The organism is Pseudomonas abietaniphila, assembly GCF_900100795.1.
Lineage (GTDB): Bacteria > Pseudomonadota > Gammaproteobacteria > Pseudomonadales > Pseudomonadaceae > Aquipseudomonas > Aquipseudomonas abietaniphila.
This window is the reverse complement of sequence record NZ_FNCO01000003.1, coordinates 344,961-532,875: the sequence shown is the minus strand read 5'-3', so window position 1 is coordinate 532,875 and position 187,915 is coordinate 344,961. Positions and strand designations below refer to the sequence as shown.

The following is a 187,915-nucleotide window of genomic DNA, read 5'->3' as shown; positions in this document are numbered from 1 at the left end:
TGCAATGGCATGTATATGCCGGCGCCGAAGCCGCATCTCGTCAAGTAACCCCTTCCCCATCTATCCACATGCCTGCCGGTGTACGGCGGGCGAGGTATCGCTATGTCCGCAATACTGCAGCGCTTCAACCAGATCGCCAACGATGCGTTGGTAGAAATAAGCGAACACCTTTGGCCGAACGCGAAAATCGCCCTGGTGATTTACACACCCGGCAAGCCGGAAGAAGAAATCGTACTCAAGGACCAAGATTTGGAAGATGACGAGGTGGTCAGCACCTTGCGCAGACGAGGCCTGAGCATCGACGGCGACAACGCCTACAAGCGCGACCTGTGCGACTTGATTGCCGGTGCGATCGCACTCGGATATCAGGGCAACAATCAGCCTCCGGGTGATCACTGGGCAAAACGCTTCTGGAATATCGGCCGTGCAGAAGGCGTCATGCGCGAAGAACTGACCGCGGCTCTGAAGCTGAACCGGGAAAACCTACGTGCCTGCCAAGCCACTATTTATCTGTGCGGCGGTTTCGATCCAGCCTACGTCAATGATGCCCAAGCCGCGATGAAGGTCGCGGATGCCGTGTTGGCTAAGTATCCATCACTCAACCCTGCATAAGCCCGGAGAATCCGATGACTGATATTCAACGCAAAACGATGTGCATCTATCACGGTAACTGCGCCGACGGTTTCGGTGCGGCCTGGGTTGTCCGCAAGGCCTTGGGCTCTGGAGTCGAGTTTGTTGCTGGTGTTTACGGGCAAGAGCCACCCGACGTGACCGGCAAGGATGTTGTTCTGGTTGACTTCAGCTACAAGTACGACGTGTTGTCGAGCCTTGCGCGCCAGGCGCACAGCATCATCGTCTTGGACCACCATAAAAGTGCTGCGGAAGATTTGGCACGATTTGAACCGTTCCACGCCGGCATTGAAACCGATATCCGCCATGACAACGGATCGCCCTTGCTGGGCTGGAAAACCGCTCACGACATGGCAATGTGTCAAGGCGGTCCTGCGATCGCCTGCTGCTTCGACATGAACCGCAGCGGTGCGATGCTGGCGTGGGATCACTATTTCCCTGATCAAGAGCCGCCGCAGTTGCTCCGCCACATCGAGGACCGCGACCTGTGGTTGTTCAAGCTGGACGGCACCCGCGAAATACAAGCCAACCTGTTCAGCTACCCATACGACTTTGAAGTCTGGGATCAACTGATGGCCGCCGACGTGCAAACGCTTCGATCTGATGGTGCAGCAATCGAGCGCAAGCACCACAAGGACGTCGCCGAACTGGTGTCGGTGACCAAGCGCCGCATGGTAATTGGTGGCCATGATGTTCCAGCCGCCAGCCTGCCGTACACGCTCACCAGCGATGCCGGGCACCTGATGGCCCAAGGCGAACCATTCGCCGCCTGCTACTGGGATACACCTGATGGTCGAGTGTTCAGCCTTCGCAGCACTGACGAAGGGCTGGATGTATCGGAAGTCGCCAAGCAGTACGGCGGCGGCGGGCACCGCAACGCATCGGGCTTCCGCGTGCCGTACGGCCACGAACTGACCCAACCACTCAATCCCGCATAGACCCCGGACGGAGGTAGCAATGGTCAGATATAAAACCATCAGCCAGTTTGCGGTTGAGAGCGGCTACACTGAGGCCGCAATCAGATCGAAGATTCAGGATGGCACATGGCCGAAAGGCCAGGTGTGGAGACATGCGCCTGACAATAAGCCGCTGATCGATGTAGAAGGATATGAGGAATGGGTGGAAAGCGCAGCGGCGTCAGGGCAGCGTCAAAAAGTAGTATTGAGCTCAGTTTCATGTATGAGGGCGCCCAGTGCCGCGAGCGAATCCCGCTTGAGCCCAGCCCCGCTAACCTGAAACGCGTCGAGCAGCATAAGGCCGCAATCGAACTGGCGATCTACAACGGAACGTTCGATTACGCGGCCACCTTCCCAAACTCCAAGCGTACCGCCCGCGTCGGCTATAAGACCGGGCAAATCCCCCTGAGCAACTATCTTCTGGCCTGGAAGGATCGCAAGGCGAAAGAACTGAAAGCCAGTACCATCGACGGTTACAGCAAAATCATCAACGGTGTGCTGATCCCTGCAATGGGTGATCAGCCACTGGTGCTGATCAGCAGGAAGATGGTCAAAGAGTCGATGATCAAGATCGACGCTTCGAACAAGCGGCTCTCGAACATTCAGAGCTGCCTGCGCTCAGCTCTGGGTGACGCTGTCGACGAAGAGTTGCTCGAAGTAAATCCGCTCGAGGGCTGGACGTATCTGAGGAAGGAAAAGCCGAAAACTGAAGATGAGATTGATCCGTTCTCACCTGAAGAACAGCGTGAGCTGTTATCGGCTGCCCAAGGCCAGTACCGGAACATGATCCAGTTCGCGATGTGGACGGGGCTCAGGACCAGTGAGCTTGTAGCGCTTGAGTGGGGGGATATCGATTGGCTGCGAAAGGAAGTGAGGATTACTCGCGGCTTGACCAAAGCAGCCAAGGAAGCGGAGGTTCCGAAGACGGCGGCGGGGATTCGTGATGTAAAGCTGCTGCCAATGGCGCTGGAAGCTTTGCAGGCTCAGAAGACCTTCACGTACTTGGAAGGCGGGGTGATATTTCAGGACCAGCGTTACAACAAACCTTTCGATGGCGACCAAGCCATCAGGAAGAGTTTTTGGATACCGCTCACCAGAAAGGCGAAGGTCCGCTATCGCAACCCATACCAGACGCGCCATACATACGCATCAATGATGCTGTCGGCCGGTGAACACCCGATGTGGGTGGCAAAGCAGATGGGGCACAAAGACTGGACAATGATCGCCCGCGTCTATGGTCGGTGGATCCCGAGCGACTCCGACATGTCTGGCAGCAAGGCCGCAGCGATGTTCGGTACCCAGGCTGAAACCTCGCCGCCGGGCTCTGAAAAATCGGGTCATAGCGACATTTCAGCAGCAACAACCATACAGGCCGCGATAATAAAGGGCGGGACGGGGGTTCAAATCCCCCCGGCTCCACCAAATGAAACAACGAAGACCCCCGAAATCACTCAGATTCCGGGGGTTTTGCGTTTTCATGGTCGCTTAAGTCCCACATTACGTCCTACGCCTCAACTGACACATTATCGAATGCAATCGTTATAGCCGACTGCTCGATGCCAACCTGTGACAGTCCGTCGAAGATTCGTCGTTTCACCCGCCAGGCCCGCAGGGTAGCGAGTGGCTAGCCCACCCCCCGGTCAACAACCAGAGTTCATTGATGACTGCCTTGGTGCCGAGCGGTTAAGTAGATCGCTCCCCTCTACCGACTCCTGATCAAGCTGTTTCTTAGCTAGCGAACAACCTAGTATTCAAGGCTTCGGGCGAATGGCCATTAAGGCACGCAGCCACTACGGGTCACTGAATAACTGCATGGCCAAATACGGTTGCAGCATCAAGTGCAGACTCACGCGCCCGTCACAAGCTCGCAGGCTTTCACCGTCCATGGAGCGCGCGCGGTCAATCGGGCTTCCGTCCCAGAGTGACGACAAGGTCGTGACCACTTTCAAACGGTTGTCTTGGCTCATGGTGCTGCTGCCGAGGAACTGCCGTCCTTCATCACAGAAAAGCCCCATGCTGGGCAGGTCATGGCAGAGCCCCTTAATCAGGGCCTCGATAGTCGGATCCGTGGATCAGCCGAGGGGTTGAGGGCTCCGGCTTGAGCGTTACGCCGTTCGCGGAGTGAGGTTCGGCAGGGGTGATACGCGGCGCCTGTCGCTGTGCGACACGGTACCAAGCAAGTTGTTCGCGGTAGCGCTGCGACTGTTCACACTCCCATTGCCATGCTGGCAGCAATGCACATCAGTCTGCGGCGGTCTTGCGACCACCTGACGCGGCCACCGTGATCAGGTACAGCGACAGGGGATAATTTCTCCCGTCGAGGTGTAAGCCCGCATGACCTTGGGTGGCCAGGGCCGAGGCCGCCAACACCGATTGCGCGGCCAGTGCCTGGGGCACGCTGATGACCTCGGCCATGCGTTCGACTGCAGGCCCAAGAATCCCACCCAGTGCCTGCACCGGATAAGGTTGGGGCACGGGGTTCGACTCAATCACCGGTTGAGGTGGTCGTGGTAGTTCAAGCTTCGGATCTAACTGCTGCATGGGCCCTCTCCTCGATCATTACTGGTTGTCCTCACGTAGTCCCGCCACGGCTGTTGAGTGTTATCAGGGATCAAGGCCCCTGCGGCCTGTGAGGTTTTCACTGACGCGGAACGAACGGCTCCTTACGACCGGGAGCAAGGGCATAAACCCATGAATCTGGCCTCCTTAGACGCATCCGAAGATGCGGGCGGGTGGAGGCTGTGCCGGCTGACGAGTTCGGCACCTGGAGATCATGGGTGGGAGAAGGCAAAGATCTTGACACCTGGGGGCATGCCTGACTGTCAGTCAGGTGCAGCCTTTCCATTGGCTGCGGCACCGGTGCCTGTGTCGTTGCGGATGGCGACGAATCGGATTTGTCAGGCCGATTGTCACGAGGAGAGTTGCGGCAATGCCCTGTACGACGTGGCTTGCAGCAGTGGTACGAGCGCCCGTCTCTTTCCAGGAGAAAGAGACGGGCGCGGATTGGCGCAGCGAAGTGTGCCGAGAGGTAAGGTGGCTGCAGCGCAGCGAGGTAGGTCTATCGTCTGCCGCTGTGGACAGATAAGTCGAGTAGGCATCCATCACTCTCGGGGAGTGACCGTGCGAGCCGCCGGACGCTAATCGCACTTCGGGAGAACCACCACGCAAGTGACGTAGCCTTGAAGGTTCTGGCTACCTGGGCAGGTGCTGTCAACGACAGCGATCCGTGCGCCAATTTTTATACCCACTCGAAAAGGCGGTCAAGCGTCACGGCCGAACCGCTCAGACAGTGGCGACTGTCGCCACTTTTGTCGCCACGTTCCAGGCCACGTTCTGCATGGGTTGTCGCCGGTGTCGCCGGTGTCGCCACATCTCTAGCCATAGCCCTACGATAAGCTCGGCTCTGACACAGAAACCGCGTTGCGCTCGATAGAGATCGTGGGCAATTACTCGGGTAAAAGAAGACGTGGCGCTAATCAAATTTGAAATGGGATGGTGAAACGAGATGGCTTCGAGAAAAAGCGAGTGAACCCTCCGATCGGCGCGATCAAAGATCGCTGGATCGGAGGGTTTAGCGGGTGGTCAAGTCCATGCCATTACGCACTCAGCGTCAAGCCAACGGATTTGAAGCTAGCTCCGATTATGGCTCCTCCCATTGATCCTCAGGCCTAGCGTCAGGAAGCATCGAAGCAATTCTTCCTTTGGGGGGGCGCAGGGATGCGGTTAGGCGGCTTAAGATCTCCACTGGGTCGATAAAACCACCGCCCCTTGGAAATGATGTGGAAAAATAAGCAGATATTATTTACCATAACCACAAATGCACTGTTTTTGCTGGGGTTGTAATGGTAAGTATATCCGAAAATGATCTTGTTTCTCTTTACCAGCAGGGGGTCAAGGGTAGTGCCGCTGGATTTTCGCTCATAGGAAGACAGGTGGTGAGCCGCTTGAAAAAAACGGCTCCAGATCTCGCGGGCAAGCTTGCCGATCTTCTGCTTTCCGATGGTGGAATGCGAGCTGCTTCCAGTGTCGTTTCCCCAGTTGATGCCGATAGCCGTCGAAGTCTTTTACGAGAAGAGTCGAACCTGGTTTTTGAAGCTGAGCCAATTTGGGAAAAATCTATAGAAAACCAACTTTTTGAGGTTTTACTGGAGCGGGAAAAGGCAAAAGATCTTATCGAGGCGGGTTTGGAGCCGATTAGATCCCTTATATTCACTGGGCCGCCAGGAGTGGGGAAGACACTTGCAGCCAATTGGCTAGCTAGCAAATTAAATCTTCCAATCCTTACTCTTGATCTCGCGTCCGTCATGTCTAGTTTACTGGGTAAGACTGGGTCTAATATAAAGTCTGTTATAGATTATGCAAAAAGCATACCGTGCGTCCTACTATTAGATGAGTTTGATGCCATCGCCAAAAGACGCGATGACGACAAAGATGTAGGTGAACTGAAGCGCTTAGTAAACGTGCTGCTTCAAGCAATTGATGAATGGCCTTCAACCTCCATCATGATCGCTGCTACCAATCATCCTGACATGCTTGACCCTGCTGTATGGCGAAGATTTGAAGTTGCCATTAACTTTTCTATGGCCTCCCCAGTCATAATAGAGAGACTATTTGCCGATGCGAGCATCAGCGAAGCAGTAGCACAAAAGCTCGCTGAATACATAGGCGGAAGCTCTTATTCAGATATCAATAGAATGGTTTTATCTGCGAAGAAAAAAGCCGTTCTGAATGATAAAAAACTAGATGAGTGCATCATTGAAGTTGTAATAAGTGGATCGGATAGCGATCTAGCATCTCAAAATAATGCCAGAGACCTACAAATACTACAATTATCACTACAAGGGCTGTCTCAGAGGAAAATTGCTTCCGAATTAAATGTCTCGCATCCAACAGTCGGAAAAATATTAAAAGGATTTATGGAGAGCAAAAATGGCAAATAAAAATCTTTTGCTGGGGAAAGGTGAAGCTTTAACCAGTGCCAAGAAAATAAAGAGACAATCTGGCCCTAAGAAGTTTCCGTATACCTTGGAGGAAGTTAGAGCGGCATTAGCGCCATCCCTAGCCCTCGTTCAAAAGTCTCTATCAGAGCTCCCGCGCGCGGCGAAGCCAAGGGGTGAAGGAGTCTTTGAACTCACATTGCATCCAGCTTTTCTAGCAAGGTCATATTTCCCAAAGAATATTTTTAATAAAAGTGGCCTCCGAGACATAGGAAGTAAAGAAACTACTATCATTCCTCGAAAAGTAACCGATGAAAATGACTTTGGAAAATTGCAGGCGACTGCTACTATTTATGTAGCGGGAAATGAGGACGCGGTCAGTAAATTAATAGATATTTTGAACTCACACACTCTCGCGGCCAATCTGGAGAAAGAGCTAAAGGAAATAGAATCTATCAGATGGATTGAAAACTCAGAAAAGATTCGTGGTGATTTGAAGTCTGACGCGGCAGTGCATTCTTTCGAAGTTGCTTTGCATGCAGGTGCAGATGAAGAGGATCTCGTTGCTTCATTTTCAGATTTTGTTAAACAACACGCAGGCAAAGCTGATCTGAGGCGAAGGATAAAAGTTGGCGGGCTGACATTCATCCCAGTTTATGCAACCGCTGAGGCTATGCTGAAAATAGCGAGCCACTCTTTTTTACGTGTCGCGCGTCCAATGCCTGAGTTGAGGATTGCACACCCAGACATGGCGAGAACTACATTGGGAAATTTCGCAGCTGGATTACCCTATGAAGCTGCTTATTCTCCAGATAATTTCGCCGCTATTTTCGATGGCGGACTAGGTACGTCTGACCTAGGCACATGGGCCACCGAATACTTTTACGAGGATACAGGCGAGACGCATGGCAACCTGTTAATGCATGGTAACGAGGTCACCTCTACTTTCTTGTTTGGGAGATTGTCTTCTGAAGAGGAAAAGCTTAAAAGACCTTTCATGAACGTGCATCATTATCGGGTTCTTTCTCCCGTGTCTGGTCGGGACCCTGACCTCTTCGATGTACTTTTGAAAATCCGTGACGCACTAGACTCTGGCGACTACAGATTTGCTAATTTGAGTTTAGGTCCCAGGATGCCGATTAATGACGAGGAGGTTCATGCATGGACAGCAACTCTAGATCAGATCTGCTCGAGGCACGGCATTTTGGCAACGGTCGCCGTTGGGAACGACGGTGAGGTTGATGGTGCCGATAGAATCCAACCGCCTGGTGATATGGTTAACGCGTTAGCAGTTGGTGCCGCTGACACTAGTGATAAGAAATGGAAAAGAGCTAGCTACAGCTGCATAGGTCCTGGCAGAAGCCCCGGCTACGTAAAGCCTGACGGCGTGGCTTTTGGAGGAAGCGATAACGAACTATTCAAAGTTTTTAACCCTCTGCTAGGGAGTACCGTTGGAGTTAAAGGAACAAGTTACGCAGCGCCGCTTACATTGAGAACAGCTGCAGGCATAGCCTGTTCAACATCTTATGAAATGACTGCAATTGCATTAAAAGCCTTGCTTGTGCACCATGCAGAAAGCAAGAAAAAAATCAGCCGCGAAGAAGTTGGCTGGGGGCGCTTCAAAGAAGATTCTTTTGCTTTGCTAGAGTGCGAAGATGGTGTAGCCACTATTATTTTTCAAGGTGCGCTTGAAAAAGGCCAGTATCTGAGATGTCCCATACCATTCCCCGATGTAGCTATAAAGGGTAACGCGCAAATCAAAGCTACACTTTGCATTCAGGCACATACTGATCCTGAACATGCAATTAACTATACTCGCTCAGGAATGGGTATTGTATTCCGCCCACGAGCGGGTGCTGGTATTGAAAGCAGCAGTGGCTTTTTTGGTAGAGCAACCCAATACAAAATGACTGAGCGCGAATTTAGGGATGATGCACACAAGTGGGAAACATGCTTGCATCGTGACCGAAGCTTTACTAAAGAAGATTCGCTAGTAGGGCCGGTGTTCGATATCGAATATCACGCGAGGGAAAGCAGTCGAGGTATATCGCCTAGCTCGGCTCCAGATGTAAATTACGCTTTGATTGTGAGCGTTAGGGCGGATGACGTCCCTGACATCTACAACTTAATAAGACAGAAATACCAAGTATTACAGCCAGTTGAAATCAATCTTGAAACTGAGATCCGCACATAAATTTTACTTTTTATAGTGATGCTTGCTCAGCGAGCCTAAGTGCTTGCTGAACAGGTATAACTAAACCACTGCCGCGATAGCGCAAAAATACACACAATTTCAAAAATATAAGCCCCCCCGTATCCTTCACTATTACAATGACTGTAGTTCTCACAAGCGAAAACGTCCCGATCGAAATTGATTGGTGATTTACTATTATTCGAAAGCATCCCTTTAGGGTCGATGAGCAGAGTGCTGCTCATCAAACTCAGCAAAGGGTTATCAGAATGAAATCCCTCTATCCTAGTTTGACTACAGGAAGAGCTCGCGGTGAACCACCACCATCGTAGCTTGCAAAAAGAACATCATCACCAATTTTTGGCAATTCACCGTAAACGCACTCTTTATGATAGAAAACCCTACCACCCGGTGAGGAAATGTGGCCGTACGCATTAAATACAAAATCACCAATTTTCCCGCGCTGTCGAGGTGTCGAGGTATAACACAACTCACTACACATCAACACCAACTCGTCTGCAGTTGGGCGATTTTTTGCAACTTTCGTCATACATTTAAATGCTAAATTTATTAACTCCGTTGCAAGTGGGGCAAACTGCGGATTGGACGTCAAAAATGGTGGGGCGATCGGCAACTGCGCGTTTACAATTTTAGGAACGGCGCGAAGACCCTGTCCGAATGGATACTGACCAGCAAGCAAATGGTACATCATAGCTCCGACAGACCAGATATCAGCTGGTGCGCCCACCTCTCGTGGCGTCTCAATTGCCTCAGGCGCCATATATGGCAACGCGCCTACCGCAGTCTGAGAGGTCGTCAAACTTGCATCTCCACCTTCTGCAGCCTCCAGCAACTCATCTTCTGCCATTTTAGCAATCCCGAAATCGGTTACTTTCAGCTCAATAAGCGAATAATCTCCTATAACCATTATGTTGGTGGGCTTTAAGTCTCGATGCACGACACCGGCATGGTGCGCAGCAGCAACTCCCTTAGCAATATGATGGAACACTTTCGCGGCAAGGTAGGGATCAAGAAACGAAGAGTCCTCGAGGAGCGCAGCCCTCATATCTTTACCCTCGATGAGCTCCTCCACTAAGAACTGCTTTCCTTCAAAACTTAGGTAATCTAGCGTCTTAGCAACGTTGGGATGGTTTACTTTAGCAGCCACAATAGCACTTCGGTGAAAGCGTTTCTCAGCAGAGTTATTCTTGGGAGTTTTTAATGCGACCAATCTATCTGTAATCAGATCTCTAGCAATGTAAACAAATTGCATGCCGCCTTCGGCTAGATATCGTTCCACCTGGTACCGGCCACCGATCAGCTCTCCGGACGCGAGATTACCGCTCATAAAACAATCTCCGGGTGAGACAAGTCAAAAGTTATATATCTACGCCGAGATCCATGCTCAGTAGCACCGAGTGCTACAACGCAAGCACCGGGTAGCTTGGTGCCGATGACTACACGTTTGTTATTAACAAAAACGTCACCCGCCACCCCCCTCACAACAAAGTCAAACCCATCATAATAAATTTCAACTTCACCAAGTGTAGGAAGCGTTAATGTAACCGATCGATTGGCCGCGCTGAGATATGACGGCTTGCTATTAAAAACAACCAACGCCTTATGCCGCCCCTCAAGCAAATGAAGAGCGAGTACATCCCGAACTTTCTTCATACTTGGTCGATTACTGGGATCTAGCTCAAGGCAAGCCTTTAATATTTCTACAACATCTGAGCCTAATGTAAAAGAGAACGCTGAGAAATGACTACCCGCTAAAGCTCTAGGGGGCTGAAATTTAAGCTCATCCGGCAGATCACGAAGCCCTATAAACAAAGCGGTAGCTCCAAAAGCATACGTGTCTACGGCCGTCGTGAATTTAGCATCATGCGCATACAATTCGGGAGCGGCAAACCCTCTTGTTCCTACAAAACCTACGGTGCATGCATTACCACCCTCTTCTCTGGCTAAGCCGAAATCAAAAATCTTTACCACTCCCTCTGAATCGATTTTCATATTGTTTGGCTTGATATCCCGATGAATGATACCCGCCTCATGTATATCGGCTAACCCCGCTGCAATTTGCCAAATTAGTCTCAAGTAATCATTGGTATTTTCGGGCTTAGTAGCATCATCGAAAAAATCTAACCCACTGATATACTCTTGCACGATAGCAAGATCATCATGCGACAGACTTAAAATATCGTATACTTGAACAACGTGCTTTGAGCGCATCTTCAAAAGTGCGGCGATCTCGTCACGGATCCTGCGGCGATTTGCGCTCCCTGGCATGACTTTTATTGCTACTCGACGCTCCAGAACCACATCATTGCAAACAAGTACCTGAGCCATACCACCTACAAGTGCTTCCCCCGCAAAATCATAACGATCCGAAATCAGCATTCGCAACTTCCTGTCAATCTGTCTTATGTGGGAATTCCATTAATAGCTGAGGAACCTCTTGCTTGTTTCTTGACCTAGATATTCTCTTTACAGAACCACCTTTATCTTTTGATATTTGCTTAACGCTCGCTGTCTTTCCTCGATCCACGACAGAAACGCTGCGACTCACGCTCGAACTTGCTAGCTTTTTACTTTGAACGCTTAAAGAGTTTTTTTTGTTATCCGACTTATCGTTTCGATTTGACCCGGATAACTCTTTCTGTACGCCTCCAACTATCAGCTGCAAATCACCGTATGAGTCCCAAACATCTAAGCAACTATAGGGAGGCTCATAAGCACTTTCAAAATCAACAGAAAGGGGCATAACCAGAACTGTCGCGTTATCTGGCCCGCCACACCAATTTGCCAGTTCCACAAGCCGTTTAACACACGCCCCAGGGTCCGGGGAATTCAAAATCACCTTATCCATCAAGATAGAATTTCTGGCTAAGTAATGTACGCCATCCGTTGTTAGAACCAACGACCCCATCGGACTGTGCTGGGTTTCACCCACGTGCGGCTCAAGATCGCTCCCCATGCCTATGTACTGAAGCAACTTAGAATGCTCGATGTTTTCATCATCCCGCTTCCCTAACTGCCCCGCTATCGTATCGTCAACTGATAACTGTCGAACGGCCCCATCCACAGCTTTATAGATACGACTATCACCCACACTAGCCCAGAAAGTAGGAGAGTTTTGGCGAAGTATCACGGCAACTAAAGTTGCACCGCCGTCACCTTTGAACTGATTGTGCACAGCTTCGTTTGCTGCAAAAAATGCGTGAGAAAGTAAATCATCGGACTCAACTGAAGTTGTCCGAGCGTAATGGTGAATCGCAGCGACAAAAGCGCCTAATGTTAACGCAGCACATGCTCCCCCATCACGCATCCCGCCGATCCCATCGGCAACAGCTCCGACTGCAAACCTTCGCCCCTCTCCATCCCATCCCTGCACGATAATCGCCCGATCTTGGTTTTCGCTACGGACCATACCAAGCTCGCTAGCAATCGCTGCAGACAAGGGGACAACGCGTCGAACACCATTTCGAGTCGTTCTCCTCGAAAGCCAAGCTGTGAGCTGATGTTGAATGGGCGTATTCCAGTCGTTCATATTTACCTTAAATATCTGATCGCGCTCCTGCGCTTGCCGGAGACGCCTTCACGGTTCATGCGCTAAGGATAGTACACCCCTCACCTAAAAAGTGATCACTGGATCATTTCGTTAAAAAATTGAGCAGCCACCATTATGCGCATACCATAAGCTGAGCCGCCGGCTGCTTTCTGGACTCAGTTTTTGGCGTGTTGCTACGGTAACTACCCGCATTTCACTGTTTATCATGAAAATATCAAGCACGCTCGACAGCATTGACACAAACGATTGCAAGACCAAACGCAAGCAATCGGTCAAGTGGCGTGCATTTTCGCAAAGGTATTCCAATTAGTATTCCAACCAAGAATCAAGTTCAGAATTAAGCTTATGAATCAAGTGGATAGCTATCCAATTCAGATTACCCCGGCCCACCAAACAAATAAAAGACGTCCTCGGACGTCTTTTTTTGTACCTAGAGTTTATAAAGGCGGACTCAGGTGCATAGCCTTAGCGGCAAAACCACTCAGCCCGCCCCGACTGCCATCCCAAGACCGCTCAAGTCACGACGCGCCACATTTGAGACGCCCAAAACCCCGCATGATCGATCTTCGCCAACTCCACTATTTCATCTTGGTTGATCCTCACGCAGGCAAATACCGCCCCCCCCTGACGGCTCAACACCCGACAACGCCAACCCGCACAGCACAGTCACCAACTGACTCGCACCCCAAAGGTCCCGCTTCCACCTTCAAGCGTTTCGCTGTCGAGATTCGTGTCGTAATCCACCGCCAGATAGACGCTGACGCTCGACGATACCTTTGCCACAACCCCGACTCCAACGTCGGCGGAAGATGACTTGTGCTCGCTCTTGATCCGGTCGACGCCGTTGTACGTCACGGTGTCTTTACCGCCGAAGGTGTGCCAGGTATTGGCACGCAGGTAGGGTTCGACCGGGAGGTTGTTGATCAGATACCGTCCCTTGAGGCGCGCGCCGACTCGGCCGGTCCAGTAGGCTTGGGAGTCGAATGACACATCGGAGATGCCGTCATTTTGCTTGTCCAGATCGATGCTCTGATGAATGACCTGCACTTGCGGCTCCACGACCCAGTGTTCAGAGACCGGCAACGGATAACCGCTCTCCAGCGACAGTGTGACCGCGCGACCTTCGGTGTCGAGTTTGACGCCTCGATCAGACCGGTTGTTGCCGCGAAGACGAGTGCCCATTGCCACGGCATCGAGGTACCCACCCTTTGGATCGACGAGGGTCCAGTAGGCACCGAAATGGTCGCCCTCCATCTTCAGATGCCCCGCCTTGCGATGCTGGAAGCCTTCGGCGAATCCGTCGACATCGCCTCGCAGTCGGCTCTGCCCGACAAAGAATCCGCCGCGTTGCCGTTGGCCTGAATCGGTGACGGCAGCGTAGAGGTCATGGCCGATCTGGTAACCCTGCGTCGAACCGTCAAGGCGGGGCGATACGGTGCCCGACCAGGTCTTTTTGAGATCACTGCCATAGATCCGTGCCCATCCGGCCGGAACACCTCCCGTTTCAATGAGCAGGCTTTGCTCGCCCTGTCGGTCGTGGAAGGTCCCGAGCGCGGACAACGTCATCATGTGTGCCGCCGGAACGACAACCGAATAGACCGGAACCTCCAGTCGATAAAGAGGAATGGCCTGAGCTCCCGGCACGGCCTGCGGTATTGAAGGAGTAGTCGCTGCGGGCACCGGCGAGGTGCTTGCCACTGCGGTGGCGTCGGAGGTCGCAGGCGCTGTCGGCGCAACGGGCGTTGCGGTCGGTGGCTCGACAGCCGGCTCATCCGCACTCACCGTCGGCGGCGCCACGGCCACTGGCACAGTGGGCTGGGGGATCACAGGCGCTGCCGGAGGGGTCGGAACAGCCAACGGGGCGATTGCCACAATCGAGGATCGTAAGTACCAGTTATTCTCGGTTCCCGCTGTCACGCCGCCTTTGAACAGGTAGTACTGATAGGCGCCCGCCGACACGGATCCTTTCAGCGCAAAGGCATCGCTGCTGCTGGTCGCTCCATTGGCGGCCTGAACCACTTCGATACCGCTGGCCTGAGTCAGCCCACCCAGCCCTCCCAGATTGGTAATGCCCAACTGGGTATTGCCGCTGATCGTGCCTTGCGACACCACAAGCCGGTCGGTTGCAGAGCTGTCGTCGCCCAGCGTCGTCTGCAGCAATAACTGGCCGTTGCTGCCCACGTAGTTGCCGAACACGCTGAGCGTATCCCCAGCAACCGCGCTACGGGAGGTCATGTCGATCACGCCAGCGTTATTAAGCGTAGCGAGATCGCCCGCTACGTAAGGCCGCACCGCTCCCTGCACTGGAAACAGCGTACTGCTGCTGTCGATGTTGAAGTTACCAGTGCCGGTCGCACTGTCCCCCAGAAAGAAATCGCCGCTCAGATCGAAGCGCGATTGGTGGGTGAGGCTGACTGTCTCCCAACCGATATAACGTGACGGCGTGGCCGACGAGGTGCCGATGAAGGTCAGCGTGTCTGTACCCAAACCGCCGTCGATCAAAGGTGTCGTGCTGAGGGTGCTCTCCGTGAGGTTCGCAATACGTGCCGTGTCGTCACCATCGCCCATCAGTACGGCGGACTGGATCTGCCCGCCAGCGTCCCAGTCGAACGTGTCGTTGCCGAAACTGGCGCGGATCTGCCCGGAGATGATCCCGCCGGTCACGCTGATGCTGTCGTCCCCGCCACTCACGCTGATGTTGCCGCCGATACTGCCGCCAGAAACGCTGATGGTGTCGCGACCGAACCCGGTGACCAGATTCCCGATGATCCGCCCGCCCGACATGTCAAAGATATTGTCATCCAGCTTCATGTCGACACGGCCGATAGTGCCACCGCTCAGTGTCGCTACATCGCCATCTTCGAACGCGCCAATGATGGTACCGCCGCTCATGGAGAACACGTCGCGTCCATCGCCCTGAGCCAGTGATTGAATCGACCCTGCGGTCATGACGAAGCTGTCCCGGGCGCTCCCTTGCAAAACAGCCCCACTGATAGTCCCCCCGCCAATGCGGATAAAGTTACCGCCATCCCCCATATCGACACTGCCGAGTATGTTTCCGGAATCCATTGCCAGTCGATTTATCCCGCCGCCCAGCAGGATATTGCCGACAATGGTGCCTGTCCCACTGACAGGAAACGTTAATGTGTTGTTGCCCAGTAAATCTGTAAAACCAGGGCTGGTACCGCTGTCGCAGATATAGCTGTCGTTGCCCGGCCCTGGTGTTAGGGTACAGGCGGCTTTAGTCTCCGTGGCTGGCAATAACAACATGGATACCGAAGACAGATAAAGAATATTGCGGACGCTAGCCCGAGCAGGCTTTTTCATCAGGAGTGCTCCTGCGGGTATAACCCGAGGCGGTTTTACTTCCTTTTAGATAACGGTGCGGTTCCTGTATACGCGCACCGTCATTGCTCCTCTTCATTCATTAGCTAAGAGCAGGTTTTGGCTTACGTCAATTTATCAACAGACCGTTCGGGAGATGCTGTCCCGTCAAAAGCGAACGATGGCGGTGGATAAGTGTCGAATTCCGCATGCAGTGTTGCTGCCTGCATCCATGAATAAGAAGGAGACACCAATGGTTACTCACTTCAAAGTGTCAGGGCATCTGGCTTGCGGTCATCACGGCGCAAACCTGAGTTCGAGCACCGACCTTAAAACGGTTAAATGCCGCTCCTGCCGTAACACCGATGCTTATAAAGAAGCCCAGCGCAACAAGCGCAATGCCGCGCGCAGAGCCGCACGTAAATCAAAATCGCCTCACACCGCCACCGACTGGCGCGCTGCCTGGACCGAGCGCCTGACGGCGCTGCCTGGCACACACCGTCTGCCACGCGGGTTTGGTGGTCAACCCAGCGTTTGAGGCGACTGCCTTGGACCTTTCATCTGCGCCTCATGAGCCACTTTGACGCACGGGGCGCAGGTTGTGACAACGTTAACAACGGCGTAGACTCCGCCGCATCTGGTCGTACCCTCCCATACTCATAATATTCTGCTGACTGCACGCACCGCACAGGCTTCGAGCCTCGCGCGGCGTTTTTGCTTGTTGGCGTTTTGTATGTGTGAGCTCGGCGGCCCTGGCAGTTAGAACATTTACCTTGAGGCTGACGCGTCCTTTGATGAACACCACCGATGCTCGCACTGGAAGTTGGCTCAGCGTTATCGCGCTGGCCCTTGCGGCTTTTATCTTCAACACCACCGAATTCGTGCCGGTCGGGCTGCTCAGCGCCATCGGCCACAGCTTCGACATGACCACCGCGCAAGTCGGCCTGATGTTGACGGTGTATGCGTGGATCGTGTCCCTGACTTCGTTGCCGATGATGCTGATGACCCGCAACATCGAGCGGCGCAAGTTGTTGACCTTTGTGTTCATCCTGTTCATTGCCAGCCATGTGATGTCGAGCATGGCGTCCAGCTTCGGCATGTTGCTGGTCAGCCGCGTCGGCATCGCCCTGGCGCACGCGGTGTTCTGGTCGATCACCGCATCGCTGGCGGTGCGCGTCGCGCCCGCGGGCAAACAGGTTCAGGCGTTGGGGCTGTTGGCGACCGGCACGTCGCTGGCGATGGTGTTGGGGATTCCGCTGGGCCGCGTGCTGGGCGAAGCGCTGGGCTGGCGCACAACGTTCCTGTCCATCGCCATTGCCTCTGGCCTGACGGTGCTGGTGCTGATCAAATCGCTGCCGCTGCTGCCAAGCCAGAATTCAGGTTCTCTGCGCAGCCTGCCGATCCTGTTCAAGCGTCCGGCGCTGGTGTCGCTTTATGTGCTGACGGCGCTGGTCATCACCGCGCAATTCACCGCCTACAGCTACATCGAGCCCTTCGCCGACGTCGTCGCCAAGATGAGCGGCGAGATGACCACCATTATCCTGTTGCTGTTCGGCGGCGCCGGCATTCTCGGCTCCATCGTGTTCAGCCGCTACAACAACCGCTACCCGCGCGGGCTGTTGATCACCGCCATTGGCGCGATCGCATTGTGTCTGATTCTGTTGCTGCCGTTATCCGGCAAGGCCTCATGGGTCGCCACCCTGAGCGTGGTATGGGGCATGGCGATCATGTGCTTTGGCCTGGTGATGCAATCCAAGGTACTGGCGATGGCGCCGGATGCAACCGATGTCGCGATGTCGCTGCACTCGGGCATCTACAACATCGGCATCGGTGGCGGCGCACTGCTGGGCAGCGTCGTGATCAGCCAGTTGGGCATCGCCAACATCGGCCTGGTGGGCGGCCTCGTGGCGTTCAGCGGGTTGGTGCTGGCAGGGCTGGCGACCTATCGCTACGGCGAGACCCTTCGCGCGTGAGGGCTGGGTAGCAGCTGTAGCAACGCATCTGCCCGCGGTTGCGCCGTGTCGGACGCCTTGGCCAACCTGACACGGAGTGCCGCAGGATTAACGCAACGTTTCCAGGTTCCGCCCGTACCATCATTCCTGTCGATAACCAACATTCCTGCGTTTGCCTTCCGCTCAAGTTTCAGGGGCGTACTATCACCTCACACCCAAACACGAACTGAGGGCAGGAAAAATGGTTATTCATCTTCTGACTTGCTTGACGCTGACCGCTTTCACCAGTTACGTCGTCGCCCTCAAACTCTTCGCTCTGGAACCCGTGCACGTCACGGCGGACGAAGACAGTCATCGTGTTATGGCACGGGCCAACTAAGGCTCAAGTAGCTGACACTTATCAGCACTTTTCACCTTTCAACTTTCTGTTTGATGCGGAGCACTCGACATGACCCGAGACGTCACCCTGCACGTTAGTTTTCCCAAATTTGGTAATAACTATTACTCACAACATGTCGTCGTTCGTAAAAACCGTCACAGCCTGATTGAAGACAAACGCTTCGATGCCTTCATGATGCCGTCGGCGGAAAATCACTTCAGCAATGAAGTGGTGGGCTTTAACGATCAGTTCCGTTTCTTGACTGATGTGTTGGCCATGCATCTGCTGGATGTTGAAAGCGCGCGACCTGCCAAGAGAACCCGCCCGTCGGCGCAGCCGCGCAGTCTGTAAGATCACAGGCCATTGACGCCGGTTGTTGCGAGTCCCCCTGCTCGCCAACAACTTCGCCAATGGCCTGTTGCTTTTCGCCCTTCTGTTTCTGATGCCCGGTAACGCCCCTCCCTCCCCAGACACGCTTTGCCTGACCTAACCGTGTCGTCAGCATTTGCCATCTCGCACCCTTCATTCGCCTCACCCAGCCACGCATTAAGCTCACCAGCAGTGAGGTTAAAAACTGAAATACGGCTTATCAGCGGATTAATTCAAGATTATTGAATCATGAGTGCATTATTTCGAATTTGCCTCCCGCCCGTTTCCTGACCACAATCGGCGTGCTTCATATCCGAACGGAAAGCTGCCGCAACGGCTCTCCAATCGTTGTTCTGCCTCTTGAAATATCTGGCACGTGCCCCTTTGTGCGGGAGCTTTGTCTCTGCCGACGAGCTCCTTTTTTCAGACTCGGAAACTCACCCGTTGAAAACGCTTTTGCGCAGCTTCATCCCCCATTCCCTCAACACCCATCCCGCTGAATGGTCGCGCGCGGCCGTGGGCGCCTGCCTGGGCATTTTCATCAGCGCATTGCTGAGCCGACAGTTGTTCGGCATTGACGTCACGCTGCATCTGCTCGGTCCGATTGGCGCATCGGCGGTGTTGCTGTTTGCCGTGTCGACGGGCGCACTGGCGCAGCCGTGGTCGATCATTGGCAGTTACCTGATCTCGGCCCTGGTCGCGTTGTTGTGCATTCGCCTGTTCGGCAACTCCATCACCGCCGCGAGTGTCGCGGTGTGTTCGGCCATCGTGATCATGTGCGTATGCCGTTGCCTGCACCCACCGGGCGCTGCTGTCGCGATCAGCATCATCACCTCGAAACAGGAGCTGTCGGCGCTCGGCTTGCAGGTGCTTTTCCCTGTCATGCTCAACGCCATTTGCCTGCTGGTTGCCGCGTTGGTCTACAACAACCTGACACTCGTGCGCTATCCCAGAGCGCAGACGAAAGCAGCGCCGCAGGCGCAAGTCGCGACTTCGGAATCGGCAGGTTTCAACAGTCAGGACCTGGACAAGGCACTCGACGACGTGGGCGCGTTTGTCGACGTGTCTCGCGAGGACCTGGAGACGATCCTGCACAAGACCGAGGCACACGCCCAGCATCGCAACCGGACGGACATCGACACCGAGCACATCATCTCGCGCAGCACCCAAAGCTTGTCGCTGGAACACTCGGTGGCAGATGCCATGAAGATGCTGGCCGGACAGGGCAGCAAATACCTGCCGGTGCTCGACGCAGACCGCAAGGTGATTGGCATCATCAGCCTGGTGGATTGACTGAGCCTCGCCCTTTAAGGGCGCTTTGCACTACACCGACGGATCCCAACGCTGGGACCAGTCGCCCTTCTCTCTGGCAATCTCACGCAGCAGTTCAAAGGCCCGTTGCAAGGTCGCCGAGGGATTGTCCCGCGCATACACCAGATACGTCGGGTAGCTGAACTCCGGCGCCAGCGGCACGCGCTCCAGGACGCCACGGTCCAGCCATGACTGAACCACCCGCGTGCGGAAATAGCCCGAGCCACCGTTATCGAGGATGTACTGCAACGCGAAGGGGCCCAGATTGAAGGCCACGGCGGCCCTGGATTTTTCCGGCATCGCGGCGTCGTGCTGCTCGCGAAACGAAGGGCCCCAATCGATATACACATACGGATCGGGCTTGCCCACCACGCGCACCAGTATCAGTTTCTCTTCCAGCAATTCCTCGACCTGAAGCCCGGGCCAATAGGCCGGCTGGTAGACCAACGCGGCATCCAGCACGCCGCGCTCGACTTCCTTCATCAACACGTCACCGTCCTTGACCTCGGCATGCAACGCGTAGTCCGGGATCGCATTGCGGATCTCACGCACCCAACTGAGCATCAACGGGTTACACAGGCTCATTTCCGCGCCCACGCGCAGCACATGGCGATAGCCGTCCGGCAACGGCAGCTCCCGCCGCGCGGCGTCCCAGGTCTGGACGAGTTGATTGGCGAACACCACAAACGCCTCGCCATCGGACGTCAGCTTCGCGCCCGTGCGATTGCGGATGAACAGCCGGCAGTTGAGGTGGCTTTCGAGCTTCTGCACGCGCGCGGTGATCGCGGTCTGAGTGACGTGCAGCTTCTCAGCAGCAGCCATCAGGCTGCCCAGTCGAACGATTTCAAGAAAGGTACGGGCGAGGTCGATGTCCATCGGTACGGCTCGGCGGCTGGCGTCAGGGTGGCCGCGCCATGGTAGCGCAGCAGCCCGTCGCCCGACCTGAAAAACCTGAGCGATATCCGACGTTAGACAGGCCCGGTATCTGGCGCAAATCCAAAATCCGCTGTCTCATGCAGCAGGTTCGTCCACATCACGAACCCCTTACCTACCTTTCTGCGGAAAACAACATGAAACACGCCCTGCTCACCGGCCTGCTCCTGACTGCCTTTGCCTTGCCCTTCACCGCAACGGCCAACGACGACAACAGCTTGTGCCAGATAAACCTGAGCAAGATTCGCGACACCAAAGCGTCTAAACCGGACCTCAGCGACGCGGTGAGAAGCGACGTCGACACCACCGTCCACCGCGCCGAATCAGCCTTGGCGCGGCATAACGATGATGGCGCGAGAGAGTGTGTTTCCTTGACGCAGCAGGCGCTGCAGAAGCTTCAGAGCAATTGAGGCAAGTCGCCACGCAATGGATCGATTGTGGGAGCGGACTTGCTCTGGTGTGCGACTCCACTGCCCGGGGTGACGCTGATGGTTTGTCCTAACGGCCAAACTGTTCCGCCTTCGGCGGGTTACTTGAAAAGACCCCAAGTAACCAAGGGTCCTATGCTCCTGGTTGGGCCCGACTTCGTCGGGTTCCTTCACTTCGGCGACGCTCCGTGGGCCCGCGCCGAACGGACATCCATGTCCTGACGGCGCTCTCGCGGCATCCATGCCGCTCGTCCCACTCCGCGCCGCCTGCGTTCAGCCTGCACCCAAGTCGCGTTTTGTGGTGTCTGGGCCGCCGCGGCACGAAGATCAAAAGCCAAAGCACGCGCTGCGTTGCTGATTGTTCCCACGCTCTGCGTGGTAACACATCCAATGACGCTCTGCGTCATCCGGTATGTGGCGCATGCTCTCAGGCTTTGGGCCACTCAAGAAACGGACTGACACCAATGGTTTGAGAACCATAGAATCCCCCACACAACCGTGTCCTGTCAGAGCGTTTGAAGTGAGTCGAAGCGGTCCGGCTGATCACTTCAACACCAGCATCCGATAAACCCCCGCCTCGCTCTCGATCCCGTGGGTGTCATGGGTGAACCCGGGGAAGGATCGGTCGAAGCTTTCCAGTGCTTTCAGATACGCCAGTAAGGCGCCGTCGGAAGGCCCTGCGTTTTCCCCCGGCATCAGCAGGGGAATCCCCGGTGGATAAGGCACGATACCGGTGGCCGCGATACGCCCGGCCGCTTCCTCCAGCGTGACCTGTTCGACTTCATTCCTGACCAGTTTTTCGTAGGCTTCCACCGGGCTGAACTCGGCCTTGGGCAGCGTGCCAAACGCCTGCGACATGGCGGCTGTGGTTTTGGTCTTTTTCATCGCGGCAAAGATGTCTTGCGCCAGGTCCTTGAGCCCCATGCCGGCATAACGTTGCTGGTTGGCGGTCAGCAGATCGGGCAGGCACAGCTCCAGTTCCAGGTTGGTGTCGTAGTCACGCTTGAAGTCCAGCAACGCATTGACCAGCGTGCCCCATTTGCCTTTGGTGATGCCGATCGAGAACAGAAAGAGAATGGTGAAATCGGTGGTCTTCTCGACCACGATGCCCTGCCGCCCGAGGTAGGCGGTCAACACACAGGCCGGAATGCCGAAGTCCAGCAAGTTGCCGTCGTCGCCCATGCCGGGACTGAGGATCGACACCTTGATCGGGTCAAGCATGCAATAGCCGTCTTCGATGTCGCCGAAACCGTGCCAGACCTCATTGGGGTGCAGCACCCAGCAGTTCGGGTCGGTCTTGAGCCGGACCGGATCGACCTCGTGAAAGGGAATGGAGGTCGCGCCGATCGGCACTGACGGTGGCTGCCAGCACGAGAAGAACCAGTCGTCGCTAGAGAGCATCTCACTCTGCATGCGCGAGATGACCTGCCGGAACGCGATGGCTTCTTCGATGGATTCATTGGTCAGAATCTGCCCGCTCGGCGCCTCCATCATGGCCGAGCTCACGTCGCACGAGGCCATGATCGCGTAGTTCGGCGAGGTCGAGGCGTGCATCATGTACGACTCGTTGAAGCGGCCATGGGGAATCGGGTTGCGCCCGTTACGCACATGGATCATCGACGCCTGAGACAGCGCCGCCAGCAGCTTGTGGGTCGACTGGGTGGCGAACACCGTTGGCTTGGAGGCGTCGTGATCGTCGGGGCTGCCGTGCATCGCGAAGCGGTCCTTGTACAGCGGATTGAAGCGCGCATAGCCATACCAGGCTTCGTCGAAATGCAGCCGGTCAACACTTTGCCCCAGCAGTTCTTCCACGCGCGTCACGTTGTAGGTCAAACCGTCGTAGGTGGAGTTGGTGACGATGGCGTGCACGGGCGTCGGATCGATATGGCTTTTCACCAGCGGGTTGTTGGCAATCGCCGCTTTCACGCCCTCGGCGCTCAGCGTTTGCGGCAGAATCGGGCCGATGATGCCGAAGCGGTTGCGGGTGGGCACCAGATACGTCGGAATCGCGCCGGACAGCGTCATCGCATGCTCGGCAGACTTGTGGCAGTTGCGGTCACACAAGGCGATCTGATCACGCGTCACGCTGGCCATCAGAATGACGCGGTTCGACATCGACGAGCCGTTGGTCACGTAATACGTGCGGTGGGCGCCGAACACTTTCGCCGCATAGCGCTCGCCCTGCCCGATCGGCCCGCTGTGATCGAGCAACGAGCCCAGCTCACCGACGGAAATCGACAGGTCGGAACGCAGCAGGTTTTCACCGAAGAATTCATAGAACGCCCGGCCCGCAGTGCTTTTCAGGAAGGCCGTACCGCCTGCATGACCCGGCGTGTGCCACGAGTATTCATAGCTGCGGGCAAACTTCAGCAACGCGCCGAACATCGGCGGCAGCACCGCCTGACGGTAGCGTTCGATTGCGGCCATGATCCGCCCGCTCAGGAAGCGGCTGGTGTCTTCGGGCAGCCAGATGAAGTCATCGGCGTGCTGCATGACAATCAGCGGCACACTGGACGCGGTGCTGCGATCACTGATCAGAAACACTGGCACGCGGGTGTTGCGCTCACGCAAGGTGGTGAGCAGATCGATGCACTCCTGGTGGTCTTCGCTGGTGTCCATTTCCCAGCTGAGCAGCACGCATTGAATCGCCGGGTCGGTGCTCAGAATCGACTTCGCGTCGCTCAGGCTTTCCGAGGTCAGTACGCTGATGGAGCGCTCTTCCACGTCGCTGATCAGCTGAATCAGTGCCCGACCGAATACGCTGCGTTTGTCGGGCTGCTTGGTGACGAGTAAGGCGAGCATGCCGAGCAGGTGTCTGTATTCCGTCATGGTTGAGTCTCCAGAGTGGCGCGATTCAGGTCATTAAGCGGCAGGTCATTGACCGGGACAGGTTCACCGACGAGGTGCTGCGCAGCGACGGTCTGGGTCGGCACGCTGTTGTTGAGGGCTTCCAGTTTGATCAGGCGTGTGTTGACGAAGCCGAACAGCGTGTAGCCGACGATGGTGGCGACCCCGCCGAGCATCAGCGCCTGGGCGCCTGAGCTATAAAGCGCCAGATAGCTGTAAGCGGCTGCGATGTAAGCAACGATGTTGGTAATGAGTGCCTTGTTCGGCGGGACGTTGGAAATCTTCTGCAGGGTCATCAATGTCGCCATCGACAGGATGTACGGCACCAGATTGGTGACCACCGCCAGGTTCACCAGCGTGTCGAACTGTTTGGCGAGGTCCGGGCTGATCGTGAGCAGCGCCATGGCGGTCTGAATCGCCAGCAGGATCAGCATGCTGATGATCGGCACACCATGCTTGTTGGCCTTGGCAAAGATCGGCAGAAAGTAACCGGTGTCCGCCGAACTCTTGAACACCTGCGCGACAGTGAATTGCCAGCCCAGCAGCGAGCCGATACACGCCAGCACCATCAGCCCCATGACGACGTTGCCGATCATCGGGTTGAACATCTTGGCGAACACCAACCCGAACGGCGCGGTGGAAGAAACGAGTTCGGCGTTGTCGACGATGCCTGCGATCACGTTGGTGGAGACGATGTAGATCACCGCCGCGCCCAGAGTGCCGCCGAGCACGGCGATAGGGACATTCTTCTCAGGGTTCTCCACCGCATCGCCGTTGGCGCACGCGGACTCCAATCCGAGAAACGCCCACAGTGTGATGGCGACCGATGCGCCTGCCGCCTGATACCAAGGCATTTCGTGGGGGTTCCAACCCGCCGAATACACACTGCTGTCGAACCAGAACCAGCCGATGGTCGACACCAACACAACCGGAGCAATCACGCCCCACACCGTGACGGCGCCGATCTTGCCGGTGATGCTCGCTCCGCCAAAGTTGGCAAACGTGGTAACCCACAACAAGGCGATGGTGGCGAGGCCAACTTGCAGTGAGCCGAGCTTGATATCGAACAACGTCTGGATATAACCCACGGCCGTAATACTGATCGCGACGTTCGCGATCAACAACGACAGGCCGTAGGTGTAATTGGTGATGTAGTTCCCGGACTTGCCGAAGGTGTATTCGGCATAACCGCCCATGCCGCCGGTCTTGCGACTGAGCATGCCGCAGCGCGCAAAGGCGTAGGCCAGAGCCAGTGAACCGGTGGCCGTGATCAGCCAGGAGAGGATCGAGATACCGCCGACTTCGGCGAGTTTGGTAGGCAACAACACGATGCCGGATCCCAACATGTTGACGGCCGTCAACATTGTCAGTTGTCCCACGCTCATTTTCTTTGCGACTGACATTCCGTTGCCTCATAGGATGAAGTGAGAGGCTTTTAGCTATAGCAAAAGATTCTCACTAAGCAAGAAATGGAAAATGCCTTTATCTGCTAGCGAAAAGCCACTTTTAGCAACTTCGAGATAAATAGCGACCGCATTGAATATCGAAAAGATTCATGCGGTTCAAACCGATATCAGGGCAGGAAAGTTGAGGGGAAAGATTAATCTCAGGCGGTCGAACGCACTTGATATAGGTCAATGCGCGTTCGATAAGCAGCGAGGTGCTTGACGCTGCGTCTTCAAACCAACAACGTGAACAACGCAAATCCTGCGTACCAGACAATCGCCGAACGAATCAGCAATTCCCACAGCACGTCCAGGCTGTTCACGCCTTCGGCGCCCACGACCGGCGCAGGCACTTCACCCGCTACGCAGCCAGCCTTGGTGATCAACCCGGCCGCGCTGATGTTCCAGTTGAGCAATTCAGTGAGCATCACGCGGCTGACCGCGACGAAGTTGCCGACCAATGCAAAGCTCGCGGCCAGCAAACGCACAGGCACCCAATCGAATGCATGACGCAGCTGCGTCGCGCGCTCCACCAGCGCCGGTGTCTTGCCGTGCTCAGACGCCAGTGCCAGCAACCGGTACGCCAGCGCGGCCACAGGCCCTAGCACGAAATACCAGAAGATCACCGCGAAAAAACCCTGATAGACCTGCCACAACAAATACGTCTGCACGCCGCCCAGCAGTTGCTCTTCATTTTCCGCTTGAACGCCCAGATCACGATCGGCCACCAACACCGCCGCTTCTTGATCGCCACGTCGGCAGGCATCGCGAAACGAACCCAGGTTGGCTTTGATATCGCCCCGGCCCAGGCTGTAGATCAGCACCAGCAGATGAATCGGCAGCGCCAGCCAGCCATACGCCACCGAGCCGACGATCCAGAGCACCAGCGCCAGCAGCAACAACGGAAACAGGATCGTCAGGGTGAGAATCCACCACGGGCGCTTGGCCGTGCGAGGGTTCGACTCAAGCCGACCCAGTTGATTCAACCAGGGCGCATCGCGCTGAACACGCTGACGCAGGGCGGAGAATTTCTCGATCCACACGGCCAACAGCAACACCAGAAAACTCATGACCCGCTCCTTGATTCAATCCTGCAAAGCCGACCGAAACCGGGCCCAGTCAAAGCATGGCCCCGGATCGGTCTTGCGTCCCGGAGCAATGTCGCTGTGCCCGGTTATTCGTAATGGGGTGATCGCCGGCCATGCCGACTGCAACTGTCGGGTCAGGGCGATCAGCGTGTCGTATTGCGCATCGGTAAACGGCTGATCGTCAGTGCCTTCCAGCTCGATACCCACGGAAAAGTCGTTGCACGTCTCACGCCCGTCGAAAACCGATACACCGGCGTGCCACGCCCGATCCAGACACGAGACGAACTGCGTGAGCTCACCGTCGCGCTCAATTAGAAAGTGCGCCGACACCCGAAGCTCAGCGATGCCTTCAAAGTAGGGATGCTCTGTGACGTCCAGCCGGTTCTGAAAAAACTCCTGCACCTTGCCCGTCTTGAATTGAGCCGGCGGCAGGCTGATGTTGTGAATCACCAGCAACGAGATCTCGGCTTCGGGGCGAGCATTGAAATTGGGCGAAGGGCAATGGTGCGCGCCGTGGCACCAGCCTGTGGCAAGGTCCAATTGCATGGAGGGTCCTTGGGACGTGAATCGACAGCGGCCAGTATGCCCGTGATGAGAAAGGATGTGGGCAGCGAATCGTGATTCGATTCGCCGATGGGTTATGCGCGTCGCACGCAAACATGCGTGCGATGAATAGCCTGTGGGAACGAGCCTCAGCCCTTGAGCTTGCGCAGATTCCCCAGCACCGACTCCAGCGCCCGGTCGAACAGCAGCGAATCGTCCAGCACGCGAATCGTGCCGCGACGGAATTCGACCGCCAGGCCCATGCGGGTCTTTTCCAGCACCTTCATGCCCGTGCGGTTGACGAACACATAGCGCCCGCTTGGCTCGACGATCGCCGCCAGCTTGCAACGCAGCTTGTGGTCCTCGTCTTCCTGGATTTCAACCCAGCTTCCCAAGCGCAGTTTGTCGACCTGCATCAGCCCTTCATCGTTCTCGGGCAAATGCAGGGACGGCTCGCTGATGACCTGCTCGCCCGGCGCGACCAGCACGATTTCTTCTACCACGGCCATCATCGTCGGACCGTCACCGGGCTCATCGGCCGCGACTTCATCCGCTTCACCGGCCGGACGGGCCACGTGATTGAACGCCTGCACATGCAACGCTTCAAGCTGGCTGAAAAACTCGCTGGTGGCGAACGGGTCGAACGCGGCACTGCTCAGCCCGTCACGCAACGACTTCAACAGCCCCGGCACCAACTCAAGCAGACGCTGACGGGCGTCTGGTTCTTCATGAGGCTCCACGCTCCAGATCAGATCGTCCATCGCCTGAAGACCGGCCTTCCACTCACCCGATTGCTCGCCGTGCTTGAGGCAGGTCAGCAACAGCACCTTGCTCCAGGCTTCCTGCAACAGGCGCACGACAACTTCCGGCAGCGTGCGCCCCAGCAGGCGATCATTGAGCGCTTGCTGAACCCGCTGACGCGCCAGTTCGGCCAACGCGCGGCCTTCTTCGGCGTCACGGGTGCGTTGTTCCAGCAGCTCACTGCGGCGACGTTCGTCACTGGTGAACGCCAGAAAGTCGACCAGCAGTTCGGTGAAGATCGCAGGGTCATCGACGAAGTCGTGCAACAGGCGCTGCACGATCTGATCGATGCGCGTGTACAGCGAATCCCGCTGGCTGTCGTCGCGCCCGCCCCAACCCAGCGCCGCCGAGGCAATTTCATTCAACAGACGACGGGCAGGATGGCTGCCGCGACTGAAGAAACTCTTGTCGATGACAGCCACTTTGAGCATCGGAATCTGCAAACGGCCAATCAACGCGCGCAGCGAGCCGGGCAGGTTGCGGTCATCGAGGATGAATTCGAAGAGCATCGAGATCAGGTTGATCACGTCCTCATCGATGGTGCCCACCGTGCGGAATTTACCGCTGCGCGCACTCACACGGCCGATCAGTTGCTCCAGCTGCGCTCGCAGATCGAAGTCGTCCGGATTTTCCGCGCGGGGCACGTATTGCTGCAGATGCGACAGCAGACGCAGCAGGTCCTGGCTTGAAATCGGCCGAGCCTCGGCGTTGTTATCCGGACGCGGCGTCAGGTTGCCGCGCACATAAACCAGCAGCTCCTGCAAGGCCGAGAAGACTTCCTGAACGCTCTTGTCGAGTTTCTCGGCAGCCTGCACAAGCGCCGCGCTGTCAGCGCGTTGGGCTTCAGTGGCCGGCGCAGTGCTCGAGGAACGATCGGTGGAACGGCGCGACGGCAGCACTTTTAGGTCGGGCAACACACCGGCGGAGATCAGCAGCAGGTTGGCCTCTTCATACAGCTGATCGGCGTTGGTCAACGCGTACTTTTCGAACAGCTTGAGAATGATCAGCTTGACCTTGATTTCGACACCGAGATTGCGACCGGCCTGCAAAAAGAAGTCGCACAGCAGGGTCGGACCGAGCGGGTTGGTTTCATCGGTCAACGGCTGCGGGATGAGTTCGTTCAAGCGCGTGGTGAGCTGGCTCAGCGCCACGCCGTCGCGGTTCACGACCTTGGTGACCATGGCATCAATGGCCACCGTGCGCTCAAGGTCATCGTTGTGAACCAGTGCGAGCTTGTCGAAAGAAACGGGTTCAGAAAGGATCGGCTCGGCGATCTCGTACTGACCGAGACGCAGAAACGCCTCGAAGAATTTGTCCAGGAAGTTTCGTTCGATGCTCTTTCGCTTCAGGCGCAGGTCGCGCATGGCTTCGAAGAACACATTCTGTTCGGCATTGTTGTGCGCCCGGTCCGCCATCTCGAATAAGGTGTCGTCGGCGTTATCGAACAGGGTCTGCAGGCTTTCCTTGAGCTGCTGGGCGGCTTTGTCGCGCACCTGCAACAGAACGACAGGCAGCCGAGCGACAGGCGAGGAACCCGGAAGGTCCGGACCCGTCTTGCTCAAAGGCACCACTTTATTGTCGTTCTGCATCAAGGACTCCTTTAATCCAACATCACTCAACCACGAATGCACAGCCACAACCTGATCGCAAACGGAAGAAGACCTCCGAATGGACGGCGCTCAAAGGTATTGTCCCTGGGGTACACAGGCGGAACGTCAAAGCTATGACGTCAAATACAAGGCGAATTATGTTTTAAATGCGGCCCGCTCGCCAGCGGACTCTTCGCCTTGATTGAAATAATAGGAGGGGACGAAGAAGCATGTGCAGCGATAGACCACGAAAATCGCATTCTGTCGCACGAGAAGCGAAAAAACCGACAGAGTGCAGCCGATACACTCAAACGGGTGATGCGGTGCAGGTGGGTTGGTACAGTCGACTGCCTTATACTCCGGGCACTTAGTAAGTGGAGCCCGATATGCCGAATCTACGTCTTGCCACGCTGACCGCTGAAATCGAAGCCAACGTACGCCGTGCGTTGCTTGAAGACGTCGGCAGTGGCGACATCACCGCGCAACTGATTCCCGCCGAGCGCCTGGCCAAGGCCACCGTGATCTCCCGCGATGCTGCAGTCATCGCGGGCACAGCCTGGGTCGACAGCGTTTTTCGTCAGCTGGATCAGCGCGTCGCGGTGCATTGGCAAGTCGCCGACGGTGAGCGGGTCAAACCCAATCAACCGCTGTTCCACCTCGAAGGCCCCGCCCGCTCGCTGCTGACGGGCGAGCGCAGCGCGCTCAACTTCCTGCAAATGCTTTCAGGCGTCGCCACTCGCGCCCAGCATTACGCCGACATGGTCGCCGACACCCAGGTCAAACTGCTCGACACCCGCAAAACCCTGCCGGGCCTGCGACTGGCGCAGAAATACGCCGTGACCTGCGGCGGTTGCCATAACCACCGAATCGGCCTGTTTGACGCCTTCCTGATCAAGGAAAACCACATCGCCGCCTGCGGCGGTATCGCCGAAGCCATCACCGCTGCACACAAGATTGCGCCCGGCAAACCAGTGGAAGTCGAAGTCGAAAGCCTCGACGAACTGAAACAAGCCCTCGACGGCGGCGCCGACATCATCATGCTCGACGAACTGAGCCTGGACGACATGCGCGAAGCCGTCCGCCTCACGGCGGGCAAAGCCAAACTCGAAGCCAGCGGCGGCGTCACCGATGCCACACTGCGCACCATCGCCGAGACCGGCGTGGATTACATCTCGATTGGCACGCTGACCAAGGATGTGAAGGCCGTGGATCTGTCGATGCGGCTGAGCGTTTGACGGACGCCGTCGCGCCGACTCACGAACACCGCAAACCTGTAGGAGCGCGCTTGCCCGCGATTGCGGTGGGTCATTCACCCTCAGTGTTGTCAGACACACCGCAATCGCGGGCAAGCGCGCTCCTACAGGATGTCGAACCCTCCAGAAACGAAAAAGCCCGGTCTTGAAGACCGGGCTTTTTGTGCTTCTGGTGCCGAAAATAGGAATCGACCAACACGACTTTCGACCAGCATCTATTGATGCATCAGCACCAGATAACCCACATCCGTATACCTAAACATATACCTAAACCACAATCTGCCGTAAGCAAATGCGCTGTTGAGAGGACATTTGCGCGCGGCAGGTTTCACGATAATGTGAGGCGCCTAAAAGTGCCGCATCTTATGGAAGTGATCATGGCCTCAGAAAACCCAGCATCACGTCTCAACGCTGTGCTTCAAGTCATCATCAGCGCCAAAGGCTCCTCATCAGCACGACATGTGTGGGCCGACGCCCTGCAAATTGACAGCGCGGACCAAGCCAAGCTGATGATCGGGATAGGGGAAACGATCAAAGCCGCTACCGAAGTGGCTGCGTTGATGAACGAGAAAATCCCCGCGATAAAGTCGCAGACAGATGAATGGCTCGGGTGGATTAACACTGCCTTCTTCAGCCAAGCCATTAACGCTCACATCGATACCTTCAAACAGCATTATCCTGTCCAAGCAAGCTACTACCTACAAATGGCAGCGGACCTGCTTGAGCCAATGTCCGCAAAACCCATGCCCCTTGAGCAACTCCAAAAGTTCAAAGACGCCCTTTATCAAGTGAAGGAGGATGTCCTCGCAAGCGGGCTGGAGCCGAAGGTGGTCGAGTATCTGGTGAAGTCCATTCAAAAGATCCTAACTGCGCTCGATCAGTACGTCATCAGCGGCTCTGTACCTGTCATCGACTCTATCGAGCTTTTGGTCGGGCATGCATTTGTAGACAGAGACTACGGGGACGCATTGCGAACCTCTGTCGGCCAAAAAGTAATGAACGTCGTCGGTTTGATCGCAAACGCTATGGCTATTACCGCTGGAGTATCTCCAGATGCTCTGCCTAAGCTTGGCCAACAGGTCGTGGCGATGATTACTCAACAAGGTTAATTGGCTATTTCAGCCTACCGGCCAGCGGCACTCGCCCCATCAGTCGCTCATGCTCCGCCTTCGCGGATTCGTGTCGTGCGTCCAGATAATCGGCAAAATCGTTTACGTGTACGCCTCGGGCTGACTTCTGGCTCTGCTCCAAGGCGACGATCGGCAGATCGACCGCGCCGGCGGCGACTTTGCTTTTCAGCTTTTCTGGCGTCAGGTGAGTGAAGTAGTCGGAGCAGATCCGCTCCAAGGGAATGATGACCTGGCCATCATACTGGGCCATAAGTAGGAATAGCGTTTTCATCGAATCACTATTACTGCCCCATGATCATCCGGTACCGCCGCTGATACTCCTCGTACGAGACGTTCTCCTGCATCAGCTTCTGTACTTGCTCACGCTGGAAATCTTCCTTGCTCATCGGTTGCGCAGCAGCGGCGGGGTTTGGTGCATAGGATGGGGCACGTACCGGGGCAGGAGCCACCGGCGTGCTATACCCCAAATAGTTCACTGGCTGCGACACCTGCCCAAGATTGCCAAGGCACTGGTACTTGATCGAAACCTGCCAGGCCGAACATTCGCCAAAGCCTCGCCGCGCCTGGCAGGTTTGCGTCTTCCCACCGAACGGCTCGGCGTCGGCATAGCCCCACAACGCGCATTTGGATTTGGCGATGGTATACGCCTGATTGTTGTCGACCACCGGCGTTTCCAGGCTATTGAAGTCGTATGCCACATCGATAACGCCGTCCGCGCGGCTTCCGCCTGTTGCGTAGAAATCCTTGTGAGTGGAGCAGGCAGCAAGCGAAACGAACAAGCCAGCGATCAAGACTGCGCGCATCTGGACATCCTTGTGGTGGGAGGGGGCAAAAAATGTCGGCGGAATATATCAAAGCGTATCGCTGTGACGGCAACTATCAGCAGACAAATAATTCCGCCCCTGATGGGAGCATAGGTTGCCAGAGCGTGGAAACCTCCTTGGCAACCTTCGTCTTGGAAACCTGAGTCGCAGGCCGTCGGCTAAATCTGGACCAAGCCCGCCAGTTGTTCTCCACCCCTAGGAATCACTTCCAGAGAGCATTCAGCTTTTTAACGCCTGGTGGATGGTGTACCCGGAACAGAACCGTCCGAGGCATTTGAAGTCATGCCAGTCAGGCCGCCATTGAGCAGAGGAAGAGTGTTCAGACCGCAGATTCATTCTAAACAGTATCCAATTCAAGAGTACTTCAAAGGCCGTAACGCGCATTTAGCTCATCGATCGATACCTGATATTTTGTAAACAACGAGCTGGCTGATGACTTCGCCGTCCTAGGATTAGTCGTCAGCTGGATCGAACGATATTTCCCCCCATTAGTTTGGACGGTCAATGGTACGATCTCATCAAAGGGAACATCAAAAAAGACATATGGGCTGGCCTTGTCCTGATATTGATCCAAAAATCTTGGGTCTTTGTCGCCGACCAAAATCAGACGGTCATAAGTCTTTTTACTCGACTCTCCCATTGGCTTCGACCATGCCCATCGCAGCGTCGGCGAACCACCCGATCCGAGGCGTCGCACCGCGACATTGAGGGCTGAGTACTTGATCTCGAGCTTTAGTAGGCCTCCAGCCGTCAAAATGTCGTGCCCTGCGTTGTGTGTCGTAATCGTGCCGTTGATCGACTCGGAAACTAACCACTCACCCCGCATACCTTGAGCCAAGGAGTTATGAGCCGTAAGCAGGGCGAGCTTACCTTGAAGTATCTTCACCTCTGCAATCAGAGCTTCATTCTCAGCTACAAGGCGTGCATTTTCGCCCGCTAGGTCCTTCTCTCTCATGCTCCCTACCACCATATAATTTCCAGTCTTTTGGCTAGCTATCTTAGCCGTGAATGATCAGCAGAGCTTCATGTCCTATGGACTGACGCCACCATGAAGCCTGAATCGCTCTAACGCGTCGGGGTGTTAATGGTGTTAACTCCCGGCGCGCAATTCAGCCGCAGATCTTGCCTACCGATCTGCGTACATTCACTGCGCACCGCGCGGCCTCACGCGCAGGGGTGTTGTCTTTGAATACAGCAGTGTTGTATTTCCCCCCTCCACATCCTGGAACGAACACGCCTAGGCTTCGTACCTTTCGTACCGGAAAGGCTGAACGGCGCGGATATCAGATGGATACCCGACATGGATACCAATGACGGAAACTCATGCGTTTGGCATACTTCTGCGCTCCTCAACTGTACCGAGGGACAATCATGGATCGTGTTGTTTGGACGGGGTGCGTGGGCTTTTCGTCGCTCGCGCGCTTTTCTCGTACGCTGCTTTCGGTGCGGCGCTGGCCGACGAATTTCGACTGATCGATTATTTCTCGGTTATTTCCACCGTCGCGACGGCAGTAGCGGCGTATGCGGCCTGGCGCGCCGCGAGTGCTGTTCAGAAGCAATCTTTCGATTCGGCCTTGAGTGGCCGCCAGCAGCTATATCGCATGCACGTCGAATCTTTCAATGAGTGGTTGGATGGCATCGAGGCAGATCAACAGGTCGTCTTTTTACCGCAGGCATGAGCTCTACGAATCGATGTTTCCTACCAACCGAAACCCCGCTCTGACGTTCATCGAGACCGGGGATAGGGAAATCGCAGCGTGGGAGCAGTCGTTCAAGCAGCTCGATGACTTAGCCTGCATACCCAAGAGGCCTGATAGAAGAACGGTAGAGCACTGGGTTTCTGACTACACATTTCTCAAAAGCTACTTGAGGTTTACCGCACTTGATCCCGAACGAGACCAAGTACGGCTTGACGGGCATACTCCATCCGGAGTGTCGCGGGAAAACATTGAGAAAGTATTACCGGTTGTGGCCGTGGTGCTTTCCTCACTGGCCGGGTTTGCCTTTGTCGGCGGACGGAGCAGCTCACAGGGCATGAGTACCGAGTTCAAAGTTGCATTTATCGAGTTCGTCGACGCAATCCAGATTAACGGATGGCATCAGCACCAATATGGTTAACCGAAGCTGTTAGTTTCCGCCTTATAGCTACGGGTCTGCGAGTAGCCGCGCCAGCCTATCCTCATACGGTTCTTCATGATTCGAATCGTCGATACCGTAAGCCTACCGCTCGGCCTTGATTAGCTTGAGCTCTGCGTCGACGCCGACATTCAACGACAGAGCAAAATCGGCCTGATCGTCGGGCGTTACCTCGGCTTTCCGTAGGGACTGTCTGAGCCGGCCAGCGATCTGCTCCCACTCCTCCAGTCGAACGATCTGGGCAAGCACTACATCGGCGCGCTTGTCGGAGAAATCCGCAACCGCCTGGAATCTTCACGCAGATCCGGCTCGGTGCGATCAGTGCGTGAGTTCTGCGTGAAACCAAGATCGAACGGCCGACTTACCTACGAATACGACTACGACTAACCCGAGTGATGACGAAAAGGAACCGAACGCAACAAAAGACAACCCCGCCTTTGCGGGGCTGGCTGTCTACTGAGGTTTCGGTCGAACAGGAGAGAACTGCGGTAAATCTGATGAAGCGTGTTTGGTGCCGAAAATAGGAATCGAACCTACGACCTTCGCGTTACGAGTGCGCTGCTCTACCGACTGAGCTATTTCGGCGTAGACTTAAATTATCAGCAGCCATCTACAAGAGCAATCAGCGGCACCACCATGCTGATCTCTGCGCATGACGCTTGGGATTTTTCAGATTTTCGAGGGAAGAAGTGACGTTAATCAGCCTTGAAGCCTTGATTGCAATCGGCGACAGCAGCCGGCGTACCTGGTGGCGGAGAATTTCTGACAATCCGTCCTTTCAGAAAGGAACAGACCCAAAAGGCCGCACCGTCATCTCGATCAACGCAGCCAGAGAGTTTGTCGCTTTGCCGCATGACGACAGCACCTTGGCGATGTTGATGGCTGCAGACGCAGGGGATCCTGATTCGCAGAACGATGCGGGGCTTATGTACAGCGAACTGGAAAACCACCGAGCGGCCGTCTATTGGTGGCGAGCCGCTGCGGAGCAAGAGAATGCCGACGCCATGCAGTTGTTGGGCAAATGCTATATCGAGGGTATAGGGGTCGATGTAGATGAAGACGCCGGAATCATGTGGATCGCCCGTGCGGCTACCCATGGGCACATCATCGCCCGCACACAACTGAAAGGACTCCGGCCGTTCATTGATTGGCGCTCATTAGAGCTGCCACCCGTTGAATGACCCATTCACCTGCGTGCCATCCGTTAGCTGGCATTAATTTAGCTGTGCCAACTGCTGACTCAGGACTCAATCGCCCTGCCGCCATCAATGTGCTGCCCACTTATCTGCCCGAAACAAGCAGCTGACAACAATGGCACATGAATTGCTCGCACTTCACCGGACGCCAAAATCCCAACCAGAGGAATGATTTATGAAGTCGGTTCAAAAGGGTTTTACGCTCATCGAATTGATGATCGTTGTAGCCATCGTCGGCATATTGGCTGCGATCGCTATTCCTGCATATCAGGATTACATTGCTCGCTCCCAGATGACGGAAGCGCTGACACTGGCAAGCGGCCTCAAGACCAACGTCACTGAAGTGTTCGCCCAGGACGGTTCTTGCCCAACTAACGGCACAAACGGCATCGCGACTGCAACGGACATCAAGGGCAACTACGTTACCTCCGTAACGACTGCTGGCACCGCAGCTGCTTCGGGTGGTTGCACTATCGAAGCGCTGATGAGTTCGACTACAGCATCGAAAGGCATTCAGGGCGCGAAGCTGAAATTGACTCTGGGCAATGCTGACACAGGGTCGAACACGTGGACTTGCACGTCTGACGCGGCTCAGAAATACCTGCCGAAGGCTTGCAGCGGCGGCAGCGGGTCGTAACAGAAATTTGAGAGTTGAGATAACTCTCGAAGCTAGCGTCATGAACAAAAACGCCCCACCTGGTGGGGCGTTTTTGTTGCTGACAAGACCGCCTGCCCGCTCTGGACAATTACCGTTGCAATCAGGGAGTCGCTTTAAAATGCCCACGATTGGAATCGGCGCCAGACTGCGCTATAAACCAACCACTGTAAGCGTCTGGTGGTGTTATGACTGATGTTGTTCTAACCGGTTTGGCCAAGCAATTGGTCGTGGCCGAACTGCTCACTGAAAAAGCCGCTCAGCAGGCTTACCAACAGGCGCGCAGGGACAAGCTTTCTCTCGTCAGCTATCTGGTTCAAAACAAACTCGTTAACAGCCTCGTTCTGGCTGAAATGGCTTCGGACCAGTTCGGCATTCCGTTTCTAGACCTTAATACGCTGGACAAAGAGGCCCAGCCCAAAGGCCTCGTAAGCGAAAAGCTGGTTCGCCAACATTGTGCGCTTCCTCTGTGGCGGCGGGGCAACAAGCTTTTTGTCGGAATTTCTGACCCTACCAATCACCAGGCTATTACCGATATCCAGTTCAGCACCGGCCTGAACACCGAAGCGATCCTGGTGGAGGACGAGAAGCTCACGAGCGCGATCGATAAATTCTTCGACACCCACAGCGGGTTAGGGGAAATGGCTGATGTCGATCTCGGTCTTGAGATCGAGACCGTTGACGACAGCAAAGAGACGCTGATTGGCGCTCAAGACGTCGACGATGCGCCGGTCGTACGGTTCGTCAACAAGATGCTGATGGACGCCATCCGTCTCGGCTCCTCCGACTTGCACTTCGAGCCTTACGAAAAGATTTTTCGCGTACGACTGCGCACAGACGGCATCCTTCATGAGGTTGCCAAGCCGCCAACGCAGTTGGCTGGCCGTATCGCAGCGCGCCTGAAAGTGATGGCAGGGCTGGATATCTCTGAGCGTCGCAAACCGCAAGACGGTCGTATCAAGCTGCGAATTTCAAAAAATCGTGCGATCGATTTTCGCGTCAACACTCTTCCCACCTTGTGGGGAGAGAAAATTGTGATGCGTATCCTCGACCCCACCAGTGCTCAGATGGGCATTGACGCGCTAGGGTACGAGGCCGACCAGAAAGAGTTGTATCTGGAAGCGCTTCGCAAGCCGCAGGGGATGATTCTCGTCACGGGGCCGACGGGTTCTGGCAAGACGGTGTCGTTGTATACCGGTCTCAACATTTTAAATACGCCAGACATCAATATCTCAACGGCCGAAGACCCCGTGGAAATTAACCTGGAGGGCATCAACCAGGTCAACGTCAATCCTCGCCAAGGGCTGGACTTCTCTCAAGCGCTGCGTGCATTTCTTCGACAGGACCCGGATGTCATCATGGTCGGTGAAATTCGAGATCTGGAAACGGCAGAAATTGCGATCAAGGCTTCTCAGACCGGCCATATGGTGCTTTCCACCCTGCACACCAACAGCGCTGCGGAGACATTGACGCGCTTGCATCATATGGGCGTTGCAGCGTTCAACATTGCGACGGCTATCAATCTGATCATCGCTCAGCGCCTGGCCCGTAAGCTATGTACGTTTTGCAAAAAGGAAATCGACATCCCTCGTGAAACCTTGATCGCCGAAGGCTTCCCTGAGGAAAAAATCGGATCTTTCAAGCTGTACTCCCCGGTCGGATGCGAGCAGTGCAACGCTGGCTATAAGGGCCGTGTAGGCATTTATGAGGTCGTGAAAAGCACGCCCGCGCTGGAACGTATCATCATGGAAGAAGGCAATTCGCTGGACATCTCTGCACAGATGCGAAAGGACGGTTTCAACGATCTACGTACTTCAGGCCTCATGAAAGCCATGCAAGGCTTGACCAGCCTTGAGGAAATCAATCGAGTGACCAAGGACTGAACATGGCGACTAAAGCAGTAAAAGTCAGCGTTTATGCTTGGGAAGGGCTCGATAAAAAAGGCACCAAGATTACCGGAGAACTCAACGGCCATAACCCCGCGTTGGTGAAAGCACAACTGCGCAAGCAAGGCATCAACCCAACCAAGGTCAAGAAAAAGACCGCGTCCATCTTTGGTAAAGGCAAAAAGATAAAGCCGCTGGACATTGCGTTCTTCAGCCGTCAAATGGCAACCATGATGAAGGCTGGCGTCCCCCTGTTGCAGTCGTTCGATATCATCAGCGAGGGTGCAGATAATCCGAACATGAAGAAACTCGTGGACGATATCAAACAAGAAGTCGCCGCAGGGCACAGCTTCGCAACCGCACTAAGAAAAAAACCCGAATATTTTGACGACCTCTTCTGCAACCTGGTGGACGCGGGTGAGCAGGCAGGTGCTCTGGAATCGTTGCTTGATCGTGTCGCCACCTACAAGGAAAAGACAGAATCCTTGAAAGCAAAGATCAAGAAAGCGATGACTTATCCCATCGCGGTCGTCGTTGTCGCCTTTATCGTTACGGGTATTCTGCTGATTAAAGTGGTGCCGCAATTTCAGGCCATTTTTGCTGGATTTGGTGCCGAGCTGCCGGCGTTCACGCTGATGGTCGTTGGACTTTCCGAGGCCGTTCAGGGTTACTGGTACATCATTCTGGCTGCGTTGATATTAGCTTTCATACTGTTCAAGCGAGCGTACAAAAGCTCGGAGAAATTCCGAAACTGGCTTGATCGAGCACTGCTCAAAGTTCCTGTGGTAGGTCCACTTCTCTTTAAATCAGCTGTTGCCCGGTACGCTCGGACACTTGCAACCACATTTGCGGCAGGCGTACCACTGGTTGAAGCGCTTGACTCGGTAGCAGGAGCAACTGGGAACGTCGTATTCAGAAACGCGGTGCAAAAGGTCAAGCAGGACGTATCAACAGGCATGCAGCTCAACTTTTCCATGCGCAGTACTGGCGTGTTCCCAATGCTCGCGGTACAGATGACCGCCATTGGCGAGGAGTCAGGCGCACTGGATTCGATGCTGGATAAAGTGGCGACGTATTATGAAGACGAAGTCGATAACATGGTCGATAGCCTCACCAGCCTGATGGAACCGATCATCATGGCGGTTCTTGGCGTCATCGTCGGCGGACTCGTCATCGCCATGTACCTCCCCATCTTCCAGCTCGGAAACGCGGTTTAACATGTCCCTCCTCGACCTCTTGGCCAGCTCCCCGCTGGCCTTCATTTTATGCACCCTCGTTTTAGGCCTGCTCGTCGGCAGCTTCCTCAACGTCGTCGTTTACCGCCTGCCGAAGATGATGCTGCGCGACTGGAAAGTTCAGGCGCGGGAAGTGCTTGAGCTGCCTGCCGAGCCGCAAACCGAAACCTTCAACCTGATCCTCCCGCATTCGCGCTGCCCGCACTGCGCTCACAAGATCCGTGCGTGGGAGAATCTGCCGGTGGTGAGCTATCTGTTCCTCGGCGGCAAGTGTTCGAGCTGCAAGGCGCCGATCAGTAAGCGTTATCCGTTGGTGGAGTTTGCCTGTGGATTGATGTCAGCGTTTGTGGCGTGGCATTTCGGGTTTGGGTGGCAAGCGGGGGCGGTGTTGCTGTTGAGTTGGGGCTTGCTGTCGATGAGCCTGATCGATGCCGATCACCAGCTGTTGCCCGATGCGATTGTGCTGCCGCTGTTGTGGCTGGGGCTGATCGTCAATGCCTTCGGGCTGTTTGCTTCGCTGACCGATGCGTTGTGGGGCGCGGTCTTCGGGTATCTGGCGTTGTGGTGTGTGTTTTGGCTGTTCAAGCTGATCACCGGCAAGGAAGGCATGGGCTACGGCGATTTCAAGTTGCTGGCGATGCTTGGCGCCTGGGGCGGCTGGCAGATTTTGCCGCTGACGATTCTTTTGTCTTCGATTGTCGGTGCAGTGTTGGGCCTGATTTTGCTGCGCATGCGCAACGTCGAAACCAGCACGCCGATCCCCTTCGGTCCTTATCTGGCCATCGCGGGGTGGATCGCACTGCTCTGGGGTGATCAAATAACGACTTCGTATTTGCAGATCGCCGGTTTCAGATGATTGCTTCCGAACCACAACCCGCTACAAAACCCTGGATTCTTGGCCTCACTGGCGGCATTGGCAGTGGCAAGAGTGCGGCTGCGCAGTGCTTTGTCGACCTGGGCATTCATCTGGTGGACGCCGATAACGCGGCCCGCTGGGTGGTGGAGCCGGGGCGCCCTGCCCTCGCGCAAATTGCCGAGCACTTCGGCGCGGGCGTGTTGCAGACCGACGGCACGCTGAACCGTGCAGCGTTGCGCGAACTGATCTTCAAGGATCCGCAGCAGCGGGCTTGGCTGGAAGGTTTGCTGCACCCGTTGATTCGCGAGGAGATCAAGCAGTACCTGGCCCGCGCGCAATCGCCTTATGCGATTCTGGTGTCGCCGCTGCTGCTGGAGACTTCGCAGCATCAGATGGTCCAGCGCGTGCTCGTGATTGATGTGCCCGAGGCGGTGCAGATCGAACGCACAGTGCTGCGTGACAAGACCAACGAAGCGCAGGTTCGGGCGATTCTCAAGGCACAGGCCAGCCGCGAGGAACGTCTAAGCCGCGCCGATGATGTGATCGTCAATGACAGCGACCCGGCCTGGCTGAAAAGCGAGGTCGAGCGACTGCATCACGTTTATCTAACTTTGCGTGGAGGCCAATGATGAGCCAACCAATGACCGTCGATTGTCCAACCTGCGGAGCCCCGGTGGAATGGACGCCGGAGAGCAAATTCCGGCCGTTCTGTTCGGACCGCTGCAAGCTGATCGACCTGGGCGCCTGGGCGTCGGAAGAACATGCGATTCCCGTGGCGCCAGACGCTGAGGACGAGTTGTTTTCGGGTGATTTCGATCCGCGGCAGCATTGATCGAGCCCAGAACAGACTGACGACCTAGGACCTGTAGGAGACGTCCGAGGTTACGAGGGCAGCGAATGCGGTGGGTCAGTTAACAATGATGTGTAAGACGTACCGCATTCGCCAGCAAGCCGGCTCCTACACGTAATGCGAGTTGCTTCCCGGTGATTTCGATCCACGGCAGCATTGATCGAATCCCCGACTGACTGACGACCCGCTCACTGACAACTCGGACCCTGTAGGAGACGTCCGAGGTTACGAGGGCAGCGAATGCGGTGGGTCAGTTACCAATGATGTGTAAGACATACCGCATTCGCGAGCAAGCTCGCTCCCACAGGTAATGCGTGGCGTCAGTATCTGACATATCGCATTCGCCCGATTGCAGCTCGCAGCAAGCCGGCTTGCGTCCAAAGAACTTTAAGTATCCCCATCATCGCTCCACGGCTCGGACAGGTAACGCGTGCGGTTGAACGTTTCCAGCCACTCGGGGCAGAACACCACCAGGGCGGTGACGATCATCCCGTTGATAAAGGCCTCGGGGAAGATGATCAGCCAGAGATAGCCGATGAAATCTCCCAGCCATTCCGGCATCGCAAACAGCCCGTCGAACCACAGCACCCCCATGGCGACCAATACGCACGCCAGCGCGACCAGTGCCGCGGCAAAGAATCCTGAGCAGAAGATGTAGGTAAACGGATTTTTTGGTTGGGCTCGCTCGACAATCAGCGAGCAGCCTTCGGTGATCAACACCGGCATCACGACCAACAACAGACCGTTGACCCCAAGCGACGCCAAGTCCTGACGCCCCATCGCCAACAGCCCAAGCTGAGCAATCAACCCGCCGACGATCGCCAACGGCCAGCCCAGCAACAAGGTGACGGCGGTCATGCCCAGGAGGTGGTACGAAACGCCGGTGTCGAAGTCCCGGCGCATCAACCACAGCAGAAACAACGCGAACACCGTGCCGAACAGCAGGTGCTGGCGTCGCGTATCGCTGAATAGTTCAACCCAAGGACAGCGCCACACCGCCCACAGCAGCAGGGGCACATAAAAGAACCAGGCGAGGATCATGGTTTGCGAGGTGAGCACTTGGGTTCCGATCATGATGAAGGGCTCTTCTGGGTTCGGATAAGAAGCAGTCTACTCCTGCTAAAACAGTCTGCGTGTCCAAACCAAAAACACCCGATGGAGCGTATTTATTCGCCCGATCGGGTGCTTCAGTGATCAACTTTTTTGCAGATCAGTCGAGCTTACGCTGCGGTGCGCCGTGAACCATGGTGTAGGCGTAGTCGACACCCATGCCGTAAGCGCCGCTGTGCTCCAGGACCAGTTGCATGACCGCTTCGTAGGTTTCCTTGTGTGCCCAGTCGCGCTGGAACTCGAGCAGGACTTGTTGCCAGGTCACGGGGACCGCGCCCGCCTGAATCATGCGCTGCACCGACATGTCGTGTGCTTCTTTGGTCGTGCCACCCGAGGCGTCGGTGACGATGTACACCTCGTAGCCTTCAGCCAGGGCGTCCAGCGTCGGGAAGTTCAGGCAGACCTCGGTCCACAGTGCTGCGATGATCAGTTTCTTGCGGCCGGTCGCCTTGACCGCCTCTACCAACTTCTTGTCTTCCCAGGAGTTCATCGAGGTGCGTTCGATGGGCTGTTGCTCCGGGTGTACCGCCAGCAGTTCAGGCCAGATGTAGCCGCTGAAGCTCTTGGTTTCAACCGAGGTGAAGATCGTCGGTACGTTGAAGATCTTGGCGGCTTTGGCCAGGCCGACCGTGTTGTTCTTCAGTGTTTGACGATCGATCGACTGCACGCCGAAGGCCATTTGCGGCTGATGGTCGATCAGGATCAGAGCAGAGTTGGTTGGGTTCAGCAGTTCGCGGATAGACATGGCATGTTCCTTTAGATGTCGAAAAGTCAGTAGGGGTTAGCCGCTCTGGCTCGTGGGTCTGCCCGTTGAGCTGTTTGCTTGCTGGCTTGGGAGTAAATGTACGGACTGGTCGACCTTGGAACAATCCCATAGAATTGAGACTCATTGTTTCCATATTAGGGACGTTAATGGACCGTATCGAATGCATGCGTGCTTTTGTCGCCACCGTCGGCGCCAATGGCTTTGCCGCGGCCGCCCGTGCGCTGGACGTACCACGCTCGAAAGTCAGCAAACAGATTCAGGCACTGGAGGAAGCCATTGGCGTACAGCTTCTCCAACGGACGACGCGCAGCCTGCACCTGACAGAAGCAGGCGCCGAGTACTACGACGCCTGTCGTGATGTCATCGCCTCTCTGGACGAGGCCGAACAGCGAGCGCGTACCGGGATGGGTGAGATTCGGGGCGTGTTACGTGTCAACGCGCCAATGTCTTTCGGGCTTAGCCGCCTGGGCCCGCTGATCCCGCTGTTCAACGAGCGTCACCCCAACGTCGAACTGCAAGTGGTGTTGAGTGACCAGCAGGTGGACCCGGTGAAGGGCGGGTTTGACGTGACGATCCGGATCGCCAGCCTGCCGGACTCATCAATGGTCGCGCGCGCGTTGGCGCCAGCGCCACGGGTCATGGTCGCCTCCCCGGCGTATCTCGCCAAAGAGGGCGTACCGCAGTCGCCAAAGGACCTGAGCAACCACAAATTCCTGAGTTACGGCTATCTGCAGAGCGGCATCAGCCTGCAATTGTGCAACGGCAAGGAAACCCAGCGTGTGACCGTGAGCGGGCCGTTGCACGCGAACAACGGGGACATCCTGGCGCAAGCGGCTGTCTCGGGAATGGGCATCGCGTTGCTGCCGAACTTCATCGTCGAACGGGCCGTGGCCGACGGGCGATTGAAACCAGTGCTGTGCGAATGGGAGGCGCCCGCGATTTCGGTGAATGCGGTGTATCCATCGGCACGCCGGGTGCCGATGAAAACGCGGGCGTTCATTGATTTTCTGGTGGCGGAACTGGCGCTGGGCACCGCTGGCTTTTGAGGCGACTCAGGGCTGTGTGAGAGCGCCACGCAGGGATTCTGAACTGTCGAACTGCGCCTGGCTGACGACCTTGCCGTTGTGCAGCTTGAGCATGAGCACCTTATCCACATCGCCGGAATAGCGCGGCACGACGCGTGACTCGCGATCCAGCATCACGCGATAGGAATAGGCGCGCATCGCAGGGACGGCAAACATTTTCGCGATAATGGCCGGCATCTTCTGGATGTCGGCGACGAACACCGCATGGCGCGACTCAAGAAACGTCTTGGGCGTGTCCTGCAATGCACCGTTGACGATTTTCGCCGCGTCCATGCTGCGCGCGACCAACAGAATCTGCGCATCGTTGCCGAACGTGTAGGGCTGGTCGTACTGGTCGAGCAAGGTCCAGGGGGCAAGTGTGTCGCCGACTTCCACCGCATTGGCGGCGAAAGGAAGCAAAGCGATGAACAGCAGGGTCCAGAGTTTCAAGCGAGCGCTCCCGCGACAAAGATAGGGAAAAACCGTGTCGCGGATTCTAGCTGATTATCCGGCTACGCAAACCGTTGAAGCCCTGCGCAGCCGACACGATCAACCCCCTCTCAACCGACCCTTCAAGCGACGGCGCCCACCGGCTCTTGGCCCGCAAGCACCGCCGCGAGGCTCGCCAGCACCATTTCGCCCATGCGCGTGCGCGTCTGCACGGTCGCGCTGGCACGGTGAGGCTGCAGCACCACGGTTTCAAGGCCGAACAACACGTCCGGCACGTTCGGCTCTTCGACGAACACATCCAGCCCGGCACCGGCAATCGATCCGGATTCCAGCGCTGCGATCAGGTCCGGTTCGTTCACCAGACTGCCCCGCGCCACGTTGATCAGGTAGCCCTCCGCGCCCAAGGCTTGCAGCACCTTGGCGTTGATGATGCCCTTGGCGTTGTCGGCGGCGGCCGCCACGATCAAGGCGTCGCTTTGACGCGCCAACTCCACCAGGTCACTGACGAAGGTGTACGGCACATCGCTCATGGTGTTGAGGTCGGTGTAGCTGATGGGGCAGCCAAACGCCGCCGCACGCGTGGCAACCGCACGCCCTACCCGCCCGAGCCCGACAATGCCGATGCGCATGCCGCTGAACTGGCGCGCCAGCGGCAGTGGCACCAACGGCGTTGCAGTCCTGGCCCATTCGCCGGAACGCACATAACGATCTCCCGTTCCGAGCCCTCGGCACGCGGAGATGAGCAGGCCGATCGCAAGGTCGGCCACGTCTTCGGTGAGTGCGCCGATGGTGGCGGTGACACGAATGCCGCGATCACGGGCATAGCCCAGGTCCACCGCGTCAGTGCCGACGCCATTGACCGCGATCACTTCCACCTTCGGCAACTGCTCCAGCACCTCGCGCTTGATGCCGGTATGGCCGCCGGTGACCACGCCACGGATGTTGGGGCCATGTTCACGCAAATACGCCGCCTTGTCGGTCTGCTGAAAATAAGGGCGTACGGTGTACAGCGCGTTCAGCTTCGCGTTGACGTCCGGAATCAGAATCGGGCTTAGCTGGAGGATTTCAGGTTTCATCGAAGTCTCGCTCATATCGGATTCAGACGGGTTCAACCACGGCCCACGAACGGCATGTTGGTGGCCATGACGGTCATGTTCAGCACGTTGGCCGACAGCGGCAGCGCGGAGATGTAACGCACCGCGTCGGCGATGTGTTTGACGTCGATCATCGGCTCGACCGCAATCGAGCCATTGGCCTGACGCACGCCTTTGGTCATGCGTACCGACAACTCGGTCAACGCGTTGCCGATATCGATCTGGCTGCAGGCGATGTTGAACTCGCGACCGTCCAGCGCCAGGCTTTTGGTCAGCCCCAGGACGGCGTGTTTACTGGCGGTGTAAGGGCCGGTGAACGGACGCGGAACGTGCGCGGAGATCGAACCGTTGTTGATGATCCGGCCACCCTGCGGCGACTGTTTGCGCATCAGGCCGAAGGCGCCACGGCTGCACAGGAAAACGCCGGTGACGTTGGTGTCGATCACGCTCAGCCACTTCCCCACCGGCAGCTCATCCATCGGCACGGCAGGGGCGTTGACGCCCGCGTTGTTGAACACCACGTCGAGTCGGCCGTAGACCTCTTCGATGGTCGCGAACAGCGCGTCGACGCTGGCCGGATCGCGCACGTCGGTGGACACCGCCAGCGCTTCGCCGCCTTGTTCCCGCGCCAAGGCAACCAGCTCTTCCAGTGGCTCGATGCGACGTCCAGTCACCACCACTTTGTAACCGTCTTCCAGCAGACCCAGCGCCACGGCGCGGCCGATCCCGCTGCCTGCGCCCGTCACCAAGGCAATTTTCGGAAGGGATTGTTCAGTCATTGTTGTTCTCCTGATGCTCGTCTGAGTGCTGCTCGTCTGAGTGCTGTGTGTTCAAAAGGGGTCAGTCAGCAGGACGGCTGCCGATTCGTACTTCAAATTCGCCGATCCCGCTGATGCCGCCGTTGATCACGTCACCCGCTTCCAGCGATGCGACGCCTGGCGGTGTGCCGGTCATGATCAGGTCACCCGCGCGCAGGCTGACCGAATGAGAAAGCTGGCTGACGATTTCGCTGACCGACCAGATCTGGCTTTCGAGGTCAGAGCGCTGGCGCTCGACACCGTTGACGCTGAGCCAGATCGCGCCCTGCCTCGGATGGCCGTCGCGGCTCGCAGGCAAGATCGGGGTGATGGGCGCAGAACCGTCGAATGCCTTGGCCGGCTCCCATGGATTGCCGACGGCCTTCGCGGCCATTTGCAGATCGCGGCGCGTCAGGTCCAGGCCCGCGGCGTAACCCCAGACGTGGTCAAGTGCCTGCTCTTCGCTGATCTCAAAACCGTCTTTGCCAATGGCCACGACCAGTTCGATTTCGTGGCAGAACTGTTGGGTCTGCGTTGGAAATGCCAGTTCGCCCATGGCGTCGATCACCGAGGTGGCGGGCTTCATGAAATAGGCGGGCACTTCACGCACGGCATTCTGCGCATCGCCCCAGTGGTAGTTTCGCCCCAGGCAAAACACGCGAGCGACGGGGAAACGCGCATCACTGCCGCTGACCGGTAGACTGGCAATACGCGTGGGTTCGAATACAAAGTTGCTCATGGCATTTCCTCATGGCCCGAGGCCTTTCATCCAGAGACTACGGGATCAAAACACCCCAAAGTTGGACAAAAACGTGTTCGCGCTGGACTAAAAAACTCAATCATTCAGGCATAAAAAAGGCGTACTCACGTACGCCCTTGCCCAGTACGGCAGAAAGTCACACACACATGCTTGAGGTTTACTTCGCCTTGAGTTCGATCCGATAAATACGGCCCAGCAACAGCGAGTAGGACAGCGTTCCGATGCAAGCCATGCCGCCGATAAACCAGAAGGCCCAGGCGAAATTGCCCGTGAGGTGAAGAATCTGGCCGATGACGATGGGCGTCACGATGCCGCCGATGTTTGCGGCCAGACTGGTGATGCCGCCTGTCAGACCGATCAGCTCTTTCGGTGCGACTTCAGACACTGCCGCCCAGGAAGACGACGCGATGCCTTGTGCGAAGAAGGCGATGGTCAGCAACGCGATGCAGACTTCGTTGGAGTCGGTGAAATTGACCAGCATGATCGACATGCCCAGCGCTGAACCCACCACCAACGGCAGTTTGCGAGCGAAGGACAGCGACACCCCGCGACGAATCATCCAGTCGGCAATGAACCCTGCCAGCAGTACACCGACAGTGGCGCCAATGAACGGCAGCACAGCGAAGATACCGACCTTGACCATCGTCAGGTGACGCTCTTCAATCAGGTAAGTCGGGAACCAGGTGAGGAAGAAATACAGGGCCGACGTGCTCGCAAACTTGCCGATGCAGATTGCCCAGACTTGGCGATATTTGAGCAGCTCGGCAATTTGCGCCCACTTGAATGTGTTTTTGTCCTGACTGCTTTTGACCAGACCGCCGCCCGCTTCGATGTAATCGAGCTCTTGCTTGCTGACCTTCTTGCAGTTCAGCGGATCGCGGTAGAGATAGAGCCAGGCGATACCGAACAGGATGCCGACGATGCCCGTGCTGTAGAACACGTGGCGCCAGTCATAGGTGGTCGCCAGCCACAGGAGCAAACCCGTGAACAGCGCCGTGCCCAGGTACTGACCGCAGACGTAGATGCTGCTGGCCATGCCACGCTCACGCGCCGGGAACCAGACGGTGACCGCGCGGCTGTTGGCCGGGAATGCAGGCGCCTCCATGGCGCCGATGGCCAGACGCAGCCCGAACAGCGAGGCGAAGCCACCTGCCATCCCTTGGCATACCGTGACAGCAGACCAGGAGATCAACGACGCGCCGTAGGTCAGTCGGGAACCGAAACGGTCGGCGATGAAACCGGCCGGCACCAGTGCGAAGGCGTAGGTCCAGGCGAAGGCGGAGAAGATCAGGCCCATCTGGACTTTATCCAGGCCAAGGTCCTTAGCCATGAAAGGCGCTGCGATGGAGATGTTGACCCGGTCCACGTAGTTGATGATCGTGGCGATCAGCAACAGCGAGAGCATGAACCAGCGACGATGGGATGACAGGCGGGCCGGCGCTGCTGCCGCGGGAGCGGCCACAGTGGCGTCGATCGCCTGAATATCAGGATTGCTCGACATGAGAATTCCTCGTTGTTTTTATTGGAATCGAGTGATGAAGCGCATCCCTAAGTTATCGTACGACCGGTTTTAAACAAGGCGCTGCTTAGAACGTTTTTGGATTTCAACGCAGTGGGCTAATGATTTGTCCAAGAAATTTCGGGATAGCTGATGCCGTCAAAACGAGATCGAAAATTCACGCAAGGCCTGATCTAGAGCGGCTTATTTTTTTGATCCACCGCTGGTTTTTTTGGACAAAAAAAATAGCAGCGCGCAGCAGAAAGGTTTTGAATGAAGTCGTAGGACAACTGACAATAAAAAGCAGAACAGCGAGGACCCCATGATGGACTCTGCCAACCGCGTCCCCACGTACGGCATGCAGCAACGCAGCGAGCGGCCGGATTTTTATATCCGTGGCAAGACCGAAGGCAAACCGGAAACCGCGCCCCATCGCCACGAGTATTTCCAGATCCAGATCAACCTGGGCGGCGATACCGTGCAGCACATCGGCGGCGTCGTTCGTCCCTTCCCGCGCAACACGCTGGCGTTCATCCTGCCGCACAAGTTGCACTTGATTCCGCACCCTCCGGAAGGCAACTTCCTGCTGATCAACTTCGCCCAGACCTTCCTGCTCCCACAGCTGCAGTGCGATCCGCTGGACCTGGAAGACGTCGCGATCGCCCTTGCGCCTGAACTGTCACCTTTCCGCTTTCAGGAGCACCTGGACTTCACCCTCGATGTCGAAAACTTCGCGGAAATTCAGCGCCTGCTCGACCGCATGCGCGCTCTGGACCAGAACCGTCAGTTCGGCACCCGGGAAATTCTGAAGGGCTGCTTGCTGCAACTGATCGGTACGGTGTGCGCGCTCTATGCCGACCCCATCAAACTGCTGGCCGACGACAATGCGGCCGAACGCAGCCGCCGCGACGCACTGGCGCGCATGTCGGAATACGTGCGCAAGAACCTCAGCGACCCGGATTTGAGCCTGAAAAAAGCGGCATCGGCGGCGTTTCTTTCGCCCAATTACCTGACGCACTGGTTGCGCAAAGAGGTCGGAAAAACCTTCAGTGAACTGGTACTGGAACGACGCATGCACCTGGCGCGCACGCTGCTGCTCAATGGCTCCAAACCCGTGGGTGAAGTCGCGAGGCTGTGCGGGTTCGCCGATGAGGCTTACTTCTCCCGCCGCTTCCGCCACGCCCATGGCATGCCACCTGGGCAGTTTCGCAAGCAGCGGGATCTGTAGGCGAAGTCAATACGGCGCCTTGGCCACGTACGAATGGCCCATGAGAGATCTGTGGAAGCGAATTCATTCGCGAGAGGCCAATACCATCGATAGCAAATGGTCGTCTCTACTGCTGCATCGCGAATGAATTCGCTCCCACAGCTCAAGCGTCCTGAGCGGTCCCCGTACCCACACCTATCAAAGAACCCTGTTTTTTTTCTCCATTCGAGAGCTAAGCTTGCCCTCATGGATGACTCCGACTACTTACGTCTGCTGACGATCCAGGCCGAGCAAGCCAATGCATTCCTGTCCAACGCGCGCAAATGGGAGCGCGAACGGTGGGTGTGCCAGCGTTTGCTGCAAGGCCTGAACATCCCTCATCGCACCGACGAGTTTCTGCCCGCCGGGCAAGAGCCGCCGGACGTGCTGTTTCGCGATGCGTGTTTTGAGGTGTTCTTCGTGCTCGACGAAGGCCGGCGCCTCAACGATGAATGGCGTGAAGAACTGCAGCGCAGGCGCAGTGCGTTTTCCTTGAGCCAGTTGGTCCGGCGCGAAGCCAAGCCCAAGCGCATTCCGGCCGCAGAGCTGCTGCGTCGCCTGGCGCCGACGCTGCGCAAGAAAGCCCACAACTACAAGGAACGCGGGCTGGACCTGGGCGAGCTGGACATCATCGCCTTCGCCAGCCTCAAACGCGAAGTGCTGGACCTCAACAGCCACTTCCCCCCGCCGACCGAATACTTGCGTCAAGGCTGGCGGTCGCTGTCTCTGGTGGGCCCTACGTTCGCCCGTGTGCTGTTCGCGCACCCTGATGCGCCGGATTTTCTGCGCACAAACCTGGGGCGCAGCGTGGTGTTCGATGTGGGGATCAGCCTGTGATGGCGCAATCGATGGCCGGATGTTACAAAGCGACATCGCACGCAGGCATTGGCTGTACCGAATCGCCGGAGCCTGTCGTCAACGACGTTAACGCATCAACCTCCGTCGTCGCCTGACGCCGGTCATTGTTCATGACGAGGCTTATATGACCAGCCGCCTGAACCCCGAAGACCAAAAGCGTGTCGAAGAGTACCTTCGCGCACCGCAGCATCAAGTCGAGCGCCGGCCCTTCAGGCCCTGGCTGCTCCTTGTGGTGGTTCTGGTCGTGGTGATCGGACTCGGTCTGCTGAGCCGTTTATTGAGCTATCTGACGCTATGAGCTGCCTGGCGCTCGCTCGGATAGAGCCAAAAGAGAATTCCTTAAGCCTTATGAGATATCCCCATGACTCATCGTATCGTGATCGTCGGCGGAGGCGCTGGTGGTCTGGAGCTGGCTACCCGCCTGGGTAAAACCCTGGGCAAGAAAGGCACGGCCAGCGTCACGCTGGTGGACGCCAATCTGACTCACATCTGGAAACCCTTGCTGCACGAAGTGGCCGCCGGTTCGCTCAACTCCTACGAGGACGAGCTGAACTACGTGGCTCAGGCCAAGTGGAATCATTTCCAGTTTCAGTTGGGTCGCATGACCGGGCTGGATCGCGAGAACAAGCAGATCCATCTCGGCGCCACGCAGGATGAAAACGGCGACGAACTGGTCCCGGCACGCAGCCTGGATTACGACACGCTGGTGATTTCCGTCGGCAGCACCACCAATGATTTCGGCACCAAAGGTGCGGCTGAACACTGCCTGTTTCTCGATACGCGCAAGCAGGCAGAACGTTTCCATCAACAGTTGCTCAATCGCTACCTGCGCGCCCATGCCAGTGAGTTGGCAGCGACGGAAGAAATCAACGTGGCCATCGTCGGCGCAGGCGCTACAGGCGTCGAGCTGGCGGCTGAACTGCATAACGCCGCGCATGAGCTGGCGGCGTATGGCTTGGGCCAGATCAAACCCGAAAACCTGCGCATCACGGTGATCGAAGCCGGTCCGCGCGTACTGCCTGCCCTGCCGGAGCGCATTGGCGGACCTGTTCACAAGACGCTGGAAAAACTGGGCGTTACCGTGCTGACCCACTCGGCAGTGAGTGAAGTGACGGCTGAAGGCCTGGTCACGGCGACAGGCCAGATGATCCCGGCGACGCTGAAAGTCTGGGCGGCGGGCATTCGCGCGCCGGCGTTTCTGGAAGGCATCGCCGGACTGGAAACCAACCGCATCAATCAGCTTCAGGTACGTCCAACGCTGCAGACCACCCGTGACGACAACATCTTCGCGTTCGGCGATTGCGCGGCCTGCCCGCAGAAAGGCACCGACCGCAACGTTCCGCCACGGGCTCAAGCGGCGCATCAACAGGCGTCGTTGCTGGTGAAGTCCCTGAAACTGCGTATCGAAGGCGGTGATCTGCCGGAATACAGCTACAAGGACTACGGCTCGCTGATTTCGCTGTCGAAGTTCTCGGCGGTGGGCAACCTGATGGGTAACCTGACCGGCAGCGTCATGCTCGAAGGCTGGCTGGCGCGGATGTTCTACGTGTCGCTGTACCGCATGCACCAGATGGCGCTGTACGGCACGTTCCGCACGCTGATGCTGATGCTCGGCAGCCGGATTGGGCGAGGGACAGAGCCAAGGATGAAGCTGCACTAAGGTTCACGGCCTGCCGCGCCTTAATTGATTGTTCCCCCGCTCCGCGTGGGAATGCATCCCCTGACGCTCTGCGTCAATCGAAGCAGGACGCGGAGCGTTCAGGGCGGCATTACCACGCTCCGCGTGGGAACGATCAAACAGGTTATATGCCAGCTAAGGCATCACGCGCCCTTTGCCCATGTGCTTGGCCTTGTACATCCAGCGGTCGGCTTCGCGCATCAGTTCATCCGGTGCCTTGCCGGAGCCTGGCTCATACAGGGAGAAACCTACGCTTGCGTTGGTTCGGATCACCTCGCCCTTGATGATGATCGGCTCGGCAACCGCCGCCAGCAGCTTTTTCGCCACCTCGCGCGCTTCGTCGACGCCCGGCACAATGCCTTCCAGCACCACGATGAACTCGTCGCCCGCCAGCCGAACGAGGCTGTCGGTTCGCCGGATACTGCTTTGCAGGCGTGCAGAAATCGTCCGTAGCAGGTCGTCACCTGCGTCATGCCCATAGGTGTCGTTAATGCCCTTGAAGCCATCCAGATCGATGAACATCAGCGCCATTTGCAACATTGAACGATCAGCGCGCGCCTGAGCGATGGGCAACATGGCGTCCAGTGCCCGACGGTTATAAAGCCCCGTCAGCGCATCATGCCGCGCCTCCTGCTCCAGCTCTTTGCGTGCCTGAATGTTCTGGATGATCGAGATGAAATATTCAAGATCACCCTCTTCGGACAGTTTCTTGGTGACACTGAGGTTCACCCACACCGCACTGCCGTCCTTGCGCACGTAGCGCTTTTCCATCTGATAACGATCGATCTCGTTAGCGATCAGTTGGCGCAGTAGCTCCATGTCGGTGTTCAGATCCTCAGGATGGGTGATGTCCTGAAAGGTCAGAATCTTCAGCTCGTCAGGTGTGTAGCCAAGGATGTCGCAAAGGGCCGTGTTGACGCTGAGCCAACCGCCATCCGGGGCCACCAGTGCGATGCCCACCGAGGCCAGCTCGAACATCGACCGATACCCCGCTTCGCTCGCCCTGAACAAGGCGTCGGAGCGGTTTCTCTGCATCCGCGCCAGCATCAGGTTCTCGCGCAGCTGGACCTCTCGGCTGACCACATCGGCCAGATCGCGCAGGATGTCCATTTCCTCCTGAGTCAGCTCGCGAGGGCGTTCGTCGATGGCGCACAACGTCCCGACAGCGAAACCCTTGCTGGTGCGGATCGGCACACCGGCATAGAAACGAAAATGAGGCGCGCCGGTGACGAGCGGGTTGTCGCTAAAGCGCTCATCTTGCTCAGCGTCCGGTACGACCAGGGGCGTGGTTTGCAAAATGGCATGGGCGCAGAAGGCCATTTCTCTTGGCGTTTCACTGGTCTCAAGGCCTGTGCGGGACTTGAACCACTGCCGGTCTTCATCCACCAGCGACACCAATGCGATGGGCACATTGAGCACGCGTGCCACCAGCCGGGTGATCCGGTCGAGCGAGGCTTCGGCCGGTGTGTCGAGGATATCGAGCTCGTGCAGCGCCTGAAGGCGCTCTTTTTCATAGGGCGGAATGGGCGCTTTCATAATACCGGCCGATCCTGAAAAGACTGTCTGGAGTCTATACCGGGTGTCGCCAATGCGCACCCGCGCACTGGCATTGACGGTCAGTTCGCTGCGAACGCTTGCTCGGCCGCCCTGCGCCGCAGTAACTCGATGAACTGCACAAGCTCACGACTCGCCGCTTCGCCCTTACGCGTCAGCAACCCGAACGGTGCCATCCGCTCCTCGATCCTGACCGGCAACGCCTTGACCAACCCCATCTTCAAATAATCACGCAGTGCGGAGGCTGACAGCACCATGATCGCATCGGTCAGTTGCACCAATTGCTGCATGGAGTACACCGAGCTGCACTCGATGATGTCTGCGGGCGCTGGCAGGGCCAGTCGCTCCAGCGCCTGATCGAACGCGATACGCGCTGGGCTGCTCTCGGGTTGCAGGATCCATGGCCAGTCACTGACCAGCTCGGCCCAGTCCAGCTTGCGCCGCCGGGCCAATGGATGGCCTTGATGCACGACGACCATCAGTTGCTCGTTGCCCAGCGGCTCGAAGGCATAATGCTCGCGGTCGGTAGCCGCGTTGCGCCGCGCGATCGCCAGATCAATGCGTCCCTGCTCCAGCAACTGAATCACCTGGTCGCTGGTGTCGCCCATGATGCGGATGCGCAGCTGCGGGTTGAGCGTCTTGATCTCGGCCACCGCGTTCATGACCAGGTCCGGCGCTGCGCCCATGATCGTGCCGATGGCCAGATACCCGTATCCACCGTGCAACCGCGCCTGCATGTCCGCCGCACAGCGGTCCAGCCCGCTCAACGCCGACTCGGCAAATCGCAACAACTCTTTGCCCAGCGCGGTCGGACGCATGCCACGCGGCAGTCGCTCGAACAACTCGCAGCCAAACATGTCTTCGATCTCATGCAGCATTCGGGTCGCGGCCGGCTGCGACATGTGCATGTTCATTGAGGCGCGATGAAGGTTCAGGCTGGAACCCAGCACCACCAACATCTGCAGATGCTTGTAGCGCAAACGACTGAACAGATGCTGGGGTGCGCTGTTGTCGGGCATGGATGAGTGTCCTGTTATCGATACCGTGAGGGTATCGATCCTAAGCTAAAAACGATTGGTCGCGCATCGTTTCGCAGCAGTAGAGTCACGGTCGTACGCAGTCAAATAATTCCAAAAAGGAAACTGTCGTGAACACACTCCCCGCGTCCTTGCTGGCCAAGGTTTCATGGCGCCTGCTGCCCTTCCTCCTGTTGATGTACATCATGGCCTTTCTCGACCGCGCCAACGTCGGCTTCGCCAAACAGGCGTTCCAGGCGGACACCGGCATCAGCGACACCGCGTTTGCCTTCGGCGCGGGTGTGTTCTTCGCCGGTTATGCGCTGTTGGAAGTGCCGAGCAACCTGATGCTGCACAAGGTCGGCGCCAAACTCTGGATGTGCCGAATCATGGTGACCTGGGGGCTGGTGTCGGCGGCGATGGTTTTCGCCCACAACGAAACCACCTTCTACGTGTTGCGATTCTTGTTGGGCGTGGCCGAAGCCGGCTTCTTCCCCGGCGTCATTCTCTATCTCACCTACTGGTTTCCTCAGGCATCGCGCGGACGGGCCATGGGCTTCTTTTACTTCGGCGCGCCACTGGCGTTCATCTTCGGCAGCCCGCTCTCGGGTTTGTTGCTGGAACTGGACGGCGTGCTCGGTAGCCATGGCTGGCAGTGGCTGTTCGCGGTAGAGGGGCTGATGGCGACGGCCGTGGGCGTCTGGGCGTATTTCTATCTGGACAACCGCCCTGCGGACGCCAAGTGGCTGAGAACTGAAGAGCGCCAGCAGCTACAAGCGGTGCTCGACGCCGAAGACAGTCAGAAACAGGGCCACGGCAGCGTGCTCAAGGCCATGTGCCAACCGGCTGTGCTGTACCTGTGTGCGATCTACCTGCTGATTCAGGCCAGTGTCTACGGCGTGGTGTTTTATCTGCCCTCGCAGGTCGCCGGGTTGATGGGCAGCAAGGTTGGCTTCATGGTCGGACTCGTGAGCGCCATTCCGTGGGTCTGCGCGCTGATTGCCGCCTGGCGCGTCCCGGCGATCGCCGACCGCACCGGCCAGCGCCGTCTGGTCGCCGCGCTGACGCTGGTGGTCTCCGGGCTGGGCATTGCCGCGTCGGTCACGTTCGCCAATCCTCTGCTGGCCATTCTCGCCCTGTGTTTCGCAGCGTCCGGCTTCATCGCCGTGCAACCGGTGTTCTGGACCTTCCCAGGGAGTTTCCTGGCCGGCAGCGCGGCGGCAGGCGCCATTGCGCTGATCAACTCATTCGGTGCGCTGGGCGGCTTTATCGCACCGATCCTCAAGAACTGGGCCGAAGGCGCGTTTCAGACACCGGCTGCGGGCCTCTATCTGCTGTCAGTGACCACGCTGATCGCCGCGGCACTGATCATGGGTATCCGGCCTCCCAAATCGGGCACGGCGCACAAGCTGCCCACTTATCAACACTGATCGTCATTCACCGCAATCACAGGAGTCCTCCATGAGCACGCCAACCATCAAGCACGTCCGCGCTTTCGTTCTGCGGGGCGGCGGTGCCGACTATCACGATCAGGGCGATGGCCACTGGATCGACGACCACATCGCGACACCGATGAGCAAATACCCGGAATACCGCCAGAGCCGTCGCAGCTTCGGCATTAACGTGCTCGGCACGCTGGTGGTGGAAATCGAAGACTCGGCAGGCAACGTCGGCTTTGCAGTGACGACAGGTGGCGAGCCTGCGGCGTACATCGTCGAGAAGCACCTGGCGCGTTTTCTCGAAGGGGCGAAGGTCACCGAAATCGAGAAAATCTGGGACCAGATGTACTTGTCTTCCCAGTACTACGGTCGCAAAGGGCTGGTGATCAACACCATCTCGGGCATCGACCTGGCGCTCTGGGACCTGCTCGGCAAAGTGCGTCAGGAGCCGGTGCACCAACTGCTCGGCGGCGCCGTTCGTGACGAGTTGCAGTTTTACGCCACGGGCGCACGTCCGGATCTGGCACAGAAAATGGGCTTCATCGGTGGCAAACTCCCGCTCCATCACAGCCCGTCCGAAGGCGAAGAAGGCCTGCGCAAGAACCTCGAAGAGCTCGCGGTGATGCGCGAGCGCGTCGGCAAGGACTTCTGGCTGATGCTCGACTGCTGGATGAGCCTGGATTTGAACTACGCCACCAAGCTCGCCCACGGGGCTCAGGAATTTGGCTTGAAGTGGATCGAAGAAGCGTTGTCCCCCGACGATTACTGGGGCTATGCCGACCTGCGCAGAAACGTCCCCAAAGGCATGCTGGTCACCACGGGCGAGCACGAAGCCACCCGTTGGGGGTTCCGCATGCTGCTGGAAATGGGCTGCTGCGACATCATCCAGCCGGACGTTGGCTGGTGCGGCGGTATCACTGAACTGATCAAGATCTCCGCACTGGCCGACGCCCACAACACACTGGTCGTGCCCCACGGGTCGTCCGTTTACAGCTACCACTTCGTGGCCACGCGCACCAACAGCCCGTTCGCAGAGTTTCTGATGATGGCGCCAAAGGCCGACGAGGTCGTGCCGATGTTCCATCCACAGCTGCTGGGCGAGCCTGTGCCGGAAAATGGTCGCATGCGATTGTCTAGACTGGACAAGCCGGGCTTTGGCGTGACGCTCAACCCCGAGTGCTCATTGCACCGCCCTTACACGCACTGACACGCACCTGACATGCACCTGAAAGGAGCCCCCGAATGAAAATGCCTCACAACGCGTTCAAGGCCGCCTTGGCCAAACGCGAGCCGCAATACGGCATCTGGGCCGGTTTTGCCACCGGGTATGCCTCGGAAATCGTCGCGGGCCTGGGTTACGACTGGATGCTGATCGACGGCGAACACGCGCCCAACACCGTGCCGAGTATTCTGTCGCAGTTGCAGGCCGTGATGCCTTACAGCACCGCGCCGGTGGTCCGTGCGGTGACCGGCGATACGGTGCTGATCAAGCAGTTGCTGGACATCGGCGTGCAAACCTTGATGGTGCCAATGGTGGAAACCGCCGAACAGGCCCGCGTGCTGGTGCAGGCCATGCGCTACCCGCCCCATGGTGTTCGCGGGGTGGGTGGCGGCCTGACCCGCGCCACACGCTGGGACGCCGTGCCCGATTACCTGAATACCGCCCATGAAGCGCTTTGCCTGATCGTGCAGGTGGAGTCGCGCCTGGGCGTGGAGAACGTTGAAGCGATTGCGGCTGTTGAAGGGGTCGACGCAGTGTTCATCGGCCCTGCGGACCTGTCCACCGGGCTCGGACACATAGGCAACCCGTCGCACCCCGAGGTGCAGAAACAGATTCGCCACGCCGTGGACGCCACGCTGGCAGCCGGAAAAGTCTGCGGCATTCTCGCTCCAGCGGAAGAGGACGCGAGGCGCTACATGAGTTGGGGTTGCCAGTTCGTGGCAGTGGGCATTGATATCAGCCTGCTGCGCCAGGCCGCCAAGGAAAACCTGGCGCGTTATCGCGAACCGCAAGAAACCGTGACGGCCTCACGGACGTATTGATCACTCGTCTCCAACGACGCAGCCATCAAACCCGTGGGAGCGAATTCATTCGCGATTGGCCAGCAGTTCCGACACATCTTTTTGTCGGCCGGAAAATTTTTCGCGAATGAATTCGCTCCCACAGTTTTTGACGACAGCGAACACATTCGCGGTGGATGAATCGCTCTGACGCTTCCTGTCATAAAAACATGCTGATTACTGTGATCCCATTAAGACATCACACCCCGATGTCGCTCGATTACAGGAAGTCATCCATGTTTCAGCTTTCCCGAATGATGCTGGCCGCAGGCCTGGGCATTGCACTCAACCTGTCGCTGCTGAACGGCGCCAGCGCTGCGCAAGAAGTCACCGGCGCCGGCTCTACCTTCATTTACCCGGTGCTTTTCAAGTGGGCGACCGATTACGACCACAAGACCGGTGTGAAAGTGAATTACCAGAGCATCGGCTCGGGGGCCGGTATCGCGCAAATCAAGGAAGGCGCCGTGGACTTCGGGGCGACCGACATGCCAATGAGCTCTAGCGATCTTCAGGCGTCCGGCTTGCAGCAGTTCCCGTCGGTGATCGGCGGCGTGGTGCCGGTCATCAACATTGCCTCGATCAAGCCCGGCAGCCTCAAATTCAGCGGCCCGGTGCTGGCGGATATCTACCTGGGCAAAATCACCCAATGGAACGACCCGACGCTGGTGGCGCTTAACCCGGACATAAAACTGCCCGCGCAGAAAATCAACGTGGTGTATCGCTCCGACGATTCAGGCACCACGTTCAACTGGGCGAGTTACCTGTCGAAAGTCAGCGCTGAGTGGAAAGGCAAAGTGGGTGCCGGCACGTCGGTCAAATGGCCGGTGGGCATTGGCAGCAAAGGCAGCGAAGGTGTGGCCTCGTACGTGAAGAAGATGCCGAATTCCATCGGCTACGTCGAATACGCGTACATCAAGCAGCAGGGCTTGAACTTCGGCCTCTTGCAGAACGCTGCTGGCAACTTTGTGGTGCCGAGTACGGAATCGTTCCAGGCAGCGGCCGCGACCGCAGACTGGAAAAATGCCAAGGACTTCGACCTGTCGATGCTCAACGCACCGGGTGAAAACGCTTACCCGATCACGGCGGCCACGTTCATCGTGCTGTACAGGCAACCGAAGAGCGCCGACCGCCAGAAGGCGGTGCAAGACTTCTTCCGCTGGACACTTGAAAGCGGCCAGGAACAAGCCCGCTCACTGGACTTCGCCCCGATTCCGACCGATCTGAAGACCCAGATCGAAGCCTACTGGGACGACGCACCCAAGGCGCAGTAGACGCCAGCCTGAACATCCAATTGCATCATTAGGTGCCGCTAGGGCGGCGCCTGAATCAGCGGCGGGATGGGAAGAACGCTGAGACGCAGGAACCCGAAAACGAAAAAAGGCGTCCCGAAGGACGCCTTTTTTGTAGGCTTCAACGCGCTTGGCGCTGTTGCCGGATTTTCTGCCCGGATGCTGCTGGGGCGAAAATGGTCGGGGTAAGGGGATTCGAACTCCTGACATCCTGCTCCCAAAGCAGGCGCGCTACCGGACTGCGCTATACCCCGGTGTTACTAAAATACGCCCCTTGGGGCGTATTTCAAGCGGGTGACGCGACTGGCGTCACTCCCTAAGATTTAACCCGAAACAACCAGGTCAAAAATGGTGGGTCGTGTGGGATTCGAACCTACGACCAATTGGTTAAAAGCCAACTGCTCTACCAACTGAGCTAACGACCCAAAAATGGTCGGGGTAAGGGGATTCGAACTCCTGACATCCTGCTCCCAAAGCAGGCGCGCTACCGGACTGCGCTATACCCCGACGGTACTACCTCTTGAAATTGGCTCCGTGACCAGGACTCGAACCTGGGACCCAATGATTAACAGTCATTTGCTCTACCGACTGAGCTATCACGGAATTTCAATTTCCAGATGCAGCGTTTGACGCACTTCAACACAACAAATTCAGTACTTCTTTGCGAAACGAATCCCGCACTTACAACCCTGAATCTACTGCATTTTCAGCCTCTTCGACCTGCCTGCATCGCTGCGTTCACGTCTCTGAGGCGCGCTATTCTACATTCCCAGAAACACCTGTCAACCCTCCAAATTGCTTTTAAGACAATGATTTGCAACTTTTTTTCGAGAACGCCTCCCGAGCCCGAAAATCAGGCAGTCGAAGGGCAAAACCACCCGCGCATTAAAAAGGGCGCTCACCCGGAGCGCCCCCATGCACCTTCTATATAGAAAGCAGCAGATCAGACGAAAGCGATTTCGTCGTCCACCACCGTGCCTCTGATGCTGGTGCCGGGCATGAAGCTGCCAGACAGGATCAACTGAGCCAACGGGTTTTCGATCCAGCGTTGAATCGCGCGCTTCAACGGCCGTGCGCCGTACACCGGGTCGTAACCCACGGCGATCAGCTTGTCCATGGCTTCAGGTGCCAGCTCCAGACGCAGGTCCCGCTCCGCCAGGCGCTGACGCAGGCGACCCAACTGAATTTCCGTGATGCCAGCGATCTGCTCACGTGCCAGAGGCTCGAAGATCACGACCTCGTCGACCCGGTTGATGAACTCCGGACGGAAATGCGACGTCAGGGCATCCATCACCGCCGCACGCTGAGCTTCGCGGTCACCCACCAGTTCCTGAATGCGTGCCGACCCCAGGTTCGAGGTCATGACGATCACTGTGTTACGGAAGTCGACCGTACGCCCGTGGCTGTCGGTCAGGCGACCGTCCTCCAGCACCTGCAGCAGGATATTGAAGACATCCGGGTGCGCCTTCTCGACTTCATCCAGGAGGATCACCGAGTACGGCTTGCGACGTACCGCCTCGGTCAGGTAACCGCCCTCTTCATAACCGACGTATCCCGGAGGCGCACCGATCAGACGGGCCACGGAATGTTTCTCCATGAACTCGGACATGTCGATGCGGACCATGGCCTCTTCGGTGTCGAACAGGAATTCGGCCAGTGCCTTGCACAACTCGGTCTTACCCACACCGGTCGGGCCGAGGAACATGAACGAACCGCTCGGGCGATTCGGGTCGGACAGCCCGGCGCGCGAACGGCGCACGGCGTTGGCCACGGCCACCACCGCTTCGTCCTGGCCGATCACACGTTCGTGCAGAAGGCTTTCCATTTTCAGCAGTTTGTCGCGCTCGCCCTCGAGCATTTTCGACACGGGAATGCCGGTCCACTTCGAAACGACTTCGGCGATTTCTTCCTCGGTCACCTTGCTGCGCAGCAACTGGTTCTCAGGTTTGCCGTGCTGGTCGACCATTTGCAGGCTGCGTTCCAGATCCGGGATGACCCCGTACTGCAATTCGGCCATGCGATTCAGATCGCCACGACGACGTGCGGCTTCCAGTTCCTGACGCGACTGCTCGATTTTTTGCTGGATCTGCGCGGACCCTGTCACTTCGGCTTTTTCCGAGGTCCAGATTTCTTCCAGATCGGCGTACTCACGCTCCAGGCGTTCGATTTCTTCCTGAAGTTTCTCCAGGCGCTTGATCGCCGCCTCGTCGTCTTCTTTCTTCAACGCCTGAGATTCAACCTTCAGCTGAATCAAGCGACGCTCAAGACGATCCAGCACTTCGGGCTTGGAGTCGATTTCCATGCGAATGCGGCTGGCCGCTTCGTCGATCAGGTCGATGGCCTTGTCCGGCAACTGGCGATCCGTGATGTAACGATGGCTGAGCTTGGCGGCCGCGATGATCGCGCCGTCCGTGATCGCCACCTTGTGGTGAACTTCGTAGCGTTCTTTCAGGCCACGCAGGATCGCGATGGTGTCCTCTTCGCTCGGCTCGTCCACCAGCACTTTTTGAAAGCGACGCTCAAGGGCGGCATCCTTCTCTATATATTGGCGGTACTCGTTGAGGGTCGTGGCGCCCACGCAGTGCAGCTCTCCACGCGCCAGGGCGGGCTTGAGCATGTTGCCGGCGTCCATCGAGCCTTCGGCCTTGCCTGCGCCGACCATGGTGTGCAATTCGTCGATGAACAGAATGATCTGCCCTTCCTGCTTCGACAGCTCGTTCAGCAACCCTTTCAGCCGCTCCTCGAACTCGCCGCGGAACTTGGCACCCGCAATCAGCGCGCCCATGTCCAGCGACAGCAGGCGCTTGCCTTTCAGGCCGTCCGGCACTTCGCCATTGATAATGCGCTGGGCCAGGCCTTCAGCGATAGCAGTCTTACCGACACCGGGTTCACCGATCAGAACCGGGTTGTTCTTGGTCCGGCGTTGCAGCACCTGGATGGTCCGACGGATTTCGTCGTCACGGCCGATCACTGGATCGAGCTTGCCTTCTTCGGCGCGCTTGGTCAGGTCGACGGTGTATTTGTCCAGCGCCTGCCGGGATTCTTCGGCATTCGGATCGTTGACAGCATCGCCGCCGCGCAGGTTGCTGATGGCGTTTTCCAATGCCTTTTTGCTGACGCCCTGCCCGAGCAGCAATTTGCCGAGCTTGCTGTTTTCATCCATCGCCGCGAGCAGCACCAGTTCGCTGGAGATGAACTGATCGCCTTTTTGTTGCGCCAGCCGGTCGGCCTGGTTGAGCAGGCGCGCCAGGTCCTGGGACATGTTCACGTCGCCGGTCGGGTTCTGAATTTTTGGCAGTTGATCAAGCTCCTTGCTCAACGCCTTGCGCAGGCTGTTGATATCGAAGCCGACTTGCAGCAACAGGGGTTTGATCGACCCACCCTGCTGCTCAAGCAATGCCTGCATGAGGTGCGCAGGCTCGATGGCGGGATGGTCCATACCCACCGCCAGGGACTGAGAATCGGATAAAGCGAGCTGTAATTTGCTGGTTAAACGGTCAATACGCATTGGTCACCTTCCTAAATGGGCAGGCCGGAGCAATGAACACACCTTAATAAAGAAAACCTGCCAGATAGCCCACTAGATGCGGCCGATTGAACAGGATTCAAGCGGTGGATGCTTGACACAGATCAACATTAGCTGGCGAACGAGGATTAGGTGTGTTCGCAAAGCGGAATCTGTAGAAGCGCGCTTGCCCGCGATCGCGATCTGTCTGCACATGGATCGGCCGCCTGAAACAGCGCGATCGCGGGCAAGCGCGCTCCTACAAAGAACATTTCAGACTGCGTCGATCCACACCAAAGAAGCAAACCGGCCGGTGCGCGCACCGCGGCGGTAGGAGAAGAAGCGCTCGTCGTTATAGGTCGACAAACCACCGCCGTACACCGCTGTCACGCCATGGGCCGCCAGACGCAAACGCGCCAGCTGGTAGATATCGGCCATGAATTTGCCCGCGTTGACGCTGGGCACGAAGGCTTCGATGGTTTCAGGGTGCGTGGCGATAAAAGCGTCGCGGACTTCCGGTCCCACTTCGAAGGCCTGCGGGCCGATGGCTGGGCCTAGCCAGACCAGAATCTCGGAAGGCGCATCGGCAAAGCTGTCGACCGCCGCTTCCAGCACGCCTGCGGCCAACCCGCGCCAACCCGCGTGCGCCGCCGCCACCTGGGTGCCTTGGCGGTTGCAGAACAGAGCGGGCAGGCAATCCGCGGTCATGATGGTGCAGGCAACGCCCGGCGTCTGGCTCCAGCTGGCATCGGCCTGCTGCACCTCGGCGGGTGACGCTTCGACGACATCGATGCCATGAACCTGCTTGAGCCAGGCAGGCTGGGTGTGCAGACGCGAGGTCAGCAGCGCACGGTTATGCGCAACGGCTGCCGGATCGTCGTCGACGTGATCACCCAGATTGAAACGGTCGAACGGGGCAATGCTTATGCCGCCCGCGCGAGTCGTGACGCACGCCTTGATGCCCGCCGGCGCAGGCCAGTCGGGAATCAGCCAGTCCGCCACGAATTCGCTCATCCGATGAATGCCTCACGGTCTTGCTTGAGCAGCGACAGCAGCCAGACAAAATCATCCGGCAACGCCGATTCCCAGCTCATTCGCTGACCGGTCGTCGGATGATCCAGTTCCAGGAAACGCGCATGCAGCGCCTGACGCGGAAAATGCTTCAACGACTCGACCATCGTGACGCTGGCCGCTGGCGGAATGCGGAAGCGACCGCCGTAGGCCGGATCACCGACCAACGGAAAGTTGATGTGCGCCATGTGCACACGAATCTGGTGCGTACGGCCGGTTTCCAGCTTGACCCGGACATGCGTATGGGAACGAAAACGCTCCAGAACGCGGTAATGGCTGACCGCAGGCTTGCCGCCTTCCATCACGGCCATGCGTTGACGCTGCTGGCCATGACGGCCGATCGGTGCGTTGATCTTGCCACCGGCCGTCACGACACCGATCACGATGCACTCATAAATGCGGCTGACGCTGCGGTTTTGCAGCTGAGTGACCAGCTGGGTCTGCGCCTGAAGGGTCTTGGCGACCACCATCAATCCGGTGGTGTCCTTGTCCAGACGGTGCACGATGCCGGCACGCGGGACATTGATGATGTCCGGCACGTGGTGCAGCAAGGCATTGAGCAGCGTGCCGTCGGCATGACCGGCGGCCGGGTGGACAACCAGCCCGGCCGGTTTGTTGATCACCAGAATCTGGTCGTCTTCGTAGACGATATCCAGCTCGATGTCCTGCGCGACCCACTCGCCCTGAGCCTCTTGCTCGGCTTTGAGGACCAGCACGGCACCGCCATGCACGATGTCACGCGGGCGCAGAACGCCTCCGTCCACAGTCAGGCGGCCGTCTTTGATCCAGGCGGAAAGGCGCGAGCGCGAGTGCTCGTCGAAGAGTTGGGCGGCGACTTGGTCGAGGCGTTGACCGCCCAATTCGGACGGCACCTCTGCGCGGAGTTCTATGATCTCAGACATGCTCAAACTAGGAGGTGGCACTGGCCTTTGGTTTCGGCTGTGCGCTTGTGGTTAAATACGGCGTCTTTTGTCCCGGGGGTTCCACGGGGCGCCCATCATAACAGGACGGTCCTGCGCAAGACAGCAGGCCGTTATAGGGACGCAAGCCGCCATGCAAGTGAAACACCTGCTGCTGATAGCCATCCTCGGACTTACCGCTGCCTGTTCTTCGAAGAAAGAAGTCATCGACGAAAACCTCAGTGAAGTCGAGCTGTACCAGCAGGCGCAGGCCGATCTGGACAACAACAGTTACAACAGCGCGACCGAAAAACTCAAAGCGCTGGAATCCCGCTACCCGTTCGGTCGCTATGCCGACCAGGCGCAGCTGGAGCTGATCTACGCCAACTACAAGAATGGCGAGCCCGAGGCTGCGAAGACCGCCGCCGAGCGCTTCATTCGTCTGCATCCGCAGCACCCGAACGTCGACTATGCCTACTACCTCAAGGGCCTGACGTCGTTCGACCAGGACGTGGGCATCATCGCGCGCTTCCTGCCGCTGGATCAGACCAAGCGTGATCCGGGTGCTGCGCGTGACTCGTATAACGAGTTCGCCCAGTTGACCAGCCGCTACCCGAACAGCCGCTACGCGCCTGACGCCAAGCAGCGCATGATCTATCTGCGCAACCTGCTGGCGGCGTACGAAATTCATGTGGCCGACTACTACCTGACCCGCCAGGCCTACGTCGCAGCGGCGAACCGTGGCCGTTACGTGGTTGAAAACTTCCAGGAGACCCCTTCGGTTCCGGACGGTCTTGCGGTCATGGTCGAAGCGTATCAGCGCCTGCAACTGAACGACCTGGCGGACACCAGCCTGCAAGTTCTGAAAACCAACTACCCGGACTTCCCGCAACTGGCTGATGGCAAGTTCGAGCCTCGCACACCCGATCCAGACAACCGCTCGTGGCTGTCGAAAGCGACGCTGGGCCTGATCGAAAGCCGTCCGCCTCTGCCGCCGGGAGAAACCCGCGCCAACCAGGACGTGATCAAGCAATATCAGGACGCCAAGGAAGCCATCCCGGCCGACTTGCTGCCTGAGAACCAGCCGGACGAAGCCGACAAGAAGAACGAAGATGATGACGGCACGCCAAAAAGCCGTTCGATCTTCAGCTACATGACCTTCGGCGTCTTCGACTGATCACGGTCGCGGTTCGAACGTCAAAAAGAGGCCCTTTGAGGCCTCTTTTTTATTTCAGTCAGTTTTCCGACAGCCTGAATCGGCGCAGGTCACTGTGCGGCTGACAACGCCTTGGCTACACTGCGGCATCTTCACTTCATAAGCTGGTAGACATGATTCGCTTGATTATGTGGATCGCCTTGATCATGGCGATTGTCTGGTTGTTCAAACGCGCGACCAAAGGCCCCGCCACACGCTCGAAACCCGCAGCACCGGAGCTCGACGCCGCGCCAATGGTGCGTTGCGCGCAGTGTGGCGTGCATGTTCCACGCGACCGCGCACTGAGCCAGGGTCTCCAATGGTATTGCACCGAAGCGCACCGCCTACAGGGCCCTGCTGCACGTGACCGCTGAAACCCTGTCGCTGGCGACCCCACAGGCCCAGCGCATTCTGCGTCTCTATCACCTCTACCGTCTGAGCATCGGCATTCTGCTGGTGCTGTTGATTTCCAGCAGCATGGACGCCGAACTGCTTCAGTTGGCCGACATCGAACTGTTCCGCACGGGCTGCTGGCTGTACCTGGTCTTCAATATCCTTGTGGTCGTACTGCTTGAGCGACCCAGCCGTCAGGGGCAGCTGTTCACGCTGGCCATGGCTGACGCGCTGACACTGTGCGCTTTGTTCTATGCCGGAGGTGGCGCCCCGAGCGGCATCGGCAACCTGATTGTGGCCTCGGTGGCCATCAGCAACGTGCTGTTGCGCCAGCGCAGCGGGCTGTTGATTGCCGCCGTGTCAGCCATCGGCATCATCTACCTGACCTTCTTCATCAGTTACCACCAGCCTGCGGCAGCCAATCACTTCGTCCAGGCGGGTTCGCTCGGCGCCTTGTGTTTTGCGGCCGCGCTGCTGGTTCAAACGCTGGCCCGTCGACTGCAGGTCAGCGAAGACATCGCAGAGAAGCGTGCAGCCGATGTCGATAACCTGGAACAGCTCAACGCCCTGATCCTGCAGCGCATGCGCACAGGCATTCTGGTGCTCGATTCGAACCGCCAGGTGCTGCTCGCCAACCAGAGCGCGTTGACCTTGCTGGGCCATCAGCACCTGCTGGGTGAAGTCATCGATCCGTATTCACCTCAGTTGGTCGAGCGCTTGCGCCAATGGTTGATCAACCCTTCCATGGCGTCGCGCAGCATGACCACGTCGGCAATCGGCCCGGTGCTGCGTCCGGGCTTCATTGCCCTGACCCGCGGCAGCCACCGCCACACCCTGGTGTTTCTCGACGACCTTTCGCAGATTTCCCAACAAGCCCAACAACTCAAGCTCGCTGCGCTGGGCAGGCTGACGGCCGGCATCGCCCACGAGATCCGCAACCCGCTGGGGGCCATCAGCCATGCGGCGCAGCTGCTTCACGAGTCAGAGGAACTGAGCGGGCCAGACCGGCGTCTCAGTGAAATCATTCAAGATCAATCGCGACGGATGAATCTGGTGATCGAGAACGTCTTGCAGCTGTCTCGCCGACGTCAGACCGAACCTCACCTGCTCGACCTCAAGCAGTGGCTCGAACGCTTCGTCAGTGACCTGCGCAGTCGGCTGTCCGCCGAACAGTCTGTGCACCTGGAAACCGGTGACGGCACCCTGACCACGCGCATGGACGCCGAGCAGTTGCAGCAAGTCTTGACCAATCTGGTGCAGAACGGCCTGCGCTACAGCGGCCAATTGCATGAAAAAGCCCAGGTCTGGCTGAAACTGTTCCATGATCCACACAGCGAGTTGCCCAGCCTGGAAGTGCTGGACGACGGTCCCGGCGTTGCGACCGAACACCTGACGAAGATTTTCGAGCCTTTTTTCACCACCGAAAGCAAAGGAACCGGCCTGGGCTTGTACCTTTCGCGTGAGTTGTGCGAAAGCAATCAGGCGAACCTGGATTACACACCACGGGAAGGTGGCGGCAGCTGCATGCGGATCACCTTCGCCCATCCGTTCAAATTGAGTTGAACATGAGCCAACGGCAAAAGATCCTGATCGTCGACGATGAGCCGGACATTCGCGAATTGCTGGAGATCACTCTGGGGCGAATGAAACTGGACACGCGCAGCGCGCGCAACGTCAAGGAAGCCCAGGACTGGCTGGCGCGCGAGCCTTTCGACCTGTGCCTGACCGACATGCGCCTGCCCGACGGGAACGGCCTCGAACTCGTGCAGCATATCCAGAAGCGCCACACGCAGGTGCCCGTGGCGATGATCACGGCCCACGGCAGCGTTGACACGGCGATCCATGCCCTGAAAGCCGGGGCGTTCGACTTTCTCACCAAACCGGTGGATTTAGGCCGTCTGCGCGAATTGGTGGGCAGCGCATTGCGCCTGCACGCCTCGCCCTCCAATGAAAACAGCATCGACAATCGTCTGCTCGGCAACTCACCGCCCATGCAGGCGCTGCGCAAGCAGATCGGCAAACTGGCGCGCAGCCAGGCGCCGATCTATATCAGCGGCGAGTCCGGAAGCGGCAAGGAACTGGTCGCGCGCCTGATTCACGAACAAGGCCCGCGCATCGACAAACCGTTCGTGCCAGTCAACTGCGGGGCGATTCCTACCGAGCTGATGGAAAGCGAGTTTTTCGGCCACCGTAAAGGCAGCTTCACGGGCGCTCACGAAGACAAACCCGGTCTGTTTCAGGCCGCGCACGGCGGCACGCTTTTCCTCGATGAAGTGGCCGACCTGCCGCTGGCGATGCAGGTCAAGCTGCTGCGGGCCATCCAGGAAAAATCCGTGCGTGCCGTCGGCGGCCAGCAGGAACAGGTCGTGGACGTCCGCGTCTTGTGCGCCACCCACAAAGACCTCGGCGTCGAAGTGGCTGCCCAACGCTTCCGCCAGGATTTGTATTACCGCCTCAATGTGATTGAACTGCGCGTGCCACCGTTGCGCGAGCGCCGCGAAGACATCGAGGAAATCGCCAACAACGTGCTTCAACGCCTTGCCGAAGGTGCTGACCAACCGCCTGCGCGGTTGACGTCCCAGGCCCTGACCGCGCTGAAGGGCTACCGCTTTCCCGGCAATGTTCGCGAGCTGGAGAACATGCTCGAACGCGCCTACACGCTGTGCGAAAACGACCAGATCAACGCCGACGACCTGCGCCTCGCAGAGCCCGTCAGCGCCAGCGAGCAAGACGGTCCGAGCCTGGCCGATATCGACAACCTGGAGGACTACCTCGAAAGCATCGAGCGCAAGCTGATCCTCCAGGCGCTTGAAGAAACCCGCTGGAACCGAACCGCCGCCGCGCAGCGCTTGAACCTGACGTTCAGGTCGATGCGTTATCGGTTGAAGAAGCTGGGGTTGGAATAGTCAGAAAGCTTCTTCACTTGATAAGTCCCAAAAAGGGACCTATCGTTCCCTTTTTGGGACTTATCGCATCGGGCGCTTATGTCTATCGGCGACGCACTCTTCACTACCACCCAACAGCGGCTGCTTGGACTGCTATACGGCCATCCAGAGCGAAGCTTTTACACCAATGAAATTGGGCGATGGGCTCAGGTTGGCAGGGGAAGCATGGTCCGCGAACTGGAGAAACTGCACTCCGCCGGCCTGCTCACGGCGACCCGCCAAGGAAATCAGATTCACTACCAGGCCAATCCCGATAATCCTGTTTTCCAGGAATTGGTGGCTATCGTGCGCAAAACCTTCGGCATCGCCGATCACTTGCGGGTGGAATTGATGCCGTTTGCGGACCGTCTTCAGCAAGCCTTCATCTATGGATCAATCGCGAAAGGAACCGCGAACACATCCAGTGACATTGACTTGATGCTGATAGGCGAGGGAATCAGTTACAGCGAAGTGATGGAGCGTATGCTCCCGCTCGAGGAATTGCTGGGCAGAACAATCAACCCGACGCTTTATTCGCCAGCTGATTGGGCGGCGAAGCTCAAAGCCGGAAACAGCTTCGTGTTGCGCGTGACCGAGCAGGACAAGATCACGATCATTGGAAGCGAATAAGGGACACAAGGTAATGACACCTTAGCTCTGGATTCTTCCTTCTGGCCCATACGGCACCGGATCGATAATCGGCGCATCGCCCACCAGCAAGTCGGTCAGTAACTGACAGGACGCGGGGGCCAGCACCAGTCCGTTTCGGAAATGGCCGCAGTTCAGCCATAGCCCATCGTGATTCGGTACCGGGCCGATGTATGGAATTCCCTCGGGAGAGCCCGGCCGCAATCCTGCCCAGTGCCCCACCACCTCAGCGTCCGCCAATGCGGGGATCAGCTCGACCGCCGATGCCTTCAGGCTTTCAAGCGCCGTGTCCGTCGGTGTCTTGTCGTAGCCTTCATATTCCAGCGTGCTGCCAATCAGAATGTGCCCGTCACGACGTGGGATCGCATAGCGGCCTTTGGCGAGGATCATGCTGGGCAGGAAATCCGACGCGCACTTGAACAGAATCATCTGTCCCTTGACCGGTTCGACCGGCAGTTCAAGGCCAAGCTTGCCGAGCAAATCGCCGCTCCACGCCCCGGCCGCCAGCACGACGCTATCACCGAGTACGTCACCTGCAGCGGTGCTCACCCCGATGATCCTGTCGCCATCGCGCACAAAATCACTGACTTCACTCTGCTCATGAATCGTCACGTTCGGCATTGCCAGCAACGCCGCCTTGAGCGATTTGACGAGCCGGGGGTTACGCACATTGGCGATGTCGGGCATGTACACCGCACGGGAATAGCCGCCGCCCATCACCGGCACGGCGTCATGCACCTGGGAGATGTCCACGGAGGACAGGGGGCGATTCAACCGTTGAGCCCACTCCAGCGCTTCCTTCTCGTCATCAAGGTCCAGCCAGTAGAGACCGGTCTTGTGCACTTCAGGATCGATACCCGTGACCTCCAGTAACCGCTCGGCCAGCTGTGGGTAAAAATCCTGCGACCAATGCGCCAACGCCGTCACGGCCGGGCTGTAGCGCCACGGATAAAGCGGCGAAACGATCCCGCCGCCGGCCCAGGAAGACTCTTGCCCCACACCTGAACGGTCGAGCAGCACCACACTCTGGACCTTTGACGCGAGGTTAAAAGCGGTCAACAGACCGATGACGCCACCGCCGACGATTACCACGTGTTGCCTGGACATGCAGAACCTGATCATCAATAGAAAATAAACGCCGGTTGCGCCCCACTGGTGGCTGAAAAACCGACTCGACAATGGCCAACAATCAACGCCATGCCACTGGTCCGGCGAATATCCCCGGACATCCACTACATAGCGACTTCGAACCTGAGTAGTATCACCATATTTCAAACGAAAAATGGAATTTCCTTGATGGATTTCAGCGCAGGGCGTCCGTGTCCACACACACGCCCGAATCTGCATCGCCGTTGGCAGGGTCCTCATAGGGGCAACAGCGCCGGGTTCACCTTGATCGAATTGATCGTGGTGGTGGTGATCGTCGGGATTTTTGCGGCGATGGCAATTCCCAGTTTCAGCTACATGATTCACAAGAGCGCCGTGACCGCGAGCAGCAACGAGCTTTACGACCTCTTGCAGTATTCCCGCGCAGAGGCCGTCACACGCGGCACGCGCGTCACCATTCAAGCGCCCGGCGGAGCCAGTGGGGCCTGGAACGGCAACGTCACTGTCACTTACGCGTCTGGCGCGGCTGCGACCAGCGTCACCCTGAGACAAATCGGCACCTCTGGTTTTCAGACCGGTATCAGCATTGCAACGGCCGTCGGCAGCCTGGTTTTTACGTCGACCGGGACCGTCTCCAGCGCAGCCTGTTTCGCGCTCAGCCACAGCACCGATAACAAAGTTGCGACGCAGTACATCGGTGTCCAGGCGAGCGGGCGGATAACCGCGCCTTCTACCGTCAAACCGGGAGAATGCTGATGATCGTTGGCATGCGTCGTCGCTGTGCCGGCTTCAGCATGATCGAAGTGCTGGTCAGCCTGCTGATTACCGTGGTCGGCGTGCTGGGCATGGTCGCCCTTCAGAGCAAGGCAATTCCTTACACCCAGGATTCGGTGCAACGCAATACCGCGATGATGCTGGTGGACGATCTGGTGGAAATTCTTCGCGCCTCGACGACGTGCACCGGGACGAACGACTGCATGAAAGCGCCTGGGGCCCAGTTCCAGGCCGCCGCCGCCAACTGCATCCCCACGCCGGCGGTCGCGACTCAACAGATAGGCTGCTGGGCGAACCGGGCCAAAGCGTCGTTACCCGGTGCTGATGATTTGGCGGTGAGCTCGTTCTATATCTGCCGCAGTGTTTTGGCTGGCGATATAACAGCGGCTGCCTGCGGGACCGACGTCATTGCCGACACCGAAGTTGAAATACAAGTGGCCTGGAAAGTAAAAAACCCCAGCGACTGCCTGGATGGCGGCGCTAATGGAATGTGTACGTACAAGCTAAGGACTCGCCTGTGATGAAGTGCTCGTCGATCCCAAGGCAGTTGCATGGCCGTCAGCGTGGCCTTTCACTCATCGAACTGATGGTCGCGATGGTCATCGGCTGTTTTCTGATTCTGGGCGTGACGCAGATCTTCATCAGCAACCAGAAAAGCTATCTGTTTCAGCAGGGTCAGGTCGGCAACCAGGAAAACGGCCGCTTTGCGCTGGCCCTTCTTGCGCAGGAGCTGTCCAAGGCCGGGTATCGAAGCAACATCCTTCAGCCTCTGGCGATCAACAACACGTTGAACGGCTGCAATTTTGCCAACGAAAACGTACCGGTCCTGGCCGTTTCCGCGACGACGCTGTGCATTCAGTATCAAGCCAGTAACCGGGCCGATGTCACGTGTCAGGGGACGGCGCTCTCGGACGCTTCCAAAGCTGCGATCGCAAAACCCTATGGGCCGCAAAACCCGGTGATCACTGAAAAGATCGCCTTCGACAGTGGCGCGAAAGCAATCACCTGCACCACCGGCAGCACTACGGTCCCACTGGTCACCGGCGTGCAGGACCTGCGCTTTGAATACGGCGCGGGCGACACGGGTGAAAAAAACATCAAGGTCTACGGCGTCTCTCCAACGGGTACCGTCCGAATGGTCCGCTACTCAGTCCTGATGCAAAGCCCAGGCAACAACAGCCTTCTCGACACGGCCGATATCTCGCCGGCGCTGAAAGAGTGGAACACCCGTTACAGCACCACCTATAGCGACACAAAAGGTATTTACCAGATCGTGCAGGGCACGTTCATGGTCAGGAACCAGATGCCATGAACCCGCGACTGAAACGAATCGGACACCTGACCGGCAGACGTCAGTCCGGTGCGACCCTCTTGGTGGCACTCATGATGCTGTTGATCATCACGCTGCTGGCGCTTTCCAGCATGCGCGGCGTTTCGCTGGAATCGCGCATCACCGGTAACCTCAAACAGCAGAAAAACCTGACCAGCGCAGCCGAAGCGGGATTGCGTATAGGTGAACAGAAGATTCAATGCCCCGATTGCAAGGCGATACTTCAACCCATCAGTGTTCCGGCCAACACCAACGGCGATACCCCAACGCGGTTCGGCGTGAACGACGGGGGCGTGGTGAACGCCGTCTCCGCTACGGCCTATAACGGCGTGCGAATCCAGTGGTACGTTGTCGACATCACGTCTCTTGTTTCACCCAATAGCCAGAACAGCTGCGCATTGCTGAACGTGGCCAAGAGCAACTGTCATCGTTATTACGAAATCAATGCCTGCGCGTCTACGGTCCTGTGCACGAGCGATGCGGTCACCCAGCGGGTCATCCTGCGATCGGTAGTCGGGGTATCCAACTGATGAGCATGCGTATCTGGCAGAAAATCATGAGTAGAAAAGCAGTCGCCAGTTTCATCGTTGCCGCTTTGGGCAGCCTGTTGTTGCCTGCTACCGCGCAGGCCGTTGTCAGTCAGGTTCCGGCACAACTTCCCCTGTTCCTCAATAACTCGGTACCGCCGCTGAACATGCTGGTCGTCGGGCGCGACCACAAGCTCTTTTTCCCGGCGTACAACGACGCCTCGGACCTCGACGGCAACGGCTCGATCGACATCCGCTACAAACCCTCGATCGATTACCTGGGCTATTTTGATTCCCTGACGTGTTACACCTACGGCAGCGGCTACTTCACGGCCGCCTCGAAAACCACCGCCGCCAATCTGAAAAAATGCCCCGGAAGCTGGAGCGGTGACTACCTCAACTACCTCACCACCTCCCGCGCCGACGCATTGCGCAAAGTGCTCTATGGCGGCTACCGCGAAGTCGACACCGCCACACAAACCATTCTGACCCGCGCCTATATTCCGACCGACGCGCACACGTGGGGCAAGGAATACACCAGCCTGAAAGTCGACGGCTATAACCTGTCCGACTACACCCCGCTGTCCAACCCGGATGCCGGCAACTACACGCTGTTCGCCAACAACACGCAGGTCAGCGCGCCTCTTCTGCGGGTGCTGTCCAACGTTTCCAACATTCGTATTTTCGGCTGGGTGTCCCGAGAGGTCACCCAAGGTGGTACGACCGCCACCAACACCAGCTTCAAGGACGTGACCGTCTCACCTTCCGATTATCAGGTGAGGGTCGAGGTCTGCAAGACCGGCTTCCTGGAAAGCAACTGCAAGCTCTACCCGAACGGTAAATACAAACCCACGGGCATCCTTCATGACTACGGTGAAGGCAACCAGATGTATTTCGGTCTGATGACCGGGACCTACCAGAACAACATTCAGGGCGGTGCCATCCGCAAGGCGATCAGCAGTTTTTCCAACGAGATCGAGGCGTCTACCGGTATCTTTGGCACCAGGATTCCGCTCACGGGCCTCTACGTCAAGGGCGGCATCATCGGCACGCTGGACGGCCTGAAACTGACCTCCACCGGTTGCAGTACGTCCGGCAACTCGATCACCAACTCGAACTGTCAGAACTGGGGTAACCCACTGGCAGAAATGATGTTCGAGACGCTGCGTTATTTCAGCACCGTGACCGTGAACAGCGTCACCACCGCGCCGACCACAGGCTATCTGTCCGGCGCAGGTGACTTGGCGCTCGGCCTAAGCGGGTTGACGGCGTGGACCAGCCCTTACGCCACATCGCCGAACGCCAATGCGACCAACCCGACGTACCCGAGTTGCTCCAAGCCCTTTGAAACGTTGTTCAGCGACGTCAACCCGACCTACGATTCGGACCTGCCGGGCAGTGCGTTCTCGACGACAGCAGCCCCCTCCACTACATCGGCACTCAGCGGTTTCAGTGCGCAAGCACTGGGCAAGACCATCTGGGACGCCGATGTTGGCGCCGGCAACAGGAACATCAACATCGGTGAAACGACGACCAGCAGTGACACCGCGCCCACCTCGAAAATAGCGGCCAGCCTCGGCAATATCCGCGGACTTCCGGAAGAACCGACGAAACAGGGGACCTTCAACGCTGCCGCCGTGGCGTACTTCGCCAATACGCATCCGATCACACCGCTGGGCAATCTCAATGTCCAGACGTTCTCCATTGCCCTGTCATCGACGCTGCCACGGATTCAGATGCCCGTCGGCAACGGCACGATCACGTTGCTGCCATTCGGCAAGGTCACCTCGGGGGTCACCGAGCAGATCACCGGTTTCTATATCGACTCGCTCTACAACATGACCGGCCAACCGACCGACACTACCGTCAACGAAGGACGTGCCCGAGCGGTCTTCCGGGTGGTATTCGACGACTGCGGCCAGGGCTGCGACTACGACATGGACGCGATCGTCCTGTACACGGTAGCCGTCACCGCCGCAGGTACGCTGGACGTCACCCTGCAAACGGTCTATTCGGTTTCCGGCGCGGAATCGCACATGGGTTACACCATTTCCGGCACCACGGCCGACGGGATCTATCTGGAAGTGACCGGTGGCGGCAGCACGGGCGCCACGCATTACGCACTCGACACCCCTGGCGCGCAGTTGCCGGGGTCCTGTCCTTGCACGGGCAACAGCACGCTGCTGCCAGGGCGCAAGTCGGGCAGCGTCATCGTCAACGGCAGCGACACCCACGTACGCAACTTCAAACCGTCTTCTGCCAACTCGGTCACCAACCTTCAAGACCCGCTCTGGTACGCCGCGAAATGGGGTGGCTTCGGCGATTCCAACAATACCGCCAGCAGCGTTCCGGTGGCCGGACAGTGGGACTCCAACGTCAGCGGCACCCCGAACAACTACTTCCTGGTCAGCAACGCTTCGACCCTGAAAACCCAATTGGCAAAGGCGTTCAACCAAATCCTGCAGGCCAACAGCTCCGTCGCCACACCCGCAGCCATTCCGGCGTTGGGCACCAGTAACTCCTCCTCCACTTACTTGAACAGCCTGAACGTTGCGTACTGGAGCGGTGATCTGACCAAAACCACGACCACCTACACCAGCACGGGGTCAAGCTCGGTGCAGAACTGGTCGGCCGCACAAAATGTCCCTACCTGGAGCCTTCGCAACATCCAGATGGCGACACAGGCGGGCACCGCACTGCAGCCGTTTACCTTTGCCAACCTCGGCAACAGGACCTACGCGACCGTCAATCTGCAGACAACACTGACGTCCGACCAGGTCGACTTCATCAAGGGCGACTCCAGCAAAGAGATCTCGGCGTTCAGACGTCGTGCCTCGCTGATTGGCGATCTGGTCAACTCATCGCCTGTCGTCGTAGACACCGCGTTGTACGAGCCTACCGTTGCCGACACGCTCGACGGATCCGCCGGTGACTACGCGACGTTTGCCGCAAACCAAAAGAACCGGCGCGGGCAGGTTTATGTCGGGGCTAACGACGGCATGCTGCATGCCTTCGATACACTGACGGGCGTGGAGAAATTTGCCTTCGTTCCCTCCGCCGTCATCTCCGGCCTCAGCGCATTGACCAACAAAAGCTACAACTCTGACTCCTCGTTGCACCGCTACTTCGTCGACGGCAATTCCACCACCGCGGACGTCTACTTCAACAGCGGCTGGCACACGATTGTTGTCGGGACACTCGGTGCTGGCGGTAATGAAATCTTTGCCCTGGACGTCACAAACCCTGACAGCATCACCTTGCTGTGGGAGTTCACCTCTCAAACCGACCCCGAATTGGGGGCGACATTTGCCACGCCAGTCATTGCCAAGCTTCATTCGGGAGATTGGGGCGTGATCGTCGGCAACGGTTACAACGGCAACAATGGCAAGGCGGCACTGTTCGTCCTCAACGCCTCGACGGGCGCGGTCATCAAAAAGCTGACGACGTCGGTGGAAGGCAACAACGGGCTGTCGTCCCCGGTCGTCCTGGACGCCAACTCGGATGGGATTGCCGACTACGTGTACGCTGGCGATCTGCTGGGCAATCTCTGGCGTTTTGACCTGATTGGCACGTCCTTGACCGCGACGGCCGCAGCGAGCAGCTATAAGGTAGCGTTCGGCAACACACCGCTGTATACCGCCACCACCAGCACGAGCTCGGGCGTCGCGCAGTCGATCACCGCCCCGCCGATCATCAAAGGCCACCCAACGGGCACCGGCACGCTGGTGATCTTCGGTACGGGACGCTATTTCGCAAGCGCGGACAAAACCAGCACCGACCTGCAGACGCTGTACGGGATCTGGGATAAACAGACCGCAGGCGCGACGGCCAGCTCGACACCCGTTTTGACCCGACTCAAGCTTCAGTCACAAAACATCACCCAACAGGCGACCGGAACGTTTAACGGCAACACCAAGACCATTCGACTGGTCAGTGCCAATGCGGTGGACTGGAACACCAGTTTCGGCTGGTACCTTGATCTCGCCGTCGGCAATTCATTGCTGGGTGAACGTCTGGTGGATCCGTTGACGTTGACTGGCAGTGTTCTGTTCGCTTCGACCCGCACGCCCAGTTCCGACGTCTGCACGCCGGGTATTACCGGATGGATCTACGGCCTGAATCCTGACACCGGGGGACGGACCAGCGTCTCGGTCTTCAATTTCAGCCGTAACGGGACGATCAGCAACACCGATCAGTACAACAACAATGTCGTCAGCGCCTACAGCTCTGCCGGTGGTGGTATGGCCTTTGTAAGCGGGAAAGGCGTTGGCGCAACCGACACCAACGGCAACGGCACCATAGTTTCCGCAGACGGCACCTCTGAAACCGGAAACACGGGGTCATCGACCAACGGCCGCCAAGCCTGGCGCACCATGCCGTCCTTCCCTTAACAAGCAGTCCCAGAAGAGGCAGTTTTGAACATGCTGGCAAAACCGAAACATCAACAGGGCTTTACCCTGATCGAACTGATGATCACGGTCGCGATCGTGGCCATTCTGGCGGCCATTGCGTACCCCAGTTACACCGATTATGTAAGGCGAGGTTATCGCTCCGAAGGAATTGCGTTGTTGAATGACGCAGCTGCCAAGGTGGAGCGCTTTTATGCGCAGAACAACACCTACGCGGGAATCACTTTAGCGAAGCTCGGTTACGCCGATCCGATGATGTCGGCCACCGGCAAGTACAGGCTGACTATCCCAAACCCGACCGCGACGAACTACACGGTTCAAGTCGCACCGCAGGGCAGTCAAAGCACTGACACTTGTGGAACATTGACCATTGATCAAGCTGGCAATAAAACACCCGTTACCGCTGAATGTTGGAGATAACACCTACCGCCCCCAACACGTCTGCACACTGGCACCACCCGACATCCCCACATTGTCGTGCTTGCCAGTGTTCTCCAGCACGAACCCGCCACACCTGTCGCCGCTCATCAGCGTCCCGGCGACAGGCATCGCCGTCAGGACGAATGCCTGCTCCGAACGCTCGGCACTGATAGCGTAGTACGCGTTTCCGACAGAAACCTCATGCTCCCGAACGGGCGGTCCGGCGGCATTTGAGTACTGCCCCGCGCGGGAGAAAAAGCGCTCCAGCCTTTGCGCTTCCTCGACCAGCACACCGGCGATTTCCGAGCGGCGGGTTTTCTTCGTGTGTTCGGTGTACGTCGGGTACGCAATCGCCGCCAGGATCGCGACGACGGCGATGGCGATCAGCAACTCGATCAGGGTAAATCCCTTGCCTCGCCTCACCAGCGACCGCTTGTTCATAACCGTTGTCGCCACATGATTCGCCCGTTATCGGTGTGAATGCTCTCCAGCACGGTTCTCGTGGAGCCCTGAAGGCCGACGGCCGTGACACGGTACAGCCGGCGAAACTCGCCTCGTTCTCCTGCGCCGGCTGGATCCTCGGTCTGCCCCAGGTACTGAATGCCATAGAACCCACCGAGGCTCGCCACCCAGCGCACGCCAGACGCTCCGCCTGAGCCCGGAGCGGAACGGGTCAGCGCCTCCATCGGCGGGAGGCACGTCGCCGGGGTCGAGCATTCGGGAAGGGAGAATCCGGGCGCAAGAACCGTGGCTTCTGCGGATCTGAGCACCGTTTCAGCCCTCTGAAACGATTCATGACGCAGCGCCAGGCTGCCCGCGACTTTCTCCTGAAGGGTGGCGTTTTGCATGGATGAGGTGGCGAGCAGGGTCAGCATCAGCAGGAACACCAGGCTGACAATCAGCACCACGCCGCGTTGAGCGTTCATGGGTGTCTCCTCAACCAAGCCGGTTACGAACGGCAGCCACGACATTGAAGGTCTGCTCTTGAGTACGGTCTGCCGGGTCAAACAGGGTCAATGTCAGCCGCACACTGCGGATCAACGCGGGATCGGGTTGATCGGTGTAACGCGTAATGCCGGGCTCTGCGACCCCCGACGCCACGCCGAAGAGCACGCTGAAGGCCCGGACGTTACTGATCAGGGGCTGTCCGTTGAGCGCCAACTCGCCCCGGCTCGGATTGAAGCGATACACCTGTTTGTGGATCGGCAGCATCAGTTCGCCCTCGGTAAGACGTGGCGCGCGGCCTCGGGTCCATGCGGTGGCGGATGACAGGCAGTCCGTATGAATCTCCCAGTTATGCCAAGACCCGCCCTGCCCTACGCCGGCCGTGATCAGTGTCAGTGACTGTTGCTGCGCCTGCCACTCCACAGGTGCGCGAGCGGCCGCTGAAAACTGTCCACCCGCGCTGGCGTCACGAACCGTCGCCAGACAGCCGAACATGCCGGCCAGGCGTATTTCCTGAACCACCTTGCTCAGGACAAAACGCGCATCTTCTTGCAGGCCCGCCGACGATGCCTGACTCAGGTAGGTGCTTTTGCTGCTGATAAAAATCTGCATGAGCGCGTGGGACATCACCAGCCCAAGCGCCAAAGCAAGCATGATTTCCACGAGCCCGAAGCCCTTCGTCTGACGCCTCATGGCCGAAGGGCTTGCGTGAGGCTGCTCAGCGTGAGCGTTTGCCTGTGTCCAGTTTCCCCCTCAGCGCGTGAGTCGTCCCAGTCCAGCGCCAAGGTGACATGAGCACCGTTGACCGAGACGCTGGCCTGCGCATCGTCCCCGACCATGCGTCGGAGCTGGTCAGCAAAATCGAACAGGTCCTGATCTCTGGGATTATCGGGATTACCGGAGACGGGCGCCTGGCTCAGGGAGGACAACGTATAGTTCGCGTCGGGATTGGCGCGGATGCGCTCCAGCAAGTCCTGCGCGATAAAGCTCGCCTGGGTACTGCGCATGGCGCTGTCGGTGTGCTTCAGCGCGTTGAGCTGCAACATCGCTACGCCCAGCGCGCCGATGGAAAACACCACCAGAGCGACCAACACTTCAATCAGCGTGATCCCTGCCTGTCTCGATCTCGTATGCATACCCGCCTCTGTACAAGTCCGTGTGCAGGGACCATTGAAGCCGATAACCAGAAGCCTGCCTGACCGGTGTGTAACCGCACCTTGCGGACATATCGGCTGACAATCGGCCCTCTTGTCATCTCACCTCCTGGCGGGTCTGCTAGAGGGCATTGGGGGTCAGGGAGAGCCAGCGTGAGGCAGCAAGGATTGACACTCATCGAGTTGCTGGCGGGATTGGTATTGATTGGGATCATCGCCGCGTTGGCAGTACCGGCGTTTGGCGCCTTGATTGATTCACAGCGCCGTCAGGACACCGCCCAGCAATTGATCAGCGGCCTGAGGCTGGCGCGCGTAGAAGCCATTTTGGGAGGTCAGCCGGTGATCATGCAGGCCCTTGAGGGCGGATGGAGTCGAGGCTGGAATGTTTTCGTCGATGCCAACCGAAATCAGTTGCGAGACGTCGATGAACTGATCCTCGCCGAACGCAGCGGTCATCGAAACATCAAGGTGGTGGGCAATACCCGAGTCGCGGCCCGCGTCGGGTTTGACAGCACGGGACGGCTGATCAATAACGGCAACGGGACGCTGGCGGTGTGCCTCAAGGACTCACCCGCCAGCCACGCTCAAATCGCCATCGCGGTCACGGGACGCGTCAGCCTTCGAAACGAAGGCTTCGCCACCGAACCGTGCGCGTGAGACGGTTTACTCAACCTGCTTGACGCGCAACTCCTTGGGCATCGAAAAGGTGATGTTTTCTTCCCGACCCGCCAGTTCGTCGGCGCCGATAGCGCCCCAGGCCTGCAGCTGCTGAATCACGCCCCGAACCAGGACTTCCGGGGCCGAAGCCCCTGCGGTGATGCCAATCCGTTCAGCACCGTCGAACCAGCTGCGCTGCATGTCTTCGGCGCCGTCGATCAGATAGGCTGGCGTCGCCATGCGTTCAGCCAACTCACGCAGACGATTGGAGTTCGAGCTGTTCGGGCTGCCTACCACCAGCACCACATCGCACTCGTCGGCCAGCTGTTTGACAGCGTCCTGACGGTTTTGCGTGGCATAGCAGATATCGTCCTTGCGAGGGCCTCCGATGGCAGGAAAGCGCGAACGCAAGGCATCGATGACCCGGCTGGTGTCGTCCATGGACAAAGTTGTCTGCGTCACGAACGCCAATTTTTCAGGGTTCTGGACCTGCAGATTAGCGACGTCTTCCTCGTCTTCGACCAGATAGATGGCACCGCCGTTGCTGCCGTCGTATTGGCCCATCGTGCCTTCGACTTCAGGGTGGCCTTCATGGCCGATCAGGATGCATTCACGCCCGTCGCGGCTGTAACGCGCGACCTCGATATGAACTTTGGTCACCAGCGGGCAGGTGGCGTCGAAGACCTTCAAACCGCGACCGGCGGCTTCGGTACGTACTGCCTGGGAAACGCCGTGAGCACTGAAGATGACGATGACGTCGTCGGGCACCTGATCCAGCTCTTCGACGAAGATCGCACCGCGACTGCGCAGGTCTTCGACGACAAATTTGTTATGAACCACTTCATGGCGCACGTAGATCGGCGGGCCAAACACTTCCAGCGCGCGATTGACGATTTCGATCGCACGGTCCACCCCGGCGCAGAAGCCACGTGGGTTGGCGAGTTTGATTTGCATGATGTGCCTCGTATCTACGCGCAATGAAACATAAAAACGAAAAGGCCCCGAGCCAGGTCGGGGCCGCAGGCGATCTGACCGATCAGAGCGCCTTCACCTCGAAGATTTCGACTTCGAAAGTCAACGTCTTGCCGGACAACGGGTGGTTGAAATCGACGGTCACCTGATCGTCGTCAAACGCTTTCACCACACCGGGCAGCTCAGTATTGGCCGCATCGTTGAAGATCACCAGCAAGCCTTCAGCCAGCTCCATGTCCTTGAACTGCGAGCGCGGCATGACCTGCAGGTTTTGCGGGTTGGGCTGACCAAACGCATTTTCCGGTGGAACCTGGAGAGTGCGCTTGTCGCCTGCCTTGAAGCCGAAAATCAGCGCTTCAAAGCCTGGCAACAGACTGCCGTCGCCGACCTTGAAGGTCGCCGGGGCTTTATCGAACGTGCTGTCGACGGTGTCGCCGTTTTCCAGATGCAACGCGAAATGCAGGGTGACTTCCGTGTTCTGACCGATGCGTGTTTCCTGTGTAGCGTGTTCGGTCATCAACTGTTCAGTCATGAACGGGTTCTCCGGTTTTCTTGCTCTTGAACATATCCAGCGCAAGCATGATCGCGCCTACAGTGATCGCACTGTCGGCAAAATTGAACGCCGGGAAATACCAGCGAGTGTCCCAGTGCACCAGTATGAAGTCGATGACGTGGCCAATCGCGATGCGGTCGTAGAGATTACCCAGCGCGCCGCCCAGCACAAGTGCCAAGGCGATCGCCAGCCAGGTTTCATTTCGCCCCAGGCGCTTGAGCCAGATCACCAGCACCGCACTGACCACCACAGCAATCAGTGCAAACAACCAGCGCTGCCAGCCGGAGCTGTCAGCCAGGAAGCTGAACGCTGCGCCGGTGTTGTAGGCCAGTGTCCAGCTGAAGTAGCTGGGAATGACCACGATCTGCTGATACAGGCTCAGCGAGTTCTCGAAGTGGAACTTGCTGGCCTGGTCAATGACCACGACCAGCACGCTCAACCACAGCCAGCCTAGACGGCCCATACGGCCAGCCGACGCATTAGGCATAGTGACGAACCTCGCCCGCGCCGCTGATGTTGTCGACACAACGACCGCAGATTTCCGGATGCTCAGCGTGCACGCCAACGTCTTCACGGAAGTGCCAGCAACGTGCGCACTTGGTGTAGCCGGACTTGACCACTTTCAGCTTCAGGCCCGCGACTTCGGTGACCACGGCATCGGCAGGCGCGCTGGCGAACGGCGCCAGACCTGCTTTGGACGTGATCAGCACGAAACGCAGCTCATCGCCGAGCTTGTTCAGGTCGCCGGTCAGATCGTCTTCGGCGTACAACGTCACTTCGGCCTGCAGGTTGCCACCGATGGCTTTCGCCGCACGCTGGTTTTCCAGTTCCTTGTTGACGGCCGTCTTGACCGCCATGATCCGATCCCAGTAGGCACGGTCGAGTTCGAAGCCTTCCGGCAACTCGCTCAGCCCTTCGTACCAGGTATTGAGCATGACCGACTCGTTACGCTCGCCCGGCATGTACTGCCACAGCTCGTCGGCGGTGAACGCCAGGATCGGCGCGATCCAGCGAACCAGCGCTTCGGAGATGTGGAACAGCGCGGTCTGGCAAGAACGGCGGGCCTTGCTGTTGGCGCCGGTGGTGTACTGACGGTCCTTGATGATGTCCAGGTAGAAGCCGCCCAGCTCCTGCACGCAGAAGTTATGCACCTTGGAGTAGACGTTCCAGAAGCGGTACTCGCCGTAATGCTCTTCCAGCTCGCGCTGCAGCAGCAGTGCGCGATCCACGGCCCAACGGTCCAGTGCCAGCATTTCATCCGCAGGCAGGATGTCGGTGGCCGGGTTGAAGCCGCTCAGGTTGGAAAGCAGGAAGCGCGCGGTGTTACGGATACGGCGGTACGCATCGGCGCTGCGCTGCAGGATGGTTTCCGAAACGGCCATTTCGCCCGAGTAATCGGTGGCCGAAACCCACAGACGCATGATGTCGGCGCCCAGCGTGTCGTTGACCTTTTGCGGCGCGATGACGTTGCCCAGCGACTTGGACATCTTGCGGCCGTTCTCGTCCACGGTGAAGCCGTGTGTCAGCAGCTCGCGGTACGGCGCGTGATTATCGATCGCGCAGCCAGTGAGCAGCGAGGAGTGGAACCAGCCACGGTGCTGGTCGGAGCCTTCCAGATACAGGTCGGCGCGCGGACCGGTTTCATGACCCATAGGGTGCGAGCCGCGCAAAACGTGCCAGTGCGTGGTACCCGAGTCGAACCAGACGTCCAGCGTGTCGGAGATCTTGTCGTACTGCGGCGCTTCGTCGCCCAGCAGCTCGGCCGCGTCCATCTTGAACCAGGCTTCGATGCCTTCTTTCTCGACGCGCAGTGCAACCTCTTCCATCAGCTCGACGGTGCGTGGGTGCAGCTCGCCGCTTTCCTTGTTCAGGAAGAACGGAATCGGCACGCCCCAGTTACGCTGACGGGAGATGCACCAGTCAGGACGGTTGGCAATCATCGAGTGCAGACGCGCCTGGCCCCAGGTCGGTACGAATTGGGTGTCTTCGATGGCTTTGACCGCGCGGTTGCGCAGGGTGTCGCCAGCCGTTGGCTGCTTGTCCATGCCCACGAACCACTGCGCCGTGGCACGGTAGATCAGCGGCGTCTTGTGACGCCAGCAGTGCATGTAGCTGTGGGTGATGGTTTCGGTGTGCATCAAAGCGCCGACTTCGGTCAGCTTGTCGATGATGTTCTGGTTGGCCTTGAAGATGAACTGACCACCAAAGAACTCGAGCGATGGCGAGTAAACGCCATTGCTCTGTACCGGACTGATGATGTCATCGTTAGTCAGGCCGTAGCTCTTGAAGATCATGAAGTCATCGACGCCATAGGCTGGCGAGCAGTGAACAACACCGGTGCCCGCGCCCAGCTCGACGTAGTCAGCCAGATAAATCGGCGACAGACGATCATAGAAAGGATGGCGGAAGTTGATCAGCTCCAGCGCAGAACCCGGTGCAGTGGCCAGTACCGAGCCTTCCAGGTTCCAGCGTTTGAGACAGGCTTCCACCAGCTCTTCTGCGAGAACAAGCAAGCGGTCGCCAGTGTCCACCAGCGCGTAGTTGAATTCCGGGTGAACGTTGAGGGCCTGGTTCGCCGGGATGGTCCACGGGGTGGTGGTCCAGATCACGACAGCGGCAGGTTTGCTCAGGCTCGGCAGACCAAAGGCTGCGGCCAGTTTGTCGGTGTCAGCAGCCGGGAAGGCGACGTCGATGGTCGACGACTTCTTGTCCTGGTACTCGACTTCCGCTTCAGCCAGCGCAGAGCCGCAATCGAAACACCAGTTGACGGGCTTCAGGCCTTTGAACACGAAACCGTTCTTGACCATTTCCGCCAGCGCACGGATTTCCCCGGCTTCGTTGGCGAAGTCCATGGTCCGGTAAGGATTGGCCCAGTCGCCGAGCACGCCCAGACGAATGAATTCGGCTTTCTGGCCTTCGATCTGCTCGGCCGCATAGGCACGGCACAGCTCGCGAGTCTTGTCCGCCGGCAGGTTCTTGCCGTGGGTGACCTCGACCTTGTGCTCGATCGGCAGACCGTGGCAGTCCCAGCCCGGAACATAAGGCGCGTCGAAACCCGACAGGGTCTTCGAACGGACGATCATGTCCTTGAGAATCTTGTTGACCGCATGACCGATGTGAATATTGCCGTTGGCGTACGGAGGACCGTCGTGCAGGACGAACTTTGGACGATCCTTGCCAATTTCGCGCAGCTTCTGGTACAGGCCAATGCTGTCCCAGCGCTGCAGAGTTTGCGGCTCGCGCTGGGGCAGGCCGGCCTTCATCGGGAAGGCGGTGTCCGGAAGATTAAGCGTGGCTTTGTAGTCGGTCATTTCAGGCTCTAAGTTAGCGGTTGACCATGCCCCAATGGGCACGGGCGGCAGCGACATCCGCATCGATCGCCGTCTTAAGCGCCTCCAGAGAGGCGAAACGCTGCTCATCACGCAGCTTTTGGTGGAATACCACCGTCAAACGCCGGCCATAGATATCGCCGGCAAAATCCAGGATATGAATTTCAAGGTGCGGACGCCCATCGCCCGCCACGGTCGGTCGTACGCCAATGTTGGCGACGCCCGGCCAGACCTTTCCATCGATTTCGGCACTGACCAGATAGACACCGGTCAACGGCACGCGACGACGTTTGAGTTGCACGTTGGCGGTGGGCGTCCCCAGCTGACGGGCCAGCTTCTGGCCATGCAGAACACGCCCGGAAATCGCGAACGGCCGTCCCAACAAGTGCTCGGCCAGCGCAAAGTCACCGTTGGCCAGGGCATCGCGCACTTTGGTGCTGCTGACGCGTACACCGTCGATTTCGACGGTCTGTGCGGCTTCTACCGAGAACCCTTTTTCTGCACCGACCTTTTGAAGAAAGTCGAAGTCGCCAATCCGGTCACATCCGAACCGGAAGTCGTCACCGACCTCAAGGTGTTTAACACCCAGCCCGTCGATCAATACGGTGTCGACGAACTCGGTGGCGCTCAACTTGCTCAGACGCTGGTTAAACGCCAGGCAGAGCACCAGGTCAACCCCTTCGGCGGCCAGCAGATCAAGCTTGTCGCGAAGACGTGCCAGCCGGGCCGGTGCGGTCTCCGGGGCAAAGAACTCGCGCGGTTGCGGTTCGAAAATCACCACGCAACTGGGCAGGCCCAGCTCGACAGCGCGCTCACGCAGTCGCGCCAGGATAGCCTGGTGACCACGGTGAACACCGTCGAAATTGCCAATGGTGGCGACGCAGCCCCGATGCTGGGGGCGCAGATTTTGAAGGCCTCGAACCAGCTGCATAACGCGCTTCTTGCTCATAAAGTGGCCGATTATAACCACACACCGCCGTCAACGACAGGCGACACAGTGAGGCAAAGCGCAACAATCGGCGTTAACCGGCAAAAACCGACGACTGATCCTACATGATCGCCTTGCGAGCGAAATCCTTCAGGCGGAAACCCAGCAACAGCAACATGCCGAAATACGCCACGACCCCGGCGGCTACCAGACCGCCAAGCCTGATGAAGCGTTCGAGCATCTGCCCGTCGGACCAGGCGGGCATGACGTACATCAAGCCCAGCAGCACGCCCGACATGACCGCCACAGACACCAGCAACTTGATCAAAAACACCGGCCAGCCGGGTTGCGGCTGATAAAGGTCTTGTTTGCGCAGTTGCCAGAACAGGAGCAGTGCATTCAGACAAGCGCCCATGCTGATCGCCAGCGCCAGGCCCACATGCGCCAGGTGCACAACGTAAACGAACAGCACGTTGAACAGCTGAGTGACAACGAGCGTGAACACGGCGATTTTCACCGGGGTGCGGATATTCTGTTGCGCATAAAAGCCAGGCGCCAGCACCTTGATGACAATGATGCCCAACAAACCCACCGCATAGCCGACCAAAGCGCCTTGTGTCTTCGCGGCATCGGTCGCATCAAATTTACCGTACTGAAACAGAGATACCGTCAGCGGTTCCGCCAGCAGCCCGAGCGCCAATGTGCAGGGCAGGACCAGCACAAAGCAGAGACGCAGACCCCAGTCGAGAATGCGCGAATACTCGTGGCGATCCTTGCTCGCGTAGGTTTTCGACAGGATCGGCAGCAGGATCGTCCCCAGCGCGACACCGAGCACACCCGACGGCAGTTCCATCAAACGGTCGGCGTAGTACATCCACGACACCGAGCCCGCCGCCAGAAAAGACGCAAATATGGTGTTGATGATCAGGGAAATCTGGCTGACCGACACACCCAGCATGGCGGGGAGCATCTGCTTCATGACACGCCAGACGCCGGTGTCCCGCAGATTCAGACGAGGCAGCACCAGCATGCCGATCTTCTTCAGATGCGGCAGCTGATAGAGCAATTGCAGCAGCCCGCCTGCCAGCACGGCCCAGCCCAGCGCCATGACGGGCGGGTGGAAGTAAGGCGTGAGAAACAGCGCGAAAAAGATCATCGCGAGGTTGAGCAGCGTCGGCACGAAGGCCGGCACGGAGAAACGGTTCCAGGTATTGAGAATGGCGCCAGCCAGCGAGGACAGCGAAATCAGCAATATATAAGGAAAGGTCACCCGCAGCAGGTCAGAGGTCAGCTGGAATTTTTCCGGCGTATCGGCGAAGCCTGGGGCCGTGGCCCAGATCACCCATGGCGCGAAAAGGATGCCGAGGACAGTGACCACTGCCAATGCCAGGGTCAGCAGACCGGTGACATAAGCGACAAAGGTGCGGGTCGCCTCCTCGCCTTGCTGGCTTTTATACTCGGCAAGGATTGGCACGAACGCTTGAGAAAACGCGCCTTCCGCGAAGATTCGTCGCAACAGGTTGGGCAGTTTGAATGCAATGAAGAAGGCGTCTGTTGCCATTCCGGCGCCGAATGCACGGGCGATGATGGTGTCGCGGATAAAACCCAGGACCCGCGAAAGCATTGTGATAGAGCTGACGGCGGCAAGCGATTTGAGTAGGTTCATCTAAAGTTTGTGCGCCCGACCAAAGGAAGCGCCAAAGCGCGATCCATTTATGCGATACTCCGCGCCGCAAAACAGCTCAGAGCCAAAACCCGCGAGTTTACAGGTCGCACGCCGGAATGAAATAACCACGGCATCACACGGCGACCACTCAGCGGAACGCATCAACTGCCCTTGACAAGCGTCAAACACATCGGCATGATTCGCGGCCTATTTTGTTAGCTATTTCCCAAGTCTTTCGAGGAGCTCGACGGTGGCCAACTCACCTTCCGCCAAAAAACGTGCAAAACAGGCTGAGAAGCGTCGCAGCCACAACGCCAGCCTGCGTTCCATGGTTCGTACCTACATCAAGAATGTAGTGAAAGCCATCGACGCAAAAGACGCTGAAAAAGCGCAAGCTGCTTATGTTCTGGCTGTGCCAGTTATCGACCGCATGGCCGATAAAGGCATCATCCACAAGAACAAAGCTGCTCGCCATAAAGGCCGCCTGAATGGCCACATCAAGGCTCTGAACCTTGCTGCTGCAGCCTAAGCGACCCGCTTGTTAAAAAACCGACCCTAGGGTCGGTTTTTTATTGCCTGCAATTCCTGCTGTTGCGATCCATCAGGCCATGGCATGTTGCAGCAACAGCAGGGGCGCGACCCTCACACAGAAGCCCTCAAGGACTTCAGCGTGACAACGCCCAGTCACACCCCGCCACGCGAACACCCCATCAAGGGCCAGGAGAAGGTGCTGGCGCCCACGGCAAAATCGGGATAGCCGTTACCGCGTTCTGCGGGCTGCCCTCGATGACGCGATCGCTGTAGACCAGATACACCAGCGTGTTGCGCTTCTTGTCCAGGAAGCGAACCACCTGCATGGTCTTGAACACCAGCGAGGTTCGCTCTTTGAACACCTCATCACCATCTTTGAGCTGCTCCTTGAAGCGGATTGGCCCCACCTGACGGCACGCAATGGACGCCTCGGCACGATCCTCAGCAAGACCCAACCCACCCTTCACGCCACCGGTCTTGGCTCGTGACAGGTAGCAGGTAACGCCATCAACCTTAGGATCATCGAACGCCTCGACGACAATCCGATCATTAGGGCCGACGAACTTGAACACCGTCGACACCTGACCAATCTCTTCAGCCGAAACCAGCAGGGGCAGCATCAACGCCGCACCCAGAATGCCTTTCAGAACGCGCATGTGTGCTTCCCTTATCAAAAAACCGACTCGCCTGAAATCAGACCAGGATCAGGTTGTCACGATGAACCAACTCCGGCTCAGCCATGTAACCCAACGCCTTCACGATGGCTTCGGATGGCTGACCAATGATCTTCTGCGCCTCAAGTGCACTGTAGTTACTGAGGCCCCGGGCAACTTCGCGACCGTTCGCAGCAACACACACCACCATCTCACCACGACGGAAGCTGCCCTGAACCAGCTTCACACCCACCGGCAACAAGCTTTTGTTGCTCTCGGTCAGCGCCTTCACTGCACCATCATCCAGCACGAGTGTGCCGCGCGTCTGCAGATGCCCCGCCAGCCATTGCTTGCGAGCCGCCAGCATGCCCCGCTCAGGCGACAGCAACGTCCCCAGCCGCTCACCCGCTTTCAGACGCGCCAGCACACGCTCGATCCGGCCACCGACAATGACGGTGTGCGCGCCAGAGCGCGCTGCCAGGCGTGCGGCACGCAACTTGGTCTGCATGCCGCCACGACCCAACGCGCCGCCGGTGCCGCCCGCCACAGCATCCAGTGCCGGATCGTCAGCACGCGCTTCGTAGATCAATTGAGCTTGCGGATTATTGCGCGGGTCAGCGTCGAACATGCCGTCGCGATCAGTGAGGATGACCAGCAGATCAGCCTCCACAAGGTTCGCGACCAGCGCTGCCAAGGTGTCGTTATCGCCGAAACGGATTTCATCGGTGACGACCGTGTCGTTCTCGTTGATGACCGGCACCACACCCAGGTCAACAAGGGTACGCAACGTACTGCGAGCGTTCAGGTAGCGCTTGCGATCCGACAGGTCATCATGGGTCAGCAGAATCTGCGCTGTGTGGCGATCATGCTCTGCAAAGCTGGATTCCCAGGCCTGCACCAACCCCATCTGGCCAATCGCCGCCGCCGCTTGAAGCTCATGCATGGCACTCGGTCGCACAGCCCAGCCCAGGCGACTCATACCGGCAGCCACTGCGCCGGACGAAACCAGAACCAGTTCGACGCCTGCCTCATGCAGCGCCACCATCTGCTCGACCCAAACACCCATTGCGTTGCGATCAAGACCCTTGCCATCCGCCGTCAGCAGCGCACTTCCGATCTTCACAACCCAACGCTGGGCACCTGTCACCTTGCTCCGCATGATCTTTCAACCTTAAGCCAGAGGTACACATTCAAGATACTAAAACGCCGCTAATTTAGCGGCGTTGTAGTTTACTTCAGTCGATCACTCACGGACGTAAATGATTTCCGGACCATCTTCATCGTCCACATCATCTTCATCCCAGTCATCGTCGTCGCCGATGTCATGCACGCTCTTCACACCACTGCGACGCAGGGCACGCTGATCGTCCAGCGCCTGCAACTGGGCACGCGCTTCGTCTTCGATGCGCTGATCCAGTTCGGCCAGCTCTTCGGCGTACGCCGGGTCACTTGCCAGACGATCGGCACGGTCTTCCAGATAGCGCATGATGTCGCGGCTCAGCTGCTCAGTGCCCTCTTTGGCAATGGCCGAGATCACGTAGACAGGGCCGGTCCAGCCCAAGCGATCAATGATCTCCTGCTTGCGCTCTTCATGCTCTTCTTCGAGGATCTGGTCGCACTTGTTCAGCACCAGCCAGCGATCACGATCCGCCAGCGCCGGGCTGAACTTCATCAGCTCATTGACGATGACTTCAGCCGCATCCGGCGCACTGCTTTCATCCAGCGGCGCCATGTCGACGAGGTGCAGCAACAGACGCGTGCGCGCCAGGTGCTTGAGGAAACGGATACCAAGACCTGCACCGTCCGACGCACCTTCGATCAAGCCCGGAATGTCGGCGATGACGAAGCTTTTCCAGCGATCAACACTGACCACACCCAGGTTTGGTACCAGCGTGGTGAACGGGTAATCGGCAACTTTCGGCTTGGCGGCCGAAACCGAACGAATGAAGGTGCTCTTGCCAGCATTTGGCAAACCCAGCAGACCGACGTCAGCCAGCACTTTCAGCTCCAGCTTCAAATCACGCTGCTCACCCGGCTTGCCCGGCGTGGTTTGGCGCGGCGCGCGGTTGGTACTGGATTTGAAACGAGTGTTTCCCAGACCGTGCCAACCGCCATGAGCCACCAGCAGGCGCTGACCCGCTTTGGTCAGGTCGCCGATGATTTCCTGAGTGCTGGCGTCGATCACCGTGGTACCGACCGGCACGCGCAACACCAGCTCTTCACCCTTGCGACCGGTGCAATCGGTGCTGCCACCGTTGGAACCGCGCTCGGCGTCGAAGTGACGGGTATAGCGGTAATCGACCAGCGTGTTGAGGTTTTCGTCAGCGATCATGTAGATCGAGCCGCCGTCACCACCATCACCGCCGTTGGGGCCACCGTTTTCAATGAATTTTTCGCGACGGAAGCTCATGCAACCGTTGCCGCCGTCACCGGCCTTCACCCGAATGGATACTTCATCTACAAATTTCATAACGCACGCCTCCCGTCACAAAGACGAGCAAACAACATAAATTCATAAGGCTCTTGCAAAGATGAGCGTTGCGATACCGATCAAAAACCAGCGACTACACACCACAACGGCCCACACAAACAGCTTTGCAAGAGACTCACCGAAACCAGACCTTTTACAAACGAAAAAGCCCTGTCAACGACAGGGCTTTTCAGCTCAGGCAATGTGCAGGCCGTTGCTTTCGCTACGCCCTCACACCGCCTGAACGCAAGATCACGCCGCGACTTCTGCTTTCGGCACGATGCTTACATAACGACGACCGAAGGCGCCTTTAACCTGGAACTTGATCACGCCTTCGACTTTAGCGAACAGAGTGTGATCTTTGCCCATGCCAACGCCGTAGCCAGCGTGGAATTGGGTGCCGCGCTGACGCACGATGATGTTGCCCGGAACGATGACCTGGCCGCCATACATCTTCACGCCAAGGCGTTTGGCTTCTGAGTCGCGACCGTTACGAGTACTACCACCAGCTTTTTTGTGTGCCATGAGTTCAATTCTCCTAGTGAGGAATTAGGCTGAAATTAAGCCTGAATACCGGTGATTTTGATCTCGGTGTACCACTGGCGGTGGCCCATACGCTTCATGTGGTGCTTACGGCGACGGAACTTGATGATGCGGACTTTATCGTGACGACCTTGGGAGATCACTTCAGCCACAACGGTAGCGCCGGCAACAACTGGAGCGCCGATGTTCACGTCGTCGCCATTGGCGACCAACAGAACGCGATCAAAAGTAACGGATTCGCCAGTAGCGACTTCCAGCTTTTCGATCTTCAGGTATTCACCTGGGGCGACTTTGTATTGCTTGCCGCCAGTAACGATTACTGCATAAGACATGGTATTTCTCCGAAAATCCTGCTCACCCAGCTCTTTATAGGAAGAGGTATTGGCTGGCATGGCTGCACGGGGCTGGAAAGGCCCATGTGCAATTGCGTAAGGCAGGTGCTGCCCAGGAAAGTTAGGGTGCGCGATTGTACGCAAGCCGCGAACGCCTTGCAAGCGGCCTTACGTCACGCCTTGACAGGGTGGGGCCTGCAACCTAGCATGCCGCGCAACCCTTCTGGAGCACGTCTCGCTGATGCAACCCCAAGCCTTCTACCGCGCTGTGGCGGACGACTTTACAGCCGTCGACCACATTATCAAGAAGCAGCTGACATCGCGCGTGCCGCTGGTCTCGAAAATCGGCGACTACATTACCTCCGCCGGTGGCAAACGCCTGCGTCCATTGCTGGTGCTCCTGTGCGGCAAGGCACTGGGCAGCGGCGGTGATGACCTGCGTCTGCTGGCCGCCACCATTGAATTCCTGCACACCGCCACCCTGCTGCACGACGACGTGGTCGACATGTCCGGCATGCGCCGTGGCCGCTCGACCGCGAACGCCATGTGGGGCAACGCCCCGAGCGTGCTGGTCGGGGACTTCCTCTATTCGCGCTCGTTCGAAATGATGGTCGAGCTCGGTTCGATGCCGGTCATGCAGATCCTGTCCAAGGCCACCCGCGTCATCGCCGAAGGCGAAGTCCTGCAGTTGTCGAAGATTCGTGACGCCAGCACCACCGAAGAAACCTACATGGAAGTGATTCGCGGCAAGACAGCCATGCTGTTCGAAGCCTCGACCCACAGCGCCGCAGCCCTGGCCAAGGCGGGCCCGGAACAGAGCGAAGCACTGCGCACCTTCGGCGACCACCTCGGCATCGCATTCCAGCTGGTCGACGATCTGCTCGATTACCGTGGCGACGCAGAAACCATGGGCAAGAACATCGGTGACGACCTTGCAGAAGGCAAACCTACCCTTCCGCTGATCTACACGATGCGCGAAGGCACGCCGGAACAAGCAGCGCTGGTGCGTCAGGCCATTCAGAAAGGCGGCCTGGAAGATTTGGCAAGCATCCGCGATGCCGTCGAGAAGTCGGGATCGCTGGACTACACCGCTCAACTGGCTCGCGACTACGTGGCACGTGCCATCACCTGCCTGGACGCCCTGCCCCCCAGCGAATACCGCGACGCCCTGATCGAGCTGAGCGAGTTCGCGGTCGCACGCACGCACTGATCCGCCGCTCGTTACACCGAAAGCCCGTCCACATGACGGGCTTTTTGTTGCCTGCACCTTCTACCTGCAAGAGTGGCTCGCCCTGCAAGTACTGGCTTTGCTGTCGCTGCGCAACCGATCGCGGCGCAAGCCACGCCCCTGCAGGTATAGCGCTGCGGGCTACCCCTGCGGCACATAATGCGAATTAATCTCAAATAGAACCTTGCTATTCCTCAGATAAGAATTATTCTCATTGGAAACCTTCAAGGAGAATGAACATGACTTATCTGATCGACGCCTGGCTGGATCGGCCCCACCCTTACCTTCGTATCCTCCATCGCGAGACAGGCCAGGTCTGTGCAGTGCTGGAAGAAGACGCTCTGGACGAATTGCGGGATCAGGGAGATCTGGACGTCAACAGCCTGAGCTCGTGCGAACCCGGTGTTCAAAAGGAGATGGTGAGAAACCTGTTTCTGTTCTGCTACGCCCGAGCCTTGCGCCCGGCCTGTGAACTGCACTGATGCCACTGCCTGAATACGACGTGGCCGGGTGAACACGTATGTCCACCCGGCAACGATCTGCTTGCAGCTTTACGCTGCTGCTACAGCCTTACAGAACGTCGAGCAGTTCTACGTCGAACACCAGAACGCTGTGCGGCGGGATGCTGCCCACGCCTTGTGCGCCGTAAGCCAGCTCGCTAGGAACGTGCAGACGCCATTTGCTGCCGGCCTTCATCAGTTGCAGTGCTTCGGTCCAGCCTGCAATCACACCACCGACCGGAAACTCGGCAGGCTCACCACGATCGTAGGAACTGTCGAACACGGTGCCGTCGATCAGCATGCCGTGGTAATGCGTGCGCACGTTGCTTTCGCGGGTAGGCTGAGCGCCTTCACCGGCGGTGATGACTTCGAACTGCAAACCCGAGTCCAGCGTGGTCACGCCTTCGCGCTTGGCGTTCTCGGCCAGGTAATGCTTACCAGCGCCAGCGGCGGCTTCTGCTTTGGCAGCGGCTTCAGCCTGCATGATTTCGCGAATGACTTTGAAGCTCGCGGCCATTTCTTCCTGGCTGACGCGGCTTGACTGGCCACCGAAAGCGTCGGTCAGACCGGCCAGAATGGCGTCCAGATTGACGCCCGGCGGCGGGTTGTCACGCAGTTGGTCACCCAACTGACGGCCGATGCCGTAGCTGACGCGGGTTTCGTCGGTGGACAGATTGACTTCGGACATAACGCTGCTCCGCTGAAGAGCGCCCGCGGGCGCCCTGATCTAAATGGCCGAGCAGCCTAGCACAACAGGATATATCCAGTAACAAACTACCAGGCCGAACGGATAGAAAGCGGTACGCGCACCGTTTGCTCTTCTGTGTCATGCAGGCCGCACATCTCATCGTGAACCACCGCATGCACCAGGTTGAACGGCATCGGCGTTATCGCGTGCAGCACATCCCGTGCGTGCTCGACCGAACGCAGGTGCAGGGTCTTGCCCCGCGCATCGTTCAACGGATGAGCAGCGCCATGCATGCGCGCCTCCAGCAAGTAGATGCCGCCTTCCATGGAGATGAGGTTGAGTTCGTCAATGCGACCAGCACTGGCGTGGGCAGTCAGTTCCTGCAGATTCATGAGAGGACCCTCGTTGATCTCGGACTTCAGTGAGCGAATCACAAGTCTCGCCCACTCTGGCCGGAGTACAAGGTGCAGGGCGTGCCGCTGGTCATTTTTTGTTCACGCCACAAAAACCAGTGTGGGAGCGGACTCATGCGCGAGACGCCAGTACATCCGATACCTCGTTATCGTCAGTACTCGCTCATCGCGAATGAATTCGCTCCCACAGGGTATTGCTTAATGCTTCGTCAGCTTGTCCAGATAGCCCATCGCAAACGCCGACACGACAAAGGTCATGTGGATGATCACGTACCACATCAGGTACTGCGGTTCGATGTTCTTGGCGTCCATGAACACCCGCAGCAGGTGGATCGAGGAAATCGCGACAATGGACGCGGCGACTTTCATCTTCAACGATGAGGAGTCCATTTTGCCGAGCCAGTTGAGCTTTTCCTTGTCTTCGTCGATGTCCAGTTGAGAGACGAAGTTTTCGTAGCCGGAGATCATGACCATCACCAGCAGACCGCCAACCAGCGCCATGTCGATCAGCGACAGCAAGACCAGAATCAGGTCCGACTCGGCCAGCGAAAAGACGTTGGGAATGACGTGGAAGATTTCCTGGAAAAACTTGAGCGCCAGCGCCAGCAATCCCAGAGACAAGCCAAAGTAGATCGGCGCCAGTAACCAGCGCGACGCGTACATGGCATTTTCGATAAAACGTTCCATTGAAGCTCACAGATAATTGAAAGCTCGCGAGTATAGGGCGAAGCCGTTCTGGCACAACCCTTTACGACAAGACTTGAAACAATTAACCCGGAGGGAAAAACCTCGACGAACCCGCGCTACGACCCTGGACGCCAGGAAAAACAGACGCGGCTTTCGTCGAGACATTAGTGCCTGTCAGTTAACAGGGGAAGTGCGCTGGCTGTGGGATGAATCGCCATTGATCCGTCGTAGCTCACCTTGCAAATGAAGGCTCCAGATCGGTATTTCTTCTGCGGTCTGATAGCCATGCAGCGCCAGACTCTCGGCAATCGCATCCAGCACCGACTCAGCGGCGACCGGACCATGAAAAGGCCCTTGAGCCTTGAGCGCAGAAGGTTGTTCCCCGGACATCCCGGCAGCGAACAGCAAGGTCCACATACCGTTATCGCCGGACAGCGGGCGAATCACACATTCGATACGGGTCACCAGACCCAAACATTGGCGAGTAAGACAGAGGCTGCGCGGCATGGCGAGCTCCTCATTGAGTGCAGTATTCATTCCCTGGAACCGCTTCGGAAATGCGTCAGTCCATTTGACAACTGCTGCAACACGACAATATCGAACAAATACCCTGTAGGAAAAGAGTGAAAACAAAAAGGGCGCCGAATGGTCATTTGGCCATCAGACGCCCCGTTTAGTTGACGTCAAACTGTCAACTTTTCAGTTCCGGTTGTAATTGTGGCGCCTCTTTTTCGAGCTCTTTGAGGTCCTCTTCGCTGAGCATTTCGGCGATGTCGCGAAGGCGATCCACCACTCGACCGTTGACCGAATCCTCAGGGAATTGACCCTCTTCGTCAGCCTCACCCACCGGCTCGCCCACCAACAGACTCAGCGCCTCGTCGACCTGACGCACGGCGTAGACATGGAACTGTCCGGCACGCACGGCCTGCAAGACCTTTTCATCGAGCATCAGCGTGGCGACGTTGGCTTGCGGGATGATCGCGCCCTGATCGCCTGTCAGACCTCGCGCCTCACAGAGTCGGAAGAAGCCTTCGATCTTCTCGTTGACCCCGCCGACCGCCTGGACTTCACCGAACTGGTTGATCGAACCCGTGATCGCGAAGCACTGCTTGAGCGGTGTCTTCGACAACGCGGAAATCAACGTGCAGACCTCACCGAGCGAAGCGCTGTCGCCATCCACATAACCGTAGGACTGCTCCAGCGCGATGCTTGCGGAAATCGCCAGCGGGAATTCCTGCGCATAGCGACTGCCCAGGTAACCGGTGAGGATCATCACGCCCTTGGAGTGGATCGGCTGACCGAGGTTGACCTCACGCTCGATGTCGACAATGCCGCTGCCACCCGGGTACACCGTGGCGGAAATCCGCGCAGGCACACCGAACGCCGAGTCGCCGACTTCCAGCACCGTCAGGCCGTTGCACTTGCCGACCGCCGCGCCCGCGGTGTCGATCAGAATGATCCCGGCGAGCATGTCGTCCAGAATGCGGGCCGAGACGCGACCGGTGCGCGTCGCCTTGGCTTTCAGCGCGCGTTCGATGTGACCGGCGTCGGTCCGCTCGTCGTTCGCCAGGCTGCGAATGAAGTCCGCCTCACTCACCAGTTGGAACAGATCGCCGATGCGTGCCGACAGACGCCCCTGGTGTTCGGCCAGACGCGCGCTGTAAGTCGCCAAACGCGCCACCGCATCGGCGGTCAGCGGCGCCATGCCTTCTTCCGAGGTACGGGTTTTGAGCAACTGGGCGAACTGCTCCAGGCTTTCGTCGACCATCGGGATGTCTTCATCGAAATCCACCAGCACCCGGAACATCTCCTGGAAGTCCGGATCGAGGTCCTGCAGCGTGTAGTACAGCGAACGGGCGCCGATGATGATGACTTTGACCTGCAGCGGGATGGTCTGCGGCGTCAGGGTCACCGTGGCAATGCGGCCCAGCTCGCCCAGCGGCGACTCCATCTTCAGCTTGCGCGATTGCAGGGAACGCTTGAGCGCGTCCCATACGAACGGCTCGCTGAGCATTTTTTCAGCTTCCAGAATCAGGAAGCCGCCGTTGGCCCGGTGGAACGCACCCGGGCGCAGCTGGCGATAGGTGGTGTACAGCGCGCCTTGATCGGTGCTGTATTCGATACGGCCAAACAGATTGTCGTACGTCGGGTGGGGCTCGAAGACCACAGGCGCTCCGCCGCTGGCCGAGTGACCGACCACCAGGCTCGGGCAGTATTGTTCTTCCAGCAGCTTGCGCGCCTGCGCATCGGCCTTGCTGTCATCGACCAGTTGCTCGACCACGGTTTTCAGCAGGTTGACCTGCATCGCCTGCAAATACGCGCAGACCGCGGCGTTTTCCGCGTACTGCTCGGACAGCGGCGCCAGCAGTGGCTGCAAGGCCAGAATGATGGTCTCTTCATTCAGCTGACGCATCTGGTTGTTGGACTCGCGCTTCCACTGCGGCAGGCTGGCGAGTTCCTCGTTAAGACGCTCCTCCAAGGCCGAAATATCGTCGTGAAAACGGTCGCGATCGGCTTCCGGCAACTGCGAGAACTCCGCCTCGTCCAGCGCCTTGCCGTCCAGCATCGGGGTGAAGGCAATGTTGCTGCTGTCTCGGTACAGCGCAATGTCTTTTTCCAGGGCAAGGCGTTCGATCACGTCCAGCGCCCGGTCATAACGTTGGTTGAAGGCGCGGTCAATGGCGCTCTTCTTCTGCTGGTAGGACGGATGCTCGAAAACGGCCGGAAACGTCGACAGAAGGTTGTCGATCAGGCCGTTGATGTCGGCGATGAACGCACTGGCACTCCCCGGCGGCAGCTCCACTGCACGGGGCTCGCGCGACTCTTCGAAGTTATTGACGTAGACCCAGTCGGAGGGGGTCTGCATGCGCTTGCCCTCAGCCTTGAGGTAGCGCTTGACGAAGGAGAAGCGACCGGTGCCGGGCTCTCCCATAACGAACACGTTGTAACCGGGCCGCGGCATGGCGACCCCAAACTGTAGAGCCTCGACCGCTCGTTCCTGGCCGAGCACGCCGCGAAAGGGTTCCAGATCGTTGGTTGTCGTGAAGCTGAACTGTTCAGCGGAAAAGGGACGGGTCAGCGCTTCAGGCGCAAGTCGCAAGCTGGCAGCAACAGGATCGGGCATCGGACATCCTTACATCAGGCGGGGCAGATGGGGGCATTCTGGCGCTCGCCGCACCCGACTGGCAAGGCAAGAACCATCGGAATGTTTTTTATGGATGAGGACCGTTCCTACAGGCTTTAAGGACACGAACTGCATACAACAAAGTGTAATAACCAACGGAACGTTCAGATCGTGCCTAAACTCCAAGCGGAGCGGCCGGTAACAAATTAAATAACCGACCCTCCCTGGCGCCGGTACTGGCCAGGACCCGACCCTTGGTTGAAACAACAGAGACTAAAGCTATGAAACGGATTCTTCTTGGTACTCTCTTCGCCGCTGTGTCCATCAACGCCATGGCTCAAGCCCCTGGCGGCCCAGACTGCGGCTGGGGCAACATGCTGTTCGAAGGTCAACGCGGTACCCCCGCCCACTTCCTCGCTTCCACCACCAACGGCACCTCCGGTAACGCCACGTTCGGCATGACCTCGGGCACCAACGGCTGTTCCACCAACAGCGCCCTGACCTACGGCGGTAAATCCTGGATTGCCATGAACGGCATGATGGACGAGCTTTCCAAAGACATGGCGATGGGCCAGGGCGAGGCACTGACGACCTATGCGGTCGTACTGGGCGTTGCACCGGAAGACCGTGCGCATTTCGCCGCAGTCACCCACAACCACTACCAGCAGATCTTCAACAAGGCAGACGCCACCGCTGAAGACGTGCACACCAACACCCTCGATGTGCTGAAGAACGATCCGACGTTGGCCAAATACGCAACTCAGGCTTAAATACGATCTGCCTGCCTTCTTCGGGGGGCAGGCTTGCACCGCTTTCGTTTAGCTTCCGTCTACCTGATTAGTTGCCAATCTATGCTCAAACGCCTTGCCTGGCTGGCGCTCTGTGTCTGCGCCCCGCTGTATGCCGCGCCACACGTCAAAGATGATCGTTTGCAGCAATTGGCCGATTCCAGATTCTGGGTCGCTATAGGCCATTATGAAGCCGGTAAGCTCGGTGGATGGCGCAGCTATGTCGACGACCCCAAATTTTTCCTTGCCGTTAACGGCGCCCACGACCCCAAAGCCGAGCTCGCTGCCACGCTTGAGGCGATCTATCGTCCCGTCGTTGAGGGCAAAGAAAACGCGCATCCACAGTGCGTATACCCCTCGCGCACCCGTTTTTTGCGTGACGAGCTGAAGCTGACTGACCTGCCCGCCGTCGACTGCAAAGAATTCAACAAGTGGTTCTCTGATGTCGCGCCCGACAGCACAGTGATGATCTTCCCGGCCGCGTACCTCAATAGCCCGTCGTCGATGTTCGGCCACACCTTGCTGCGTATCGATCAGGCCGGCGTGGAGGCGAACAAGACCGCCCTGCTCAGCTACGCGATCAACTTCGGCGCCTACATCGAAGGCTCCGACAACAGCATCCTGTACGCCTGGAAAGGCCTGATGGGTGGCTATCCGGGGCTGTTCGCGCTGGTGCCGTATCAGGAAAAACTCTCTGAGTACCGCAGCCTGGAAAACCGCGATCTGTGGGAATACCGGTTGAACCTGACGCCGGAAGAAACCCGGCGCATGGTCGAGCACGTGTGGGAACTCAAACAGATCCGCTTCGGTTATTTCTTCTTCGACGAAAACTGCTCCTATCGCCTGCTCGAACTGTTACAGGTCGCGCGCCCCAGCCTGAACCTGACGCCGCAGTTTCGCCTGACCGCAATCCCCACCGACACCGTGCGCGCCGTCAAGGAAGCCGGGCTGGTGGAGAAGATCGATTATCGGCCTTCGAAGGAACGTGAACTGCTCAGCCGCGCCGAGCCGCTGAACCATGATGAAAAACAATGGGTACTGAAAGTCAGCGCTGATCAGCAGCAGATGCAGAGCCCTGAATACCTCGCCGTGCCAAAAGAGCGGCGCGCGTTGATTCAGGACGCGGCTTATCGGCTGGAGCGCTACCGCGCCAACGGTCTGGAGCGCGACCCGGTGCGTTCGCAGCGCAGCTATGACTTGCTGCGTGCAATCAGCACCAATCCGCCGCCCGAGCTGGAAATCGAGCGTCCGGGCTTGCCGGAAGACGGTCATGAATCGCGCACCTGGCAATTGGGCGCCGGCACGCGCGATGACAAGGCGTTCGCCGAATACGGCTTGCGCATGGCGTATCACGACCTCAACGACAACGCCTACGGCTTCCCGCTCGGCGCACAGATCGAGATTCTTCAGCTCAAGCTGCGTCAGTACGAAGACAGTCGCTGGCAGGTTCAGCAACTGGACCTGGCGACCATTCGCTCGCTGACCCCTCGCAACGAACTGTTGCAGCCATGGTCGTGGCAAGTGGCAGGCGGGCTGGAGCGTGTGCTGGGCAAGCATGGCGACGAGAATCTGGTCAGCCACGTCAACGGCGGCGCGGGCGGGACCTGGAAGCTGGGTGACGACGTGCTGGGCTTTGCACTGGGCACGGTCCGGATCGAGCACAACAATGACTTCGACGCGCTCGTCTCACCCGCCGCCGGTTTCAATACTGGCGTTCTGTGGCGCAATCCGCTGGGCAATTTCAGCCTGGAAACCAAAGGCGATTACTTCACCAACGGCGAAGTGCGCCGCAACATCAGCTTGAATCAGCAGTGGGAGCTCTCGCGTAATCTGGGCCTGCGGCTCAGCGCACAACGGGAATTCAGCCAGCTGACGTCGCCGGTGAACGAAGTGATGCTTGAGTTGAAGTGGTATCACTATTAGAAATGCAAACCTGTAGGAGCGCGCTTGGTCTGGGCGGCCTTCCGACGAATGCGGTACGTCAGCCGACGATGATGTACCAGGCAAATCGCAATCGCGAGCAAGCTCACTCCTACAGCAACGCGGCGTTTTCCGTTGATCCGCACTCAAACTGTCTTCGCGGTATACCCCTCCTCCTCGATCAGCCCGATCACCTGCTCGCTCGCCAGCTCGCTTTGCACCCTGACCTCGCCTTTGGCCAGATCGATCTGCACGTCAGCAGCCGGGTCTTCACCCTTGATTGCGTTGGTAACGGCGCGGACGCAGTGCCCGCAGGTCATGCCTTGAACGTTGAATACTTGCATGTGATGACTCCTCGGTTGAGTGGCTGCTCACAGGGTGAAACAGCGGGATGTCGCCATGTTCGACCTTCCCACCGTGGCAAGGTCAAGTTTCCCGTGAATCTGCCGGGCTGGTATTCCGCGATTTACTGAGCCAAAGTGTTTCATCAACGAACATCAGGAGAATCGGCAATGCGCTGGTCAGCCTTTCGCATCGCAGGTTTTATCGGCCTGTTGGCTTCCGCATCCTGGGCTCAGGCCGATCAGGACTACGGCGTACTCATCATTTCCCGCGAGCGGCTGGAAGTGGCCACGTCCTGCGAGATCGGTATCTACATGCAGGATCAGCTGGTCGGTCGACTGTTTCAGGAAGAGTCACGCTCCTTCAACCTGCCGGCCGGTGATCTGTCCGTGCGCCTGCGGGTCCTGCCCGGCCAGACGCCCGGTTGCTCGCCCGGCATCGAAGCGCAGAACAATACCCGCCTGCACATCAATGCCGGCGATGTCCTGAAATACCGGATCGCCTCCGGCCCGAAGGGCATGTATCTCAAAAAAGCCAACCTGAATTATTGATGCAACTCAGGACTTGACCTTGCCAACGTGGCAAGGTTGATCCTTGCTGGCAATCGCCTTCAAGGAGTACCCCACCATGTCCAGCCCCACTACGTTCGACCTGCCGATCAGCGGCATGACCTGCGCCAGTTGCGTGGGTCGCGTCGAGCGCGCCTTGCGTAAAGTCCCCGGCGTCACCAGCGCCACCGTTAACCTCGCCAATGAACGCGCTCACGTGGAAGTCGCCGAGCCGATCGACCCGGCGAGTCTGATCGCCGCTGTCGACAAAGCCGGCTATGGCGCGAGTCTGGACCAAGACCCTTCCGTTCAGGAGGCCGACCAGCAAAAACGCCATGACAGCGAACGCTGGCACTTGATGCTGGCGATCGTCCTGGCGGTGCCGCTGGTGCTGCCCATGCTGCTGCAGCCGTTGGGTATCCACTGGATGCTGCCCGCCTGGGCGCAGTTTCTGCTGGCGACACCCGTTCAATTCTTCATCGGTGCGCGCTTCTACGTCGCCGCGTGGAAAGCCGTACGGGCCGGTGCGGGCAACATGGACCTGCTCGTCGCCCTGGGCACCAGCGCCGGCTATGGCCTGAGCGTGTATCAGTGGCTGATGGCGGCGCCGGGCAGCATGCCGCATTTGTATTTCGAAGCATCGGCCGTGGTCATTGCGCTCGTATTGCTCGGCAAATACCTGGAAAGCAGTGCCAAACGCCAGACCGCCAGCGCCATCCGGGCACTTGAGGCGTTGCGCCCGGAACGCGCGATTCAGGTCATTGATGGGCAGGAACACGACGTCGCCATCAGCGCACTGAAAGTCGGCGACCTCGTGCTGGTCAAACCCGGCGAACGCTTTCCGGTCGACGGTGAAGTCATCGAAGGCCAGAGCCACGCCGACGAAGCCCTGATCAGCGGCGAGAGCCTGCCGATCCCCAAGCACCCGGGTGACAAGGTCACTGGCGGCGCGATCAATGGCGAGGGCCGCTTGTTGGTCAGCACTCAGGCCTTGGGTGCGGAAACCGTGCTGGCGCGCATCATCCGCCTCGTTGAGGACGCACAGTCCGCCAAGGCGCCCATCCATAAGCTGGTGGATAAGGTCAGCCAGGTGTTCGTTCCGGTTGTCTTGCTCCTGGCGATCGCGACGGTGATCGGCTGGCTGTTGGCAGGCGCCTCCCTGGAAGCCGCCTTGATCAATGCCGTGGCGGTGCTGGTGATCGCGTGCCCTTGCGCACTGGGCCTGGCGACGCCCACCGCGATCATGGCCGGCACCGGCGTCGCGGCGCGCTACGGCATCCTGATCAAGGACGTCGAGGCGCTTGAGCGCGCGCATGAAGTCACCGCCGTGGTGTTCGACAAGACCGGCACCTTGACCTCCGGCGCACCCCGCATAGCGCACATGGCGACCTTGAACGGCGACGAAGACGCCTTGCTGGAGATGGCAGGCGCATTGCAGCGTGGCAGCGAACACCCACTGGCCAAAGCCGTGCTGGACGTGTGCAGCGAGCGTGGCCAGATACCGGCTGACGTCAGCAATAGCCGGTCGCTCGCCGGGCGTGGGATCGCCGGCACCTGGAACGGTCGCGATCTGGCGCTGGGCAACCGGCGCCTGCTGGACGAAAGCGACCTGAACATGGGATCGCTTGCTGATAACGCCAAGGCGTGGGAAGCCGAAGGCCGCACCTTGTCGTGGTTGATCGAGCTGAGCCCGCAGCGGCAGGTGCTCGGGTTATTCGCGTTCGGCGACACGCTCAAGCCTGGCGCCGCTCAAGCGATCGAACAGCTCACCCGACGCAACATCAGCAGCCATTTGTTGACCGGCGACAACTGGGGCAGCGCCAAAGCCGTGGCCAACGCGCTGGGCATCAGCGATGTCCACGCCGAAGTCTTGCCCGCCGACAAAGCCGCAACGGTGATGGAACTGAAGAAAACAGGCGTGGTGGCGATGGTCGGCGACGGCATCAACGACGCGCCTGCGTTGGCGGCAGCGGACATCGGCATCGCGATGGGTGGCGGCACCGATGTGGCGATGCACGCCTCGGGCATCACGCTGATGCGCGGCGACCCGCGCCTGATTCCCGCCGCACTGGATATCAGCCGCAGGACCTACGCGAAGATTCGTCAGAACCTGTTCTGGGCCTTCGTCTACAACCTGATTGGTATTCCGCTGGCCGCGTTCGGCCTGTTGAACCCGGTGCTGGCAGGCGCTGCTATGGCGCTGTCCAGCGTAAGCGTCGTCAGCAACGCCCTGCTGTTGAAAACCTGGAAAATGGCTGATCAACAGCCGGACGAAGGAGAGGCGCCATGAATATCGGCCAAGCCGCGAAGAGCAGTGGTCTGAGCGCAAAGATGATTCGGTACTACGAGTCCATCGGCTTGCTGCAGGCAGCCACCCGCACTGACAGCGGCTACCGCGTCTACAGTACTAACGACCTGCACACCCTGGCGTTCATCAAGCGCTCGCGGGATCTGGGCTTTTCACTGGAAGAGGTCGGCAAACTGCTGACCTTGTGGCAAGACCGAGGTCGAGCCAGCGCCGATGTGAAAGCGCTGGCCCACAAACACATTGTGGAGCTGAATCAGAAGATCGAAGAACTCGCGGGCTTGAGGGACACGCTGCAGGATCTGGTCGAGCACTGTCAGGGCAACGATCGACCGGACTGCCCCATCTTGAAGAATCTGGAGTCGGGGGGGTGTTGCCATTAAGCCCTGCGCAGACAACAAAAAACCCGGCCGGAGCCGGGTTTTATGTTTAACCGATCACTGCATCCAGGGCGGAGGCGGTTCTTCGGCTTTGCTTGGTGGCGCATCATCCGCTGCCCGAGCAGCCTGGCGGCGGTCCTCGTCCAGACGCGCTGCTTCGATCTCGCGCAGCACGCTGCCAACGTCGGCAATGTCGTCCGGATCGGCAAATACGCCGGTCAGCACGGTGGCAGGCGAAAGCGTGCCAGCCTCGTAGTACGACCACATCTCCCTGGCGAAGCGAGTCTGCTTCAGTTCCGGCGCAAAGCGACCGAAGTAGGACGCCATGTTATTAACGTCGCGCTCCAGCATGCTGAACGCGTGGTTGTTGCCCGCTGCGTCGACCGCCTGAGGCAGATCGATAATGACCGGGCCATCCGGCGACAGCAGCACGTTGAACTCGGAAAGGTCACCGTGCACCAGACCGGTACACAACATCAGCACGATTTGCTGAATCAGGAACGCGTGATACTCGCGGGCCTGATCAGGTTCCATCGTGACGTCATTTAGACGGGGCGCCGCATCGCCGTATTCGTCAGAGACCATTTCCATCAACAATACGCCTTCAAGGAAGTCGTACGGCTTGGGCACTCTGACACCCGCATTGGCCAGCCGGAACAAGGCTGCCACTTCGGCGTTCTGCCAAGCGTCCTCAGTTTCCTTGCGACCGAACTTCGAGCCTTTCGCCATGGCGCGGGCCTGGCGACTGTTACGGACCTTACGGCCTTCCTGGTACTCCGCGGCCTGACGGAAACTGCGTTTGTTCGCCTCCTTGTAAACCTTCGCGCACCGTAGCTCTTTGCCACAGCGCACCACATAAACAGCTGCCTCTTTGCCGCTCATCAGCGGACGCAGCACCTCGTCTACCAGACCGTCTTCGATCAGGGGTTCAATGCGTTTTGGAGTCTTCATCAGCTTTTATTGTGGGTCCTTCGTTGCCAAACACGCGATTGTTGCTCGTTATACGGCAATCCTCTGCCAGCGAGTAGGGGGTTATGGAATGCAGTCATGGATTCAGTTGCAAACCATACGTTCCCTGAGTTCATCCAAGCACCTTTCATGCCGGGCTGCAGCTGGGACTCAGCCCCCTGAATCAAGGCCTTGACCCGCCAGGCGGACAGATCGACGAACGGCCCAACAGGTGAACGACAAAACTTTCAGTTTCTGAACAGTTCGCCAGGCGTGAAGCCAAACAACCCCTTGAATGCAGCAATGAATGCCGACGTGGAATCGTAACCACAATTGAGCGCGGTGCGCGTCACGCTTTCGCCCTCTTCCAAGGCATTGAGCGACGCCAACAGCCTCGCTCGCTGACGCCAGCCCCGGAAGCTCAGCCCCGTTTCGCGCTGGAACAGGCGCATCAGCGTTTTTTCCGACATGTTCAGGCGCGACGCCCACTCGGTCAGCGTGATGGCCTGCCCAGGGTCGTCCACCAGTTCATTGCACAGCGCAAGCAAACGGGCATGACGGGGCAACGGAAGGGAGAAGCCCACCTCTGGCAAACTCGCCAACTGATCGAGCAACACATTAACGAGGCGTGATTGGTGGCTGTCGTGCTCGGGGTAATCGGCAGGAAGCAGGCAGAACGTCTTGATCAGCTCACGGGCCAGCGGCGTGACCTCCAGCACCCTGCATCGATTCGGCGCCCACTGGGAATCTTGCGCACGCACGTACAGGCTGCGCATTTCCGCGCGCGTCGAGGTGACCACCTCATGATCCAGCCCGGCCGGAATCCAGACGCCCCACTGCGGCGGTGCGAAGAAGCTGCCTTGCTCGGTGTGTACGCCCAGCACGCCGCTGATCGCGTAGGAGAACTGCACCCAGTCGTGACGATGAGTCGGCGTCCAGGATCCGGCACTCAGGCTTTCGGCGCGGGCATAAAGCGGCCTGGGCAGATCCGCCAGCGCCGGGATGAGCCGCTGGGTGTCTGCGTTGCGTGCGGGGCGGTGTCCGTTGGTCGGCATGAGCAGGCCTTGTGTCGTGAAGCGGCAGTTTACGGTGCAGCGCAGAAGTACTGCCAGTCGCGCCTGCCTCAATCCCTGCAGCCGCGAAAACCGCCCGACATCATCACCGCTCGATAATGGCCGTGACGCCCTGCCCGCCTGCCGCACAAATCGAGATCAGGCCGCGTCCCTGCCCGGCCACACTCAGCAGCTTCGCAAGGTTGGCGACGATGCGTCCGCCGGTGGCTGCAAATGGATGCCCTGCCGCAAGCGAACTGCCTTTGACGTTGAGTTTGCTGCGATCGATCGAACCCAGTGGCGTGTCGAGGCCCAGCCGGGTCTTGCAGTAATCCGCATCCTCCCACGCCTTCAAGGTGCACAGCACCTGTGCCGCGAAGGCTTCATGGATTTCGTAATAATCGAAGTCCTGCAAGGTCAGCCCATTACGAGCCAGAAGCCTCGGCACCGCATACACCGGCGCCATCAGCAAACCTTCTTCACCGCGCACGAAGTCCACTGCCGCTGCCTCGCCGTCGCGCCAGTAGGCCAGGACCGGCAGGCCACGCTCGCGCGCCCAGTCTTCACTCGCCAACAGGACCAGTGAGGCGCCATCGGTCAGCGGCGTGGAGTTGCCAGCCGTCAACGTGCCCTTGGCGCTGCGCTCGTACGCAGGCTTGAGCGATGCGAGCTTTTCCAGGCTCGCGTCGACCCGCAGGTTGTTGTCGCGGGTCAGCCCCAGAAACGGAGTGATCAGATCGCTCTGCCAGCCTTCGGCATACGCGGCGGCCATCTTCTGATGACTCTCAAGCGCCAGTTGATCCTGCGCCTCACGGGGAATCTGCCAGGTCTGCGCCATCAGCTCGCAATGCTGCCCCATCGACAACCCCGTGCGCGGCTCGCCATTGCGCGGCAATTCCGGCTTGAGGTTATGCGGGCGCAACTGTGTCAGCGCCTTGAGCTTGTCGGCTGTGGTTTTGCTGCGATTGACCTGCAGCAGGATCTGCCGCAGGTCTTCGTTGACCCCGATTGGCGCATCAGAGGTGGTATCCACGCCTCCGGCGATGCCGCATTCGATTTGCCCCAGCGCAATTTTGTTGGCGACCAGCAAGGCCGCTTCAAGTCCGGTGCCGCAGGCTTGCTGGATGTCATACGCGGGCGTTTGAGGGGACAACCGCGAGCCCAGCACGCATTCGCGGGTCAGGTTGAAGTCCCGGGAATGCTTGAGTACCGCCCCGGCCGCGACTTCCCCCATGCGCAGGCCATGCAAGTTGAAGCGCTCGATCAGGCCCTCGAGCGCTGCGGTCAGCATGTCCTGATTGCTGGCGGTGGCGTACGCCCCGTTGGAGCGGGCAAACGGGATCCGATTCCCTCCGATGATGGCCACGCGGCGTATCTGACTCATTGAAATCTCCCTTTCTCGTGTGGGTTGCTCAACTGAAGAGCGTAGGACTTTCTGCAGGCGAGTGTGGTCCACTGCTTTGAACCCCGACTCAAGGAGAGTGTTCCATGGCATCTGATCGCTACATTGACTTCGCCAACTCGGACATCGGCCGCCGACTGGTCGGGGCGGTAGGTCTGCCTGCGCCCGCTCGCCTGGAGCGCTGGCAAGCGGGTCGTTTGCGCCCGGTTGAAGGCGCGCTGTTGTTGAGTAGCGGCCCCCTTGCCGAGCGCGTCAGCAGGTTTGCACCGCGCATGACGGATTTGTTGTTCAGTTTCGGCAGCGATGTCAGTGGCGCCCACCCCTGGACCGGTGAACAAGGCTCGAAGATCAAGGCCGTGGTGTTCGATGCCAGTCCGCTGTTGCACGCCCACCAACTGGGTCAGCTGCGGGAGTTCTTTCAGCCCGTGCTGCGCCATCTGGCCCCTAGCGCGCACGTCGTCATACTGGGGCGCGTCCCGGATTCACTGAGCGATCCGCTGGCCGCCAGCACGCAGCAAGCCATCGAGGGCTTCAGCCGCTCGCTGGCCAAGGAAATGCGCAACGGCGGCACGGTTCAGCTGTTGCAGGTCGAGGAATGTGCCGAGGAGCAACTCGAAGGCGCGCTACGATTCTTCCTTTCGCCGAAAAGTGCGTTCATTTCCGGGCAAGTGATTCGTCTGAGCGCGTGCGAAGCCCAGGTGCAGGACTGGAGTCGTCCGCTGGCCGGACGCAAGGCGCTGGTGACCGGTGCTGCCCGAGGGATCGGCGCCGCCATCGCCGAAACCCTTGCACGGGACGGCGCCGATATTGTGTTGCTGGATGTGCCGCAGGCCAAGGCCGACCTCGAGGCACTGGCCGCACGCTTGGGTGGTCAGGCTGTGGTGCTGGATATCTGCGCGCCCGATGCCGCGACACAGTTGATCGAACGTATTCCAGGCGGGCTCGACATCGTGGTCCACAACGCGGGCATCACGCGGGATAAAACCCTGGCCAACATGACGGCGGATTTTTGGGACTCGGTGCTGAACGTCAACCTCAATGCTCCGCAAGTCCTGACTCAAGCGTTGATCGATGCGGGCGCGCTGCATGACAACGGCAGCGTGATCCTGATGGCATCGATCAGCGGCCTGGCAGGCAATCGCGGGCAAACCAACTACACCACCAGCAAAGCTGGCCTGATCGGCCTGGCACGCGCATTGGCGCCGTCGCTGAAAGAACGTGGCATCAGCATTAACGCCGTCGCGCCGGGGTTCATCGAAACGAGCATGACCGCGCATATGCCGTTTGCCCTGCGTGAAGCGGGCCGTCGCATGAGCTCGCTGGGCCAGGGCGGCCTGCCTCAGGATGTCGCCGAGGCAGTGGCATGGTTGAGCCAGCCGGGCACAGGCTCGGTCAGCGGCCAGGTGCTGCGGGTCTGTGGACAAAGCGTCATGGGTGCCTGAGCCCTGTTTACTGGGCGGGGCTCAAGAGAATGAACACGGGAGAATTTCAATGAGTGCACATTGGCGTTATCTGGATGCTCCACCCGCGCTGCCCGGTTTGTTCATGCAGGCCGCTCTGCGGCGCAAGGTCAGTGGTACGCAACTGCCCGATCAGGGCTTGCGCTGCTGGGTGTCGGTCGATCCCGAGAAGGTCAATGCGTTCTCCAAAGTCTGCGGTTTTGTCCCCAGCAGCCTGTTACCGCCGACTTATCCCCATGTGCTCGCGTTTCCACTGCAAATGAAGCTGCTGACGGACAAGGATTTCCCCTTCCCGTTGTTGGGACTGGTGCACCTGCAAAACCGCATCAGCATTCGTCGCCCGCTGGGCAGCGTGATCAAGGCCCAGGTGAGCGTGCGCGTCGCCGACCTGAAGCCTCACGCCAAAGGTGCGACGTTCAGCCTGATTACCCAGATCGAGGACGCCTTGGGGCTGCTGTGGGAAGAACACAGCACCATGCTCTGTCGCGGTGTGCAGATTGAAGGCGAAGTGGAAGGCGCCTATGAGCCGGCGCCGTTGCCGATGACCGAACTGGCGACCTGGTACGCGCCGTCCGACATCGGTCGGCAGTACGCCAAGGTCAGCGGCGATTACAACCCCATTCACTTGAGCGATGCCAGCGCCAAACTGTTTGGTTTCCCCACGGCTATCGCCCACGGCCTGTGGATAAAAAGCCGAACGCTGGCTGCACTGGAAGACCACCTACCCGCGTCGAACGTGGACATTCGCGTGGAGTTTCAAAAGCCGGTGCGCTTACCGAGCGAATTGACGTTATCCGCCAGCGCGGCAGGTTCGCACGGGCAGTTGAAGGTCGAGGGCAAGGAAGGGATCGTGCACATGGTCGGGAGCTGGCAGCCCGCGTCGGAGTGAGAGGGTTATCTATGTAGGAGCGTGGCTTGTCCCGCGATCGGCGGGGAACCCGTCGCAAGTCCATACGCCTTGGCAGCGTCAGACAAGCCGCGTTTGCAGATTTCGCGACGGGTTCCCCGTCGATCGCGGGACAAGCCACGCTCCTACAGTTTCACATCAGCTCCACTTGCTTCAATCGCCCATCCCCCTGAAGCTACGCACCTTCAGGAGACCCGCACATGAACCTCGACGAACTCACCCAACGCCTGCATCGCATCCGCGACACCAACGACTGGCGCCAATTTCACAGCCCCAAGAACCTGGCGATGGCAGCCAGTGTGGAAATGGCCGAGTTGGTGGAAATCTTCCAGTGGAAAACCGAAGACCAGTCGCGTCAGTTGCCGGCTGAAGAGCTGGCGCATGCGGGCCAGGAAGTGGGCGATATCGTGCTGTACTTACTGCTGATGTGCAGCGAACTGGGCCTGGACATGAACGAAGTGGTGCGCGCCAAGCTGGCGGACAGCGAACGGCGGTTCAGCAAATGAGCGACCGGCATTTCGACCAGCTAGCGACGCGCTTCGCCGAGAAGATCTACGGCGGCGCAAAAGGCGCGATTCGTCTGGCGGTGTTGCAGGCGGACCTGAAAGAAAGCCTGCCGGATCGCCCCTTACGCGTGCTGGACATCGGCGCGGGCCTGGGTCACATGGCGCTGTGGCTGGCAGAGCGTGGCCATGACGTCACGCTGGCCGAACCTGCCGAGCCAATGCTTGAGGGCGCTCGCCAGCGCTTCGCCGAAGCGGGCCAGTCAGGCACGTTCATTCAGGCGCCGTGGCAGGACCTGCCCGGCCAGCTGACCGAGCCCTACGATCTGGTGCTCTGCCATGCCGTGCTGGAGTGGCTGGCCGAGCCGCACACGATCCTGCCTGCGCTGCATCAATTGACCAAAGCCGATGGCTGGTTGTCGCTGGCGTTTTACAACCGCGACGCACTCATCTACCGCAATCTGCTCAAAGGCCATTTCAAGAAAATGCGCCGAAATACCCTGGCCGGTGAAAAACAGAGCCTGACCCCGCAACAACCTCTTGATCCCCGCGAATTAGCGGCGCAACTTGAAGGTCAGTGGCGGGTCGAAACCCAGAGTGGCGTTCGTGTTTTCCACGATTACATGCCGGTGGAGTTTCAGGCGAAAGCCGAGCTCGCAGATTTACTGGAAATGGAGCTCGCGCATCGACGTCACCCAAGTTTTGCCGGACTGGGACGTTATCTGCACTGGATGTGCCGACCTGTTTGAGGCTATCTGCGGAGACCATCATGAAACGCCGCCTTGCTTTGCTTTCACTCTGCCTGGGACTCGCCGCGTGTCAGAGCCCCAACCCCTACAACGCCGTGTCCGCCGCGATCCCGCCTGCGCCGCCACAGGCGGCCAATGCGATCGACATGAGTGCCTATCCTGCCGCGCCGCGTGACTTCGGTCGCTACCGCAACTGGACCTGGCTCAACGGCCAGTTGCCGCCTGGCACTCAATGGGCTGACTCCGCACAAGTGGCGGAAGCTGTGAGCAACGGACTGGATCAGCGCGGTCTTCGCCCTTCGCAGAACCCCCAGGCCGCCGATCTGCGCGTCACCGCCGACACCCGGACGGAAACCCGTGTCCGGCAAGTCCGGGACGATTATTACGACCCGTATTACGGCGGCGCCGGTGTGGGGTATTACAACGGCTATCGCAATGGTTACGGCGGCTATGCCAGTGTGCCGATTGTCCGGACCTATCAAGAGCAAGTGGTGGTGGTGCGGATCAGCATGTTCGATGCTCGCAGCGGCCAGCCGGTGTGGAGCGCCAGTGCGGAAACCGGCAGTGGGGGCGATCAGTCGGATCGCGCCAAGGCGTTGCGCCAGGCCGTGCAGCACGCATTGACCGCCTATCCACCTTCCTGATCCTGATTCGTAGCCCGCTATTCGTAACCCGCTACGCAAACGTTAAGTGCATGCGCTGGAGAACCAACATGTTTCGCTGTATCGCTGTCGTGTGTGTTGCCTTGATGCTCGCCGCCTGCCAGACCGATCGGGTCAGTCGTGACTTCGACGCACAGCGCGATTTCGGCGGGTATCGAACCTGGGCCTGGAAAGAACCCGGCCTGCAATATCAACCGAACGACCCACGCATCAAGAGTGACTTGACCGAACAACGCATTCGCCAGTCGGTGAGCGAGCAACTCGATCAACGAGGTCTGCGCATGGCCGCACCGGGGGCAAAAGCTGACCTGCAGGTGCAAGCCTGGCTGATCGTTGAAAACCGCCAACAGATGGTCACCACCAACTACGGTGGTGGCGGCTATTGGGGCAACCCATGGGGCGGTTACTGGGGCGGCCCGATCGGCACCGAGACGCGCAATGTGGATTACAAAGTCTCAACCCTGCAGATCGACATGCTCGACGGTATGGACGGCAAGCTGGTGTGGCGGGGCAGCACCGAGCAGGTCGTGAGCGATAACAACGCCAACCCGGCAGCGCGCGAGCTGGCGCTGCGTCAGACCGTGCAAAAGATTCTGCAGCAGTATCCGCCTCATTGATCGATGCGTGACCGCCACCTTGGCGTGCTGGTCCACCCTGTCCCCTGTGGGAGCGAATTTATTCGCGAACGATCTTCCAGGCGATACAGAGGTGTCGAATGTACCGACGTCTCGCGAATGAATTCGCTCCCACGGGAGCCCGCACGCGATTCAGCCTTTGCGCCGTCATCGCTGCCCAAACGCCATCATTCACTCAGCACATTCGCGAAGCGCCAACTACACTCCCCTGCATCTCGGGTGAGTAGCGACGGCGTTGCCGAAGGAGTGCTGATGTCTCCCCTGATGTCCCCCTGCGCCCGCCGGGATCGGCAGCGAGGTGCCATAGGATTGTTGGCAGCCCTGACGATGGCCCTGGCCTTGCTTTGCACCCTGGTGGTGGTCGACAGCGGTCGGCTCTACATGGAAAAACGTTCCCTGCAGCGCATCGCCGACATGGCAGCGCTGGAAGCGGCGAGCCTCAACGGCAACTGTGCGGGCGCCAGCACGGCGAACAGCTACGCGACCCAAAGCGCCACGCGCAACGGCTTCACCGTCACGGACAACACCCGCACCCTGACCACACGCTGCGGCGTCCTCTCCACCGGCGCCGACAGCCGCCGCAGCTTTGTAGTGGACGCCACGAAAGCCGACGCCATTCAGGTCATCGTCAGCCACACCGTCGCGCGCAGCATCGCGGCGGGCATTGGGGCCATGTTCGATACCAACCCGACGCCGCCGGATATTCAACTGACCGCCGTGGCCGTGGCGACGCCACCGTTGCCGCCGTTGGCGCAGTTGACGATTCAGACGACGCTGGCAACCATCGATAGCTCACGCGGAGCACTGTTGAACGCGCTCTGGGGCCAGTTGCTGGGGGGTACGTTGAACATCAGTGCCGTTGGTTACCAGGGCCTGGCCGACGCCAACGTCAATCTGCTGAAGTACCTTGATCAACTGGCGATCGACATCAACGCAAAGGCTGGCGATTACACAAGCTTGTTGAGCAGTGACATCAAGATTTCCCAGCTTTTGACCACCAGCGCGAAGATGCTGCCACAAGCGAGCTCGGCAGTGCAGGCAGCCATCAGCGGACTGAATGTCGTGGCGGGCAATGCGACGGTAAAACTGCAGGACCTGATCAGTCTGCAAACAGGGGCACCTGCCGCCGCGCTAAATACCAACCTCAATCTTTTCAATCTGGCCCAAGGACTGGTTCAGGCGGCCAACAGCAACAATGGGCTTGCTGCGAATCTGAACCTTAATCTCGGTGTGGCCAGCGTGACAGCCAAGGTGAAAGTCATTGAGCCGCCGCAGTTATCGGCCATTGGTGATCCTAGCAAGATCCCTCAAAGCATTGCCGTGCGCACAGCCCAGATCCGAACAATGATCAGTGTGGACCTAGGCCCGATCAGCAATGCGCTTAAATCGCTGTTCGGGTTCAACCCTCTCATTTCGGTGGGCGTGGCATCGTCGCTGGACGTGAGCATCGAAGTTGCCGCCGCACAAACGCAGGTCACGGGCTACAGCTGCGCCAGTGATGCAACGAAATCTCTCACAGCGCTGACAACCACATCTGCGGCTATCGTCAAGGCAGGGAAAATCAATAGTGCGGCGTGGTCGTCAAACGTGACCGGACTGGGTGTTACGCCCCTTCCCTTGCTTGATCTGACGCTGCTCGGCTTCCACAGCGGCATCACGTTAAGCATCGACACCCCTGTCGGCCAGTCAACGCAGAGCGGCGTCTACAACGTGCCGAATGAAATCGGCGCCATCCCTAACCCGGTGTTGTCTTATTCCAGCCGAAACCTTATTGGCAACTTGCAGAACAGCAACATTGTCGTGTCATTGACCGGTCCACTGCTTTCCACCATCGGTGCTTTGCTGGGCGGGGTGATCAGTGGCATTACCACTCAGATTACAAACCTGCTGTCGCCCCTACTCGACCCGTTGCTGAATCAAGTCCTGGATCTTCTGGGCATCAGCGTCGCCAACGTCAACGTCGGCGCCAACCTGAGCTGTCATCCCGCTCAGGCGGTGTTGGTGATCTGAGATCGAATCGGTAGGCCCGATTGCTCACGATGACAGTGGGGCAGCGAGATCAGCGGTGAATGACACTGCGCATTCGCGGCCGTCGTAACCTCCGACTGCTCCTACACAGTCTGCGTCAGGCCGCCAATGCCGTACACGCCGCAGAGCGTCAGCAAGCACAAGGCAGATCCGAAGCCATCGCGGGCAAGCGCGCTCCTGCGGGCTCCGGCGAGAATCAAAAGCGAGTGTTAAGCCCTATTCCCGCACAATCGGCAATGCAATCCGGAAGCACGCGCCTTCGCTTGAGTTGCTGACACTCAAGCGCCCGCCCATCTGCTCGACGATGCCGTAGCTCACCGACAAACCGAGCCCTGTGCCGACCCCCACCGGTTTGGTGGTGAAGAACGGTTCGAAGATACGCTCCAGCAAACGCGGATCAATACCGCCGCCGTTGTCCCCGACAACGAGCCAGATCGTCTGCTCATCCTGCTCCACATGCAGGGCGATCCAGGGTTCGAAATCGTGATTCTTTTCACGCTTGGAGAGCAACGCATCGCGCGCGTTGACCATCAGGTTGATCAGCACCTGTTCAAGCTGATCCACATGACCGCGCACCTGAACGCGCGCCCCGGGCTCGTCAATTTTCAGCTCCACGCCCTTGCCCTTCATGCCTTCGCTCAGCATGTTGAGGGTGCCGTCCACGGCGTCGATCGGGTCGAACAGTTGCTGCTCGATTTCCGAACGCCTGCCGAACACGCGCATGTGGTTGACCACCCTCGCGGCGCGCTGCACCTGAGTGTCGATACGGTTGAGCTTGTCTGTCAGGTAGTCGACTTCCACATCACCGTTGCTCAGGCGCTTGAGCACGTTCACCACCGCCATGCGCATGACGTTGAGGGGCTGGTTGATTTCATGCGCCAGCCCCGTCGCCATCTCACCAAGGGTCGCCATTTTCGCGCTCTGGTTGAGCTGCATTCGCGTACGACGAATTTCCGTATTGTCACGCCCGACGGCCTGAATCTCGATCAATTTGCCGGCGTCATCGAACACCCCGCGATCCGCCCAGATCCACCAGGCATGTTCACGCCCCGGCAGTTCCAGGCAAATCTCCGCGGTGGTCGTCGGCGACTCCGGTGTCAGTTCATCGATGCGCCGTAAGAACGCCTCTTTCTGTTCCGCCGAGAACCATTCGCCCAGATCGATGCCGGGCAGTTCGGCAGGCGTGCACTCCAGATAATCCGCCAAGGGCCGGTTACCGAAGTTCAGCCTCAGATCCGGTGTGTAGCGGCAAATCATCGCGGGTGAGTCTTCGACCAGAATCCGGTAACGCTCTTCGCTTTCGCGCACGCGTTCGGTGGCTTGGGTCGCCTCGGTGACATCCAGCCAGAGCCCGACCGCTTCCACCGGCATCCCGAGGTCGTCGCGCAGAAGCCGGGCTTCGTCCAGCAGCCAGTGGTATTCGCCCTTCTTGTCCCGCAATCGGTAACGGCAACTGACCACGCCTTCGCGCAGCAACTGACGGGTGCGCTGAAACCAGATATCGCGGTCCTCGGGATGAATGTACTGGGTGAGCTGGCCGTCGCTGCACTCGGCCAGGGTCCAGCCCAAAAGTGGCGCGAGGCTGGCGCTGAAGAACGTTGGCTCCAGGGCGCCTCGATCGTACTCCAGCACGTAGATCACGGCCGGCGAACTGGCGATCAGGTTATCGAGCCGGGCATGCGCCGCGGCTGCCTGTGTTTCCTGATTCTTTATATCGCTCACGTCGAGCATGAAACCCAGCACCCGCCGTGCCTGCCCGCTGACCAGCACTTGCCCTTGAATACGCAACCAGACAGACGCCTCGCCGGGGTCGTCCTGCCGCAGCCTGACGCACGACAACATCGGTGCGCCCTGGTCGCGCAGCAGGCTCAGCCGGCTCTCCAGCTCGTGGCGGTCGGCGGGGTGAATCAGTTGCAGCCACTCTTCGAGCGGTAATACATCGCTCGTCTCCGGCAAGCCGAGGGTCCGCGCCAGTTGCGGCGCCAACTGCACCTCTTCGCTGTCGGGGAGCAATTCCCACCAACCGGTGCCCAGCAGGTCCTGCAGCACAGCCAGCCGCTCCAGTTGATGCCGATGGGCCTGATCGGCGTGCCGATACAGGATCGGCCCCGCGAGCGCCGAACACAGGTTCATCCACTCGCGCTCACCCAGATCAGGCACCTGCTGCGCCGCGTCATAGAACCCGAACAACAGCCATGCCTTGACCGAGCCTTCCTTGTGATGCGGCAACAGAAACCCTTGGGCGTTGCCAAACGCGCTTTGCAGGTGAACCAGAGGGGTAGGCACGCCAAAGTCGATCTGATGGGTAACCGTGCCGCTCAGCGAATCCAGGTCAGTGCCCAGTCGCTGGCTGTCCTGCCACAGCTGCGGCGCCGTGTGCGCGTTGTAATGCGCATAAACGCGCCATCCCACACCGCCAGGCTCGGGAAGCACCAAGGCCAGGCAAGGTACCCGATAACTCTGGGCGAGCTCTTCAAGTTGATCCGCCGTCACCGATTGCAAGCGCTCAACATGGCAACCCCGAACCTTCTCCGCCATATGCCCGGCAAGCCGCAGGCACTGTTGACGGCTCTGTGCGACGTTGGCCTCTTCCATGAGGTCGCCGATGTCAAGCAACTGCAACAACCAGCTGCTGCCCTGTGCCTGCACCCATCCACGGGTGTGCAGTACGTTGCCGTTGGGCCGTTTGAAATCAAGATCAAGCATATGCCCCAGCCACTCTCGGGGCACACCTTCGACCACCAGTGCGCTGCTGGGCATCAGGTACGCGAGCAGTCGTTGCGCCGGCATCCCGGCAGCCGCCAGCGCCAATGCCCCGCGCAACGATTTGCTAATGCTGGTGACGCGACCCTCTTCGTCCAGCTGCATGTGCCAGTCGGCACTGGCCTGAGTGGGCTCGATCACAACGGTTTCACGCTCCGGAGGCGCATCGGCGCGACCGAGCCAGCGATTGAGGATTTCGTTTTTAAGGGGCAAGTTGCAGGCTCGCTTCAGCAGAAAGGTAGGTCGGCAGATTCGGCACGTCGCCAATCCCGGGCAGCGTCAGGACCGGCAAAATTTGGGTCAGCTTGGTTTTCGGGTAGTTAATGAGCACCTGCAGCAACTTGCCGTCGAAGGACACCGTGGTGTCCGAGGCAACGTTGAACGACGGTATCCAGCTCAGTTGAGTGGACAGCGCGGCTTTGGCCTGATTGAGCACCTGCGTCTGGTAGTTGGCGGCGCTCGGGCTGATGGCTACGCTCTGGCGAACCGCTTCGGCGGCCGCATTGTTGAAGGATTGCATCATCAAAAGCGGCAGGCTGTAGGTCACCAGACCATAGAAAACGGCGAAAAAAACGACGAACACCAAGGCAAACTCGATGGCCGCGGCGCCTTTTTGTTTATGGGGGGAAAAATTGCGGGGAATCCTTCGCATGCCGACGTCTGCCCTGACAGTGCTACCTTGCATGGAGCATAGATTCTTTCCAAAAAACAGGACGTTTTTTAGCCCATGAATTTACTTTTCCTGCTGCTGTGGTTTGCCGTCTGTGCCGATCAGGACGCCCGAGGCAGAAAGGTTTCCAACGCATTGACGTTCGGCGGCACGCTGTTTTTCCTGACGTATCTGCTGATTAACGGCAACAGTTGGCTCGGCGCCCCGGCACCGGATGCGTGGTGGGCGTTACTGCTGACCCTGGTCATGACGCTGCCGGGTTATGCCTTGAACAGGCTCGGCGCGGGTGATGTGAAACTTCTGGTTGCATTGGCGCTGGGCAGCGATTACGTGTACCTGCTGGGGACGTTCATCGGGGCCGGAGTGGCCGCCGCAGCTTGGCTGATGCTGCGTCAAAAATGCTGGCGCCATGTGAGTCAACGGGTTAGAAACCGCTACCTTCACCTCGCACCGCAAGCGTCAAACAAACAGCCTTTCGTGCCGTTTCTGCTCATCGGTTTCGTGGCGACGGCGCTCCTGATCCGCTAGTCGAATTGCCATCTCACTCTATGTACATAGTCAGAAAGTGCGACTAGGTTTAGTCCTACGCCCGGACAGTGATCGTCCTACAGTGGCATGCCGTGAGGGACCTCTATGGCGCCGGGCCCGTTCAAAAGCAGTCGCAGGGAGTCGCGAGTGAACAAGTATTCAGCCGTAAAGGTGTTGGTGGTCGACGATCAGCCCCTTATCGTCGATGAGATCACTGAATTTCTGGAAGGCAGCGGCTACCGCTGCGTGCCCTGTTATTCGAGCCGTGAGGCACTGGAAAGATTCCGCGATGACAGCGCCATTGCCATCGTGCTGTCTGATCTGGACATGCCCGGTATGAACGGCATCGAACTGGTCGAAGCCATGAGGGTGGTGGCCGGGAAGAAACGCATCTTCGAATCCATCATGCTCACCGGTCGCGCCGAGAAACAGGACGTGATCAAGGCATTGCGTGCCGGAATCGCCGATTACTATCAGAAACCCGTGGACCTCAACGAGATGCTCGAAGGCGTGCAACGCCAGGAAGCGGCACTCGAGGAACGGGTTAAAAACGTTCAGCACCTGGGCCATCTCAACGACAAACTGCAGTTTCTGGCGGCGTCCATCGACGACCTCTGCCAAGACCTGGACAAGTCACGGCAACTCTCTCAGCCAGGCATGGGCGACAGTGACGTCGACTTCGAGATGCCCGCCATCTTCGAACAACTGTCCCCGCGCCAGCTGGAGGTTGCCAAGCTGGTGAGCAAAGGCCAGACCAACTATCAGATCGCCTGCGAACTGGGCATCACGGAAAACACCGTGAAGCTGTATGTGTCTCAGGTCCTGCGCCTGACCCATATGCACAATCGCACCCAACTGGCGCTGGCCCTTTCACCGAACAATGCCACGGCACGGGGGCGTGTGACGGCGCATTGAGGCCGTGATGCCCATCGCCTCATGGGCTTCAGATTTTGGCCGAAGGGGGTGGGGTCTAGCTTGCTGGCGAATGCGGTGGGTCAGCAGCATCAACGGTGAATGACACACCGCGTTCGCTGCCCTCGTAACCTCGGACGTCTCCTACAGGGTTCGCGGCGTTCCAAAGACTTGAGCATGACGCCGATACTGTAGGAGCCGGCTTGCTGGCGAATGCGGTGGGTCAGCCGCATTGATGCTGAATGACACACCGCATTCGCTGCCCTCGTAACCTCGGACGTCTCCTACAGGGTTCCCGGCGTTCCGGATATCCGTGGCCGACGACAAGCACCCAGCCGTGCGGCGTGCGCTTCAATTACTCCCCGAACCGCCCCCCGACACACTGCCGCCCATCTTCTGCTCGTAAAAGTCCGGGATGGGGTGCTGATAGCTGTTGAGCCAGCGTTGCATGCTCAGATCGCGCTCGATGGGGCTTGAGGGTTGCGGTACGGGCGACGCTGCCTTGCCGCTGGCTTGCAGTTGCAACCAGGCTTCGGTCTGCTTCTGGCTTGGTGAGGAAGGCCCCGGTTCGATGGCCGCCGCGCTCCCCGTGACGAACACCACACAGAACCCGATCAAAAAACGGATGGTCATGGTTGTCTCCCTGCAATGACGGCCGGATCACCGACGGCGGCGACTTTGTTGGTCTTGAGCGGCGAACCGCCCGACGCGTTCTTGAGTTTTTCGGCGCGGGCTTGCGCATCGTTGACCTGACCCGGAGTAAGCCCGGTCCGCGACACCAGCTCCGCTGCCTGGGTCCAGTCATCCTGATAGATCAACAACGTCACCATGTTCAGCGCGGCCAGCGTGTCGGACTGCTTGAGTTCGATCGCGGTCAGAAACTGGAACCGAGCCTGGTCGAGCTTCAGCTGATTGAGGTACACCACGCCGAGGTCATTGCGGATTTTCTCGTCGGTGGGCGACAGCTTCACGGCGGCCTGCAAGTGCATCAACGCTTGGCCGTTATCCCCGCGCGCCGCCGACAACTGACCCAGCCCATGCTCGCCTTCGGCTGCCCGACAGGTGCCGAGCAAACTCTTGTACAGCGGCTCCGCCTGGTTGCTGCCCAGCAGGCGCAACACACGCGCCTTGCGCAGCCGAACTTCGGGCAGCGTCGGCGGCAGGCTTTCCAGGTTCGCCAGGCTGGCGTGCAGGCGGCCTTCGTCGGCCATGTCCTGGGCCATGTTCAACGCCAGCTCCTGATCCGAGGTTGGCTTGGCGCAACGGCTGCTCGTGGCCTGAGCCAGCCAGGGCGCGCTGCCATCCGTGGCGCACCCGCTGAGCAGGACCAGTCCCAATACGGCGATAACTGCTTTCATGCGATCTCCCTAATGCGAACCCAATGCCTTGCCAATGGCGATAAAACCCGGCCCGGCCAACACGATCAGTAATGCCGGAAACAAAAACACCATCATCACGACCGACATTTTTGCCGACAGCTTGGAGATGTATTCCTGCAGGCGTGTCAGGCGACGGTCATCGATCAGTTGCTTGAGCGCGAGCAGCGACTTCATCGCCCCGCCGCCCTGATGAATCAATTGATTGAGAATGACGCAGGTGTCACTGAACTCATCGACCGCCAGCACCGACGCGACCTTGGTCAGTTCGTCACCCAGTTCAAGCCCCGAATCGATCCGCACCAGCATCACGCGCAGCTCCGAAGAGAGAACCGGCAAGAGTTTGCTGCCCTCGGAACTCAGCACGCGCAGTGCCTGCTCCACGGCCATGCCGGACTCGAACAGGATTCGCAGCAGCGGGATGAAAGTACCGATCTCGGCGACCGTCCGCTTTTGTCGACGGGCAGCCGCGGCCGCGAGTACTCGTTTGGGTGCGAGGTAGCCAAGACCGACCGCAAACAGGGGCGCCATGACCGGGTATTCCACGTCGCTGAAAAACAGCGTTTGAATCAGCATCACCACGCACACTGCGACGATGGGCACACCGACCTGACAGGCGGCGAACAAGGAGCGCTGACTCGCGCGGCGCCAGCCTATCCGGTTGAGGAGGATCTGCGTCTCACTGTCCAGGCTGACGGAGCGCTGGCCGAACCGGCTGTCACCCAACAGGCGCAGAAGGCTGCCGACCCGACTGTCACGCGCGACTTCGCCATGCAGGCGAGACATGATCTGACGCGCGTTACGACGCTGACGCGCCAAGGACAGCATCAAAAAGAATCCAGCCGCTGCGAACAGAAGGGCGCTGAGCATCAAGGCCATCTCAAATACTCCTCAACATGCGCCACAACACCAAACAGCCCAACGTCTGCATGGCGAACGCGACCATCAGCATTTTTTGCCCGGAGTCGTCAGCCCACATGTGCAGCAGGTAGGCCGGGTTCACAATCAGAAAATACGCAACCATGCCCAATGGCAGCAGGGCCAGGACCACAGCGGTCATTCGCGTTTCGCCGGTCAGCGCGCGTAATTGACGAGCGCCCTGCTCCCGCTCCCGGATCACACGGATCAGGTTCTCCAGCAGTTCGCTGGCGTTGCCGCCATAGCGGTGGTTGACCCTCAGTCCCAGTGCAAACAACCGGAACTCGTCGCGCTCATACAGCTCGGCAAAATCCTGTACTGCATCTGGCAACGTCACACCCAGCTGCACGTTGCGTTTGATCCGAGACATGGCTTCGTTCAACGGATAGACCGCTGCATCAATGCTGTTCAGCACCGCGTCGCCCAGGGTCCGCCCGGACTTCAAGCTGCGCACGGTGTGGTCAAGCAGTTGTGGCAATTGCTCGATCATGCGACTCACGCGCCGCTGGTAGCGAAAGCTCACGTAGAACCGCAGCAAGATCACCGGAAGCAGAATCCCAAGCGCCAGCCCGAACCCGTCGTACACCAGGTATCCCACGAGCATCGACAGTCCCCAGACCGTCATCGCCAACGGCAACCGCTCGGTTGGTTTTCCAAGACCTGCCCGCAAGAACGCCCGCTCAATGCGATCCGCTCCAGGCTTGGTGGTCGCAGCCACAGGTTGGTCAACCGCCAGCCGCGCCATGATGCGTTCATTGGCACCCTTGTTCAGCCCGCGATAGAAAAGGTACAGCGAGGCCGCCATCAACAGCATGAAAATCAGTCCGAGGACGATGGCTCCCTTCACCTTGAATCTCCCTTTTTCATGGGTTAACCCGCTCCGTGGCCTAGTAATCGAGCTGGCGCAGTTTGTCGCCAGCCGGATTGATCGCCTCGCGCAGAAAGCCGAAACCGGTGCGACGATCCAGACGGAACAGCGTGTTGGTGACGTACACGTCATCGCGCGTGCCTACCACTTCCACCACCTCGCTGACACAACGCCGACCGTCAGGCATGCGCGTCAGCTGGATGATCACGTCCAGCGCGGCGCAGATCATTTGCCGCAGCGTTTTCTCGGCAATTTGCCGGCCGGTCAGGCCCACCAGCGTTTCAAGGCGCAGTAACGCGTCTTGCGCGTTGTTGGCGTGGACGGTGCTCATGGAGCCGTCGTGCCCGGTGTTCATGGCGGTCATGACATCGAGCACTTCGACACCCCGGATTTCACCCAGGATGATGCGATCGGGCCGCATCCGCAGGGCGTTGCGAATCAGGTCGCTGGCACGGACTTCGCCGTGGCCTTCGGCATTGGGCGGTCGGGTTTCCAGCCGCACCACGTGCGGGTGCCCGAGCTGCAGTTCAGCGACGTCTTCGATGGTGACCAACCGCTGTTGGGTATGAATCATCTGGCTCAGAACGTTGAGCATGGTGGTCTTTCCGGTGCCGGTGCCGCCGCTGATCAGGATGTTGCAGCGTTTGCTCACCGCGTTTTCCAGGAAGTCATAAATCGACTGATCGATGGTCTGCATCGCGACCAGATCCGAGCTTTTGAGCATGTCCTTGCGAAACTTCCGGATCGACAGGCAAGGGCCGTCCAGGGCAATCGGCGGGATGATCGCGTTGACCCGGCTGCCATCAGGCAGCCGCGCATCCACCATTGGCGAAGACTCGTCCAGACGCCGCCCCAGTGGCGCAAGGATCCGCTGAATCACTCGCTCCACATGATGGGCGTCGATGAAGCGCAGGTCCGAGTGATGCAACACACCTTCGCGCTCGATGAACACTTTGTTCGGGCCGTTTACCAGGATTTCCGTGACCGAGTTGTCGCGCAGCAGTACTTCAAGGGGCCCGAACCCGGTCAGTTCGTCGACCAGTTCTTCGGCCAGACGCTCCATCTCGTACCGGGAAATCGCCAGACGCAACCGAGCCACATACTCGGCGACCTTGTCGGTCACGAACTGCGCCAGCGCAGGGCGTGTGCCCTCCAGCAGGTTGCGTCCACTCTCCTCGATGGCGTCGATGATGTAGCGGTGCAAGACCAGTTTCAGGCCTTGCCCGTCCCCGCCGCTTTCCGCAGGACGGGCTGAAACGCCGAAGAGCTTTTCGCCTTTCATTTATTCGTCCTCAACAGTCGGCCGAGCCAACCGTCGCGGGACTTTCCCGGTGCGTCGGATTGACTCGCCAGGCGTTCTCCCAAACCGCGTAAACCACTGGTCAGGGATTCCCGCGGCGACAGTTCAAACAACGACAGGCCTTGATTTTTGGCGTTCAGCCGTAACTCCGGACTCAGCGGCAGCACGCCCAGCGCGGGCAGGCCGAAGGTCTTTTCCAGCGTCTCGGCATTGGGGGTGACCTGTCGCAGGTATTTGTCCACCAATAAGCCGGCTTGCTGGAGCTTCAGGCCCTTATCGCGCCATAGGTTGAGGATCGCCAGGTTGCGCCGGCACTCGATGACGTTCTGGTCGACGTACCAGAGCAACTGATCACAATGCGCCACAAAGGTACGCAGCGATTCACTGTCCGGTTGCCCCACCAGGTTCACCACCACGTGCTGAAAATGCTGACGCAGGGCACTGAGCAACATGTACAACTCGGCTGCGCTGGTGTGCTCGAGCGACATATCGTCGTCAGCGGAAGCCAGGATGCGCAATTGACTGGCGTGAACGGTGAACGCGCTGTCGATCAGCGTCGAATCGAGCCTGCGCAAGTGCCGCAGGGCATCACCGAAATTGAACGACGATTGAAGGCTCAGCATCGCCAGGCTGTCGCCGCGCGGCATGCCGAGGTCCAGCAGCAAGGTGCGCTGCCCTTTCTGCTGCGCGACGAGCGCCAGGTGCGCCGACACCAGGGCACCGTCACCGTCGCACTGGGCGCCGTAAATCACGGTCAGGCCACCCATATTAGGGTTCGGCGCTACGGCCGGCAGGCGTTTGCTGAGGCGCCGCACCAGCCCGGCCACTTCACTGGAGCGTGAGCCATAGGCGACGAAATCCCGCGCACCGGCCCGCATCGCGTTGAGCACCAACTGGTTGTCCATGCCGTCGCCCAAGGCAACGATGGCCAGCATCGGTTTGGCCTCCAGCGCACCTTCGATCAACGCGCTCTGGTTCATCAAATGCTCGCGATCCAGCCCCACGAACACCACGCTGGCGAAGGTCACGTCCACCAGGGCGAGCAGTTCGTCGAGGCTACCGGTTCCTGCGCTCACCACTTGGCCCAAGGGCGCCAGCGCGCCTTGCAGCCATTCGAGGTCGGTGGTGTTGCGCGTGATGGCCAGAAAGGTCTGGCTGAGGTTGGGTCCTTGGCTCATTGCGATAACCCGCTACGGCGGTCGAAACTGCCGTTCTCGAGGAAGTACATTTTCAGGAAGCTAGGATCGTAGTTACGCAGCCCTTCACCCGGCAGCGACGGCAACGGCGCATTGGCCGCCAGCGGCTGGACCAGGTGCGGGGTGACGATCATCAACAGCTCACGCTCGTCGCGATTGATCTGAGAGCTGCGAAACAGCGCGCCGAGAATCGGGATGTCGCCCAGACCGGGAAACTTGTCCACCGAGGCAATGTTGCTGGTGTTGATCAGGCCGCTGATCACGAAGCTCTCACCATCGGCAAGCGAGACGCTGGTATCGGTGCGGCGCACGTTCAGCGCGGGCACGGTGGTACCGGCGATGGTCACGCCGGCCGTGAAGTCCAGCTCACTGACCTCGGGGGCAACTTTCAAGGTGATGCGATTGCGGCCTACCACCGTAGGCGTCAGGGTCAGGCGCACGCCGTATTCCTTGTACTCGATGGAAATGCCGTTGCCTTCACCGTTGGGCACGGGCACCGGAAATTCGCCACCGGCCAGAAAGCTCGCACTCTGCCCGCTCAGCGCCACCAGGCTTGGACGCGCCAGGGTGTAGGCAAAACCGCTATTCTCCATGGCGTTGAGCATGCCCAGTACCTTGCTGCTTCCGCCGCCCCAGACGATATTGAAACTGTTGTTGTTCAATGGGATCAGAGGGCGACCTTTGATAATCGCGCCGGACGGGCCCGCGACGCTATCTGGTGTACCAATAGGCCTTGGAACGCCTGGTACCGTTCCTGGCGTCACTCCAATTCCGCCAACAGTACCGGGGGCTCCGAACAAAAAGTTGTTCGAGCCTTTGCCAAAGATCGACGTGCTGGCCTCTTTCAACTTGGTACGGCTGACTTCGACGAAACGAATGTCGGTCTGCACCTGACTCGGCAACAGCGGGTCTTCAGAGGGTGGAATCAGCGTGTCGGTCATCGCTGTCTTTGCCGTGCCCCGCACAAACACCATGCTTTGCCGAGGCGAGGAAGAGCATGCGGTCCAGACCATCAGGCTGGTGGTGCCAGGCCCGACGCCGGTCAACAGATACCCGCTGCTGTCACCGTCATTGACATGCACGTCAGCGATCTTCGGGTCTCCCACGGCAAGCCGCGTGATCGCGACCGGCGAGCGAATGTCCTGCTGCACGCCTTGGCCGATCTCCATCGCCGCCGGCATGGCGGATAACCCGGCACAACCTGCCGGTGCTGCGACCACAGCTCCCTGATACAGACACCCTGCTGAAAAAGCCAATACGACACGGTTCAACATCGGCCTAAAACACTTGCTCATGAATGTGCTGTCCTTGCTCGATCAGGGGGTTTGCTGCGCCGTCTGATTGCCACGGATGACCTCGATTGACCTCGGCTTGCGAGGCTCTCCGCTGCCAACCTGGACGCTGCGTGCAGCGCCCATGCTCAGTTGATTGAAGTGGGTGACATTGCGACTTACCGTGTCCTGCTCAAGGGCGATGTCGCTGTCGCCGGCCCAGTAACGTTCCAGGTTCTTTTCTTCGGCACTGCGCACGGCGAGCCTGAGCGGTCCGGCCTGAGAGGCCAGCATCAAGCGGCTGAGCAGTTTTTCCGGAACCGCCACGACCACGCTGCGCGCGTTTGCCTTGAGTTTCTGTTGTTGGGCTCGCTCGTCGCGGCTGATGCCCTGCTCTTGCTGCCCCTGATTGACCGGCCCCATGAGCGCCCCGACACTGAGCACCCGCAACGCCGGGACCACGGTCTGCGCACTGCGATCGGGATTGGTTTGATCAGATGGTAAATAAAGGAGCACATCGACGTAGTCACCGGGGCTCAACTGCCCGCCTGCGCCGATGATCTCGTCGATGGACAAGGCCAGTGCCCGCTCGCCAGGGCGAATCATCCGCGCCAGGCTGCCGCCTGCTTCGAAGCTGCTGTCGGTCAGCCAGGTGCCGGCCGCCAATGGACGCCAGGACATCCGGCCGATGGCCTCTTCAGGCGAGCTGAAGCTTCCGGCAGGCGCGACTTTCAAACGCTCGACGATCAGGTCGTCAGCCTTGATGGGTTCATAGGCGGGAATGTCTTTGGCGAGCACCAGCACCGGCTGACGGGTTGGATCTTCCACCGGTTTTTCAACGCCGGGAGGCGGTGCTGCGATTGTGTCGGTTTGCACAACGGGTGCTTGAGCAACCGGCGCAGGCTGGCGACTCAGCACCAATCCCCAGTACCCGGCAAACAGCGCCCCCAGCAAAAACAACACAGCGAGCCCCATTGTGACGCGACTGCTCATGACGGCCCTCCCTTGCCCGATTACACCTTCGAAACGTTACGAGACAACCTCTGATTCAGTTGGCTGTGAACATTCATCCCTTCGCCATTTGAAGGTAGTCGAGGTCATCCAAAACGCCATCACTTGCGGGAAATTTCACATCACGGCATCCGTTCGAGGGGCTAAGGCCACCCAGCAGCGGGAAGCTAATACTTTCTGACTAATGCTTTCTTGTGATTGTAGGTTCGGGAATTGGGGTCAATGCTGTGTTCACGAAGGATTGATAACGCTGTATGCGTGCAGTAGCGCCGCGAAGCGCTGAGGAGAAGTCAGATGTTCCTGGTGAAAATCGGTAGGTGCATAAAGAAGTTTCTTAAACAGGAAGACGGTGCATCGGCAATTGAATACGTGATAATTGTTGCGATGGTCGCGCTAGTCGTCGTGGGGCTTTCGCCTGGTGTTGGGACTGCAGTTACAACTGCCTTCGGTAAAATTACGACGGCCTTGACGCCTTCCACAACAACATCTGGTGGGACTGGTGGTGGTACTAGCGGTGGTGCTTGAGTCGGCAGCGAATAGGCCGCGAACAACATGACCATAATCAGGGAAGGTATCTATGGCCGCTTCGCCGCCACGCCAACAACTTCTACTCGTTGACGACGAGGAGGACGCTAACGAAGAACTCGCCGAACTGCTCGAAGGCGAGGGCTTCTGCTGCTTCACCGCGCCGTCCGTGAGGACGGCCTTGAAGCTGCTGACCGAGCACCCTGACATCGCGTTAGTGATCACTGATCTGCGCATGCCTGAAGAAAGCGGCATCTCGCTGATCAAGCGCCTTCGCGAGCACACGTCACGCCAGCACCTGCCGGTGATCGTCACATCGGGCCACGCCGACATGGAGGATGTCAGCGATTTGCTACGCCTGCAGGTGCTGGACCTTTTCCGCAAGCCCATCTATCACGTCCGCCTGCTGGAAACCCTCAACAACCTGTTTCCAGAGCCCAAGGTGTATCAGGTCGGAAACTGACTCCGAAGCACTCAATTCCCTGTGTGAGCCGGCTTGCTGGCCAGCGCGCTGGATCAGCGACATCAATGTTGAATGATCCACCGCGTTCGCTGCCGTCGTAACCTCCGACGTCTCCTACAACGAATTTCGTCGGTCTGACGATTTGCGCCGGGCATTGAAATGGCAGGAGCCGGCGTGGTGCGGGCCGTGTTGGGGCGAATGCGCTGGATCAGCGACATCAATGTTGAATGATCCACCGCGTTCGCTGCCGTCGTAACCTCCGACGTCTCCTACAGAGTATTTCGTTGGTCTGACGATTTGCGCCGGGCATTGAAAGGGCAGGAGCAGGCGTGGTGCGGGCCGTGTTCGGACGAATGCGCACCCTTCAAAGCTGATAACTGAAACTCAAGGTGAATCTCGGGTTGCGGTTAAAGCTGTCCAGGCCGATATCGGACAGGGGCTTGGCGGCCTCCAGCGCGATGTTGTAATAACGCCCATCACCGAAGCGCAAACCTGTCGCCGCCGAAGACAACCTCGACGTTTTAATCGGCAACTCGTTGAACCAGGTCCTCGCGGCGTCGAACACCACGTACGGCTGCAGCACTTTGACCCAGTTGCCGTCGCGCTTGAAGCTGTAGTTGACCTCGTACGCCACACCCCATCCTTTGTCGCCCGACGCTTGGTCGGTCGGGTAACCACGACCGAAATTCTGGCCGCCGAACTGTGCCCGTTCGCTGTCCGGCAAGGTGTCGTCACTCCAGTAGAGCGCCGCCGACAACACGCCCTGCCAGTGCTCGAAAAACGTGTCGCTCTGCACGCCGGACAACCGCGCGCGAAAGAAGTCGAGGTCATAGGTGTTGTCGTCCGTTTTGGCCCCCATGCCATCGATCCCCCGATACACACCGGCACTGAGGATGCGCAACTGACGATCCGTAGACTTGCGCCAGTCCCCTTCGATCGCCAGCGCCCGAATATCGGTTTTGCTCTCAACACTCAGCGGAAAGCCAATCACGTCGTAGCGGGTCTTGTCGTTCACGGCGTACAGGCGCGAACCGACACTGAGCCACTCACTTTGCGCCGCGATCAACGGATGGGTGAAGCCGATGGAAAAACGGTCATTGTCGCGTCGTTGCTTGAGCTCCAAGCCGTTATCCAGCGCGACGTTGGTGCCGGGCTCGCTGCGATAATGCGAGGCCGACAGGGTCAGTTGCGTGCCTTCGGTATTGAGGTACTGACTGTAATCGAGCCGGTAGTAGTGCTCCTTGTCGTCACCCGGCGGGAATAGCCCGCTGACGGTCAGTTGCTCGGCCATGGAGGTCTGCGCATTGCTGTTCAGGCCGAGCAGCGCCTGCAGGCCGTCGCGGTTGTCGTCAGTGGTGCTCAAGGTGCTGGTGAACGGTTTGCGCGACGCCTGTGCGATGAGCGTCGTCGCACCATCGGTGGTGCCTGGCGGCGGCACCTGAGCCTGCAACGTCACGCCGGGCACACGGCTCATCAATGAGGTGTAGCGCTCGAACGTCTTGCGGGTCAGCGGGCGCTCTTGCTTGATCTTGTCCACGAGTTTTTCCAGATAAGCCGACACATTGCCGATGTCGCCCTCCAACCGGTAATCGCGCACGTAGCCTTCGACGAGCACCACTCGCACCAAACCCTGATCGAAACTTTGCGGCGGCAAAAAAGCGTAGGACAACAAGTAGCCGTCATCCTGATAGCGCTTGGTCACGCGGCGGGTGGCCTCGATCAAATCGGCCAGCGTGGCATCACGACCGATCAGCGGCTCGTAGATCGCGCCGAGCTCTTCAAGCGGGTATACCGTACCGCCCTCGATGCGGATTTTGCGCACGCCGACCTTGGTGCTCATCATCAATGGCGTAGCATCGGCGGGAGGCGCAGGCACCTGCAACGCAGGCGTGGAGGGACGATAGGCGTCGGCGGGAAGGTTGGGCACCGGCAGGGTGCGTTCACGGTCATTGCTGTTCAAAAAACTGGGAAGCGGTTCAGCGTTTGCGAAAAAAGGAGAGACGGAAACACCCAGCACCAGGACAGGGACACAAGCACGCATAAGGACACTCCATTGGCCAACCGCAGCGGCGTTGCACAGGCATAAAAAAGACAGGGGATCATCCGACTCCCCTGTCTGAAACAAGCGTAGGCGTTGTATGGAAAGTCGCTACCGCAGCACGCTGGAGAAAGAACACTGCATCACGGACAACTGACTCGCGATCGTTCTCACACTGCCCAGAACTGCTTACTTACGGTTAGCCAACGCCCCACCCAAACCACCGCCTAAAGCGCCTGTTACCCCGTTGAGCAGCCCGCCGATACCACCGGCGGATGCGCCGCCGCCATTGACCGCACCACCGGTGTGCACCACCGTATTGCCCACACTTGAAACCGTAGCACCCGCTGCCGCCGCGACCGGATTGGCGCCGGTGGCTGCGATCTGGTTACCCAAGCCGCTGACCGCACCACCGACCTGCCCGAGCAGACCGCTGACAGGCCCACCGAGCCCCGTCGATGCACCGATGTTCTGGGTCACGCTGGTGACGTTGTTGATCGCTGGAGCGACGGCAGCCGAAACGTTGGCGGTCAGCGCGCCGACCGGTGCGCCTATTGCGGTGTTAGCGACGCCATTGCCGCCGAGGATCGGGCCAAGCGACGCAATTGTCGCGCCGCCATTGCTGGCATTCAGGCCCAGTGAACCGGCCAGGTTGCCGCCCGCGCCTGCGGTCAAACCTGTGCCGGCCGCGACCACGACCCCACCGACATTTTCCAGCAGTCCGCCGCCGAGCCCCGGCACACCCGGCACACCCGGCAACCCTGGCAACCCGACGCCACCACCCGTTCCGGCACCCGCCTGCAGATAACCCGCGGCCGTGCCCGCCACATCACCCAACCCGCCCAGGGATCCGCCAAGACCGGCCGTGACCGGATTGTTCGCAGCGCCGCTTTGCAGCGTGCTGCCGAGATTGTTGAGCGTGCCTTTGGCGTTTTGCAGCAAGCCATTGACCGGGGCGCCCAACCCGGTGGCATCGCCCACTTTGGTCGTCGTGGACTCCAGCATTGCGACCACCGGCACCAGCTTGTCGCCAATCGCCTTCGTCGCCGATCCAAGTGGACCGCTGGTGGTCGCGGCGCTCAGGGTGTCGCCCAACATGGTGACTTTTTGCCCGACGCCATCGACCAGGCCACCAGCCCCTGCGACCACCGTACCCACCAGCGGCACCTGTTCAATCGCTGAGGATCTGGCAAATTTCGTCACGCCGGTTCCGAGGGATGAAACACCGCCGCCCAGTTCACCTGTCGCGGTGCCGACGCTGGCGAGCGTCATGCCCAGGGAGTTGCTGTCGGTGCCCAATGTTCCCAGCCCTTTCACCAGACCGTCACCCACGCTGTTGACTGCCGTGCCAGCCGAGGACACCAAACCACCCGCGCCAGACGTCAAATCCGTACTGCCCGCCACTGGGACCGAAGACACGGCATCACCGACGCCGACCACCGCATCGCCCACCTGGCCGAGCACATTCCCTAGATTGATGCTGGTCTGCGCGGTGGTCGAGCGCACCACTGGGGTGGTCACCCCGCCGCCACCCGTTCCACCGCCGCCTGTACCACCACCGGTGCCACCGCCCGTGCCACCGCCCGTGCCTCCAGTTCCACCCGTGCCGCCATCGGCAACGCCGCCTGTACTGCCAGTGCCACCCGTGCCGCTGCCATCGGTACTTCCGTCACTGGCGGAGCCTCCCGATGTACCCGCTGATGACGAACCATCGACATGACTTTTCGAACCACCACCGCCACTGCTGCAACCGCCCAGGCTGACTGCCAAAACAAGTGCCAATGCGGATGTCGCGAAAAACATTTGGGTTTTCATGGGGAGAATCCTTCCAAAACGCGATTGTTTTATTGGCTTTACGGCATGGGCCGAAAAGCGCTTGTCCTTGGCGTCATATCAAGCGTTGGGAAGGATTCGAGCAATTCACAACTTGGTATTAACAACTTATATACACGCCGGCACTACGCGGTCTCTTCCAATAAATCATGATAGATATCAATGAATTAAATTAGAGAAAGACAGCGCGAGTCGGGTCTGCAGACCAAAGTCATTAGTCCTAATTGACTAGGTGTGATGACTAAAAAAACCGCACTCGGTGCCGAGGTGCGCCGAAGCTCAGCGCGCCTGTCGGAGCACACCGAGGAACAGAGGTCGTCAGGAATATCGATTCGCGAATGAATTCGCTCCCACAGTGTTCGGTTTCCCGACGTCGAGTATTCGGGAATCGGCGTTCAGGGCTCAGCGCTGAAGTCACGGCGAACCGACGTCAGTCCACCACACTGAACTCCACCCGCGCGGTCTGGCCGCTTTCGTCCAGTACGCTCAGTTGATAGCGACCCAGCCGGGTGAAGGTGTGGTTGTAGCTGTCCTGATTCGCGGTGTCGCCCACCGGCGCTCCGTCGATGAACCACCACCGTCGGCCGCTGCCTCCCAGTGCCGACAGATTGAGACGCAGCAACTGTTGACTGCCGGCCGGCAAACGCAACTGATCGCCCTCGCGAACCCCCACAATCGTCAGCGGCGCCGCCAGGCCAACAGCTTCCGGCGGACAGGCAGGATCGACCGCCGGCAAGCGTGCCTCCCGGCGTTCGCTTTTCGCCAGCCAGGGCTCCAGCGGCGCGGGCCACAGCGCAATGTCCCGAGCCTGTGCCTGTGGACAACTCGCACCGACACGCAACCCCTTGTCGTTGACCCAGATTTTCTCCAGCAGCCCCAGGCCCAGCGGTTGATCCGTGGCCTGCAGGGTTGGCGGCGTGGTGCCGTCCAGCGTCCAGGCAAAGCGCTGACGTCGACAGTTGGGATCGCTCTTGCTCATCGGTTGCCCCAACGGCCAACAGATGGCAGCCACGCCAACGTTGAGCGGCACCGGCAATACCGGCGGCACGATGTTGCGCTGCGCGTCGCGGTTCACCAGCACATCGTGAACCTGCAGCATCAGTGGGGCCGCCGACGCCAGCCCGAATTGCCCGGGCACCGGTGTGCCGTCTGGCCGACCGATCCACACGCCGATCAAAAACCTGGGGCCGACCCCGATTGACCAGGCATCCCGAAAGCCATAACTGGTGCCGGTTTTCCAGGCCAGTTGCGGACGCTGCACCAGCTCGGCATGGGGGTCGAGATCGGGCCGCGACTGACCGCTGAGAATACGCCGGATAATCCACGCCGCCCCCGGCGACATCATTGGCCGGTCACGCAGGCGATCGTCCGGTTGCAAGCGAATGTCGGCGCTGCGCCCGCCCCGCGCGAACGCACTGTAGCCGCCCACCAGATCCTCCAGCCGGCTGCCCGCGCCGCCGAGAATCAACGCCAGGTTCGGTTCGGCCAGCGGCGGCAGGGTCAGCGGCACGCCGCCGTTGCGCAACTCGGCCGCAAAACGTTTGGGGCCGTAGGCTTCAAGCAGTTGCACGGCAGGCAGATTAAGCGACATCGAGAGGGCTGAGCTGGCTGCCACCGCGCCGTTGAAACCGGACGAGAAGTTGCCCGGCCGGTAATCGCCGTAACGTCGCGGCACGTCCTGCAACAGCGACTCGGAATGAATCAGTCCGGCATCCATCGCCTTGCCGTACAGGAACGGTTTGAGCGTCGAGCCCGGTGATCGAAGCGCGCTGACCATGTCCACATGACCGAAGCGCCTGGCATCGCCGATGTCCACCGAGCCCACATAAGCGCGCACGGCCATGTTCTCGGCTTCCACCACCAGAATCGCTGCAGAGGTGCGTTCCGGGAGCCGCGCACGCCAACCCAGCAGCAGGTCTTCGAGACGACGCTGCAATCCCGCATCCAGTGTCGTGCGGATCAAGGGCGGGCTGTTCGGGCGATTGAGTCGTCGGGCGAGCAGCGGTGCGAGACTCGGTTCCTGTCGCGGCGCGAGCAACAGCGGTTCTTCCAGCGCCTCGTCGACGGACTGTTGCGGCCACACGCCGAACTCGGCCAGACGCCTCAGCACTTTGTCGCGCGCGGCCTGGGCCCGCTGAGGGTGGCGATCCGGGCGCAAGCGACTGGGCGCCTGCGGCAGGACGGCGAGCAGCGCCGCGTCGGCGCGTGTCAGATGCTGCGGCGATTTGCCGAGGTACGCCCAGCTGGCGGCCGCGACGCCTTGCAAGGTGCCCCCGAACGGCGCGCGATTAAGGTACAGGCCGAGGATGTCCTGCTTGGACAAATGCCATTCGAGCTGCGCCGTGCGCCACAACTGGCGAAGCTTGCCTGGCAAGGTGCGCGGGTGGGGATCGAGCAGGCGCGCGACCTGCATCGACAACGTGCTGCCGCCTGACACCACGTGGCCGCCACTGAGGTTCTGCCAGGTCGCTCTGACCAGCGCCATCGGGTTCACGCCGGGGTGCTGATAGAACCAGCGGTCTTCGTAGGTGAGCAGCGCTTCAAGGTAAAACGGCGACACTTGATCGACCGTCACCGGATAACGCCACACGCCGTTGGCATCGGCGAAACGCCACAGCGGCGTGCCGTCCTCAGCGAGCACCACCCGCGCCAGATCGTCCTTGGGCAGCGGCAACGGCCAGATCCGGTCGGCAAGCCAGAGCAGCAGGCACACCAGCAGCAGCGCTGCCCCCATCCACCGCAGCGCACGACCTGTTTTTTGCCAAAGACCCGGCGTCTTACCGGGGCCCTGTGGGAGCGAGCTTGCTCGCGAAGCCGTTGTGTCGGCTGGCTCAAGGGAGACTGATAGACCCATTCGCGAGCGAGCTCGCTCCCACAGGGGTCTGCAGACGCTCACAAGAAATCTGCCCGTCATGCCAAACAGCCTTTATGCTTCAGGGAACTCGCCCCGCCCATCGACAGCCCAAGCGAACAGTCTTTATTGTGTTCCATCCCTTTCATCAGGAAGCAGACATGCAGGTAGAAAGCGTTTTCGAATGGCTTGGCCAGGTAATCGGGGCCGTGATTCGCTTCGTGGTCGACGGGTTAAGCTGGTTATTCAACATGTTCACTCATGCCGGTGGCAATTTCGTCGACGGCTTGTCACGCACGCTGGGCATGGACACCTCGCTGATCAGCATCATCGCCCTGATCATCGGCCTGATGCTGCTGTACTCGGCCATCCGCGCCTTCATGCGCGCCTCGATCATCATGGGGATCATCTGGCTGTTTCTGGGGTTGTGGTTGTTGAGCTGGATTATTCATTAAGTACACGAAACACCAATCCTGTAGGAGCGCGCTTGCCCGCGAATTCGGTTTGTCTGTGACGTAGATGTCAGCTGACGTACCGCAATCGCGGGCAAGCGCGCTCCTACAGTCAGTGAACGCGTTCCGACAGGGAAACGCGCCCCCTGCTTCACTTCTTCCCTTTCACCACCAACTGCGCAGGCGCTTCGCCCAGTGCCTGCCAGTTCGGCCGGTACATCGACTCCACTTGCGGCGGCGGCACACGGTAGGTGCCCGGTGTCACGGCGCGGGCGAGGTACAGCAGGTGCACGGTGTTGAAACCCTGAAGATCCATGGCCGCGACATAGCGGTCGCCACGGAACTCCTGGTGTTTCACCCCGGCGTTCTCCATCGACTCGCGCCACTGCTTCACTGACTCGCTGGCGTCTTCCAGGCTTGCCGCACTTTGCGCCAGGTTCTGGTTTTCGATCTCAAGGCCGGCGGGCAGCAAGTCCACCACCAGCGCATCCGGCACCCGCTCCTTGGCTTTGACCTCCAGATGCACCAGCACCAGGTCGCCGCTTTTCAGAGCGCTGAGGTTCAACGCCTCGCCATCCATTCCGAGGTACTCACGACGAATGGCCAGGTTCTCGCCACCGGCCGCAGGCGGTTGCGACGGGTACCCGGAGATCGTCATCTGTTGATAGAGCGTCTCGCCTCCGGTGTTCTGCACCGTCAGCGGCGACGCCAACACTGAGCTGTCCAGCTTCACGCCCGGCTGGTCGTTGCTCAGTTCACGGTTGTTGCTGCCGCTGTTCAGGGTCGCCGCCCATTTGGCTTCCGGCTTGCCGAGCAGATCACGTCCCGCCAGGAACAGTGAGTTACGTTCCTGCGTCGACAGATAACGGCTGGCGGCGACCTGATCGGACAGCGCAAACAAGCGCTCCTCGACCTTGTCCGTCGCCAGTTTGTTTTCTTCCAGCAGCGACAGAATCAACGCCTGATCGCGCAATGGGCTGCCGTAATCCGCGAGCCAGTCGTTGGTCTTGCGACCCGCCGCCAGCCCGGCCATCAAGGCCTGATCGGCGCGAGGTTTGTCGCCCATTTTTTCCAGCGCGATGGACAGCTGCACCAACGGCAATCCGGAGCGGGCGTCCGTGCGACGGTCGAACAGGCTGCGCAACGCACCCAACGGCGCCTGCTGGCTGCGCGACAACACAAGCCCTGCGTACGCCTGGACGGCAAAGCGCGTGTGGTCGGCGTTTTCGCTGTAGTTGACCTCGATCTGGTTGCGCTCCTGCAGGTAACGCAGCAGACGCTCGTTGGCTTTTTTCAGCGCATCCGGTGGCACGGCATAGCCCTGATCACGGGCGCGCAGCAGGAAGTCGGTGACGTACGCCGTCAGCCAGTACTCCTCGTCACCGTCGGCGCCCCACAGGCCAAAACTGCCGTTGTAGCGCTGCATTCCAATCAAACGTTCGATGCCCAGCTCGATCTTGCGTTTGCGCACCGCGTCTGGTTCGCCTTCCAGGCCCAGACGCTTGAGGGTTGCAGCATCGGCATACAGTGACGGGTACAGGCCGCTGGTGGTTTGCTCGAGGCAGCCATAGGGGTAAGCCTTCAGCGCACGAATCTGCTCACCAAGGTTCAGCGGCGGACGGCTCGACACCGACAGCAATGCTTCGCGCCCTGCCGGCTCGAACGCGTCCAGCGCGCCCTCCGGCAGACGCCACGCCTGATCCTTCAGCACGGCGCGGTATTGCCGCAACATCGCCGGGTAGGCCGGGCGCACGCCGATCGTCCATTCACGACTGAAGGCGGGCAGGTTCTCGCCCGGCAGGTCCAGGCCATTGACCGTGACCTTGATCACGCCCTGGCCAAATCCGCCCTGCGCTTTCACCGGAATCTGCAAAGTCGTGCGCTGACCCTGGGTAAGGCTCACGGATTTGCTTGCGTCGCCTTCGACCAGGCTCAACTGCCCTTCGGCCGTGACCTGCACGTTGAGTTTCTGCGCCTTGCCTGACAGGTTCGATAGGTCCAGCGCGACGTGGGTCTGATCGCCCCCGGCCAGGAAGCGCGGTGCCGACAACTCGGCAATCAACGGCGCGGCGACGACGGTTTTCGCTTCGGCCATGCCGTAACGCTCGTCGGTCCAGGCCTGGGCCATGATGCGCAGCTCACCGTTGAAATCAGGAATATCGACGCTGACTTCGGCATCGCCCTGTTCGTTCAAGGTCACCGGAGCACTCTGCAGGGCAACGATGGTGACGCTGGTTTCCGGGCGTTTACCCCCCTTTGCCAGCGCAGCGTCGCCACCGAACGCCAGACTGGCAAGGCGGTTGCGACCGGCCTCGATCAACTGCCCATAAATATCGAGCTGGTCAGCGCCATACTCCTTGCGCCCGAACAGGCTGGCGAAAGGATCAGGCGTGGCGTACTCGGTGATGTTGAGAATGCCGACATCGACCGCCGCGACCAGCACGTGAACGTCCTTGGGAATTGACCCGTCGGCGTTCTTCGCGTTGACCTTGAGCGTGAGCGGCTGCTTGGGCCGCATCTTTTCCGGCGCCGTCACTGTCAACGCCAACTTGCGTTGTGAGCGATCCAGCGGCAAGTGCAGCACGCCAACTGCGCGCTTAGGCGTGACGTTGGCCTTGCGCTCGCCAGGACGGATCACCAGCGCACTGACGTACAAATCGTGGCGCGCCCATGTCTTGTCCATCGGGATATCAAAGGTTTTGCCTTCGGCCGGAACGTCGATCTCCTGCCACCACAGTGGACCGTCGCTGGACTCCACCAACAGATAGCCTTTGCCGGCGCTTGGTGGCGTCACTGTGACTTTGGCCGTCTCGCCATCAGCGTAGGCGGGTTTGTCCAGCGCCAGCTTGACCTGATCCGGCCGCACTGCGCCGCCTTCGGCGTTGTCCTGCCAGCGATAACCGGCCCAGAAACGCACGCTGCTGATCAGCCCGGTGGCCGGGTCTTCGACCTCGACGCGATATGGGCCCCACTCGACCGGGAAGCTGATCTTCGCCGTGGAGTCTTTTTTCACGCTGACCGTTTCTTCGGACAGGTTGAGGAATTTCTCGTTGTAGTGATAACTCCAGCCATCGCTGTCGGAGTAGTTCCAGTAGTAGTCACGACGCTCGCGAATCAGCCGCACTTTAAGGTTGTCGGCCGCCAGTTTGTGGCCTTCGGCGTCGGCCATCAGCACTTCGAATTCAACCGGACCGTCGCCATCGGTGGCCTCGCCGTCGAACAAACCGCGCAAACCTGGCAGCGCGTCGGCGGGCCAGACAGGCTGGGTCAGGCGACGCGTGATGGGCCGACCGCCGGATTCCTGCAAGCTGGCCTGCAACACCAGCTCCAGGGGCGAACGCGCCTTGGCCCATTGACTGTCGATGCTCAGGTCCAGCTCGCCGTTGGCGTCGAGCGTGCTGTCTTCGACTTCCAGATCCTGCTTGAGGTCTTCCTCGGTCACCGAGCCGAACTGATAACCCGGCAACGCTGGAACGGCTTCTCGCAACGGCCTCACATACAGCTGCCCGGTCAGGCGATTGCCCGACGCCGGGGCGCCATAGAGGTAACGGCCATTGATGGAGATATCGAACGGCGCGTCGGGTGCCAGCGGTGTGTCACTGCCTTTGAGTTCGAGGGCCATGCGCTCAGGAAGGAAATCCTCGACCTGAAACTCGTACAACTGCGGCTTGCCGTCGCCGAGGTCGAACACCAGTTGCCAACGTCCTGTCGGCGCCTCCTCCGACAATTGCAGCTGATATTGGTACAGGCCCGTTGCGTCTGCGTCCCACACGAATTTGCGACTGACTTGCTCATCCGGTCGGCGCACTTCCACGGTGATCGGCTGAGGTTTCACACGCTTGCCATCGTTGTCGCGCAACAAGCCGTTGAGCAACACCGTTTCACCCGGGCGGTACAGATCGCGCGGGCCAAAAATAAAGAACTGCAACGGGTGCGCTTGAGGGCCGGTGATGTCGAACTCGGCCAGGTCCAGCGCCGCGCTGTTCAGGCGAAGCAGGCTGGTCTGTTCGCCCTGATGGGCGAGCAGCACCTCTGCCTTCGCGGGCAAGGGCAGTTCGGCGTGGCCGGCATTGTCGGTCTTGCCCTGGCCGATCACTCGGCCCTTGTCGTCATACAGCTCCAGGTCCACGCCGTTCAGCGCTTTGCCGCCTTCCAGCGCCTGGGTGAACACGTCCAGCCGGTTGCTGTAACGGTGCGCGGACAGCCCGATGTCACTGAGGGTGAACAGCGTGGCCGGCTGCGAGTAGTTGTAGGTGCCGGAAGCGCGCATCACGGCCAGGTAAACGCCCGGTTGTTGCAGTTGCTTGAGCCCGGCAATCGGCAGCAGCACGGTTTCACGCGTGTTGCGCGCAGGGTTCAGGTCGAAACGGCCGCCATAGACCAGATCGGCCATGGGCAGCAGTTCCTTGGACTCGTAACTTTGCAGGCTGGACGCGCCTTCCCACGAACTGAGGAATGCGGGCAGCGAATCGGGCTTGATGCGGAAAAATTCGACATCGACCTTGTCGACGTTCAACGCAATGACCGGCAGGCCTTCGGCCAGGCGAGTCGGCAACAGACTGCCGCGACTGGCGAAGCCGACTGTCGCTTGCAGATCGGAAGTTTCCAGGCGAGCGGAATACTCAGCCGCCAGGGTGTTGTTGTTCACGGCCGCCAAGCCAGGGTCAATCGTCAGGACCAGTTTGCGCTTGGGCTCCAGATGGCGAAGACGCAGCTCCATCAGGTTGTCCGAAAGCTCCCAGGCACCGTCGACCTTGCCGTCCTTGCTGTCGACCAGATGCACCTTTTCAGCGAACTTCTGATCCGGGCTCAGCGGCACGGAAAAACTCAGCGACAGCGTGCTCGCGCCGTCGAGCTGGATTTCCGAGACGTCGACCACCGTCAGCTCACGTCCGGCGTAGCGTTTGCTCAGCGCAGGAATGTCGACAGCAGGCTTGGGCTTGGCAGCCTCTGCTGCAGCGGGCTGCGTCGCGGGCGCCGCCGGGGTTGCCGGGGCAGGCGCAGGTTTATCGGACGTGGAGGAATCGCAGGCACTGAGCAGTACCAGCGCGCAGGCCAGGAACAATCCTTTGTTAAGCATGAGGCACTCATTGGCGGCAGTTGTGATGAAGAGCAGCAGTTATAGCACCGCAATCCCGATCATGGCGCGCGGCGCGGGAATAGACCGTGGGTTTGTGCGTTTGTTCGCAAGGTCAGCCGGCCCGATCAATCACCCCGACATACCCGAATCGGCAGGCGCCAGCTTGCTGGCGAACGCGGTTTGTCAGCCGATAGTTTCGTCACTGATCTGCCGGATTCGCCAGCAAGGCGGCGCCTACAGTCGACCTGCGCTGAAGCCGGTATCCCGCTACAATGCCGCCCTTCCCATGCCCTCCATTCCCCAGAGTGTTCATGTCTAATTTCCTCACTGACTGGCGTCAGCGCGTCACCCATCGACAGGTGTGGGCGCTGGCGGCGCCGATGATTCTGTCGAACATTTCCGTGCCGCTGGTTTCCCTGGTGGACAGCACAGTCATCGGTCACCTCCCTCACGCTCATCAGTTGGGCGCGGTCGCAGTGGGCGGCACGCTGTACAGCTTTCTGGCATGGGCCATGAGCTTTCTGCGCATGGGTACCACGGGGTTTGCCGCTCAGGCAGCAGGACGCAACGACGGCGCGGCGTTGCGTCAGGTGCTGTTGCAGGGATTGTTGCTGGCCATGGGTTTCGCCGTGCTGCTGGGGTTGATCGGCCTGCCGTTCCAGCACCTGGCGCTGCAAATGATGCAACCTTCGCCCGACCTCAACGACCTCACCCGCGACTTTTTCCACACGCGGCTGTTCGGTCTTCCGGCGGCGTTGGCCAGCTATGCGCTGGTCGGCTGGTTCCTGGGGCTGCAAAACGCGCGCGCACCGCTGGCCATTCTGCTGACCACCAACCTGGTGAACATTGCGCTGAATCTGTGGTTCGTGATCGGTTTGGAATGGGGCGTCGTCGGCAGCGCACGCGCCTCGGTCATAGCCGAATGGATCGGTGCTCTGCTGGGGCTGGCACTGACCCACAAAGGGCTGCGCGATTATCCGGGACACCTGGCGGTGGGACTGCTCAAACGCTGGCAGAGCTGGCGCCCCTTGCTGGCCGTCAATCGCGACATCTTCATACGTAGCCTGGTGCTGCAATCGGTGTTCTTCCTGATCACTGTGCAAGGCGCGCGACTGGGCGATGCCACCGTGGCGGCCAACGCGTTGCTGCTGAACGGCCTGTTGCTTACGGCCAACGCGCTCGATGGGCTGGCGCATGCCGTGGAAGCGCTGTGTGGACATGCGATCGGCGCACGCGACCGCGATGCCTTGCGTCGCTCGCTTAATGTGGCCGGTGGCTGGTCATTGATCTGCAGCGTGGCGTTTGCCGTGCTGTTCCTGTTCGCAGGGCATCTGTTTGTCGAAATGCAGACCAACATTCAGCCCGTCCGCGACATCGCGTTTGTCTATCTGCCGTATCTGGCGGTGCTGCCGCTGGTCGCGGTCTGGAGTTACCTGCTCGACGGCCTGTTCATCGGCGCCACCCGAGCCCGCGAAATGCGCAATGCCATGGTGATCACCGCCCTGCTCACGGCGCCCTTCGCATGGCTGGCCAGCAGTTTCGGCAACCATGGGCTTTGGGTGGTTTTCCTCTTGTTCATGGCGCTGCGTGCCGTAACGCTGGGGCACATCGCCCGACGGTTGAATCGCACGGGTGGGTGGTTCAGCCAGTAGCAGCCCGACCAGACGGGGACAATCTCCACACACGTGACAACTTGCATTGACCCGCCTCTGGCCGAAGGCCAAGGGAGACTCTACGGTTCTCAAACCAGTGATTTCAGTCCGGTTCTTGAGGGTTGCAAAGCCTGACAGCATGCGCCACATCCCGGATGACGCAGAGCGTCATTGAATGGGTTACCACGCGGAGCGTGGGAACCATCAGCTTGCTCGCGATGACGATTGAGCCAGTTTCATCAAAGGCGAATGACACACCGCATTCGCTGCCCTCGTAACCTCGGACGTCTCCTACAGAGACAGCGTCGCTGACAAGCTTGAGGTCATCCCTCCAATCTGTGTCCAAGCCAGTTTCAAGTTTTCGTAGCACGGGAACATTTTGGTACCGACGCTACAAGTCATGTGCTGCCACCCGCGCCTGATCCTGCGCATGAATGAAGCTCACCACTTCATCCAGCACCGGTGCCAGGCTGCGCATTGGCCGGGAGAGCGAGGCCACCAGCGTCGCGTGACCGGGTTTCGAAAAATACAGTTCACGCACCGACACGCCTTGTTCACGTAACCGTCGGGCCATGCCACCTGTGTTGCGTTGCGGGTTGACCAGGGTGTCGTCCGTGGCCGCGATCAACAGCGCGGGTGGCGAGGCGGCACTGACGTGGTTGATCGGTTGTGAATCAGGCGGTGAGTTCGGAAAGAAGAACACCGGCTTCACGTCCGGGTTTTCGATGGGCAGAAAGTCATACGGGCCGGCAAGGCCGATCCAGCCACGCAGCATCGAGGGTTTCATGCCGACACTGGCCAGCCACTTGGGATCGAGCGCCAGCATCGCGGCGTTGTACCCGCCCGCGCTGTGCCCCATCACGTAAAGCCGCGATGCATCGCCGCCATACTGGCCTATGTGTTCACGGGTCCAACCCACCGCTCGCGCACTGTCCTCCAAAAACCCTTGGTAATGCACCTGCGGATAAAGCCGGTAATCGGCCAGCACCGCAACGATCCCACGGGACGCCAGCGCTTCGCCGACGAAACGGTAGTCGCTGCGCGACCCGCTGTTCCAGCTGCCGCCGTAGAAGAACACCACCACCGGCGCATCGTCTGCCGCGTGGGTCGGGGTGTAAACGTCCAGCTTGTTACGCGGATCGCTGCCGTAGCTGATGTCTGCCACCCTGCTGAAGGTGCTCCCCGGCGTCAAGGCATTGAGCACCTTCAACGGCGAACACCCCACCAACAGGCCCAGCAGACCACCGACAAAAACCCATTTCAGTGCTGCTCTGATCATCGCGCGTCCTCTTGGCCACGGTCAGGACAGTCATGGCCGCTTAGCGATACGACTCCCCGCCAGCAGAATAGTTGAATGCGCGTTCAAGCCCCCTTTCCTGCTCCCTCACCTTCCGCATCAGCGGCGCAGGACAACACAACCCTTGAGCCCGTCAGCGTCAGGGTGTCGGCATCGAGGGTGACCTGGCTCGAACCCACCTGGAACTGCACTTCGTTGTTCTCGGCCAGCTGCACGGTCAACTCATCATCAATCGAGAACTGCTGTGAGTCGCCCAGAAACGTACACCGGTCGACGCGTGCCGTGATTCCTCCAGGAGGCGCGCTGGCGGGCGCTCCCTGCACGAGAGGATTGATGTCGGGGTCCCATAGCCTGTGAGTGACAAACGGATCATCCGGGTTGTCGTCACGAAAACTCACCATGACTTCCATCCCGCCCCACCATGGATCATCGATGCTCCGAAGGGCCGGATCCACGGGAATCCAGCATTCGTTGAAGCGTGCACCGTCGCCTTGATTACCCCATTCAAAGCGGACCTTGAGTCGCCCCCTCGCATCGAGCATGACCGGCTCGAACAGCCTGCCGACGACACACGCCCGCTGCACGCTCGAACGCGGAGGCATCGTTCGTGCCTGCTCACCCTGACTGTCGTCTGCCACCGCGTCTGCCGGGGGCAGCGAGACGGCGGCGATGTCAGGCGTGTCGGTAAACACCACCACATGCCGATTGCGTGTGTGCTCGAAGTGATAGTGCACGTTTTCCTCGTCGCACAACCGTTGCACCAGCTGCAAATCGCTCTCGCTGTACTGAGCACAATAATCGCGAACCTGACACGGTTGTTTGCGCTGCCACAGGTAAGCGGTGTCATCGATGCCGTGCTCGCTCAATACTTGCGTGATGATCTGCTGGGCAGTCATGTCCTGAAAGATGCGTCGGTTATGCCGATATGCCATGAGCCCCAAACGTGGGCCCAGGGTGATCAGGTAATGCCTGGGCCGCACCCGCGACAAGTCGCCGAAGACAAACTCCGTCGTACTGCGCACGATGCTCTGAATATGCCCATGAATCCCCGACGGGGCATTTTTCAGGTGCAGAAAAGCCGGACTGAACAACAACTCATGGGCATCCAGCGTGGCACCGAGAGGGACGACAACCTCCAGCTGGAAGCTGTACGGCCGGTTATAGGTTTCGCCCCCCTTGCAGGTCAGTACATCAAGCATCCGCTTGGGACGATTGAGCTCCAGAAGCAGATGGGGGGCATTGACGAACGGGTGCATGGGGCGGACGACCTCGACAGAAGATTCAGACGGGGCGGCGATTCTGGAGGAGAAGGCGCGTCAAGTAGAGGGGGTAAATGCAGAACAGGAAATGACCTACACAAGCGGACAGCAGGCCACGGACAATCTGTAGGAGAAATAAAAAACGGGCCCGTCCGGGGCCCGTTCTTTACGCGTCGGCAGTGATCAGGACGACAGGTAGGAAGACCGCGTCAGCCCCAGGCGCAGCGCGTCCAGGTACTGAGTACGCTCACGCGGACTGATCTTGGCGCTGGCAACCTTGTCCCGGTAGTGGGTCATCAGTTCTTCCGGCGACAAGTGCACGTAACGCAGCATGTCTTCGATGGTGTCGTGTGTCTCGATACCGGCCGAATAGGCGCTGCCATCGGCATTCTGGTAGATGTTCACCGAATCGGTGTCACCGAACAGGTTGTGCATGTCGCCGAGGATTTCCTGATACGCGCCGACCAGGAAGACGCCCAGCAGATAGTCCTCGCCTTCGTTCAGGGCGTGGACCGGCAGGCTGGTTTCGATGCTCTGCTCGTCGACGTACTGGTTGATCTTGCCGTCGGAGTCGCAGGTCAGGTCTTGCAGCACGGCACGACGCAGCGGCTCCTCATCCAGACGGTGCAACGGAATGATCGGCAGCACCTGATCGATCGCCCAGGTGTCCGGCAGGCTCTGGAACACCGAGAAGTTGCAGATGTACTTGTCGGCCAGCTTGTCGTTGAGCTCGTCCAGCACCTGACGGTGCGAGCGCTGACGCGCCTTCAGCGAGTTGTGCAAACGGCGGCAGACCGCGAAATAGCACTGCTCACCCAAGGCTTTCTGCGCCAGCGTGATCTTACCATCGGAGTACTGCGAGGCGATGTCACTCATGTAGTGCGTGGCACGCCAGTAGGTTTCGGTGACCATCTCGATGTCGGTCGGGCCCAGCAGATCGATCAGCCACTGCAGGGTTTCCGGCAGGTTTTCCTTGTCGGTGATCTCCGGCACTTCATCGTTGTGACGCTCGACGTCGGTGACCTGGATCACCAGCATCGCGTGATGCGCCGTCAGCGAACGGCCGCTTTCGGAGAAGATGTGCGGATGCGGCAGACCCTGCGCATCACAGAACTCCTTGAGCATGCCGACCACGACACCGGCGTAGTCGTCCATGTCGTAGTTGATGGAGCTGGCGTTGCGCGAGTGAGTACCGTCGTAGTCGACACCCAGGCCACCACCGACGTCGATGTGATCGACCGGCAAGCCCAGATTGCGCAACTCGCCGTAGTAACGAATCGCTTCCTTGAAACCGTGCTGGTAGTCCGCCAGGTTGGCGATCTGCGAGCCCATGTGGAAGTGCAGCAGACGGATGCCCTGATCCAGGCCCGCGTTGGTAAAACGCTCGACCACCGACAACAGCTGCGCGGCGGACAGACCGAATTTGGATTTTTCGCCACCGGTGTCAGCCCACTTGCTCGACGCCAGCGACGACAGACGCACGCGCAAACCCACTTGCGGCGCAACCTTGAGCTCGGCGGCCTCTTCGATCACCAGTTCGACTTCGGATTCTTTCTCGATGACGATAAAGACGTTGTGGCCCAGCTTCTGGCCCATCAGCGCCAGACGGATGAACTCGCGGTCCTTGTAACCGTTGCAGACGATGGTGCCGCCCTTGGGCGCCAAGGCCAGCACGGCCATCAACTCAGGCTTGGAACCGGCTTCCAGACCGATGGAAACGTCTTGCGTGGCAATGATGTTTTCCACCACCGCTTCTTGCTGGTTGACCTTGATCGGGTACAGCGCGGTGTATTTGCTCTGGTACTCCAGGCGCTCGATATTTTCGTCGAACGCGCCGGTCAACTGACGCACGCGGTCTTGCAGGATGTCAGGGAAGCGCACCAGCAGTGGCAAGGACAAACCGCTCTTGCGCAGCTCGTCTACCTGCTCGTAAAGGTCGATGGGCGAGCTGCCCGGACCGTTGGGACGAACTTCAACGCGGCCGGCTTCGTTGATTGCAAAATAACCCGCCCCCCAATGACGAATCCCATAGACACTGCGGCTGTCTGCCACGGTCCATTGGCTGCCATCGTCTTTGCGTGTGCGTCGTACGGACATCGAAGTCCCCTATATAGAAGTCATAAAGCCCCGGCCTGACCGGCTGGGCGCAGTGTATAGAGTGGAAATGACGGTTTGGCGCCAGCTCGCTGTGGGGCAGTAGACCCGCAACGCACAGCAGAGTTTGCTTTTACAGACCAGTGCCAGACCGACAACGAAACCCAAGGCGGGTTGAACAGGACGATTCAACCGCCCGACTTTTTCGCCTTGAAGCCCTGTTTGACCAGTTCCGCGAGCAGCGTCTCGACATGATCGCCTTGAATCTCGATCACCCCGTCCTTGAGTGCACCACCGGTTCCGCAACGACGTTTGAGCGTAGTCGCCAGTTCCTTGAGTGCATCTTCGGCCAGCGGCACGCCGGTGACGGTCGTCACCGTCTTGCCGCCGCGACCTTTGCTTTCGCGGCGAACACGGGCAATGCCATCACCTTCGGGGATAACGGATTTCTTGCAGACACAGGCATCGACGGGCTGACGGCATTCGGGACAGTGCCGCCCAGCGTCGGTTGAAAATACCAGGCCACCGAGGGCGGCGAAGGATGCGGCTTTTTTGGCCACCGGCAATCCTCTTCTTGAGGACCAAAGTCTGGTCGGCGAACGCCGACCGCGAAGCCCCACTCAGGCAGGGGCAGCGCTACTGAACGGCAAGGCCGTACAGCGTGAAAAAGGTCGCGCAGTGTAACGGCAAAAAGCGTAGATGCTAAGTGCAAATATGCGCCAATTTACGGGACATTTGCGACGTTGCCCAAATAGCGCTTCAACGCGGCCAGAGAGTCCGGGCAATAAGGCTTTTCGGCGGTTTCGCGCAGCACCTGACCGACCGCTATGAAGCGCGCTTCAATCACCTCTTCAGGCTGAAGTTTCAACGGTCCGTCCCAGACCGCGGAAAACACCGCGCACCACAATCGGTTGTCAGGCTGATCGAAAAAGAACTGCTCGTGGGCAGTCAACTCGACACCGGCAACGCCGAGTTCCTCTTCCAGTTCCCGAGCGGCCGATTCGACATAACTCTCATCGGCCTGGACCATGCCGCCCGCGGCGACGTCCCAGTAACCGGGATAGATCGCCTTGCTGAGCGTGCGCCGGTGCACGCACAACTCGCCCGCCGAATTGAACAAAAGGATGTACGTGCCACGGCCGATCAGCCCGCGCTCGCGCAATTCGGCGCGAGGCAAGGAGCCCAGCAGTTGATCCTGACGATCGACCCAGGCAATGAGTTCGGCATCGGAAGCCGCGCGGTGCGCGACTTCTTTCTCAGAGACGGACATCGATCAACCCTGGGACAACAGCTGGCGCAAGTCGATGACCGCAGCGTTGGCGCGCGACAGGTAGTTGGCCATGACCAGTGAGTGGTTGGCGAACACACCGAACGGGCTGCCGTTGAGAATCACCGGGCTCCACATAGGCTCCTGCGACGCCTCCAGCTCACGAATGATCTGACGCACGCTGACGGTGGCGTTCTTTTTCGCCAACACATCAGCGAAGTCGACCTCAATGGCACGCAGCAAATGCGACAGCGCCCACGCCTGACCACGCGCCTCATAGAAGACGTTATCGATCTGCATCCATGGGGTTTCGACGATTTCTTCGTCAACCTGCGGCACTTCGCCCGGCTTCACGGTCACCGTGGACTGCGCCTCGGTTTTCAGCGTGCTGTTGAGCTTGACGCGACCCACACTGGCAGACAGACGCTGGGACAGCGAACCCAGACGGGTGCCAACATCGCCCAGCCAGTTGTTCAGGTTGTCGGCGCGAGTGTAGAACAAGGCGCCTTTCTGATTCGGATCGGACAAGCGCGCCTGATAACGGCTCAGCGCGGCGATACCATCACGGTATTGGGACTCGCTCGAAGGCAGAATCCAGCTCTTGTTGTCGAAGTTGAACAACGGTTCGGCGCGCGCCAGATCGCCATCTTCGGCCGATTGCGATTGCGAACGGGCGAAGTCTTTGCGCAGCGCGCGGCTCAAATCACGGACCTGGACCAGCACGCCGTATTCCCAGCTTGGCGTGTTGTCGAGCCAGAGACCCGGCGGGAAACGATCGTTGGAAATGTAGCCGCCCGGCTTGTCGAGCAGGGTCGATGCGACGGTCTTGAGCGTCTCGACGGTGGTGTAGCCGATCACCATCGGCTTGCCTTCACGCTCGGCGGCGGCCTGAGCCTGTTGCTGAACAGGAAACAGAGCAGGCTCGCTGCTCCACCAGATGCCCAGCACCACGGTGACGACCAGATAGATGCCGACCACGGCCCCCACGGCGCGGCTGAAGAACAGACCGCCCCAATAACCCCGAGGCGCCTTGCCTACCGGCTTCTCATCAACACGCTCACCCCCGCCCGCAGTGCCCGAGCGCTTCTTCCAATCCAGCATGGCCTTGTCCTTTCAATCACGGAATTCAGTGCTTAGGACCGCAACCTTACAGCAAGGTGCGTTTGGCAGGAACGCGGGGGAAGGTCCATTTGCGTAATCGACAGGCCTGTGGGCGTCATGCAGCGACGGGGTGCGCAGACGCCCCCGCGCAACGTGCCCAAACGGAGGGCATCGCATCAGGCATTACCTGACTGGGCAGTCACCCAACCCCTGATCAAATTTCTGTCGAGCAATGCGACCTATCGTGTTGAAAAGATGGAAATTTGACGCCTAAAACCCAGAAAAAATGACAACAAAATGACTTGCGGTGCACTCGTCTCCTGAAACTAGTGCTAGCATAGCGCCAGCATTTGTATCAGGGTTTCCCCTATAAGTAGTCAGGACATGACCGAAGCAGAAGATCCGAGCCGCGACCGCCTCAAGCACCATTTCGCTCAGCGCGTCATTCACCAGGCACGTCAGATACTGGAGGTATGGCAGCGCCTGCAGCAGAGCGAATGGTCGGTTGCCGATATGGAGGAACTCAGTGAGGCCAATCAGCGGTTGCTGCGTTTCGCCGAGCGCTTCGAACAGGCCGAGCATGCCCAACTGGCGCGCGGCATCAGTCAGTCCCTGCAGGAAGTGGAAGCCAATCGGGGTCGCTTGAGCAGCGCGTTGATCACTGATCTCAACCGCCTGATGCAGCGCCTGTCGCGCACCGGCTTGCGCCATGGCGATCGGCTGGAACACACCGCACTGCCGCCGCTGCGCAAACCCATCTACGTGATGCTTCAGGATCATGAGCGTGGGGAGCGATTGGCCAAACAGCTGGAATTCTTCGGATTGAGTGCGCAGTCGCTCGACAGCATTCAGGCGTTTCACGCGACGCTGGCCGAGCGGTTGCCGGCTGCGGTAGTGATGGACGTGGATTTTGGCGGCGTCGGCGAGGGGCTGAAACTGGCGGCCAAGATGCAGGAGGGCCTGGAGCAGAAGCTGCCGCTGCTGTTCTTCAGTCATCAGGAAACGGACACGCCCACGCGGCTGGCCGCCGTGCGCGCTGGCGGCGAAGAGTTCCTGACCGGCACGCTGGAGGCCTCCAGCCTGCTGGAGAAGATCGAGATTCTCACGCGGGTCGCACAATACGAACCGTATAAAGTGCTGATCATCGACGACTCGCGCGCGCAGGCCACGCACACCGAGCGCTTGCTCAACAGCGCAGGCATCGTCACGCGAACACTGTTCGATCCGATAAAGACCATGGCCGAGCTGGCGGACTTTCAGCCGGACCTGATCATTCTCGACATGTACATGCCAGGCTGCACCGGCACCGAGCTGGCGAAGGTGATTCGCCACAACGACCGTTACGTCAGCGTGCCGATCATCTACCTCTCGGCCGAAGACGACCTGGATAAACAGCTGGACGCGATGAGCGAAGGCGGCGACGACTTCCTCACCAAGCCGATCAAGCCACGGCACCTGATCACCACCGTGCGCAACCGTGCCGCACGGGCGCGCAACCTCAAGGCGCGCATGGTCCGCGACAGCCTCACTGGGCTTTATAACCACACGCACATTCTGCAATTGCTCGAAGATTGCAGTTTCCGCGCACGTCGCGAGAACAAGCCGCTGAGCTTTGCGATGCTGGACATCGACCACTTCAAGAAGGTCAACGACGGCCACGGTCACCCCATGGGCGACCGGGTGATCAAGAGCCTGGCGTTGTTTCTGAAACAGCGCCTGCGCAAGACCGACTACATCGGGCGTTACGGCGGTGAAGAGTTCGCAGTGGTCATGCCCGACACCGACCTGAAATCGGCCTACGGGGTGCTCGACGAAATCCGTCGGCGCTTCGCCGAGATCCATTACCCGGCACAACCGACCGATCTGTTCTGCACGTTCAGCGCCGGCGTGGTCGAGCTGGGCGAACACGACGATGCGCTGATGATGGCATCACAGGCAGACGATGCGCTGTACCGTGCGAAGAAGGCCGGGCGTAATCAGGTGCATACGTTGCGAGACGAGATGATGCAGGCGAAGAAGCACCCGACCATGGACATCAGCTAGTCCAGGCCTGCGCTCGACCTGACACTGCGACGGTGACTGATCGATCGTTTTCGCGGGCAAGCGCGCTCCTACAGTGGACTGCGTGTGCTGCTGACCAGAATCACTACCCGTCCCTGTAGGAGCGCGCTTGCCCGCGATGCGTGCGACCCAACGCCCAGACCGTACTGACACGCTTCCTTCTCCCCGCCACCCTGCACCTGCGCAAACACTCCGCTATCATGCGCGGACCTTTGTGATGCGAGACCGCCATGCGCCGCCTGCTTTGTCTGTTACTGCTGACCTTCGCCCTGCCCGCCTTCAGCGCGAGCCTGCTGGACAGCCGGCCCGCTTCCACACTGGGCGGTGCAGCCATCGACAACAGCAAGGATTTCCTGCCGGTTCGTCAGGCCTTTCAACTGAACCTGATCGACACCACGCCCGAGTCGATCAAATTGCAGTTCGTCGCCACCGAAGGCTATTACCTGTACCGCCATCGCTTCCAGTTTCGGACCGAGCCTGCCGATATCGGCCTGGGCGCCGCGCAACTGCCCGATGGCGAAAAGAAGCACGACGAGTACTTCGGCGACGTGGAGGTCTATCACGGCATTCTGGATGTCAGCCTTCCCCGCAAAGCCGGCGACACCCGTCCCTTTACGCTGGTGGTGACCTATCAGGGGTGCGCGGACAAAGGCCTGTGCTATCCGCCTGAAACCGAGCGATTGAGCATCGGCGGTGCCGCGCCTTCGAAGGCAGATGCGCCCCTCACGACAGGCCAAGACAAAACACCGTTCAGCTGGAAACAATTGGCGCTGTTCTTCCTCGCAGGCGTCGGACTGACCTTCACACCTTGCGTGCTGCCCATGCTGCCAATCCTTTCCGGCGTGGTGCTGCGAGGTCAGATTGGCGGGTTGCGCGGCTTCTCTCTGTCGCTGGCGTATGTGCTGCCGATGGCGATCTGTTTCGCGATGCTCGGTGCGCTGATGGGCCTGTTCGGCGCCAGCCTCAATTTGCAGGCGCGCCTTCAATCGGCCTGGGTGCTGGTTCCGTTTTCACTGTTCTTCGTGGTGTTCGCCATCGCCATGTTCGGCGCCTTCGAACTGCGTCTGCCCCGTGCACTCAACGACCGGCTCGACCGCATCGCGGGCAATACCCAAGGCGGGTCGCTGTGGGGTGCCGCGGTGCTGGGCGTCGTTTCAAGCCTGCTGGTTTCGCCTTGCGTTTCCGCGCCCTTGGCCGGCGCGCTGCTTTATATCAGCGCCAGCGGCGATGCACTGGGGGGCGCCCTGAAATTGTTTGCCCTGGGTCTGGGCATGGGCGCGCCGCTGGTCGTCGTGGCCACTGGCGGTGCCGCGTGGCTGCCGAAAAGCGGCCCTTGGCTGGTGACGGTCAAGAACGCCATCGGTGTTTTGCTGCTGGCGCTGGCAATCGGGTTGCTCAGCCGCGTCATTCCGGGCCAGGCCACGCTAGTGCTGATCGGCCTGCTGTGGGCCGGTGTCGCGGTGTTTCTCGGCGCACTGGAATTTACCGAGAAGACCACCCGCGGTCGCCTTGCCCAACTGCTCGGCTTGTTTCTCTTGGTCTACGCTCTCTCCTGCTGGTACGGCGCGCTGAGCGGACAGACGGACCCGTTACGACCGCTCGGCCGTGCACAGGTCGCACAGATCGCCGGTGAAAATGCAGCGAGAACGGGAGATGAATGGCAGACCGTGACACAGGTGACCGAGCTGAACCGCATCCTCGCGGAATCGAAAAGCGCCGAAAAACCGGTGCTGGTCGACTGGTATGCGGACTGGTGCATCAGTTGCAAGGTCATCGAGCATGAAGTACTGCCCAATCCGAAAATTGTCAGCCAGCTCAAGGGGTTTCGTTTGATTCGCTTCGACATGACCGACAGCAGCCCCGAGCAGCGTGCATTGCTGGACCGTTACAAATTGTTTGGTCCGCCGGCTTTACTGTTTTTCGGAAAAGACGGGAACGAGCTGACAAATGCGCGAGTCGTCGGCGAAATCGACGTTGAAGGCTTCTCAGAGCGGCTTTCTAGAGCAAATGACCAAATTTAGTCTCCGAGTCACAAACTTTGCGCGAACATCGGACATCGTGCTGAGTACTGTCGGTAACTGGACAGTCCATTGCGGTTTCCGGCATAGTCGCTGCGCTTCAACGGTTTGCACCTGCAATCTGCCTCGCACTCGCGGCGAGCGTCGACAACGCATACAACAAGGAACACACGATGGCGACTTTCCTGGTTCTTCACGGACCTAACCTGAACCTGCTGGGCACCCGCGAACCGGGGATCTATGGCTCGATCACGTTGGCCGATATCAACCAGGACCTGGAAAAGCGTGCGCGCGAAGCCGGCCACCATCTGATGTACCTGCAAAGCAACGCCGAGTACGAATTGATTGATCGCATCCACGCTGCGCGCGATGAAGGCGTGGACTTCATCCTGATCAATCCGGCTGCTTTTACTCACACAAGTGTCGCAATACGTGACGCATTGCTGGGAGTGAGCATCCCATTCATCGAAGTGCACCTCTCGAACGTGCACAAGCGCGAACCTTTCCGCCATCACTCCTACTTTTCAGATGTTGCTGTAGGCGTGATCTGCGGCCTTGGCGCCAGCGGTTACCGACTGGCCCTGGAGGCTGCCCTGGAACAACTGGCCACCCGTTCGAAGGCGTGAGCGGCGCAGTTTCGCACTGAGCCACACAGCCTGAACCGGCTACCGAATACCCCTGACCGTCCCTTGGGAGTTGATGATTAATGGATATCCGTAAAGTCAAGAAACTGATCGAACTGCTGGAAGAATCTGGCATCGACGAATTGGAAATCCGTGAAGGCGAAGAGTCCGTACGAATCAGCCGTCACAGCAAGACTCCAGCACAGCAGTACTACGCGCCGGCTCCGGTTGCCGCGCCTGCAGCACCTGCTCCAGCCGCCGCGCCCGTCGCTGCTGTTGCCGAAGCGCCAGCCGCCGCAAAACTGAACGGCACCGTTGCCCGTTCGCCAATGGTCGGCACCTTCTACCGCAAAGCTTCGCCTACCTCGCCAGCCTTCGCTGAAGTCGGCCAGACCGTGAAGAAAGGCGACACCCTCTGCATCGTCGAAGCGATGAAAATGATGAACCACATCGAAGCCGAAACCAGCGGCGTGATCGAGTCCATCCTCGTCGAAGACGGCCAGCCGGTTGAGTATGACCAGCCGCTGTTCACCATCGTTTGAACCGCGGAGAGCCAACGATGTTGAAACCTGCGAAGTTGGAAAAAGTTCTGATCGCCAACCGCGGTGAAATTGCCCTGCGGATCCTGCGTGCCTGCAAAGAGCTGGGCATCAAGACCGTCGCCGTTTACTCCAAGGCTGACAAGGACCTGATGCACCTGGGTCTGGCCGACGAATCCGTCTGCATCGGTCCGGCATCGGCTGCTCAGTCCTACCTGCACATCCCGGCGATCATCGCGGCGGCCGAAGTCACCGGCGCCACGGCGATCCACCCTGGCTACGGCTTTTTGGCGGAAAACGCCGATTTCGCCGAGCAGGTCGAAAAGTCCGGTTTTGCTTTTATCGGCCCGAAAGCTGACACCATTCGCCTGATGGGCGACAAGGTGTCGGCCAAGGACGCCATGATCAAGGCGAACGTTCCGACGGTTCCAGGCTCCGACGGCCCGCTGCCGGAAGACGAAGAAGAAGCGCTGCGTATTGGCCGCCAGGTCGGTTACCCGGTGATCATCAAAGCCGCTGGCGGCGGTGGTGGTCGTGGCATGCGCGTGGTTCACAAGGAAGAGGATCTGATCTCCTCGGCCAAACTGACCCGCAGCGAAGCCGGCGCAGCCTTCGGCAACCCGATGGTCTATCTGGAGAAGTTCCTGACCAACCCACGTCACGTGGAAGTACAGGTACTGTCCGACGGCCAGGGTCACGCCATCCACTTGGGCGACCGTGACTGCTCGCTGCAACGCCGCCACCAGAAGGTGCTTGAAGAAGCGCCGGCACCGGGTATCGACGAAAAAGCCCGCGCAGAAGTGCTGGCTCGTTGCGTCAAGGCCTGCATCGACATCGGTTACCGCGGTGCCGGTACGTTCGAATTCCTGTACGAAAACGGCGCGTTTTATTTCATCGAAATGAACACCCGCGTTCAGGTTGAGCACCCGGTTTCGGAAATGGTCACCGGCATCGACATCGTCAAGGAGATGCTGAGCATCGCCGCTGGCAATGTGTTGTCGTACACCCAGGACGACGTGAAGATCCACGGTCACGCCCTTGAGTGCCGGATCAACGCCGAAGACCCGAAAACCTTCATGCCGAGCCCTGGCACGGTCAAGCATTTCCACGCACCAGGCGGCAACGGCGTTCGCGTCGATTCGCACCTGTACAGCGGTTATGCGGTTCCACCGAACTACGACTCGCTGATCGGCAAGCTGATCACCTGGGGCAAGGACCGCGATGAAGCCATGGCTCGCATGCGCAATGCCCTGGACGAAATCGTGGTTGACGGGATCAAGACCAACATCCCGCTGCACCGTGATCTGACCCGCGATGAAGGCTTCTGCAAAGGCGGCGTCAACATTCACTACCTGGAACACAAACTGGCCGGTGAGAAACACTGATCCGCCCATAGAGTGCGACAGACCAACAAAGCCGCTTTCGAGCGGCTTTGTTGTTTCTCCCCGAACCCCGTAAACTTGCGGGTCTTTCGTGGCATTACGCCGCCTGTCCCTTTTTCAATTCGAAGGTAATCCGCCATGCCTTGGCTGCAAGTCCGTCTCGCCATCAGCCCAGAACAAGCCGAAACCTACGAAGACGCGCTTCTTGAAGTCGGCGCCGTGTCCGTGACATTCATGGACGCTGAAGACCAGCCGATCTTCGAACCTGAACTCAACACCACGCCGCTGTGGTCGCACACTCACCTGCTGGCCCTGTTCGAGGCCGACACCGACGCCGACCTGGTGCTCGCACACCTCAAACTGCTGACCGGCACCGACCTGCCGGAGCATATGCACGAAGTGATCGAAGACCAGGACTGGGAACGCAGCTGGATGGACAACTTCCAGCCCATGCGTTTCGGCCAGCGTCTGTGGATCGTGCCAAGCTGGCACGCAGCCCCGCAACCGGATGCAGTCAACCTGCTGCTCGATCCAGGCCTGGCCTTCGGCACCGGCACTCATCCGACCACCGCCCTGTGCCTGGAATGGCTGGACGGTCAGGACTTGAGCGACTGCAACGTCCTCGACTTTGGCTGCGGCTCGGGCATCCTTGCCATTGCTGCCCTGCTGCTGGGCGCAAAACACGCAGTCGGCACCGATATCGACGTTCAGGCGCTGGAAGCCTCTCGCGACAATGCGGGGCGTAACCACGTACCGGCCGAGAAATTCCCGCTCTATCTGCCCGAAGACCTGCCCAAAGAGCCAGCCGACGTATTGGTGGCTAATATTCTCGCAGGGCCTCTGGTTTCTCTGGCACCACAGCTGGCCAGCCTGGTCAAACCCGGTGGGCGCCTTGCACTGTCCGGCATTCTTGCCGAACAAGGCGATGAAGTCGCCGCTGCCTACGCCGACACATTCGACCTGGACCCGATCGCCAACCGTGACGGTTGGGTGCGGATTACCGGTCGTCGTCGCTGATCCACTGACCACACACCTTCAGGCGCTCGCTAACCCCCGGATACCCGCATGACCGACAGTTTCGTCACCCAGTGCCCGCACTGCCAGACCAGTTTCCGCGTCAGCCACGCCCAGTTGAGCGTCGCCCGAGGCATGGTGCGTTGCGGCTCTTGCCTGCAAGTGTTCAACGCCGCGAAACAATTGTTGGAGCAACGGATCGGGGCCGCGAAAACCAGCGCGCAACCGCCTGCGCCCGCCGAAACCGCGCCGATCCCGGCGTCCGGACCGGTGGAAACACCTGCCGTCCTCGCGAGCCAATCGGTAACGGTCGCGGAGCCAGCCCCGCTGCCAGTCAAGCGGGAAACCCGTAACGTCGACATGGACAGCCTGGACCTGGACGACCTCGACGTGGAGCTCGCCCGCCTTGAACAGCGCGAGATTCAGCTGCCCGAGTCCTTCGGACGCGCCAGCCAGGCCCGAGACCACGACGAAGTCGAGTCTTTCAGCGCCCGTCGCGACGATCCCGACGTCAGCACCGAACAGTGGGACGAGGGGCTGAGCCACGAGGACGTCGACCACCTGCCGGAATTGCGCGCCGAGGTGATTGTTGAACGCGACGACCACGACGGGCTCGACGAACCGCATGTTGGCGAGGACAGGGATCGGGACGACGACCACCGCACCGAACCCTCGCTGTCACTGAACACCGACGACATCGACGATGAACCGCCACCGGTTCATCGGCGCCATGCCGATGCCGACACCGACGAGACGCACGCCTCCGAACGCTTTTCAGCGCTGGACGACGATGACGACCGCGATCCCGCTCACGCTCTGCAAGACGACGATGAGGACGAGCGCCCGCACGCCCACGGTAAACGCGAGCGCAGCGAACCGGCCCTGCGCGACAGGGCGTTGCTGGACCTGACGGACGACCCGCTGCAACTGGCCTGGCAAAAGCCCAAGCCGCGCTGGGGACGCCGCGTGCTCTGGCTGCTGCTGGCGTTGATTGCGCTGAGTGCACTGGCGGGGCAGTACATCTGGTATCACTTCGACGAGCTGGCCCGTCAGGATCAATACCGTCCCTGGTTCCAGGAGCTCTGCCCACAGATCGGCTGCAAGGTGCCGTCCAAGGTCGACATCAAGTTACTCAAAAGCAGCAACCTGGTGGTCCGCAGTCATCCCGAGTTTCAGGGCGCGCTGGTGGTCGATGCCATCATCTATAACCGTGCCTCGTTTTCTCAGCCGTTCCCGCTGCTGGAGTTGCGCTTCGCCGATACCAGTGGTCAGTTGATTGCCAGTCGTCGGTTCAAGCCCGGCGAATATTTGAGCGGCGAACTGGCTGGCAAGGACGAAATGCCGCCCCAGACGCCTATCCACATTGCGCTGGACATTCTCGACCCCGGCCCGAAGGCCGTGAATTACAGTTTGAGTTTTCGCTCGCCGGAGTAAACTCCGAGACCGGCGCGACGGATGGCGAGCGCCAGGGACCGCACTGGAATGCGGCGAAGCGGAGCTGAAAAACCGACGACAGTTTTATGACAGCGCGATCTCGAACCTAACCGTTCGCGATAAGAAAGCAACTGTTCAGATTTTATCCAATTCAGCCTTTATCCAGTCATCGAGAGCGGGTATCATGCCCACCCTTTTTCATACTCTGGGTCCTGTCTGAACCGTCGCGCCAACTTGGATTGGTGGCACTTTTCGGACCAGACCTCGTGATTCGGCCCCACAACAGGTCACCCTATGTCGGCGGTACGCATCGGCCCATACACATTGCAAAACGGCTTGATTCTCGCCCCCATGGCGGGCGTCACCGACCAGCCCTTCCGGCAGCTTTGTCGCCAACTCGGCGCCGGCCTGGTGGTGTCGGAAATGGTCACCAGTGACATGAGCCTGTGGAACAGCCGCAAATCGCGGTTACGCATGATCCACGAAGGTGATCCCGAACCCCGTTCGGTACAGATCGCCGGTGGAGATCCGCAGATGCTTGCGGATGCAGCACGCGCCAACGTCGAACTTGGCGCACAGATCATCGATATCAACATGGGCTGCCCGGCAAAGAAGGTCTGCAACAAGGCCGCTGGTTCCGCGTTGTTGAAAGATGAACAGTTGGTGACCGAAATCCTGCACGCGGTGGTCGCGGCAGTCGACGTCCCGGTCACCCTGAAGATTCGCACCGGCTGGGACCGGGCGAACAAAAATGGTCTGACGGTCGCCAGAATTGCCGAACAAGCCGGGATCCAGGCTTTGGCGGTACATGGTCGAACCCGCGCAGATCTCTACACCGGTGAAGCCGAGTACGACACCATCGCTGCAATAAAGCAGGCGGTATCGATTCCGGTGTTCGCCAACGGCGACATCGATTCACCGGAAAAAGCCCGGCACGTCTTGCACGCGACCGGTGCCGATGGACTGTTGATTGGCCGGGCTGCCCAAGGGCGCCCATGGATTTTTCGCGAGATAGAACACTACCTGCGCACCGGGGAAAAACTCCCTGCGCTGGCGTTGAGTGAAGTGGAACGCATTCTGCTAGAGCATCTGGCCGCGCTTCACACGTTCTATGGCGACGTTATGGGCGTGCGGATCGCTCGTAAACACGTCGGCTGGTATCTCGCAACCTTGCCGGGCGCCAGGGAGTTTCGCGCCCATTTCAATCGTTTGGAAGATACGGAAGCACAGTGCGCCAACGTTCGGGAATTCTTTGCCGAACGCTATAAAAGCCCGGAAGCAGGGAACGAACAAGAGGTGGCCGCATGACGATGATGACAGAGACTTTAGTGAGTGGAACAACACCCGTGAGCGACAACGTCAATTTGAAACAGCACCTCAATACGCCAAGCGAAGAGGGTCAGACCCTTCGTGGAAGCGTCGAAAAGGCGCTGCACAATTATTTCGCTCACCTTGAGGGTGCTGCCGTCACTGATGTCTACAATCTGGTGCTCTCGGAAGTCGAGGCGCCGTTGCTCGAGTGCGTGATGAATTACGTCAAGGGCAACCAGACGAAGGCGTCCGAGCTGCTCGGTCTGAACCGTGGCACCTTGCGCAAGAAACTCAAGCAGTACGACCTGCTGTAAGCATCCAAAACACAAAAAGCGACCTCACTTCAATGCGGTCGCTTTTTTTGTAGAACTCATTTGCTTTTGATGGAAGTTGAGATGACTGACCAGACTACCCGCCTGCCGATCCGCCGCGCCTTGATCAGCGTTTCCGACAAGACCGGGATCCTTGAATTCGCCCGTGAACTCGAAGCCCTGGGCGTCGAGATCCTCTCCACGGGCGGCACCTTCAAGCTGCTCAAGGACAACGGCGTCGCAGCGGTAGAAGTCGCGGATTACACCGGCTTTGCAGAAATGATGGACGGTCGCGTCAAGACCCTTCACCCGAAAATCCACGGTGGCATCCTGGGCCGTCGTGGTACCGACGATGCCATCATGGCCGAGCACGGCATCAAACCGATCGACCTGGTAGCGGTGAATCTTTATCCGTTCGAAGCCACGGTTTCCAAGCCGGGCTGCGACCTGCCGACCGCCATCGAAAACATCGACATCGGCGGCCCGACCATGGTCCGTTCGGCCGCAAAAAACCATAAAGACGTCGCTATCGTGGTCAACGCGAGCGACTACAGCCAAGTGCTGGAAAGCCTCAAGGCGGGTGGTCTGACCTACGCGCAGCGTTTCGACCTGATGCTCAAGGCGTTTGAACACACGGCCGCCTACGACGGCATGATCGCCAACTACCTGGGCAGCGTCGACCAGAGCGCCGAAACCCTGTCGACCGAAGGCCGCAGCGAATTCCCGCGCACCTTCAACACCCAGTTCATCAAGGCTCAGGAAATGCGCTACGGCGAGAACCCGCACCAGAGCGCGGCGTTCTACGTTGAAGCCAAACCCGCCGAAGTCGGCATCGCCACCGCAACCCAATTGCAGGGCAAAGAACTTTCCTACAACAACGTCGCGGATACCGACGCTGCACTGGAATGCGTGAAGAGCTTCGTCAAACCGGCCTGCGTCATCGTCAAGCACGCCAACCCGTGCGGCGTAGCGGTCAGCCCGGATGCCGAAGGCGGCATTCGTCAGGCGTACGAGCTGGCCTATGCCACCGACAGCGAGTCGGCCTTCGGCGGCATCATTGCCTTCAACCGTGAACTGGACGCCGAGACCGCCAAGGCCATCGTCGAGCGCCAGTTCGTCGAAGTGATCATTGCGCCAAGCGTCAGCGCCGAAGCCCAGGCCATCGTCGCCAGCAAAGCCAACGTTCGCTTGCTGACCAGCGGCCAGTGGGCGACTGATCGTGCAGCGGCATGGGATTACAAGCGCGTCAATGGCGGCCTGCTGGTGCAGAGCCGTGACATCGGCATGATCAACGCCGACGACCTGAAAGTCGTGACCAAACGCGCACCGAGCGAGCAGGAAATCCACGACCTGATCTTCGCCTGGAAAGTCGCCAAATACGTCAAATCCAACGCCATCGTCTACGCCAAGAACCGTCAGACCATTGGTGTCGGCGCCGGCCAGATGAGCCGCGTGAACTCCGCACGCATCGCGGCCATCAAGGCCGAGCATGCAGGCCTGCAGGTGCAGGGCGCGGTCATGGCGTCGGACGCGTTCTTCCCGTTCCGTGACGGCATCGACAACGCCGCCAAGGTGGGTATCACGGCAGTGATCCAGCCAGGCGGCTCGATGCGCGACAACGAAGTGATTGCAGCGGCCGACGAAGCCGGTATTGCCATGGTCTTCACGGGCATGCGCCATTTCCGTCACTGATAGATTCGACACAGACCTTGCAGGAGCGCGCTTGCCCGCGATGGCCATGACGCGGTGCAGTTGAAACACCGCGGTGACTGAATCGCGGGCAAGCGCGCTCCTACATGGACAGGCATTGCGTCGACAACTCGGCGTATGCCCCACACAGAATTAGCGTCATCGAGGTTTGAAAACATGAACGTACTCATCATCGGCAGCGGTGGCCGTGAACACGCTCTGGCCTGGAAGGTTGCGCAGGATCCGCGCGTCCAGAAGGTTTTCGTTGCGCCAGGCAACGCGGGTACGGCCATCGAAGCCAAGTGCGAGAACGTCGCCATCGACGTCCTGGCGCTTGAGCAACTGGCTGACTTCGCCCAGAAGAACGTTTCGCTCACCATCGTCGGCCCGGAAGTTCCGCTGGTGGCCGGCGTGGTCGACCTGTTCCGTTCCCGTGGTCTGGACTGCTTCGGTCCGACCAAGGGCGCTGCACAGCTGGAAGGTTCGAAAGCCTTCACCAAGGACTTCCTGGCGCGTCACAAGATCCCGACCGCCGACTACCAGAACTTCACCGAGATCGAACCTGCGCTGGCTTACCTGCGCGAAATAGGCGCACCGATCGTGATCAAGGCCGATGGCCTGGCAGCCGGTAAAGGCGTCATCGTCGCCATGACCCTGGAAGAAGCCGAAGAAGCCGTGCGCGACATGCTCGCAGGCAACACCTTCGGCGACGCGGGTTCGCGCGTTGTCATCGAAGAATTCCTCGACGGCGAAGAAGCCAGCTTCATCGTCATGGTCGACGGCAAGAACGTGCTGCCAATGGCCACCAGCCAGGACCACAAGCGCGTGGGCGATGGCGACAGCGGTCCGAACACCGGCGGCATGGGCGCGTACTCGCCTGCTCCGGTGGTCACCGCCGACGTTCACCAGCGCGTGATGGATCAGGTGATCTGGCCGACTGTCAGAGGCATGGCAGACGAAGGTAACGTTTACACCGGCTTCCTCTATGCTGGTCTCATGATCGACAAGGCCGGAAACCCGAAGGTCATCGAGTTCAACTGCCGCTTCGGCGATCCGGAAACCCAGCCGGTCATGCTGCGTCTGCAATCAAGTCTGGTCTTGCTGGTCGAGGCTGCATTGGCGCAAGCTCTGGATAAAGTCGAGGCTCAATGGGACCCACGTCCGAGCCTGGGCATCGTGTTGGCGGCAGGCGGTTATCCTGCCGATTACGCCAAAGGCGACGCGATCAACGGCCTGGATGCCGCTGCCGCATTGCCGGGCAAGGTGTTCCACGCCGGTACGGCGCTCAGTGACGGCCAAGTGGTGACGTCCGGTGGCCGCGTTCTGTGCGCAACCGCGCTGGGTGACAGCGTAGGCGAGGCCCAGAAGCAGGCGTACGAACTGGCTGCAAAGATTGACTGGAAAGGCTGTTTTTACCGCAAGGACATTGGCTATCGCGCCATTGCCCGGGAACGCGGCGAACATCTGGAGTAAGTCTGGCGCCAGCCGGTTCTCCTTTGGGAGAACCGGCTGATGATCCAGTGCCGCCCCAGAGTCAACTGGCTTCATTCACGAAGGGATTTCGCCGTGCGCTGGCTCAGGATTGCCACTTGTTTGATCATCGCCATGATGACCCTGCTCTGTGTCCCAACGGCATCCGCCGAGGTCAGCGCAGGATGGTCGACCCTTGTCGACGATCAGGCCAACCTGCAACTCAGCGACATCCGCTCTGCGCATTACGCCTCCCAGTTCAGCCCGGTCGAACTTGACCAGGTTCGCGCCACCAGCCGTGAATCGGCGCTGTGGCTGCACTACCTCCTGCCACCCACCGACCACGAACAACTGGTGCGTATCTTCGCTCCGGACCTGGCCACCGTTGACATGTATGTGCTCGACGGCGATACCCTGATCGATCACTCACGCTCCGGCAACAAAGTCCCTCGTTCCGCTCAACCGTTACCCTCCATCGACTTTCTGTTGCCGGTTCCACAGAGCGACAAGCCGCTGGACCTCTACCTGCGTCTGAAGTCCGAACAGGAACTACGGCCCAACATTTCGCTGGAAGCTGCGGTCGCAAGCGCTGCTGACGAACGCCGGCCGCTGTTACTCGGGCTGTTCTTCGGCTCGCTGATCATGTTGATCGTGCAGAACATCACACGCTTCGCCCAATCGCGCTCGGTCAGCAGTTTGTGGCTCGCAGCCTGCGAAGGTTTTCTGGGCCTGAGCGCCCTGTTGCTGCTCAACCTGCAGGCACCCTGGTTGCCGCACTGGCATCTGGCACAGACCCCCAGCGCTCACCTTGCCCTCCTGCTCGCGGCCGCCACGGGCCTGATGTACGCCTATTGTTTCTTCGTCCAGCGCGGCGTTGAAGCGTTGAACCGATTGCTGATGAGCGTGTTGTTGGTCGTCGGCTTCGGCGGTTTGCTGGTGTTGTTCGTCGACACGCTGCCGCTGAATCTTCTGACCTTCCTGCTGGTGGCCCTCACCACGCTCACGATCACGCTGGTGTCGATCTATCACCTGCAAAAAGGCTATGCGCCCGCACGTCCGTTCGTCATCGCGATGATTGTGTTCAACCTGGGCAATCTGGTGATCCTGCCGGCCATGCTCTGGCTGACGACCATCGCTGCGCAGACCCTGATCATCGCGGTAATGGGCATGTTCTGCCTGTGTGGTCTGCTGATGAGCATCGCGCTGAGCGAGCGCCATCGCAGCATCACCGAAGACAACTTCAGCATCAGTCGGGAGCTCGCGGCGAGCACTGCCGAGATCAACGCCAAAGCTGAATTCCTGGCGAAAATCAGCCACGAGATCCGTACACCCATGAACGGCGTGCTCGGCATGACCGAGTTATTGCTGGGCACACCGTTGTCGGTCAAACAACGCGACTACGTGCAGACGATTCACAGCGCTGGCAATGAGCTGCTGACGTTGATCAACGAAATCCTCGACATCACCAAGCTTGAGTCCGGGCAGATCGAACTGGATGATGTGCAGTTCGACCTCAACGCCATGATCGAAGATTGCCTCAGCATTTTCCGCGCGAAGGCCGAACAGCAGAGCGTCGAGCTGATCAGTTTCATTCAGCCGCAGGTCCCGCGGGTGATCAGTGGCGACCCGACCCGCCTGCGACAGACACTGCTCAGCCTGCTGGAAAACGCGTTAAAAAAGACCGACGAGGGCGAGATCTTGCTGGTGGTCGCCCTCGACTCCCGCGGAGGAAAACCGCGTTTGCGCATCGCCGTTCAGGACAGCGGTACGCCACTCACCCCCAAAGAGCGTGACGCCTTGCTGCATGCTGAACTGCACAGCAAGAACTTCCTGGCGGCGAGCAAGGTCGGCGGCCACTTGGGGCTGGTGATCGCACGCCAGCTGATCCTGCTGATGAACGGCGAATTCGGTATTCAGAGTGGCAGCAATCAGGGCAGCACCTTGTGGCTGAGCCTGCCGCTGGACGCTGAGCGACTGGAACAACCCCCTGCCGACCTCGACAGCCCGCTCAAAGGCGCGCGCGTGCTCGTGGTGGACGACAACGACACGTGCCGCAAGGTGCTTGTCCAGCAATGCAGCGCCTGGGGTTTGAACGTCAGCGCAGTGCCGTCAGGCAAAGAAGCCCTAGCCCTGCTGCGCACCAAAGCGCACCTGCGCGATTACTTCGACATCGTGTTGCTCGACCAGAACATGCCCGGCATGACCGGCATGCAGCTGGCCGCCAAGATCAAGGAAGACCCAAGCCTCAACCACGACATTCTGCTGATCATGCTCACCGGCATCAGCAATGCGCCGAGCAAGGTCATCGCACGCAATGCCGGGGTCAAACGCATCCTTGCCAAACCTGTGGCCGGTTACACCCTGAAAACCACGCTGGCCGACGAACTCAATCAGCGCAACAAAGGCCAGGCACCGTTTCCACCCTCGCCTGTCGTCAACCTCGAGGTCGATGTGCCCACCGACTTCCGCATCCTCGTTGCAGAAGACAACAGCATCTCTACCAAGGTGATTCGCGGCATGCTGGGCAAACTCAATCTTCAGCCCGACACCGCCAGCAATGGCGAAGAAGCGCTGAGGGCGATGAAAGCCCAGCGCTACGACCTGGTGCTGATGGATTGTGAAATGCCGATTCTCGACGGTTTCTCGGCGACCCAGCAATTACGCGCCTGGGAGGTGGGTAATCAGCGGACACGCACCCCTGTGGTCGCGCTGACCGCCCACATTCTGGCCGAACACAAGGACCGCGCCCGCCAGTCAGGCATGGACGGGCATATGTCCAAACCCGTGGAGCTGTCTCAACTGCGAGAGCTGGTGGAGTACTGGGTCGAGCAACGGGCGCGCAAGCAGGTAGACATAGACGCGGGCGACCCGGAACGCTATCAGCAAAACTGAACCTCCGGCTTGCGCGGCGCCTGATAGACTTGCCCCGTCCAAATCTGCCGCCACGAGCTCAAACCATGCTGCATGTGTTGTTCAGCGTTTACCTGAAGATGCTGGTGCTCTATAGCCCGTTCTTCGTCTTGTCCTGCTTTATCAGCCTGAGCCGAGGCTACTCGCGCAAAGAGCGCCGTTACCTGGCGTGGAAAGTTGCGTTTGCGACACTGGTGTCGAGCGTGTTGCTGTACCTGTTCGGGCGCGTGATTTTCAGTGTCTTCGGCATCACTGCCGACGCCTTTCGAATTGGCGCCGGAAGCGTGCTGTTCATCTCCGCGCTGGGCATGGCGCAGGGTAAATCCGGCGTTCAGACCGACAACGTGCAGCAAGACGTCACCATCGTTCCACTGACCATCCCGATCACCGTCGGCCCCGGCACCATCGGCGCCTTGCTGGTGATGGGCGTCAGCCAGCCCCATTGGGACGACAAGCTGACCGCCATCGTTAGCATTGCGCTGGCGAGTTTCACCGTAGGCGTGGTGCTTTACCTGTCCAACAGCATCGAACGCGTGTTGGGCGATCAGGGCCTGCAAATCGTCAGCCGCCTCATGGGATTGTTTGTCTGTGCACTGGCCGCGCAGATCATCTTCACCGGCATCAAGGGTTATCTGGTGCCTTGAATCCCTTCAACGAAAAGCGGTTAGAGCTCAAGAATCGCCTGGCGGGCCCGCCGGTTCAGATATGCCTTGATGCCCTCCCTGTAGGGTTGGTAGCTGTCTTCGGTGAGCAAGAATGAGCCTCCGTTGGAACGAATGGTCAGGTCACCGCCCAGCACTTCCCAGGGAACACGTCCGGGCTTGAAAGCCCGCGTGGTCATCTGCAGACCGCACACCAGAATGTTAACGCCGCCTTGGCCGACCACGCAGGGAATGACCTGGAAACTCTCGGAGCGACCGGACGAAAACCACGAATTGAAGAAGGTCTTCGCATGGCTGCTGTCCAGCAGCGTGCTGATAGAACGTTCAAGCACGGCCTGTAACTCACGGGAAGTGGCGCTCCCTGCAATCATGTACGGGACATACCGCAGCTCCCGGATATGCTCGATGACCACCTGATCAGGATTGATCGACCCGGTCAACCGACCGCCTTTCTGATAAATCACCCGCTGGAACTGCTCGATCCACAGCTTCCACTGGACGCTGCGATCATGCTTCTTGTCCGCCGACTGCTCTGCGTACAACAGGCAGTCAAGAATGTCGTCACGGACGCTTCCGGGAATGGATGCCTCAAACGAGAGCAGATTATTTCCCATCAACAGGGTGTCACTGCGACTGGACATCGCGGGCCTCCTGAAGGGCACACACCCCATCCGCGCGACGGTCGTCGAGAGCCTGCGCTATCTTTTCCCGGAACTGCGCGTAGACGATTTCCATCACGTGCGCGGAGTAAAACGCCATCTCGATATTGCCTAGCACCTTCTTAGGGTCGAACACCTCAGCCAGAAGCTCCCCATTCGGGGGCTGACGCGTCGTGAACGAGAGCACCACGAGGCCAAGCCCGGTCGTCGGCCCACACACCGCCACCTGCAAGGCTATCTTTCGTTCAGACACGCCGGACGCCGGGCCTTCAGATGAAGCTATTTCAATGGCCTGGCGGTTCAACATCGCCACAGCGGGTTGATCGGGACGTGCCTCTACCGCGCCCCTGGCGAATGCAGCACCCTGCGAAAAAAGTGCGTTGGGCATAAAAGACGGCAGCTGTTTTTCGAGCCAGTCCCACACGGTGCCCTGTCCAGTTTCAGCAGCCGGCAAGCTGCGACTGTCATGACTTCTTACTGCCCAGCCAAACCTGTTCAACGCGGCCAGCCAGGTATGCCGCCAATCCACTGCGGCATCAAAACGAGAGTGCCGTTTGGACGCGGCCAGTTGCGTGTAGAGCGTGCAGTCCATCACGTCTTTTTTTTGCTGCTCGCTGCAGGCCGCAGACATGAACACAACACAGCCAGCATTGATGTGCCCTTCAATCGTTCCTTGATTCACGAGAACCTCCCTGCATGAAAAAAAGGGGCGAATGGCGCCCCTTCTTTATTCCTAGATATCAAACTCTTCAATCGCCGACTTGGCGTTATTGCCCAGCTTTTGCTGGATGAGCAGTCGATTCTGCGCATACATCCGAGTATTCAGGACCAGCGTGTTTTCACCACGGAAGGTCCGGACCTGGGTGCTGTTCCACTCCCAGAACAATACGTCGGTGACGTTGGACGAGGTGAGGAAGTTGACCGCCCCCATCGCCAGATTGACCGTGCCGTCTGCCGACTCGGCGCATGCACCGATGCGGAAGCTTGCACCGTTGTGGAACTTGGTCTGGCGCTCAAACAGGCGTAGCGGTTTTTCCTGCGCTTTGAGCGCTTTCACCGCATCCCCCGCAACCTTCAACATCGCAGCCGACGCAGGGCCCGGCAGCGTCGCCGCGGCAATAGCAGAGCCCAAAATCTCAATCGCTGCCTGATCCATGCTGAAACGCTGGTGGGTCGAGCGGTAGCGCGCAAAACTCCAGCTATTCGAGAACCAGCCTATGGCCGAGAGGACTTCGTTGAATTTGGCGTACCACGCTGCGCTGTTGTCTTCTGGATTGGCCGCCCTGTTGGCCACCAGTGTCGCGAACAGGAACGAGTCCATGACGTCTTCTTTGTTCTGCCGCGACACCCCTTCGGCAAAGGCGAGCAAGTTACTGCCTACCACGGCGCCCTCAGCCGGCTCGGCATTACTCAGTGCCATGGGTTGGTTCAATGCCGCAATATGATCCATCAGCGACAGCGCACCGTCAGCCATATCACTGTTGGCGATAAAAGCCCGCGTGTTGTCGCTGTTCATACCTGTTTCAAAGCTCATCTGTTTAATCCCTTAAATAAGTCATGTCCTTCACTGGACACGACCGAGATTAATCAACTTTTGCCAATTGAAAACAGGCGACCCGGGACAGGAAGTCGGGCGGTGAGAAAGGCAGATCCTACAAGGTGGATTGAGCAAGGCATCTGCGCCAACGGCATCACCGCACCATGGGTAAAGGGTTCGCTAGCGATTTATGAGCGCCGTGGGAAGCAAGCGACGCAGGGCGTCGCTCAGTTGATTCTGTTTCAGCGGGCGAGAGAGCGAGATTCATCAGGAACGCGCGGACATTACCTCTCCGACGTCCAGATCCATCCCACGCTTCGTTGGGAAAAGTCCGTCAGATCACTTGACCGGTTTCTCGCCGTACCACCTCGGCGTGTACACCCACTGATCGCCATTGGCACGTGGAAACACACAGGTCGTCGACGAACCGACTAGCACCATCGTGCGCATGTCGACCTGCTCCGGCGTCAGCTCGCCCAGGGTGATCACGCGCAGGGTTTGGCCCGGACGGCCGATGTCGCGGCCCAGCGTGACCGGTGTCTCAGGCACGCGATGCAAACGCACGATCTCCAGTGCACGCCCCAGTTGCCAAGGACGGGATCGCGAAATCGGGTTGTAAAACGCCAGCGCCAGATCGGCCTGGCACGCCAGGTCCAGCCGCTTTTCGATGATCTCCCAGGGCTTGAGGTTGTCGGACAGGGACATGACGCAGAAGTCGTGCCCCAAAGGGGCGCCCGCCTGAGCCGCCGTCGCCAGCGAGGCCGAAACGCCGGGCAGGATTTCCAGGTCAACGGCGTGCCACTGTGCATCGTCGGATTCATGCAGCGCCTCCAGCACCGCGGATGCCATGGCGAACACACCTGGGTCCCCGGAGGACACCACCACCACCGAACGCCCTTGCGCGGCCAGTTCAAACGCGTGACGCGCGCGCTGCATTTCTTCACGGTTGTCCGTGCAATGCAGGACCTGATCGGCCCGGAACGGACCCGCCATGCGCACGTAAGTCTCGTAACCCAACACGTCGTTGGCGCGGGCGAGTTCAGCTTTCACGGCCGGAATCATGAACTCGGCAGCGCCAGGCCCAAGCCCGATCACCGCCAGTCGTCCGCGGCCGCGACCAATGCGTTCGATGTCCAGGGGTTCTGTCGCCACGGCGATAGCGATGCCATGAACCGGGCTGAGCGGTGGCAGCAGTTGCGGCAGTGCTTGCCGCGCCATGTCAGCCGCCGAGGCCTGCGCGGTGAAGCGCAACGGCACACCCAACGAATCGGCAGCCGCGTGCAACGCAGGGTCTGCCATATCGGTTTCGCTGGCCAGCAGGCAGGCGAGCGCCTGCACGGCAATGCGCGACTCGTGCAATGCGCCGCGCACCGCTTCGGCGGGATCAGGGACCGTGGCCTCGATCGCCACCAACACATTGCGCGGGTAGATCAGCAACTCGTTGGCGCAAGGCTCACGCTCGGCGTATCCCACATGAATCGCCAGTTGGGCGTGATCATCTTCCGGTAACTGCGCCTGAGCCAGCCACGGCGCGGCGCCTTCAATGCGCACGCTTTCGCCAGACAACAGATCGGAAACGAAACGCTTGCCCAGCTCCAGATCGCCCAGGGCATAACCAGACGGAGGGTTGAGCAGGCACGTGCCGAAGCGCAGTTCGCCGCTGGTGGTGATCGCCGCTGCCGTGTTCAAGCCCGCAGCAATCTCCCGGGCCATGACATTGACGCCACCCAGTCCGCCCAGCAGCGGCACCACCGCACTGCCATCCTCGGCGACCGCCAGCACAGGCGGCTCGGCGCCTTTCTCGAGCAACAGCGGCGCCAGTGTCCGAATCACGATACCTGCCGCGCACAGCGCGATGATCGGCGTGTCCTGCTGATACAGCTGGCGCAGGGTCGCGCCGAACTCGGAATACGTGCGATCAGCACCCTCCACACGCTCAGCCAGGCCGTGAACGAGGGCGTCGGGATACAGTTGCTGGATGCGCCGTGCCGTGGTCAGGGCACCTTTGCCCAGAATGACGATGGCAGGCGTCTTGTTGTTGGACGCGCCCATCAGCCTTGCCACCTTTCACCCGGAACGATGATCAGCGAAAAGTAGGGCGACGACATCGGATCGACCTCGGCCAGTGGCACGATTTTCTGGTTACTCATGGTCGCGCGTTCGACATAGAGCGCACGCTCGGCGAGCCCCGTGTCGATCAGCACTTGACGCACCTTCGGCAAATTACGCCCCAGCTTCATGATGACCGCCGCATCGGCATCGACCAGCTTGCGCTTGAGCTCGTCGGCCGAGAGCACGCCGGACAACACCGACAGACTCTGATTGCGGTACACCAGCGGCGCGCCCAACACCGAAGCACCTCCGAGCATGGAGCAGACACCCGGCACGACTTCGGCCTCGTAGCGTTCGGCGAGGCGATCGTGCAGGTACATGTAGGAGCCGTAAAAGAACGGGTCGCCTTCGCAGATCACGGCCACGTCGCGGCCTGCGTCCAGATGCGCCGCGACGTCAAGGCTGGCGGTGTCGTAGAAGTCGCTGATGATTTGCTCGTAAGACATCGGCGCAGGCAAGGCTTCGGTCGTCACCGGGTACACCAGCGGCATCAGCGTTTGAGCGGCTTGCAGGTGCGCTTCGATGATGCCGAACGCGTTGCCTTTCTTGCCCTTGGCCACGAAGTACGCCACCACCGGTGACTCGCGCAGCAGGCGAAGCGCCTTGACGGTGATGAGTTCAGGATCGCCCGGGCCGACACCCAGGCCAATCAAACGACCGCGAGCCTGCATTATTCGATCTCCGTGGCGAGCGCGTTGACCGCCGCCGCCGCCATGGCGCTGCCACCGCGACGTCCCTGCATGATCACGTAAGGCACGCCACGGCTGTCGGCAGCGAGCATGTCCTTGGATTCGGCGGCGCCGACGAAGCCCACGGGAAAGCCGAGTATCAGCGCCGGTTTCGGCGCTCCGGCGTCGATCATTTCCAGCAGGTAGAACAGCGCGGTCGGCGCGTTGCCGATCACGACCACGGCGCCTTCGAGGTGGGGGCGCCACAGTTCAAGCGCGGCGGCGGACCGTGTATTACCCAGCTCGCGGGCAAGCTCTGGAACGCCGTCCCGTTTGAGCGTGCAGATCACCTGATTATTCGCCGGCAAACGCGCACGGGTCACGCCTTCGGCCACCATGTGGGCGTCGCACAGGATCGGCGCGCCAGCGGCCAGCGCCTGACGTCCCGCTGTACCGGCACCCGGGGAGAACCGCAGCCCGTCGACCGCGTCGACCATGCCGCAGGCGTGAATCACACGCACTGCCAGCTTTTCCAGGTCGGCCGGGATCTTGTCGAGGTTGGCCTCGGCGCGAATGATCGCGAAGGAGTTGCGGTAAATCTCCTGGCCGTCGCGGATGTAATCAATCATCGGTGTTGCTCCGTGAGTCGGCGGTCAACAACGCACCGACTGCTTCAATAGTGAGGTCACGCCCACGCAACTGGCCGAAACCCGGCTGATCTGCGTGACGAAAATATACGTCGTAATGGCCGGCGGAAACCGCCAGCAAGGTGATCGGCGCGGCATGGGCGGCTGCGCAGGATCGGTTGCAACCCGACAAATGAACGCCCGGACTGACGCCCTGTTCTTGCAGGTGCTCAGCCAGCAGCAGTGCATCTGCTTTGGTGTCGGCCAGCCCCTTGCCGCAGGCGGCAGCGCCGGTGCAGGCAATCATTTGCGACAGCGCCTCGTCGGCCTCGCACAGCACACCGGCCGCGCGCAATCCGTCGAGGGCAAGCACAGCCTGATCATCGCGGACATTGCGCAGCATCAGGCCCTGCCATGGGGTCATGGTCAGCGTTGCGTCACCGAGTTCGACGGCCAAGGTCGCCGCCGCGCGCAACATGGACGGCGTCAGACGCCCCAAAGGCACGACGCCGCCCACACACATCAGACCGGGTTGCTTCTGTGGATAGCGACCGATATGGGCATTCACCTGAGCCGGGGCTCGTCGCCAGGAAGTGATGGCTTGATCGGTCCTTAACGGCGCCGTCAAACGCTCAGACAGCTGCCCCAGAAAACCGGACACCGGCAGGCCTTCAAGCAGATGACGCATGCGGGTCTGCTCGGAGCGAGCGCATTCCAGGAACAGTTCAAGCACCGCGACCACAAGCTCAAGCCCCGCCCCCAATGGCACGGCGGCCACGGGAGAATCATTCGCCGGACACCCCGCCAAACCGAACCCGAGCAGGATTTCACCGCCCACGGGCAACGCCGACAGCCACAAGTCATGGGGATGCTCGAGCATGGCCAGCCCTTCACCGGCGTCCAGCGATAACGCAAATTTGGGCGAAAGCTCGTGAAAGCGCGGATGGTTTTCCAGCGAGAGCAGAATCTGCTCGGCCAACGGTTGCGCGTCGAACAACTGCTGCGGATCAACACCCGCCGCCGGGCTGAGCATCAGGTTACGGACGTCATCGCTCGCGGGATTCTTCGGCCCCAAACCAGCGTTCAGCAGCGTGGCGATCAGCCCGTCGTGGTCTGCTCCAATCCCGCGAATCTGAAGGTTGCCGCGGTTGGTCGCCTCGATCACACCGCTCGCAAAACGCTCTGCCGCATCGGCCACGGCCAGCGCTTGCGGCGCCGAGATCAGGCCACCGGGCAGCTTGATCCGGCAGATTCCGCCGTCCAGCGCCGGGACGATGCGCAACAACCCCGGACAGGCCGAGGGGCGCAAAGGCGCAGCGGGCGGGCGAGCGGACAGCGGCTCGGTCAAAGGTTCACCTGACGTGATCGGGCTGGAAGGAGCAGAGATGGGTGTCTGCAGGCCGCGTATTATGCCTGCTTTGGGTGCTGGCATGAAAAGACGGTCTGTCGGATGGGGTGAAGTGGTGGCAGACCGGCTGGGAGGCAGGATTAGATCTGGCGCATCACTAAAGCTTGCCGAGAAGGGCCAAAGCGGCCATGCCAACAATGAAACTTACCAACGCGATGGTATCGGGTATGCAGATCCACCGCCTCAGATTGATAGGGACCCGCTGCACCTCCTCCATGTTGACCAATCCCTGGCTGTGTAACAGCTCAGTCGATGTCAGTGCGAGGTTTACTGCCACCAGCCGGTATCGCCGACCAATAAAGCCCGAGTGGTCCCAACTTTTTTTTGCATCGATCACCACCGGACAGTTCGCCAACAGCTCCTCTGCGCTCGGAAGAACCCGATACTTCACGTAAACGTCTACACCAAAACCAATAATCGCGACGATACAGGACACAATAACGAGCCCTTGCAGGAAGCTGTCACTCATCGCCGGTCAACTCGTAAAGCCACGCTGCGCCCAATTCACCCAACTTGCTCCCACCCGTTCCGCCTGCCCATGCGCCAGCAGCTCCACCTGCAATCCCACAGACTGCCAGACTGACGCCACGGGTAGGGCCAGCCATCCTGAAACACAGCGAGGTGGCTGCCTTTGCGCCTAGTCCGCCACCTTTGCCGGCAAGCGGAAGCCCCACCATCATCTTCCCCGCCTCAACGAACTTGGCCCTCGTACACGCCTGCTCGCGCCCTGTCGAGCAGGCCTCCCGGATTTCGAACGCGCCCGCGCCGATATCCAGCGCAACACCCACCATCGTTCCCGCGCTCAGGTGGCGCGCAACGTTGCTAATGCGCTTTACGTTCTTCACGTAGTCGGGAATTTCACCTGTGCGCATAAAGCGCTTGCTGGAAATGCCCAGCATTTTCTTGATCGAGGAGTTGTTCTTGAGTCCCGTTCCCCATCGGCCAATACCCCGAAGCTGGCCATCCAGGGTGCGGAACAGCATCTTCCGCTGAGCGACGAACTGATCCTTGGTGAACGTCCCGCTGCGCCACTGCTGATAGGTCGTATTGACGCCACTCAACGTGTCCTGCACACCGTTCAAATGCGTACTCCAGGCCGACGTCGCGCTGCCAACACCGATGGAGCCGTACGTCATGACGTCCTGCAAAAGGTCGTAGTTCTCGGTTTGCAGATGAGCGCTGGCTTCGTTGCTGGCGAACATTGTCTGGCTGATATCCCGAGCGTAGGCCATGAGCATTTGCTCCTCCATCGTGCACATCGCGGTGGAGTCGTCGCCCACGATGATCAACTCTCCCGGCATCACGGACAGCCCCAAGCCCAGATGTGCATTCACCCTGTCGAACTTGGCGCGGGTATTTGCACCGACCAAGCTGTCGCGATACCAAGAGAGGCTCTGCTTTCCAGCATTGATGAACGCGTAAGGCGCCGACATGGATGAATCGTCCTGACCACCTGAATAAAGCCCGGACGATAGGTAGGCAGTCCAACGTCTGTCATTAGACAAAGCGTGGAAAACACCGTGATTACGGCATTTTCAGAAAAGCCCCACAGCGGCGCTCATCTTCCCTTACGAAAGTCTGCGTTGAGCGCCCTGCGCACGACGCCGGGTCATGGGCGCTGTATCATGCCGACCTTATCCACAGGCCGATCCAGTTAGCCTGTCGCAGGCATCAGGTTTGAGGGCAATACATGTCACCGTGGCTGACAGTCGTGGGAATCGGTGAAGACGGCTACAAAGGGCTGGGCAAGAATGCCCGGCACGCGCTGCTGGGCGCACGCCAGGTGTTTGGCAGCTCGCGTCAGCTCGACCTGCTGCCGCCCTGCATTCAGGCCGAGCGGCGTCAGTGGCCGAGTCCGTTCTCGCTGCAACCGGTGCTGGAACAGCACGGCGAGGCGGTCTGCGTGATCGCCAGTGGCGACCCGATGCTGTTTGGGGTTGGCGTCAGCCTGTCGCGTCATGTGCCCATCGAACAGATGCGCGTGATTCCCGCGCCCTCCTCCTATTCACTGGCCGCCGCGCGTCTGGGCTGGGCACTGCAGGACGTGGTGACCTTGTCGGTGGTGGCCCGTCCGCTGGCCGCACTGAATGCACAACTGCACAACGGGTTGCGTTTGCTGGTGCTGAGCAACGACGGCAGCAGCCCCGCCGCCATCGCAGCGTTGTTGCGAGAACGCGGATTCGGCCCTAGCCGCATGACGGTCCTTGAGCACCTGGGCGGCGCCTCAGAGCGGCGTATCGACGGTGTGGCCAGCGAATGGTCGAACCCCGAGATCGCCGCCTTGAATCTGGTCGCCATCGATTGTCGCGCGGAGCCGAACACGCTACGCCTGTCGCCGTTGGGCGGCTTGCCGGACGATGCGTTTCGCCATGACGGCCAACTGACCAAACGCGATGTGCGTGCGATCACGCTGGCGCGACTAGCCCCGGTTCCCGGCGAGTTGCTGTGGGACGTCGGTGCGGGCTGTGGCTCGATCAGCATCGAATGGATGCGCGCGCACCCGACCTGCCGGGCCGTGGCGATCGAGTCCAACGAAGATCGCCAGCAATTGATCGAATTCAACCGCGACGCGCTGGGCGTGCCGGGTCTGCAATTGGTGCGCGGCCGGGCGCCGGACGCGCTCGAAGGACTGGAGCCGCCTGACGCGATCTTCATTGGTGGCGGCGTCACGCGCGCCGGCGTGCTGGACAGTTGCTGGCAACAGTTGCGCTCGGGAGGCCGGCTCGTGGCCAATGCGGTCACCCTGCAAAGCGAGGCGATGCTGGTGAACTGGCGCGAGCAACATGGCGGGGACCTGACCCGTATTCACCTGGCGCACGCCAAGCCACTCGGCGAATTCGACACCTGGCGTCAGGCGTTGCCCATCACGTTGCTTGAAGCGATCAAGCCCTGATGCGCGACGAAACCGCCGAACAACCTGCGCCCCTTCGCAGCGGCCTGACGACCGGCAGCTGCGCCACGGCAACGTCACTGGCTGCGGCGCGTTTGCTGCTGGCGGGCGAGGTCAACGATGCAATCGACATCACGCTGCCCAAAGGCAAGCAGGTGCAAATGCGCCTGGAGTTCTGTCGCGCGACGGACACCGGCGCGGAAGCTGGCACGATCAAGGATGCCGGTGACGATCCAGACGTAACCCATGGCGCGCTGTTGTATTCGCAGGTGCGTCTGATCGCTGAACCCGGCATACGCTTTGTAGCGGGTCCCGGTGTTGGCACAGTGACCCGACCGGGCCTGGTCCTCGGCGTCGGCGAGCCTGCCATCAACCCGGTTCCGCGCAGGATGATGACCGAACACTTGACCAGCCTGGCCGATGAGTTTGGCTATACCGGTGGCTTCGAAGTAACAGTCTGCGTGGAAAACGGCGGGGAACTGGCGCTCAAAACCATGAACCCGCGACTGGGTATCCTGGGCGGGCTATCGATCCTCGGCACCAGCGGCATCGTCCGGCCGTTTTCCTGTGCGGCCTACATTGCGTCGATTCATCAAGGCATCGACGTTGCCAAGACCAACGGTTATCAGCACATCGCCGCCTGCACCGGCAACGCCAGTGAAGACACCATGCGCCGCGTCTACGAACTGCCCGACATCGCGCTGATCGAAATGGGCGACTTCGTGGGCGCCGTGCTCAAGCACTTGCGCAAAGTGCCTGTGGATAAACTCAGCCTGTGTGGCGGTTTCGGCAAGATCAGCAAACTGGCCGCCGGTCATATGGACCTGCACAGCCGCCACTCCAGTATCAACCTGGAGCAACTGGCGCTCTGGGCAGCGGCGATCGGCGCCGATGCCGAGCTGCAGCAGAACATTCGAGCGGCCAACACCAGTCAGCAAGCGCTGGCCATGGCATCGGCCGTGGGCGTCGCGCTGGGCGACGCGGTCTGCCAGCACGCGCTGGACTTCGCTCAAAGCGTGGTGCCCGCGCAGATCCAAGTGGAGGTGTTCGCGATTGACCGTCAAGGCGGGATCGTCGGCCATGCAGGGGCTTTGCGTTGACGACGCACGCAGGAAAACGCGTCCTGCTGCTGGGGGGCGTGACCGAGGCGCTGGCGATTGCCCGAACCCTGGGGCCGCAGCATGTCTACAGCCTCGCTGGCGTCGGCCGCGTACCCAACGACCTGCAATGCCAGGTGCGCGTTGGCGGTTACGGTGGCGCGCAAGGGCTTGCGCAGTTTGTGCGTGAGGAAGGCATCTCCCTGATCCTCGACGCGACCCACCCTTATGCCGCGCAGATCAGCCACAACGCTGCCGTCGCTGCACGACTCGCCCATGTTCCCTGCTGGGCGCTGCGTCGTCCGTCATGGCAGCCCGGTCAGGGCGATGACTGGCGCGAAGTCGACGACTGGGCAGACCTGATCAACGCCCTCGCCCCGTTCAAACGCCCACTGTTCACCCTCGGCCGCGAGCCCTTGCAGCACCTCCATGAAATCCCCGAACACCAGTTCTGGACGCTCCGCGCGCTGGACGTGTATCCCGGCAACGAACGCTGCCAAGTGATCGGCGCACGCGGGCCGTTTCATCTTGAGGATGAACGCGAGCTGTTCGAGCGCCGCCACATCGACGTGTTGATCAGCAAAAACAGCGGCAGCAGCGCAACCGAGCCCAAGCTTGAGGTCGCCAGGGAGCGAGGGTTACCGGTGCTGGTGTTGAAGCGGCCGGTGTTGGCGGCGGTGGACAGGGAGTTCTGGCGGGTTGGGGAGCTTTGCGCAGCTTTGGATCATTTTCAGTGAAGTATATGTATGTAGTGCACTGAGCAATCTGATCAGCGAGAAAATAGGCGGCCCAACAAGCTGATGGCCAAATTAGTAACGTAAGCGTTACTATAAATCCAATGATCATTGTTCAAGAATATATATCCAACGATCAGAAAAGCCCCTTTCACGACTGGTTCAGCAGATTGCCTTCGTCGGCAGCGGTGAAAGTGCATACCGCGCTGGCCAGGCTGGAGTCGGGTAACACGTCCAATATCAAGTGGTTCGATGGTTTGGGCGAGTATCGAATCAACTGGGGCCCCGGTTACCGGATCTACCTGTTCCAGGAAGGTCCGCGGCTGATCATCCTGTTTGGTGGAGGGACGAAGTCGGGGCAAACCGCAGACATCAAGCGCGCCAGAACATTGATAGCCGATTACAAAGCTGCAAAAAAACAAACAAATAAACGAGGCGCCTGATGGCTCTGACCCGCAGCTACAAACTCACGATCAACGAGCGGGTCCAGCAAGATCCCGCGTTTGCGCAGGACCTGCTGGATGAGGCCGCGACCCTTTTTCTAAACGGCGAGCCCGAGGTCGCCCGGATCATCCTTCGTGATCTGGTGAACGCGACGCTTGGGTTTGAAGCGCTGGCAAAGGAGACTGACAAGCCAAGCAAAAGCCTTCACCGCATGCTCTCCGCCCATGGCAATCCGAGCATGGACAATCTGGCGGCCATCTTCGCGGCCATGCGTTCCTGGCTGAAAGTCGACATTCAGGTGCAGGCAATCCCCGCTCAGTGACCCACCCGCGACATAACGTCGCGGCTGTGCTTTTTACATCTCACGGCCATTCAGGCTAAATGGCCGACATGAAAGAACAACAAGATCGACTTCTCAGCCTCAAACGGCGCCGGGCCTTTGCGTGGGTAGCGTGTTTTGCGCTGCTGTTCGGCATGCTGGCCATGCCAATGACGCCGACCATGCCGCGCACGCAAGGCGAGCAAGTGGTGTGGGGCAGTTTCTGCACCGGCAATGGCACGCAGCGGGTTGCTACTCCCTTGGGCCTGGTCGGCAAAGTCAACCAGCGCGCGCCTGACGGCGGCGAACATTCCTCGATGCAGCATTGCCCGTGCTGCTCCGGCTCCTTGTCGCTGGTTGCCCTTCCGAGCGGTCAGGCGTTCGGGATGTTCATGATCTTCGAGCCGGTCCGTTTCCCCTCGACGATTCTGGTATTCCACGCACCACCGCGCCAGCACTGGCCCAGCCTCAATCCCCGCGCCTCCCCACGCGTCTGATCGTTCGTTCACGCACCACGTCGCGTATCTGAATGATTGGAGGCTCGTTGCCATGTTGAAAACCGTCACCCTGAAAAAAGTCCTGTTATTGGCAGCGCTGCTGTTGCCTGCCTGCTATGTTGAAGCTCATGAGTATGCAAAAGGCCATCTAGCAATCGCCCACCCGTGGTCGATGGAGCTGCCGCCGAATGCGCCCACCGTTGCGGCGTATTTCGTGATCAGCAATGCGGGCCCCGACGCCGATCGTCTGACCGGCGTCGACAGCCCCGTCGCAGGCGCCGCTCAGTTGCACGAGCATGTGAACAAAGACGGCCTGATGAAGATGCAGCAGGTGCAGACGGTGGACATTCCGGCCGGTGGCGAGGTGAAATTCGCGCCCATGGCTTACCACGTCATGCTGCTGGATCTCAAAGACCGCTCGAAGCTGACAGACGGCCAGGCCTTCCCGCTGACCCTTCATTTCGAGAAAACCGGCGACGTGACGGTTGACGTCAAGGTGCAGAAACAAGCACCCGATGACGCGCCTCCGGCTCACGCCCACTGACACTCCTGACCGTCGAAGCTGAATCCCATTGAGCCGCCTGTCCGCGATACGCGCCCGCTCCATGCCTGCACCCCGTAAGACATCGGGTGCATGGCTGAGCCTGTTCGCCATGCTCATGATTTTCATCGGCCCGCTGATCTCGCAGTCGATGCCGATGGAGCATCACGCGGGCATGCCGATGTCCGCGTCGATGTCGGCCGACATGGACATGTCCGCGCCGATGAACATGGCAGCGGACGATCACAGCGGGCATCAGGCAAACACCGGTGACGCGGCGGGCGTCGATCATGTGATCTGGGCCAAATGCGGTTATTGCACGCTGCTGTTCAGCTGCCCGGCGTTGACCCAGACCCTCGCTGTTGTCGCGCCTGTTCCGCCGAAACCCGCCGACTTCTTCAACGCAGCCCCGCAACAAGGGCATGCTCATCGCAGTGTGTTCCCCAACGCCCGCAGTCGCGCTCCGCCGCTCTCGTCAGTCGCCTGATCCCCAAAAAAGATTTCGTACCCGTGGGCCGCTTTCAAGCCGCCCGCGAGCTGCGCCGTGTTCATCCCTGACGGGAGCGTTGCACCATGTCCAAACCAAACGTGTCGTTCTATAACCTGGCGTGGCGCTGGCATTTCTATGCCGGCCTGTTCGTTGCGCCATTCATGATCATGCTGTCACTCACCGGCATGGTTTACCTGTTCAAACCGCAGCTCGACTCGCTGATGTATCACGACCTGCTGACGGTCAAACCTGCGCATCACATGCTTTCCGCCGACGAGCAGCAACAGCGCGTGCTCGAGGCCTATCCCCATGTGCTGATCAGCAAATACCTGCCACCCGCCAACGCCGAAAGCAGCGCGCAGTTCGTCATCAAGCAGGAAGGCCGGGAGGTGAACCTGTTTATTGATCCATACAGCGGCAAGGTGCTCGGTACACAAGACGCCAAAAACAACTTGCAGGCGATGGCCCGTGCGATACACGGCGAGCTGCTGATTGGCACCGTCGGTGATCGGCTGGTGGAAATGGCCGCAGGCTGGGGCATTGTCCTCGTTGTGTCCGGCGTGTACCTGTGGTGGCCTCGGGGTCGTTCGCCAGCGGGCGTACTCTGGCCGCGCATCACCGCGCGCGGTCGGGTGCTGTGGCGCGATTTGCACGCCGTGACCGGATTCTGGGGTTCGGTGGCGCTGTTGTTCATGCTGCTGAGCGGCATGACCTGGACCGGCATGTGGGGCAAGGTGTACGCCGATGTCTGGAACACCTTCCCGGCCGCGATGTGGAACGATGTACCGAAGTCTGAAAAGCAAGCCGGCGACCTGAACAGTGCCAGTGTGCAGACCGTGCCCTGGGCGATGGAAAACACGCCGATGCCTGTTTCCGGCGGCGACCATGCCGAGCACATGAAGCATGGCGGCATGTCCAGCGCACCGGCCTCCCCGACGATTACCCTGCAGCGGGTCGTCGACATTGCCAGCGAGCGCAAGATCGAACCCGGCTACAGCATCACGCCACCGAAAACCGCCGATGGCGTGTTCACGGTTTCCGTGTTTGCGGACGACCCGCGCAACGACGCGACCCTGCATGTCGACCAGTACAACGGCAAGGTGCTGGCGGACGTGAGATACACCGATTACAGCGCGGTGTCCAAAGCCACCGAGCTGGGCGTGATGCTGCATGAAGGCAAGATGTTTGGCTGGGTCAACCAGCTGCTGATCCTGTTCGTCTGCCTCATGGTCTTGCTCAGTTCGGTCAGCGGAATCGTCATCTGGTGGAAGCGCCGCCCGCAAAACGGCTTCGGTGTTCCGCCCCTGCGCCATGATCTGCCGCGCTGGAAAATCGCAACAGGGGTGATGATCGCGCTCGGCGTTGCCTTCCCGCTCGTCGGGATTTCGATGCTGGCCGTATGGATGCTCGATCGGATAGCACGTTCGCGCTTTGCCAAATCCGCAGCAACAGCTTAGATTGCGTCCTGCGGGGCCTGGAACTCCTTGGGTGGTTTAGTGATGAATTCCTCCTCATTTACGGTTTCAGGCCCCGCCCTTCGTTTTCACCTGATGATCGACAGGCGCGTCTTCTAAAGATCACTGTAAAAACCTGTCGAACCCGACAACTTCCCCGCACCACATCAGCGCACCCCGCGCACCATCCCGCCGACCCGGCCCCACATTGGCGCACCTTCGCCTGACCTCGCGACGTTTTCATTCCATTTTGCGACGTTTCCCGCCTTGGCCCAGCCTTTGCTAAAGCCTAAGCAGACTCAACCTCTGCACCGCCAACAGCAGTCATTACTAAAAAAATCGAAGAATGGAGCTAGCCAATGAAGCGTCGTAGTTTGCTTAAAGCGTTCACCTTGTCCGCATCGATCGCCGCTATGGGTATGACCTGGACCGTCCAGGCCGCTGAGACCATCAAGGTCGGCATTCTGCATTCTTTGTCTGGCACCATGGCCATCTCCGAGACTTCGCTCAAAGACATGGCGCTGATGACCATTGATGAAATCAACGCCAAAGGCGGCGTCAACGGCAAGAAGCTGGAGGCCGTGGTGGTTGACCCGGCGTCCAACTGGCCGCTGTTCGCGGAAAAAGCCCGTCAGCTGATCACTCAGGACAAAGTGGCGGTGGTCTTCGGTTGCTGGACCTCGGTGTCGCGCAAGTCGGTACTGCCGGTGTTCGAAGAACTGAACAGCCTGCTGTTCTACCCGGTGCAGTACGAAGGTGAAGAAATGTCGCCGAACGTGTTCTACACCGGCGCTGCGCCTAACCAGCAGGCCATTCCTGCGGTTGAGTACCTGATGAGCGAAGACGGCGGCGGCGCCAAGCGCTTCTTCCTGCTGGGCACCGACTACGTCTACCCACGCACCACCAACAAGATTCTGCGCTCGTTCCTGCACTCCAAAGGCGTGAAGGACAGCGACATCGAAGAGGTCTACACCCCGTTCGGCCATAGCGACTACCAAACCATCGTGGCCAACATCAAAAAGTTCTCGGCAGGCGGCAAGACCGCTGTGATCTCCACCGTCAACGGCGACTCCAACGTGCCGTTCTATAAGGAACTGGGTAACCAGGGCCTGAAAGCCACCGACGTTCCCGTCGTGGCGTTCTCGGTTGGCGAAGAAGAATTGCGCGGCGTCGACACCAAGCCGCTGGTGGGCAACCTGGCCGCCTGGAACTACTTCGAGTCGGTGAAGAACCCGGTCAACACCAAGTTCGTCGCTGACTGGAAAGCCTACGCCAAGGCGCACAACCTGCCGAACGCGGACAAAGCCGTGACCAACGACCCAATGGAAGCCACCTACGTCGGTATCCACATGTGGGCTCAAGCGGCCGAAAAAGCCAAGTCGACCGATGTGGATAAAGTGCGTGAAGCCATGGCCGGCCAGACCTTCGCCGCGCCGTCGGGCTTCACCCTGGAAATGGACAAGACCAACCATCACCTGCACAAGCCGGTCATGATCGGCGAGATCAAGGCAGACGGTCAGTTCAACGTCGTGTGGAAAACCAAGGAGCCGATCCGCGCCCAACCTTGGAGCCCGTTCATCCCAGGCAACGACAAGAAGCCTGACTATGCGGTGAAGAGTAACTAAGCGACGCGTTGTCGGGCCGGCACTGATCTTCGGCCCGACACAATTCCCTTGTAGGAGCGCGCTTGCCCGCGATTGCGGTTTGTCTGGGGCGTAGATGCTGGCTGACACACCGATATCGCGGGCAAGCGCGCGCCTACAGGTTCCTCGCACGACGCTACGTCATGCGGGTGCTCTCAGGACACCGATATGCCCAGATCTTTCTACCGCCTCATTCTCGCCCTGAGCCTGTTGCTGCCCTTCGCAGCGCATGCCAGCGATGCCGGCGACTTTGTCGCGGCCGAATCTTCCGAACGCGCTGAACTGCTGGAAACCTGGGCCGCCAAGCCCGATCCGGCGCGCGTTGATTTGCTGATTGCCCTGGAGGACGGCCGCGTGGCCGCTGACAGCAGCAACCGCGCCTTCATCCAGACTGGCGACGCCTTCACGGCCGTCGACCCGAGTGCTCCGGCGCTCGCCGACGCACCCAACCCAGACGAGCCTCAAGCGATTAGTCTGAACAACCGCCTGCGCGGTCTGGTGGAAACTGCGCTGGCGAGCCATCAATTGCTCGCCGCCGACCCCAAGCTACGCCTGGCTGCGGCACTGACCCTGCAAAAAAGCGCGCGTCCTGCGCAATTGCAATTGCTGATGCAACAGGTCGCCAACGAAAAAGACGATGCCGTGCACTCGGCCTTGAGCCTGGCGCTGGCCAATCTGCAACTGGTCGACACCAGCCCGACGGTGCGTCTGGCCGCCGTCCGCCTGCTGGGTGAAACCGGTGATCCGCTGGCGCGTACCCGCCTGGAAAACCTGCTCGAACCTAACGTGGAAACCGACCCCAGCGTGCGCCTGGCTGCTGAAACCAGCCTGGCTCAGGTCAAACGCAAGCTGATGATCGGTGAAGTGATCGGTCAAGTGTTCAGCGGCATCTCGTTGGGCTCGATCCTTCTACTCGCAGCACTCGGCCTGGCCATCACCTTCGGGTTGCTGGGCGTGATCAACATGGCCCACGGCGAAATGCTGATGCTCGGCGCCTACGCGACCTACGTCGTGCAGATCATGTTCCAGCGTTACGCGCCGGGTGCGATCGAGCTTTATCCGCTGGTGGCCTTGCCGGTCGCGTTTTTCGTCACGGCCTGTATCGGCATGGCGCTGGAACGCTCGGTGATTCGTCACCTCTACGGCCGTCCTCTGGAAACCCTGCTGGCGACCTGGGGCATCAGCCTGATGCTGATCCAATTGATTCGCGTGGTGTTCGGTGCGCAGAACGTCGAAGTCGCCAACCCGGAATGGCTGTCCGGCGGCATTCAAGTGCTGCCCAATCTGGTGCTGCCGTACAACCGGATCATCATCATTGGCTTCGCGCTGTTCGTCGTGGTGCTGACCTGGTTGTTGCTGAACAAGACCCGCTTGGGCCTCAACGTGCGGGCCGTGACCCAGAACCGCAACATGGCGGCGTGCTGCGGCGTGCCGACCGGTCGTATCGA

At 59.3% G+C, this 187,915-nt stretch carries 166 protein-coding genes, 5 tRNA genes and 1 pseudogene (1 of these 172 running past the window's edge); 87 read left to right on the top strand and 85 right to left on the bottom strand.

Annotated elements, in window-relative coordinates; translation table 11 throughout:
* The first annotated feature begins 102 nt into the window (after window positions 1-102).
* The 3 genes from BLS87_RS09165 to BLS87_RS09155 all read left to right on the top strand — a co-directional run bounded on the left by BLS87_RS09165 (window position 103) and on the right by BLS87_RS09155 (window position 3,131).
* On the top strand, window positions 103-612 hold the full coding sequence (locus BLS87_RS09165) for a hypothetical protein (RefSeq protein WP_074752156.1): 510 nt from the start codon (window positions 103-105) through the stop codon (window positions 610-612).
* Window positions 613-626: 14 nt separating this feature from the next.
* A complete protein-coding gene (locus BLS87_RS09160) occupies window positions 627-1,568 on the top strand; it encodes a DHHA1 domain-containing protein (protein ID WP_244165814.1) in 942 nt (313 codons plus the stop codon).
* A 177-nt stretch (window positions 1,569-1,745) separates the two neighbouring features.
* A complete protein-coding gene (locus BLS87_RS09155; protein ID WP_074752155.1) occupies window positions 1,746-3,131 on the top strand; it encodes a site-specific integrase in 1,386 nt (461 codons plus the stop codon).
* Between the two features lie 248 nt (window positions 3,132-3,379).
* Here the strand turns inward: BLS87_RS09155 and BLS87_RS09150 are convergent.
* Window positions 3,380-4,127 (bottom strand): annotated as a pseudogene (locus tag BLS87_RS09150) (DUF3987 domain-containing protein); the annotation flags it as partial.
* A 1,301-nt stretch (window positions 4,128-5,428) separates the two neighbouring features.
* Here BLS87_RS09150 and BLS87_RS09140 point away from each other — a divergent pair.
* Complete coding sequence (locus BLS87_RS09140) at window positions 5,429-6,526, top strand: AAA family ATPase (protein WP_074752153.1); 1,098 nt, start codon at window positions 5,429-5,431, stop codon at window positions 6,524-6,526.
* Window positions 6,516-8,717, top strand: coding sequence for a S8 family peptidase (locus tag BLS87_RS09135; protein WP_074752152.1), 2,202 nt, complete (start codon window positions 6,516-6,518; stop codon window positions 8,715-8,717). The genes BLS87_RS09140 and BLS87_RS09135 overlap by 11 nt, the downstream gene beginning before the upstream one ends.
* Before the next feature lie 277 nt (window positions 8,718-8,994).
* On the opposite strand, the gene BLS87_RS09130 is transcribed toward BLS87_RS09135, so the two are convergent.
* The 4 genes from BLS87_RS09130 to BLS87_RS09115 form a co-directional block, all read right to left on the bottom strand.
* The gene (locus BLS87_RS09130; protein WP_074752151.1) at window positions 8,995-10,062 is read right to left on the bottom strand and encodes a serine/threonine-protein kinase; all 1,068 of its coding nucleotides are present in this window, start codon (window positions 10,060-10,062) and stop codon (window positions 8,995-8,997) included.
* Window positions 10,059-11,114 (bottom strand): serine/threonine-protein kinase, encoded by a 1,056-nt coding sequence (locus BLS87_RS09125; protein WP_074752150.1) that lies wholly within the window; start codon window positions 11,112-11,114, stop codon window positions 10,059-10,061. Before BLS87_RS09125 ends, BLS87_RS09130 begins: the two co-directional genes overlap by 4 nt.
* Before the next feature lie 13 nt (window positions 11,115-11,127).
* Window positions 11,128-12,264, bottom strand: a complete 1,137-nt coding sequence (locus BLS87_RS09120; RefSeq protein WP_083370644.1) for a PP2C family protein-serine/threonine phosphatase — start codon at window positions 12,262-12,264, stop codon at window positions 11,128-11,130.
* A 687-nt stretch (window positions 12,265-12,951) separates the two neighbouring features.
* The gene (locus BLS87_RS09115) at window positions 12,952-15,612 is read right to left on the bottom strand and encodes an autotransporter family protein (protein ID WP_074752148.1); all 2,661 of its coding nucleotides are present in this window, start codon (window positions 15,610-15,612) and stop codon (window positions 12,952-12,954) included.
* Between the two features lie 250 nt (window positions 15,613-15,862).
* Here BLS87_RS09115 and BLS87_RS09110 point away from each other — a divergent pair, with 250 nt between their 5' ends.
* From BLS87_RS09110 to BLS87_RS09095, 4 genes are all read left to right on the top strand, one after another.
* Window positions 15,863-16,147, top strand: coding sequence for a hypothetical protein (locus BLS87_RS09110; RefSeq protein ID WP_074752147.1), 285 nt, complete (start codon window positions 15,863-15,865; stop codon window positions 16,145-16,147).
* Between the two features lie 256 nt (window positions 16,148-16,403).
* The gene (locus BLS87_RS09105; protein ID WP_074752146.1) at window positions 16,404-17,582 is read left to right on the top strand and encodes a sugar transporter; all 1,179 of its coding nucleotides are present in this window, start codon (window positions 16,404-16,406) and stop codon (window positions 17,580-17,582) included.
* Between the two features lie 427 nt (window positions 17,583-18,009).
* Window positions 18,010-18,291, top strand: a complete 282-nt coding sequence (locus BLS87_RS09100; RefSeq protein WP_074752145.1) for a hypothetical protein — start codon at window positions 18,010-18,012, stop codon at window positions 18,289-18,291.
* Between the two features lie 462 nt (window positions 18,292-18,753).
* The gene (locus BLS87_RS09095; protein WP_074752144.1) at window positions 18,754-19,602 is read left to right on the top strand and encodes an HPP family protein; all 849 of its coding nucleotides are present in this window, start codon (window positions 18,754-18,756) and stop codon (window positions 19,600-19,602) included.
* 30 nt (window positions 19,603-19,632) lie between these two features.
* On the opposite strand, the gene BLS87_RS09090 is transcribed toward BLS87_RS09095, so the two are convergent.
* Window positions 19,633-20,496 (bottom strand): LysR family transcriptional regulator, encoded by an 864-nt coding sequence (locus tag BLS87_RS09090; protein ID WP_074752143.1) that lies wholly within the window; start codon window positions 20,494-20,496, stop codon window positions 19,633-19,635.
* Between the two features lie 38 nt (window positions 20,497-20,534).
* Between BLS87_RS09090 and BLS87_RS33680 the strand changes: the two genes are divergently transcribed.
* Window positions 20,535-20,963 carry a hypothetical protein gene (locus BLS87_RS33680; protein WP_143024340.1) on the top strand — a complete coding sequence of 143 codons (429 nt, stop codon included), beginning with the start codon at window positions 20,535-20,537 and terminating at the stop codon, window positions 20,961-20,963.
* A 561-nt stretch (window positions 20,964-21,524) separates the two neighbouring features.
* On the opposite strand, the gene BLS87_RS09080 is transcribed toward BLS87_RS33680, so the two are convergent.
* From BLS87_RS09080 to BLS87_RS09060, 5 genes are all read right to left on the bottom strand, one after another.
* Window positions 21,525-23,810 carry an Orn/Lys/Arg family decarboxylase gene (locus BLS87_RS09080; RefSeq protein ID WP_074752141.1) on the bottom strand — a complete coding sequence of 762 codons (2,286 nt, stop codon included), beginning with the start codon at window positions 23,808-23,810 and terminating at the stop codon, window positions 21,525-21,527.
* Window positions 23,807-25,231: a putrescine-ornithine antiporter gene (gene potE, locus BLS87_RS09075; protein WP_074752140.1), complete on the bottom strand. Its 1,425-nt coding sequence runs from the start codon at window positions 25,229-25,231 to the stop codon at window positions 23,807-23,809. Before potE ends, BLS87_RS09080 begins: the two co-directional genes overlap by 4 nt.
* A 275-nt stretch (window positions 25,232-25,506) precedes the next feature.
* Window positions 25,507-26,343 carry a regulatory signaling modulator protein AmpE gene (ampE, locus tag BLS87_RS09070; protein ID WP_074752139.1) on the bottom strand — a complete coding sequence of 279 codons (837 nt, stop codon included), beginning with the start codon at window positions 26,341-26,343 and terminating at the stop codon, window positions 25,507-25,509.
* A 15-nt stretch (window positions 26,344-26,358) separates the two neighbouring features.
* A complete protein-coding gene (gene ampD, locus BLS87_RS09065) occupies window positions 26,359-26,907 on the bottom strand; it encodes a 1,6-anhydro-N-acetylmuramyl-L-alanine amidase AmpD (RefSeq protein ID WP_074752138.1) in 549 nt (182 codons plus the stop codon).
* A 146-nt stretch (window positions 26,908-27,053) separates the two neighbouring features.
* Window positions 27,054-29,294, bottom strand: coding sequence for a DUF1631 domain-containing protein (locus BLS87_RS09060; RefSeq protein ID WP_074752137.1), 2,241 nt, complete (start codon window positions 29,292-29,294; stop codon window positions 27,054-27,056).
* Window positions 29,295-29,680: 386 nt separating this feature from the next.
* On the opposite strand from BLS87_RS09060, the gene nadC reads away from it, so the two are divergent.
* Window positions 29,681-30,529: a carboxylating nicotinate-nucleotide diphosphorylase gene (nadC, locus tag BLS87_RS09055; protein ID WP_074752136.1), complete on the top strand. Its 849-nt coding sequence runs from the start codon at window positions 29,681-29,683 to the stop codon at window positions 30,527-30,529.
* Window positions 30,530-30,924: 395 nt separating this feature from the next.
* Complete coding sequence (locus tag BLS87_RS09050) at window positions 30,925-31,656, top strand: hypothetical protein (RefSeq protein ID WP_074752135.1); 732 nt, start codon at window positions 30,925-30,927, stop codon at window positions 31,654-31,656.
* Between the two features lie 4 nt (window positions 31,657-31,660).
* Here BLS87_RS09050 and BLS87_RS09045 read toward each other — a convergent pair whose 3' ends face one another.
* The 3 genes from BLS87_RS09045 to BLS87_RS09035 all read right to left on the bottom strand — a co-directional run bounded on the left by BLS87_RS09045 (window position 31,661) and on the right by BLS87_RS09035 (window position 33,456).
* Window positions 31,661-31,948 (bottom strand): pyocin activator PrtN family protein, encoded by a 288-nt coding sequence (locus BLS87_RS09045; protein ID WP_074752134.1) that lies wholly within the window; start codon window positions 31,946-31,948, stop codon window positions 31,661-31,663.
* A 10-nt stretch (window positions 31,949-31,958) separates the two neighbouring features.
* The gene (gene yecR / locus BLS87_RS09040; protein ID WP_074752133.1) at window positions 31,959-32,480 is read right to left on the bottom strand and encodes a YecR family lipoprotein; all 522 of its coding nucleotides are present in this window, start codon (window positions 32,478-32,480) and stop codon (window positions 31,959-31,961) included.
* 385 nt (window positions 32,481-32,865) lie between these two features.
* Window positions 32,866-33,456 (bottom strand): hypothetical protein, encoded by a 591-nt coding sequence (locus BLS87_RS09035; protein WP_143024339.1) that lies wholly within the window; start codon window positions 33,454-33,456, stop codon window positions 32,866-32,868.
* 430 nt (window positions 33,457-33,886) lie between these two features.
* Between BLS87_RS09035 and BLS87_RS09030 the strand changes: the two genes are divergently transcribed.
* Window positions 33,887-34,180: a hypothetical protein gene (locus BLS87_RS09030; protein ID WP_074752131.1), complete on the top strand. Its 294-nt coding sequence runs from the start codon at window positions 33,887-33,889 to the stop codon at window positions 34,178-34,180.
* 13 nt (window positions 34,181-34,193) lie between these two features.
* Window positions 34,194-34,619, top strand: coding sequence for a hypothetical protein (locus tag BLS87_RS09025; protein ID WP_074752130.1), 426 nt, complete (start codon window positions 34,194-34,196; stop codon window positions 34,617-34,619).
* A 527-nt stretch (window positions 34,620-35,146) separates the two neighbouring features.
* On the opposite strand, the gene BLS87_RS09020 is transcribed toward BLS87_RS09025, so the two are convergent.
* Window positions 35,147-35,222, bottom strand: a tRNA-Thr gene (locus BLS87_RS09020).
* A 104-nt stretch (window positions 35,223-35,326) separates the two neighbouring features.
* Between BLS87_RS09020 and BLS87_RS09015 the strand changes: the two genes are divergently transcribed.
* From BLS87_RS09015 to yacG, 7 genes are all read left to right on the top strand, one after another.
* On the top strand, window positions 35,327-35,818 hold the full coding sequence (locus BLS87_RS09015; protein WP_074752129.1) for a tetratricopeptide repeat protein: 492 nt from the start codon (window positions 35,327-35,329) through the stop codon (window positions 35,816-35,818).
* Between the two features lie 190 nt (window positions 35,819-36,008).
* A complete protein-coding gene (locus BLS87_RS09010) occupies window positions 36,009-36,470 on the top strand; it encodes a pilin (RefSeq protein ID WP_074752128.1) in 462 nt (153 codons plus the stop codon).
* Window positions 36,471-36,676: 206 nt separating this feature from the next.
* Window positions 36,677-38,371, top strand: a complete 1,695-nt coding sequence (gene pilB, locus BLS87_RS09005; protein WP_074752127.1) for a type IV-A pilus assembly ATPase PilB — start codon at window positions 36,677-36,679, stop codon at window positions 38,369-38,371.
* 2 nt (window positions 38,372-38,373) lie between these two features.
* The gene (locus BLS87_RS09000; protein WP_074752126.1) at window positions 38,374-39,591 is read left to right on the top strand and encodes a type II secretion system F family protein; all 1,218 of its coding nucleotides are present in this window, start codon (window positions 38,374-38,376) and stop codon (window positions 39,589-39,591) included.
* A 1-nt stretch (window position 39,592) separates the two neighbouring features.
* Window positions 39,593-40,465, top strand: a complete 873-nt coding sequence (locus BLS87_RS08995) for a prepilin peptidase (RefSeq protein WP_074752125.1) — start codon at window positions 39,593-39,595, stop codon at window positions 40,463-40,465.
* Window positions 40,462-41,094, top strand: a complete 633-nt coding sequence (gene coaE / locus BLS87_RS08990; protein ID WP_074752124.1) for a dephospho-CoA kinase — start codon at window positions 40,462-40,464, stop codon at window positions 41,092-41,094. The genes BLS87_RS08995 and coaE overlap by 4 nt, the downstream gene beginning before the upstream one ends.
* Window positions 41,094-41,297, top strand: coding sequence for a DNA gyrase inhibitor YacG (gene yacG / locus BLS87_RS08985; RefSeq protein WP_062378727.1), 204 nt, complete (start codon window positions 41,094-41,096; stop codon window positions 41,295-41,297). The genes coaE and yacG overlap by 1 nt, the downstream gene beginning before the upstream one ends.
* A 405-nt stretch (window positions 41,298-41,702) precedes the next feature.
* Here the strand turns inward: yacG and BLS87_RS08980 are convergent, their stop codons facing one another.
* Both BLS87_RS08980 and BLS87_RS08975 read right to left on the bottom strand, forming a co-directional pair.
* The gene (locus BLS87_RS08980; RefSeq protein ID WP_074752123.1) at window positions 41,703-42,389 is read right to left on the bottom strand and encodes an energy-coupling factor ABC transporter permease; all 687 of its coding nucleotides are present in this window, start codon (window positions 42,387-42,389) and stop codon (window positions 41,703-41,705) included.
* A gap of 136 nt (window positions 42,390-42,525) precedes the next feature.
* Window positions 42,526-43,170, bottom strand: coding sequence for a hydrolase (locus tag BLS87_RS08975; RefSeq protein ID WP_074752122.1), 645 nt, complete (start codon window positions 43,168-43,170; stop codon window positions 42,526-42,528).
* Between the two features lie 167 nt (window positions 43,171-43,337).
* On the opposite strand from BLS87_RS08975, the gene BLS87_RS08970 reads away from it, so the two are divergent.
* Window positions 43,338-44,237 (top strand): LysR family transcriptional regulator, encoded by a 900-nt coding sequence (locus BLS87_RS08970; RefSeq protein ID WP_074752121.1) that lies wholly within the window; start codon window positions 43,338-43,340, stop codon window positions 44,235-44,237.
* A 6-nt stretch (window positions 44,238-44,243) separates the two neighbouring features.
* On the opposite strand, the gene BLS87_RS08965 is transcribed toward BLS87_RS08970, so the two are convergent.
* From BLS87_RS08965 to BLS87_RS08945, 5 genes are all read right to left on the bottom strand, one after another.
* Window positions 44,244-44,705, bottom strand: coding sequence for a hypothetical protein (locus BLS87_RS08965; RefSeq protein ID WP_074752120.1), 462 nt, complete (start codon window positions 44,703-44,705; stop codon window positions 44,244-44,246).
* Window positions 44,706-44,827: 122 nt separating this feature from the next.
* Window positions 44,828-45,781: a 2-hydroxyacid dehydrogenase gene (locus tag BLS87_RS08960; protein ID WP_074752119.1), complete on the bottom strand. Its 954-nt coding sequence runs from the start codon at window positions 45,779-45,781 to the stop codon at window positions 44,828-44,830.
* A gap of 32 nt (window positions 45,782-45,813) precedes the next feature.
* Window positions 45,814-46,578: an SDR family oxidoreductase gene (locus BLS87_RS08955; RefSeq protein WP_074752118.1), complete on the bottom strand. Its 765-nt coding sequence runs from the start codon at window positions 46,576-46,578 to the stop codon at window positions 45,814-45,816.
* A gap of 61 nt (window positions 46,579-46,639) precedes the next feature.
* Window positions 46,640-47,335, bottom strand: coding sequence for a fumarylacetoacetate hydrolase family protein (locus BLS87_RS08950; protein ID WP_074752117.1), 696 nt, complete (start codon window positions 47,333-47,335; stop codon window positions 46,640-46,642).
* Between the two features lie 178 nt (window positions 47,336-47,513).
* Window positions 47,514-48,857 (bottom strand): MFS transporter, encoded by a 1,344-nt coding sequence (locus BLS87_RS08945; protein ID WP_074752116.1) that lies wholly within the window; start codon window positions 48,855-48,857, stop codon window positions 47,514-47,516.
* 322 nt (window positions 48,858-49,179) lie between these two features.
* Here BLS87_RS08945 and BLS87_RS08940 point away from each other — a divergent pair, with 322 nt between their 5' ends.
* The 4 genes from BLS87_RS08940 (at window position 49,180) to BLS87_RS08925 (ending at window position 52,618) form a co-directional block, all read left to right on the top strand.
* Window positions 49,180-50,082, top strand: a complete 903-nt coding sequence (locus tag BLS87_RS08940) for a helix-turn-helix transcriptional regulator (RefSeq protein WP_074752115.1) — start codon at window positions 49,180-49,182, stop codon at window positions 50,080-50,082.
* Between the two features lie 225 nt (window positions 50,083-50,307).
* A complete protein-coding gene (locus BLS87_RS08935; protein WP_074752114.1) occupies window positions 50,308-50,937 on the top strand; it encodes a DUF1780 domain-containing protein in 630 nt (209 codons plus the stop codon).
* A gap of 145 nt (window positions 50,938-51,082) precedes the next feature.
* Entirely contained in the window at window positions 51,083-51,256 is a 174-nt protein-coding gene (locus BLS87_RS08930) for a DUF3094 family protein (protein WP_062378735.1), read from the top strand.
* Between the two features lie 63 nt (window positions 51,257-51,319).
* Window positions 51,320-52,618 carry an NAD(P)/FAD-dependent oxidoreductase gene (locus BLS87_RS08925; protein WP_074752113.1) on the top strand — a complete coding sequence of 433 codons (1,299 nt, stop codon included), beginning with the start codon at window positions 51,320-51,322 and terminating at the stop codon, window positions 52,616-52,618.
* 153 nt (window positions 52,619-52,771) lie between these two features.
* Here the strand turns inward: BLS87_RS08925 and BLS87_RS08920 are convergent, their stop codons facing one another.
* Both BLS87_RS08920 and BLS87_RS08915 read right to left on the bottom strand, forming a co-directional pair.
* Window positions 52,772-54,172 carry a sensor domain-containing diguanylate cyclase gene (locus tag BLS87_RS08920; RefSeq protein ID WP_074752112.1) on the bottom strand — a complete coding sequence of 467 codons (1,401 nt, stop codon included), beginning with the start codon at window positions 54,170-54,172 and terminating at the stop codon, window positions 52,772-52,774.
* Between the two features lie 80 nt (window positions 54,173-54,252).
* Complete coding sequence (locus BLS87_RS08915) at window positions 54,253-55,209, bottom strand: LysR family transcriptional regulator (protein WP_074752111.1); 957 nt, start codon at window positions 55,207-55,209, stop codon at window positions 54,253-54,255.
* Between the two features lie 128 nt (window positions 55,210-55,337).
* Between BLS87_RS08915 and BLS87_RS08910 the strand changes: the two genes are divergently transcribed.
* The 4 genes from BLS87_RS08910 to pstS all read left to right on the top strand — a co-directional run bounded on the left by BLS87_RS08910 (window position 55,338) and on the right by pstS (window position 59,977).
* Entirely contained in the window at window positions 55,338-56,636 is a 1,299-nt protein-coding gene (locus tag BLS87_RS08910; protein ID WP_074752110.1) for an MFS transporter, read from the top strand.
* 31 nt (window positions 56,637-56,667) lie between these two features.
* The gene (gene rhmD / locus BLS87_RS08905; protein ID WP_074752109.1) at window positions 56,668-57,852 is read left to right on the top strand and encodes an L-rhamnonate dehydratase; all 1,185 of its coding nucleotides are present in this window, start codon (window positions 56,668-56,670) and stop codon (window positions 57,850-57,852) included.
* A 35-nt stretch (window positions 57,853-57,887) separates the two neighbouring features.
* A complete protein-coding gene (locus tag BLS87_RS08900) occupies window positions 57,888-58,688 on the top strand; it encodes an aldolase/citrate lyase family protein (RefSeq protein WP_074752108.1) in 801 nt (266 codons plus the stop codon).
* Window positions 58,689-58,942: 254 nt separating this feature from the next.
* A complete protein-coding gene (pstS, locus tag BLS87_RS08895; protein WP_143024338.1) occupies window positions 58,943-59,977 on the top strand; it encodes a phosphate ABC transporter substrate-binding protein PstS in 1,035 nt (344 codons plus the stop codon).
* Window positions 59,978-60,172: 195 nt separating this feature from the next.
* On the opposite strand, the gene BLS87_RS08890 is transcribed toward pstS, so the two are convergent.
* From BLS87_RS08890 to rluD, 7 genes are all read right to left on the bottom strand, one after another.
* Window positions 60,173-60,249 (bottom strand) — tRNA-Pro (locus BLS87_RS08890).
* Window positions 60,250-60,344: 95 nt separating this feature from the next.
* Window positions 60,345-60,420: transfer RNA gene (locus BLS87_RS08885), tRNA-Lys, on the bottom strand.
* A 5-nt stretch (window positions 60,421-60,425) separates the two neighbouring features.
* A tRNA-Pro gene (locus tag BLS87_RS08880) sits at window positions 60,426-60,502 on the bottom strand.
* A 20-nt stretch (window positions 60,503-60,522) separates the two neighbouring features.
* Window positions 60,523-60,598 (bottom strand) — tRNA-Asn (locus tag BLS87_RS08875).
* A gap of 340 nt (window positions 60,599-60,938) precedes the next feature.
* Window positions 60,939-63,503: an ATP-dependent chaperone ClpB gene (gene clpB / locus BLS87_RS08870; protein ID WP_074752107.1), complete on the bottom strand. Its 2,565-nt coding sequence runs from the start codon at window positions 63,501-63,503 to the stop codon at window positions 60,939-60,941.
* 270 nt (window positions 63,504-63,773) lie between these two features.
* The gene (pgeF, locus tag BLS87_RS08865) at window positions 63,774-64,502 is read right to left on the bottom strand and encodes a peptidoglycan editing factor PgeF (RefSeq protein ID WP_074752185.1); all 729 of its coding nucleotides are present in this window, start codon (window positions 64,500-64,502) and stop codon (window positions 63,774-63,776) included.
* Between the two features lie 8 nt (window positions 64,503-64,510).
* Window positions 64,511-65,473 carry a 23S rRNA pseudouridine(1911/1915/1917) synthase RluD gene (rluD, locus tag BLS87_RS08860; protein ID WP_074752106.1) on the bottom strand — a complete coding sequence of 321 codons (963 nt, stop codon included), beginning with the start codon at window positions 65,471-65,473 and terminating at the stop codon, window positions 64,511-64,513.
* Between the two features lie 151 nt (window positions 65,474-65,624).
* On the opposite strand from rluD, the gene BLS87_RS08855 reads away from it, so the two are divergent.
* The 5 genes from BLS87_RS08855 to BLS87_RS08835 all read left to right on the top strand — a co-directional run bounded on the left by BLS87_RS08855 (window position 65,625) and on the right by BLS87_RS08835 (window position 70,612).
* Window positions 65,625-66,647, top strand: a complete 1,023-nt coding sequence (locus BLS87_RS08855) for an outer membrane protein assembly factor BamD (protein WP_074752105.1) — start codon at window positions 65,625-65,627, stop codon at window positions 66,645-66,647.
* Between the two features lie 152 nt (window positions 66,648-66,799).
* Window positions 66,800-67,039, top strand: coding sequence for a PP0621 family protein (locus BLS87_RS08850; protein ID WP_143024337.1), 240 nt, complete (start codon window positions 66,800-66,802; stop codon window positions 67,037-67,039).
* Window positions 67,029-68,621 carry a sensor histidine kinase gene (locus BLS87_RS08845; protein ID WP_074752103.1) on the top strand — a complete coding sequence of 531 codons (1,593 nt, stop codon included), beginning with the start codon at window positions 67,029-67,031 and terminating at the stop codon, window positions 68,619-68,621. The genes BLS87_RS08850 and BLS87_RS08845 overlap by 11 nt, the downstream gene beginning before the upstream one ends.
* A gap of 2 nt (window positions 68,622-68,623) precedes the next feature.
* Complete coding sequence (locus tag BLS87_RS08840; protein WP_074752102.1) at window positions 68,624-69,964, top strand: sigma-54-dependent transcriptional regulator; 1,341 nt, start codon at window positions 68,624-68,626, stop codon at window positions 69,962-69,964.
* Between the two features lie 78 nt (window positions 69,965-70,042).
* Complete coding sequence (locus tag BLS87_RS08835; protein WP_074752101.1) at window positions 70,043-70,612, top strand: nucleotidyltransferase domain-containing protein; 570 nt, start codon at window positions 70,043-70,045, stop codon at window positions 70,610-70,612.
* 21 nt (window positions 70,613-70,633) lie between these two features.
* Here BLS87_RS08835 and thiO read toward each other — a convergent pair whose 3' ends face one another.
* A complete protein-coding gene (gene thiO, locus BLS87_RS08830; RefSeq protein WP_074752100.1) occupies window positions 70,634-71,737 on the bottom strand; it encodes a glycine oxidase ThiO in 1,104 nt (367 codons plus the stop codon).
* Window positions 71,738-71,926: 189 nt separating this feature from the next.
* Between thiO and BLS87_RS08825 the strand changes: the two genes are divergently transcribed.
* The 6 genes from BLS87_RS08825 to BLS87_RS08800 are packed head-to-tail and all read left to right on the top strand — an operon-like array spanning window position 71,927 to window position 79,197.
* On the top strand, window positions 71,927-72,493 hold the full coding sequence (locus tag BLS87_RS08825) for a GspH/FimT family pseudopilin (RefSeq protein WP_074752099.1): 567 nt from the start codon (window positions 71,927-71,929) through the stop codon (window positions 72,491-72,493).
* Window positions 72,493-73,032 (top strand): type IV pilus modification protein PilV, encoded by a 540-nt coding sequence (pilV, locus tag BLS87_RS08820; protein ID WP_074752098.1) that lies wholly within the window; start codon window positions 72,493-72,495, stop codon window positions 73,030-73,032. Before BLS87_RS08825 ends, pilV (BLS87_RS08820) begins: the two co-directional genes overlap by 1 nt.
* Window positions 73,032-73,823, top strand: coding sequence for a prepilin-type N-terminal cleavage/methylation domain-containing protein (locus BLS87_RS08815; protein ID WP_074752097.1), 792 nt, complete (start codon window positions 73,032-73,034; stop codon window positions 73,821-73,823). The genes pilV (BLS87_RS08820) and BLS87_RS08815 overlap by 1 nt, the downstream gene beginning before the upstream one ends.
* Window positions 73,820-74,371: a pilus assembly PilX family protein gene (locus BLS87_RS34900; protein ID WP_074752096.1), complete on the top strand. Its 552-nt coding sequence runs from the start codon at window positions 73,820-73,822 to the stop codon at window positions 74,369-74,371. Before BLS87_RS08815 ends, BLS87_RS34900 begins: the two co-directional genes overlap by 4 nt.
* 26 nt (window positions 74,372-74,397) lie before the next feature.
* A complete protein-coding gene (locus BLS87_RS08805; RefSeq protein WP_074752184.1) occupies window positions 74,398-78,759 on the top strand; it encodes a pilus assembly protein in 4,362 nt (1,453 codons plus the stop codon).
* Window positions 78,760-78,789: 30 nt separating this feature from the next.
* On the top strand, window positions 78,790-79,197 hold the full coding sequence (locus BLS87_RS08800; RefSeq protein ID WP_083370642.1) for a type IV pilin protein: 408 nt from the start codon (window positions 78,790-78,792) through the stop codon (window positions 79,195-79,197).
* A 3-nt stretch (window positions 79,198-79,200) separates the two neighbouring features.
* Here the strand turns inward: BLS87_RS08800 and BLS87_RS08795 are convergent, their stop codons facing one another.
* The 4 genes from BLS87_RS08795 to pilV (BLS87_RS08780) are packed head-to-tail and all read right to left on the bottom strand — an operon-like array spanning window position 79,201 to window position 81,278.
* Entirely contained in the window at window positions 79,201-79,638 is a 438-nt protein-coding gene (locus BLS87_RS08795; RefSeq protein ID WP_083370641.1) for a type IV pilin protein, read from the bottom strand.
* The gene (locus BLS87_RS08790) at window positions 79,635-80,123 is read right to left on the bottom strand and encodes a pilus assembly PilX family protein (protein ID WP_074752094.1); all 489 of its coding nucleotides are present in this window, start codon (window positions 80,121-80,123) and stop codon (window positions 79,635-79,637) included. Before BLS87_RS08790 ends, BLS87_RS08795 begins: the two co-directional genes overlap by 4 nt.
* A 10-nt stretch (window positions 80,124-80,133) precedes the next feature.
* Window positions 80,134-80,835, bottom strand: a complete 702-nt coding sequence (locus BLS87_RS08785) for a PilW family protein (protein WP_074752093.1) — start codon at window positions 80,833-80,835, stop codon at window positions 80,134-80,136.
* Window positions 80,832-81,278: a type IV pilus modification protein PilV gene (gene pilV / locus BLS87_RS08780; RefSeq protein WP_074752092.1), complete on the bottom strand. Its 447-nt coding sequence runs from the start codon at window positions 81,276-81,278 to the stop codon at window positions 80,832-80,834. Before pilV (BLS87_RS08780) ends, BLS87_RS08785 begins: the two co-directional genes overlap by 4 nt.
* 171 nt (window positions 81,279-81,449) lie before the next feature.
* Between pilV (BLS87_RS08780) and BLS87_RS08775 the strand changes: the two genes are divergently transcribed.
* On the top strand, window positions 81,450-81,953 hold the full coding sequence (locus tag BLS87_RS08775) for a GspH/FimT family pseudopilin (protein ID WP_074752091.1): 504 nt from the start codon (window positions 81,450-81,452) through the stop codon (window positions 81,951-81,953).
* Between the two features lie 6 nt (window positions 81,954-81,959).
* Here BLS87_RS08775 and ispH read toward each other — a convergent pair whose 3' ends face one another.
* The 6 genes from ispH to murJ all read right to left on the bottom strand — a co-directional run bounded on the left by ispH (window position 81,960) and on the right by murJ (window position 89,401).
* On the bottom strand, window positions 81,960-82,907 hold the full coding sequence (gene ispH, locus BLS87_RS08770; RefSeq protein WP_074752090.1) for a 4-hydroxy-3-methylbut-2-enyl diphosphate reductase: 948 nt from the start codon (window positions 82,905-82,907) through the stop codon (window positions 81,960-81,962).
* A gap of 82 nt (window positions 82,908-82,989) precedes the next feature.
* Complete coding sequence (gene fkpB, locus BLS87_RS08765) at window positions 82,990-83,457, bottom strand: FKBP-type peptidyl-prolyl cis-trans isomerase (protein WP_143024336.1); 468 nt, start codon at window positions 83,455-83,457, stop codon at window positions 82,990-82,992.
* The gene (lspA, locus tag BLS87_RS08760) at window positions 83,450-83,965 is read right to left on the bottom strand and encodes a signal peptidase II (protein WP_074752089.1); all 516 of its coding nucleotides are present in this window, start codon (window positions 83,963-83,965) and stop codon (window positions 83,450-83,452) included. Before lspA ends, fkpB begins: the two co-directional genes overlap by 8 nt.
* Window positions 83,958-86,789, bottom strand: a complete 2,832-nt coding sequence (gene ileS, locus BLS87_RS08755) for an isoleucine--tRNA ligase (RefSeq protein ID WP_074752088.1) — start codon at window positions 86,787-86,789, stop codon at window positions 83,958-83,960. The genes lspA and ileS overlap by 8 nt, the downstream gene beginning before the upstream one ends.
* Before the next feature lie 13 nt (window positions 86,790-86,802).
* The gene (gene ribF, locus BLS87_RS08750) at window positions 86,803-87,738 is read right to left on the bottom strand and encodes a bifunctional riboflavin kinase/FAD synthetase (protein ID WP_074752087.1); all 936 of its coding nucleotides are present in this window, start codon (window positions 87,736-87,738) and stop codon (window positions 86,803-86,805) included.
* Between the two features lie 118 nt (window positions 87,739-87,856).
* Window positions 87,857-89,401, bottom strand: coding sequence for a murein biosynthesis integral membrane protein MurJ (gene murJ, locus BLS87_RS08745; protein ID WP_074752086.1), 1,545 nt, complete (start codon window positions 89,399-89,401; stop codon window positions 87,857-87,859).
* A gap of 250 nt (window positions 89,402-89,651) precedes the next feature.
* On the opposite strand from murJ, the gene rpsT reads away from it, so the two are divergent.
* Entirely contained in the window at window positions 89,652-89,930 is a 279-nt protein-coding gene (gene rpsT / locus BLS87_RS08740; protein WP_007924739.1) for a 30S ribosomal protein S20, read from the top strand.
* A 181-nt stretch (window positions 89,931-90,111) separates the two neighbouring features.
* On the opposite strand, the gene BLS87_RS08735 is transcribed toward rpsT, so the two are convergent.
* The 5 genes from BLS87_RS08735 to rplU form a co-directional block, all read right to left on the bottom strand.
* Entirely contained in the window at window positions 90,112-90,588 is a 477-nt protein-coding gene (locus BLS87_RS08735) for a CreA family protein (protein WP_074752085.1), read from the bottom strand.
* A gap of 37 nt (window positions 90,589-90,625) precedes the next feature.
* Window positions 90,626-91,744: a glutamate 5-kinase gene (proB, locus tag BLS87_RS08730; RefSeq protein WP_074752084.1), complete on the bottom strand. Its 1,119-nt coding sequence runs from the start codon at window positions 91,742-91,744 to the stop codon at window positions 90,626-90,628.
* Between the two features lie 84 nt (window positions 91,745-91,828).
* Window positions 91,829-93,055, bottom strand: coding sequence for an Obg family GTPase CgtA (gene cgtA / locus BLS87_RS08725; RefSeq protein WP_074752083.1), 1,227 nt, complete (start codon window positions 93,053-93,055; stop codon window positions 91,829-91,831).
* Between the two features lie 252 nt (window positions 93,056-93,307).
* Window positions 93,308-93,580, bottom strand: coding sequence for a 50S ribosomal protein L27 (rpmA, locus tag BLS87_RS08720; RefSeq protein WP_062378791.1), 273 nt, complete (start codon window positions 93,578-93,580; stop codon window positions 93,308-93,310).
* A gap of 35 nt (window positions 93,581-93,615) precedes the next feature.
* On the bottom strand, window positions 93,616-93,930 hold the full coding sequence (rplU, locus tag BLS87_RS08715) for a 50S ribosomal protein L21 (protein WP_007950961.1): 315 nt from the start codon (window positions 93,928-93,930) through the stop codon (window positions 93,616-93,618).
* A 241-nt stretch (window positions 93,931-94,171) separates the two neighbouring features.
* On the opposite strand from rplU, the gene BLS87_RS08710 reads away from it, so the two are divergent.
* Window positions 94,172-95,140 carry a polyprenyl synthetase family protein gene (locus BLS87_RS08710; protein ID WP_074752081.1) on the top strand — a complete coding sequence of 323 codons (969 nt, stop codon included), beginning with the start codon at window positions 94,172-94,174 and terminating at the stop codon, window positions 95,138-95,140.
* A gap of 257 nt (window positions 95,141-95,397) precedes the next feature.
* Window positions 95,398-95,640, top strand: a complete 243-nt coding sequence (locus tag BLS87_RS08705; RefSeq protein ID WP_074752079.1) for a PA4570 family protein — start codon at window positions 95,398-95,400, stop codon at window positions 95,638-95,640.
* A gap of 88 nt (window positions 95,641-95,728) precedes the next feature.
* Here BLS87_RS08705 and bamJ read toward each other — a convergent pair whose 3' ends face one another.
* From bamJ to BLS87_RS08680, 5 genes are all read right to left on the bottom strand, one after another.
* Window positions 95,729-96,346 (bottom strand): BamJ family beta-barrel-assembly machinery protein, encoded by a 618-nt coding sequence (bamJ, locus tag BLS87_RS08700; protein ID WP_074752077.1) that lies wholly within the window; start codon window positions 96,344-96,346, stop codon window positions 95,729-95,731.
* 86 nt (window positions 96,347-96,432) lie between these two features.
* Window positions 96,433-96,738 (bottom strand): DUF6482 family protein, encoded by a 306-nt coding sequence (locus BLS87_RS08695; RefSeq protein WP_074752075.1) that lies wholly within the window; start codon window positions 96,736-96,738, stop codon window positions 96,433-96,435.
* Between the two features lie 219 nt (window positions 96,739-96,957).
* The gene (locus tag BLS87_RS08690) at window positions 96,958-97,446 is read right to left on the bottom strand and encodes a TIGR00645 family protein (protein WP_037015447.1); all 489 of its coding nucleotides are present in this window, start codon (window positions 97,444-97,446) and stop codon (window positions 96,958-96,960) included.
* A 174-nt stretch (window positions 97,447-97,620) separates the two neighbouring features.
* On the bottom strand, window positions 97,621-97,953 hold the full coding sequence (locus tag BLS87_RS08685; protein WP_074752073.1) for a PA4575 family protein: 333 nt from the start codon (window positions 97,951-97,953) through the stop codon (window positions 97,621-97,623).
* Between the two features lie 184 nt (window positions 97,954-98,137).
* On the bottom strand, window positions 98,138-100,570 hold the full coding sequence (locus tag BLS87_RS08680; RefSeq protein WP_074752071.1) for a Lon protease family protein: 2,433 nt from the start codon (window positions 100,568-100,570) through the stop codon (window positions 98,138-98,140).
* Between the two features lie 281 nt (window positions 100,571-100,851).
* Between BLS87_RS08680 and BLS87_RS08675 the strand changes: the two genes are divergently transcribed.
* Together BLS87_RS08675 and BLS87_RS08670 are read left to right on the top strand one after the other, a co-directional pair.
* Complete coding sequence (locus tag BLS87_RS08675) at window positions 100,852-101,340, top strand: DUF3015 domain-containing protein (RefSeq protein WP_074752069.1); 489 nt, start codon at window positions 100,852-100,854, stop codon at window positions 101,338-101,340.
* Window positions 101,341-101,421: 81 nt separating this feature from the next.
* Window positions 101,422-103,281: an Lnb N-terminal periplasmic domain-containing protein gene (locus BLS87_RS08670; RefSeq protein WP_074752067.1), complete on the top strand. Its 1,860-nt coding sequence runs from the start codon at window positions 101,422-101,424 to the stop codon at window positions 103,279-103,281.
* 143 nt (window positions 103,282-103,424) lie between these two features.
* Here the strand turns inward: BLS87_RS08670 and BLS87_RS08665 are convergent, their stop codons facing one another.
* Window positions 103,425-103,622: a heavy-metal-associated domain-containing protein gene (locus BLS87_RS08665; protein ID WP_074752065.1), complete on the bottom strand. Its 198-nt coding sequence runs from the start codon at window positions 103,620-103,622 to the stop codon at window positions 103,425-103,427.
* Between the two features lie 168 nt (window positions 103,623-103,790).
* Between BLS87_RS08665 and BLS87_RS08660 the strand changes: the two genes are divergently transcribed.
* The 3 genes from BLS87_RS08660 to cueR all read left to right on the top strand — a co-directional run bounded on the left by BLS87_RS08660 (window position 103,791) and on the right by cueR (window position 106,856).
* Window positions 103,791-104,171, top strand: coding sequence for a hypothetical protein (locus tag BLS87_RS08660; protein ID WP_074752063.1), 381 nt, complete (start codon window positions 103,791-103,793; stop codon window positions 104,169-104,171).
* A gap of 76 nt (window positions 104,172-104,247) precedes the next feature.
* A complete protein-coding gene (locus BLS87_RS08655) occupies window positions 104,248-106,458 on the top strand; it encodes a heavy metal translocating P-type ATPase (RefSeq protein ID WP_074752061.1) in 2,211 nt (736 codons plus the stop codon).
* Window positions 106,455-106,856 carry a Cu(I)-responsive transcriptional regulator gene (gene cueR / locus BLS87_RS08650; RefSeq protein WP_074752059.1) on the top strand — a complete coding sequence of 134 codons (402 nt, stop codon included), beginning with the start codon at window positions 106,455-106,457 and terminating at the stop codon, window positions 106,854-106,856. The genes BLS87_RS08655 and cueR overlap by 4 nt, the downstream gene beginning before the upstream one ends.
* Before the next feature lie 54 nt (window positions 106,857-106,910).
* Here cueR and BLS87_RS08645 read toward each other — a convergent pair whose 3' ends face one another.
* From BLS87_RS08645 to BLS87_RS08635, 3 genes are all read right to left on the bottom strand, one after another.
* Entirely contained in the window at window positions 106,911-107,804 is an 894-nt protein-coding gene (locus tag BLS87_RS08645; protein ID WP_074752057.1) for a PA4780 family RIO1-like protein kinase, read from the bottom strand.
* Window positions 107,805-108,049: 245 nt separating this feature from the next.
* The gene (locus BLS87_RS08640) at window positions 108,050-108,856 is read right to left on the bottom strand and encodes an AraC family transcriptional regulator (RefSeq protein WP_074752055.1); all 807 of its coding nucleotides are present in this window, start codon (window positions 108,854-108,856) and stop codon (window positions 108,050-108,052) included.
* A 103-nt stretch (window positions 108,857-108,959) separates the two neighbouring features.
* Window positions 108,960-110,237, bottom strand: a complete 1,278-nt coding sequence (locus tag BLS87_RS08635) for an acetyl-CoA C-acetyltransferase (RefSeq protein ID WP_074752053.1) — start codon at window positions 110,235-110,237, stop codon at window positions 108,960-108,962.
* A gap of 104 nt (window positions 110,238-110,341) precedes the next feature.
* Here BLS87_RS08635 and BLS87_RS08630 point away from each other — a divergent pair, with 104 nt between their 5' ends.
* From BLS87_RS08630 to BLS87_RS08600, 7 genes are all read left to right on the top strand, one after another.
* Window positions 110,342-111,697, top strand: a complete 1,356-nt coding sequence (locus tag BLS87_RS08630; protein WP_074752051.1) for a 3-oxoacyl-ACP reductase — start codon at window positions 110,342-110,344, stop codon at window positions 111,695-111,697.
* Between the two features lie 49 nt (window positions 111,698-111,746).
* Entirely contained in the window at window positions 111,747-112,604 is an 858-nt protein-coding gene (locus tag BLS87_RS08625) for a MaoC family dehydratase (RefSeq protein WP_074752049.1), read from the top strand.
* Between the two features lie 218 nt (window positions 112,605-112,822).
* On the top strand, window positions 112,823-113,128 hold the full coding sequence (locus BLS87_RS08620; RefSeq protein WP_074752047.1) for a nucleotide pyrophosphohydrolase: 306 nt from the start codon (window positions 112,823-112,825) through the stop codon (window positions 113,126-113,128).
* Window positions 113,125-113,874, top strand: a complete 750-nt coding sequence (locus tag BLS87_RS08615; protein WP_074752045.1) for a methyltransferase domain-containing protein — start codon at window positions 113,125-113,127, stop codon at window positions 113,872-113,874. The genes BLS87_RS08620 and BLS87_RS08615 overlap by 4 nt, the downstream gene beginning before the upstream one ends.
* Window positions 113,875-113,894: 20 nt before the next feature.
* On the top strand, window positions 113,895-114,518 hold the full coding sequence (locus tag BLS87_RS08610) for a DUF4136 domain-containing protein (protein ID WP_074752043.1): 624 nt from the start codon (window positions 113,895-113,897) through the stop codon (window positions 114,516-114,518).
* A 68-nt stretch (window positions 114,519-114,586) separates the two neighbouring features.
* Window positions 114,587-115,153 (top strand): DUF4136 domain-containing protein, encoded by a 567-nt coding sequence (locus tag BLS87_RS08605; protein WP_074752041.1) that lies wholly within the window; start codon window positions 114,587-114,589, stop codon window positions 115,151-115,153.
* A gap of 270 nt (window positions 115,154-115,423) precedes the next feature.
* Window positions 115,424-117,181 carry a pilus assembly protein TadG-related protein gene (locus BLS87_RS08600; protein WP_167362042.1) on the top strand — a complete coding sequence of 586 codons (1,758 nt, stop codon included), beginning with the start codon at window positions 115,424-115,426 and terminating at the stop codon, window positions 117,179-117,181.
* Between the two features lie 234 nt (window positions 117,182-117,415).
* Here BLS87_RS08600 and BLS87_RS08595 read toward each other — a convergent pair whose 3' ends face one another.
* Both BLS87_RS08595 and BLS87_RS08590 read right to left on the bottom strand, forming a co-directional pair.
* Entirely contained in the window at window positions 117,416-120,175 is a 2,760-nt protein-coding gene (locus tag BLS87_RS08595) for a PAS domain-containing sensor histidine kinase (RefSeq protein WP_074752039.1), read from the bottom strand.
* Window positions 120,165-120,614 carry a TadE/TadG family type IV pilus assembly protein gene (locus tag BLS87_RS08590; RefSeq protein ID WP_074752180.1) on the bottom strand — a complete coding sequence of 150 codons (450 nt, stop codon included), beginning with the start codon at window positions 120,612-120,614 and terminating at the stop codon, window positions 120,165-120,167. The genes BLS87_RS08595 and BLS87_RS08590 overlap by 11 nt, the downstream gene beginning before the upstream one ends.
* Before the next feature lie 75 nt (window positions 120,615-120,689).
* Here BLS87_RS08590 and BLS87_RS08585 point away from each other — a divergent pair, with 75 nt between their 5' ends.
* Window positions 120,690-121,160 carry a prepilin peptidase gene (locus BLS87_RS08585; protein WP_074752037.1) on the top strand — a complete coding sequence of 157 codons (471 nt, stop codon included), beginning with the start codon at window positions 120,690-120,692 and terminating at the stop codon, window positions 121,158-121,160.
* 147 nt (window positions 121,161-121,307) lie between these two features.
* Window positions 121,308-122,075: a response regulator transcription factor gene (locus BLS87_RS08580; protein ID WP_074752179.1), complete on the top strand. Its 768-nt coding sequence runs from the start codon at window positions 121,308-121,310 to the stop codon at window positions 122,073-122,075.
* Between the two features lie 348 nt (window positions 122,076-122,423).
* Here BLS87_RS08580 and BLS87_RS08575 read toward each other — a convergent pair whose 3' ends face one another.
* Genes BLS87_RS08575 through cpaB form a run of 8 tightly spaced genes read right to left on the bottom strand, consistent with a single transcriptional unit; the run spans window position 122,424 to window position 129,994 of the window.
* The gene (locus BLS87_RS08575) at window positions 122,424-122,705 is read right to left on the bottom strand and encodes a DUF3613 domain-containing protein (RefSeq protein ID WP_074752035.1); all 282 of its coding nucleotides are present in this window, start codon (window positions 122,703-122,705) and stop codon (window positions 122,424-122,426) included.
* Window positions 122,702-123,430, bottom strand: a complete 729-nt coding sequence (locus BLS87_RS08570) for a tetratricopeptide repeat protein (protein WP_074752033.1) — start codon at window positions 123,428-123,430, stop codon at window positions 122,702-122,704. The genes BLS87_RS08575 and BLS87_RS08570 overlap by 4 nt, the downstream gene beginning before the upstream one ends.
* Before the next feature lie 9 nt (window positions 123,431-123,439).
* Window positions 123,440-124,327 carry a type II secretion system F family protein gene (locus BLS87_RS08565; protein WP_074752031.1) on the bottom strand — a complete coding sequence of 296 codons (888 nt, stop codon included), beginning with the start codon at window positions 124,325-124,327 and terminating at the stop codon, window positions 123,440-123,442.
* 1 nt (window position 124,328) lies between these two features.
* Window positions 124,329-125,213 carry a type II secretion system F family protein gene (locus BLS87_RS08560; RefSeq protein ID WP_143024335.1) on the bottom strand — a complete coding sequence of 295 codons (885 nt, stop codon included), beginning with the start codon at window positions 125,211-125,213 and terminating at the stop codon, window positions 124,329-124,331.
* Window positions 125,214-125,253: 40 nt separating this feature from the next.
* Window positions 125,254-126,516 (bottom strand): TadA family conjugal transfer-associated ATPase, encoded by a 1,263-nt coding sequence (locus tag BLS87_RS08555; RefSeq protein ID WP_074752029.1) that lies wholly within the window; start codon window positions 126,514-126,516, stop codon window positions 125,254-125,256.
* Complete coding sequence (locus tag BLS87_RS08550; RefSeq protein ID WP_074752027.1) at window positions 126,513-127,712, bottom strand: CpaE/TadZ family protein; 1,200 nt, start codon at window positions 127,710-127,712, stop codon at window positions 126,513-126,515. Before BLS87_RS08550 ends, BLS87_RS08555 begins: the two co-directional genes overlap by 4 nt.
* A complete protein-coding gene (locus tag BLS87_RS08545; protein ID WP_074752025.1) occupies window positions 127,709-129,004 on the bottom strand; it encodes a type II and III secretion system protein family protein in 1,296 nt (431 codons plus the stop codon). Before BLS87_RS08545 ends, BLS87_RS08550 begins: the two co-directional genes overlap by 4 nt.
* 42 nt (window positions 129,005-129,046) lie before the next feature.
* Window positions 129,047-129,994: a Flp pilus assembly protein CpaB gene (gene cpaB / locus BLS87_RS08540; protein ID WP_074752023.1), complete on the bottom strand. Its 948-nt coding sequence runs from the start codon at window positions 129,992-129,994 to the stop codon at window positions 129,047-129,049.
* Window positions 129,995-130,306: 312 nt separating this feature from the next.
* Here cpaB and BLS87_RS08535 point away from each other — a divergent pair, with 312 nt between their 5' ends.
* Window positions 130,307-130,537: a Flp family type IVb pilin gene (locus tag BLS87_RS08535; RefSeq protein ID WP_074752021.1), complete on the top strand. Its 231-nt coding sequence runs from the start codon at window positions 130,307-130,309 to the stop codon at window positions 130,535-130,537.
* Between the two features lie 52 nt (window positions 130,538-130,589).
* On the top strand, window positions 130,590-131,000 hold the full coding sequence (locus BLS87_RS08530; RefSeq protein ID WP_074752019.1) for a response regulator: 411 nt from the start codon (window positions 130,590-130,592) through the stop codon (window positions 130,998-131,000).
* A 364-nt stretch (window positions 131,001-131,364) separates the two neighbouring features.
* Here the strand turns inward: BLS87_RS08530 and BLS87_RS08525 are convergent, their stop codons facing one another.
* The 3 genes from BLS87_RS08525 to pbpC form a co-directional block, all read right to left on the bottom strand.
* Complete coding sequence (locus tag BLS87_RS08525; RefSeq protein WP_074752016.1) at window positions 131,365-133,041, bottom strand: ShlB/FhaC/HecB family hemolysin secretion/activation protein; 1,677 nt, start codon at window positions 133,039-133,041, stop codon at window positions 131,365-131,367.
* A 186-nt stretch (window positions 133,042-133,227) separates the two neighbouring features.
* Entirely contained in the window at window positions 133,228-134,853 is a 1,626-nt protein-coding gene (locus BLS87_RS08520; protein ID WP_074752014.1) for a collagen-like triple helix repeat-containing protein, read from the bottom strand.
* A gap of 448 nt (window positions 134,854-135,301) precedes the next feature.
* Entirely contained in the window at window positions 135,302-137,725 is a 2,424-nt protein-coding gene (gene pbpC / locus BLS87_RS08515; RefSeq protein ID WP_083370637.1) for a peptidoglycan glycosyltransferase PbpC, read from the bottom strand.
* A 158-nt stretch (window positions 137,726-137,883) separates the two neighbouring features.
* On the opposite strand from pbpC, the gene BLS87_RS08510 reads away from it, so the two are divergent.
* Complete coding sequence (locus BLS87_RS08510) at window positions 137,884-138,177, top strand: hypothetical protein (protein ID WP_074752012.1); 294 nt, start codon at window positions 137,884-137,886, stop codon at window positions 138,175-138,177.
* Window positions 138,178-138,325: 148 nt separating this feature from the next.
* Here BLS87_RS08510 and BLS87_RS08505 read toward each other — a convergent pair whose 3' ends face one another.
* A complete protein-coding gene (locus BLS87_RS08505; protein WP_074752010.1) occupies window positions 138,326-143,254 on the bottom strand; it encodes an alpha-2-macroglobulin family protein in 4,929 nt (1,642 codons plus the stop codon).
* Between the two features lie 311 nt (window positions 143,255-143,565).
* Here BLS87_RS08505 and BLS87_RS08495 point away from each other — a divergent pair, with 311 nt between their 5' ends.
* Window positions 143,566-144,906 carry an MATE family efflux transporter gene (locus tag BLS87_RS08495; RefSeq protein WP_074752006.1) on the top strand — a complete coding sequence of 447 codons (1,341 nt, stop codon included), beginning with the start codon at window positions 143,566-143,568 and terminating at the stop codon, window positions 144,904-144,906.
* A gap of 391 nt (window positions 144,907-145,297) precedes the next feature.
* Here the strand turns inward: BLS87_RS08495 and BLS87_RS08485 are convergent, their stop codons facing one another.
* From BLS87_RS08485 to BLS87_RS08460, 6 genes are all read right to left on the bottom strand, one after another.
* The gene (locus BLS87_RS08485; RefSeq protein ID WP_074752002.1) at window positions 145,298-146,185 is read right to left on the bottom strand and encodes an alpha/beta hydrolase; all 888 of its coding nucleotides are present in this window, start codon (window positions 146,183-146,185) and stop codon (window positions 145,298-145,300) included.
* An 83-nt stretch (window positions 146,186-146,268) separates the two neighbouring features.
* On the bottom strand, window positions 146,269-147,459 hold the full coding sequence (locus BLS87_RS08480) for a contractile injection system protein, VgrG/Pvc8 family (RefSeq protein ID WP_074752000.1): 1,191 nt from the start codon (window positions 147,457-147,459) through the stop codon (window positions 146,269-146,271).
* A 186-nt stretch (window positions 147,460-147,645) separates the two neighbouring features.
* Window positions 147,646-149,559, bottom strand: coding sequence for an arginine decarboxylase (speA, locus tag BLS87_RS08475; RefSeq protein WP_074751998.1), 1,914 nt, complete (start codon window positions 149,557-149,559; stop codon window positions 147,646-147,648).
* Window positions 149,560-149,744: 185 nt separating this feature from the next.
* Window positions 149,745-150,116, bottom strand: a complete 372-nt coding sequence (locus tag BLS87_RS08470) for a translation initiation factor Sui1 (protein WP_074752176.1) — start codon at window positions 150,114-150,116, stop codon at window positions 149,745-149,747.
* Window positions 150,117-150,280: 164 nt separating this feature from the next.
* Window positions 150,281-150,826, bottom strand: coding sequence for an NUDIX hydrolase (locus BLS87_RS08465; RefSeq protein ID WP_074751996.1), 546 nt, complete (start codon window positions 150,824-150,826; stop codon window positions 150,281-150,283).
* Window positions 150,827-150,829: 3 nt separating this feature from the next.
* Window positions 150,830-151,924 carry a DUF2333 family protein gene (locus tag BLS87_RS08460; protein WP_074751994.1) on the bottom strand — a complete coding sequence of 365 codons (1,095 nt, stop codon included), beginning with the start codon at window positions 151,922-151,924 and terminating at the stop codon, window positions 150,830-150,832.
* Between the two features lie 384 nt (window positions 151,925-152,308).
* On the opposite strand from BLS87_RS08460, the gene BLS87_RS08455 reads away from it, so the two are divergent.
* The 13 genes from BLS87_RS08455 to BLS87_RS08395 all read left to right on the top strand — a co-directional run bounded on the left by BLS87_RS08455 (window position 152,309) and on the right by BLS87_RS08395 (window position 169,330).
* Window positions 152,309-153,967: a response regulator gene (locus tag BLS87_RS08455; RefSeq protein ID WP_074751992.1), complete on the top strand. Its 1,659-nt coding sequence runs from the start codon at window positions 152,309-152,311 to the stop codon at window positions 153,965-153,967.
* A gap of 248 nt (window positions 153,968-154,215) precedes the next feature.
* On the top strand, window positions 154,216-156,006 hold the full coding sequence (locus BLS87_RS08450; protein WP_074751990.1) for a protein-disulfide reductase DsbD: 1,791 nt from the start codon (window positions 154,216-154,218) through the stop codon (window positions 156,004-156,006).
* 170 nt (window positions 156,007-156,176) lie between these two features.
* Window positions 156,177-156,629 (top strand): type II 3-dehydroquinate dehydratase, encoded by a 453-nt coding sequence (aroQ, locus tag BLS87_RS08445; RefSeq protein WP_074751988.1) that lies wholly within the window; start codon window positions 156,177-156,179, stop codon window positions 156,627-156,629.
* Window positions 156,630-156,709: 80 nt separating this feature from the next.
* Entirely contained in the window at window positions 156,710-157,168 is a 459-nt protein-coding gene (gene accB / locus BLS87_RS08440) for an acetyl-CoA carboxylase biotin carboxyl carrier protein (protein ID WP_074751986.1), read from the top strand.
* 17 nt (window positions 157,169-157,185) lie between these two features.
* Window positions 157,186-158,550 carry an acetyl-CoA carboxylase biotin carboxylase subunit gene (gene accC, locus BLS87_RS08435; RefSeq protein WP_074751984.1) on the top strand — a complete coding sequence of 455 codons (1,365 nt, stop codon included), beginning with the start codon at window positions 157,186-157,188 and terminating at the stop codon, window positions 158,548-158,550.
* A 135-nt stretch (window positions 158,551-158,685) separates the two neighbouring features.
* The gene (gene prmA, locus BLS87_RS08430) at window positions 158,686-159,564 is read left to right on the top strand and encodes a 50S ribosomal protein L11 methyltransferase (protein WP_074751982.1); all 879 of its coding nucleotides are present in this window, start codon (window positions 158,686-158,688) and stop codon (window positions 159,562-159,564) included.
* Between the two features lie 48 nt (window positions 159,565-159,612).
* Entirely contained in the window at window positions 159,613-160,995 is a 1,383-nt protein-coding gene (locus BLS87_RS08425) for a DUF3426 domain-containing protein (RefSeq protein ID WP_074751980.1), read from the top strand.
* A gap of 294 nt (window positions 160,996-161,289) precedes the next feature.
* Window positions 161,290-162,303 (top strand): tRNA dihydrouridine synthase DusB, encoded by a 1,014-nt coding sequence (gene dusB, locus BLS87_RS08420; protein WP_074751978.1) that lies wholly within the window; start codon window positions 161,290-161,292, stop codon window positions 162,301-162,303.
* The gene (gene fis, locus BLS87_RS08415) at window positions 162,300-162,620 is read left to right on the top strand and encodes a DNA-binding transcriptional regulator Fis (RefSeq protein WP_007907419.1); all 321 of its coding nucleotides are present in this window, start codon (window positions 162,300-162,302) and stop codon (window positions 162,618-162,620) included. The genes dusB and fis overlap by 4 nt, the downstream gene beginning before the upstream one ends.
* An 81-nt stretch (window positions 162,621-162,701) precedes the next feature.
* The gene (gene purH / locus BLS87_RS08410) at window positions 162,702-164,309 is read left to right on the top strand and encodes a bifunctional phosphoribosylaminoimidazolecarboxamide formyltransferase/IMP cyclohydrolase (protein WP_074751976.1); all 1,608 of its coding nucleotides are present in this window, start codon (window positions 162,702-162,704) and stop codon (window positions 164,307-164,309) included.
* A gap of 174 nt (window positions 164,310-164,483) precedes the next feature.
* On the top strand, window positions 164,484-165,779 hold the full coding sequence (gene purD / locus BLS87_RS08405) for a phosphoribosylamine--glycine ligase (protein WP_074751974.1): 1,296 nt from the start codon (window positions 164,484-164,486) through the stop codon (window positions 165,777-165,779).
* A 93-nt stretch (window positions 165,780-165,872) separates the two neighbouring features.
* Window positions 165,873-168,668 carry a hybrid sensor histidine kinase/response regulator gene (locus BLS87_RS08400; protein WP_074751972.1) on the top strand — a complete coding sequence of 932 codons (2,796 nt, stop codon included), beginning with the start codon at window positions 165,873-165,875 and terminating at the stop codon, window positions 168,666-168,668.
* Window positions 168,669-168,733: 65 nt separating this feature from the next.
* Window positions 168,734-169,330 carry a MarC family protein gene (locus tag BLS87_RS08395; protein WP_074751970.1) on the top strand — a complete coding sequence of 199 codons (597 nt, stop codon included), beginning with the start codon at window positions 168,734-168,736 and terminating at the stop codon, window positions 169,328-169,330.
* 20 nt (window positions 169,331-169,350) lie between these two features.
* Here the strand turns inward: BLS87_RS08395 and BLS87_RS08390 are convergent, their stop codons facing one another.
* The 9 genes from BLS87_RS08390 to BLS87_RS08350 form a co-directional block, all read right to left on the bottom strand.
* Window positions 169,351-169,989, bottom strand: a complete 639-nt coding sequence (locus tag BLS87_RS08390) for a hypothetical protein (protein WP_074751968.1) — start codon at window positions 169,987-169,989, stop codon at window positions 169,351-169,353.
* On the bottom strand, window positions 169,973-170,689 hold the full coding sequence (locus BLS87_RS08385; protein ID WP_074751967.1) for a hypothetical protein: 717 nt from the start codon (window positions 170,687-170,689) through the stop codon (window positions 169,973-169,975). Before BLS87_RS08385 ends, BLS87_RS08390 begins: the two co-directional genes overlap by 17 nt.
* 51 nt (window positions 170,690-170,740) lie before the next feature.
* On the bottom strand, window positions 170,741-171,541 hold the full coding sequence (locus BLS87_RS08380) for a hypothetical protein (protein ID WP_143024334.1): 801 nt from the start codon (window positions 171,539-171,541) through the stop codon (window positions 170,741-170,743).
* Between the two features lie 342 nt (window positions 171,542-171,883).
* Window positions 171,884-173,596 carry a precorrin-3B C(17)-methyltransferase gene (gene cobJ, locus BLS87_RS08375; RefSeq protein ID WP_074751965.1) on the bottom strand — a complete coding sequence of 571 codons (1,713 nt, stop codon included), beginning with the start codon at window positions 173,594-173,596 and terminating at the stop codon, window positions 171,884-171,886.
* The gene (locus BLS87_RS08370) at window positions 173,596-174,327 is read right to left on the bottom strand and encodes a precorrin-2 C(20)-methyltransferase (RefSeq protein WP_074751963.1); all 732 of its coding nucleotides are present in this window, start codon (window positions 174,325-174,327) and stop codon (window positions 173,596-173,598) included. The genes cobJ and BLS87_RS08370 overlap by 1 nt, the downstream gene beginning before the upstream one ends.
* Window positions 174,327-174,953 carry a precorrin-8X methylmutase gene (locus tag BLS87_RS08365; protein ID WP_074751961.1) on the bottom strand — a complete coding sequence of 209 codons (627 nt, stop codon included), beginning with the start codon at window positions 174,951-174,953 and terminating at the stop codon, window positions 174,327-174,329. The genes BLS87_RS08370 and BLS87_RS08365 overlap by 1 nt, the downstream gene beginning before the upstream one ends.
* Complete coding sequence (cobG, locus tag BLS87_RS08360) at window positions 174,946-176,298, bottom strand: precorrin-3B synthase (RefSeq protein ID WP_279616208.1); 1,353 nt, start codon at window positions 176,296-176,298, stop codon at window positions 174,946-174,948. The genes BLS87_RS08365 and cobG overlap by 8 nt, the downstream gene beginning before the upstream one ends.
* A gap of 157 nt (window positions 176,299-176,455) precedes the next feature.
* On the bottom strand, window positions 176,456-176,827 hold the full coding sequence (locus tag BLS87_RS08355; RefSeq protein ID WP_074751959.1) for a hypothetical protein: 372 nt from the start codon (window positions 176,825-176,827) through the stop codon (window positions 176,456-176,458).
* Window positions 176,820-177,791, bottom strand: coding sequence for a hypothetical protein (locus BLS87_RS08350; protein WP_074751957.1), 972 nt, complete (start codon window positions 177,789-177,791; stop codon window positions 176,820-176,822). Before BLS87_RS08350 ends, BLS87_RS08355 begins: the two co-directional genes overlap by 8 nt.
* A gap of 257 nt (window positions 177,792-178,048) precedes the next feature.
* Between BLS87_RS08350 and cbiE the strand changes: the two genes are divergently transcribed.
* The 11 genes from cbiE to urtB all read left to right on the top strand — a co-directional run.
* Complete coding sequence (cbiE, locus tag BLS87_RS08345) at window positions 178,049-179,251, top strand: precorrin-6y C5,15-methyltransferase (decarboxylating) subunit CbiE (protein ID WP_074751955.1); 1,203 nt, start codon at window positions 178,049-178,051, stop codon at window positions 179,249-179,251.
* Window positions 179,251-180,348 (top strand): cobalt-precorrin-5B (C(1))-methyltransferase, encoded by a 1,098-nt coding sequence (locus tag BLS87_RS08340; RefSeq protein WP_074751953.1) that lies wholly within the window; start codon window positions 179,251-179,253, stop codon window positions 180,346-180,348. Before cbiE ends, BLS87_RS08340 begins: the two co-directional genes overlap by 1 nt.
* The gene (locus BLS87_RS08335) at window positions 180,345-181,082 is read left to right on the top strand and encodes a cobalt-precorrin-6A reductase (protein WP_074751952.1); all 738 of its coding nucleotides are present in this window, start codon (window positions 180,345-180,347) and stop codon (window positions 181,080-181,082) included. The genes BLS87_RS08340 and BLS87_RS08335 overlap by 4 nt, the downstream gene beginning before the upstream one ends.
* Before the next feature lie 101 nt (window positions 181,083-181,183).
* Entirely contained in the window at window positions 181,184-181,522 is a 339-nt protein-coding gene (locus tag BLS87_RS08330; protein WP_074751950.1) for a type II toxin-antitoxin system RelE/ParE family toxin, read from the top strand.
* Window positions 181,522-181,845 carry a helix-turn-helix domain-containing transcriptional regulator gene (locus BLS87_RS08325; protein ID WP_074751948.1) on the top strand — a complete coding sequence of 108 codons (324 nt, stop codon included), beginning with the start codon at window positions 181,522-181,524 and terminating at the stop codon, window positions 181,843-181,845. Before BLS87_RS08330 ends, BLS87_RS08325 begins: the two co-directional genes overlap by 1 nt.
* Window positions 181,846-181,913: 68 nt before the next feature.
* Entirely contained in the window at window positions 181,914-182,339 is a 426-nt protein-coding gene (locus BLS87_RS08320; RefSeq protein WP_074752173.1) for a DUF2946 domain-containing protein, read from the top strand.
* Between the two features lie 52 nt (window positions 182,340-182,391).
* Complete coding sequence (locus BLS87_RS08315; RefSeq protein ID WP_074751946.1) at window positions 182,392-182,883, top strand: copper chaperone PCu(A)C; 492 nt, start codon at window positions 182,392-182,394, stop codon at window positions 182,881-182,883.
* A 37-nt stretch (window positions 182,884-182,920) separates the two neighbouring features.
* The gene (locus BLS87_RS08310) at window positions 182,921-183,367 is read left to right on the top strand and encodes a DUF2946 domain-containing protein (protein WP_074752172.1); all 447 of its coding nucleotides are present in this window, start codon (window positions 182,921-182,923) and stop codon (window positions 183,365-183,367) included.
* 86 nt (window positions 183,368-183,453) lie between these two features.
* Window positions 183,454-184,827, top strand: coding sequence for a PepSY-associated TM helix domain-containing protein (locus BLS87_RS08305; RefSeq protein WP_074751944.1), 1,374 nt, complete (start codon window positions 183,454-183,456; stop codon window positions 184,825-184,827).
* 356 nt (window positions 184,828-185,183) lie between these two features.
* On the top strand, window positions 185,184-186,449 hold the full coding sequence (urtA, locus tag BLS87_RS08300; protein WP_074751942.1) for an urea ABC transporter substrate-binding protein: 1,266 nt from the start codon (window positions 185,184-185,186) through the stop codon (window positions 186,447-186,449).
* Between the two features lie 186 nt (window positions 186,450-186,635).
* Window positions 186,636-187,915 carry the 5' portion of an urea ABC transporter permease subunit UrtB gene (gene urtB, locus BLS87_RS08295; protein WP_074751941.1) on the top strand. It continues 310 nt past the right edge of the window, so the window shows 1,280 of its 1,590 coding nt (coding positions 1-1,280); the start codon lies at window positions 186,636-186,638; its stop codon lies off the right edge, out of view.

Excerpts from the sequence above, each read along its gene's own strand:
- BLS87_RS09165 (WP_074752156.1), top strand. The coding sequence starts at position 103 with ATGTCCGCAATACTGCAGCGCTTCAACCAGATCGCCAACGATGCGTTG.
- BLS87_RS09160 (WP_244165814.1), top strand. The coding sequence starts at position 627 with ATGACTGATATTCAACGCAAAACGATGTGCATCTATCACGGTAACTGC.
- BLS87_RS09155 (WP_074752155.1), top strand. The coding sequence starts at position 1,746 with ATGGGTGGAAAGCGCAGCGGCGTCAGGGCAGCGTCAAAAAGTAGTATT.
- BLS87_RS09140 (WP_074752153.1), top strand. The coding sequence starts at position 5,429 with ATGGTAAGTATATCCGAAAATGATCTTGTTTCTCTTTACCAGCAGGGG.
- BLS87_RS09135 (WP_074752152.1), top strand. The coding sequence starts at position 6,516 with ATGGCAAATAAAAATCTTTTGCTGGGGAAAGGTGAAGCTTTAACCAGT.
- BLS87_RS09130 (WP_074752151.1), bottom strand. The coding sequence starts at position 10,062 with ATGAGCGGTAATCTCGCGTCCGGAGAGCTGATCGGTGGCCGGTACCAG.
- BLS87_RS09125 (WP_074752150.1), bottom strand. The coding sequence starts at position 11,114 with ATGCTGATTTCGGATCGTTATGATTTTGCGGGGGAAGCACTTGTAGGT.
- BLS87_RS09120 (WP_083370644.1), bottom strand. The coding sequence starts at position 12,264 with ATGAACGACTGGAATACGCCCATTCAACATCAGCTCACAGCTTGGCTT.
- BLS87_RS09115 (WP_074752148.1), bottom strand. The coding sequence starts at position 15,612 with ATGAAAAAGCCTGCTCGGGCTAGCGTCCGCAATATTCTTTATCTGTCT.
- BLS87_RS09110 (WP_074752147.1), top strand. The coding sequence starts at position 15,863 with ATGGTTACTCACTTCAAAGTGTCAGGGCATCTGGCTTGCGGTCATCAC.
- BLS87_RS09105 (WP_074752146.1), top strand. The coding sequence starts at position 16,404 with ATGAACACCACCGATGCTCGCACTGGAAGTTGGCTCAGCGTTATCGCG.
- BLS87_RS09100 (WP_074752145.1), top strand. The coding sequence starts at position 18,010 with ATGACCCGAGACGTCACCCTGCACGTTAGTTTTCCCAAATTTGGTAAT.
- BLS87_RS09090 (WP_074752143.1), bottom strand. The coding sequence starts at position 20,496 with ATGGACATCGACCTCGCCCGTACCTTTCTTGAAATCGTTCGACTGGGC.
- BLS87_RS33680 (WP_143024340.1), top strand. The coding sequence starts at position 20,535 with ATGGTAGCGCAGCAGCCCGTCGCCCGACCTGAAAAACCTGAGCGATAT.
- BLS87_RS09080 (WP_074752141.1), bottom strand. The coding sequence starts at position 23,810 with ATGACGGAATACAGACACCTGCTCGGCATGCTCGCCTTACTCGTCACC.
- potE (WP_074752140.1), bottom strand. The coding sequence starts at position 25,231 with ATGTCAGTCGCAAAGAAAATGAGCGTGGGACAACTGACAATGTTGACG.
- ampE (WP_074752139.1), bottom strand. The coding sequence starts at position 26,343 with ATGAGTTTTCTGGTGTTGCTGTTGGCCGTGTGGATCGAGAAATTCTCC.
- ampD (WP_074752138.1), bottom strand. The coding sequence starts at position 26,907 with ATGCAATTGGACCTTGCCACAGGCTGGTGCCACGGCGCGCACCATTGC.
- BLS87_RS09060 (WP_074752137.1), bottom strand. The coding sequence starts at position 29,294 with ATGCAGAACGACAATAAAGTGGTGCCTTTGAGCAAGACGGGTCCGGAC.
- nadC (WP_074752136.1), top strand. The coding sequence starts at position 29,681 with ATGCCGAATCTACGTCTTGCCACGCTGACCGCTGAAATCGAAGCCAAC.
- BLS87_RS09050 (WP_074752135.1), top strand. The coding sequence starts at position 30,925 with ATGGCCTCAGAAAACCCAGCATCACGTCTCAACGCTGTGCTTCAAGTC.
- BLS87_RS09045 (WP_074752134.1), bottom strand. The coding sequence starts at position 31,948 with ATGAAAACGCTATTCCTACTTATGGCCCAGTATGATGGCCAGGTCATC.
- yecR (WP_074752133.1), bottom strand. The coding sequence starts at position 32,480 with ATGCGCGCAGTCTTGATCGCTGGCTTGTTCGTTTCGCTTGCTGCCTGC.
- BLS87_RS09035 (WP_143024339.1), bottom strand. The coding sequence starts at position 33,456 with ATGAGAGAGAAGGACCTAGCGGGCGAAAATGCACGCCTTGTAGCTGAG.
- BLS87_RS09025 (WP_074752130.1), top strand. The coding sequence starts at position 34,194 with ATGTTTCCTACCAACCGAAACCCCGCTCTGACGTTCATCGAGACCGGG.
- BLS87_RS09010 (WP_074752128.1), top strand. The coding sequence starts at position 36,009 with ATGAAGTCGGTTCAAAAGGGTTTTACGCTCATCGAATTGATGATCGTT.
- pilB (WP_074752127.1), top strand. The coding sequence starts at position 36,677 with ATGACTGATGTTGTTCTAACCGGTTTGGCCAAGCAATTGGTCGTGGCC.
- BLS87_RS09000 (WP_074752126.1), top strand. The coding sequence starts at position 38,374 with ATGGCGACTAAAGCAGTAAAAGTCAGCGTTTATGCTTGGGAAGGGCTC.
- BLS87_RS08995 (WP_074752125.1), top strand. The coding sequence starts at position 39,593 with ATGTCCCTCCTCGACCTCTTGGCCAGCTCCCCGCTGGCCTTCATTTTA.
- coaE (WP_074752124.1), top strand. The coding sequence starts at position 40,462 with ATGATTGCTTCCGAACCACAACCCGCTACAAAACCCTGGATTCTTGGC.
- yacG (WP_062378727.1), top strand. The coding sequence starts at position 41,094 with ATGAGCCAACCAATGACCGTCGATTGTCCAACCTGCGGAGCCCCGGTG.
- BLS87_RS08980 (WP_074752123.1), bottom strand. The coding sequence starts at position 42,389 with ATGATCGGAACCCAAGTGCTCACCTCGCAAACCATGATCCTCGCCTGG.
- BLS87_RS08975 (WP_074752122.1), bottom strand. The coding sequence starts at position 43,170 with ATGTCTATCCGCGAACTGCTGAACCCAACCAACTCTGCTCTGATCCTG.
- BLS87_RS08970 (WP_074752121.1), top strand. The coding sequence starts at position 43,338 with ATGGACCGTATCGAATGCATGCGTGCTTTTGTCGCCACCGTCGGCGCC.
- BLS87_RS08960 (WP_074752119.1), bottom strand. The coding sequence starts at position 45,781 with ATGAAACCTGAAATCCTCCAGCTAAGCCCGATTCTGATTCCGGACGTC.
- BLS87_RS08955 (WP_074752118.1), bottom strand. The coding sequence starts at position 46,578 with ATGACTGAACAATCCCTTCCGAAAATTGCCTTGGTGACGGGCGCAGGC.
- BLS87_RS08950 (WP_074752117.1), bottom strand. The coding sequence starts at position 47,335 with ATGAGCAACTTTGTATTCGAACCCACGCGTATTGCCAGTCTACCGGTC.
- BLS87_RS08945 (WP_074752116.1), bottom strand. The coding sequence starts at position 48,857 with ATGTCGAGCAATCCTGATATTCAGGCGATCGACGCCACTGTGGCCGCT.
- BLS87_RS08940 (WP_074752115.1), top strand. The coding sequence starts at position 49,180 with ATGGACTCTGCCAACCGCGTCCCCACGTACGGCATGCAGCAACGCAGC.
- BLS87_RS08935 (WP_074752114.1), top strand. The coding sequence starts at position 50,308 with ATGGATGACTCCGACTACTTACGTCTGCTGACGATCCAGGCCGAGCAA.
- BLS87_RS08930 (WP_062378735.1), top strand. The coding sequence starts at position 51,083 with ATGACCAGCCGCCTGAACCCCGAAGACCAAAAGCGTGTCGAAGAGTAC.
- BLS87_RS08925 (WP_074752113.1), top strand. The coding sequence starts at position 51,320 with ATGACTCATCGTATCGTGATCGTCGGCGGAGGCGCTGGTGGTCTGGAG.
- BLS87_RS08920 (WP_074752112.1), bottom strand. The coding sequence starts at position 54,172 with ATGAAAGCGCCCATTCCGCCCTATGAAAAAGAGCGCCTTCAGGCGCTG.
- BLS87_RS08915 (WP_074752111.1), bottom strand. The coding sequence starts at position 55,209 with ATGCCCGACAACAGCGCACCCCAGCATCTGTTCAGTCGTTTGCGCTAC.
- rhmD (WP_074752109.1), top strand. The coding sequence starts at position 56,668 with ATGAGCACGCCAACCATCAAGCACGTCCGCGCTTTCGTTCTGCGGGGC.
- BLS87_RS08900 (WP_074752108.1), top strand. The coding sequence starts at position 57,888 with ATGAAAATGCCTCACAACGCGTTCAAGGCCGCCTTGGCCAAACGCGAG.
- pstS (WP_143024338.1), top strand. The coding sequence starts at position 58,943 with ATGTTTCAGCTTTCCCGAATGATGCTGGCCGCAGGCCTGGGCATTGCA.
- clpB (WP_074752107.1), bottom strand. The coding sequence starts at position 63,503 with ATGCGTATTGACCGTTTAACCAGCAAATTACAGCTCGCTTTATCCGAT.
- rluD (WP_074752106.1), bottom strand. The coding sequence starts at position 65,473 with ATGTCTGAGATCATAGAACTCCGCGCAGAGGTGCCGTCCGAATTGGGC.
- BLS87_RS08855 (WP_074752105.1), top strand. The coding sequence starts at position 65,625 with ATGCAAGTGAAACACCTGCTGCTGATAGCCATCCTCGGACTTACCGCT.
- BLS87_RS08850 (WP_143024337.1), top strand. The coding sequence starts at position 66,800 with ATGATTCGCTTGATTATGTGGATCGCCTTGATCATGGCGATTGTCTGG.
- BLS87_RS08840 (WP_074752102.1), top strand. The coding sequence starts at position 68,624 with ATGAGCCAACGGCAAAAGATCCTGATCGTCGACGATGAGCCGGACATT.
- BLS87_RS08835 (WP_074752101.1), top strand. The coding sequence starts at position 70,043 with ATGTCTATCGGCGACGCACTCTTCACTACCACCCAACAGCGGCTGCTT.
- thiO (WP_074752100.1), bottom strand. The coding sequence starts at position 71,737 with ATGTCCAGGCAACACGTGGTAATCGTCGGCGGTGGCGTCATCGGTCTG.
- BLS87_RS08825 (WP_074752099.1), top strand. The coding sequence starts at position 71,927 with ATGGATTTCAGCGCAGGGCGTCCGTGTCCACACACACGCCCGAATCTG.
- pilV (WP_074752098.1), top strand. The coding sequence starts at position 72,493 with ATGATCGTTGGCATGCGTCGTCGCTGTGCCGGCTTCAGCATGATCGAA.
- BLS87_RS08815 (WP_074752097.1), top strand. The coding sequence starts at position 73,032 with ATGAAGTGCTCGTCGATCCCAAGGCAGTTGCATGGCCGTCAGCGTGGC.
- BLS87_RS34900 (WP_074752096.1), top strand. The coding sequence starts at position 73,820 with ATGAACCCGCGACTGAAACGAATCGGACACCTGACCGGCAGACGTCAG.
- BLS87_RS08805 (WP_074752184.1), top strand. The coding sequence starts at position 74,398 with ATGAGTAGAAAAGCAGTCGCCAGTTTCATCGTTGCCGCTTTGGGCAGC.
- BLS87_RS08800 (WP_083370642.1), top strand. The coding sequence starts at position 78,790 with ATGCTGGCAAAACCGAAACATCAACAGGGCTTTACCCTGATCGAACTG.
- BLS87_RS08795 (WP_083370641.1), bottom strand. The coding sequence starts at position 79,638 with ATGAACAAGCGGTCGCTGGTGAGGCGAGGCAAGGGATTTACCCTGATC.
- BLS87_RS08790 (WP_074752094.1), bottom strand. The coding sequence starts at position 80,123 with ATGAACGCTCAACGCGGCGTGGTGCTGATTGTCAGCCTGGTGTTCCTG.
- BLS87_RS08785 (WP_074752093.1), bottom strand. The coding sequence starts at position 80,835 with ATGAGGCGTCAGACGAAGGGCTTCGGGCTCGTGGAAATCATGCTTGCT.
- pilV (WP_074752092.1), bottom strand. The coding sequence starts at position 81,278 with ATGCATACGAGATCGAGACAGGCAGGGATCACGCTGATTGAAGTGTTG.
- ispH (WP_074752090.1), bottom strand. The coding sequence starts at position 82,907 with ATGCAAATCAAACTCGCCAACCCACGTGGCTTCTGCGCCGGGGTGGAC.
- fkpB (WP_143024336.1), bottom strand. The coding sequence starts at position 83,457 with ATGACTGAACAGTTGATGACCGAACACGCTACACAGGAAACACGCATC.
- lspA (WP_074752089.1), bottom strand. The coding sequence starts at position 83,965 with ATGCCTAATGCGTCGGCTGGCCGTATGGGCCGTCTAGGCTGGCTGTGG.
- ileS (WP_074752088.1), bottom strand. The coding sequence starts at position 86,789 with ATGACCGACTACAAAGCCACGCTTAATCTTCCGGACACCGCCTTCCCG.
- ribF (WP_074752087.1), bottom strand. The coding sequence starts at position 87,738 with ATGCAGCTGGTTCGAGGCCTTCAAAATCTGCGCCCCCAGCATCGGGGC.
- murJ (WP_074752086.1), bottom strand. The coding sequence starts at position 89,401 with ATGAACCTACTCAAATCGCTTGCCGCCGTCAGCTCTATCACAATGCTT.
- BLS87_RS08735 (WP_074752085.1), bottom strand. The coding sequence starts at position 90,588 with ATGCGCGTTCTGAAAGGCATTCTGGGTGCGGCGTTGATGCTGCCCCTG.
- proB (WP_074752084.1), bottom strand. The coding sequence starts at position 91,744 with ATGCGGAGCAAGGTGACAGGTGCCCAGCGTTGGGTTGTGAAGATCGGA.
- cgtA (WP_074752083.1), bottom strand. The coding sequence starts at position 93,055 with ATGAAATTTGTAGATGAAGTATCCATTCGGGTGAAGGCCGGTGACGGC.
- rpmA (WP_062378791.1), bottom strand. The coding sequence starts at position 93,580 with ATGGCACACAAAAAAGCTGGTGGTAGTACTCGTAACGGTCGCGACTCA.
- rplU (WP_007950961.1), bottom strand. The coding sequence starts at position 93,930 with ATGTCTTATGCAGTAATCGTTACTGGCGGCAAGCAATACAAAGTCGCC.
- BLS87_RS08710 (WP_074752081.1), top strand. The coding sequence starts at position 94,172 with ATGCAACCCCAAGCCTTCTACCGCGCTGTGGCGGACGACTTTACAGCC.
- BLS87_RS08705 (WP_074752079.1), top strand. The coding sequence starts at position 95,398 with ATGACTTATCTGATCGACGCCTGGCTGGATCGGCCCCACCCTTACCTT.
- bamJ (WP_074752077.1), bottom strand. The coding sequence starts at position 96,346 with ATGTCCGAAGTCAATCTGTCCACCGACGAAACCCGCGTCAGCTACGGC.
- BLS87_RS08695 (WP_074752075.1), bottom strand. The coding sequence starts at position 96,738 with ATGAATCTGCAGGAACTGACTGCCCACGCCAGTGCTGGTCGCATTGAC.
- BLS87_RS08690 (WP_037015447.1), bottom strand. The coding sequence starts at position 97,446 with ATGGAACGTTTTATCGAAAATGCCATGTACGCGTCGCGCTGGTTACTG.
- BLS87_RS08685 (WP_074752073.1), bottom strand. The coding sequence starts at position 97,953 with ATGCCGCGCAGCCTCTGTCTTACTCGCCAATGTTTGGGTCTGGTGACC.
- BLS87_RS08680 (WP_074752071.1), bottom strand. The coding sequence starts at position 100,570 with ATGCCCGATCCTGTTGCTGCCAGCTTGCGACTTGCGCCTGAAGCGCTG.
- BLS87_RS08675 (WP_074752069.1), top strand. The coding sequence starts at position 100,852 with ATGAAACGGATTCTTCTTGGTACTCTCTTCGCCGCTGTGTCCATCAAC.
- BLS87_RS08670 (WP_074752067.1), top strand. The coding sequence starts at position 101,422 with ATGCTCAAACGCCTTGCCTGGCTGGCGCTCTGTGTCTGCGCCCCGCTG.
- BLS87_RS08665 (WP_074752065.1), bottom strand. The coding sequence starts at position 103,622 with ATGCAAGTATTCAACGTTCAAGGCATGACCTGCGGGCACTGCGTCCGC.
- BLS87_RS08660 (WP_074752063.1), top strand. The coding sequence starts at position 103,791 with ATGCGCTGGTCAGCCTTTCGCATCGCAGGTTTTATCGGCCTGTTGGCT.
- BLS87_RS08655 (WP_074752061.1), top strand. The coding sequence starts at position 104,248 with ATGTCCAGCCCCACTACGTTCGACCTGCCGATCAGCGGCATGACCTGC.
- cueR (WP_074752059.1), top strand. The coding sequence starts at position 106,455 with ATGAATATCGGCCAAGCCGCGAAGAGCAGTGGTCTGAGCGCAAAGATG.
- BLS87_RS08645 (WP_074752057.1), bottom strand. The coding sequence starts at position 107,804 with ATGAAGACTCCAAAACGCATTGAACCCCTGATCGAAGACGGTCTGGTA.
- BLS87_RS08640 (WP_074752055.1), bottom strand. The coding sequence starts at position 108,856 with ATGCCGACCAACGGACACCGCCCCGCACGCAACGCAGACACCCAGCGG.
- BLS87_RS08635 (WP_074752053.1), bottom strand. The coding sequence starts at position 110,237 with ATGAGTCAGATACGCCGCGTGGCCATCATCGGAGGGAATCGGATCCCG.
- BLS87_RS08630 (WP_074752051.1), top strand. The coding sequence starts at position 110,342 with ATGGCATCTGATCGCTACATTGACTTCGCCAACTCGGACATCGGCCGC.
- BLS87_RS08625 (WP_074752049.1), top strand. The coding sequence starts at position 111,747 with ATGAGTGCACATTGGCGTTATCTGGATGCTCCACCCGCGCTGCCCGGT.
- BLS87_RS08620 (WP_074752047.1), top strand. The coding sequence starts at position 112,823 with ATGAACCTCGACGAACTCACCCAACGCCTGCATCGCATCCGCGACACC.
- BLS87_RS08615 (WP_074752045.1), top strand. The coding sequence starts at position 113,125 with ATGAGCGACCGGCATTTCGACCAGCTAGCGACGCGCTTCGCCGAGAAG.
- BLS87_RS08610 (WP_074752043.1), top strand. The coding sequence starts at position 113,895 with ATGAAACGCCGCCTTGCTTTGCTTTCACTCTGCCTGGGACTCGCCGCG.
- BLS87_RS08605 (WP_074752041.1), top strand. The coding sequence starts at position 114,587 with ATGTTTCGCTGTATCGCTGTCGTGTGTGTTGCCTTGATGCTCGCCGCC.
- BLS87_RS08600 (WP_167362042.1), top strand. The coding sequence starts at position 115,424 with ATGTCTCCCCTGATGTCCCCCTGCGCCCGCCGGGATCGGCAGCGAGGT.
- BLS87_RS08590 (WP_074752180.1), bottom strand. The coding sequence starts at position 120,614 with ATGCGAAGGATTCCCCGCAATTTTTCCCCCCATAAACAAAAAGGCGCC.
- BLS87_RS08585 (WP_074752037.1), top strand. The coding sequence starts at position 120,690 with ATGAATTTACTTTTCCTGCTGCTGTGGTTTGCCGTCTGTGCCGATCAG.
- BLS87_RS08575 (WP_074752035.1), bottom strand. The coding sequence starts at position 122,705 with ATGACCATCCGTTTTTTGATCGGGTTCTGTGTGGTGTTCGTCACGGGG.
- BLS87_RS08570 (WP_074752033.1), bottom strand. The coding sequence starts at position 123,430 with ATGAAAGCAGTTATCGCCGTATTGGGACTGGTCCTGCTCAGCGGGTGC.
- BLS87_RS08565 (WP_074752031.1), bottom strand. The coding sequence starts at position 124,327 with ATGGCCTTGATGCTCAGCGCCCTTCTGTTCGCAGCGGCTGGATTCTTT.
- BLS87_RS08555 (WP_074752029.1), bottom strand. The coding sequence starts at position 126,516 with ATGAAAGGCGAAAAGCTCTTCGGCGTTTCAGCCCGTCCTGCGGAAAGC.
- BLS87_RS08550 (WP_074752027.1), bottom strand. The coding sequence starts at position 127,712 with ATGAGCCAAGGACCCAACCTCAGCCAGACCTTTCTGGCCATCACGCGC.
- BLS87_RS08545 (WP_074752025.1), bottom strand. The coding sequence starts at position 129,004 with ATGTTGAACCGTGTCGTATTGGCTTTTTCAGCAGGGTGTCTGTATCAG.
- cpaB (WP_074752023.1), bottom strand. The coding sequence starts at position 129,994 with ATGAGCAGTCGCGTCACAATGGGGCTCGCTGTGTTGTTTTTGCTGGGG.
- BLS87_RS08535 (WP_074752021.1), top strand. The coding sequence starts at position 130,307 with ATGTTCCTGGTGAAAATCGGTAGGTGCATAAAGAAGTTTCTTAAACAG.
- BLS87_RS08530 (WP_074752019.1), top strand. The coding sequence starts at position 130,590 with ATGGCCGCTTCGCCGCCACGCCAACAACTTCTACTCGTTGACGACGAG.
- BLS87_RS08525 (WP_074752016.1), bottom strand. The coding sequence starts at position 133,041 with ATGCGTGCTTGTGTCCCTGTCCTGGTGCTGGGTGTTTCCGTCTCTCCT.
- BLS87_RS08520 (WP_074752014.1), bottom strand. The coding sequence starts at position 134,853 with ATGAAAACCCAAATGTTTTTCGCGACATCCGCATTGGCACTTGTTTTG.
- pbpC (WP_083370637.1), bottom strand. The coding sequence starts at position 137,725 with ATGGGTCTATCAGTCTCCCTTGAGCCAGCCGACACAACGGCTTCGCGA.
- BLS87_RS08510 (WP_074752012.1), top strand. The coding sequence starts at position 137,884 with ATGCAGGTAGAAAGCGTTTTCGAATGGCTTGGCCAGGTAATCGGGGCC.
- BLS87_RS08505 (WP_074752010.1), bottom strand. The coding sequence starts at position 143,254 with ATGCTTAACAAAGGATTGTTCCTGGCCTGCGCGCTGGTACTGCTCAGT.
- BLS87_RS08495 (WP_074752006.1), top strand. The coding sequence starts at position 143,566 with ATGTCTAATTTCCTCACTGACTGGCGTCAGCGCGTCACCCATCGACAG.
- BLS87_RS08485 (WP_074752002.1), bottom strand. The coding sequence starts at position 146,185 with ATGATCAGAGCAGCACTGAAATGGGTTTTTGTCGGTGGTCTGCTGGGC.
- BLS87_RS08480 (WP_074752000.1), bottom strand. The coding sequence starts at position 147,459 with ATGCACCCGTTCGTCAATGCCCCCCATCTGCTTCTGGAGCTCAATCGT.
- speA (WP_074751998.1), bottom strand. The coding sequence starts at position 149,559 with ATGTCCGTACGACGCACACGCAAAGACGATGGCAGCCAATGGACCGTG.
- BLS87_RS08465 (WP_074751996.1), bottom strand. The coding sequence starts at position 150,826 with ATGTCCGTCTCTGAGAAAGAAGTCGCGCACCGCGCGGCTTCCGATGCC.
- BLS87_RS08460 (WP_074751994.1), bottom strand. The coding sequence starts at position 151,924 with ATGCTGGATTGGAAGAAGCGCTCGGGCACTGCGGGCGGGGGTGAGCGT.
- BLS87_RS08455 (WP_074751992.1), top strand. The coding sequence starts at position 152,309 with ATGACCGAAGCAGAAGATCCGAGCCGCGACCGCCTCAAGCACCATTTC.
- BLS87_RS08450 (WP_074751990.1), top strand. The coding sequence starts at position 154,216 with ATGCGCCGCCTGCTTTGTCTGTTACTGCTGACCTTCGCCCTGCCCGCC.
- aroQ (WP_074751988.1), top strand. The coding sequence starts at position 156,177 with ATGGCGACTTTCCTGGTTCTTCACGGACCTAACCTGAACCTGCTGGGC.
- accB (WP_074751986.1), top strand. The coding sequence starts at position 156,710 with ATGGATATCCGTAAAGTCAAGAAACTGATCGAACTGCTGGAAGAATCT.
- accC (WP_074751984.1), top strand. The coding sequence starts at position 157,186 with ATGTTGAAACCTGCGAAGTTGGAAAAAGTTCTGATCGCCAACCGCGGT.
- prmA (WP_074751982.1), top strand. The coding sequence starts at position 158,686 with ATGCCTTGGCTGCAAGTCCGTCTCGCCATCAGCCCAGAACAAGCCGAA.
- BLS87_RS08425 (WP_074751980.1), top strand. The coding sequence starts at position 159,613 with ATGACCGACAGTTTCGTCACCCAGTGCCCGCACTGCCAGACCAGTTTC.
- dusB (WP_074751978.1), top strand. The coding sequence starts at position 161,290 with ATGTCGGCGGTACGCATCGGCCCATACACATTGCAAAACGGCTTGATT.
- fis (WP_007907419.1), top strand. The coding sequence starts at position 162,300 with ATGACGATGATGACAGAGACTTTAGTGAGTGGAACAACACCCGTGAGC.
- purH (WP_074751976.1), top strand. The coding sequence starts at position 162,702 with ATGACTGACCAGACTACCCGCCTGCCGATCCGCCGCGCCTTGATCAGC.
- purD (WP_074751974.1), top strand. The coding sequence starts at position 164,484 with ATGAACGTACTCATCATCGGCAGCGGTGGCCGTGAACACGCTCTGGCC.
- BLS87_RS08395 (WP_074751970.1), top strand. The coding sequence starts at position 168,734 with ATGCTGCATGTGTTGTTCAGCGTTTACCTGAAGATGCTGGTGCTCTAT.
- BLS87_RS08390 (WP_074751968.1), bottom strand. The coding sequence starts at position 169,989 with ATGTCCAGTCGCAGTGACACCCTGTTGATGGGAAATAATCTGCTCTCG.
- BLS87_RS08380 (WP_143024334.1), bottom strand. The coding sequence starts at position 171,541 with ATGAGCTTTGAAACAGGTATGAACAGCGACAACACGCGGGCTTTTATC.
- cobJ (WP_074751965.1), bottom strand. The coding sequence starts at position 173,596 with ATGGGCGCGTCCAACAACAAGACGCCTGCCATCGTCATTCTGGGCAAA.
- BLS87_RS08370 (WP_074751963.1), bottom strand. The coding sequence starts at position 174,327 with ATGCAGGCTCGCGGTCGTTTGATTGGCCTGGGTGTCGGCCCGGGCGAT.
- BLS87_RS08365 (WP_074751961.1), bottom strand. The coding sequence starts at position 174,953 with ATGATTGATTACATCCGCGACGGCCAGGAGATTTACCGCAACTCCTTC.
- BLS87_RS08355 (WP_074751959.1), bottom strand. The coding sequence starts at position 176,827 with ATGAGTGACAGCTTCCTGCAAGGGCTCGTTATTGTGTCCTGTATCGTC.
- BLS87_RS08350 (WP_074751957.1), bottom strand. The coding sequence starts at position 177,791 with ATGTCGGCGCCTTACGCGTTCATCAATGCTGGAAAGCAGAGCCTCTCT.
- cbiE (WP_074751955.1), top strand. The coding sequence starts at position 178,049 with ATGTCACCGTGGCTGACAGTCGTGGGAATCGGTGAAGACGGCTACAAA.
- BLS87_RS08340 (WP_074751953.1), top strand. The coding sequence starts at position 179,251 with ATGCGCGACGAAACCGCCGAACAACCTGCGCCCCTTCGCAGCGGCCTG.
- BLS87_RS08330 (WP_074751950.1), top strand. The coding sequence starts at position 181,184 with ATGATCATTGTTCAAGAATATATATCCAACGATCAGAAAAGCCCCTTT.
- BLS87_RS08325 (WP_074751948.1), top strand. The coding sequence starts at position 181,522 with ATGGCTCTGACCCGCAGCTACAAACTCACGATCAACGAGCGGGTCCAG.
- BLS87_RS08320 (WP_074752173.1), top strand. The coding sequence starts at position 181,914 with ATGAAAGAACAACAAGATCGACTTCTCAGCCTCAAACGGCGCCGGGCC.
- BLS87_RS08315 (WP_074751946.1), top strand. The coding sequence starts at position 182,392 with ATGTTGAAAACCGTCACCCTGAAAAAAGTCCTGTTATTGGCAGCGCTG.
- BLS87_RS08305 (WP_074751944.1), top strand. The coding sequence starts at position 183,454 with ATGTCCAAACCAAACGTGTCGTTCTATAACCTGGCGTGGCGCTGGCAT.
- urtA (WP_074751942.1), top strand. The coding sequence starts at position 185,184 with ATGAAGCGTCGTAGTTTGCTTAAAGCGTTCACCTTGTCCGCATCGATC.